Here is a 216,120-nt window from a genome sequence, read left to right on the forward strand (position 1 = left end):
CGTTGATAGGCTGGGTGTGGAAGCGCAGTAATGCGTTAAGCTAACCAGTACTAATTGCCCGTAAGGCTTGATCCTATAACCAGTGTGTTTGACCTGGTGGGACGTGAGTCCGCGTGTGCCACATGGCATACAACACAACCTCTTTACTACACCCCGATTCGCTGCGCTGATGCATGTCAGCGCGGCAACCCGTCATGCCTGGTGACCATAGCAAGTTGGAACCACCCCTTCCCATCCCGAACAGGACCGTGAAACGACTTTGCGCCGATGATAGTGCGGACTACCCGTGTGAAAGTAGGTCATCGCCAGGCTCTTATACCCAGAACCCCCAAGCCCTCAAAGCTTGGGGGTTTTGCTTTGGGGCGACGAAACGCGAAAGCCGTTCCAGAGCTTGTATCGCCCGACTAAAAAACGCAAAAAAAGCCGGCGGATCTCCCCCTTGGCCTCCCGGCGCACCTGCCGTGGTTGGTCCCACCTGTCCATAGAACAAATTCGAAAAGCACAGCCCGTCATGTTGGCTGTTGTATTGAGGGTACCCGAGCATTCCGGGTACGCGATGCATCTGATATCGTCTGCCTCCAAGTGCTGAAAAATTCAGCACGAAGCAGTCAGCAATACCAAGCCTCGGCGCCGAACAGCCAGGATGTTGGGATTTCGACGAACGGGTAAGTATCGGGTATCAGGGTCCAGGGGGTTATCGTGGCCATGAAGTTTCGGCCAGCACTGGCTTGTGTGGTGAGCGCGCTCGCGCTCGCCGGTTGTGCATCATCGACGGTCGCACCGACCGATCCATCAAAGTTGGCCAACGTCTCGGACGGAAATTGCGCGACGTTCGCGCAAAAAGGCTTGCTGAACGCCGCCGTTCCAAGCCAGCCGGCCGATCCGCTCGCGCTGGCGAATCGGACGGCGCATCGGGCGGCGAATACCGGACCGAATAGCGCGGCCGAATCGGAAGCCGGCGGCGACGGCGAGGCTGAATCCGACGCCACGTCGTTACCGTTGCTGGCCGAACTGCCTCTTTTCTCGGCATTCGCCTCCCCTGCAGGCCCCACTGCGAGTCCGACAGGCTGGCAGCCCTGGAAGGTCAATCGCAACAAGACGCCCACCCGTTATTCGCTGACCGAAGTCGACCAGCGCACCGTGCTGCATGCCGAGGCCGACGGGTCCGCGTCGGGCCTCTACGTCCCGCTTGAACAGCGCGATCCCGGCATGTTGCGCTGGATGTGGAAGACGCGCGATGTGATCCGTGTCGCGGATAACGCGGTCAGCCATCGCGAGGATGCCCCACTGCGGATTTTCGTGGCATTCGATGGGGATCGCAGCACATTGTCGCTGAAAGACCAGTTGATGTACGAAATGGCGCGCATCACCACGGGGCGGGAAATGCCATATGCCACGTTGATGTACATCTGGGGCGGTAAGCGTCCGGTGGGCAGTGTTCTGAACAATCCGCACACGGACCGCGTTCGCATGATCATCGTGGATTCAGGCACGCGCCATACCAACGAATGGCGATGCCATGAACGTGACCTGCGTGCAGACTACCGCAAGGCGTTCGGCGCCGATCCCGGCAAGATCCTCGCGGTTGGCCTGATGACCGATACCGACAACACCAAGAGCCGCGCCGAAGCCTGGTACGGCGATATCGCGCTGGACTAAGCCGACCGCCGTTCCAGGCCGGACACCGGGGGCGCCCGCTAGCCGACGCTCAGGTCTTCCAGCGCCAGCAGCGCGAAGGTGGCGAGCCAGTGAGTCGCTACGTAGTGGCCTTCCACGGCCTGCGGCAGGGACACTTCCAGATGGTCGGACCAGGCGCGCACCGCCAGCGGCTGCAGTGGCGACGGCAAGGCCGGGCCCAGCAGCCGCCAGCACCAGGCGCGCGTCAAATTCAGACCGTCCAGATGAGACATTTTCGGATCGGTCCGATCCGCGACAGCCACTGGGGTCAGCCAGGTCCCGAGTTCTGCCTGTCCCGGCGAAAACAGCTCCCACCATTCCGCAAAGCCGCAGTCGTCCATCACCTGCCGCATCAGCACCGCCTCCATCAGGCCGCCCGACAGGAATTCGTCGCCGCCCGGCTCGTACCGGGCGGGATAGCGCAGGTCATGCGCGAACCAGCGATGAGCCCGGCGCACGATCGACTTGCGCAGGGCCGGATGCTGGTCCTGCCGCGCGTAGAACAGCGCCATCACCAGCGCAAACGCACTATTGAAATGGGTGCCGGTGCGAACCGGGAAGTCGGCGACGTCGATGTAGTCCATCAGACGCTGGGCCAGATGGTTGGCCAGCGGCGCGCAAGCGGCGGCCCACCTGGCCGCCTGCGGGTCTTTGAGACCCAGCGCACCCAGTTCGGCCTGCAGCCGCAGCACCCACGCCCAGCCGTAAGGCCGCTCGAAGGTTCGGGAGCCCGGCCGTTCGAAATAGGCCAGTTCCGTGGCGAACGCCTCCGGGCGGAACTGGGCATCGAGTGCTTCGCGGATACGGCCGCCATCCGGCAGGTTGGGACGCAAGACAAGCAGCCGCACCAGCAGCCAGTGCATGTGCACAGACGAATGCCAGTCGTAGCTGCCGTAGAAGACCGGGTGGCTGACCGCCGGCGCGGCCAGGTCGCCCGCATCCACCATCAGGTGGTCCACCTTGTACGGATACGGACGCACGATGTTGTCGAGCGCCACCTGGGCAAATCGCGCCGCCATGGCGTCGTCCAGCAGCGTATGAGGCATCGCGGGTCGCCTGAAACGTCGATCAGTGCCGGATCAGGCCGGCGCCAGCCATTTCTCCACCAGCTTGACGAAGAACGTGGCGCCCACCGGCAGCAGTTCGTCGTTGAAGTCGTAGCTGGGGTTGTGCAGCATGCACGGGCCCATGCCATGGCCAGCCTCGCGATGCGCGCCCTCGCCGTTGCCGATGAACAGGTAGCAGCCCGGCTTTTCCTGCAGCATGAACGAGAAGTCCTCGGCGCCCATGGTCGGTTCCACGTTGCCGTCGACGTTTTCGGCACCCACCAGTTCGCTGGCGATGCCCACCGCGAACTCGGCTTCGGCCGCGCTGTTGATGGTAGGCGGATAGTTGCGGCGGAATTCGAAATCGATCGTGCAATCGAACGCCTGCGCTACCGCCCGCGACACTTCTTCCATGCGCCGTTCGATCAGATCGAGCACTTCCACGGTGAAGGTGCGCACCGTGCCGCCCAGCCAGACTTCATTGGGCACGATATTGGTGGCGTCGCCGCCGTGGAACTGCGTCACCGAGATCACGGCGGTGTCGATCGGCCGCTTGTTGCGCGTGATGATGCCCTGCAGGGCCGATACGATCTGGGCGCCCGTGAACACCGGGTCGGCGCCGTTGTGCGGCATGGCTGCGTGCGCGCCCTTGCCGCGCACGATGATCTTGAATTCGTTGCTCGATGCCATCAGCGGGCCGGTCGTGGTGCCGAACGAGCCGACCGGCATGCCCGGCCAGTTGTGCATGCCGAATACGGCGTCGCACGGAAAACGGTCGAACAGGCCGTCCTTGATCATCTCGCGCGCGCCGCCGCCGCCTTCTTCGGCCGGCTGGAAGATCAGGTGCACGGTGCCGTCGAAATTGCGATGCTCGGCCAGGTAGCGCGCGGCGCCCAGCAGCATCGCCGTATGGCCATCATGGCCGCACGCGTGCATCTTGCCCTCGTGTTGCGAGCGATGGCCGAAGGTGTTGGCTTCCTGCAGCGGCAGCGCGTCCATGTCGGCACGCAGGCCGATGGTTCTGGCGCTATTGCCATGGCGGATGACGCCGACCAGGCCCGTAGTGCCCAGGCCCCGATGGACCTCGATGCCCCAGGATTCCAGGTTCTTGGCCACCACGTCGGCGGTGCGCTGTTCCTCGAAACACAGTTCGGGATGCGCGTGGATGTCACGTCGGATGGTGCGGATTTCGGCTTGCGCCTGCAGGATTTCGGGGATGAGCTTCATGATGCCGGTCCGGGCAAATGGGGCAATTGGATACCCCCGATCATACGACGCCTATCGTAGAAGCGCCAAAACAAGGCGATCCCGGCACCTCCGGCCGGCCCGGGGCACATGCCGGTGCGCGGACGAGCACGGCGGGCATACCTTGGCGCCGGCAGCGGTAACGGCCGGACGCCGTCCGCATCCGCGCGCTGGCGCAGCGCAGCATCGGGCGATGCCCCCCGGGCGGGTGGGTTTCCCCGCATGGCGGGCGCCCTGCAGTGCTGGAACAGTTCATGCTTGAAGAGCCCGGCCGGTCGCGTGCCACGTTGCCCAGCAGAACGCCGCACCAAAATGCGGCGCCCTGCGTGGGACATTCGGGACGGCGCGACTGATCCTTATCGTCATTTCAAGACTTCCCACTGGGAGAATCGTGCGATGTCCCTTCGTCACGTCAAGAAGGCTGTCGGCAAGGCGGTCGGTGCCGTCCTGCTGACCGGCGCCCTTGGTCTCGGCCTGGCCAGTCAGGCCCAGGCGGTCGATCTCAAGATCGCCATGAGTTCGCCGCCGACCTCAATGGATCCGCATTTCTATAACCTGTTCTCGAACATCAATGTGTCCGAGCACGTGTTCGAGACGCTGATCAAGCTCGACCCCGACAGCAAGGTGGTGCCGGGCCTGGCCGAATCGTGGAAGCTGGTCAACAACCTCACGTGGGAATTCAAGATCCGCAAGGGCGTGAAGTGGCATGACGGCACCGAAATGACCACCGACGACATCGCGTGGTCGCTGGACCGCCCGGCCACCATCGTCAACAGCCCGGGCAAGTTCGATGTGTACACCAAGGCGATCATCAACAAGAAGATCATCGACAAGTACACGATCCAGGTGACCACCAACCAGCCGTACCCGCTGATGCTCAACGACCTGACATCGGTGTTCATGGTCCAGAAGAAGGCCACGCAGGGCTTGTCTTCCGACGACTTTGCACAGGGCAAGGGCATGGTCGGCACCGGCCCGTTCAAGTTCGTCAGCTATGCGCGCGACGACCGGGTCGAACTGGTGAAGAACCCCGACTACTGGGGCCCCAAACCGGCCTGGGACAAGGTGACGCTGCGCTTCATCCCGAACCCGGCCACGCGCCTGGCCGCGCTGCTGTCGGGCGACGTGCAGGCCATCGAGAACGTCCCCACGCCGGACCTGCCGAAGGTGCGAAGCGATCCCAAGCTGTCGTTCTTCTCGAAGATCTCGCACCGCGTGATCTACCTGTACTTCGACGTCAAGCGCGACAAGTCGCCGTTCGTGACGACCAAGGACGGCCAGCCGATGGACAAGAACCCGCTGAAGGACGCGCGCGTGCGCATCGCCATCAGCACGGCCATCAACCGCCAGGGCATCAAGGACCGCCTGATGGAAGGCCTGTCCGAGCCGACCAACAACCTGGTGCCGCCCACGCTGTTCGGCCACAACCCGGCGCTGAAGACGCTGAAATACGATCCGGAAGCGGCCAAGAAGATGCTGGCCGACGCCGGTTATCCGAACGGCTTCGGGCTGACGCTGCATACGCCGAACAACCGTTACGTCAACGACGAGAAGATTGCGCAGACCATCGCGCAGAACCTGACCCGCATCGGCATCAATACCAAGGTGGAAGGCATGCCGATGGCCACGTACTCGTCGAAGGCGATCAAGCGCGAATGGTCGTTCGGCCTGGTGGGCTGGGGCGCCCAGACCGGTGAGGTCAGCTCGCCGCTGCGCGCGCTGGTGGCGTGTGAAGACTCGAAGAAGGGCTTCGGCACGACCAACTGGGGCGAGTACTGCAATCCGAAGATGGACACGGTGCTGGAAAAGGCACTGGCCACCGTGGACGACAACGAGCGATCGAAGCTGCTGCAGGAAGCCACGGCCATCGTGGTCCTGGACGGCGGCATCATTCCGATCCACCATCAGGTGACCACGTGGGCCACGCAGAAGGGCATCACGTATGTGCCGCGTACCGACGAACGTACCTACGCGCACCTGTTCAAGCCTGCCCAGTAAGCCAGCCGGGCAGGGCGGGGCCGCCAAGGGCCGGCGGCTCCGGTATGATCGCGGCCCCGGTCTTCCACGAGAAGCCGGGGCGATGTCCCCACGATGTCCCCCGTGGGCCGCGAACCCGCCGGCAGTGCGCCACCGCGCGCCGGCGAAAGGATAGGCGTCTGGAAAATGCTGGTCTTCATCATCCGGCGACTGATGCAGAGCGTGGTTGTGCTGCTGGTCATGTCGTTGCTCGTGTTTCTTGGCGTTTTTGCGATCGGCAATCCGATCGACATCCTGATCAGCCCGCAGGCCGACCAGGAAGACATCAAACGCACCATCGCCGCGCTCGGCCTCGACAAGCCACTCTGGGAGCAATACTGGATCTTCCTGCAGAACGCGCTGCACGGAAATCTGGGCACCTCGTTCGCGCACGGCACGCCGGCGCTGAAGCTGATCTTCGAACGCATGCCGGCCACGATGGAGCTGGCGGTGTGCGCCATCCTGCTGGCCATCGTGCTGGGCATCCCGCTGGGGCTGTGGGCAGGGCTGCGGCCGAACGGCGCGGCCGGCAAGACCATCATGACGGTGTCGATCCTGGGCTTCTCGCTGCCCACGTTCTGGGTCGGGCTGATGCTGATCATGGTGTTTGCCGTGCAGCTGGGCTGGCTGCCATCGAACGGGCGGGGTGAGACCGTCAGCGTGCTGGGCGTGCCGCTGAGCTTCCTGACCGTGGACGGCATCCGGCACCTGATCCTGCCGGCCGTGACGCTGTCGCTGCTGAACATCGCCATGGTGATCCGGCTCACGCGTGCCGGCACGCAGGAGGCGATGCTGCAGGACTACGTGAAGTTCGCCCGTGCCAAGGGGTTGTCCAACAGCCGCATCGTCGGCGTCCACGTTCTTAAGAATATTCTGATCCCGATCGTCACCGTGATCGCGCTGCAGTTCGGCTCGATCATCGCGTTCGCGATCGTGACCGAGTCGATCTTCGCGTGGCCCGGCATGGGCAAGCTGATCATCGATTCGATCCAGTTGCTGGACCGCCCGGTGATCGTGGCCTACCTGATGGTGATCGTGACGCTGTTCATCCTGATCAACCTGGTGGTGGACATCGTCTACAGCATGCTCGATCCGCGCGTGCGCATTGCCGACAACAAGGGCTGAGCCATGAGCACATCGACCGTTCCCCAGCAAGCCCCGGCCCAGCCGGCGCCGGCCGCCAAGGACCAGACCCCGTGGCGCCGCTTCGCGCGGCAGTTCTTCGAAAGCAAGCTCGCGGTGCTGGGCCTGGTGACGCTGCTGCTGATTATCCTGATCGCGATCTTCGCGCCGCTGCTGGCACCGCAGAATCCTTATGACCTGGCCACACTGGACGTGCTCGACGCGCGCCTGGCGCCGGGCGAGCAGGCCGGCAGCGGCATGACGTTCATCATGGGCTCCGACGAGCAGGGCCGCGACATGCTGTCGGCCGTGATGTACGGCCTGCGCATCAGCGTGGGCGTGGGCGTGGTCAGCACGGTGATCGCCCTGCTGCTCGGCGCCACGCTGGGGTTGCTGGCCGGCTTTCTCGGCGGGCGCACCGAGGCATTCATCATGCGTGTGGCCGATCTGCAGCTGTCGTTCCCGCCGATCCTGCTGGCGCTGATTCTTCTGGCGTTCTTGCGACCCGGCATCGGCAATATCGTGATCGCGCTGGTGGCGGTGCAATGGGCCTACTACGCCCGCACCACGCGCAGCGCGGCGCTGGTGGAGCGGCGCAAGGAATATATCGAGGCCGCCACCTGCCTGGGGCTGCCGCCGCAACGCATCATGTTCCGCCACCTGCTGCCCAACTGCCTGCCGCCGCTGATCGTGATCGCGGCGCTGCAGGTGGCGTCGGCCATCACGCTCGAAGCCACGCTGTCGTTCCTGGGGCTGGGCGTGCCGGTCACGGAGCCGTCGCTGGGCATGCTGATCGCCAACGGACAGCAATACATGCTGTCCGGCAAGTACTGGATCAGTTTCTTCCCGGGCATCGCGCTGGTCATCACCATCGTGGCGATGAACCTGGTTGCCGACCAGTTGCGCGACGTGCTGAACCCCCGCCTGCAGACGCAGTAAGACACCAGGAGAGCCGAAATGACCCAGCCAACCCTGGTCGTAGAAAACCTAAAAACGCAGTTCTTCACGCGTGCCGGCGTGGCCAGGGCCGTGGACGATGTGTCGTTCTCGGTGGGCCGTGGCGAAATCATGGGCCTGGTGGGCGAATCGGGCTCAGGCAAGTCGATGACCGGCTATTCGATCATGGGCTTGATCGATCCGCCGGGAAAGGTCGTGGACGGCCGCATCGCCCTGACCAGCCGCGACGGCGTGACGCGCGACCTGCGTGCGCTCACCCCGGCCCAGCAGCGCGACGTGCGCGGCAACCGCATCGCCATGATCTTCCAGGACCCGATGATGACGCTGAATCCGGTCCTGCGCATCGACACACAGATGATCGAAGCCGTGCGCGCGCACGACGACGTCAGCAAGGCCGCCGCCCGCGAGCGGGCCCGCAATGCGCTGGCGCGTGTCGGTATCCCGTCGCCGGACGAGCGTCTGCAGGCCTATCCGCACCAGTTTTCGGGCGGCATGCGCCAGCGCGTTGCCATTGCCATCGCGCTGCTGAACAAGCCCGACCTGATCATCGCCGACGAACCGACCACGGCGCTCGACGTGACCATCCAGGGCCAGATCCTCTATGAAATGCAGACGCTGTGCCGCGAATCGGGCACGGCGCTGATCTGGATTACCCACGACCTGTCCGTGGTGGCTGGGCTGGCCGACAAGGTCTGCGTGATGTATGCCGGCAGGATCGTCGAATCCGGCGATGTGCGGCGGGTGCTGGAGCAGCCCCATCATCCCTACACGCACGGACTGATCGGCTCGGCGCCGTCGCGCAATCCGCGCGGTGCGCCGCTGCGGCAGATTCCCGGCATGACGCCGTCGCTGCTGAACCTGCCCGGCGGCTGCTCGTTCCGCAACCGCTGCCCGTACGCCACCGACGTGTGCAGGAACGATCCGCCGCTGGCCATTTCGCCAGATGGCCGGCAACTGCGCTGCTTCCACCCGGTGCATGCCCAGCAGGAGGCCGCATGAGTACGCCCGTGATCGATACCCCGAAGGCCGCCGCCGTGGACGCGTCTCCCGAAGCCGCCACGCCGCCGGCGCCGCTGCTGGAACTGCGCGGGGTGTCCAAGCGATTCGTCAAGTCGCTGGACGTGGCCGCCCGGGTCGCCAACGTGTTTGGCGCGAAGCAGAAGATGGAAGTGGTGCATGCCGTCGACCGCGTGAACCTGTCGATCCGCACCGGCGAGGTGGTGGGGCTGGTCGGGGAATCGGGGTGCGGCAAGTCCACGCTCGGCCGCATGGCCGTGGGCCTGCATTCGCTGACCGAAGGCGAGCGGCTCTGGCGCGGCACCGACCTGGACCGCCTGCCGCCGGACAAGCGGCGCGAGAAGCAACTGGCGATCCAGATGATCTTCCAGGACCCATACGCGTCGCTGAACCCGCGCCTGCGCGTGCTCGACATCGTCGGTGAGGCGCCGGTCGTGCATGGCATGGTCGACAAGGGCGCGCAGAAGGCCTATGTGGAAGACATGCTCGTGCGGGTGGGCATGGACCCGACGGTGCTGCGCCGTTTTCCGCACCAGTTCTCTGGCGGCCAGCGGGCGCGCATCGGCATTGCCCGCGCCCTGGCGGTGAAGCCCGAATTCCTGGTCTGCGATGAGTCGGTGGCGGCGCTCGATGTCTCGATCCAGGCGCAGGTGCTGAACCTGTTCATGCGCCTGCGTGAAGAGCTGAACCTGACCTACCTGTTCATCAGCCACGACCTCGGGGTGGTCAAGCACATCAGCGACCGCGTGGTGATCATGTACCTGGGGCGTGTGGTGGAGTCGGCGCCGACCGAGGAGGTGTTCACGTCGCCGAACCACCCGTACACCCAGGCGCTGCTGGCCGAGGCGCCGAAGCTGGAGGTGGGCAAGAAGACATATGTGGCGATCCGGGGTGAAATCCCGTCGCCGCTCAATCCGCCACTGGGATGCCACTTCCACCCGCGCTGCCCGCACGCGATGCCCCGCTGCAGGGAGGAACAGCCCGTGCTGAAGGAGATCGCGCCGCTACGGTGGTCGGCGTGTCACCTGAACGACATGGGGTGAGCGAAGCGGGCGGTTTTCCAATCGAAACCCTTGACTGGCGCTCGCTCCCCGCTCCCATGTAAGTTGGGAGAGGGGTTGGGGGAGAGGGCATGGCGGTCAATTTGCCGCTATCGCATCCTGAGCGGCGCGGCCCTCTGCCCCGCCCCTCTCCCGCAGCGCGGGAGAGGGGAGAAAACCGTCGCACCACACCCCTCAGCGAATCACCACACCGCGTGAATTGATGATAGTCATTTCGACGAATTTCGAGCCCACGTGGTTGTCCGGGCCAAACTGGACGATGAATCCGCCCAGGTCAACGTTGCGCATGCTCTCCAGCGCCATCACGAAGCGTTCGCGCGTCAGGTCCTTGCCGGCGCGGCGCAGGCCTTCCACGAATGCCTTGGCGGCGATGAAGCCTTCGATGCTGGCGTAGTCGAAGTCGTTCTGCTTGCCGGCCGTCTGCAGCAGGCGCAGGTATTCGCGCACCACCGGCAGCGTGGCATTGCCCGGATGGGGCATCACCTGCGAGATGATCACGCCGCTGCCCTGCGGGCCCACTTCCTTGGCCAGCGCCTGGGTGCCTACGAACGACACGTTATAGAACTGTCCGCTGTAGCTGCGGCGCAGGGCCTCCTTCACAAAGGCACCGGCCGTGCGATAGGCGCTGATCAGCACCACCGCATCGGGCTTGGCCTTCATGGATTCCTGCATCGCGTCGCCGATTTCCACCGTGTTGCGGACCACGCTGGACTGCGCCACCAGCTTCACGCCGCTGTCGGCAGGCAGCGCCTTGATCGCGTGCTCGATGCCCGCCAGGCCAGCCTTGCCGTAGCCGTCGTCGTTGTAGACCACGGCAATGCGCTTCAGGCCCGTGGTGCGGATCTGGCGCACGATGGCCGCGGTTTCTTCCTCGTAGCCCGCGCGCACGTGGAATACGTAGCGGTTGGCTGCGTCGCGCAGCGTCTGCGCGCCGCTGAACGGGGCGAAGAACGGAATGCGCGCCTGGCTGACCAGCGGCAGCGCCGCCTGGCTGGTGGGCGTGCCCACATAGCCGAACAGCGCAAAGACGCGGTCTTCCTCGATCAGCTTCTTCGTGTTCTTGACGGCATCGTCGGGCTCGTAGGCATCGTCCAGCGCCTTGAGTTCGATCTTGCGGCCGAACACGCCGCCATGGCTGTTGATGTAGTCGAAGTAGAGGCGCGCGCCGGCGTTCATCTGCTTGCCCAGCACGGCCGTGGGGCCGGTCAGCGCGGCCGATTGTCCCAGCAGGATCGTATCGGCGGACACGCCAGCCTCGGCGGGCGTGGTATTGGCGGCAAACGCGGCGCCTGGGACGCCGCTGGCCGCGAGCGCGGCCGCCATCATCAGGCCGGCGAACTGCCGGCGCTTGACCCCAGAAGTGAAACCCATGTGAATCCCCGTCAAAAATCCGTAAAACGTTCTTCGTTGCGTCTTTGCTGCTTTCGGACCCCGCGGATGCCGTCCGGATCTTGTGCCGGTACGGCTCCCGGCCCTGCTGGGCCGGACAGTTGCCGGCCTTGGCCGGACTGCGCCGGCACATCATAATCGAATACAATCGGAGCCAAACAATTTCTCCCGGTCAGCAATGTTTGGCCGACGCCACTGCGCCACAGTCACGCCGTTGACAAACGCCACGCCGTCGGCCTGCCGAATGCCCGTACCGGGCGCCCCACCCGCCGTATCAGCCTGCCGAAGCCCACCATGGCCACCCGCATCGTCCGCGCCGCCTGCCCCCATGATTGCCCCGATACCTGTGCGCTGCTCGTCACCGTCGAGGACGGCCGCGCCACCAAGGTGGCCGGCGATCCAGACCATCCCACCACGGGCGGCGTGCTCTGCACCAAGGTATCGCGCTACACCGAACGCACCTACCACGCCGACCGCCTGCTGACGCCGCTGCGCCGCGTGGGCAGGAAGGGCGAGGGCAGGTTCGAGCCGATCTCGTGGGAAACCGCGCTCGACGAAATCGCCACGCGGCTGGGCGCCATCGCCGCACGCAACCCCGAGGCCATCGTCCCGTACAGCTACGCGGGCACGATGGGCCTGGTGCAGGGCGAAAGCATGGCCGCGCGGTTCTTTCACAAGCTCGGTGCGTCGCTGCTGGATCGCACGATCTGTGCCAGTGCCGGCGCCACGGCGCTGCGCTACACCTATGGCGCCAGCGTGGGCATGGACATGGAGCACGTGGTCGATGCGAAGCTGGTGATCATCTGGGGCGGCAACCCGATTGCGTCGAACCTGCATTTCTGGACCCGCGCGCAGGAAGCCAAGCGCCGTGGCGCCACGCTGGTGGCGATCGATCCGTACCGCTCGCTGACGGCAGAGAAGTGCCATCGCCATATCGCGCCGATGCCCGGCACCGACGGCGCGCTGGCGCTGGCGATGATCCATATCCTGATCCGCGACGGCCTGCTGGACCACGACTACATCGCGCAGCACACGGTCGGTTTCGACGCGCTGCGCGAGCGGGCGATGGACTATCCGCCGGCCCGGGCAGCCGACATCTGCGGCGTGCCCGTGGAAGACATCGAATGGCTGGCCGGCCTGTACGGCCAGCTGGCGGTCAGGGAGCGCCAGCCCGTGGCCATCCGCCTGAACTACGGCGTGCAGCGCGTGCGCGGCGGCGGCCAGGCGGTACGCGCCGTGGCCTGCCTGCCGTCGCTGGTGGGCGCCTGGCGCCAGCCGGCGGGCGGCCTGCAGCTGTCCACGTCGGGCTTCTTCCCGGTCGATACGGCGGCGCTGCAGCGCCCGGACCTGCTGCCCACATGGCCCGACCTGCCGCGCACCGTCAACATGAGCACGATCGGCGATGCGCTGCTGGATGACGGCACGCAAGGCAACGGCCCGAAGATCGAAGCCGTGGTCGTCTACAACAGCAATCCGGTGGCGGTGGCGCCCGAGTCGGCCAGGGTGGCGCAGGGGTTTGCGCGCGAGGACCTGTTCACGGTGGTGCTGGAGCACTTTCGCACCGATACGGCCGACTATGCCGATATCGTGCTGCCGGCCACCACGCAGCTGGAACACGTGGACGTCCACAAGACCTACGGCCACGTCTACTTCCTGGCCAACAACCAGGCCGTGGCCCCGCTGGGCCAGGCGCTGCCGAACACCGAGATCTTCCGCCGGTTGGCCGCGCGCATGGGGTTTGCCGAGCCGTGCTTTGCCGATACCGACGAGGCAATCGCCAGCCAGGCCATCCTGCGCGACGACAAGCGCGCCGAGGGCATCAGCTGGGACACGCTGAAGGCGCGCGGCTGGCAGCGGCTCAATATCGACGCGGCACCGTTCGCCAACGGCGGCTTCCCGACGCCTTCGGGAAAGTGCGAGTTCTATTCGGCGGCCATGGCGCGCGACGGGCTCGACCCGCTGCCGGCCTACGTGGCACCGTACGAGACCCCGTCGTCGGCGCCGGAACTGGCGGCACGGTATCCGCTGTCGATGATCTCGCCGCCGGCTCGCAATTTCCTGAACAGCACGTTCGTCAACGTCGACAGCCTGCGCAACACCGAAGGCGAGCCGCATCTGGACATCCATCCGGTGGACGCCGCCGCGCGCAACATCGCCCATGGCGACCTGGTGCGCGCCTACAACGACCGCGGCAGCATGCAGGCGCGCGCCCGCGTGACCGATCGCGCCAGGCAGGGGCTGGTGGTGGGCCTGTCGATCTGGTGGAAGAAGCTGGCCCCGGATGGCAAGAACGCCAACGAACTGACCAGCCAGCAGCTGACCGACCTGGGCCGCGCGCCGGTGTTCTATGACTGCCTCGTGGAAGTGGAGGCGGTGCGGACCGAGGCCCTCGCATCATGAAACGGTGGCCGGCCCGCCGGCGCCTGGCGGGTATCCTCGCGATACTCGCTGGGGCGACGCTGGCGGCCGGCTGCGACACGGTCGGCTATTACTATCAGTCGATCGGCGGACACCTGGGCGTGATGGCTTCGGCGCAGTCGCTGGACGACGCCATCGCCACGGCCAACGGCGCCAACGACCGGAAGCTGGCGCAGCGGCTGGAACTGGCGCGCCGCATCCGCGACTACGCATCGCGCGAACTGAAACTTCCCGACAACGGCAGCTATCGCCGTTACGCCAATCTGCACCGGCCCTATGTGGTGTGGAGCGTGTTCGCCACGCCCGAACTGTCGCTGGACCTGCGCAAGTGGTGCTTCCCGATCGTCGGCTGTATTACCTATCGCGGCTACTACAGCCAGGACGATGCCGATCACTATGCCAAGGGGTTGCGCCGCGACGGCTTCGAAACCTATGTGGCGGGCATCCCGGCCTATTCCACGCTTGGCTATTTCGACGATCCGCTACTCAACACCTTCGTCTACCAGCCTGAGGGCGAACTCGCCCGGCTGATCTTCCACGAACTGGCGCACCAGGTGGTGTACGTGCGCAACGACACCGCGTTCAACGAGTCGTTTGCCACGGCCGTGGAAGTGGCCGGCGTGGAGCACTGGCTGGCGCAGGAGGGATCGGCCGACGCGCGCGCCAGCTACAGGATCTATGACGCCCGGCGCCGCCAGTTCCGCGCGATGCTGCTCAGCACGCGCGACAAGCTGGTGACGCTGTACAAGTCGCCGCTGGACGACGACGCCAAGCGCCTGGGCAAGGCGCGCATCTTCGACGAACTGCGACAGCAGTATGCGGCGCTGAAGGTCGAATGGGCCGGCTATAGCGGCTACGACCGCTGGTTCGACCAGCCCCTGACCAACGCCCACCTGGCCGCCGTGGCCACGTACCAGCAATGGGTGCCGGCCTTCACGGCGCTGCTCGCGCAGTGCGGCGGCGACTGGGAACGCTTCTATGCCGAAGCGCGCAAGATCGGCGATCTGCCGCCGGCCGAGCGCGACGCGGCGTTGCGCAAGCTGGCGCCGCCGGCCACCGAAGTCACGCCGCTGACAGCCCGTGGCACCATGGGCGCCGTGGCCGATACGCCAAAACCCTGACGCGGGAGTTTCCCGATGGTGACGCACGCCCCGCATGCGAAAATGGCGGCCATGTCTCATGCCCCCAAGAAACCCGGCAATCTTCCGCGCGCCACCGCCGCCGCCACACTGAGCGACGACGGCCCCGCGCGTTCGCACGTGGCCGAGCGCCAGGAAATGCGCCGCCGCCAGATCCTGGATACCGCCGCGCAGCTTTTCTACACGAAAGGCTATCCGGGCATGACGATGAACGACCTGTGCCGGGCCCTCGGCGTGACCAAGCCGGCGGTCTACTATTACTTCGCCGACAAGTACGAGATATTCGACATCCTGTGTCGCGAATCGGCGCAGACCTGCCTGCCGGTGATTCGGGAAACGGCCAATCCGGCGCTGCCGGTGCGCGAGCGCCTGCATGCCTGCCTGCTGGAAATGGCGCGCCGCTGCGTCAGGTGCCATGTGGCGGCGGCGCTGAGCTTCCGCGACAACCAGTACCTGAAGGGCGATACGGTCGCGTGGCTCAACAGCATGGCTCGCGAGTTCTACCGCGACCTGTACGTGCTGCTGGAGGAAGGACGCGCCACAGGCGTGTTCGCGTTCGGCGACGCGCGGGTGACGGCCCATTCCATGGGCGGCGTGATCGGCTTCATGTACACCTGGCACGAGCCGGGACGCATGGACCCCGAGGCGCTGGCCCATGAGCTGGCGCAGAACATGATGAAGCTGGTGCTGCCGCCGGCTTGATCCTCGGCAGGGATGGCGGCTTTCTACGCCAGTTTCATCAGGGTATTCCCTCGATCCCACCGAAGGGTGGCGCATAATTCACGATTTCGACGGTCCAATTCGTGGAGGACTTCGTCTAACGGGTTGTCTTCACATGGGGCACGCGTTTAGCATTCCCAAAAAATCGAACGACCATTCAGAAATTCAGGAGACGGTATGGAAAAGCTGTGGCTGAAAAACTATCCGGCAGGCGTACCGGCAGAGATCGACGCCAGCCAGTTCCGTTCGCTGGCCCAGTTGCTCGAGCATTCGTTCCGTACCTACGCCGACCGCCGCGCCTTCATCTGCATGGACCGCGCCATCACCTATGGCGAACTGGACCAGCTGTCGCGCCAGTTCGCGGCCTGGCTGCAATCGCGCGGGCTGCGCCCGGGCGCCCGCGTGGCCATCATGATGCCGAACGTGCTGCAGTATCCGGTGGTGCTGGCTGCCGTGCTGCGTGCCGGCTACGTGGTGGTCAACGTGAATCCGCTGTACACGCCGCGCGAGCTGGAGCACCAGCTCAAGGACAGCGGCGCCGAAGCCATCGTCATCCTTGAGAATTTCGCGGCCACGCTGCAGGCCGTGCTGCCGGCCACGCCGGTCAAGCATGTGGTGGTGGCCAGCATGGGCGACATGCTGGGCGGGCTGAAGGGCGCCATCGTCAATTTCGTGGTCCGCAACGTCAAGAAGATGGTGCCGGCCTGGGAACTGCCCAACTGCGTGCGCTTCAACGACGTGCTGGCCGAAGGGCGCAAGATGGAACTGAAGCCTGTCAGCACGGGCCCGGACGACATCGCGTTCCTGCAGTACACGGGCGGCACCACGGGGGTGTCGAAGGGCGCCACGCTGCTGCACCGGAATATCGTGGCCAACGTGCTGCAGTCCGAGGCGTGGATGCAGCCGGCGCTGGCCAAGGGCGCCCATATCGACCAGGTGGTGACGATCACCGCGCTGCCGCTGTACCACATCTTCGCGCTGACGGTCTGCTGCCTGCTGGGCATGCGCAGCGGCGGCCTGAGCATCCTGATTCCGAATCCGCGCGACATCCCGGGCTTTATCAAGGAACTGCAGAAGTACAAGTTCCACATGTTCCCGGCCGTGAACACGCTGTACAACGCGCTGCTGAACCATCCCGACTTCGCCAAGGTCGACTGCTCGGGCCTGCGCGTGGCCAACGGCGGCGGCATGGCCGTGCAGGAAGCGGTGGCCAAGAACTGGCTGGCCAAGACGGGCTGCCCGATCATCGAGGGCTACGGGCTGTCGGAAACCTCGCCGTCGGCCACCTGCAATCCGACCGATTCGGACGCATTTTCGGGCACCATCGGCCTGCCGCTGCCGTCCACGGAAGTGTCGATCCGCGACGACGACGGCAACGAACTGCCGCTGGGCCAGCCGGGCGAGATCTGCCTGCGCGGCCCGCAGGTGATGGCCGGCTACTGGAACCGCCCGGACGAGACCGCCAAGGTCATGACCTCGGATGGCTTCTTCAAGACCGGCGACATCGGCGTGATGGACGAGCGCGGCTACACGAAGATCGTCGACCGCAAGAAGGACATGATCCTGGTGTCGGGCTTCAACGTGTATCCGAACGAGGTGGAAGGCGTGGTCGCCGAATGCCCGGGCGTGCTCGAAGTAGCGGCGGTTGGCGTGCCCGACCAGCACTCGGGCGAGGTGGTGAAGCTGTTCGTGGTCAAGAAGGATCCGGCGCTGTCGGAAGCCGACGTGATCGCGTTCTGCAAGGACCGTCTGACCGGCTACAAGCGACCGAAGTACGTCGAATTCCGCACCGAGCTGCCGAAGACCAACGTCGGCAAGATCCTGCGGCGCGAGCTGCGCGACAGCCGCAAGGCTGCGTGAACGGGCAGGGCGCCCGTCGTCAGCATTCGTTCGACGGCGCCATCTGCGGCTGGGTCGATCCATCGGGATAGATCAGCCGCACGCACGTGCCGGGCTCCAGCCCCGGCGCGGCCGGCCCGTTCACCTGGGCCACCATGCCATCGGTGGTCCGGACCTTGTACTGGTACAGGTCCATCTGCATGGGCGGCGGCGGCGGATTCAGCAGCCGCGTCAGGTCTACCGAGAAACCCACCCCCACACCACCACCTCCGCCTCCGCCGCCGGCGGCCACACCGCCTACCCCCATCCCGTAGCCGCCGTAGCTGCTGCCTTGCGGCACCTCCACGCGAGACAGGAAGGTCTTCTCGGTTACACGGCCGAGTTTGATCGTCGCATTGACCGGTGTGATCTGCGGGCCGGCCGGTGCGCTGCTGCAGCCCGCGCCCAGCGTGGCAAGCGCGGCCGCGCACAGCGTGGGCATCCATCGGAATACGGAAATGGCGGTTCGGGTCATGGCGAGGTCGTCAGGCTGGACTTGAGGCGGCCCAGCAGCCGGAAGAGGGCGCGCCGATCCGTATCGGCAAGTCCCGAGAACAATTGCTCCACCCAGGTCTCGTGCGCACGCGCCATGCGCGAGAACGCCTCGCGCCCGGCCGGCGTCAGACGGATCAGATAGGCCCGGCGGTCCGTGGGCAGGGCCTCGCGCGTGACCAGGCCTTCCTGCTGCAGCTGATCGGTGATGCCCGTGACGTTGCCGCCGGTCACCATCATGCGGCGCGACAGCTCGCCCATCTTGAGCCCTTCGGGATGGCGGTCGAGTTGCGACATCAGATCGAAGCGCGGCAGCGTGACCGCAAAGTCCTGGCGCAGGCGCGAGCGGATGTCGCCCTCGATCAGCGTGGTGCAGGTCAGCAGGCGCAGCCAGAGCCGCAGCGCCTCGTGGTCCGATTCCCCGGCGCTGGTTTCCAGGTCGACCGGGGTGTCATCGGCGGCGCTGCTGGCGGCGGAAGGATTGGGCATCAGGATTCGGGCAGCGTGAACATTTGATGCCTCAAGTATATGCGCTGCCGCCGTCTTCCCAGTGATTGTGGATGGTCAATCCACCTTGGCGCCCGAATCCTTGACGACCTTGGCCCACTTGGTGGTCTCGGAGCGGATCAGCGCGGCGAACTGTTCGGGCGTGTTGCCCACCGGATCGGCGCCCTGGGCCATCAGCCGTTCACGCACGGCCGGCGTGTTCAAACTCTTGGCCACTTCCTGCTGGATGCGATGGATGATCTCCGGCGGCGTCCCGGCCGGCGCCAGCAGGCCAAACCACGAACTCGCCTCGAAGCCCGGCAGGTTGGCTGCCTGCGCCACGGTGGGCACGCCGGGCAGCGCCGGCGACGGCTTGGCGCTGGTCACGGCCAGCGCCTTGAGCTTGCCCGACTTGATCAGCTGTATCGACGACGGCAGGTTGTCGAACATCACCTGCATGGTGCCGCCGGACAGGTCGGTCAGGGCCGGGCCGCTGCCACGGTACGGAAAGTGAACCATGAAGGTCTTGGTCTGCGTCTTGAACAGCTCGCCGGCCAGGTGGATCGACGTGCCGTTGCCGCTCGACGCCATATTGAGCTTGCCCGGATTGGCGCGCGCGTAGGCGATCAGGTCGTTGACGCTATTGATCTTGTTCTGCTGGGCGAAGGCGGGATTGACCACCAGCACATTGGGCACCGCGGCCACCAGCGTGATCGGCGCGAAGTCCTTGATCGGGTCGAACGGCAGCTTGCCGTAGAGCGACTGGTTGATGCCGTGCGTGCCGACCGTACCCATCAGCAGCGTGTAGCCGTCGGGGGCCGACTTGGCCACGATGTCCGAGCCGATGTTGCCGCCCGCGCCGGGTTTGTTGTCGACCACCACGTTCCAGCCCGGCAGCTTCGACAGCTCGGCCGACACCGCGCGCGCCATGATGTCCGTAGTGCCGCCGGCCGGGAAGGGCACGACCAGCCGGATCGGCCGGGTGGGGTAGGCGTCGTTGGCGAGCGCCGCAGCCGCGGCCAGCGGGCCCAGGGCAGCCGACAGGAGCAGGGCGAGGGTGCGCCGGCGAGATTGATGCATGGCAATGTCTCCAGGTAAGGCGGCCGGGTGTTCCGGTCTGCCGGCCATTCTAGTCGGGCCCGCGCCACTTCGCGGATGAGGTGAAACCCGTTGAGACATTCACGCCGGGGAATCGAAAGGCGCCGGCAGACGCAAAAAAGGCGCCCGGAGGCGCCTTCAAGAAAAGGAACAATGTCGGACTGCGTGAAGCGGATCAGAACTTGTGGCGGACACCCACGGCCACGCCAACCTGGCTGGTCTTGCCCTGCTGCAGCGGGTAGCCGTTGGCAAAGCTGACTGCCGAGGTGTCGAAGTTCAGGCCCGAGTTCTTCACATAGCCGGCCGTCAGGTAGACGTCGGTGCGCTTCGAGAAGTTGTAGTCGGCCACGAAGCTGATCTGCCACGGGTTCTTCGGGTTGTCCGCCGCGAACGCCGACGATGCGCGCATCGTCTTCACGTCGTCGTAGAAGTACGCCAGCGTCAGGCCCAGCGGAGCCGATACCTGGTAGTTCACACCGAACCAGTAGTAGTTGTCGCGCAGCAGTTCGGCGCCCGTGTTGTCGGTCGTGCGGCCGTAGCGGTAGCCCGCCATCAGCTTGGCCGGCCCGACCGTGTAGCTGCCGGCGGCGCCCACCTTGCGCGAACGGCCAGGCTGGCCGATCGTGATCGTCGGACGCCATTCGTCGTACGCCAGCGTCAGGCCCAGCGGGCCGCTCATGTACAGCACGCCGGCACCGCCGCCCGCGTTGTTGTTGAAGTTGCCCGGGGTTTCGCCCGCGCCCGCGGCAGCCAGCGGTACCGGACCGATCGCGGCCACGCCCGTGCCGAAGCTCCAGTGCGCCTCGGCGGTGACCGGGCCGAACACGGCCGTGTACTTGACGGTGTTGTCCGAGCGGAAGTTGGTACCCAGCTGTGCCACCACCGGTTCGTAGAGCGTTGCGTAGCCGGTCGGCGAGAAGTTCGCGAACATGTCGAACATGGTCGTGTACTGACGACCCATGGTCAGACGGCCGTAGCTGTCGCTCTGCAGACCCAGGAATGCCTGACGACCGAACAGGCGGCCGCCTTGCTGCGACCTGCCGTCGTCCAGGCCGAAGCCGCTTTCCAGCACGAACAGTGCCTTCAGGCCGCCGCCCAGGTCTTCAGTGCCACGCAGACCCCAGCGCGAGCCGGACAGGCCGCCGCCGGTCTGCAGGCCAACGCGGCTGCCGCCACCGGGCAGCGAAGGCGGACGGCCATTCGGGCCCCACGTTGCGGGATTGGTGTTGAAGCCGGGTGCCAGGTTGTTGTTGTATTCGATTGGCACGTCGACAACGCCGTACAGGGTCACGCTGGTTTGCGCATTTGCAGCCGTGGCAAAAGCGCTCATCGCGGCAAGCGCGAGTAGCGATTTTTTCATGCTGGGTGATCTCCACTTAAGAATTATTAGTTGAAGCTATGCGGAAGGACCTCCTGTCAGCCCTCTTCATCCTTCCGTGCTTGACTTCCATGGAAGCTGCCGATCACTCTAGCAAAATCACTATTTTTTTGACCCTGTGGTAAACGTCTTGTCTGGTTTTCACAACTCAGGGTTATCCGGGACCCAGGCTTAGCGAAACCTCGCGGGGGCATGCCGATGCGCAAACCTGCACAAAATCCCGCGGGTACAATGCGGGAAATCCCGGTGCGCCATCGAGGAAAAGCTCTACCTATCCGTGGGGCACGCGCGTATGGCGGCCGCAGACCTTCCATTGACACCCATGGACACGTTGATCCACGAATTCGATGTCGCGCTGCGCGCGATTGCCGGTGCGACCCGCGCGGGCCGCGACAATCCCGCAGACCGCCTGACGCCCGATACGGAACAGATGAGTGCAGAGGAGCGCCGCCACGTGGCCGGGCTCATGCGCATCAACCATGTGGGCGAAGTCTGCGCGCAGGCCCTGTACCAGGCGCAGAAGCTGACGGCCCGTAGCGCGCCGGTGCGCGCGCAGATGGATGCCGCGGCGCGCGAGGAAGAAGACCACCTGGCTTGGTGCGCCGAGCGCCTGCGCGAACTCGGTTCCCGGCCGAGCCTGCTCAACCCGCTCTGGTATGCGGGCGCCTTTGCCATCGGCGTCGTGGCAGGCCGGGCGGGCGACCGCATCAGCCTGGGCTTTGTGGCCGAGACCGAGCGCCAGGTCGAGCATCATCTGACCGGGCATCTGGACCGCCTGCCGCCCGCTGATGGCCGCTCGCGTGCCATCCTGGAACAGATGCGCGACGACGAAATCCGTCACGGCGATGCCGCCCGCGATGCCGGCGGCGTGCCGCTGCCCGGCCCGGTGCGTGCGCTGATGCGTGCTGCCTCGAAGATCATGACCACCACGGCGTATCGTATCTAGCAGCGACAGCACAGGCGTGTGACAAATGGCGACGGGCGTGTACGCATCGTTGCCATTTTCATTTTCAGGCAGCGCCTGAACGCTGCCTCGCACAGCTGTGGAAAACTGCCGTGAGCCCTTGGTTGGACGGGGCTGGCGGCAAAACGTTGTATCCTTCCCGACGGCGCGGAACTGGATGCGATTCCCGTCGTCGGCAGTCCTCCCTCAGATAGTTCTCAGGTGGTTTCTCTGCTTTCTTCCCCAAGTGCTTCATTTCATTAAGGATTCACTGTTGCGGTGCGTGAAGTTGGCGCGCTAAGTCTTTGTTCTGATTAAAAAAACCCTGTTTTTTGCCCCATTGCGAGCCTTGACCGGCCAAAACGCTTCCTCTAAAGTGGGAAATAGTGTGAGGAAGTGTATTTTTGTGTGAAATACCGCCTTGTCTCTGCGATGATTCGCATCGGACCGGACGGTTGCGGCCAAGGACGAATCGACCTGCCGAAGGCTGAAATTGCCGGCGGTTACCGGGGGAAAGAGCTTGTTTCAGGGAGCATCGGCGCTGTCGCTCGATGCCAAGGGCCGGATGTCCATTCCGGCCAGGCACCGCGAGGCGCTGCAAACGCAGGCCGAGGGCCGGGTAACGCTGACCAAGCACCCGGATGGCTGCCTGTTGCTCTTTCCCAGGCCCGAGTGGGAGGTCTTCCGCGGCCGTATCGCGGCGCTGCCCATGGATGCCCACTGGTGGAAACGGATCTTCCTTGGCAACGCCGCCGACGTGGAAATGGATGGCGCGGGCCGCGTGCTGATTGCACCGGAGCTGCGCACTGCCGCCATGCTCGACAAGGAAGTGATGCTGCTCGGCATGGGCAGCCATTTCGAAGTCTGGGATGCCGCCACCTACGCCGCCAAGGAACAGGCGGCGATGGCGCAAGGCATGCCGGACGCATTGAAGAATTTCTCTTTCTGAAGAGGTCATGACCCCTACCGAATCGCCGGGGACCACCGCCCTGCGCCATCGCACCGTGTTGCTGGACGAGGCCGTCGACGCGCTCGTCTGGCGGCCCGACGGCGCCTACGTGGACGGCACCTTCGGAAGAGGCGGTCACAGCCGGGCCGTGCTGGCGCGGCTGGGGCCGGCCGGCAGCCTCGTCGCATTCGACAAGGATCCGGCAGCAATCGCAGAAGCGGGCACCATCAAGGATGCCCGCTTCTCCATTGAGCACGCGAGCTTTGCGGAGATGGGCGACCGGCTGGCCGGGCGCCCGCCCGTGGCCGGCGTGCTGCTCGACCTGGGCATCAGCTCGCCCCAGATCGACGAGGCGGCGAGGGGATTTTCCTTTCGTTTCGAGGGCCCGCTGGACATGCGCATGGACACCACGCGCGGCGTCACTGCCGCCGAGTGGCTTGCACAGGCGGACGAGCAAGACATTGCCAGGGTGATACGAGACTATGGGGAAGAACGGTTTGCTGTACAGATTGCAAAGGCGATTGTTGCTCGCCGGAGCGAACCCGGCGATGGCGGACCAGTCGCCACTACTTCAGAGCTTGCCGCGCTCGTGGCGAAAACCGTCAAGACACGCGAGAAGGGTCAGGACCCTGCGACCCGCACCTTTCAAGCTCTACGGATTCACGTCAATCAAGAGCTTGCGGACCTCGAAAGAGGTCTGAAGGCGGCATACGAGCTGCTGCAGGTCGGAGGCCGCCTCGTGGTGATCAGCTTTCATTCGCTCGAGGACCGCATCGTCAAGCGGTTCATGCAGGCGCACGCCCATCCGGACCGCGATGCGGACCCGGCGCTGCGCCGCGCGCCGCTGCGTGCCGCGGACCTGCCGCAGCCCACCATGAAACTGCTGGGCCGTTTCAAGCCCGGCACCCAGGAAGTGGCCGATAACCCGCGCGCACGCTCGGCCGTGATGCGCGTGGCCGAAAAGCTTGGAGGCCGGCCGGCATGAACCGCCTGACCTTCTTCCTGCTTGCCGCGCTGATGCTGTGCGCGCTGTCGCTGGTGAGCGCCCAGCACCAGGCCCGCACGCTGTTCGTGGCGCTGGAGCGTGCGCAGACCGAGGAAAAGCAGCTCGACATCGACTGGTCGCGCCTGCAATACCAGCAGAGTTCGCTCAGCAAGAGCGCGCGCATTGCCGATTCGGCGCGTGCGCAGCTGAAGATGGCGCCGGCCATGGCCGGCCGTACCCAATACCTCCAGGGCGTGGTGCTGCCTGATACCCCGCCCGATGCCCAGCAACCCGCCGGGGGACCCGCCAAATGAGTCTGGCCCGCCCGAGCCTGAACCGCGCCCGCGCCGGCAACAAGCCGCGTGGCGAGGCTGCGCGCCCGCGTACGGGCCAGTTCTCGGCCAGCCCGGTGCTGGGCCTGCGCCTGCCGATGTGGCGCTCGAAGTTCGTGGTGTTCCTGATGTTCGCCGCGTTCCTGGCGCTGGCCGCGCGCGCGATGTGGATCCAGGGCCCGGGCAACCAGTTCTACGAGATGGAGGGCAAGAAGCGCTTCCAGCGCACGCTGGAACTGCCCGCCACGCGCGGCAAGATCCTGGACCGCAACGGCCTGGTGCTGGCCACCAGCCTGCCGGTCAAGGCGATCTGGGCCGTGCCAGAAGACGTGCCCGATCTCGATCCCCAGCGCATGCGCCAGCTGGCCAGGCTGCTGGACATGTCGGAGAAGGACCTGCGCGCCAAGTTCAATGAAGACAAGAGCTTTGTCTACCTGAAGCGCCAGGTGCTGCCCGACGCCGCCGACAAGATCGCGGCGCTCAAGATCGAGGGCGTGCACCAGACCCGCGAGTACAAGCGCTTCTACCCGGAAGGCGAGGCGATGGCGCACATCGTCGGCTTCACCAACGTCGAGGACAAGGGCCAGGAAGGCGTGGAACTGGCGCGCGAAGGCGTGCTGGCCGGCAGCCCCGGCGCGCGCCAGGTGATCAAGGACCGCCTGGGCCGCGTGGTGGAAGACGTCGGCATCTTGAAGACGCCGCGCGACGGCCAGGACATGCAGCTGTCGATCGACGCCAAGATCCAGTACCTGGCCTACAACGAGGTCAAGGCCGTGGTGGAGCGCAACAAGGCCAAGGCCGCCAGCGCCGTGGTGCTCGACGCCCAGACCGGCGAGGTGCTGGCGCTGGCCAACTGGCCCACCTACAACCCGAACGACCGCAGCCGCCTGTCGGGCGAACAGCTGCGCAACCGCGTACTGACCGACACCTTCGAGCCGGGCTCGATGATGAAGCCGATCACCATCGGCCTGGCCCTGCAGCTGGGCCGCGTGACGCCGGCCACGACGGTGGTCACCACCGGCAAGTTCAACTTCGAAGGCGCCACGATCTCGGATACCCACAACTACGGCACGCTCACGGTGGGCGGCGTGATCCAGAAGTCGAGCAACATCGGCACGACCAAGATCGCGATGATGATGAAGCCGCAGGAGATGTGGGACATGTTCACCAGCGTCGGCCTGGGCCAGGCGCCGAAGATCGGCTTCCCGGGCGCGGTGGCTGGCCGCGTGCGGCCCTGGAAGAGCTGGCGCCCGATCGAGCAGGCCACCATGTCGTACGGCTACGGCCTGTCGGTGTCGCTGTTCCAGGTGGCGCACGCCTATACGATCTTCGCCCATGACGGCGAGCTGATCCCGGTGTCGATGTTCAAGACCAACGGCCCGGTCAGCGGCGAACGCATCCTTACGCCCCAGATCGCGCGGGAAGTGCGCGGCATGCTGGAAACCGTGACCGCCCCGGGCGGCACCGCGCCGGAAGCCCAGGTGATGGGCTACCGCGTGGGCGGCAAGACCGGTACCGCGTACAAGCACGTGGGCCGTGGCTACGACCGCAGCAAGTACCGCGCGTCGTTCATCGGCCTGGCGCCGATGTCGAACCCGCGCGTGATCGTGGCGGTCAGCGTCGACGAGCCGACTGCCGGCAGCCACTATGGCGGCGCCGTGGCCGGCCCGGTTTTCTCGGCCATTACCGGCGGCGCGCTGCGTTCGCTGAACGTCCAGCCGGATTCGCCGATCCGCCAGCTGATGGTCACCGACAAGGTTCAGGAAAGCGAACCACCGTGGAGCGCCACGCCATGACGGCCAAGCCGCTGCTCCCGATCGAGGTGTCCACTCAGGCCAGCAACGCGCTGGCCTGGCTGCATTCGCACGCGCCGGCCGGTGCCAGGCTGACCGGCGACACGCGCCGCCTGCAGCCGGGCGACGTCTTCTTTGCCTACGTGCTGGGTAACGAACGCCTGGCGACCGACGGCCGTCCGCATATCGACAAGGCCATCGCCGCCGGCGCCTCGGCCGTGATCTACGAGGCCGATGGCTTCGACTGGCCGCACGGCGATGCCGTGCCGCACCTGCCCGTGTCGCAACTGCACTGGCTGGCCGGCCCGATCGCGGCCGGCTGGTACGGCATCGGCGCCCGCAACCTGGCGGTGACCGGCATCACCGGCACCAACGGCAAGACATCGTGCGCGCAGTGGCTGGCGCGTCTGCTGCAGGGCACCGGCACGCCGTGCGCGACGATCGGCACGCTGGGCACGGGTTTCCCCGATGCACTGCGCATCACCGGTTTCACCACGCCCGACGCCGTGCAGCTGCAGGCCAGCCTGGCCGAGCTGAACGATGCCGGCGCGCACGCCATCGCCATGGAAGTGTCGTCGCACGGCCTGGAACAGGGCCGCGTGGCAGGCACCCGGTTTGGCGTGGCGGTGCTGACCAACCTCACGCAGGATCACCTCGACTACCACGGCACGATGACCGAGTACGAGGCCGCCAAGGCGCTGCTGTTCCAGTGGGATGGCCTGCGCGCGGCCGTGATCAATCGCGACGACGCCATGGGCGGCCGCCTGCTGGCCGGCAATGCCGCCGCCGTCAGCGCGCCGCAGGTCATCGAATATGGCATCGACGGCAAGGCCGGTGCCTCGGCGGCACGCGGGCAGTGGCTGCGCGCCATCGATGTGCGCGCCACGGCGTCGGGCACGGCGTTCCATGTCGATGGCAGCTTCGGCAGCGCCGACGTGACCACGCCGATGATCGGCGCTTTCAACGTCAGCAATCTGCTGGCGGTGCTGGGTGCCGCGCTGGCGCAGGGCGTGGCCTGGGATGCGGCGATTGCCGCCCTTCGCCAGCTGACGCCGGTCGATGGCCGCATGGAACTGTTCGGCGGCCATGACGCGCCGCTGGCCGTGGTGGACTATGCCCACACGCCCGACGCGCTGGTGCAGACGCTGACCGCGCTGCGCCCGGTGGCCGACGCCCGCCAGGGCCGGCTCTGGTGCGTATTCGGCTGCGGCGGCGACCGCGACGCCACCAAGCGCCCGCTGATGGGCGACGTGGCGGAGCGTCTGGCCGACGACGTAGTGCTGACCAGCGACAACCCGCGCAGCGAAGATCCGCTCGATATCCTCGAACAGATCGCCGACGGCATGCAGGACCGCAGCCGCGTGCGGCTGATCGAAGACCGCGCCGCGGCCATCCTTTACGCAATCAAGCACGCCGCCCCGGCCGATGTGGTGCTCGTGGCCGGCAAGGGCCATGAAGCTACGCAGGAGATCCAGGGCCGCAAGCGGCCGTTCTCGGACCGCGAACATGTGCGGCTGACCCTGGGCACGCGGGGGGTGTCGGCATGAACGGACACCCGATGACGAATTTGCAGCAAGCCGCCGGCTGGATGGCCAGCGCACGTATTTCCGGCGATGTCGCGCGCACGTTCTCGCGCGTGCATACCGACAGCCGTACCGTACAGCCGGGCGATCTGTTCGTGGCGCTCAAGGGCGACCGCTTCGACGCCCATGACTTCCTGGCCGATGTGGTGGCGCGCGGCGCCGCCGCCGTGCTGGTGAGCCGCGACATCGACCTCGACGTGCCGGCGCTGATTGTGCCGGACACGCGTATCGGTCTGGGCGAACTCGGTGCCGGCTGGCGCCGCCAGTTCACGCCGCCGACGGTGGCCGTCACCGGCAGCAACGGCAAGACCACGGTCAAGGAAATGATCGCGGCGATCTTTGCCGCAGCCGTGGGCGAGGACGACCGGCTGGCCACGGGCGGCAACCTGAACAACGATATCGGCCTGCCGCTGACGGTGCTGCGCCTGCGCGCGCACCACAAGCTGGCGGTGCTGGAGCTGGGCATGAACCACCCGGGCGAGACGGTCTACCTGGCCGCCATTGCCCAGCCGACCGTGGCCGTGATCACCAACGCGCAGCGCGAGCACCAGGAATTCATGGTCAGCGTGGAAGCGGTGGCCCACGAGCACGCCAGCGCCATCGCCGCGCTGCCGGCCGATGGCGTGGCGGTGTTCCCGGTGGATGCCGAAAGCGGCGGCGCGCATGCCGCGATCTGGCGCCAGGCCGCCGGCAAGCGCCGCGTGCTGGCGTTCGGCACCGACGCGTCTGCCGATGTGCGCGCGTCCGTGACGCTGGCCGACGGCGTCCAGGTGCTGCACGTGACCGCGCCGGGCCAGACGTTCGACCTGCGGTTGCAGCTGCTGGGCGCGCACAACGTGCGCAACGCGCTGGCCGCCACGGCCTGCGCGCTGGCGGCCGGGGTGGCGGTGGATGCCATCCAGCGCGGCATCGCGGGCTTTTCGGCCGTGAAGGGCCGCCTGCAGGTCAAGCACACGCCGGCCGGCACGGTGGTCATCGACGACACCTACAACGCGAATCCCGATTCCATGCGCGCCGCCATCGACGTGCTGGCCGGGTTTGCCGCCCCGCGCGTGCTGGTGCTGGGCGACATGGGCGAAGTGGGCGACCAGGGCCCGGCGTTCCATACCGAGATTGGCGCCTACGCACGCGAGCGCGGCATCGAGACGCTGTGGGCGCTGGGCGATCTGGCGACGCATGCCGTGCAGGCATATGGCCCGGGCGCGCGCCATTTTGCCGGTGCGGAAGCGCTGGCGCAGGCGCTGAAGGAAGACAAGGAGGGCGTGGTGGCTGGTGCAGCCGCCGTGCTCGTGAAGGGATCGCGCTTCATGCGCATGGAACGGATGGTCGATGCGCTGGTCGCATCACCTTCCGCTCACTAAGAAAGACGAACGATGTTATTGGCACTGGCCCAGTGGCTGCAAAACGATTACAGCTTCCTGCGGGTCGTTAACTACCTGACCTTCCGCGCGGTGATGGCCAACCTCACCGCGCTGGTGATCGGCCTCGGTTTCGGGCCGTGGGTCATCCGTCGCCTGACCGAACTGAAGATCGGTCAGGCCGTCCGTACCATCGGCCCGCAGACGCACCTGGTCAAGTCCGGCACGCCGACCATGGGCGGCGTGCTGGTGCTGATCTCGATCTGCGTGTCGACGCTGCTCTGGTGCGACTGGGGCAACCGCTTCATCTGGGTGGTGCTGCTGGTGACGCTGGGCTACGGCGCCGTGGGCTGGGTCGACGACTACCGCAAGGTGGTGTATCGCGACCCGCGCGGCATGTCGAGCCGCGAGAAGTTCTTCTGGCAGACCCTGATTGGCCTGGTGGCTGCCGTGTACCTGGCGTTCTCGGTGACCGAGGCCAGCAACGTCCGGGTCTGGAGCCTGTTCCTGAGCTGGATCGAAGGCGGCATGTTCGCCGATGTGCCGTACAAGACCAACCTGATCGTCCCGTTCTTCAAGGAAATCAGCTACCCGCTGGGCGTGACCGGCTTCATCGTGCTGACGTACCTGGTGATCGTCGGTTCCAGCAACGCGGTGAACCTGACCGACGGCCTGGACGGCCTGGTGATCATGCCCGTGGTGCTGGTTGGCGGCGGCCTGGGCGTGTTCGCCTACGTGATGGGCAACGCGGTCTACAGCAAGTACCTGCTGTTCCCGCATATCCCGGGCGCCGGCGAGCTGCTGATCTTCTGCTCGGCGATGGCCGGCGCGGGCCTGGCCTTCCTCTGGTTCAACGCGCACCCGGCGCGTGTGTTCATGGGCGATGTCGGCGCGCTGGCGCTGGGCGGCGCGCTGGGCACCATCGCCGTGATCGTGCGCCAGGAAATCGTGCTGTTCGTGATGGGCGGCATCTTCGTGGTGGAAACGCTGTCGGTGATGCTGCAGGTCACGTGGTTCAAGTTCACGAAGAAACGCTATGGCGAAGGCCGGCGCCTGTTCCGCATGGCCCCGCTGCACCACCACTTCGAACTGAGTGGCTGGAAGGAAACACAGGTCACCGTGCGGTTCTGGATCATCACGATGCTGCTGGTGCTGATTGGCCTGTCGACGCTGAAGCTGCGCTGAGCGTCCCCGAAAACTGAAGCTCTCTATATATAGGCAGGAATCGAAGTGTTTGGCGTGTTGCAGAAACCTCATGTGCTGGTACTTGGCCTCGGTGAATCGGGGCTGGCCATGGCACGCTGGTGCGGCCTGAACGGCTGCCGCGTGCGCGTGGCCGACACCCGCGAGGCGCCCGCCAATCTTGCCTTCCTGCAGGCCGAACTGACCACGGCGCAGTTTGTCGGCGGCCCGTTCGCCGAAAGCCTGCTCGACGATATCGGCCTGGTGGCGATCAGCCCGGGCCTGTCGCCGCTGGAGCCCGATACCAAGGCGCTGCTCGATGCCGCCCAGGCACGAGGCATCCCGGTCTGGGGCGAGATCGAACTGTTCGCCCAGGCGCTGGGATACCTGGAAGCCACGTCGGGCTACGCGCCGCGCGTGCTGGCCATCACCGGCACCAACGGCAAGACCACCACCACGGCGCTGACCGGCCGGCTGATCGAACGCGCGGGCAAGACCGTGGGCGTGGCCGGCAACATCAGCCCGTCGGCACTGGACAAGCTGTCGGCCTGCATCGCCAGCGCCACGCTGCCCGATGTCTGGGTGCTGGAGCTGTCGAGCTTCCAGCTGGAATACACGTTCTCCCTGGCGCCTCACGCGGCGACAGTGCTCAACGTCACGCAGGATCACCTGGACTGGCACGGCAGCATGGAAGCTTACGCCGCCGCCAAGGCCCGCATCTTCGGCCCGGACGGCAAGGGCTGCGTGCAGGTGCTGAACCGCCAGGACAGGCTGACGCTGGACACGGCCCGTCCGGGCACGACGCCGGTAACCTTCGGCACCGACCTGCCCGAGACCGCCGGCAGCTACGGCGTGCTGCGAGACGGCGGCATGCCGTGGCTGATCGTGGCCGAGCCCGATACGGAAGCCGAACCGGAGCAGAAGCCCCGCCGCCGCAAGAAGGACGAGGTGGTCGCGGAAGCCGTGCCGGTGCGCCACAAGCGCCTGATGCCGGCGGATGCACTGCATATCCGTGGCCTGCACAACGCCACCAATGCCATGGCGGCGCTGGCGCTGTGCCGTGCGATCGACCTGCCGCTGAACGCGCTGCTGCATGGCCTGCGCGAGTACCGCGGCGAGCCGCACCGCGTGGAGTGGGTGGCGACCATCGACGAAGTCGAGTATTTCGACGATAGCAAGGGCACCAATGTCGGCGCCACCGTGGCCGCGCTGAACGGGCTGGACAAGCGCGTGGTGCTGATCGCCGGCGGCGAAGGCAAGGGCCAGGACTTTTCCCCGCTGGCCGCGCCGGTGACGCAATATGCACGCGCCGTGGTGCTGATCGGCAAGGACGCCGGCGCCATCCGCGAGGCACTGGCCGCTACGGGCGCGCAGATCGTTGACGCCGCCACGCTGGAAGAGGCGGTCGAGAAATCGGCGGGTCTGGCCGAAGCGGGCGATGTCGTATTGCTGTCGCCGGCGTGTGCCAGCCTCGACATGTTCCGCAATTACGTGCATCGCGCGCAGGTGTTTCGCGGCGCGGTGGAAGAACTGGCCCTGTCCCGGGGGATCATGCCATGAGCGACTCGCAGGTCAAGCGCAGCGGATTCATCGGCGCCACCATCGGCAACGCCTGGGGTGGCCTGCGCGACGCGGTGTCGGGCGTCAAGCCCACCCGTTCGCGGATGATGGAGTACGACCAGCCCCTGCTCTGGGTGGCCATCGTGCTGCTGACGTTCGGCCTGGTGATGGTCTATTCGGCATCGATCGCGCTGCCCGACTCGCCGCGCTACGCCAACTACCGCGAGGCGCACTTCCTGGTGCGCCATGCGTTCGCGCTGTTCATCGGCCTGTCGGTGGGGCTGGCGGCGTTCCAGGTGCCCGTCAAGGTGTGGGACAAGTACGCGCCCAAGCTGTTCATCATCGCGCTGGTGCTGCTGGTGCTGGTGCTGGTGCCGTTCGTGGGCAAGGGTGTGAATGGCGCGCGGCGCTGGATTCCGCTGGGCGTGATGAACTTCCAGCCATCGGAACTGATGAAGCTGGCCGTGGTGCTGTACGCGGCCAACTACACGGTGCGCAAGCAGGAATGGATGCAGACCGTCAGCAAGGGCTTCCTGCCGATGGGCGTGGCGGTGGTGGTGGTGGGCATGCTGCTGCTGCTGGAACCCGACATGGGCGCATTCCTGGTGATCGCGGCCGTGGCCATGGGCATCCTGTTCCTGGGCGGCATCAACGGCAAGCTGTTCGCCGGCCTGGTGGGCGTGGCCGTGGGCGCGTTCGCGCTGCTGATCACGGCATCGCCGTGGCGCCGCGAGCGGATCTTTGCGTACCTGAACCCGTGGGAAGAGAGCAACGCGCTGGGCAAGGCGTATCAGCTGACGCACTCGCTGATCGCATTCGGCCGTGGCGAATGGACGGGCGTGGGCCTGGGCGGCAGCATCGAGAAGCTGCACTACCTGCCCGAGGCGCATACCGACTTCATCCTTGCGGTGATCGGTGAGGAATTCGGCTTCATCGGCGTGCTGGTGATGATCGTGCTGTTCTATTGGCTGGTGCGCCGCTGCTTCAACATCGGCCGTACCGCGCTGCAGCTCGACCGCACGTTTGCCGGGCTGGTGGCCAAGGGCATCGGCGTGTGGGTCGGCTGGCAGACCTTCATCAACATGGGCGTGAACCTGGGCCTGCTGCCCACCAAGGGGCTGACACTGCCGCTGGTGAGCTACGGCGGCTCGGGCATCCTGATGAACTGCGTGGCGCTGGCGATCGTTCTGCGGATCGATTACGAGAACAGAGTGCTGATGCGTGGGGGGAAGGTATGACCGACCGCACCCTTCTCGTCATGGCTGGCGGCACCGGGGGACACGTGTTCCCGGGGCTGGCGGTCGCGCGTGCGCTTCGCGACGAGGGCTGGCGCGTGGTCTGGCTGGGCAATCGCTCGGGCATGGAAGCCACCCTGGTGCCGAAGCATGACATCCCGATGGAGTACATCCAGTTCGGCGGCCTGCGCGGCAAGGGCCTGGTGACCAAGCTGCTGCTGCCGTTGAACCTGCTGCGCGCGTTCTGGCAGAGCATCGGCGCGCTGCGCCGGGTAAAGCCGGACGTGGTGCTGGGCATGGGCGGCTACATCACGTTCCCGGCCGGGATGATGGCGTCGCTGCTGGGCCGGCCGCTGGTGCTGCACGAGCAGAACTCCATCGCCGGGCTGGCCAACAAGGTGCTGGCCAAGGTGGCCGACCGCGTGCTGTGCGCGTTCCCGGACGCGCTGCCGGACAGCGAATGGACGGGCAACCCGGTCCGCGCCGAACTGGCGGCGATCCCCGAGCCGGCATCGCGCTACGACCATCGCACCGGACCGCTGCGCATCCTGGTGGTTGGCGGCAGCCTCGGCGCGGCGGCGCTGAACGACGTGGTGCCGAAGGCGCTGGCCTTGCTGCCCGAGGCCACCCGGCCGGCGGTGAAGCATCAGGCCGGCGCGAAACAGATCGACCAGCTGCGGGCGAACTACGTGGCGGCGGGCGTGGCCGGCGAGACCGTGCCATTCATCGACGACATGGCGGCGGCCTACGCCGACGCCGACCTGGTCATCTGCCGCGCTGGCGCGATGACGGTTTCGGAAGTGGCGGCCGCCGGGGTGGCCGCGCTGTTCGTGCCGTTCCCGCACGCGGTGGACGACCACCAGACCACCAACGCCAGCTTCCTGTCGAAGCAGGGCGCGGCGTTGCTGGTGCAACAGAACGCATTGACCGCGGAGGGCCTGGCGCAAACGATCGCCGGGCTGGACCGCGGCCAGTTGAAGGACATGGCGTGCGCTGCGCGCAGCCTGGCCAAACCTGAGGCAACCCGGCGCGTGGCCGAGATCTGCCGTCAGATGGCGGGCGAAAAATGAAACGGAAGCAATGAAGCATATCGTCAAGAACATCCACTTCGTAGGCATTGGCGGGGCCGGCATGAGCGGCATCGCCGAGGTCCTGCTGAACCTGGGCTACAAGGTCTCGGGCTCCGACATGGGCAGCAACGCTGCCACGCGGCGCCTGGCCTCGCTCGGCGCCCGCGTTTGCCACGGCCATGATGCGGCCAACGTGGAAGGCGCCAATGCCGTGGTCGTGTCAACCGCGGTGACCCACGACAACCCGGAAGTGCTGGCCGCGCGCGCCAGGCGCATTCCGGTGGTGCCGCGCGCCGTGATGCTGGCCGAACTGATGCGCCTGAAGCAGGGCGTGGCCATCGCCGGCACGCATGGCAAGACCACCACCACCAGCCTGGTGGCGTCGGTGCTGGCCGAGGGCGGGCTCGACCCGACCTTCGTCATCGGCGGCCGCCTGAATTCGGCCGGTGCCAACGCGCGCCTGGGCACGGGCGACTTCATCGTGGCCGAGGCCGACGAGTCGGATGCGTCGTTCCTGAACCTGTTCCCGGTGATGGAAGTCATCACCAATATCGACGCCGACCACATGGACACGTACGGGCATGACTTTGCCCGTCTGAAGCAGGCGTTCGTGGAATTCACCCAGCGCCTGCCGTTCTATGGCATTGCCGTGCTGTGCGTGGATGACCCGAACGTGCGCGAGATCATGCCGTTCGTGTCCAAGCCCGTGGTGCGCTACGGCTTTGCCGAGGATGCCCAGATCCGCGCGATCAATGCCCGCGCGGTGGATGGCCAGATGCATTTCACGGTGCTGCGCCAGCTCAACGGCCACGCAGAGCCGCCGCTGGACGTGGTGCTGAACCTGCCGGGCCTGCACAACGTGCAGAACGCGCTGGCCGCCATCGCCATCGCCACCGAACTGGAGGTCCCTGACGCCGCCATCGTCAAGGCGCTGCGCGAATTTCACGGCGTGGGTCGCCGCTTCCAACGCTACGGCGAGGTGGCGACGCCCGATGGCGCCGGCACGTTCACGCTGGTGGACGACTATGGCCACCACCCGGTGGAAATGGCCGCCACGCTGGCCGCCGCGCGCGGTGCATTCCCGGACCGCCGGCTGGTGCTGGCCTTCCAGCCGCACCGGTTCACGCGGACGCGCGACTGCTTCGAGGATTTCGTGAAGGTGCTGGGCACCGTCGACGCGCTGCTGCTGGCCGAGGTGTATTCGGCCGGCGAGGCGCCCATCGTGGCCGCCGACGGCCGCGCGCTGACCCGCGCGCTGCGGGTGGCCAACAAGGTAGAACCCGTTTTTGTGGAACAGATCGAAGACATGCCCCAGTCGATTCTGGATGCCGTGCGACCTGGCGATGTGGTCGTGACCATGGGAGCCGGCACGATCGGTGCGGTCCCGGGACAACTGGTGTCGCACCAGGCGGGAGGTCAGCAATGAGCTTCGTGGCGCATCCCAATATCGATCCGAAATCGCTGGGCAAGGTTGGCGTGCTGCTGGGCGGGCGCTCGGCCGAGCGCGAAATCTCGCTGATGTCCGGCAACGGCGTGCTGGCGGCACTGAAGTCGCGCGGCGTGGACGCCCACGCGTTCGACCCGGCGCTGCAGTCCGTGGCGGAACTGGCCGCGGCGAAGTTCGACCGCGTCTTCATCGCGCTGCATGGCCGTTACGGCGAGGACGGCACGATGCAGGGCCTGCTGGAACAGCTGGGCGTGCCCTATACAGGCAGCGGCGTGCTGGCGTCGGCGCTGGCCATGGACAAGCAGGCCACCAAGCGCCTGTGGATGACGCACGGCCTGGCCACGCCGCGCTTTGCGATGCTGTACGCCGATACCGATTTCGACGCCGTGGTGCGGGATCTGGGCCTGCCGCTGATCGTCAAGCCGGCCCGCGAGGGGTCGTCGATCGGCCTGACCAAGGTCACCGACGCCGGCCAGATGCGCGAGGCGTTCGAGAAGGCGGCGGGGCTCGATGCCGACGTCATCGCCGAGACGTTCATCGATGGCGACGAGCTGACTTGCCCCGTGGTGGGCGAGGGCGCATCGGCCGAAGCACTGCCCGTGATCAAGATTGTCGCGCCCGAGTCGAACTACGACTATCAAAATAAGTACTTTACTGACGTTACCCAATACCTGTGCCCGTCAACTTTGCCGGAAGCGCTGGAGAACGAAGTGCGGGCGCTGGCCGTCGAAGCGTTTCGCGTGCTGGGTTGCCGTGGCTGGGCCCGTGCGGACGTCATGCTCACCCGCGACGGCCGCCCGCATCTGCTCGAAATGAATACGTCGCCCGGCATGACCGGCCATTCGCTCGTGCCGATGGCGGCGCGCGCGGCAGGCATCAGCTACGAGGATTTCGTGATGCAGGTGCTGGCCGCCGCGACGCTTGACCTGCATCCGAACGAGCACTGGAAACCCGAATAACCGTATCACCAACGGCTGACCGCCCAACCAAACGACCATGTGGCACAACGCGCGCCTGCTCAACCTGATCGCCTCAGCGCTCTATGCGCTGGTGGCGCTCATGGCGCTTGGCGCCGGCCTGCTGTGGCTGGCGCAGCGGCCCGTGTTCGCCATTACCCACGTGGAACTGACGTCGCTGGACGGCAGCCAGCTGCGCCATGTGAACGCGCCGAGCGTGCGGGCCAACGCGCTCAACAAGCTGTCGGGCAATTTCTTCACGCTCGACCTGAACGCCGCGCGGCAGGCGTTCGAGTCCGTGCCCTGGGTGCGCCATGCCAGCGTGCGGCGCGAATGGCCGAACGGACTGGCGGTGCAGGTGGAAGAGCACGAAGCCCTGGGCACGTGGGGCGGGTCGGACAGCGGCCGGCTGATCAATACCTACGGTGAGGTATTCGTGGCCAATACGGCCGAAGCCGAGGAAGACGCCCAGTTGCTGGCGCTGGACGGTCCGCCGGACAGCGAGGAAGACGTGGTCGAGAAGCTGGAAACCATGCGCGAGTGGTTCAAGCCGATCAAGGCCGAGCCGCTGGCGGTGGCACTTTCCGGTCGCTATGCCTGGCGGGCGAAGCTGTCCAACGGCACGGTGATCGAGTTCGGGCGCGAGCAGAACGACGAGGATCGCGCCGCCATGGAGGCGCGGGTCAAGCGTTTCGTGGCGTCGTGGCCGCAGTTGACCCAGCAGTGGGGCAAGCAGATCGAGTACGCCGACCTGCGGTATCCCAACGGTTTTGCCATCCGCACGGCCAGCGTGCGCTTCCTGACCGATGCCCAGGCGCAGGCGGCGGCCAAGGCAGCGGCCAAGGCAGCGGCCAAGGCAGCGGCGGGGGCGGCTGGTTCCCAGGCGGCTTCGGCCGGCAACACCAACAACAATCCGACGCGACTCAAGAGTAAGAACGCGGAGAAAACTCGATGAGCAAGGAATACAAGGACCTTCTGGTCGGTCTCGATATCGGCACCTCGAAGGTGGCGGCCGTGGTGGCGGAACTGCGCCCCGACGGCAGCTATGAGGTCATCGGGATGGGCCAATCAGAGTCCAAGGGTTTGAAAAAGGGGGTCGTGGTCAACATCGAGGCCACCGTGCAGTCGATCCAGCGCGCGCTGGAAGAGGCCGAACTGATGGCCGATTGCAAGATTGCCGAGGTGTTCACGGGCATTGCCGGCAGCCATATCCGCAGCTTCAACTCCAGCGGCATGGTGGCCATCAAGGACAAGGAGGTCACGCAGACGGACGTGGCCCGCGTGATCGAGACCGCCAAGGCGGTGAACATCCCGACCGACCAGCAGATCCTGCACATCCTGACGCAGGAATTCATCATCGACGGCCAGGAAGACGTGCGCGAGCCCATCGGCATGAGCGGCATCCGCCTGGAAGTGAAGGTGCATATCGTCACGGGCGCGGTCAGCGCGGCGCAGAACATCGTCAAGTGCGTGCGCCGTTGCGGCCTGGAAGTGCATGACCTGATTCTGCAGCCGCTGGCGTCGAGCCTGGCGGTGCTCACCGAGGACGAGAAGGAACTGGGCGTGGTGCTGGTCGACATCGGCGGCGGCACCACTGATATCGCCATCTTCAGCGAGGGCGCGATCCGCCATACGGCCGTGATCCCCATCGCCGGCGACCAGATCACCAACGACATCGCCATGGCGCTGCGCACGCCGACGCCCGATGCCGAGGACATCAAGATGCAGTACGGCATTGCCAAGCAGGCGATTGCCGACCCGGAAGACATGATCGAGGTGCCCGGCGTGGGCGACCGCGGCACGCGCACGCTGAGCCGGCAGGCGCTGGCCGCGGTGATCGAGCCGCGTATCGAGGAGCTGTATTCGCTGGTGCACCAGGTGGTGCGCGAGTCCGGCTACGAGGAACTGCTGTCGTCGGGCGTGGTGATCACCGGCGGCACGGCGATGATGCCGGGCATGGTGGAGCTGGGCGAGGACATTTTCCTGAAGCCGGTGCGCGTGGGCGTGCCCGAGTACCGCGGCAATCTGCACGAAGTCGTGAAGAGTCCGCGCTATTCGACCGTTATGGGTCTGCTGCAGGAAGGCTGCGTGCAGCGCATGCGCGGCCGCAAGGTGGCCGTGCAGAGCGGCCAGGTGAAGCAGGTGTGGACGCGCATGAAGGAATGGTTTGTCGGCAACTTCTGAGCCGCAAGCTTGTCAGGACTTTTTTAAGTGTGACGATCCTGTTGCAGTCAGCCGAACGGATCGTGGCACGTTGAGCAGGTCAAGCAGTTTTTCTGATGTATTGGCTAGTAGTTCTTTGATGGTTTCTTGTTCAGAAACCAAGGGTTGCGGCGGGGAGGCCGCAGCGTTTGGGGACTGATTTTTCTCGGAGGCAGTGATGGACTTTGACATGATCGAAACGGAGATTCAGGACGGCACCATCATCAAGGTGGTGGGCGTGGGCGGTGCAGGCGGCAACGCCGTGCAGCACATGATCAGCCGTGGCGTGCAGGGCGTGGAATTCATCTGCATGAACACCGATGCCCAGGCGCTGAAGCGTTCGAGCGCATCGCGCGTGCTGCAGCTTGGCAATTCCGGCCTGGGTGCCGGCGCCAAGCCTGAAGTGGGCCGCAACTGCGCGGAGCAGGCTCGCGAGCAGATCGCCGATTCGCTGCGCGGTGCCCACATGGTCTTCATCACTGCCGGCATGGGCGGCGGTACCGGTACGGGCGCCGCGCCGATCGTGGCGCAGGTGGCCAAGGAAATGGGCATCCTGACCGTGGGCGTGGTCAGCAAGCCGTTCGACTTCGAAGGCGCGCGCCGCGCCAAGGTGGCCGAACATGGCTCGGGCGAGCTGGAATCGTCGGTGGACTCGCTGATCGTTGTGCTCAACGAAAAGCTGTTCGAGGTGATGGGCGACGACGCCGAGATGGACAAGTGCTTCCAGTGCGCCGATGACGTGCTGCACAACGCCGTGGCCGGTATCGCCGAAATCATCAATGTCGATGGTCTGGTGAACGTCGACTTCGAAGACGTGAAGACGGTGATGGGCGAGCAGGGCAAAGCCATGATGGGCACGGCAACGGTGTCGGGCGTGGACCGCGCCCGCCTGGCGGCCGAGCAGGCCGTGGCCAGCCCGCTGCTGGAAGGCGTGGACCTGTCCGGCGCGCGCGGCGTGCTGGTCAACATCACGGCCAGCCGTTCGCTGAAGCTGTCGGAAACCAAGGAAGTCATGAACACGATCCGCAGCTACGCCGCGGAAGACGCGACCGTGATCTTCGGTACGGTGTACGACGACTCGATGGGTGACGCCCTGCGCGTGACCGTGGTGGCCACGGGCCTGGGCCGTTCGGCCAAGAAACAGCAGCCGATGACGCTGCTGAAGACCGGCACGGACAATATCCCGGTGCAGATGATGGCAGGCCTGACGGCCGCGCCGGCACACGCATCGCCGGACTACAGCAACCTGGATACCCCGGCGGTGTGGCGCAGTTCGCGTGAGTCGGCATCGGCTCACGTGGCGGCGTTGCAAGAAAAGGGTGTGGATACGTACGACATCCCGGCCTTCCTGCGCAAGCAGGCGGACTAAGTTGGGAACCGGCAGGGCAGCGGCATCCGCCGCGCGCCTGGCAGGCTGTCGACGGTCCGTCACGCATCGCCCGGGCGCTCCCTATCCGCCCGGCGTTTGCCTGGACTGACGTAACCCGTCAGTGCGTGCGGCTGCGCCGCGCCACGCCACATGTTGTCCGTCGCATCCCGTTGCCGGGCAGGCAGGCCATCGGCCGCCTCCCCGGACTGGTTTCCCGCCCCCGGCGGCGGGATGTCTCCGTCCGCGCGGCGCGTTTACCCAACGCGCCGCGCGGCGTTTTGAAGCCCAGGTAATTCCTGCTGCACCCGCCTGCCGCGCCGCTTGGTGGCGACGGCATCCGCCCCTATGATGCAGGCAGGTTTTTCCGATATACGCCAGACCGCTAGAGGACTGTTCAAAATGATCGCCGTAGGCCAGCGCGTCCCCGACGCCACGTTGTACGAATTCTTTGAAACCGAGACCGGCGGCTGCGCGCTCGGCCCCAACGCCTTCCCGGTGGCCGAACTGGTCAAGGGCAAGAAGATCGTTGTGTTTGGCCTGCCCGGCGCATTCACGCCCACCTGTTCGGCCAAGCATGTGCCGGGCTTCATCAAGCTCAACGACCAGCTGCGCGCGGCTGGCGTGGATGAGGTCTGGTGCCATTCGGTCAACGACGCCTTCGTGATGGGCGCCTGGGGCCGCGAGCAGAAGACCGACGGAAAGGTCCGCATGATGGCCGACGGTGCCGCCCAGTGGGCCAAGGCTCTGGGCCTGGACCAGGACCTGAGCCAGCGCGGTCTGGGCGTGCGCGCCAAGCGCTATGCCATGGTCATCGACGATGGCGTGGTGACGCACCTGGCCGTGGAAGAACCGGGCGAATTCAAGGTCAGCAGCGCCGAAGCCGTTCTGGAAGCGTTGCGCGCCTGACACGAAGCGTGTCAAGAAAAGTGATGTTTTGGGCGTTTCATTAACATTGCATAACACCCGGACACAAAGTGGTGCAGCGCAATACATCCAGTAATGGTAGTATCGCGTTATTGGAAATTACGCCCAATAGCTTTTAATAATAGTTGAGGCCGTCATGCTCAAACAGCGCACTATCAAATCCGTGGTGAAGACGGTCGGCATCGGTTTGCACTCGGGTCGCAAGGTGACGCTGTCGCTGAGGCCGGCCCCCGCCGATACCGGCATCGTTTTCACGCGCGTCGATCTGCCCGAAGCGGTAGAAATTCCGGTGGCCGCCAGCGCCATTGGCGACACGCGTCTGGCGTCGGTCCTGCAGAAGGACGGCGCCCGCGTTTCGACGGTCGAGCACCTGATGTCGGCCTGCGCCGGACTGGGCATCGACAACCTCTACGTCGACGTCGACGCCGAAGAAATCCCGATCATGGACGGCAGCGCGGCGTCGTTCGTGTTCCTGCTGCAGTCCGCAGGCATCGAGGAGCAGCCGACCGCCAAGCGTTTCATCCGCGTCAAGAAGGCGGTGGAAGTGCGCGAGGGCGACAAGCTGGCCCGCCTGGAGCCGTTCTTCGGTTTCAAACTCGCGTTCACGATCGACTTCCGCCATCCGGCGGTCGACAAGACCGGGCAGACCTTCTCGATCGACTTTGCCGATACGAGCTATGTCCGTGAGATCGCCCGTGCCCGCACGTTCGGCTTTGCCCACGAGGTGGAAGCATTGCGCGAGATGGGCCTGGCTCGTGGTGGCAGCCTGGACAACGCGATCGTGCTCGACGAGCACCGCATGCTCAACAACGAGGAACTGCGCTACGGCGACGAGTTCGTGCGTCACAAGATCCTCGATGCGATTGGCGATCTGTACGTGGTGGGTCATCCGCTGATTGGCTCGTACATTGCACACAAGTCGGGCCACGGCCTGAACAACCAACTGCTGCGCGCCCTGCTGGCCGACCAGGAAGCGTACGAGATCGTGACCTTCGACAAGGTTGAGGAAGCGCCGACGGCCTTCCTGCCGCAGGCGCAGCCGGCCTTTGCCTGATCGTCCATAGCGGTTCCGCCAGATTGAAAAACCCCCGTTCGAGCGGGGGTTTTCGTTTGGAGCGCCGATCAGGCCGGCAAGGGTTTCGCGGGTTTGGGGCCCGCCACGGCCAGCACGATACCCAGCGCGACACCCAGCAATGCCGCAAACAGGATCTGGGAATCGGGGGGCAGCAGGAAGGTCAGGCCGTGGGCGGGAATCCAGAAGAACGGAATGGTCTTCTTGAATACGAATCCCCACTGCGTCTGCCAGTCGAGCGCCTTCAGATGTTCCGCGACGGCAATCGGCCGGTACAGCGCCCGCCAGGAACCCTGATGGCGGACGATATGCATGTCCGTGACCTTATGGGCGGTCATCATGACTGGCGAGAAGGTCAGGTTCAGCAAGGTGCTGATAATCAATGCACCCGCCAGCTTGAGCATCGAGAAACCGCCTGCCATGGCCGCGACGACGCCGTCGACACCCAGGTATTCCGCAAAATAGGGCGAGCCGACGGCAAAGACCTTGAATGCCATGCTGATGAACAGGCCGAGAATGCCCCAAACGACCATTCTCGGCAGGATGCCGAAGCCCTTCCCGAGATAATGCCCGGTGCGGATGCGCTGCCCGATGACTTCGCCCAGCGTCGCCAGCAGGCCAAACTTGATAAACGCCATGACCATGCCGTGCTGCCCGTTGAAGGTCTTGTAGGCAGCGAGCCATTCCGGGAATACCGCGAACGGCAGAAGTATCAGGCAGAGCAGCGCGACCAGCGCCAGATCCTGTGTTTTCATGGAATAGCCTCGAATCCGGCCTGAATTCGGCCTACTTCAGATATCGCTCGGTCAGTGCGCACCAGTATGCGGCGGCAGGCGCCAGGCATTTGTCGTTGAAGTCATAACCGGGGTTATGCACCATGCAATAGCCCGGCTGGTCGCCGCCGCCGATAAGCATGTAGCTGCCATTGGGATTGGCTTCCAGCATGAACGCAAAATCCTCGCTGCCGGGCAGCTGAGGCGCGTCGGTATGGACCTTGTCCCGGCCGAACACGTCCTGCGCGACCTCGGCGGCAAAATCGGTGGCCTGGTCGTCATTGACCAGCACCGGGCTGCCGTTCACATGCATGACTTCGGCGGTAGCGCCAAAACTCTGCGCCTGCAGCTGCGCAACTTCGGCGATCCTTTTGAGCAGCACGGTGCGGACGGACGGATTCAACGACCGGACGCTCAGTTTCATGAGTGCCTTGGCGTTGATGATGTTTGGCGCCTCTCCGGACTGGATGCTGCCGATGGTGATCACCGCCGCTTCGAACGGCGACACATTGCGCGAGACAATGGTCTGCAGCGCGGTGCCGATATGGCAGGCCACCAGCGTGGCATCGATGGTTTTTTCCGGAATCGCGCCATGCCCGCCGACCCCGGTAATCTCAATATGCAATGTGTCGGACGACGCCATGAATGCGCCCTTCCTGAAATAGAATTCGCATTCCTTGAATCCCGGCATGTTATGCATGGCGAAAATCGCATCGCAGGGAAACTGTTCGAACAACCCGTCATGCACCATGACTTTGCCGCCGTAAAGCAATTCTTCGGCGGGCTGGAAAATCAGATGCAGGGTGCCGTCGAAATTCCGCGTCTTTGCCAGATATTCCGCCGCACATAACAGGATCGCGGTATGTCCGTCATGGCCGCAGCCGTGGAATTTACCGGGAACGGTGCTGCTCCATTCCTTTTGACTGTTTTCGGTCATCGGCAGGGCGTCCATATCGGCGCGGATGCCCAGGCGTCTGCTGCCCTTGCCCACCTTCAGCGTGCCGACCACGCCGGTCCTGGCCAAGCCGCGATGCACCTCGTAGCCCCAGCCTTTTAGCATTTCTGCTACGAGATCACTGGTTCGTGTTTCCTCGAATCCAATTTCCGGGTGCTGGTGGATCTGACGCCGAATTCGGATAAATCTGTCTTCGCTTTCGGAAATAGCCTTCAGAATGCTCTGGTACATGATGTTTCTCCTTTGAACAATGCAAAGGGTCGTGCTGTACGCCCGAGGCCATTCTATGAGCCGGAAAGCATGATCAAATTGCCCGGCGTCATGGTTTTGCCGACAGCGGGCCCGATGCACCGGCGCGCACCGGCACATCAAAATCGCGGGGAAATATCAGGATTTGCGATGACCGTCGCATCTGCTCGACGGGAGCAACGATGCGGGATTATCGCGATGGGTTCGACTGAAGCGTTCTAAGGGTTTTGGTCTTCAGCGGTGACGCGCCAGCAATGCCTGCACGGCGTCCTTCAGCGGCGAATCCTCGAGGCCGCGTGCCAGCGCGTCCATGCTCTGCATGCCGGCTTGCGACAGATTCTGCGTGCGCGGCTTGCGCTCGACCGGCTCGGTGTCCCAGTCGCCGCGTCCCACCTCGGGTTGTACCCGTACCCGGATTGCAGTAACCTGCGAGCCGCGTTGTTGCAGCCGGGAAAGCAATGTGGGCACCACTTGCCTGACCCGCGCGGCGGCCGCGCCATGGGCGGCCAGCAACAGCAGCGTCTGCTCCGCCTGCGGGCCACGGTTGTCGGTCTTGATGCCGCCCACCGCAATGCCGCTCCGCAGCGCCGGGGGCAGCAACGCAAAGACTTCCGCTTCCAGTGACGCCAGTTGCCGCGCGGTCTGCATCAGCGCGGAAACCGGGCCGGACTTGGCCAGCCAATCGTTGAGGGGCTTGGCGTTCGGGGTCTGGTGAGCGTGGTGGGTGAACAAGCGCATGCAAGCATTCTAGCGCGCAATCCTTGCCCGTCCGAGAGCCGGGATGCGATGCCTGCATGCGCGCCGGTGCCTTCTGGCGCCGTCCTTTGGGAATTGGGGAACGGTCATGCAGATCATCGTGCTGCATCCGCGCCAGCCGCGGGTGTTTCGCTTTCAGTTGACGCGGGCGCGCGTCGTGCTGTCCGGCCTGGCGCTGTGCGCGCTGGTGGCGGCGGCCTCTTCGGGATTGACCTGGCTGGTCGCCCGCAATGCGTCGGCGCCGGAAATCACCCGCCAGGCGCGTGACAACGCCTACCTGCGCGAGAACCTGGCCGTGATGGCCACCCGGCTGGGCGAACTGCAGGCCCAGATGGTACGCCTGGACGCGCTTGGCGAGCGCGTGTCCGGCCTGGCCGGCATCGCCCCCCGGGATTTCGATTTCCGCCATCGCCCCGCGCGTGGCGGCCCGGCCAGTCCCGCCCAGTCCAGCGACCTGACGATGCCCGAACTCAGCGACGAACTGGCGCGGCTGGGCCGGCAGGCCGACCACCGCACCGACTATTTCGACGTCATCGAGACTGCGCTGATGGATCGCCAGTTGCGCGAGCACCGTCAGCCGAGCGTGCAGCCGGTGGCGTCTGGCTACGATGGATCGAGCTTCGGCACGCGCATCGATCCCTTCACCGGCCGCCGCTCGCAGCACGATGGCGTGGATTTCGTCGCGCCGGCCGGCACGCCGATCGTGGCCGCCGCCGGCGGGGTGGTGGTGGCTTCCGAATGGCACCACGAGTACGGCAACATGATCGATATCGACCATGGCAACGGCCTCAAGACCCGCTATGCCCACGCGTCCAAAGTGCTGGTCAAGGCGGGCGACCTGGTCCGGCCGGGCCAGTTGATCGCCCGCGTGGGCAGCACGGGCCGTTCCACCGGTGCGCACCTGCATTTCGAGGTCCATGTGAACGGTGAGCCACGCAATCCGGGCGGCTTCCTGACCGCCGCGGTGCGGGCGCCGGCCCAGCTACCCCTGGCGGCGGCCACTGCCGCGACCGACCGGACCGCCATCCGATGATCCCACTGGCCCCATCAATCCTGGTGGCCGGAACATTGAAGCCGCCGCGTCTGTCCCAACCTCCTGCACGGGCCGCCAGTCAAAGGGGGCCGGGCTGGGGCCGGGCTGTTGCACCTGTACGGAAACTGTGCTGGCGACAGGTCCGGTCAGGACATCGGCACATGATAAACTCGGCGTTTTGCGCCAATCTACCCATTCCTCGCGCGGATTTGGCGGGTCTCGTACCGGTCTGCCGCGCAGGTGAAAGCACTCGATGATCACGGGCCTTCTCAAGAAAGTCTTCGGCAGCCGCAATGAGCGGCTGATCAAACAATATCGCCGCACGGTCACGCAGATCAACGCGCTCGAGCCGAAGTTCGAGGTGCTTTCGGACGACGAACTGCGTGGCATGACCGAGACGTTCCGCCAGCGCCATGCCGGCGGCGAATCGCTCGAATCCCTGCTGCCCGAAGCCTTTGCCGTGTGCCGCGAAGCCAGCAAGCGCGTCATGAAAATGCGCCACTTCGACGTGCAGATGATTGGCGGCATGGTGCTGAACGACAACAAGATCGCCGAAATGCGTACCGGCGAAGGCAAGACGCTGACCGCCACGCTGCCCGTGTACCTGAACGCGCTGACCGGGAAGGGCGTGCACGTGGTGACGGTGAACGATTACCTGGCCCAGCGTGACGCCGAGTGGATGGGGCGCCTGTACAACTTCCTGGGGCTGTCGGTGGGGGTGAACCTGTCGCAGATGCCGCACGACCAGAAGCAGGTGGCCTACAACGCCGACATCACCTATGGCACGAACAACGAGTTCGGCTTCGACTACCTGCGCGACAACATGGTCTACGACCCGTCGCAGCGCGTGCAGCGCCCGCTGCACTACGCGATCGTCGACGAAGTGGACTCGATCCTGATCGATGAGGCGCGTACGCCGCTGATCATCTCGGGGCAGGCCGAGAACCAGACCGACCTCTATCAGCGCATGAACGGCATTCCGAAGCTGCTGGAGCGCCAGATCGGCGAGGAAAAGGCCGACGGCACGGGCGTCGAGAAGCCGGGCGACTACTACGTGGACGAGAAGGGCCACCAGGTGTACCTGACCGAGGCCGGCCACGAGAAGGCCGAGCAGATCCTGGCCGCGCAAGGGCTGATCGGCGAGGGCGAATCGCTCTACGCGCCGCAGAACATCACGCTGATGCACCACCTGTACGCCGCCCTGCGTGCGCAAAGCCTGTTCCATCGCGACCAGCACTACGTGGTGCAGAACGACGAAGTGGTGATCGTCGACGAATTCACGGGCCGCCTGATGACGGGCCGCCGCTGGTCCGATGGCCTGCACCAGGCCGTGGAAGCCAAGGAAGGCGTGACGATCCAGCAGGAAAACCAGACGCTGGCCACCATCACGTTCCAGAACTACTTCCGCATGTACGAGAAGCTGGCCGGCATGACCGGCACGGCCGATACCGAAGCGTACGAATTCCAGGAAATCTACGGCCTGGAAGTGGTGGTGATCCCGACCAACCGCCAGGCCCAGCGCAAGGACCTGCAGGACCAGATCTACAAGACGTCGAAGGAGCGCTACGACGCCGTGGTGCGCGATATCCGCGACTGCTACGACCGTGGCCAGCCGGTGCTGGTGGGTACGACGTCGATCGAGACGTCCGAATACCTGTCGGACCTGCTGAACAAGGAAAAGCTGCCGCACCAGGTGCTGAACGCCAAGCAGCACGAGCGTGAAGCCGAGATCGTGGCGCAGGCCGGCCGTCCGAAGATGATCACGATTGCCACGAACATGGCCGGTCGCGGTACCGACATCGTGCTGGGCGGCAACGTCGAGAAGCAATCGGGCTTCATCGAGGCGGACCCGAACCTTTCGGACGCCGAGAAGGCCGCCAGGATCGCGCAGCTCGAAGGGGAATGGCAGTCGCTGCACGAGCAGGTCAAGGCTTCCGGCGGCCTGCATATCGTGGGCACCGAGCGCCACGAGTCGCGCCGGATCGACAACCAGCTGCGTGGCCGTGCCGGCCGCCAGGGCGACCCGGGTTCGTCGCGCTTCTACCTGTCGCTGGACGACCAGCTGCTGCGCATCTTCGCCGGCGACCGCGTGCGCGCGATCATGGAGCGCCTGAAGATGCCCGAGGGCGAGCCGATCGAGGCCGGCATCGTCACGCGTTCGATCGAGTCGGCGCAGCGCAAGGTGGAAGGCCGCAACTTCGACATCCGCAAGCAGCTGCTGCAGTACGACGACGTTGCCAACGACCAGCGCAAGGAAATCTACAAGCTCCGTAACGACGTGCTGGAAGCCAAGGACGTCGGCGACATGGTGGCGAACCTGCGCGAAAGCGTGATCGTGGAAATGTTCCGCGACTACGTGCCGGCCGAAAGCATGGAAGAGCAGTGGGATATCGCCGGGCTGGAGCAGCGTCTGCGTGACGACTGGAGCCTGGACGTGCCGCTGGCCAAGACCATCGAGGGCGCCCAGAGCATCGAGGACGAGGAACTGCTGAACCTGATCCTGAAGACCGCGCGCGAGACCTACGACGCCAAGGTGGAACAGGTTGGCCGCGAGTCGTTCGCGGGCTTCGAGCGGTCGGTCATGCTGCAGAGCATCGACACGCACTGGCGCGAGCACCTGGCCGCGCTGGATCACCTGCGCCAGGGTATCCACCTGCGCGGCTACGCGCAGAAGGATCCGAAGCAGGAGTACAAGCGCGAGTCGTTCGAGCTGTTTGCCCGCCTGCTGGACGTCATCAAGAACGAAGTCACGCGCGTGGTGTTCAACGTGCAGATCCAGTCGCCGGAGCAGCTGGAGCAGGCATCCGAGGAAATCGAGGAAGGCCTGTCGCACCTGGCCAACGTGCAGTACAAGCACGACGAGTTCGCCGACGGCGGCGAGCCGGTGGAAGAGGCGTCGCCGCGCAGCAGCACGGCCGCCGCCGCGATGGCCGCGATGGCTGGCGGCGACGTGGCCCTGGCCGGCATGCCCAAGGTCGGCCGCAACGACCCCTGCCCGTGCGGATCGGGCAAGAAGTTCAAGCAGTGCCACGGCAAGCTGAGCTGAAGCCGGCCCGCCACTGCCGGTGACGCGCCCTGAGCGGCGCGTCATCGACCGAATCCCTGGACATGCCCGCTTGAGCCGACCGCTCAAGCGGGCATGTTCATCAGGTGCATCACACAATTTGCAGCAAAGGAAACGAACATGCCCGTGAACTTGCCCCTGCCGCAGGCAGAAAACCTGAAATCCGTCGCTGGCGTCGAACTCGGCTGGGCCGAGGGCGGAATCCGCAAGGCCAATCGCAAGGACGTGCTGGTGGTCAAGGTGGCCGAAGGCAGCACGGTGGCAGGCGTCTTCACGCAGAACCGCTTCTGCGCCGCGCCGGTGCAGGTCTGCCGCGAGCATCTGGCCGCGGGCGCCGGCATCCGCGCGCTGGTGGTCAACACGGGCAACGCCAACGCCGGCACCGGTGAACCGGGCCTGGCCGCCGCGCGCGCCACCTGCGATGCGCTGGCGAAGCAGCTTGGCATCGCTGCCAACCAGGTGCTGCCGTTCTCGACCGGCGTGATTCTGGAGCAGCTGCCCGTGGATCGCCTGACCGCCGCGCTGCCCACGGCCATCGCCAACGCGCGCGCCGACAACTGGCTGGCCGCCGCCGAATCGATCATGACCACCGACACGCAGCCCAAGGCAGCGTCGCGCACGGTGCAGATCGACGGCAAGACCGTGACCCTGTCGGGCATCAGCAAGGGCGCCGGCATGATCCGTCCGAACATGGCGACGATGCTTGGCTTTATTGCGATGGACGCCGCCGTGGCCCAGCCGGTGCTGCAGAAGCTGGTGTCGCACGCGGCCGATCATTCGTTCAACAGCATCACGATCGATGGCGATACGTCGACCAATGACTCGTTCGTGCTAATTGCCTCGGGCAAGTCGGGTGCCAGCGTGACCGCCGCCGAAGGCCCGGCGTTTGACGCGCTGCGCGACGCGGTGACTTCGCTGGCCCAGGAGCTGGCCCAGATGATCGTGCGCGATGGCGAAGGCGCCACCAAGCTGATGACAATTCGCGTGGAAGGCGGCAAGGATGTGGCCGAATGCCGCCAGATCGCCTATGCCGTGGCCCATTCGCCGCTGGTCAAGACCGCTTTCTACGCGTCGGACCCCAACCTGGGCCGTATCCTGGCCGCCGTGGGCTATGCCGGCGTGGACGATCTCGATGTGAACCGCGTCAACCTGTGGCTCGACGACGTCTGGGTGGCGCGCGATGGCGGCCGTAACCCCGAGTATCGCGAGGAAGACGGCCAGCGCGTGATGAAGCAGGCCGAGATCACGGTGCGTATCGCGCTGGGCCGCGGCAATGCCGAGGCCACGGTGTGGACGTGCGACCTGTCGCACGACTACGTGTCGATCAACGCCGATTACCGTTCGTAAGTCGTAGAACCTTCAAATTTTCGACTCTTCGCCTGTCGCCTTTCGTCATCCGTCATCCGTCATTCGTCTGAGAAGAAGCGCCCCATGTCCGATCTTGCTGCCCGCCTCGACAACTTCCTCGCCCGCCTTGAACAATGGCTGCCGCCCGAACTGACCGAGGCGGACTGGAAGGAGGCGGTAGCGTTCCGCTGGCGCAAGCGGCAGAGCCTGTTCGGCAACATCGGCTATCTGCAGGCCATCCGCCAGCTGCCGCCGATCCACCTGAACGACCTGAAGAACATCGATCGCCAGAAGGACGCGATCGTGGCCAACTCGCGCCAGTTCGTGAAGGGACTGCCGGCCAACAATGTGCTGTTGACTGGCGCACGCGGCACGGGCAAGTCGTCGCTGATCAAGGCCATCCTGAACGAATTCGTGAAGGACGGGCTGCGCCTGGTGGAAGTGGACAAGGACGATCTGGGCGACCTGGGCGACATCGTCGAAAAGCTGGCTTCGCGGCCGGAACGCTTTGTCATTTTCTGCGACGACCTGTCGTTCGAAGACGGCGAGTCGGGCTACAAGTCGCTGAAGTCGGCGCTCGATGGTTCGGTGGCTGCGCAGTCGGACAACGTGCTGATCTATGCCACGTCGAACCGCCGCCATCTGCTGCCCGAGTACATGAAGGACAACGAGACGTACCAGCACACGTCCGATGGCGAGATCCATCCGGGCGAAGTGGTGGAAGAGAAGATCTCGCTGTCCGAGCGTTTCGGCCTGTGGCTGTCGTTCTATCCGCCCAAGCAGGACGAGTACCTGGCGATCGTCGGTCACTGGCTGTCGCACTTCGGCTGCACGCCGGCCGATATCGAGGCGGCGCGCGGCGATGCGCTGATCTGGGCACTGGAGCGCGGCTCGCGTTCGGGCCGGGTGGCCTGGCAATTTGCGCGCGACTGGGGCGGCAAGCATGGCCAGCCGTTCGTGGCTGACAAGGAATAACGGGGCATGACGGCGCAGGTGGAAACCGTGACGACGGCCGACGGCCAGACGCGCAAGGTCACGGAGGTGGCGGTCGGCGTGATGATCCAGCCCGACGGCCGCTTCCTGCTGGCACAGCGCCCGGCGGGCAAGCCGTACGAGGGCTACTGGGAATTTCCGGGCGGCAAGCTGGAACCGGGCGAATCGGTGGAAGACGCCCTGGCGCGCGAACTGCACGAGGAACTGGGGCTCGACATCCTGCGCAGCGAACGCTGGCACACGCTGGAACATGATTACCCGCACGCCTATGTGCGGCTGTATTTCTGCAAGATCACCGACTGGCGCGGCGAGCCGGTCGGTCGGGAAGGCCAGGCATTTTCCTGGCAGGCGGTACCCGTGGACGTGGGGCCGCTGCTTCCGGCGACCATCCCGGTCGTCGAATGGCTGGCGGATGAATCCCGCGCCAGCTGAAAGCAGGTAAAAGCGTGCCCGGCCACAAGCCGGGCATTTTCGTTAACGATCCAGAAAGACGATCCAGAAAACGAATCAGGAGGCTCCATGCAACGTGTCGATCGTATCGATGACGCTGTCTCGCCGCCCGAACTGACACTGCGCGGCATCATCCTCGGTGCCCTCATCACGGTGGTGTTCACCGCGTCCAACATCTACCTTGGTCTCAAGGTGGGGCTGACGTTCTCGTCGGCCATTCCGGCCGCCGTGATCTCGATGGCCGTGCTGCGGCTGTTTCCGGGCGCCAATATCCTCGAAAACAACATGGTGCAGACGCAGGCGTCGGCGGCGGGCACCTTGTCGTCGATCATTTTCATCCTGCCCGGCCTGGTGATGCTGGGCCACTGGCAGGGCTTTCCGTTCTGGCAGACGCTGGCGATCTGCGCAGCCGGCGGCATGCTTGGGGTGATTTTCAGCATTCCGCTACGCCACGCGATGGTGGTGCAGAGCGACCTGCCGTATCCCGAAGGGGTGGCGGCCGCCGAGATTCTGCGCGTGGGTAGTGCCGGGCAGGACGCCACGGGCAAGAAGCAGGCGACCGGCCTGGCCGACCTGATGGCCGGTGGCCTGGCGGCGGGCCTGTTCAGCTTTGCCGCTGGCGGCCTGCGCGTGCTGGCCGAAGGCGCCAACGCCTGGCTGGCGGCGGGGGCGTCGGTGGTGCGGCTGTCGATGGGCTTTTCGCTGGCGCTGGTGGGGGCTGGCTATCTGGTAGGCATCGTCGGCGGGCTGGCGATGCTGCTGGGCCTGGTGCTGACCTGGGGCATCGCGGTGCCATGGCTGACGGCGATCACGCCGACGCCGGCCGGCGCGACGCTGCAGAGCTTCGGCACGTCGATCTGGAGCGCGCAGGCGCGTTTCATCGGCGCCGGCACGATCGGCATCGCGGCGATCTGGACGCTCGGCTCGCTGTTCAAGCCGATGGTGGCGGGCGTGCGCGCGTCGATGGGCGCGCTGCGCGACGGCGCGGGCGGGGCCGGTGGCCAGATGCCGCGCACGCAGCGCGACATGCCGGCGGCCTGGATCGGCGCCATTACGCTGGCGCTACTGGTGGTGCTGGCCGTGACGTTCGGACACTTCCTGGCCCCAGCGCCGCTCGACAGCAGCGCCATCTGGAAGCTCGTGGCATGCGCGGTGCTGTTCGCTTTCGTTTTCGGCTTTCTGGTGGCGGCCGCGTGCGGCTACATGGCTGGCCTGGTCGGTTCGTCGGCCAGCCCGATCTCCGGTATCGGCATCATCGCGGTGATCCTGGTGTCGCTGCTGATCCTTGGCCTGGGCACGCTGGAAGGGCTGCTCGACACGCCCGAAGGCGGCAAGTTCGCCATTGCACTGGCGATCTTCACGACGTCGGCCGTGGTGGCCGTGGCATCGATTTCGAACGACAACCTGCAGGATCTGAAGACCGGTTGGCTGGTGGGTGCCACGCCGTGGCGCCAGCAGGTGGCCCTGCTGATCGGGTGCGCGGTGGGTGCGGCGGTGATCCCGCCGGTCCTGGAACTGCTTTATCACGCCTACGGCTTTGCGGGGGCGTTGCCGCGCGCCGACATGGACCCGAACGCGGCCCTGGCCGCGCCCCAGGCCACGCTGATGACGGCGATTGCCACGGGCATTTTCACGCACCGGCTGAACTGGACCATGATCCTGATCGGCGTCGCGCTGGGTGTGGTGCTGATCGCCATCGACGAAATGCTGCGGCGACGTGGCGGCGTGGCCCGCCTGCCGGTGCTGGCGGTGGGTATCGGCATCTACCTGCCGCCGACCATCAGTTCGGCGCTGGTGGTGGGCGCCGTGCTGTCGTGGTGGCTGCAGCGCACGGAGCGGCGCCGCGCCGAGGCGCGCGGTGATGACGTGAAGACGGTACTCGAACACGCCGAGCGGCGCGGCACGCTGCTGGCATCGGGGCTGATCGTCGGGGAAAGCCTGGTCGGCGTGGCGCTGGCGGCGGTGATCGGCCTGTCGGGCAAGGAATCACCGCTGGCGCTGGTGGGCGAAGGGTTTGCCGCCACGGCGCAATGGCTGGGCCTGGCGGCGTTTATCGCCGTGTGCGTGGGTTTCTGCCGGAGAGTGCTGGCGGCGCGGTAAGGCGCGCGCGGCCTTCAAGATGCGAGGGCCGCCACCTGAACCGCTGCGGCCTTTCTCTGCCCCTCTCCGCCATGCGGGCGAGGGAAGCCATGCGACGCGTCGTCAGTCTTCCTCGTCCGCCGGAAGGTCTGGCGACGGTGTTTCGTCCGGCTTGCCGCCGATGACGTACTTCTCGGAGGCCCAGGCACCCAGATCGATCTGCTTGCAGCGATCGGAGCAGAACGGGCGGAACTTGTTTTCCGGCACCCAGGCGACATCCTTGCCGCAGGTGGGACACTTGACGACGGCTGGCATCGCGAACTTCAGAAATTACAGAGTTTGAGCAGGAAGGGGATGTCCGCGTCTACCGAGCGCGGCCGCATGTCGCCGTCCTGCTGGGTAAAGCGCACCCAGAGCATGTACTTGTTGGCGCTCATCTCGGGGATGAAGGCCAGCAGCGATTCGTCGAGGTACACCTGCATCAGCTGGTAGCTGCGGCCGGACAGCATCTGCTGATAGCTGCCGCCCGTGGCGATGACCTTGCCGCTCTGGCCCGATTCACGCAGCAGGCGCAGCACGATGGTCGCGCCCATGCGCAGCGAGGTCAGTGGCCGCGCCCACTTGAGGATATCGGCCTGGCGGTCTTCGGCGGGACGGTGCTGCCAGGCATAGTACGCCGGCAGGTCGAATTCGCAGGTGCCGCCCGGGATGATCGCCCGGCTGCGGATGCTGGTGAGCCACTCGTTGTCGGTCAGCAGCTGGCCGGCCTTGCCAACGGTCTGGCTCAGTGCCGCAATGCCTTGTTCGACTTCGGTGATGACGCTGACCAGCGCGTCCTGGTCGATCTGGGGATTGGCGCGCAGCGGCGCCAGGGCCTGGCGCTGACGCTCCAGTTCCTTGATCAGGTCGGTCTTGAGATCGGCACGGCCGGCCACGTCGATGATCTCGAAGATCGTGGTGATGGCAACGTGGTGCTGCAGCGGATGTTCCTGCCCGAGGAAATAATCCAGCCGATCGAACAGGTCTTCCAGGCGCAGGAGCGTCCTGATGCGTTCGTTGAAAGGATATTCGTACAGGATCAAGTCGGTATCCGTGCTGCGCGCCGAATGGCGGTTCGTAGGCGAGGGCGCCCGGCGGTGCTGCCGCCGGTTTCTCCGCGCACGTTGGTGGCCCAGCCGTGGCGCAGAGGCCGGGAGCCGTCACTCGGTGCTTTTTCCCCGGCATGTTTCAGCGCATTCTATGCGAGTCGGAGCCCAACCACAAATCGAAAGTTCCCCGGGGGCGCGGACCGGACAGTCCAGGCGCCGTGCGAAACCCGACCGGGTGATCCTTGGGTCGTCTTATGCGCCGGCCGGGCTCGCCGACAGGCTGCGATACAGCGCATCGAGCCGCGCCACTTGCGGCGCGAGTGCGTCGGGCGGGCCATCGTTATCGATCACGTCGTCGGCCACGGCCAGGCGTGCCGCCCGGGTGGCCTGCCTGTGCATGATCGCCAGCACCTGGTCCCGCGTGAACCCGTTCCGGCCCATGACCCGCGCCACCTGCGTCTCTTCCTGGCAATCGACCACCAGCACACGCCCGACGCGCGCCCGCCATGTGCCCGATTCCACCAGCAGCGGCACCACGTAGATCAGATACGGATGCCGGCCGGCAGAGCGGATGGCGGCCGCGCGCGCTTCGGTGAGCTGGCGGATCAGGGGGTGGGTGATGGCTTCGAGCCGGGCCTTGGCGGAAGGGTCGGAAAACACCAGCGCGCGCATGGCATCGCGGTCCATCGCGCCATCGGACCGCAGGCAGCGGGGCCCGAAGGCTTCGACCAGCGGTGCGATGGCCGCGCCGCCGGGCGCGGTGATCTCGTGGGCAAGCAGATCGGTATCGATCAACGCGGCACCGCGCCCGGCAAACATGTCCGCGACGCGGGTCTTGCCGGAGCCGATACCGCCCGTAAGGCCGATTTCCAGCATGGGGGCAGGCAGGGGAGTCATTGGCGAATGGTGCCAACGATACCAGTTTTGGACTTCCGGATTGCGATGCCGGCGGGTCTGGCGATACTAGTGGCCAGCGATCAGGCCCAGCGGCAGCACGTCGGGGCCCAGGAACAGCACGATCAGGCCGGCCCCGGCAATGTACGGGCCGTACGGAAACGCCGTGTCGCGGCCCTTGCGCTGGACCACCAGCATCAGGCCGCCGATGATCGCGCCGACAATCGACGACATCAGAATCAGCGCGGGCAGTGCCTGCCAGCCAAACCATGCGCCCAGGGCGCCCATGAGCTTGAAGTCGCCATGGCCCATGCCGGCCTGGCCGCGCACCAGCGTGAACAGCACGTTGACGGTCCACAGCACCAGATAGCCGGCGGCGGCACCGATCACGGCATCGGCCAGTGGCGCAAACCATCCTTGCAGGTTCAGCAGCAGCCCCAGCCAGAGCAGCGGCAGCGTGATCTGGTCAGGCAGCAGCTGGGTATCGGCATCGATCAGGAACAGCGCCACCAGGGCCCAGATCATCACGATGGCGGCCAGGGCCTGGGCGGTCGGACCGAAATGCCACATCGCCAGTGCGGTCAGCGCCCCGCTCGCCGCTTCCACAAGCGGGTAACGGATGCTGATCGGCGCCTTGCACGACGAGCACTTGCCCCGCAGGAACAGATAGCTGACGATCGGCACGTTTTCCCAGGCGGCGATCTGGTGCCCGCAGTGCGGACAGGCCGAGCGCGGCACCATGAGGTTGTAACGCCCGGGATGCGGCAGGGGCTCGCCGCGAAGTTCGGCAATGTAGTTGGCCTCTTCGTGATCCATCATCTTCGGCAGGCGATGGATCACGACATTGAGGAAACTGCCCACGAGCAGGCCCAGCAGACCGGCCACGACGATCAGGAAAGGCGCCGGCACCAGCGCCAGGGCATCCAGCGTGGCGGCCCCGGCCGGTCCAAAAACTGCTTGCATGCGAGATACCTGTTGTTAAACCACCTGGCCAAGCTTGAAGATCGGCAGGTACATGGCAACCACCATGCCACCGATGAGCACACCCAGGATCACGATGATCAGCGGCTCGATCAGGCTCGAAATGGCAGCCACGGCGTCGTCCACTTCACGCTCGTAGAATTCCGCCACCTTCAGCAGCATGTTGTCCAGCGCACCCGATTCCTCGCCGATCTGCGTCATCTGCAGCACCATGTTGTCGAACAGGTGCGTGGCCTGCATGGCGTTGGTCAGGCTGGTACCGATGCGCACGGCCTGCTCGATTTCACGCGTGGCATCGTAATACAGCCAGTTACCTGCCGCACCGCCCACGGATTCCATCGACTCCACCAGTGGCGTACCGGCCGCGAACATCGTGGCCAGCGTGCGGGTCCAGCGTGCGACCACGGCCTTGCGGAACAGGCTGCCGAAGATCGGCATCTTCAGCAGCATCTTGTCGTGCCACCGCTGGACTTTTTCCGATTTCTTGCGGGCGCGGAAGTAACCGATGATCGACAGGATCGGCCCGCCGACGATCAGGTACCAGTATTCGACGAAGAAATCGGACATGCCGATCACTACCTGAGTGGGCGCCGGCAGCGCCGCGCCGAAGCTGGAGAACACGCCCTTGAAGGCCGGGATCACGAACAGCATCAGCACCACGGTCACGGCAAAGGCCACCGACAGCACGGCGATCGGGTAGATCATCGCCGACTTGATCTGGCTCTTCAGCGCGATGCTCTTTTCCATGTACAGCGACAGGCGCTCAAGCAGCGCGTCGAGAATACCGCCCTGTTCACCGGCATCGATCAGGTTGCAGTACAGCGTGTCGAAGTACTTCGGCTGGCGCCGGAAGGCCTGTGCCATGCTGCTGCCGGACTCGATATCGAAGCGGATGTCGTTCAGCAGCTGGGTGAAGTTCGGATTGGCATGGCCGCGCGCGATGATGTCGATCGATTGCAGCAGCGGAATGCCGGCCTTCAGCATGGTCGACAGCTGGCGCGTGAAGTACGCGATGTCCTTCTCGGTGATCTTCTTGCCGCGCGCCGCCTTGCGCTTCTTCATCTTGACGACGGTCAGGCCCTGCTTGCGCAGGGTGGCGGTGACCTCCGCCTGGCTCTCGGCCCGTTGCTCGCCCTTGAAGGACTTGCCCTTGCGGTCCTTGGCCTCCCACTCGAAGATGTATTGCGTGGGCGCCTTCCGCCCTGTTCTGGCCCGTGACGGCGCTGCCGTCCGGGCGCCCGCCGCTGGTGCGCGCGTCGCCATGATTTGACCCCCGAAATATTGCTATTGCTATTGTTTTTGGACGTCCGCAACCCGATGCGGATGCCCGTATGCGCGGCCGGCTCTGCCTTTCGTACTGGCCCCGGCCGCGCGCCCGGTCAGTACCGCCTTGTCCGTTGCTAGCTGTTCGTGGTCGCCAGCACTTCTTCCAGCGACGTGATGCCCTGTTTTACCTTCTGCAGCCCGGCTTCGCGCAACGATAGCACGCCCTCTTTACGGGCCTGTTCGGCGATCTGCAAAGCCGTACCGTGTGACAGGATGATCTGCTGGATGGCCTCGGTAATGGGCATGACCTGGTAGATGCCGCAGCGGCCCTTGTAGCCGCTGCCGTTGCAGCGTTCGCAGCCCACCGGGTGGTACGGCTTCCAGCTGCCGTCGACGTCGGCTTGCGTGAAGCCGGCATCGAGCAGCACCTGCGGCGCCAGGTCGCCGGCGCGCTTGCACGAGCACAGGCGGCGCGCCAGGCGCTGCGCGGTGATCATCAGCACCGACGACGCGATGTTGAACGGCGCCACCCCCATGTTCATCAGGCGCGTCAGCGTGGTGGGCGCATCGTTCGTGTGCAGCGTCGACAGCACCAGGTGGCCGGTCTGTGCGGCCTTGATCGAGATGTCCGCGGTTTCCAGGTCGCGGATTTCGCCGACCATGATGATGTCCGGATCCTGGCGCAGGAACGACTTGAGCGCGGCCGCGAAGGTCAGGCCGGCCTTGTCGTTGACGTTCACCTGATTGACGCCGGGCAGCTGGATTTCCGCCGGGTCCTCGGCCGTGGAAATGTTGATGTCGCCCTGGTTCAGCATGTTCAGGAACGTGTAGAGCGACACGGTCTTGCCGCTGCCGGTCGGGCCCGTGACCAGCACCATCCCGTACGGGCGCTTGATGACCTCGAGCAGCAGTTCCTTCTGCTGCGGCTCGTAGCCAAGCTGGTCGATGTCGAGCTTGTCGGTGGACGAATCGAGAATCCGCATCACGATCTTCTCGCCGAACAGCGTCGGCAGCGTCGACACCCGGAAGTCGATCGCCTTCTCGATGGTTTCCTTGCTGTCCTTGTCCTTGGGCACGGAGATCAGCAGCTTCATCCGGCCGTCCTGCGGCACACGCTTTTCGGAAATGTCCAGCCGTGACAGCACCTTGATGCGGGTGGCGATCTTGTCGCGGATGTCCAGCGGCGGGCGCGCGACTTCCTGCAGCACGCCGTCCACGCGGAAGCGAATGCGATAGAAGAACTCGAACGGCTCGAAATGCAGGTCCGAAGCGCCACGATTGAAGGCTTCGTTCAGCAGCTTCTGCAGGAAGCGCACCACCGGGGCGTCGTCGATTTCGTTGCCTGGCCCCTTGCGCGCGGCGGCCGCGGCCGACGGGTCGTACTCGATCATCTTCTGCGCGGTCGGCGTCACCGGCGAGACGTTCTTCAGCGTGCCGAGTGTTTCGCCGGCGGCAAGCACATGCTTCATGAGCTTGTCGTGCTCGACCACGACCGTTTCGACCGGCAGGTTCATCTTCTGCCGAATGGCCTCCACGCCGGCCTGGTTGGCGGGATCGGACGTCGCCACGATCAGCCGGTTTTCGCGCCGGCCCAGCGGCAGCAGGCGATGGGCGTGGAATTCGCGGTTGCCTGCCAGCACCGACGGCACGCGGTCGAGGTTGTATTGCGACAGGTCCAGCAGCGGCAACCGGTATTTGTCGGCAGCAAAGATCGCCACGTCATGGGCGGACATCGTGCCGCTGCCGATGATCTCGTCGATCAGCTGCGTTTTCTTTTCCCGTGCCGATTGCTCCAGCTGGGCGAGCAGCGCCGGAGCGATCCGCCGGCTCTGGGCAAGCGCAAGACCTAGTGTCATGGTCGAAAGTCGATGCAAGGTGCGCAGGCTGCCGAAGGCTGGGCGGAAAACGGCGGACGGCGCGGTTGACAGCGTCGGGACGGCACAGGCGCGGGTCCCAGGATCGGGGCAGTTTGCCGCCGGGGTCACTTTTTGTAAAGCTGGCCCGCGTGCGCGTTGGCGTTTGCGCGACACGGCTGCAACCCTACTTGCGCGGGGGGCGGAAAGAGGGGTGGGCCGGTCCGGCGGTAAGAAGGGAAAAGGAGGGGCGGGGCGGGAGACAAAAACAAAAAAGCCGCACATTGCTGTGCGGCTTTCTGCTGATACCTGTGATGTCCGGCAATGCTCTGCATCGCCTTGCATCGAAATCTGGTCGGGGTGAGAGGATTCGAACCTCCGGCCTCTACGTCCCGAACGTAGCGCTCTACCAGGCTAAGCTACACCCCGATTTCTGTTGCCGGCTGACAGTGTGTCGTCAGCAGCAAAGAACAAAATTCTAGCGGCGTTTCCCGAAGTTGGCAAGCACCATCTCAAGAAAAAGTGTCGCCCGCCGTCAGCTCTGGCGTTGCAGCGAAAACGCGCACAGCTCGATCAGCGTGTTCTTGAGCGGCGAGTCCGGGAATTGCATGGCGGCCCGCTCGGCGGCTTCGGCCTCATGGCGCGCGGCCGCGAACGTTACCTCGAGCGCGCCGCTGGCGTGGATGGCCGAGAAGACGGCGTCGAAGTGCTCGGTGCCGCCTTGCACGATGGCGTCGCGCGCCAGTTCGCGCTGCTCGGTCGTGCCATGCTCCAGCAGGTGCAGCAGCGGCAGCGTGGGCTTGCCTTCGCGCAGGTCGTCGCCGGCATTCTTGCCCATCTGTTCGGCGCTGGCCGTGTAGTCGAGCATGTCGTCGATCAGCTGGAACGCCGTGCCGATGCGCCGGCCGTACTCGGCGGCCGCTTCTTCCATGGCGGCGTCCGCGCCGGCCAGTACGGCGCCCAGTTGCGCCGAAGCCTCGAACAGCTTGGCCGTCTTGTACCGGATCACCTGCAGGTAGCGTTCCACGGTGACATCGGGGTCGTGCATGTTCAGCAGCTGCAGCACCTCGCCCTCGGCGATCACATTGGTGGCATTGGAGAGAATCTCCATGATGCGCATGCTGCCGGCGTCGACCATCATCTGGAAGGCGCGCGAGTAGAGGAAATCGCCGACCAGCACGCTGGCGGCATTGCCGAACACCGCGTTGGCGGTCTGGCGGCCCCGGCGCAGTTCTGATTCGTCCACCACGTCGTCATGCAGCAGCGTGGCGGTGTGGATGAACTCCACCACCGCGGCCAGTTCATGATGGCGATGGCCCTCGTAGCCGAACGCGCGCGCAGACAGCAGCAGGATGACCGGGCGCAGGCGCTTGCCGCCCGCGCTGATGATGTATTCGCCAATCTGTTCGACCAGCGGGACTTCCGACGACAGGCGTCGGCGGATCACGGCGTCAACGGCGCGCATGTCGGCAGCGACCGGGGCAAGCAAGGCAGTGGCGGAAGACTGGGACAAGATGAGATCACCGTTTCGGGAGGGTAGGAGGAACCCATTGCTGGATCCCTCCCCCCTAAGAACCGTACGTGCGAGTTTTCCCCGCATACGGCTCAAGCCTCTACAAAATGTATGAGTTACTCAAACACCGGCTTCACTGCGGCTCTGCCATAGTGATGAACCTGGACATGGCAGTCGGGATGTACCAGTACACGATTGCTTAGAGCGTCGGACCCGCCTGCTACTCTGGGTTCGATGTGGTGGTCATGCCACCCGGTCTCTTTGCTTATCGCGCTGTGACACACCGCGCACAAGCCTCGCTGGGACATGAACAGCTTTGCCCACTGCTTCCGGTACGCCATGCTTTCTGCCATGCGTTCCTGTCGCAGCGTTTCGCCATACATTTCCTGCGCTGGGTCGAAAGGGTTGTAGTCCCCCCGCACCTTCTTGTGCCTCCGGATAGGCGTACTCGGGATCGAATACAGTCCTTTCCAGTAGCGTTCGCCAGCCTTGTTCACTTCCGTGGAACCGAACACCCAATTCCGATCATCGATTGATGCGAAGTATTTCTTTCGCACCCATTCAACTTTCTTTCTTCGATGTCGCCGTTTTGCCCACCTCCACAGCGCCCTAAATATCAGGTGCTCCATTCGGGTGAACGTCGCCTTCGCAACCACTGGGCTGTGATACTGCGCCCAGCCCCTGAGCATCGGGTTCAGCGTTTGGACTAGGTCCGCCTGCTTTCGCCCGCTGTGAGCACTGATGACCTCCTTGACCTTGCGATAAAACGTTTGTGCGTTCTTCTTGCTCGGTTTGATGAGCAGTGTTCCCGAGTACTTCCGGAAATTCCACCCAAGGAAGTCAAAGCCTTCGGCGATGTTGACGATTCGCGTTTTCTCCGTGGATAGCGAAAGCCCCCTTGTTGCTAGGAACTGTTCCACCCACGGCTTCACTTCGTTTTCTAGGACTTCCGGCGTGTTGCCGGTGATCACGAAGTCATCTGCATACCGTACGACATTCACTTTCAGCTTCTTCGTGTTGGTTACTCCCAGCTTTGCCCGTAGGGACTCGACCAGTTGTTGTTCCAACCCATTCAGTGCCACGTTAGCCAAGGTCGGGGAAATGATGCCCCCCTGTGGTGTTCCAGCGTCGGTCGCCTGAAACTGGCCCTGAAATACCACGCCAGCTTTCAGCCACTTCCGCAGGATTGCTTTGTCCATAGGGACATTGCGCTCCAGCCAGTCGTGACTGATATGGTCGAAACACCCTTTGATATCCGCTTCTAGGATCCATTGGGCCGAAGCCTTTCTGGACAAATTGACGAATAGCTGGGACATGGCATCCGCCGTGGATCGATTGATCCGGAACCCATAGGAGTTCGGATCGCTCGTCCCTTCGGACACTGGTTCCAGCGCCAGCAGATACAACGCCTGCATGGCTCTGTCCAACATGGTCGGGATGCCCAGAGGGCGTTCCTTTCCGTTGGCCTTGGGGATGTAAACCCGCCTTAACGGCAGCGGGCGGTACCCCCGGTGCTTCAACCGCCCGATGGCTTCCCATCGGGCTTCAGGCGATTTCCACTTTTCGCGGTCGACTCCTGCCGTCCGCGCACCTTGGTTCATCGCCACTCGCCTTACCGCCGATGCTTTGGCGGAAAACGAGCGGGTCAGGGATCGTTGCAGGGCTTTCACCCGGCGCCAATCCCCTTCCTGTGTTGCCTTCGCAATTCGAATCTGCATTGCCCGAACATTCCGATCGACGCGGCGCCAATTGATGTCGCCCCATCGTTGCGGGATGCCGGAGGGCGCAGATTCATCCTCTCGGATCAATACTTCCATGCTGCTCTCCTATCTTGGGGACTTCCCCAAACAGCAGAGACAACATGCCCCCTTGGGGGGCATGTCACCCCCCAAAGGGAAGAAAATTAAACAAGCGAGTTCAGTCAGCCGTCTTGCGACGAAAGACCAGTTGGAAGTCTGCCCGCTTTCGCGTGGGATGATGTTTCAACCCCTATCCGGACCATTACAGCCTGGCGTTCGCTTTCTCCAACCTCCCATACCCGCACAGCCAACAGCGTTCCTTACGGTTCGCCTGCCTGAGTCAAATTGCACTCCGGCAGCCATACGGGCTTACCACGTTCCCTGCGCATTACACGACTGGGTTAGGGCCTGCCTCTCCGCCGGTGGTCATACTAGCGACGTGTCCCGAGTTTTGAGCGGGGCATCCGACCACGTACCGTTTGGTTAGTGCCTATCAGCAGCTTTGGCACCGCAATCCTTACGACGTTTATCAGCAGTTCACTACGTTACCCATACCAGCCAGCCCGCACCTCGACCCCTTTGCTGCTGGGAGCCTCTACATCCCGGCCTCACGGCATGGACGCACCCTGACGGGGGCAGCGTTGTCAGGAGAGCTTCATACCCCACCGTTAACCAGTGACGCATGTCTCCATAGGCTACTGCTAGTCGCATAGCAGGTTCTCTATCGAGGCACCCTCGCGGGTGTATTCGACCGAACTATAACGCGCAGAGCTATACGCTCCGGGAAACCTCACTTCATTACTTCAGTGCCTCCGTGCTGGCAGGCGCTTGACGACAGGCGGGCTCTTGTGAGCACATGGCCTGCGTCCCAAAGAACGTAGCGCCGACCCTACTGGGTCGGTTTAAACGCTATGTAGCGAACACGCAGCGAAACTGCCGCTGCATGTCCACCCGCACCCTCCGGGGAGAGCGCGTACTGCAAAGACACCTGCCCAAAGGCAAGCGTCCCCGCCTTTGGGCAATGGCTGGAAATCCATCCAGCAAATAGCAAGCTGCGAGTTAGCCGATACGCTGGCCTTCCCGCAACACATGGACTCGCTCCAGCCTTGCGGCTGGGCTTGTCAAAGCAAGAAATGGTTGAGATTGGACGGTTCAGGCCGAAGCTTTCCCCTTGTCTCAACGAAAGGTCGATGCTCCTTACGTTGGAGCTACCCGGACACGAGCGTGCGTGTCGCACCAAAACCGGAGGATTATATGCGATGCCGATGTGACTATGGCTGTGTGCGGCGCGGGATGGAAGGGAATGTCGGGCGGGGCGGCGCAAGGGCGTCTGCGGCGGCGCTGGCGCATCTATAATGCCGCCATGGACAAGCCTCATGCATCCCGTCGGCATGTCCGCCGCACCGCCTGGTGGGTGGCGTTCGCTGCCCTGGCCGGGTTCCTGCTGGCCGACCTGACCTGATCTCTGCGCGCAGCGGAAGTGCGCCGCCCGCCTCAACCGGCGCTCGGCCGGCTATCCCGTTGTTTTCTTTGCGCTTTTCCGTAAACCGGATTATAATTTGCGGTTCCTTCGGTCGCGTTTCATGCGCGCACCGTCTGCGGCGCACGAAACGGCGCCGGCTCCGGGCCTCCCGGGGCAGCATTCATCGTTTCAATCAACATCGAGAGGTTCGACAATGTACGCGGTCGTAAAAACCGGCGGCAAGCAATACAAGGTTGCTGCTGGCGAAAAACTGAAAGTAGAACAGATACCGGCTGACATTGGCGCAGAAATCACGCTGGACCAGGTGCTCGCAGTGGGCGCTGGCGACCAAATCAAGTTTGGTACGCCGCTGGTGAGCGGGGCTTCCGTCAAGGCTACCGTTATCGCCCAAGGTCGTCACGACAAGGTGAAGATCTTCAAGATGCGCCGTCGCAAGCACTACCAGAAGCGTCAGGGCCATCGTCAGAATTACACCGAACTGCGCATCGAAGCCATCGTTGCCTGAGCCACGGCTCGGACACAGGTTTCATCGCAATAGGCCAACAGGAGTTAAGACATGGCACAGAAAAAAGGCGGCGGCTCTACGCGGAACGGACGTGATTCGGAATCGAAGCGTCTGGGCGTGAAGGTGTACGGTGGTCAGGCCATCAATGCCGGCGGCATCATCGTTCGTCAACGCGGCACGCGCGTGCACGCTGGCGACAACGTGGGTGTCGGCAAGGACCACACGCTGTTTGCACTGGTCGACGGCCACGTGCAGTTTGCCGTCAAGGGCGCTGCCAAGAAGCAGCAGGTCAGCGTCGTTCCGGCGGCCTGATAACAGCCTTTGCAGCACGAAAGGCCCCGCAAGCATGCGGGGCTTTTTTATTTTCGACGCGCCGGCAAAACGTTTCTGGCGTCGTTGCGCGGCCTTGCCGTAACATTTGTATTATCTGCGGCCACGCGCCCTGGCCAGAACCGCTTCGCTCCGTTTGCTGGCGTTTCGCGGGTGCAAGCCAGATCCTCATCGGAAAACCAACATGAAGTTCATTGACGAAGCCCGTATCGAAGCGATCGCCGGCAATGGCGGCAACGGAAGTGCTTCGTTCCGGCGCGAGAAATTTGTGCCCTTCGGTGGCCCTGATGGCGGCGACGGCGGCCGTGGCGGCAGCGTGTTCGCGCAGGCCGACCGCAATATCAATACGCTGATCGACTTCCGCTACGCCAAGAAGCACGTGGCCCGGAACGGCGAGAACGGCCGCGGCTCCGACTGCTATGGCGCCGCCGGCGAAGACGTCACGCTGCGCATGCCGGTGGGGACGCTGATTACCGACATGGATACCGGCGAGGTCATCGCCGACCTGACCGAGCATGGCCAGCGCGTCTGCCTGGCCGAAGGCGGCATGGGCGGCTGGGGCAACCTGCACTTCAAGTCGAGTACCAACCGCGCCCCGCGCCAGCAGGTCGACGGCAAGCCGGGCGAGCGCCGCATGCTCAAGCTGGAGTTGAAGGTGCTGGCCGACGTGGGCCTGCTGGGCATGCCCAACGCGGGCAAGTCCACCTTCATCTCGCACGTGTCGAACGCGCGTCCGAAGGTGGCGGACTACCCGTTCACGACGCTGCATCCGAACCTGGGCGTGGTCCGCGTGGACCATGAGCAGTCGTTCGTGGTGGCGGATATCCCCGGCCTGATCGAAGGCGCGGCCGAGGGTGCCGGCCTGGGCCACCAGTTCCTGCGCCACCTGCAGCGCACCGGGCTGCTGCTGCATATCGTCGATATCGCGCCGTTCGACGAGAACGTCGACCCGGTTGCCGAGGCCAGGGCCATCGTCAACGAACTGAAGAAGTACGACGAGACGCTGTACAACAAGCCGCGCTGGCTGGTGCTGAACAAGCTCGACGTGGTGCCCGACGAAGAGCGCGCCACACGGGTGAAAGACTTCATCAAGCGCTACAAGTGGAAGGGTCCGGTGTTCCATATCTCGGCACTGACCGGCGAAGGCTGCCGCGAGCTGGTCTACGCGATCAAGGACCATCTGGCCGCGCTCAAGGCCGAAGAGGCCGCCGCGCTGGCCGAGCCCGACATCCGGCTGGACGACCGCCTGCACAACGTCGACCGGGGCGACGAGCCGGCGTAAGCTGTAATACCTCAACACAACTACCACGGCTGGAGACAGGGAACTCGTCATGCAATCGGTCATCGCCCAGGCAAAGCGTATTGTCGTCAAAGTGGGTTCGAGCCTGGTCACCAACGACGGCAAGGGGCTGGATCACGACGCCATTGCGCGCTGGGCAGCCCAGATCGCCAAGCTGCGCGGGACGGGCAAGGAAGTGGTCCTGGTGAGTTCCGGGGCCATTGCCGAAGGCATGCAGCGGCTGGGCTGGACCCGCCGGCCGAAGGAAATCCATGAGCTGCAGGCCGCCGCCGCCGTGGGCCAGATGGGCCTGGCCCAAGTCTACGAGAGCCAGTTTGGCCGTTATGGCATCCGCACGGCGCAGGTGCTCCTGACCCACGCCGACCTGGCGGACCGCGAACGCTATCTCAATGCGCGCTCCACGCTGCTGACGCTGCTGAGCCTGGGCGTGGTGCCGATCATCAATGAGAACGACACCGTGGTCACCGACGAAATCAAGTTCGGCGACAACGACACGCTGGGCGCGCTGGTCACGAACCTGATCGAAGGCGATGCGCTGGTGATCCTGACCGACCAGCGCGGCCTGTACACGGCCGATCCGCGCAAGGACCCGAACGCCGAATTTGTTCACGAGGCGCTGGCCGGCACACCGGAACTGGAAGCCATGGCGGGCGGTGCGGGCACGTCCATTGGGCGCGGCGGCATGCTGACCAAGATCCTGGCGGCCAAGCGGGCCGCCAAGTCGGGCGCACACACCACGATTGCATCCGGCCGCGAGCAGGATGTGCTGGGCCGCCTGGCCGCAGGCGAAGCCATCGGCACGCAGCTGCTGGCGCCCACGGGCCGGCTCACGGCGCGCAAGCAATGGATGGCTGACCACCTGCAGCTGCGCGGCCGCGTGGTCATCGATGCCGGCGCCGTGGAAAAGCTGACGGGCGGCGGCAAATCGCTGCTGCCGATCGGCGTGACCGAGGTGCAGGGCGAATTCGCGCGCGGCGAAGTGGTAGCCTGCGTCGACGGCAGCGGCCGCGAAGTGGCGCGCGGCATCACCAACTATTCAAGCGCCGAGGCGAGGCTGATCGCCCGCAGGCCGTCGTCGGAAATCGAGTCGGTACTGGGTCATCTGAACGAGCCCGAGCTGATCCATCGCGACAACCTCGTACTGGTCTGACACGCGTCCGGCGCAGGCCGGCGCCCGTAAAAAAAGGCGAGTCCCGTCGGGTACTCGCCTTTTTTGTGCCCGGAAGGGCCGGTCAGCGGCTGGGCGCGTAGGCCTTCAGGTCGCGGATCAGCTGTTCGGGCTTGCCGGCCACGGTGCGGCCTTCGCAGAAGTAGTCCGTGGCCAGCGTGGCCGCATAGGCGTTGCGGGCGCGCGTCTGCATGCGGATCCACAGGTCGCGGTCCTCGCCCAGGTTTGGCACCCAGGCCGTGGCGCCCTTGGGCAGCGTGGCGTAGATGCGGCGCTCGAACGCATCGCAGCGCATGCCTTCATAGCTGACGTTGCGGCCGCCGCCGGCGCTGGTAATGACCACCGTATAGCGCACCACGCGGTCCGGGCCGACCGAGATCGACTTCGGATCCACCATGAAGCGGAAGTCCGACGAATCGTTGACCGTGAACGGGATCAGGTCCGCGTCCTGAGGCAGGGCCGGCAGCGCCGTTTGTACTTCCTTGAACGGCCGGTCCTCGAACGGGTTGATGAATCCGCTGTCGGATGCCTTCTCTTCTTCCTCGGGCATGCCCTTGCCGGTGGTCTTGCATCCGGCGAGCGCCAGGCAGGCTGCCGCCAGCAACAGGCCGGAGCGAAGGCCCCGGCCGCTGAAACTAGTCATCCATGACTCCGTTTGTTGGTCGCCGGCTCGTCCGGCGAAAGCGTGGTTTCGGGCGCGACGGCCGCCGCCGCGTCCATGGCAGCCGTCTCATCGATGGCATGGGCGGCCTGGCCGCTGGCTGCCGTGGCCGCCTGCAACGCCGCCGGTGCGGCGTCCGGCTGCCGGCGCGCGCCCTCGCCGTGCCGGCCGTGTCCCATATGGTGATGCCCATAGGGGCTCAGCGGCACGCGTCCACGGTTCAGGAACCGCGACAGCTCGGTCAGCGCCAGCTGGTAGACATCGCGCTTGAATTCGATCACGGCGTCGAGCGGTACCCAGTACTCGCTCCAGCGCCAGGCATCGAATTCGGGATGGTCGCTCGCGCGCAGGTGGATGTCGCAATCGCGACACACCATGCGCAGCAGAAACCAGATCTGCTTCTGGCCCTTGTAGTGGCCGCGGATCTCGCGGCGAATGAACTTGTCCGGCACCTCATAACGCAGCCAGTCGCGCGTGCGACCGACGATCCTGACGTGCTCCGGAAGCAGCCCGACTTCTTCTTGCAGCTCGCGGAACATGGCCTGTTCCGGCGTCTCGCCGTACTTGATGCCACCTTGCGGAAACTGCCAGGAGTGTTCGCCGATTCGCTTGCCCCAGAAAACCTCGTTACGTGCGTTGATGAGGATGATGCCGACGTTCGGGCGAAAGCCTTCACGATCGAGCATGACTGCACCTCGAATCCTTTAGAATTACGTCGATTATAAGGGATGCGCGCGCGTCGGCCCGACCCCCGGAATGCTGGTTTTCCCGAGCAGATGGGCAGTTTCAGGCGCGTCCCCCCGTGAACCGAAAGTCCTATGCTGCCGTCCGGCGGCGCGGCCGATCCGGCCCGCCACGACCAGCCTTACGAGAAACCAACGGATGAAAGCCTCGCATTTCTTCATTTCCACCCTCAAGGAAGCCCCCGCCGACGCGGAAATCGTGTCGCACAAACTGATGATGCGGGCCGGCATGATCAAGAAGCTGGGCGCCGGCATCTACAGCTACATGCCGGTGGGCCTGCGCGTGATCCGCAAGGTGGAGAACATCGTTCGCGAGGAAATGAACCGCGCTGGCGCCGTGGAACTGCTGATGCCGGTGGTCCAGCCGGCCGAGCTGTGGCAGGAAACCGGCCGCTGGGACAAGATGGGCCCCGAGCTGCTGCGCCTGAAAGACCGCCACGAGCGCGACTTCGCCCTGCAGCCGACGTCGGAAGAGGTCGTCACCGACATCGCCCGGGGCGAAATCCGCAGCTACAAGCAGCTGCCGGTGAACTTTTATCAGATCCAGACCAAGTTCCGCGACGAGCGCCGTCCGCGCTTCGGCATCATGCGCGGCCGCGAATTCACGATGAAGGACGCCTATTCGTTCGACCGTGACGTCGAGGGCCTGAAGGTCTCGTACCAGAGGATGTACGACGCCTACCAGCGCATTTTCACGCGTTTCGGCCTGGAATTCCGCGCCGTGGCGGCCGATAACGGCGCCATTGGCGGCTCCGGCTCGCACGAATTCCACGTGATCGCCGACACCGGCGAAGACGCCATCGTCTACTGCCCCACGTCGGAATACGCCGCCAACATGGAGGCCGCCGAGGCGCTGCCGCTGTCGGCCCAGCGCGCCGCGCCGGCCGAGGCCCTGGCCAGGACGTCCACGCCGGGCAAGGCCAAGTGCGAGCACGTGGCCGAATTCCTGGGCATGCCGCTGGACCGCACCGTGAAGTCGATCGTGCTGGCCACCGATGGCGACGCCGGCACGCAGATCTGGCTGCTGCTGATCCGTGGCGACCACGAGCTGAACGAGGTCAAGGCGTCGAAGGTGCCGGGCCTGGCCGAATTCCGATTTGCCACCGAGACCGAGATCGTCGATACGTTCGGCTCGCCCCCGGGCTACCTGGGCCCGATCGGCACGAAGAAGCCCGTCAAGGTGGTGGCTGACCGCACCGTGGCGAACATGGCCGATTTCTGCTGCGGCGCCAACGAGCGTGACTACCACTACACTGGCGTGAACTGGGGGCGCGACCTGCCCGAGCCGGTGGTGGCAGACCTGCGCAACGTGGTGGCCGGCGACGCTTCGCCGGACGGCAAGGGCACGCTGGAAATCTGCCGCGGCATCGAGGTGGGCCACGTTTTCATGCTGGGCACCCGCTATTCGGAGTCGATGAATGCCGTGTTCCTGGACGAAACCGGCAAGACCCAGCCGATGCAGATGGGCTGCTATGGCATTGGCGTCACCCGGATCCTGGGCGCGGCCATCGAGCAGAACTACGACGAGCGCGGCATCATCTGGCCGGCCTCGATCGCCCCGTTCGCATTGGTGGTGTGCCCGGTCGGCTATGACCGCAACGAAGCCGTGAAGGCCGAGGCCGACCGCATCCATGCCGAACTGCTGGCAGCCGGCGTGGACGTGATCCTGGACGACCGTGGCGAACGCCCGGGCGTGATGTTTGCCGACTGGGAGCTGATCGGCGTGCCGCACCGCGTGGTGGTGGGCGACCGTGGCCTCAAGGAAGGCAAGGTCGAATACCAGGGCCGCCGCGACGCACAGGCTACCCCGGTAGCCGTGACCGACGTGGTGGCGCACGTGCGCAACCTGCTGGCCAGCTAAGCGACGGTCGACGTCATGCGCGCCGCTGGCCTGCCGATGTCCCGCCGCTGGGCTGCCGCCTTGGCTGGCGGCGTGTTTTGTGCCGTATTGTCCACGGCAGCCCTGGCTGGCGCACAGAAGGAAGAGGCGCTGGCCGATTCCGTGCGGGGCGCGCTGGCCGCGGCAATCGCCGATAACCGGCCGGTGCGGCCGACGTTCGCCTCCGGCGGCGAGAAGCTCGGCTATCTGAAATGGCTGGGCGAGATGTCGCGCAGACTGGAATCGAAGCTGCCCGACCCGCAGACGCGCGTCGAACTGATCGAGACGGTCTATTACGAGGCCAAGCGCGCAGGGCTGGAGCCGTCGCTGGTGCTGGGCCTGGTGCAGGTGGAAAGCGGCTTCCGCAAGTACGCCATCAGTTCGGCCGATGCGCGCGGGCTGATGCAGGTGATGCCGTTCTGGGTGCGCTCGATCGGCGACGGTGACACCCGCAAGCTGTTCCACCTGCAGAGCAACCTGCGTTATGGGTGCACGATCCTGCGCCACTATCTGGATCGCGAGAACGGCGACCTGTTCCTGGCGCTGGGCCGGTACAACGGCAGCCGCGGCCGCCCCGAGTATCCGAACGCGGTGCTGGGCGCCTGGAAACGCTGGCAGTATTCCGAGGCCACCGTCACCATCGCCGGCGACCCGGATGGCGCGGTCCCGGCGGCCACGGCGCCCGCACGCCGCACGCTGCCGCCCGAATCGCCCGCGCGCAACCCGTTCTCGCCCCAGCGGCTGGCCAATCCGTCATGACACGTGAGTCCCGCGCAGGGTATTGCGCCACGTCTCCCGAGCTCGAACTATGGCTGGCGCGCCATATCGAACAGGGCTTCGATGCCGAATCGCTGGTGCTGTCGATGCTGCGGTCGGGCTACGACGCCACGTTTGCGCGCGATACCGTCAATGCCGCGCTGGGCCACCGCCCGCCCGCCCGGCAGGTGCCGGCGCCCGCGCCGGTGGTGACGCGCGCGGCGGTGCAGCCTGCGGGGGCCGTGACCACGGCGGCAACCACGGTGGGGGAAGACGCCATGCCGGCCGCCGGCCGCAACGCGTTCCGCCACGAAGGGCGCGAGGTGCCGATCCTGTTCGCGCTGGAGGCGCCGCGCATCCTGCTGTTGCAGAATCTGCTCGACGGCAACGAGTGCGATGCGCTGATCACGCTGGCGCGCGACCGCCTGCAGCGATCGCCCGTGGTAAATCCCGACACCGGCGATGAGAACCTGATCGATGCCCGCACCAGCATGGGCGCGATGTTCCAGGTGGGCGAGCACGCGCTGATCCAGCAGATCGAGGCTCGCATTGCTGCCATCACCGGCTTGCCGGTCGAGCACGGCGAGGGCCTGCAGATCCTCAACTACAAGCCCGGCGGCGAGTACCAGCCGCATTTCGATTTCTTCAACCCGCAGCGCCCCGGCGAAGCGCGCCAGTTGCGCGTGGGCGGCCAGCGCGTGGCCACACTGGTGATTTACCTGAACAGCCCGCCGGCCGGTGGCGCCACGGCGTTTCCGCGCCTTGGGCTGGAAGTGGCGCCGGTCAAGGGCAACGCGGTGTTTTTCCGCTACAAGCAGCCCGACGGCACGCTCGACGACCGCACGCTGCATGCCGGCCTGCCCGTGGAATCGGGCGAGAAGTGGATCGCCACCAAATGGCTGCGCGAGCAACCATATCGCAGCCGGGGCTGAGCCGCTTCTGGTTCGACCCGGCGCTGCCGGTGGTCGAAAGCCGGCGCGCCTGCGATAGCCAGGCCGCCTATCTCCCGCACACGCATCCCACGCTGTCGGTCGGCGCCGTCGATGGCGGCGCCAGTGTCTTCAGTCACGACCGGCGCAACGCGCGCCACGACACCCGGCTGGCCCCGGGCGCCGTGGTGTGGGTGCCCGCAGGCTGCGTGCATGCCTGCAACCCGGTGCCCGACGGCCGCTGGAGCTACCAGATGATCCACGTCGATGCGGCATGGGCCGATGCGGTGCTCGACGAAGCGGGCCGGGGACGGGTGCGCCGGGTGCACGTCACCGCCGATGCCACGCCCTACGCACTGGTCTGCGCGCTGAACGCCACGCTGTTTTCGGATGCCGACGTGGCGGAGAAGGAGGCGGCACTGGTGGCGTTCGTGGGCGACATGCAAGGCGGGCTCGGGCAGGATCGGCTGCGGCACGGCACGCCCGACGATGGCCCGCCGGCGGATGCCCGGCTCGACCGCGTCACCGCGCTGCTGCACGACCGCCATGGCGACGTGCTGCCGCTGGCCGAACTGGCCGGGGTGGCCGGCATGAGCCGTTATCAGTTGATCCGCCATTTCCGGGCGCGGTTCGGCATGACGCCGCATGCGTTCCAGATCGACATCCGCATCCAGCACGCCCGCCGGCTGCTGCGCCGGGGCGACGCCCCGGCCGACGTGGCGCAGCAGCTCGGGTTTGCCGACCAGAGCCATTTCCATCGCGCGTTCCGCCAACGCGTGGCACTGACGCCGCGTGCGTATCAGCGGGCCGGCTAGCTGGCTTCGGCTTGCCGTCCCTTACGCGCGCCCGCGCAATTTTCTTCAATCCTTGCCGCGCCGATACCGCCAGACTGCCGCCTTTGCAGGGCATACAGGCTGGGAGGCGGGGATGGCATTCGATCAGGCATCGTGGCAGCAGTTTGCGATGGTGGCCGGCGCGCACGGGCTGGCGCTGCTGAGTCCGGGACCGGACTTTTTTCTGGTGGTGCGTGCGTCGATGGTCGAGGGCGTGCGCAGCGCCACCGGCGTGTGCGTGGGTATCGCGCTGGGCAACGGCGTCTATATAGCGCTGGCGCTCGCGGGTCTGGCCGCCACGGCCGGCATGCACGGGTTGTTCGGCGCGCTGCAGTGGGCCGGCTGCGCCTATCTGGCGTGGATGGGATGGAAATTCCTGCGCTCGCGCGGCGCCGTGCGGCTGCCGGCCGGACCCGCCGATGCGCACGGGGCGTCCCGTCGAATGCCCGGGCCCGCCTATCTGGCGCAGGTCGGCACAGGGTTTCTGTCGGCAGTCCTCAACCCCAAGAACGGGCTGTTCTACGCCAGCCTCTTCGCGGTGCTGGCGGGGCGGTCTACGCCGCTGGCGACGCAGGCGGCCTATGGCGTGTGGATGTTCGCGGCGGTACTGCTGTGGGACATCGCCGTGGCGGCCGCGGTGCGCCATCCGGCCGTGATGGGGCGCTTTGTCCGATCGGTGCGCACCGTTGAGCGGGCCACCGGGGTCGTGCTGTGGGGCATGGCGGTGGCGGTCGCGGTCCACGCCGCCGGACGGTAGTCCATCCGCGCGACCGATGCCGTACCGGCAGCTTTCGCCTTAACTGTATCGGTACTGTACTGAGCAGTGTCCTTAGACTGAGCGCCTGTTTCGATTTTCTGGAGCGCCGTCATGGCTCTGAGCCTGCCCCCCGAGTTTGCCGCCGGTACCGGCGCGTTGATGGCCTACAGCGCCTTCGTGCTGGTGTCGTCGATCACCCCAGGCCCGAACAACACCATGCTGCTGGCATCGGGTGTGAACTTCGGCCTGCGCCGTACCGTGCCCCACCTGCTGGGCATCTGCATCGGCATGGTGGTCATGATGGTCATCGTGGGGCTCGGCCTGGGCTCGGTGTTCACGGCGATTCCGTGGACGTGGAGCGTGCTGCGCGTGGCGGCTACCGCCTATCTGGTCTGGCTGGCATGGAAGCTGGCCACGGCTGGCGGGCTGCAGGACCGCGAGGTGGCGCAGCCCATGACATTCCTGCGCGCGGCGGCGTTCCAGTGGGTGAATCCGAAGGCCTGGGTGATGGCGGTGGGTGCGTGCAGCGCCTATGTGCTGCATCCCAACCTGTGGACCAACGCGGTGCTGATGGCGGTGCTGTGCGGGGTGGTGAACCTGCCCAGCATCACGACGTGGGCGGTGTTTGGCGCGGCGCTGCGCCGCTGGCTGGCAAATCCGCGCGTGCTGCGTGCATTCAATGTGACGATGGCGCTGCTTCTGCTGGCGTCGCTCTGGCCCATCCTGGGCGCCCACCCCCACGGGGCGTAGCGCCAGGACGACGACGCGTCCGGTTCAGACCAGGGCGCGGATGGCGCCGAGGTTGCGCCAGTAGCCCTTGACGTCCATGCCGCAGCCGAAGACGTAGCGGTCGGGCACCTTGAAGCCGCAGAAGTCGGGGTGCATCGGCTTGAGCTTGGTCAGCGTCTTTTCGCACAGCACGGCGGCGTGGAATTCCTTGGCGCCCATGTCCATGATGCGCTGGCGGATCGCCGCCATGGTCTCGCCTTCGTCCAGGATGTCGTCGAGCACCAGCACCACGCGGTCCTTGACCGATTCGCGCGGCGCCACGCGCCATTGCATCTCGCCGCCCACCGTCTTGTTGTTGTAGCGCGACAGGTGGATGTAGTCGAATTCCAGCGGGAACTGCAGCTTGGGCAGCAGCATGCCGGTGAACACCACGGCGCCGCCCATCACGGACAGCACCAGCGGGAAGTCGTTGCCCATCTTGTCGGTAATCTCGCTGGCCATGCGGTCCAGCGAGTCCTGCACCTCCTGGGCGCTGACGATTTCCTCGGAGCTGGCCCAGAGTTCGCGGGCCTGATCGGCGGTCATCATGATCGGTGTCCTGTTACTTGTCTTTTGCGGGATTCGGGGTAGGGGCGGATCAGCGGTTGAAGAGGCCCTTCATGCCGCCCTTCATGGCGCCCATCTGGCGCATCATCTTCATCATGCCGCCGCCCTTGAGCTTCTTCATCATGCCCTGCATCTGGTCGAACTGGTTCAGCAGGCGGTTCACTTCCTGCACCGGCACGCCGGCGCCCGCGGCGATGCGGCGCTTGCGGCTGGCCTTGATCAGTTCCGGCTTGGCGCGTTCGGCGGCGGTCATGCTGTTGATGATGCCTTCCATGCGGCGCACCTGCTTTTCGGCCTGGTCCATGTTGGCGCCCTGCGCCTGCTGCGCGAACTGGGCCGGCAGCTTGTCGACCAGGCTGCCCAGGCCGCCCATCTTCTTCATCTGGCCGATCTGTGCCTTGAAGTCTTCCAGGTCGAAGCCGCCCGTCTTCTTGATCTTCTTGGCCAGCTTCTCGGCCGCTTCCATGTCCACGCCGCGCTGGGCTTCCTCCACCAGCGCGAGGATGTCGCCCATGCCCAGAATGCGCTGGGCCATGCGGTCAGGATAGAAGGGTTCCAGGCCGTCGAGCTTTTCGGCCACGCCGACGAACTTGATCGGACGCCCGGTGATGTGACGTACGGACAACGCGGCACCGCCCCGGGCGTCGCCGTCCAGCTTGGTCAGCACCACGCCGGTCAGCGGCAGGGCGTCGTTGAACGCCTTGGCCGTGTTCACGGCGTCCTGGCCGAGCATGGCGTCGACCACGAACAGCGTCTCGGCGGGCTTCAGTTCGGCGTGCAGCGCGGCGATCTCCTGCATCATCGCCTCGTCGATACCGAGCCGGCCGGCCGTATCGACGATCAGCACGTCGTGATAGTGCTTGCGGGCCCAGTCCAGTGCCGCGCGGGCAATGTCCACCGGCTTCTGGTCGGGCTGCGACGGGAAGAAGTCCGCGCCCACCTGTTCGGACACGGTCTTGAGCTGGGCGATAGCGGCGGGGCGATACACGTCGCACGACACCGTCAGCACCTTCTTCTTCCTGTTTTCCTTGAGCCACTTGGCCAGCTTGCCGGACGTAGTGGTCTTGCCCGCACCCTGCAGACCGGCCATCAGGATCACGGCGGGTGGCTGGACGTTCAGGTTCAGCTCGGTAATCTTCGGATCGGCGATGGCGTCGTCGCCGCCGATGATCGCGGTCAGCTCGCGCTGCACCACGCCGACCAGGGCCTGTCCCGGGGTCAGGCTGGTGACCACGTCCTCGCCAAGCGCCTTTTCCTTGACGCGGGCGATGAAGTCACGCACGACCGGCAGCGCCACGTCGGCTTCGAGCATGGCAAGGCGCACTTCGCGCAGCATCTCGGCGGTGTTGGCCTCGGTCAGTCGGGCCTCGCCGCGCATGGTCTTGACGACCCGCGCCAGGCGTTGTGTGAGGTTATCCAGCATGGCAGAAAAGGGGGAGGAAATCGGCTTGAATGCGGGGCGCAGCCGGCTCGGGGCAAGAGGGTGTGGCGGGAATCCCATCGCCAGAACCACCCGTGATGGCACTAAGGTAAACTGCGCAAATGGCCATTGTACTGTATGCCTTGACGGCAATTCTCTACTGCGGCCTGGCCTTTCACGGCTGGGCGACGCGCAACCCGCAACTGGCGGTAGCCGGCGGGGCCACGGTCGGGCCATCGGGGCGTCCCGGCGGGGGCGCCACGGCCGTGCTGATGTCATCGCCCACGCCCAACGGCGGGCGCACCGATGGCCAGCCCGGCTGGTGGCACGGGCTGGTGCTGGCCGCGCTGGTCAGCCATGGCGTGCTGCTGCACGAAACCATCTTCCCGGCCGATCGCATGATGTTCGGCTTCGCCTTCGCGCTGTCGGCCATGCTGTGGCTGGGCGTGGGTATCTACTGGATCGAAAGCTTCTTCTTCTCGCTGGCCGGGCTGGGGCTGATCGTGTTCCCGGTGGCGATGCTGGCCAGCCTGATGCCGCTGGCGTTTCCGGGCGCGCAGATCCTGGGCTACGCGGCGCGGCCGCTGTTCAAGCTGCATTTCGTGATCGCCAACGTGGCCTACGGGCTGTTCACGCTGGCCGCCTTTCATGCCTTCCTGATGCTGCTGGCCGAGCGCCGGCTGCACGGGTTCACCCGGCCCGCGGCCGGCGAGCCGGCGTCGGGGCAGTGGCTGGGCCGCTGGCTCGACCTGCTGCCGCCGCTGCTGACGCTCGAAAAACTGCTGTTCCGCCTGATCGCGGCCGGCTTCGTGCTGCTGACGCTGACCATCGCGTCGGGCTTCCTGTTCTCCGAGCAGCTGTTCGCCCGCGCATTCCGGGTGGATCACAAGACCGTCTTCGCGATCATCTCCTGGCTGATGTTCGGCGGCATCCTGATCGGCCGGCACTTCCGCGGCTGGCGCGGCCGCACGGCGCTGCGCTGGGTCATCGCATCGTTCGGCATCCTGCTGCTGGCCTATGTGGGCAGCCGCTTCGTGATCGAAGTGGTGCTGCACCGGATCACCTGACCGGATCCATCGTCCTTTCTCCAGGCCAACCCGTTCCCGTATTTCCGATCCATGGCAAGAATCTTCATCCTGCTGGCTGTCGTGCTGGGCGTCCTCTGGTGGCTGCGCCAGCGCGCCAGCGCACGCCAGGCATCCGGCACGGCACGGCGCGATGCTGCCGCCGGCCGCGAAGCCGCCAGTCCCGAGGCGACCCAGCCGATGGTGCAATGCGCGCAATGCGGCGTGCACCTGCCGCGCACTGACGCCATTGTGTGGCAGGGGCAGCACTACTGCCGCCGCAGCCACCTGCCGGATTCGGCCGGCGAGGGCGGGGCGTGAAGCGGCGGGCGTCGGTCTGGTCGCGGCTGAGCGGGTGGCATACGCTGTCCGATCTCTGGCGCCAGCCCGAGCCGCCCGATTTCCACTGGCGCCTGCTGCGCTACTTCTGCTGGACCCGCGCCACCGTGGCCGTGCTGCTGCTGGGCTATGCCTGGCTGCCGCTGGAGCGTGCCGGGGCCGGCGTGGCCGTGGCCGACCTGGCTGCCAGCGCGCGCACGGCCGCCGCGATTCCGGTGGTGGTGCCGTACCTGTGCATCGGGCTGGCCACGCTGCTGGGCACGTTATGGCGGCGCCATTTCCATGTGCGTGTGCGGGCGCAGGTCATCGTCGACCTGGCGCTGCTGGCTGCCATCTATATGGTGCTGGGCCGCAGCGGCAATCACGGCGAGGGGCTGGCGATGATTTTCCTGCTGCCCGCGCTGGAGGCCGGGGCGCTGACCAGCCTGATGTTCGCGCTGCTGACCGCCGCCGTGTCGGCCATGCTGGTGATGGCCAATCCGTTCCTCCAGACGCTGCTGGTGCGCCAGGCCGACGCCAACCTGCTGGGCTCCGGCCTGTTCGGGCTGGTCTTCATGATCGCCGCGCTGCTGATGTACATGCTGGCGAATCGCCAGCTCGCGCAGGAGCAGCTGGCGCTGGCGCGCGAGCAGGAACTGCGCATGCAGCAGCTGGTGAACCGGCTGATGGTGAACGACATGCAGGACGGCGTGATGCTGGTGCGCGCCCACGGCGCGGTGGTGGCCGCCAACCCGGCAGCGTTCGTGCTGCTGGGCGTGCAGCCGCACGAGCGGGTCAGGCACGGCCAGGTGCGCGCGGGCGAGCGCGACAACGTGCTGTTCGACCTGCGCCGCATCCCGCGCCTGCAGCCGCTGATGGAGATGTTGCGCGACTGGATCCAGCGCAAGGACGACGTGCCGCGCATCCTGCAGTTGCTGCCGCTGCCGTCGCGCCCGACGGCCAGCCGTACGCCGATGCTCCACACCCGACTGCGCCTGCGCTTCGTGCTGCCGGGCCTGGCTGGGCTGCGGGCCACCCTGAACGGCGTGTCGTCGCTAGGTGGCGATACCACGGGCCTGCACGACATGTCGGCCGAAGGCGCGGCACGGCTGCGGCTGGCGATCGCCCAGAACGAAGCCATGGCCTGGAGCCCGGAAGACGAAACCCTGCTGCGCAGCGAAATGCGCGACACGGTGCTGGTCCATATAGAAAGCTGGGAGCGGATCGCCGAGCAGGTGCAGCAGGAGAAACTGGCGGCCATGGGCCGGCTGGTGGCCAGCGTGGCGCACCAGATCCGCAATCCGCTGGCGGCCATCAGCCAGGCCAACGAGCTGCTCGCCGATTCGGGCGGCGGCGAGGGTTCCGCCATCGACGCCCGGCTGCTGCGCATCATCAGCGACAACGTGCGCCGGCTGGACCAGGTGGTGTCCGACGTGCTGCAGTTGTCGCGCCGCCCCAAGGCCGGCCATAGCGCGGTGGATCTGGGTCAGGCGCTGCCGGAGATCGTCGATCGCTGGCGGCTGGAGATGCGCTCGCGCGCCGGCGCCCGCGCCGAGGTCAATCCCAATGCGCTGCGCGTGGCCGTGGACCTGCAGGGGCCGGTGATCTTCGATGCCTCGCAACTGCAACAGGTGCTGGGCAACCTGCTCGACAACGCCTGGCGCTATTGCAGCCGGCTGCCGGGATCGATCCGGCTGCTGGCCCACGCGCTGGACCAGCACCACGCCGAACTGATCGTCTGGAACGATGGGGCCGAAGTCACGCGCGAGCAGCAGCGCAGCCTGTTCGAGCCATTCTTCACCAGCAATCCGCAGGGCACCGGGCTGGGCCTGTTCATGGCGCGCGAACTCTGCGGGGCGAACGACGCCCAGGTGCGTTACGGGGCGATCATGCTCGACGCGTTGCTGGATCGCACCGGAATGCTGGCTGGCGGGGCTCGCGATACACTCCCGGCCAAGGCATTCGTGCTGACGATGCGTATCGAGACCCCCGACGTGGTCGATGCGGCCATCGCCGGCTAGTTCGCATCGTCACAACAACAACCGGACATCCCTTCGTCATGCCACCCCGACCGCCCGCCCCCGCCCCGATTCTCGTCATCGACGACGAGGCCGATCTGCGCGAGCTGCTGGACATTTCGCTGCGCCGCATGGGCCATGACGTGGTGCTGGCCGGTTCGCTGGCCGAGGCGCGCCTGCGCCTGGCCGAGCGTCGCTACAGCCTGGTGCTGACCGACATGCGCCTGGGCGACGGGCTGGGCATCGACATCGTGCGCCAGCTGTCGGCGTCGCCCGAACGGACGCCGGTCGCGGTGATCACGGCCTATGGCAGCGCCGACAACGCCGTGGATGCGCTGAAGGCGGGCGCATTCGACTACATCGCCAAGCCGGTCTCGCTGGAACAATTGCGCACGCTGATCCTGAACGCGCTGGGTCGGCAGCACCGCGCGCCCGCCGATGGCGGCAGCCCGGCGGAGTCGTCGGAGCTGGCCGATCGCGCGGCGCAGCTGCTGCCCGGCGTATCGGCGGCCGTCAACGAGGTGCGGCGCTCGCTGTCGCGGCTGGCGCGCAGCATGGCGCCCGTGGTGATCAGCGGGGAGTCCGGCAGCGGCAAGGAGCGCGCCGCGCGCGCCATCCACGCCATCAGCGCGCGGTCGAACCATCCGTTCGTTGCCGTGAACTGTGGCGCGATTCCCGAAACGCTGATGGAGTCGGAGTTCTTCGGCTATGTGAAGGGCGCCTTCACGGGCGCCGACGCCGAGCGCGGGGGCTTCTTCCAGGCCGCCCACGGCGGCACGCTGATGCTGGACGAGGTGGCCGACCTGCCGCTGGCCATGCAGGTCAAGCTGCTGCGCGCGCTGCAGGAACGGCGTGTGCGCAAGATCGGCGCCAGCAAGGAAGACAGCGTCGATGTGCGCGTGATGTGCGCCAGTCACAAGGATCTGGCCGCGATGGTGGCGGCCGGCCTGTTCCGGCAGGACTTGTACTACCGGCTCAACGTGCTGGAACTGCGCATGCCGACGCTGCGCGAGCGCGGCGAGGACGTGCCCGTGCTGGCGCATGCCATCCTGGAACACCTGGCCACGCGCTATGGCGACGCCCATCCCAAGCGGTTGTCGCGCGCCGCGCTGGAACGCCTGGCGGCGTACCCGTTCCCGGGCAACGTGCGCGAACTGGAAAACCTGCTGGAGCGTGCCTACGCGTTTGCGGAGACCGACGAGATCGCCGTGGCCGATCTGGGCCCGCTCGACGCCGGCATGGAGCGCGCCAGCCTGTTGCAGGCGGGTATGGCGCCGATGCCTTCCATCGCGCCCGTGCCCGCGCCGGCCAGCTATCACCCGTGGGGCAGCCCGACGACCTGGCCGGCCGCCGGCGCGGCGCCGTCGATGGGCGGTCTTGCCGACCCGGCGCCCGAACCCGGCGCGGACGATGGCGAAGCCGCGCCGGGCGGCGATGGCGCGGCGACCGACCCGCTGGGCGCCGCGCTGGCCGACCTCGAATTCCCGATCGACCTGCCCGCGCGGCTGGAAGCCGTGGAGCGCGAGCTGATCCTGCGTGCGCTGCGCCAGACCGGCTTCAACCGGACGGCGGCCGCGCCGCTGCTGGGCCTGAACTTCCGCCAGCTGCGCTACCGCATCCAGCAGCTGGGCATTCGCGACGAACGCGATGGACGGGATGGCCGCGACCCCGCCGACGATGGCGAATCGCTGGCCGAAGGCGAGGGACGCGATGCCTGACGTCGCCGGCCGCCACGACTTCACGCCTGACGCCGAAGGGTGGGTGCCCGCCGCCCGCCGCGTGCCGTCGCCGAATTTCGATGCGCGGCCCGACGGCGCGCCGGTGGACGTGGTGGTCATCCACAACATCAGCCTGCCGCCCGGCCAGTTCGGCACGGGCGACATCGAGGCGTTCTTCCAGAACCGGCTCGATGCGTCGCGCCACCCGTTCTTCGAGACCATCCGCGATGTGCGTGTGTCGGCCCACTTCCTGATCGCCCGCGACGGCGAACTGGTGCAGTTCGTGGCCTGCACGGAGCGCGCGTGGCATGCCGGGCAGTCGGAATACTGCGGACGGCCCCGCTGCAACGACTTCTCGATCGGTATCGAGATCGAGGGCGCCGACGACCAGCCATTCACGCCGGCCCAGTACGACACCGCCGCCGCGCTGGTGGCCGCGCTGCGCCGCGCGTACGCGATCCAGGGCATTGCCGGGCACAGCGACATCGCCCCGGGGCGCAAGACCGATCCGGGGCCGTATTTCGACTGGGACCGGTTTGCGACCTTGGCCGGCCTGCCTGCCGCGCTGCTGCCCTACCGGCCGTAATCCGCCAGCCGCCAGCCGCCAGCCGTATCGGCACGAATGATCCGATCTGTGTAGGGATAATCACTGTGTTGCGCAAACGCCGCAAAACGCCGGTCGGCGTCAAAACGGGGAATGTGGCGCCTGCAAAACCTCACGCACCGTTAGTTGTCATCGCGCTGAAAAATACCGGCGCAGTTGCGTGTGCGCCGCTTCATTCCGGCGCAAGGGCCGCTACAATCGCGCCCCCGGCGATCACGCGCGCGCCCCATCCTGGGTCGCCTATCGGTGATCCATTCCCATTAAAAAATTTTCGAAATTTTGTGCGCCACCGAACGTGACGCCGCGAAGCCTTGAGGCAGCGCGCTTTGCGGGAATGTGGCGGCGCCGCACCGGACCGCCAAGACCCCAGACCGCGCTTGTCAAGACTGGTCATGCGGTCTCTTTTCACTATACTTAGGCCCAGTTTTGAGCGGCACCACAACATCTAGTGGTGCTACCGGGGAACCGGCCGGCAGGTGCAGCAATCGTCGCGGCAATATGCGACATCTACTGCATATGGATTAGCGGGTCGGCGCAGTACCGAAAGTCCCTAGCAAAGTGTCCGCACGAGCAGTTTGGTTCGCAACTGGCATCGCCTGAATCAAGTGACTTCTACAGCGCATTTTGCTAGGGACTTTGTCGTCTCAGTACAAGAACAGAAGTATTCATTTCAGGGTTAATACCGGAGTTACCTCATGCAAACGGCCCAAAACGAACAACAAACCACCGGCGTGACTGGCGCAACCGGAATCGGTGGCGCAGCAGCCGGTAGCTCGCAGCAGAGCCCTGCCGGTGCAGGCGTTTCGTACCAGGACTACAAGCTGATCCGCCGCAACGGCGCCGTGGTGGCGTTCGAGCCGAACAAGATTGCCGTGGCGGTGACCAAGGCCTTCCTGGCCGTCAACGGCGGCCAGGGCGCGGCATCTGCCCGCGTGCGCGAGCTGGTGGAACAACTGACGCAGTCCGTGGTGCGCGCGCTGGTGCGCAGCCGTCCGAATGGCGGCACCTTCCATATCGAGGACGTGCAGGATCACGTGGAACTGGCGCTGATGCGCTCGGGCGAGCATGAGGTGGCCCGTGCCTATGTGCTGTACCGCGAAAAGCGCACGCAGGAGCGCGCCCAGGCCAACGCGCAGGCCGTGGCCCGCGTGCAGGAATCCGGCGCGTCGTTCAACGTGACCGACAACGGCGCAACGCGTCCGCTGGACCTGGCGGCGCTGCACGCGCTGATCGACAACGCCTGCAGCGGCCTGGGCAATGCCGTCAGCGCCGAGCCGATCCTGAAGGAAACGCTCAAGAACCTGTACGACGGCGTGCCGATGACGCAGGTCTACGACTCGGCCATCCTGGCCGCGCGTACGCTGATCGAGAAGGACCCGGCCTACAGCCAGGTGACTGCCCGTATCCTGCTGCACACGATCCGCAAGGAAATCCTGGGCGCCGAAGTGACCCAGGCCGAAATGTCGACGAAGTACGCCGAGTACTTCCCGAAGTTCATCGCCCGCGGTATCCAAGCCGAACTGCTGGACGAAAAGCTGGCCACGTACGACCTGGCCCGCCTGGGTGCCGCGCTGGACGCCTCGCGCGACTTCCAGTTCAACTACCTGGGCCTGCAGACGCTGTACGACCGCTACTTCCTGCACGTTGACGAAGTGCGCATCGAAATGCCGCAGGCGTTCTTCATGCGCGTGGCCATGGGCCTGACGCTGGAAGAAAAGGATCGCGAAGCCCGCGCCATCGAGTTCTACCAGCTGCTGTCGTCGTTCGACTTCATGTCGTCGACCCCGACGCTGTTCAACTCGGGCACGCGCCGCTCGCAGCTGTCGTCGTGCTACCTGACCACGGTGTCGGACGACCTGGAAGGCATCTACGAAGCCCTGAAGGAAAACGCGCTGCTGTCGAAGTTCGCCGGCGGCCTGGGCAACGACTGGACCAACGTGCGCGCGCTGGGCTCGCACATCAAGGGCACCAACGGCAAGTCGCAGGGCGTGGTGCCGTTCCTGAAGGTGGTCAACGACACGGCCGTGGCCGTGAACCAGGGCGGCAAGCGCAAGGGCGCGGTCTGCGCGTACCTGGAAACCTGGCACCTGGACATCGAGGAATTCCTGGAACTGCGCAAGAACACCGGCGACGACCGCCGCCGCACGCACGACATGAACACGGCCAACTGGATTCCGGACCTGTTCATGAAGCGCGTGATGGAAAACGGCGAATGGACGCTGTTCTCGCCGGCCACCTGCCCGGACCTGCACGACAAGGTGGGCAAGGCCTTCGAGCAGGCCTACCTGGGCTACGAAGCCAAGGCTGCCAACGGCGAACTGAAGCTGTTCAAGAAGGTGCCGGCCATGCAGCTGTGGCGCAAGATGCTGGGCATGCTGTTCGAGACCGGCCATCCGTGGATCACGTTCAAGGACCCGTGCAACATCCGCAGCCCGCAGCAGCACGTGGGCGTGGTGCATAGCTCGAACCTGTGCACGGAAATCACGCTGAACACGAACGAAAGCGAAATCGCCGTGTGCAACCTGGGTTCGGTGAACCTGGTGGCCCACCTGAAGCAGCAGGCCGACGGCACGCACGTGCTGGACCACGCCAAGCTGCAGAAGACGATCCGCACCGCGATGCGCATGCTCGACAACGTGATCGACATCAACTACTACGCGGTGGAGAAGGCGCGCAATTCGAACCTGCGCCACCGTCCGGTGGGCATGGGCATCATGGGCTTCCAGGACTGCCTGCACGTGCTGCGCACGCCGTACGCCAGCGACGCCGCGGTGAAGTTCGCCGACACGTCGATGGAAGCGGTCTGCTACTACGCGTACCACGCATCGACCGAACTGGCCGAAGAGCGCGGCCGCTACAGCACGTACGAGGGTTCGCTGTGGGACCGTGGCATCCTGCCGCAGGACTCGCTGAAGCTGCTGGCCGAAGAGCGCGGCGGCTACCTGGACGTGGACCTGTCGTCGACGATGGACTGGGACAGCCTGCGCGCCCGCATCAAGCAGCACGGCATGCGCAATTCGAACTGCATCGCGATCGCCCCGACCGCGACCATTTCGAACATCATCGGCGTGTCCGCCTGCATCGAGCCGACGTTCCAGAACCTGTACGTGAAGTCGAACCTGTCGGGCGAATTCACGGTGGTGAACGACTACCTGGTGCGCGACCTGAAGGACCGCGGCCTGTGGGACGAAGTGATGGTTGCCGACCTGAAGTACTTCGACGGTTCGCTGGCCCGCATCGACCGCATCCCGCAAGACCTGCGCGACATCTACGCCACCGCGTTCGAAGTGGAGCCGACCTGGCTGGTGGAGGCCGCAAGCCGCCGCCAGAAGTGGATCGACCAGGCCCAGTCGCTGAACATCTACATGGCCGGCGCATCGGGCAAGAAGCTGGACGACACGTACAAGCTGGCATGGCTGCGTGGCCTGAAGACCACGTACTACCTGCGCACGATGGCCGCCACGCACGTGGAGAAGTCCACCGTGACGCGCGGTTCGCTGAACGCGGTGTCGTCGGGCGCGGACGGCCAGTCGGCCATCGACGCGGCCGCCGCCGCGGCCCCGGCCATGCCGGAAGCCGAAGGCGCCGTCTGCACGATGCGTCCGGGCGACCCCGGCTTCGAAGAGTGCGAAGCCTGCCAGTAACGTAATACCAACCCCCTCGGTTTTCTCCCCTCTCCCGCATGCGGGAGAGGGGCCGGGGGAGAGGGCCGGCGCATCCTGACCCGGATGCGTGATGCTGGCCACCAGCCGCCCCTAATCGAATCATCGGAGAACACAACATGCTGAGCTGGGACGACGACGTTCAAGCCACGCCGCAAGCTGCCCCGCAGCCTGCCCTGCAACCCGCCGCGCCGTCCGCCACGCCCGACCAGCAAGGCGTACTGCCGCCGGCCGCCACCGCGCCGACGGGCATCCTCGGCAACAACCCGAACGCCGCCGCCGCCCAGAGCACGCGCCGCGTGAACGCCGCCGACAAGCGCGTGATCAACGGCGCCACCGACGTGAACCAGCTGGTGCCGTTCAAGTACAAGTGGGCGTGGGAAAAGTACCTGGCCGGCTGCGCCAACCACTGGATGCCGCAGGAAATCAACATGTCGCGCGACATCGCCCTGTGGAAGGACCCGAACGGTCTGACCGAGGACGAGCGCCGCATCATCAAGCGCAACCTGGGCTTTTTCGTGACGGCCGACTCGCTGGCCGCCAACAACATCGTGCTGGGCACCTACCGCCAGATCACGGCGCCGGAATGCCGCCAGTACCTGCTGCGCCAGGCCTTCGAAGAGGCGATCCACACGCACGCGTACCAGTACATCGTGGAATCGCTGGGCCTGAACGAGGCCGAGATCTTCAACGCGTACCATGAAGTGCAGTCGATCCGCGACAAGGACGAGTTCCTGATCCCGTTCATCGACACGCTGACCGATCCGTCGTTCAAGACCGGCACGCCGGAGAACGACCAGAAGCTGCTGAAGAGCCTGATCGTCTTCGCCTGCATCATGGAAGGCCTGTTCTTCTACGTGGGCTTCACGCAGATCCTGGCCATGGGCCGCCAGAACAAGATGACCGGTGCCGCCGAGCAGTACCAGTACATCCTGCGCGACGAATCGCTGCACTGCAACTTCGGCATCGACCTGATCAACCAGATCAAGCTCGAGAACCCGCACCTGTGGACGCCCGAGTTCAAGGCCGAGATCACCGAACTGTTCAAGAAGGCCGTGGATCTGGAATACCGCTACGCCGAGGACACCATGCCGCGCGGCGTGCTGGGTCTGAACGCGCCGATGTTCAAGGGCTACCTGCGCTACATCTGCAACCGCCGCTGCCAGCAGATCGGCCTGGAACAGCTGTTCCCGAACGAGGAAAACCCGTTCCCGTGGATGAGCGAGATGATCGACCTGAAGAAGGAACGCAACTTCTTCGAGACGCGCGTGATCGAGTACCAGACCGGCGGCGCGCTGTCGTGGGACTGACCGATTGAAGGGTCGGCTGCACAGCGGTAACTACATGCATTGAACAGTCCACGCAGCCAGGACGGGTGAGGAGCGGCCATCGGGTGAGAACCCGGTGGCCGTTTTTCTTTGGGGCGGGGAATGTCCGGGGTGGGGCAGAAGCCGGGCGCGCGCCCGGCAACCATCGCTCAATCCGCCGTCGCCCCCGACCGCTTCACCACGGCCGACCACTTCCTGATCTCGCTGTCGACGAACTTGCCGGTTTCGGCCGGCGTCATCGGCATCGGCTCGGATCCGCGGTCGGTGATGAACTTGTGCAGTTCGGGCGATTGCAGCGCCTTCACCGTTTCCGCGTTGAGCTGGGTGACGATGGCCGGCGGGGTGCCGGCGGGGGCCATCATCACGGCCCAGCCCAGCGCCTCGAACCCCGGCACGCCCTGTTCGCGCACGGTGGGCACCGATGGCAACTGCGGCACGCGCCTGGCCGTGGTCACCGCCAGCGGCAGCGCCTTGTTCGTCTGGATCAGCGGCATGGCGGCGGTGACCGAGTCCACCATCAGCGGAATCTGGTTGCCCAGGAAGTCGGCCTGGGCCGGGCCGCTGCCCTTGTACGGGATATGGACGATAAACGTGCCGGTCTGCGCCTTGAGCATCTCGGCGGACAGGTGCTGCGTGCCGCCAATGCCTGCGCTGGCGTAGCTGTACTTGCCCGGCGCGGCCTTGGCCTTGGCGATCAGGTCCCGCAGCGAAGTGAAGCCCGACTGCGGCGTGGCCAGGAACACCAGCGGCACCGAGAACACGCCCGACACCGGCGCAAAGTCCTGGCGCGGGTCGTAATTGAGCTTCTTGTACAGCGTCTGGTTGATGGCCATGGCGCTGCCGGCCATCACGATCGTGTAGCCGTCGGCCGGGGCCTTGGCGGCCACTTCCATGCCGATGTTGCCGCCGGCGCCGGCCCGGTTTTCCACGATCACCGACTGGCCCAGCTGCTTGCCGAGCTTTTCGGCCAGCGCGCGGGCGAAGATATCGGTGGCCTGCCCCGGCGGGAACGGCACGATGAGCTTGATGGGGCGGTCTGCTGGCCAGGCGGCGTGGGCCGTGCCGGCGGCGGCCAGCAGCAGGGCGGCCAGCGTACGTGCCGCAAAAGCGGGGCTGGCAAAGGGGCGCAACGACTTCAAGGGGGTCTCCTCAACGGGTCTGGATGGCGATGACGTCTTTGTCCGTGGCGTCTTTTTGCTGTTTTGACCAGATTCTACGCGCGCTTCGCTTTCAGAATCGCCTCAAAGACGCTGGGCAAATGGCCGCATACGATCGTTCGCGGATCTCAACCAAGGAGAACGACACGATGCGAGCCGTAGTAGTGCAACAGCTGGGCGAAGTCCCGCGCTTTACCGAATTCCGCGATCCCGAGCCGCGCGCCGGCGAAGTCATGGTGCGTGTCTGCGCGGCAGTGATCCGGCCGGCGGACCTGGCCATCGCACGCGGGCACCATGCCTGCATGCCGCTGGAATTGCCCTATATCTGCGGCCGCGACGGCGTTGGCTACCTGGCCGACGGGCGGCGCGTATATTTCCGCGCGGGCCGCAGTCCGTTTGGTGCGATGGCGGAGTTCGTACCGGCGCAATGGGTGGTGCCGATACCCGACCCGGTCGCTTCCGCCGACGCCGCCGCATTGGTGGGGCCGGCGCTGGGCGCCTGGCTGCCACTGGCGGCGCGTGCGGACCTGGCGCCCGGCGAGACGGTGCTGATCCTGGGGGCCGCCGGGCTGGCGGGGCGCCTGGCCATGCAGGCGGCGCGGCTGCAGGGCGCCGGGCGCGTCATCGTGGCGGCACACCGCATCGACCTGCAGACCATGCCGGGCGCCGATGCGCAGATCGATCTCGGCCAGGCGCCCAGCCTGTTGCAGCATGCATTCGCCAGCCATGCCGCCGATGGCATCGACGTGGTGCTCGATTTTGTCTGGGGCGAGACGCTGGAGCTGCTGCTGTCGGCGCTGGTCCAGGCGGGTGGCGCATCGGCCCTGCCGGCCGACCACGCCACGCGTGTGGTGTCCGTGGTCGACCGCCGGGCGGCCAGCGTCATGCTGGCGCCGATCGCGCTGCGCGACTCACGCGCGGTGCTGATGGGGTGGGGCCCCGCCAGCCATCCTCCGGCCGAAGATCTGCGCTTCCTGGTCGAGGATGTCCTGGGCTGCATGCACGCCGGCTACCTGTCGATCGATCCGCCGGGGCAGTTGCCGATGTGCGAGGTGGCGACCGCCTGGCGCCAGGCGGGCGAACCCGGCCAGCGCGTGGTGCTGACGCTGGACTGAGATGCGTGCTCCCACCGCGGCCCGGCGCAGGGCCGGGGCGCGGAGACGGTCAGCAAAAGGGCGGAGCGGGGCTCAGGCGGCCTTGCGCTGGTCAGCCGGCATCGCGCCTTCGGCCTTGCGCTCGCCGCCGAGCGCGTCGGTCAGGTCGGCCAGCATGCCCGCCAATTCGCCGGCCATCAGGGCGAAATCGGCGTCAAAGCGTTCGTTCTCGTCGTGGAGCGTGGCGTCGGCCTGTTCCTTGATCACGTCGAGCGGATTCACGCGCTTGACCGCCAGCGCGTCGGTCAGCACGAACGACACGCGGTCGTTCCAGGTCATGGCCAGCCGCGTGCATCGCTTGCCGGCTTCGATATGGCGACGCAGGTCTTCGGGATCGAGCGGATGACGCACGTAGCGCACGGTGGCCTTGGTCTCGCTGCTCGATTGCAGTTCGATTTCCTGATCGACCGTGAAACCGGCCGGTGCGGTGTCGGTGGCCAGCCACTCGGTCATGGCCGCCACCGGCGACAGGTTGACCTGCAGGCCCACCACGGGCAGCGGGTCGATGGCCTTGAACAGCATGCCGCGCACTTCGTCGGCCTTGGCCGTGCCGGCCGCGTCGATGGCCAGCCAGCCGTTGACGGGGTCGATCCACACACGGGTATCGCGGCGGATGCTGAAGGCGCGCGGCAGCAGTTCCTCGGTGACCTGCTCCTTCAGTTCCTTCAGCTGCTTGCGGCCCGGCTTGAAGCCTTGCTGCTCCTCGATTTCGGCGGCACGCGCCTTGGTGACCTGATTGACCACGGTGGCGGGCAGCAGCTTCTTTTCGGTGCGCAGCACCAGCAGCATCTGCTTGTTGACGCAATGCACAAGCTGGTCGTTGTCGCGCGGCGACGCCCAGCCCTGGGTCTGCATTTCCAGGCTGGTGCCCGGGTAAAACGCGTGTTTGGCCAGGCAGGCCTCAACGTCTTCTGCACTCAGCGTCCACGGGGCGGAGAAACGATGAATCTGGAGATTCTTGAACCACATGAGAATTCGGCCTCGCGTGCGGGTTGGAAAATTGGCAAGGGACGAATTCTAACGGCTTGGCGCAGGGGTGAAACGAAGAAAAGCGGCGCCCATGTTACGGAATGCAAGTGTTCCGCAACGTGGGCGCCGTGTGGTACGCAACGGATGGGCGCCGGGCAGGCGCCGGACCCGCCTGTCAGATATTGAGCTTCGAGATCTTGGTGCCTTCCAGGCTCAGGCCGGCCATCAGGCCCGCGTTGGTCATGGCAAAGCCGATGATCGGCTGCTGGGCTGTGTTGGTGTCGATCTGGCCATTGGCACCGATCGTGGCCAGCGCCACCGTGGCGTCGGCGCCCACCTGCCAGCCGCTGCTGCGCACGAACTTGTCGTAGGCGTCCTGGGTCATGAACATCAGGATGAAGGCCTTGGACTGTGCGCCGATCTGCCAGCCGACCGAGCCCGAAATGGCCCGGTAGTAGCCGCGGTCCGCACCGCCGGAACGGAGCACGCCGTCGCCGTACTCGCCGCCGACGATAAAGCCTGCCGACAGCAGTTTCGGGAAGATCAGGATGCCCTTGGCCTTGGCGCCCAGATCCCGCGCGCCATTGGCAGTGGAATAGAGGCGGTTCAGCGTGTCAGTGGCGCCCGTATCGATCTCGCGACGCTTGGACGCTGCGTCGCCCGAGTCTTTGGGGCCGGTGAAGCTACATCCTGCAAGCGACAGGGCGCCCACGGACAGACCGGTGAGGCCGACAACCCCGGCACTGCCGGCGGACAGGAAGGTTCGACGTTTCATTATTTCCTCCAGGAGGGTTCATGTGTTGCAACCGCCTCTAAAGCATAGGCGGGCAAGGCACATCCGCAAATGCGATTTTGTCTGACACGGAGGGGAGGGGCCTCTGACATGACCTGGTCATACTTTCTTGCAAATTGGCGGAACTTGTTCTGGAACCGGCCCGTTACCATACCGGTCTGTGACCATGTATCAGCCAATCGCCCCCTTGCCCATGTCTTTCCAGAAGTCCAACGCCCACCCCGATTTCCCTCTGTCGACCCCGCATGTTGCAGCGCAGCGCCCACTGGGATGGGTACGCGCGGGCGCGCTGGCCATGCCGCTGGCCGCGCTGCTGCTCGCCGCCTGTGCATCCCAGCCCGCGGTTGAAACAGCCGAAGCCAGGCAGGAATCGGCGCAGATGAATTCCGGCTGGCAGGCCGAGCGCGCCAAATATATGGATTGCGTGCAGGACCGCGCCAGCGACGGCGCCAAGGGCAAGGGCACGTCGAAGGAGGTGGCAGCCGGGGCGATCGACGCGTGCAAGGGCCAGCTGAAGGTCATGCACGACGCCTTCCAGTCGTACCTGTCGGCGCAGATGAGCAGCGCGCACGGCCAGACCAGCGCCCGCCAGGCAGCCGAGCGCGTGACCACGGATACCCGTGAGAAGGCCCGCACCTACCTGACCCGCTACGTGGAAGTGGAACGGTACAAGGCCGGCCAGCACTGAGCGCGGCTTCCGCCTCGTCCTTCCTGTCTGAAACGGCGCCGCGTCACAGCATCGCCAGCGGCTGCGCGTGACGCGGAGGCGCAAACAGCCTGTCCAGTTCGGCCAGCTGGTCCGGCGTCAGCGTGATATCGAGCGCGCCCATGTTCTCGCGCAGGCGGTCGCGCTGGCCGGTCTTGGGAATCGCAATGATGTCGTCCGACGCCAGCAGCCAGGCCAGCGCGGCCTGCGCGGGCGTCATGCCATGCTGCGCCGCAAAGCCCTTGAGGCTGGCGTTGCGCAGCAGCCGCGCCTGTTCGATTGGCGAATAGGCCATCACCGGCACGTTGCGTTCGCGCAACCATGGCAGCAGGTCGAACTCGATCCCGCGCCGGCTCAGGTTGTAGAGCAGCTGGTTGACCGCCACGGCATCGCCTCCGGGGGTGTCCCAGAATTCCTCCATATCGGACAGGTCCAGGTTGCTGACGCCGAAATAACGGATCTTGCCGGCTGCCTGCAGGGCCTGGAATGCCGCGATCGTGTCCTCGAACGGCACATCGCCGCGCCAGTGCAACAGATACAGGTCCAGATGGTCGGTGCCCAGCCGGCGCAGGCTGCGCTCGCAGGCTGCCACCGCGCCCTTGCGGCTGGCATTGTGCGGATAGACCTTGCTGACCAGGAAGGCGTCGTCGCGCCGACCCGCCAGCGCTTCGCCGATCAGCGATTCGGACAGACCTTCGCCATACATCTCGGCGGTGTCGACCAGCCGCAGGCCCATGTCCAGGCCCATCTGCAGCGTGGCGATTTCCTCGGCGCGCGTGGCGCGGTGGTCGCCGATATTCCAGGTGCCCATGCCCAGCGCGGGAACGCGCTCGCCGCCAGGTAGCGTGACTTGCTTCATGCGATGCCTCCGGTATCGGGAAACTTGCCCTCCACACTAGTGAACATCGCCACGCGGCACAAGCGCGCCGCCCGCACGGCACTTTTTACCTGACTGCAGCCATCGGCGTCGGGCGGGCGGCGCCAGCCATCAGCGGTGCTGGTGCCGGAATTCCTGCGTCTTGCCGCCATAGCCATAAGCGGCCGCGCGTGCGTCGATTACATGGATATAGGACACCTCGTTGACGTCGCCGATCAGTTCGGACAGCGCGGCGTGCGACTGGCGCAGGTATTCGGCTTTCTCGGCCTTGGTGTTGGTCTCGTCGGTCACGCTGATGTCGAGCTGGAAGGCGTTGCGTCCCTTGTCGTGCTCGGACAGCGGCTTGCCACCAATAAACCACTGCTCGCGCGGGATGAACGTCACGGTGGTAGCAATCACCGGGGCTTCCTTGCCCAGCACGCGCTGGGTCAGCTCACCCACCACGGCCACGGCGCGGCGCGTCAGTTCGGTATCGGGATGGCCGGAAATCTGCAGGGATACGTGGGGCATGACTGGCTCCTTTCGGGTTTGGATTTCACGTTGCGGCGCGCTTGCGTATTGGCGTTGGCGTGCTGCGGTGATGTCATCGTAGGCGTTCCCTTGAAATCGGAAAAGCGGGAATATACGATGCCATCTATCGGAATAGCCGAAACTTCAAATTATGCGTGGATTCGAAACGGACCAGCTCCGGACCTTTGTGACCGTGGCCGAGAGCGGCAGCCTGTCGGCCGCTGCCCCCCGGCTGTTCCTGTCGCAATCGTCGGTCAGCGAGCAACTGCGCAAGCTGGAGGCGCGTGCCGGCGTGCCGCTGCTGACGCGCGGCAAGAAGGGCGCGGCTTTGACGCCGGCCGGGGCCCGGCTGCTGGATTATGCCCGGCGGATCCTGTCGCTGAACGAACAGGCGCTGGCCGAACTGCGCGGCCAGACGCTCGACGGCGAGTTGCGGCTGGCGGTGACGGACTATTTCCGCCCCGGAGAGATCGCCGGCATGCTGCGCCGGCTGCGTGACCGCTATCCCTACCTGAAGCTGCACGTCACGGTCATGAAGAGCGCCGCCATCGAGGCGGCGGCCGAAATGGATGCGTTCGACATCGGCCTGAGCATGCGGCTGATCGGCGCACGCGGCGCCGAAAAGACTGCGGGCGCCACACGCGGCGGCACGGTGCTGCGGCGCGAGCCGCTGGCATGGGTAGCCGCACCGGAAATTTCCGAAGAACCCCAGGCCACGCTGCCGCTGGTGTTGCTGCCCGATACCTGCTCGATGCACCAGTTCGTCGTGCAGTTGCTGATGCGGCGCCGCCGCGAATTCGAGATCGCGCACTCGGCCTCGGGCGTGGCCGGCCTGCATCTGGCGCTGGCCGCCGGGCTGGGCGTGTCGTGCCTCAACGCGTCGGCCATCGGGCCCGGCGTGACGCCGCTGGATGCGGCGGACGTGGCCGGCTGGAAGCTGCCGGCACTGCCTTCGGCGGAGTTCTATCTATTAGGGGCGCGCCGGGGCGAGAGCCAATTCATCGCCCAGGCGCGGCAGGCGCTGGCGGAGCAATTTGGCTGAACGGCCAGATGAGGCGGGTCGAACCCGGGCCCGGCCAGGACGGCAAGACGGCAGGACGGCAGGACGGCAGGACGGCAGGACGGCAGGACGGCCGCGCTCAGGTCTCGCTCCACTGCCGCAGCAGGTTGTGATAGCAGCCGACCAGGCTGCGCCGCGCGCGCTCGTCGGCGTTGGTCTGATTGAGCGTCTGGATCGCGTTGTCCATGTCGAACAGCAGCGCGCGCTGGCCGTCGTCGCGGATCAGGCTCTGGATCCAGAAGAAGCTGGCCACCCGCGTGCCGCGCGTGATCGGTGTCACCTGGTGCAGGCTCGTGGCGGGGTAGATCACCATGTCGCCGGCGGCCAGCTTGACCGCGTGCACGCCGTACGTGTCTTCCACCTGCAATTCGCCGCCGTCGTAGCTGGCGGGGTCCGACAGGAACAGCGTGGCGGACACATCGGTGCGCAGCTTGCGCCCGGTGTGCGGGTGGATGCGCACGCCGCCATCGACATGGGCGCCGAACGTCATGCCCTCGCTGTAGCGGTTGAACATTGGCGGATAGACGATGTTCGGCAGCACCGCACTAATAAAGAGAGGATGGCGTTCCAGCGCGGACAGGATCAGGTGCTGGCACTGGGCGGCCACCTCGGATCTTTCGTCGATCTGCTGGTTGAACTTGACCGGCGCGCCGGAATAGCCGGCGGACACGCGGCCGTCCACCCACGCATCGCCGGCATGTTCCAGCTGGGCCAGCACCACGGCCACCTGTTCGGCGTTGAGAACCTTCGGAATACGAACCAGCATCGGAGAAATCCGGTTGGGGCCGGAGGCCGGCCGTGGCGAAACAGCCAGGCGCGGCGTGCGGCCCCGGCGGCGCTTACATGCGATAGGTGAACGACAGCATCGCGGTACGGCCCGTGCCCGGCACCGACCGGCCGCCGTCCGACTGGATCAGCGCATCGTAATACTTCTTGTCGAAGATGTTGAACAGATTCAGGCGCACGTCGTACCTGGGCTGGTGGTAGGCGATCATGCCGTCCCAGCGCACGAAGCCGCCAACCTGCACCGTATTGGTATTGTTGGCATAGCGCTGTGACATGTAGAACGCCCCGCCGCCCACTTCCCAGCTTGGCAGGATGGAATAGCTGGTCCATGCCGTGGCCGTGTGCCTGGGTGTGTTGGTCGGCACCATGCCCTGCGTGCCGGCCGCGATACCGCTCTTGATCTCGGCATCCAGGTACGTATAGCCCGCGAACACCTGCCACTTCGGCGTGATGCGGCCGGTCACGCCGGCACGGAAGCCATCCACCTGGATCTTGCCGGTCAGCGCGTACGTGGTGGTGTCGATCTGGCTGCGCGCGTTGTCCTTGGTGATGCGGAAGATGGCCGACGTCACCGACAGGTTGCCGCTCATCAGATCCCACTTGCCGCCCGCCTCGTAGGCCTTGTTCTTCTCGGGGTCCAGCGACTGCTGCCCCACCGTGCCGACCAGCTGTTCCAGCGACGGGTTGAACGACGTGCCGTAGGAAATGTAGTACGACTGCGTCTCGGTCGGCTGCCAGATGCCGCCCAGGCGCACGCTGGTGAAGTGGACGTCCTGGCTGGCGTTGGGCAACGCCGTGCTGCCCGATGTGTTGCCGGAATTGACCGAGTTGCTGATGCTGGCGATGTACTTGTCGTAGCGCAGGCCGGCCACCGCCTTCCATTGCTTCGAGAACTCGATCGAGTCGTTGGCGTAGACGGCCACGGTGTTGGCCGAGCCGCCCTGCAGGTTGCCGGTGCGGGTGGCCACGCTGCCCGGCGAATCCCGATACGGCGGATCGATGACCGGCGTGCAGGCGACGAAGCCGGACGTGCCCGTGGCCGGGTTCAGTGCCGTGCTGCCGCAGCTGCCATTGCGGTAGTAGTTCTGGTTGTTGTAGCCGTCGTGGCCCAGTTCCAGGCCGGTCAGCAGCGTGTGCTTGACCGGGCCCGTGTCGAATTTCGCGGTCAGCTCGGTCTGGTTGAATATCGAGTAGTCGCGGATGTTGCGGTCATGGCTCTGCTGGCGCACGTACAGCTGCGACAGCGGCAGGTTGGTGCTGGTCAGCGCGGTAAATGCGCCGGCGGCATTGATCGATCCCACCGCATTCGGCGCGGTCTCGCGCGCATCGGTTTCCACATAGTTGAATGCCGTGACGTTGCGCAGGCGCAGGTTGGGCGAGAACTTGTGATCGATGGCGCCGTTGAGCGACACGATGTTCTGGCGCGTGCGGTCGTTGTTGAAGCCGTAGTACGTATTGCGATCGACGTTGACCGGATGGCCGTTGATGGCGGGCAGGCCGTAGTCGGGCATGTCCTCGTTGTGCTGGAGCAACGCCGACAGGGTGATCTCCGTCGAGGTGCCGATGCCGAAACGCCACGACGGCGCGATGCCGAAATCCTGCACCGTCATCTCGTCGCGCGTGCTCGGCTTGCCGTCCTGGGCCATGGCCGAGATGCGGAAGGCCGAGGTATCGCCAGTGGGCGTGTTCACGTCGGCCGTGGCCCGCACCAGGCCGTTGGTGGTGACCGATCCGGTGACCTCGGTGGCGGCCTGCAGCTTGGGTTTCTTGGTGACCTGGTTGATCACGCCGCCCGTGGACCCGCGCCCGAACAGCATCGACGACGGGCCCATCAGCACTTCGACCTGGTCCAGCGCGAAGGTGTCGCGGTAGTACTGGCCGCGATCGCGGAAGCCATCCAGGTAGATGTCGGTGCGCGCCGAGAAGCCGTTCAGGTTGATGTTGTTACCGATCTGGCCGCCCTCGGCGCCGCCGATGGTGATGCCGGGCACGTTGCGCAGCGCATCGGCCAGCGAGCTGGCGCCTTGCGATTCCATCAGCGCCCGGTTCACGATCGTCACCGATTGCGGCACATCGCGCAGGTCGGCCGGCAGCTTCGATAGCTGGCTGCCGGTGGGATTGAAGTCGTCACGTGCGGTGGAGCCCTGGACCGTCACCGCGCGCAGCGTCTGCGGCACGGATTCGCCCTTTTGCGGCGTCGATTGGGCGGTGGAGGGGGCAGGGGCTGGGGCGGGCGCTGCGGGCGCCTGTTGCGCCGGCTGGGCGGCTTGCTGCGCGAAGACGGCGGGTGCGGCAAAGAGGGCCACCAGCGCGGTGGCCACAGGGGTGCGACGGAGCATTGTCAGTTCCAGTGCGCCCCGTACTGCCGGGCCCTTTACCGGCTTCACCACCGGGGCTAAATGTTCGGGCGATCGGCAATATAAATAGGAACCATTCTCGTTGCAATCGCGTTGCGTGGCGATCACAGACACGCTGCCGCGCACTCAGATGTCTGCAAAATCAAACATATCAACCTGCGTCGCGCACCGCGCAGGGCAGTGATACGCACATTACTTCGGCGATGTGGCAAATCTGACAGCGCCGCGCACCATGCAAACGGCCCGCATGTCGCGGGCCGTTTGCAGACATATGACCACCCGGGCGGGTGATGTCATCCAAAAAGTTTCGTATGGGCCGATTCGCCGGCCTGCGGCGGGGCCGCTGGCCGACCATTGGCCCCGTCCATTGCTGCCGGTCAGTCGGCCGTCATATTGGCGTTCTTGGCGATACGGCCAAGACGTTCGCGCTCCGACTTGATGAAGGATACGAAGCTCTCCACCGAACCACCGGCCGGCTCGATCCCGTTCTGGATCAGGCGCTCGCGAATCTCGGGGTTTTGCATGCCGGCGCTCAGCTCGGCATTGAGCTTCTTGATGATCGCGGGATCGGTGCCCTTCGGTGCGAAGATGCCGGCCCAATGGCCGATGCGCACTTCAGGCAGGCCCTGCTCGGCGGTGGTGGGGATGTTCGGTGCGGCGGGCATGTGCTTGTCCCACGTCGCACCCAGCGCCTTGAGCTTGCCGGCCTTGATCTGCGGCAGCACCACGATCGATGCCTCGGACGTGGCGGCCACCTGGTTGCCGATCACGGCAGTGATGCTCTCCGAGCCGCTCTTGTACGGCACCACGGTCAGCTGCGCACCTTTTTCCTTAAGCATTTCTTCAACGAAATGCGGTGTGCTGCCGCTGCCGGCGGTGGCAAATGGCACGCCACCCTGCTTCTTCGAATACTCGATCAGTTCCTTCACGTTGTTCACCGGCAGCGACGGCGATGCCACGATCACCGACGGGCTCACCCCGATCAGGCCCACGGGCACCAGGTCGTCCGGCTGGTAGGGCATCTTCGTGCGGATCAGGCTGTTGGTGACGGTGCCCACGGCGCCCACCAGGAACGTGTAGCCATCGGGCTTGCTCTTGGCCACGTAGTCGGCTCCGACGATGCCGCCGGCACCCGGACGGTTCTCGATCACCACGGGCTGGCCAATCCGCTTGCTGACGGCCTCGGCACCGGCACGAGCCACGAGGTCATTGGCGCCACCGGCCGTGAACGGCACGACAAACTTGATCACATGGTTGGGCCAGGCATCGGCAGCGTGGGCGGTGGTGGCGATCAGCGAGGTGGCGGCGAGCGCCAGGGCCAGCGTGCGGCCGCGAGGGGACAAATGCATGCTCAGTCTCCGGTAGTTGTTGTAAAGAGGATCGGGGATCCATCTTACCGAAGGAAGCTGTCAGTTTGCTGAATGGCGCGGGTGGCGTCGTTCTTGCTGCGCTTTCCTGTACCGCCCGTGCGGCGCTCTTGCGCTGGCAGGAAGCGCGGCGCACGGGCGATGGCATCAGAACGTCACTGCTGGCGCACCCAGGTCTGTGTCCGGCCGATCAGGCTGATGCCGATGAAGCCGCGCACGTTGAGTTTCCTGCCATCGTCGGCCATCGACATCTTGCACTTGTAAAGCTTGCCGGTCTCGGGGTCCAGGATCTCGCCGCCGCTCCATTCGTTGTCGCCGGTCTTGCGCAATCCGGTAAGCAGCGTCATGCCGATGATGGGCTGGTCCTTGCGTGCGTCGGTGCATTTGTCGCACACCTTGGGCGGGCCTTCGGACGGTACCAGGCTCTTCACGAGCTTGCCGCTATACACGCCATCCTTCTCGGCAATCTCGATCACGCCGCGCGGCTTGCCGGTGGCGTCGTCGATCGTGTGCCAGGTGCCCGCCGGGGTGGCTTGCGCCATCGCCAATGCGCTGGCGGTGAGTGCGGCGGCGAACGCGGCGGCACGGGCGGTATGGCGAAGCAGGGCGCGGGGGTCGGTCATGCGCATGAAGATCTCCAGGTCAGTGTCGCGATGGCGGATTCGCCAGGTCGCGGCGCGGGTTATGTCCGGTCGGTAAGGTTGCAGCCAGCCTGCAGGTCTGACACGCAAGTCGTACACGACGTGCAGGATGCCGGCTTCCGGTCAGCACGATTGCAACGGTCCACAATGAACCGCGTGCCGCGCTGGCCGGCATCAGCATCGCGCGACGCCAATCTACTGGCGCGCGTCGTTCGCTGCAATCTCCCGCCTCCGTTTGCGTACGCACCAGAGCGTACCGCAGCATCCCCTGCAATCGCCCGCCTGGCGGCGGCTGGCCTCGATTTTGTCCTGCAACAAGCACCGCGCGGGAAGCGTACCCGAGACATTCCTCTAGCCGGCCGGCCCGTGGCGCAAGCGCGCCACACCCGAGCGCACCACCGGTGCCGGATGCACGGTCGCCCCGTGTTGCAGGCGACGCGGGCGTACTGACTGCGCGGCAGCGGTGACGGCATCGGTAGGAACCCGAATGCGCGCATCGACAGCAGCTCAATGATCGTGCCTGGGGGATGGTTGACATGGCAGCGGGTTGGCGGCGGCGACCGGCGCATCGAACGATGGGCAACCGGTGCATGCTGACCGATGCGACGCCGCCGCGCACGGTGAATCGATGGCAAGCGCAACGGTTGTCGCGGCGACGGTGGCGCATGGCGATCGTCGGTCCGCACGATGGACCAACCGCCCGACCGACGACACGACGCGCGATGCGATGCCGGACGAGCGCGGCAGCGCTACCGACAGTTCGCACGCGCTCCGACACATCATCCATCGCACGACTGAGGTCAAAACGCGGGTGTCGATACGTGTCGAAGAGAGAAACCGTTGCGTAGGCGCATCACTCTTTCGTCGTGCTCGCGCAACTGTCTGATCGACGCACGCGAGACTCACCGACGCATCGACGTGACCGTCGCACGATCGGCTTTTGGAAGGGGGCGCGTGCGTCTTGCCAAGGCACTGGCGTGAGACCGCCGAAGTCCGCGATCACGCTGTGCGATGCCACGGCGCGGCGCGCTGCCGCGCAACTGCGTGTGTGTCGGAAAGCCAATATTTACGCGGGTTTCCAGTCAGCACCGATCCGTGCGAAGCGTCACCGTGATGTCGTGCATCGGCGTGCGGCGCAGGCGGTCGGACAGCGCGCGCGCAGGGTGCGAACGCACGTTGTGCAGTCGTGTCGTCGGCTGTTCTTCGACCATCGAAACACACGCGTGATGGAACTTCATTTGGTGTGCGCGCGTCTCGATGAGAGAGCGTATCGATGGTGTCGTGATCGGAGTGCGCGCGTGAATTAGATCGATTCGTTCTTGCGCGCAAGTTTTTTTGCACTTTTTTCTTAACATCATCGAACAAACGAATTATGATTCGCCTTGACAAGAGTCTCACTTCATTGCATCGATGTGTTTGACGAAGCGGGCGTCGCAAGAAGGCAAGCAAGAAGCAACGATGACGCGATGCTTCGTCGCAGTGAATGCGGGTAGCCGAGGAGCACCAGAACTTTGACGCAGACCGGGCCGATCAGGCTTCTTACAACGCGTGCAGTCTCCTGTAGCCCAGTGACGGGATGGGCAAGCTACCCCCGTAGGATTGCCGGCTGCAGTGCGCGAGGCCAAGCCCGTGCTGCAGGCTTGCTGACCGATATCTCCTCTATTCAGGCTGCGCGCCGACACGATGGGCGGCGCGGGCCAGTCGAATATTCCAGGGCACGGCATGCCCCGGAAATCCGCCCGGACGCTGGCTTTGCAGCCAGCGCGCGGATTTTGCGCTGCCGTGAAAACACCGCGCTGCGCGACACGGGTCGCGCCGGTATCCCTGCCACCGAATTCATTAGCGTGCGGTTCAAGCTGTCGTGCGCCGATGAATCGCTCGCTCGATTGGGGCATGCATCCATGCGCCTCGGATCGGTCGGGTCGTCCATTTAGGTCATTCGATATTTCACGCTAGTGAAGGAGTTATCCATGGCAACTGCTGCAAAGAAAAAGCCGGCCGCCAAGAAGGCTGCCAAGCCGGCCGCCAAGAAGGCCGCTGTGAAGAAGGTCGCCGCCAAGAAGGCAGCGCCGGCCGCCAAGAAGGCTGCTGTGAAGAAGGTTGCTACGAAGAAGGTAGCCGCCAAGAAGGCTGCTCCGGCTGCCAAGAAGGCCGCTGTGAAGAAGGTTGCCGCCAAGAAGGTCGCAACCAAGAAGGTCGCCGCCAAGAAGGCAGCACCGGCCAAGAAGGCTGCAGTGAAGAAGGTTGCCGCCAAGAAGGTTGCAACCAAGAAGGTCGCCGCCAAGAAGGCAGCACCGGCCAAGAAGGCCGCAGTGAAGAAGGTTGCCGCCAAGAAGGCAGCGCCGGCCAAGAAGGCTGCGCCCGCCAAGAAGGCCGCTGCTGCCAAGAAGCCGGCTGCGAAGAAGGCTGCTGCAAAGCCTGCCGCGAAGAAGGCTGCTGCGAAGCCTGCTGCCAAGAAGGCCGCTGCCAAGCCGGCTGCGAAGCCTGCTGCAAAGAAGGCTGCCGCCAAGAAGCCGGCTGCCCGCAAGGCTGCCAAGCCCGCTGCAGCGCCTGCCGTTGCACCGGCTGCTGCCGCACCCGCCAAGACCGCGCTGAACCCGGCAGCGGCCTGGCCGTTCCCGACGGGCAACCGTCCGTAATTGCCTCGCCTTCGTGCGAGCGATCACAACCGGGAAACGCCTGGACACGCATCGCGTGCCACACTGACCGGATACGCGGTATCCGGTCTGCAAGACAGCAAGTCTTGCCAACCCGCCGACGGCATCCGTGCCCGGCGGGTTTTTTATTGGCCGCGAGCACGGAGACGGCCGCGCCAAATGAAAAACGCCGCGGCCCAAGGGCACGCGGCGTTTCTTTCTGACAGATGTGTAATGTTTTCAGTGCGAGACGCGTGTCACGCCTCCCGAAGACAGCAGGCGAACCCGGTCGCCGGGGCGGAACACCTCGTCGGCTTCCTGGGTGATGGCGCGCATGTCGCCGTCTTCCAGCTGAACCGTGATCTCCAGGCCGCGGCGCTGCGTGATGCGGTTCTCTGCCGCGCTGCCGGCAATGCCGCCAAGCACGGCGCCCAGCAGGCCAGCGGCCACAGAGCCTCCACCGCTGCCGATGGTGCTGCCCGCCGCGACCCCGCCGATGGCGCCCCCGGCAAGCGTGCCGGCGCCCGTTGAGCCGCCCTGGATCATGACTTCGCGCACGCCCTGGACCACGCCATAGCGCACGGTCTGCTCGCGTTGTGCCTGGCCCGGTGCGTAGACGCTGCCGGAATTGGAGTAGTTGGCACAGCCGCTGACCAGCGCCACGGTAGCCAGCACTGCGACACCGCCGATTCGAAGGATCTGATTCATCGCAACTCCCGTCTGAATGCCGCGCCCTTCGTCGTCGTCCGGTGTGCGCGGTTCACCGTTTCATCTTAGGCGTATTGGTAACCGAACGCCGCCGCAAAGCGGCTGCCGATCTCCTCGCGCGAAATCCAGTGGTTCTGGGGGCCTTGCTGGGCAATCTTGAGCGCACCCATCAGCGAGGCGAGGCGGCCGGTGGTTTCCCAGTCCATGCCCTGCTCGATGCCGTAGAGGAGGCCGCCGCGGAAGGCGTCGCCACAGCCGGTGGGATCCACCACGCGCTCGGCCTGCACGGCCGGGATGGCGTACTGCTGGCCATCGGCAAAGATGCTGGCGCCCCGTTCGCCGTGCGTCACGATGAACGCGCGCACCTTGGCGGCCACTTCGGCGCTGGTCCAGGCGGTGCGGGACAGCATGACCTGTGCTTCGTAGTCATTGACCGTCACGTAGCTGGCGAGTTCAATGAACGCCCGCAGGTCCTCGCCGTTGAACAGCGGCATGGCCTGGCCCAGGTCGAAGATGAACGGAATGCCCGCATCGGCGAACTGCTGTGCGTGGTGCAGCATGCCTTCGCGGCTGTCCGGGGCCACGATGCCCAGGGCCGGGCGCTTGCCCGCGCCAAGCGCGTCCTGCACGCTGTTGACCTGCGACTGGCCCATGGCGCCCGGGTGGAATGCGGTGATCTGGTTGTTGTCCAGATCGGTCGTGATCATCGCCTGCGCCGTGAACGTGTCGGGCAGCGTGCGGATATGGTCGGTGGCAATGCCGAGGTCGCGCAGGTACTGCAGGTACGGGCCGGCGTCCTGGCCCACGGTGGCCATTACCACCGGATCGCCGCCCAGCATCTTGAGCGTGTAGCCGATGTTGCCGGCGCAGCCGCCGAACTCGCGCCGCATGCCCGGAACCAGGAACGAGACGTTCAGCATGTGGATCTGGTCCGGAAGAATGTGTTCACGGAACCGGCCGTCGAACGTCATGATGGTGTCGTAGGCGACGGAACCGCAGATCAGGCTGGACATCTCTTCTCCAAATGGCCCGGCGAGGGGCCGCAACAGATACGTTAAATAATTCCGCCCGTGCATGACGGGCGGAAACGCTTGTACTACTGTGTTCTACCGCACAGATTATTTCAGTGCAGCCAGAGCAGCGTCGTAATTCGGCTCCTGCTTGATTTCCGGCACCAGCTCGCTGTACTTCACGGTGTCGTTCTCGTCGACCACCACCACGGCGCGCGCGCAGACGCCGGCCAGCGGGCCGCTCTTGATATCCACGCCATAGGCGTTCTTGAAGTCGGCGCCGCGCATCGTCGACAGCGTCACCACATTGGTCAGGCCTTCGGCGGTGCAGAAGCGCCCCATGGCGAACGGCAGGTCGGCCGAGATGGTCAGCACCACGGTGTTGGCCAGGCTGCTGGCAGCCTCGTTGAACTTGCGTGCCGACGCCTGGCAGACGGGCGTGTCCAGGCTCGGGACGATGTTCAGCACCTTGCGCTTGCCCGCGAAGTCAGCCAGCGTCACGTCCTTCAGGTCTTTGCCGACCAGCGTGAAAGCCGGTGCCTTGTCGCCAGCATGGGGAAACTTGCCGCCAACTTCGATGGCGTTGCCGCCAAGGGTCACATTGCTCATGGTTGCTCCTGTCAGAAAAGTACAGCCCGCCGGCCCGGTGCATTGCCGGCCGGCGGGCGAGGGGGGCGATGGAATTCAGGGGTAGAAGATCAGCACGCGGTAATTGGCAGCCGCCTGCTGTGTCCGGAATCGTACCCGAACCGGCAGCTCGCTGCCCGCGCGCAGGCCCGTGGCCGCAAAGCCGCGCTGGACGGGCTCCAGGTACTCGGCCGGCAGCAGCACGCGGCGCAGCAGCAGCTGGTCCTGCAGATCGGTCATGACAAGCTCGATCGCCGGCAGCGCCGTGGTGGCGCGTCCCTGGTTGCGCAGGGTGACCGCCAGCAGATAGACGTCGCTGGCCTCGTCCTGCTTCTGCAGTTGCGAACTGTCGATGCGCAGCGCGTCGAGGTCGCGCCACGGCGGCACATCGCAGCCAAGCGGTGCGCAAGCCGCCTCAAGTAACGGACGCAGCACCGGCATGCTGCCGGCAATCTGGCTGCGGGCCAGGTAGACGCCCTGCACCAGGATGCCGAGGCCCAGCACGATGACCGCCGCGCGCATCCAGGTGCGCCGGTTGCCGGGCACCGAGACCTTCACGCCGGGGGCGCGCGCCTGTTCGCGTTCGCGCGTATGGCGCAGGAAATCGGGCGCGAAGACCGGCCCGCTTGCTGCCGTGCCCGCCGATGCGGATGGCGACCGCGCGGCGGCCCCGGGCTGGTTCAGCCAGTGGCGCGTGGCGGTTTCGCGTGCCACGGCGTCTGGGGTGCCATCGCGCAACGTGACGCCGAGGTCGTGTTCGATGACGTCCTTGGCCTGTGCGGCCCAGGCTTCGGCCTCGGGATCGGCGGGATCCTCCGCGCGCAGGAAGCCGCTGGCACTGGGCACCGGATCGGCCTGCGGGAACGGTCCGGGCGTGGGCAATGCATCGGCCGACTCATGGGCCGCATCCGATACATCAGGCGCGGCCTCGGCGTGCTCGTCGCCCGACACCGGATCGGCGTCCGGAGATTCTTCAGTCGGGGACGTCTGGGGCGTTGCGGCACCGGTGTCGGCCATGGGCCGGGTCGACGGTGCATCGGCCGGGCGCAGCGGTGGCCAGCTGGCCTTGGCGCTGTATGCGCCGTAGGGCGGCATGCCCGACGGGTTGGTCGGCGCGAAGGCCGCAGCCGGGTCCAGCGATGAGTGCGAGGCCTGCGATGCGCGGGCCGCCGGCGATGGGGTCCGCACCGGCTCATCGTCGAATGCCGAATGATTGAGCGTCGGCCACGACGCGGGCGGATCGGTCAGCGGGGGTTCCGCCTCCGGCGCGCTGTCGGCGGATGCAGTGGCCGATGCAGTGGCCGATGAAGTGGCCGATGTATTGGACACCGGCTCACCCTCGGCCCCGGGCATTTCGGTCCCGACGACGGGCGCCTCGGCAGACGCCTCGGTGCGCGCCTTGGTGGGCGCTTCGATTGCCGCTTCCGCAGCCGCCGGCGAGACCGCAGGCGGCAGGCCGGCTTCGAGGTCGGCCGGGAGGTCGGGTTCGACGTCGACATCGGCGCCTTCGACATCGGCGCCTTCGGCATCGGCAACGGGTTCCGCGCCGCGCGCCGCAGTGGCTTCCTGATGCGCTTCCTGACGGGCTTCCTGACGCCCATCGTGCCGGGCTTCCTGACGCCCTTCCTCACGCCCTTCCTCACGCCCTTCCTCACGCCCTTCACCGGCGACCCTGGCGGCGTCAGTCTCCTGCGCCGGCGCCACTTCATCGGGCGGCGGCTCCGACATCATGGTCGTCGGCGAATCGAGCGCGGGCACTTCGTAGCCCGGATCAAAGCCCGGGTGGAATGGGGCATCGCTTTCGCGGGCGCGGGCCGTCGCCTGGGTCTGCTCGGCATGAGCCAGCGCGGCCGCCATCGTCACGGCTGCGGCGGGCGATGCGGTCGATGCGGTCGATGTGGCCGATGGGGCCGATGAGGCCGACGTTGCGGCCGGCGCGGGCACCTCGATCAGGTGTTCGCGTGCATCGAAGACGGTATCGCATTGTCCGCAGCGGACCAGACCCTGGCGCAGCCGCAGCTGATCCGCAACGAGCCGGAACGCGGTGCGGCAGGCCGGGCAGCGCGTGACGAGCTTGGCGGCGGCCATGATGACGAATCAGGAACGGTTGGCCGTCAACGGGCGCGTGCCGTGCAGGCACACCCAGCCTTCCTCGCTGCGCCAGACCGACATGGCCAGCCACGGCGCGTAGGCGGCAGCGACTTCATCGGCCTGCCGTTCGAGCACGCCGGACAGCACCAGCCGGCCGCCGGGGCGCACACGCGCCGACAGCATCGCGGCCATCAGCTTGAGCGGATTGGAAAGAATATTGGCCACTACCAGGTCGTAGGTGGCGTCGGACACCGACGCCGGCAGCGCGAAGCTGGCTTCCACGTGGTTGCGTTCGGCGTTGTAGCGCGATGCCTCGACGGCGTTCGGATCGATGTCGATGCCGATGGTTTCGCCCGCGCCGAGCTTCTTCGCCACGATGGCCAGGATGCCCGATCCGCAGCCGTAGTCCAGCACGGTCTCGCCGGCCTGGACGTTCTGCTCCAGCCACTGCATGCACAGGCGCGTGGTCGGATGGCTGCCCGTGCCGAAGGCCAGCCCCGGATCGAGTTCCAGGATCACCGCGTCGGGCTCCGGCGCGTCATGCCACGACGGCACGACCCAGATCTTCTCGCCCACGCGGATCGGTTCGAATTGCGACTGGGTCAGGCGCACCCAGTCCTGGTCTTCCACCGAGCGCAGCACGAATTGCGGCACGGGATCGACCTTGAGCGCGTTTGCGGCAGCGGTCACCACCAGCGCGGGGTCGGTCTCTTCGTCGAAGAGCGCCACCACGCGCGAGCGGTTCCACGCCAGCCGCGTCGGCTCCAGCCCGGGCTCTCCAAAGAGCGGTTGCTCGTCGGGCGTATCGGCGTCGGCGTCTTCCACCGATACCGACAGCGCGCCGAGGTCGAACAATGCATCGGACCAGGCTTCAGCCTGATCCTGCGCAATTTCGATCACACATTCCTGGAATGCCACGGGTTTCCTTTTGACTGCAAAGCCGGCCGCTCAGGCCCCGCGTCAGGGTTTTTCGCCCTGTGCGTTGGCCTTCTGGGCCAGGCGGTGTTCAAGATAATGGATGCTGGTGCCGCCTTCCACGAAGTTGGCGTCGAGCATCAGTTCGCGGTGCAGGGGCACGTTGGTCTGGATGCCGTCCACCACCATCTCCGACAGCGCGATGCGCATGCGGGCGATGGCCTGGTCACGCGTGGCGCCGTACGTGATGATCTTGCCGATCATCGAGTCGTAGTTGGGCGGCACGAAGTAGCCATCATACGCGTGCGAGTCCACGCGGACACCGGGGCCGCCGGGCATATGCCAGGCGGTGATGCGGCCCGGCGACGGCGTGAACTTGAACGGGTCCTCGGCGTTGATCCGGCACTCGATCGCGTGGCCGCGCAGTTCCACGTCCTTCTGGCGGTAGCGCAGCTTCTCGCCGTAGGCGATGCGGATCTGTTCCTGCACGATGTCGATGCCCGTGATCATCTCGGTGACCGGGTGCTCGACCTGCACGCGCGTGTTCATCTCGATGAAGTAGAACTCGTTGTTCTCGTACAGGAATTCGAACGTGCCGGCGCCACGGTAGCCGATCTTCTTGCAGGCATCGGCGCAGCGGTCGCCGATGCGCTCGATCAGGCGGCGCGGAATGTGCGGCGCCGGCGCTTCCTCGATCACCTTCTGGTGGCGGCGCTGCATCGAGCAATCGCGCTCGCCCAGCCAGATGGCCTGCTTGTGCTGGTCAGCGAGGATCTGGATTTCCACATGGCGCGGGTTCTCGAGGAACTTCTCCATGTAGACCTCGGGGTTGCCGAAGGCGCGGCCCGCTTCCTCGCGCGTCATGTTGACGGCGTTGATCAGCGCGGCCTCGGTATGCACCACGCGCATGCCACGACCACCGCCGCCGCCGGCGGCCTTGATGATGACCGGGTAGCCCACGCGGCGCGCGGTGGCCAGGATTTCCTTGGGATCGTCGGGCAGGGCGCCTTCCGAGCCCGGCACGCACGGCACGCCGGACTTGATCATGGCCTGCTTGGCCGACACCTTGTCGCCCATCAGGCGGATGCTGTCGGACGTCGGGCCGATGAACACGAAGCCGGACTTTTCCACGCGCTCGGCAAAGTCGGCGTTTTCCGACAGGAAGCCGTAGCCGGGGTGGATTGCCTGGGCGTCGGTGACTTCGGCGGCCGAGATGATGGCCGGCATGTTCAGGTACGACAGCGGCGACGGGGCCGGGCCGATACAGACGGCTTCGTCGGCCAGCTTGACGTACTTGGCTTCCTTGTCGGCTTCCGAGTACACCACCACGGTCTTGATGCCCAGCTCGCGGCAGGCGCGCTGGATGCGAAGGGCGATTTCGCCGCGGTTCGCGATCAGAATTTTTTCAAACATGGTCTCTCTCTGCGAGAACAGGGGCGGGCCCGCGCACGCCAGGGTGGCGCACCGGGCCAACGCATGCGGCAGGGGCCTTTCGGGGGCCCGCCTGCCGCGTCAGCCGGCTGACGGCTTAGCCGATCACGAACAGCGGCTGGCCGTATTCCACAGCCTGGCCGTTTTCGACGAGGATTTCCTTGATCACGCCAGCCTTGTCGCACTCGATCTCGTTGAGCAGCTTCATGGCTTCGATGATGCAGACGGTCTGGCCTTCCTTGACGGTATCGCCCACGTTGACGAACGGCGCGGCGCCCGGCGACGGTGCGCGGTAGAACGTGCCAACCATCGGCGACGTCACGACGTGGCCGGCCGGCAGTTGCGGGGCGGCTTCGGCAGCGGCAGCCGGGGCGGCGGCGCCGGCCACGGGCGCGGCAGCACCGGCGGCGGCGGGCAGGGCCTGGAACTGGGGCATGGCAACCGGCGCCAGCACCTGCGGCGGTTGCTTGACGATGCGAACCTTGCCGTCGCCCTCGGTCACTTCGAGCTCCGAAATGCCGGATTCGGCCACCAGGTCGATCAGCGTCTTCAGCTTGCGCAGGTCCATCTTCTTATCCTCCAGAATCGGGTTGTCCGGTCACCTTCATGTCAGGGAAGGCGACGGCGGCGGTCAGTCATTATTGATTTGGCCTGCCACGCAAACGTGCCAGGCCGCGGTTTTCTCACGCTTGCAGAGGCGGTGCGGGTGCTAGCTGTCCTGTTCCTGCGCCAGCGCGTATTCCAGCGCCAGCAGGTAACCCTGCCAGCCCAGGCCGCAGATCACCCCGATCGCCTGATCGGAAAAATACGAGTGATGACGGAACGGCTCGCGGCGGTGCACGTTGGACAGGTGAACCTCGACAAAGGGAATTGCCACGCCGGCCAGCGCATCGCGCAGCGCCACGCTGGTATGCGTGAAGGCCGCGGGATTGATGATGACGAGATCTACCCCTTCGCCGCGCGCGGCATGAACGCGATCTACCAGGGCGCCCTCATGATTGGACTGGAACGTGTCCAGCCCGATGCCTGCGGACGCCGCGCGTTTTGCCAGCGCATCGTTGATGTCGGCCAGCGTGGTATGTCCGTAGGTCTGCGGCTCGCGCGTGCCCAGCAAATTCAGGTTCGGACCATGCAGAACCAGCACTTTGCGGTAGCGGGCGGAGCGGCTGACGGTAGGGGTGGAAGACACGGCGGCTCGACCAGTTCAACGAAATTGCGCGGAGATTACCGTAGCTTAGAGGGATTTGTCTAGCACGGGATACAAGCCCCGATGTCGCCCTTAAGACATGCCTGACCGAAAAAGCGCAGTTTCAGGCGCAAAACCGGTTTGGATGTGAGTTTGCACGCGCGTTGGCGTTCGATCCCATGGTTTTGGGCGAAGATCAGCTCAAATTCCTGTCAGTTGCTTATCCGTGCGGTGCCGGAGGCTCAGGCGCCCGGCAGTTCCTTGCGGAGTTCGTCGGCATGGACGCGGCCCATCTTGCGGTATTTCACGCCACCTTCGGGGGTGATGATCACCGTGTAAGGCAGCCCGCCCTGTGCATTGCCGAAGCTCTTGGCCAGTTCGGTGCCGGTGAAGCCGGCCACGGCGAGCGGATAGTTGACAGGGACTTTCTTGAGGAATTCCTGGATGTTGCTTGCGGAATCGATGCCGATGCCGACGAATTCGACGTTTCGCTTCGCATATTCGCCATGCAGCGCGGTCAGCTCGGGCATCTCTTCCACGCACGGGCCGCACCAGGGCGCCCAGAAGTTGACCACCAGCGTTTTGCCCCGAAACTTCGACAGGTCGAGTTCAGCGCCCGAAGGATCGGGCATTTTTGCCTGAAACAGCGATTCCACGGCCTGGTCTGACGCCTCTTTGGGGGCCAGCGCGAAGTTCGCCACCAGGACGCCGGCGGCCGCGGCCACGATGGCCACGACGATCCAGATGAGCAGGGATGAGCGGGGGGCAGGTGTGGAACCGGGCGTCGAAGCAGTCATGGTTGGGTGACGTTGGTGGCAGTTCTATATAGATAGGGCGATTGGGCCGGCGTGGACCCGATCGGGCATCAGTCGTCGCCGGCCTCGCCTAGCAGGGCGCGGACGGCGTTGGCGTCGGCGCGGACCACGCGGCCGCTGGCGTCGGCCCGCGCCGCGCCGCGTTCGTCGTCGGCATCATACAGCGCGATGTGGACGCCCACCGGGGCGCCCAGCGTGGCCCGGACCTCGCCGGCCAGCTGGCGCGCTTCGCGCAGGGCCGGCCACTGACCGCGCCACAGGAAGCTCAGGGTCTCCACATCGGTCCGCCCGGCGAAGTGCCGGCTCTCGCTGGTCTCGAAATCGACTCCGGCATTGAGCAGATGGAGCGCCACGTCCTTGGGGCTGTCGCAGAAGCACTGTATATAGACGTCGGAATGTTCGGTGGCCGTGCCGTTGAGCACCGCGCCCACCAGGTAGGGCCGGAACGGGGCCAGGTCGCCCATGGCCAGCAGCGCCAGCTGGCGCAGCAATGCCAGGATGCGTGGCTGCTCCTCGCTGTGGAACAGCGCCTGGTAGGCCCGCACCTCCTCTTCGATCATCTCGTTGTCGGGCAGCCATTCGCCGGCCACCCGCAAGTCGCCCAGCAGCTGGCGCGCGGCCTTGCGCTTGGCGGTGGCGTAATCGGCGCCATCTTCGGCGATCATGCGCGCGGCGGCCTGGGCGATTTCCTCGCGCAGGCGGCCGGGGTCGGAGGGGGTACGTCTGGACATGGTGTCGATGATACCCGCATGGCCGGACAACGAAGTCTGTGGCACGGTGGCGCAGCCGGGGAACCCGCCGCATGCAGGTACAATCAGAGCCTTCTTTCCAGTGCCGCGCGGCCCGGCCGCGGCGGCCCCACGCTTTCCCGAAGCTCCCATGCATATTCATATCCTTGGCATCTGCGGTACGTTCATGGGCGGCCTTGCGGTCCTGGCGCGCCAGGCCGGTCACCGCGTGACCGGCTGCGACGCCAATGTCTATCCGCCGATGAGCACCCAGCTCGAAGCCCAGGGCATCGACCTGATCGAAGGATTCGATCCGGAGCAACTGTCGCTGAACCCCGACCTGTACGTGATCGGCAACGTGGTGTCGCGCGGCAACCCGCTGATGGAAGCGATCCTGGACCGCAACCTGCCGTACGTGTCGGGCCCGCAATGGCTGGGCGAACACGTGCTGAACGGCAAGTGGACGCTGGCGGTGGCCGGCACGCATGGCAAGACCACCACCACGTCGATGCTGTCGTGGCTGCTCGAGGATGCCGGCTACAACCCCGGCTTCCTGGTGGGCGGCGTGCCGCAGAACTTCGGCATCTCGGCCCGGCTGACGGAATCGGACTTCTTTGTCATCGAGGCCGACGAATACGACACCGCCTTCTTCGACAAGCGCAGCAAGTTCGTCCACTACCGCCCGCGCACGGCCATCCTGAACAACCTGGAATACGATCACGCCGACATCTTCCCCGATCTTGCGGCGATCGAGACTCAATTCCATCATCTCGTGCGTACGGTGCCGGGTCAGGGCCGCCTGGTCGTGAATGGCAACGAGCCGGCGCTGGCCCGCGTGCTGGAGCGCGGCTGCTGGAGCGAGGTGGAGCAGTTCGGCATGGGCGACTGGCGCGAGGGCGATGCCCGCACGCCCGCGCCGGCCGGCAAGGACGCCTTCGACGTGTACTTCCGCGAGGCACTGCAAGGCACGGTCGTCTGGGACCTGCAGGGCACGCACAACCGCATGAACGCGATTGCCGCGATTGCCGCCGCGCGCCACGTGGGCGTGCCGCCGGCCCAGGCCATCGAGTCGCTGGGCCGCTTTGCCAACGTCAAGCGCCGCATGGAAGTGCGCGGCGTGGCCAACGACGTGACGGTCTATGACGATTTCGCGCATCACCCCACCGCCATCCAGACCACGCTCGACGGCCTGCGCCGCCGCGTGGGCAACGCCCGCATCCTGGCCGTGCTGGAGCCGCGCTCCAACACGATGAAGCTGGGCGTGATGGCTGCCCAGCTGCCGGCCAGCCTGGAGGCCGCCGACCTGGTGTTCGGCTACGGCGCGCCGGCTGGCAAGGATGCCCTGGGCTGGAACCTGGGCGAGGCACTGGCGCCGCTGGGCGACAAGGCCGCGGCCTTCGACGACCTGGGCGCGCTGGTCGCGGCGGTAACTGCCGCCGCGCGCCCCGGCGACCAGGTGCTGGTGATGAGCAACGGCGGCTTCGGCGGCGTCCACCAGAAACTGCTCGACGCCATCAAGGCCCGCGCCTGACTACGGTAGGACATCACATGCTGCTGTACCTGCACGGTTTCCGGTCTTCGCCGCAGTCGATGAAGTCGCGGCTGGTGCAGGACCGGATGCGCGCCTGGGGCCTGGAAAAGTATTTCGCCTGCCCGATGCTCAATGTGTCGCCGTCCGAGGCGATTGCCCAGGCGGAGGCCACCATCCGGGGTGCCCGCGCGGGCGGCGAGGCCGACATCGCCATCGTCGGGTCGTCGCTGGGCGGCTTCTACGCGCGCTGGCTGGCCGAAAAGCATGGCTGCCGCGCCGTGCTGCTGAATCCGGCGATCCATCCGTGGACCGATCTGGAGACATACCTGGGCGAGCAGCCGCTTTACCACGGCGGCGGCTCGGTCGTGGTGCGGCCCGAGCATCTGCAGGAACTGCTGGCACTGCGCGTGGACGCCATCACGCGGCCCGAACGCTATTACGTGCTGGCGGCCACGGGCGACGAGGTGCTGGACTATCGCGAGATGGTCGAGGCCTTCCCGGGCGCCAACATCCGCATCATCGAAGGCAGCGATCACGGCATCAGCGAATTCGAGGACTACGTCGACGAAGTACTGGCCTTCTGCGGCTATGTACCGGGCGGAAAACTCCAGGTATGACGGGCGGGAGCGGCCTCATGGGCCTGCGCGCCGCCTGGCACGCCCACCTGCCGCATGACGCGGCCATTCCGCTGAACCAGCGGCGCTGGATTGCCGGCGAGGGGTCGCTGACCGCCCGCTTGATGTCGGCATCGTCGCGCTTCCGTGTGCAACGGCTGGCGCAGGCGCCCCAAATGCCGTTTGCCGACGAATGGCAGGCGCTGGGCCTGATGCGCCCGGTACCGGCCATCACGCGCGAAGTGCTGCTGATCTGCGACGAAGTGCCGGCGGTCTTCGCCCATACCATCGTCGATCCATACCGGGCGCGGCGCGACTGGCCGTTCCTGCGCGGGCTGGGCAACCGTCCGCTGGGTGGCGCGCTGTTCGTGGACCCGCGCGTGCGACGCGATCCGTTCCAGTTCGCGCGGCTATCGATCAACCACCCGCTGCGCCAGGCGCTGCAGCGGGTGTTGCCGGCGTTTGCGTCGGTGCCGATGCTGCCCGCGCGGCGCTCGGTATTCCGGCGCGGCGGCGGCGCCATGCTCGTGACGGAGGTCTTCCTGCCAGACCTGCTCACGCGCGCGGCGCCTGCCAACATTGGCGCGGGCGGCACCAGACTGCCCCGCCGTATCGACACACACAGCAAGGAAGAGAGACAAGCATCATGAAACTGGAAGGACGGGTCGCCATCATCACCGGCGCAGCTGCCGGTATCGGGTTTGCCACGGCGGAGCGATTTGCCGCCGAGGGCGCGAAGCTGGTGCTTTGCGATGTGAACGAATCGCGCGTGCGCGAGGCCGCCGACAGGCTGGCCGCCACGGGCGCCAGCGTCGACGCGCACAAGGTCGATGTGACCAGCCGCGACCAGGTGGATGGCGTGGTGGCGGCCACGCTGGCGCGCCATGGCCGCATCGACATCCTGGTCAACAACGCCGGCATCACCAAGGACGCGCGGCTGGCCAAAATGACCGAAGCGCAGTTCGACGCCGTGATCGACGTCAACCTCAAGGGCGTGTTCCATTGCGCGCAGGCCGTGGCCGCTGTCATGACGGAGCAGGGCAAGGGGGTGATCCTGAACGCGTCGAGCGTGGTCGGCCTGTACGGCAACTTCGGCCAGACCAACTATGCGGCAAGCAAGTTCGGGGTGATCGGCTTCACCAAGACCTGGGCGCGTGAGCTGGGCCCGAAGGGCGTGCGCGTGAACGCGGTGTGCCCGGGCTTCGTGAACACCGAGATCCTGCAGAGCGTGCCGGAAAAGGTGCTGGACGGCATGAAGGAACACTGCTGGATGCGCCGCCTGGCCGAGCCGGCGGAGATCGCCGCCATCTACGCGTTCCTGGCCAGCGACGACGCAAGCTACGTGAACGGCACGACGATCGAGGCCAGCGGCGGCATGTCGCTCTGACCCCACGGGCCCCTGCCGGCCTTTTCTGGTCCGGGAGTGCCGCCGTTGCCGCAAGGCGGGGTGCGGTATCATCCCGGGTCGTATATCCGCCCGGACCGCGCGTGCTTTGCGCGCTGTAGCGCACTTCGCAACGACGTGTCCCGGCACTTCTGAAAGTATCGATCCATGCAGTTGCTGTTCGAAGAAGGCGGCGAGATTCGCGCCGGCACCGTACTTGCCCAACAGGGCGAGGCCTACCAGGTCGAGTTGCCTGCGGGCAAGCGCACCAAGGTCAAGGCCAAGGACGTGCTGCTGCAGTTTGCCCAGCCAACGGCAACCGAAATGGTGCGGCAAACCGGCGAGCTGACCGCCGAGATCGATCTCGATTTCCTCTGGGAATGCGCGCCGGCCGAGGAATTCGGCTTCGGCGAGCTGGCTGCCGAGTACTACGGTGCCGATGCCGGCGCCGTGCAGCAGGCCGCCCTGGCCATGGCGCTGCATGGCAATCCCGTCTATTTCCGCCGCAAGGGCCGCGGCCGCTACATGCGCGCCCCGGAAGACCAGCTCAAGGCCGCGCTGGCGGCGGTGGAGCGCAAGAAGCAGCAGCTGCTGGTGCAGGCCGAGTACGAGGAACAGCTCAAGGCGCGCAAGCTGCCCGACGCGTTCCGGGGCAAGGTGCTGCAGTTGCTGTTCAAGCCGGACAAGAACAGCCTCGAATTCAAGGCCATGGATGCCGCCTGCACCGCGCTGGGCATGACGCCGATGCGGCTGATGGTGGCGGTGGGCGGCGTGGAAAGCCCGCGCGCGCTGCACGAGGCCAAATTCCTGGCCGACTGCTTCCCGAAAGGCACCGGCTTCCCCGACGTGGAAGTGCCCGATCCGGCGGGCGACCTGCCCGTGGCCGATGTCCAGGCATTCTCGATCGACGATGTCACGACGACGGAAATCGACGATGCGCTGTCGGTGACGCGCATGCCCGACGGCAAGCTGCGCGTGGGCATCCACATCGCGGCGCCGGGGCTCGGGTTCAAGCGCGGCGAGCCGCTCGACGCCATCGGGCGCCAGCGGCTGTCCACCGTGTATTTCCCGGGCGACAAGATCACGATGCTGCCCGACAGCGTGGTGGACAAATACACGCTGCAGGAAGGTCGCACCTGTCCGGCCGTGTCGCTCTATGTGACGGTGGACATGGACGGCATCGATGGCGTGACCATCCTCGGCAGCGAAACGCGCGCCGAACTGGTGCCGATTGCCGCCAACCTGCGTCACAACCTGCTGGAAGACGTGGTGACCGAGCAGGCACTGGCGGCCGGCACGGGCGACTACCCGTTCCGCGAGGCGCTGACCGAGCTGTTCCGGCTGGCCAACTACCTCCATGACGAGCGCCAGAAGGCGCGCCTGGCCAGCGGCCTGCGTCCGGAAACGCACAACCGCGCGGACTTCAATTTCTATATCGACCCCCTGCCGAACGGCGGCGAGCGGGTGCGCATCGAGCAGCGCCGCCGCGGGTCGCCGCTGGACAAGATCGTGGCCGAGCTGATGATCCTGGCCAACAGCACATGGGGCAAGCTGCTGGCCGATCACGGCGTGCCGGGCATCTATCGCACGCAGAAGGCCTGGGGCATGCACCGCACGCGCATGCAGACCTATCCGGCGCCGCACGAGGGCCTGGGCGTGGCGCAGTACGCGTGGAGCACCTCGCCGCTGCGGCGCTACGTTGACCTGGTCAACCAGTGGCAGATCCTGGCGGTGGCCCAGCATGGCGTCACAGCCAAGCTGGTGGCGCCGTTCAAGCCGAAGGACGCCGACCTGCTGGCGGCCGTTGCCGATTTCGAGGGCACCTATGCCGCCTATGCCGACCACCAGTCGACCATGGAACGCTACTGGTGCCTGCGCTGGCTGGCCCAGGAGGGCCGTGACAAGCTGATGGCCACCGTGCTCAAGGACGGCGCGGTGCGCTTCACCGAGATTCCGCTGGTGACGCGCGTGCCGGAACTGGCGCAGGCCAACCGCGGCACCCAGGTACTGCTGGAAATCGCGTCGACCGACGAGATTTCGCTCGACGTATCGTGCCGCGTGCTGGAAATCTTCGCCGGTGAGGGCGAGGTGCCCGAGGAAGAGCTCGAAGGCGACAGCGACGAAGGCGACGACGACCTGGCCGAGGTTTCGGCCGAGGCCGCGGCCGACGCGGCTGCCGAGGACGCCTCGGAAACCGCCGCGGAGGGTGGCGCCAGCCCGGAGGCCGGCCAGGACGGCGACGATGCGTCGGCGCCACGCGACACCGGCACCAACCCCCCCGCCTGAGTCCTTCGGTAAACGGGGCGGCTCCCGTACAATCGGAATCGGTTCCGGCCCCCTCCGCCGTGGGGTGGCCGGCTTTCGAGCGAGCCCCCATACCGACCGTCCCAGGTTCCTGATCCATCGTGAACGCCGTTCTCCCTGCTCCCCGCCACGCGCATCTGCGCGACCGGTGGCAATCCAGCAACACGCTGGTCAAGGCGCTTGTCGTGTCCGTGGCCATCCACGCGGTGCTGCTGATGGTGCGGATCGCCGCGCCGGAGGTGTTCGAGATCAAGCGTTCCGATCCGCAGCTGGACGTGGTGCTGGTGAACTCGAAGTCCGCCGAGAAGCCGCGCAACCCGACCGTGCTGGCGCAGGCCAACCTCGACGGCGGCGGCGACCACGATGCCCAGCGTGCTACCACGCCGCTGCCGGCGCAGACCGAATCGAAGGAAGGCGACCTCGTCAGGCTGACGCAGCGCCGGCTCCAGGAGCTTGAAGAAGAGCAGCGCCGGCTGATGACGCAGGCCCGCGAGGCCGCGCCGTCCGTGCGCAGCCAGCCCGTGAAGCCGGGCGAGCAGCGCACCGATACCCCGACGCGCGGGCAGGACGACCGCACGTCCACCGACGAGATGGCCAAGCTCGAAGCCGAGATCGGCCGCAACCTGGAGCACTACGCCAAGCGGCCCAAGCGCATGCAGCTGACGGCCACCAGTGCCCAGGGGGTGGACTATGCCCAGTATTACGACCGCCTGCGCCGCAAGATCGAGGCGCGCGGCACGAGCGACTTCCCGCAGAAGAACGGCAAGCCGCTCTATGGCCAGCTGATCCTGGTGATCAACGTGAACCGCCAGGGCAAGCTGGGCTACAACCGCGACGGCTATAACGTCGAGTCGATCGACGTGGCCAAGAGTTCGGGTGACCCCGCGCTGGACCGCCAGGCCGTGGCCATTGTCCGCGCCGCTGCACCATTCGGCGCCTTTACGCCCGAGATGCAGGCGAAGCAGGACATCCTCGAAGTCATTTCCACTTTCAAGTTCACGCGCAGCGGGCTCGACGTCCGCCTGCAAGGACGCTGATGACCGCAGAACAGCAATCCGCCGACCGCTATGTCGTGGTGGGCAACCCCGTATCGCACAGCCGCTCGCCGGCCATCCATGCCGCATTCTCGCGTCAGACCGGCGAAGCCATCCAGTACGATCGCCTGGAGGCGCCGCTCGACGCGTTTGCCGACACCGTGCGCAAGTTCCTGGCCGACGGCGGCCATGGCTTCAACGTGACCACGCCGTTCAAGCTCGAGGCCTATGACCTGGCGGATCGCCTGACGCCGCGCGCGGAAGCCGCCGGCGCGGTCAACACGATGTGGATCGAGGACGGCCTGATCCACGGCGACAACACCGACGGCGTGGGCCTGGTGCGCGACATCCAGGACAACCTCGACGTCCTGCTGGAAGACAAGCGCATCCTGGTGCTGGGCGCCGGGGGCGCAGCCATGGGCGCGCTGCTGCCGCTGATCGAATGCCGCCCTGCGCGGATCGTGGTGGCCAACCGCACGGCGCAGAAGGCGAGCGACGTGGTCGAGCAGTTCGTGGAAGCGGCCGACCAGTACGGCGTGGAACTGTGGGCTGGCGGTCTGGACGCGCTGAGCGCGCTGTCCGAGGACGAAGCGTGCGACGTGGTCATCAACGCATCGGCCAGCAGCCTGCAGGGCGAACTGCCGCCGGTGCCGGAATACCTGCTGGGCGAGGGCGTGCTGGCCTACGACATGATGTACGGCGCCAGGCCGACCGTGTTCCTGGCTTATGCGGCCAAATGCGGCGCCCGCACGTCGGACGGCCTGGGCATGCTGGTGGAGCAGGCTGCCGAGGCGTTCTACAACTGGCGCGGCGTGCGTCCGAGCACCGCCCCGGTCCTGGCCGAGCTGCGCGCCGCGCTGCAGGCCGAAGCGACCCGCTGATCCACGCGCGGAGCCGACTTGGCACGCCAGCGAAGCGGCGCCGCACGCGCACCGTCCAGGGCATCGGGGGCGGCCAATCCGCTGCGCTGGGTGGGCTATCTGGGCGAGTGCCTGATTCTCGGCGTGCTGGCGCTGCAGTTGTACTTCTTCCTGCAGATCGCCGCCTGGCAATACCTGAATCCGTCATCCACGTCGTTCATGCGCGCCGAGGGCTGGCGCCTGTGCGGCTTCAACTTCTGGAGCTGCTCGATCGACCACAGGTGGGTGGGCTATGACCAGATATCGCGCAATATCAAGCGCGCGGTGATCGCCAGCGAGGATGCCGATTTCGTCAACCATCCCGGCTACGAACTCGACGCGATGCTGGACGCGTGGGAGCGCAACAAGAAGCGCGGCCATATCGAACGTGGCGGTTCTACGATTACGCAGCAGCTGGCCAAGAACCTGTTCCTGTCTTCGGAGCAATACTACGTGCGCAAGGGCCAGGAGCTGGCCATCACGTGGATGCTCGAATTCTGGCTCGACAAGCAGCGGATCTTCGAGATCTACCTGAATTCGGTGGAGTGGGGCGAGGGCGTGTTCGGCATCGAGGCCGCCGCGCAGCACTACTTCCATACCCCGGCCTCGAAGCTCACCGTGGGCCAGGCCGCCCGGCTGGCAGCGGCGCTGCCGGCGCCGAAATGCTTCGACAAGAAGGAATACTGCGCCAACGTGCGCGTGAATTTCCGCGTCAAGGCGTCGATCATCGCCCGCCGCATGGGCGCGGCGACGCTACCGGATTAAGGTTGCTCCCCTCTCCCGCCATGCGGGGCAGGGGAGTCGCCGATCGCTTCAGCTCAGCCAGCCCTTCCTCTTGAAATACACCAGCGGGATCGCCGCCGACACGGCCATCAGCGCGATGGCCCACGGGTAGCCGATGGCCCAGTCCAGTTCCGGCATCAGCTTGAAGTTCATGCCGTAGATGCTGGCGATCAGCGTGGGCGGCATCAGCGCCACCGACACCACCGAGAACAGCTTGATGATCTTGTTCTGGTTGATGTTGATGAAACCGACCGTGGCGTCCATCAGGAAGTTGATCTTGTCGAACAGGAACGCGGTGTGGTTCTCGATCGAATCGATGTCGCGCAGGATCTGGCGTGCCTCGTCCTGCTGCTCGGCCGACAACAGCTGGCTGCGCATCAGGAACGACACCGCCCGGCGCGTGTCCATGACGTTGCGGCGGATGCGGCCGTTCAAGTCTTCCTCGCGGGCGATGGTCTCCAGCACGTCGGCGGCGGCGGCATCGGTCACGTTCTCGGCCAGCACGCGGCGGCTGGCTTCTTCCAGCCGCTCGTAGATCTCCTCGATCGAATCGGCCGAATACTCGGCGTCGGTCGCGTAGAGGTCCATCAGCACGTCCTTGGCATTGCGCACCGAGCCGGGCCGCATCCGGGCGCGCAGCCGTACCAGGCGGAACACGGGCAGGTCTTCGTCGTGGATCGAGAACAGGACGTCGCGCGTGAGCACGAACGCCACGCGCACGTTGCGCGACGCCTCGTCTTCCGCCAGCAGGAAGTCGGTGCGGATATGGATGTTCTCGTCCTCGCCCTCGAAGTAACGTGCCGATGCCTCAAGGTCACCGAGGTCTTCGAGTTCCGGCAGGACTACGCCGTAGGCTTCCTTGATCCACGCCAACTCCTCGTCGTCGGGGCTGACCACGTCGATCCAGATGGGCTTGTGCTGCAGCAGCTCATTGCGCTCGTCGACCTGCTCCTGGGCGAGCCGACCTTTCTGCAGGACGAACAGATTGATCATCCCTTCGATTCCTTGTTACTGATTGCGCGTTTGTCCGGAAACAGGCGCAGGCAAGGCATCGCCAGCAAAGCGACCATGGGGCGGCCGGCAAGCGTGATCGCGCTGCGTCCGGACGGCGGGAGCCGGTCCGTTGCAAGGCGATGACGTTTGCCTGTTGCCTGTATCTGGCTGGCAAGCCGGGGGAGGGGAAGATCCGCAGCGCGCGGCGGCCGGCAGGCGGCCGCAGGAGAAACGGAAAGACACACTCACCCGCAGGTGTCTGCGGGCAAGTACGGCGACGAGCAGGGCAATGGCCCCACGCGGATCGGCGTTACGCAGCCCGCAGTGACATGGCATCCGGCGATGACGCGGCCTGGCCGCTACAACCCGAACACCCGATGCTACTGCCCACGTAGTTTCTCCGGGATTCTGATGGCCGCGAGTGTAATCCAACGCGGGGGGGCTTGTTAAGCGAAATCTCTGCGCCGGTGTTGCTCACAGGCGCCGCCGCAGCAGCGGGGCCAGCATCACGGACGACAGCGCCGCGAACATCAGCACGATGGCCGCGTAGTCCTGCCAGTGCGGCGTCTCGCCCAGCAGCCACATGCCCGAGAACACACCCACCACGGGAATGAACATGATCGACAGGCTGGACACCACGGGCGGCAGGCTGCGCGCCAGCGCGAACCAGACCAGGTGGCAGTATGCAAAGACCACCACGGCGTTGTAGGCGATGGCGGCCCATTCGATGCCGGTGGGCATGCGCCAGCCGGTCTCGAACAGCAGCGATCCGACGGCCAGGAACGGCAGCGTGACGGCCAGCATCCAGAAGGTCAGCGCGCCGATCGGCACATCGATCTGGGTGCGCTTCATCAACTGGGTGCCGAAGCCCCAGCCGGCGGCCGCCACCAGCATCAGCAGCGTGCCGGCCGGGCTGCCGGTCAGCGCGGCGATCTCGCCCGACAGCAGAAGCACGGTGCCGGTCAGCGCGCAGGCGATGCCGATCCAGGCCGACAGCGCGATCCGCTCGCGGAAGACCAGCAGGCCCCAGACCACGGCCCAGATTGGCATGGTGTAGCCCAGGATGGCCGCCCGGCCCGACGACAGCATCTTGACCGCACAGATGGCGAACAAATGCCAGATCACCATGTTCGGAATGGCCAGCCTGACCACGGTGGCCCACGCCTGGCGCGGCACCTGCAGCGAATCGCCGCGCAGCTTCAGGGCCAGGCCCAGCGCCACCAGCCCGCCCGCCATGCACAGCAGCCGGAATCCCATGGCCGGGAAGTGGGCGACGCCGACTTTCATGATCGGCCAGTTCAGGCCCCAGGCGATGGTCAGGATGACGAGCAGGACGAGACCGCGGCGGTCGAGGTGCATGGCGCAGGAGAGGCGGCGACCTGATGTGATGGGGTCGCTCTTTTTAAGCGGAAGCTTCAGACAATATCACGTCAGCAGGTAGAATGCCGCCCACGCCATATGTTGGGCCGCGGGATGCCTTGTTCGCCCCGCCGCGCCAACCGGCCGGCGCCGACCCGCGTTATGCTGTGAAGACTGTCGAACACAGCCGGGCCGCCGGCTTCACCCCGAATACCGAGCATCCCATGACCTTTACCGAGTTGCTGTCCAATGCCTGGCAGCGAAACGATTCCCTGCTGTGCGTCGGGCTCGATCCGGACCCGGCCAAGCTGCCGCTGTCGATGACAGGCACCGGCGGGGCAATCTTTTCGTTCTGTCGCGAAATCGTCGACGCCACGGCCGACCTGGTCTGCGCCTTCAAGCCGCAGATTGCCTATTTCCACTCGCAGCGCGCCGAAGACCAGCTCGAGCAGCTGATCGAGTACATTCACGACGCCCATCCCGGGATTCCCGTGATTCTCGACGCCAAGCGCGGCGATATCGGCTCGACGGCCGAGCACTACGCCATCGAGGCGTTCGATCGCTACAAGGCCGACGCGGTGACCGTCAGCCCGTACATGGGTTTCGATTCGATGTCGCCCTACCTGGCGCATCCTGGCCGCGGCGTGATCGTGCTGTGCCGCACGTCGAACCCGGGCGGTTCGGACGTCCAGTTCCTGCAGGTCGACGGCAAGCCGCTGTATCAGGTAGTGGCCGAAGCCGCGCGCGAACGCTGGAACACCAATGGCCAGATGGGCCTGGTGGTGGGCGCGACGTTCCCGAACGAAATCGCCAAGGTGCGCCAGATCGTGGGCGACATGCCGCTGCTGATTCCGGGCATCGGCGCCCAGGGCGGCGACATCGAGGCCACGGTGAAGGCGGGCCGCACGGCCGATGGCACCGGCATGATGATCAATTCGTCGCGCGCGATCCTGTACGCCAGCCGCGACAAGGACTTTGCCGCCGCCGCCCGCAACGTGGCGCTGCAGACGCGCGAGACGATCAACCGGTATCGCCACGGCTGATATTGCTGCATTTGTGTTTTTTCCCCCTCCCGCATGCGGGAGCGGGGAGCAAAGCCACGCCTGTCCCTTTTCTTATTCCGAGTTTATTCCTCGTTCCGGATCAGTTCGATCAGCCCGCGCATCGCGTGCTCGGCCGCCTGGCGGCGGATCTGGGCGCGGTCGCCCTTGAATCGCTGGGTCTCGGTGCGGGTGGTGATGCGGTTGCTCCAGCCGAAGCAGACCATGCCTACCGGCTTCTCGGGCGAGCCACCGTTCGGTCCCGCCACGCCAGTGATCGACAGCGCCACCTGGGCGCGGCTGTTCAGCAGCGCACCCTCGGCCATGGCATGGGCTACCTCCTCGCTGACCGCGCCGTGGTCGCGGATCAGCTTGGCGGGCACGCCGATCATGGTGGTCTTGGCTTCGTTCGAGTAAGTCACGAAGCCCCGCTCGAACCAGCCCGACGACCCCGATACATCGGTGATGGCCGCCGCCACCAGCCCGCCTGTGCAGGACTCGGCGGTGGCCAGCATGAGCGAACGTTCGGCGAGGACGGCTCCGGCCTGGATGGCAAGCTGGTCAAGCAGGCGGCTGACGGACATGGCGACGGTTCCCCGAGATCCTGATGCAGTGATGAAGGAAAGATAAAAAGGGGCGGGCGCTCAGAACGAGCGCCACAGGGCGAAGACGAGCAGCGTATAGAACGCCGCGAAGATATCGTCGAACATCACGCCGAACGCGCCGGTGAAACCGGGGCCCTTGAGCGTCCGGTCGTAGTACCGGATTGGCGCCGGCTTGACGATATCGAAGAAGCGGAACCACAGGAAGGCGGCGAACTGGCCCCAGAAGCCGGTGGGCATGACAAACACCAGCACCAGCCAGAAGGCGACGATTTCATCCCAGACCATGCTGCCGTGGTCGTACACGCCCATGTCGCGCGCGGTACGCAGGCAGGCCCAGATGCCGACCAGGAATCCGCCGGCGATGATCCACAGCCACGTGTTCGGCTCGATCCACATCGAGATCACGACGTACGACAGCCAGCCATACAGCGTGCCGACCGTGCCGGGGCTCACCGGCGACAGGCCTGAGCCAAAGCCCAGCGCAATCAGGCGGGCGGGATGGCCGAGCATGAAGCGGGCGGTCGGGCGCATGACCTTGGCGGTCTGGCCGGCTTCCAGCGTGACGGGCTCGGCAGGATTGGCGGGATCGCGTGGCGCGGCCCCGGGGGGATAAGCGGACATCAAGAACCTGGCTCGACTTTCTAGTGATATATGGCGCGCAAGTTTGCAGCTCTCCCTGTTGCGCGCATGCCTGGCATCATGACACGCCTTGCACGCGAAGTGTCACGGGGCGCTGAAATGATCGAATGACGCGCCCGTGAACGTGAACGGGTCGCCGTTGCCATCGACGATGCGCAGGCCGGCTTCCGATGTGATCGAGCCGGCACGTGTGAGCGGCAGGCCCAGCTGCCGGCTGATGGCTGCGATGGCCTCGCGATTGCCCGCCGGGGCGGTAAAGCACAACTCGTAGTCATCGCCGCCGGCCAGTACGCATTCGCGCTGCAGCGCCAGCGGCTGCGCAGCGAGGATCTCCGAGCGGGGCAGCGCATCGACGTCCAGGATGGCGCCGACCGACGAGCGCGCCAGGATATGGCCCAGGTCGCCGATCAGGCCATCGGAAATATCCAGTGCGGCATGCGCCACACCGCGCAGTGCCATGCCCAGTGCCACGCGCGGGGTCGGCATATCCATGCGCGGGCGGATCACCGTGAAGTCGGGCTCGGGCAGCAGCCACTCGCCGCGGCAATCGCCCAGCGCCAGCCGGGCATCGCCGAGCGTGCCGGAGATCCAGATATCGTCGCCGGGGCGCGCGGCGTCGCGGCGCAGGGCCTGGCGCGGCGGCACGTCGCCAAACACGGTGATCGACAGTGTCAGCGGCCCCTTGGTGGTATCGCCGCCGATCAGTTCGCAGCTGTGGTGGTCGGCCAAGGCCAGCATGCCGCCCGCAAACGCTTCGAGCCAGGCGGGATCGGCGTCCGGCAGCGCCAGCGCCAGCGTGAAAGCGCGCGGTTCGGCGCCCATCGCGGCCAGGTCTGACAGGTTCACGGCCAGCGCCTTGTGCCCCAGCGCGCGCGGCGGCACGTCCGGAAAGAAGTGGCGCCCGCTGACCAGCATGTCGGTGCTGATGGCAAGCTGATGGCCCGGCCGGGCGTCGATCAGGGCGCAGTCGTCGCCCACGCCCAGCGCGGCCTTGCGGACGGGACGCGTGAAGAATCGGCGAATCAGGTCGAATTCGGACAGGGAAGCGGGCGAGGGATTTGGCATCAGGTGGGGCGCATACCGGCTGGTCAAGCCCATCGGCATGCGGCATATTGTACCGAAACGCAAAGGTGCCCCGCGCAAAACGCCCATTGTGAAATAGTTTTTCACAATATAAAATGCGCCATCCTTAAGCGTGCAAATCTTAAGCGCGTACAAGCGGAGACGACGGGTTCGTGGAGCCGGCCCTTGATCTCCCAGCGTTATTCAGTGCGGCTCCACCGATCGGAAGATGCGCAGATGACAAGCCCTCAGCAGTCCCCGTCCCAAGACGATCTGAAACAGCAGCAGCGTGAGGCGCTGCGCAAGGCCGCACTCGAATATCACGAGTTTCCGACCCCCGGCAAGATTTCCGTCACCCCGACCAAGCCGCTGTCGAACCAGCGCGACCTGGCCCTGGCCTATTCGCCGGGCGTGGCTGCCGCGTGCGAGGAAATCGTCGCCAACCCGGCCGATTCATTCCGTTACACCGCCCGTGGCAACCTCGTGGCCGTGATCACCAACGGCACCGCCGTGCTGGGCCTGGGCAATATCGGCGCCGCGGCGTCGAAGCCGGTGATGGAAGGCAAGGCCGGCCTGTTCAAGAAGTTCGCCGGGATCGACGTCTTCGACATCGAAATCGACGAGACGGACCCCGAAAAGCTGGTTGACATCATCGCGTCGCTGGAGCCGACCTTCGGCGGTATCAACCTGGAAGACATCAAGGCGCCGGAATGCTTCTACGTGGAGCGCAAGCTGCGCGAACGGATGAAGATTCCCGTCTTCCACGACGATCAGCACGGTACCGCCATCGTGGTGGGCGCCGCCGTGATCAACGGCCTGAAGGTCGTGGGCAAGGACATCTCGAAGGTCAAGCTGGTGGCCTCGGGCGCTGGCGCCGCCGCGCTGGCCTGCCTGGACCTGCTCGTCGACCTGGGCCTGCCCATCGAGAACATCTGGGTGACGGATCTGGCCGGTGTGGTCTACGAAGGCCGTACCGAGCTGATGGACCCGGAAAAGGCACGCTTCTCGCAGAAGACCGACAAGCGGCGCCTGGCCGAAGTCATCGACGACGCAGACATCTTCCTGGGCCTGTCCGCCGCCGGCGTGCTCAAGCCCGAGATGGTGCAGAAGATGGCCGACAAGCCGCTGGTGCTGGCGCTGGCCAACCCGAATCCGGAAATCATGCCGGAACTGGTCAAGGAAATCCGTCCGGACGCCGTGATGGCCACGGGCCGCACCGACTACCCGAACCAGGTCAACAACGTTCTCTGCTTCCCGTTCATCTTCCGTGGCGCGCTCGATTGCGGCGCCACCACGATCACGCGTGAAATGGAAATCGCCGCCGCCAATGCCGTGGCGGAACTGGCGCGCCAGGAACAGAGCGACATCGTGGCCTCGGCCTACGGTATCCAGGATCTGTCGTTCGGTCCCGAATACCTGATCCCGAAGCCGTTCGATCCGCGCCTGATCGTCAAGATCGCACCGGCCGTGGCCGAGGCCGCCGCCAAGTCGGGCGTGGCCGCGCGTCCGATCGAGGACATGGACGCCTACCGCCTGCAGCTGCAGCAGTTCGTCTACCACTCGGGCACGCTGATGAAGCCGATCTACGCGGCCGCGCGCAAGGTGGAGATGGAAAAGAAGCGCATCGTCTTTGCCGAGGGCGAAGAAGAGCGCGTGCTGCGTGCCGTGCAGGTGATCGTCGATGAAAAGCTGGCCAACCCGATCCTGATCGGCCGTCCGGCCGTGCTGTCGCACCGCATCGAACGCTTCGGCCTGCGCCTGCGCATGGGCGTGGATTTCACCGTGGTCAACCCCGAGCACGACGACCGCTTCCGCGACTATTCGGACGCCTACTACCGCATGATGGCCCGTGAAGGCATCACGCAGCAGTACGCCAAGCTGGAAATGCGCCGCCGCACCACGCTGATCGGCGCGATGCTGGTCAAGCGGGGCGAGGCCGACGGCATGATCTGCGGCACGGTCAGCACGACTGCGGCCCACCTGCGCTACATCGACCAGGTGCTGGGCGGTACCAACTGCGTCTACGCCGCGATGAACGGCCTGGTGCTGCCGGGCCGCCAGATCTTCCTGGTGGACACGCACGTCAACATCGATCCGACCGCCGCCGAGCTGGCCGAGATCACGCTGATGGCCGCCGAAGAGCTGAAGCGCTTCGGCATCGAGCCCAAGGTTGGCCTGCTGTCGCACTCGAACTTCGGTACGTCGGAGGCCCCGTCGGCCCGCAAGATGCGCGAAACGCTGGCCATTCTGCGCGAGCGCGCGCCTGAACTGGAAGTCGACGGCGAAATGCACGGCGACAGCGCGCTGGACCAAAAGCTGCGCGATTCGCTGGTGCCGGACGGCTCGCTCAAGGGCGAAGCCAACCTGCTGGTGTGCCCGAACATCGACGCGGCCAACATTTCGTACAACCTGCTCAAGGTGGCGGCCGGCAACAACGTGGCCATCGGCCCGATCCTGCTGGGCGTAAAGGCGCCGGTTCACATCCTGACGCCGTCGGCCACGGTGCGCCGTATCGTCAACATGACGGCGCTGGTGGTGGTGGACGCTGCCGCCAAGGCCTGATCGGCCGTTTTACCGGCGGCCGACTGCGACCGCCGGGCCATGTGGTGCAAGAGCCGGGTTCGCCCGGCTTTTTTCATGCCCGCGTCAAATCGCCGCCTGCGCGGTTAGTATGCGCACACATATCAATAACATGTTGAAACAATTGAGGAAATTCGGGCTCGCCGGGCGCAGGGATTGATTAATGATGGACTTGCGCGTAACCTTACGCCTTTGAATGCGGACGCTCGCCTGGGCGTACCGGTAGCCGCTGGGGGTCCGAAAAGAGACTGAAGCGATGCCGGAATGACCCACCATCAACTTTCGCCAACGATTCATTCACTATCGTGGGTTCCCGGATTTCACAAAGCCAGTCGCAGCGGCAGTCACATTGGCAGTCCCTGAGCCTGGCACGAAGCCTGGGCCACGTGTTGGCCGGCGCGGCGCTATCGATGGCGCTGGTCCTGTCGCCGCAAGGCGCGATGGCAAGGCAGTCGCCCGACGTGCTTGGGGTGGGAACCATCCCGGCACAGCAGTTGCCCAACGAAGCGCGGCAAACGCTGGACCTGATAGAGGCCGGCGGCCCGTTTCCGTATGACAAGGATGGTTCGCGGTTCGGCAACTACGAACGCATCCTGCCGCAGCAGCCTCGCGGGTATTACCGCGAATACACCGTCAAGAACAGCAAAAGCCGGAATCGGGGAGCCAAGCGGATAGTTTGCGGTGGTGATCAACGCGCCGCGAACGACTGCTACTACACGGAAGACCACTACAACAGTTTCAAACGGATAACCAAATGATGACTGACATTTTCGGATTGGGCGACGCCCTTGCCGCCCGCGAGGAGCGCGGCGCCGGAGATGGCTGGCAACGGGCTCACCATCAGGCCCAGAACCTTTACGACAACGTGCTGATGATGCCGCGCCAGGATCTGACGCCACGACTTCCGCCCGCCTGTGCCCCTGTCATGGCCACATGGGCTGACGACGGCACCAACGAGGGAGCCATGAATCTGTTCAAGACGGTGCGCCCTAACATCGTCCAGTCGATCCGCGCATTCCGCGTGCCCGAGCTGGCTCAGGCAGCCGCCGCGCTGAATCAGCATTTCCTGTACGCGAACTGTGCCGACTGCGCGAGCAAGGCCGAGATTCTTGAGCGGATCGCCACCGAGTTCACCTTCCCGAAGCATTTCGGCAAGAATTTCGATGCCTTGTCTGACTGCCTGACCGACATGATCCACAAGGCGGGGCCGCAGCCCGGTTTCGTGATCGTGCTCGAAGGCCTGCCGATCGCGCAGAAGTTCGACAAGGAAGCCCGCGAAGTGCTGCTGGATGTGTTCCGCGACGCAGCCGAGTTCTGGAGCGAGCGCAAGGTGCAGTTCCGGGTGTTCTATTCGTTCGCCTGACGGCTCGAACGAATCGCCCATGAAAAAGCCCGCTGGTGTCAGCGGGCTTTTTGTTTGTTCTTCCGGATCGTCCCTGGCCGGGAGCGACGCCTCAGGCCGCGGGAGGAACCTCGCCGGTCGGTGTCAGGCGGTCGATCAGCTCGGGCAGGCCTTCGCTGAGACTGGCGGCCACATCGTCCGACGACATGCCGGTGGTTTCAGCCAGCGACTGCAGCGCGCCGGTATTGCCCAGCGCCGCCGACAGGTCATTGGCGCTGACGGCCTGATTGGCGCCGGTGCCAATCCAGGAGTCCACCTGCTGGCCCAGCCCGGCCTGCGCCAGGATGTCGCGCAGCGCGCCGATGCCGCCGCTGGCCGCGCCCATCGCCTGGGCCGATGCGCCGGCTTCGCCCTGTCCGCCGAGCAGCCCGCCCAGCAGCGAACCCAGATCGAGCCCGCCCGGAGCCGGTGCGCTGCCGCCACCCAGCATGCCGCCGAGCATGCCACCCAGCCCACCGAGGCCACCGAGGCCACCGGCGCCACCGATCGGATTGTCGCCGGCATCGGCCGGCGCCACGCTGCCGTCGGCGCCCTGGCTCTTGTGCCGCATGGCCAGCATCGCCAGCAGGCCCAGGGCCATCATCAGCTTCGGATTGACGCCGCCGGACTGGCCTTCCTGCTGCTGGCCGCCAAGCTGGCCGAGCACGCCACCGAGTACGCTATCGAGTAGTCCCATCTCAGACTCCTTATCTCAAAATCCGCCAAGAATGGCGTTCAGCGTTGCCAGGCAAGCCAGCCCGGCGGTTTCCGTGCGCAGGATGCGCGGTCCGAGTGACACGCCGATAAAACCGGCACGCCGCGCGGCGTCTTCTTCGTCCGGGGAAAGGCCCCCTTCGGGGCCGATCAGCAGCGTCACCCCTTCGGCACGCCAGGCGTCGCGATGCGCCTGCGCAAGCTCGGGCAGCGACCCCGTGGCCCGCGGCGACAGCAGCAGCCGGGCCCCCGTGGCGGGCGCAGCCGCCAGCCACGCTTCAAAAGTAGCGACCGGCGCCAGCCGCGGCAAGCGATTGCGGCCACATTGTTCGCACGCGGCCTGCACCAGCGCCTGCCAGTGTGCCTGCCGCTTGAGCGCGCGGTCGCCGGACAGGCGCACTACCGAGCGGGCGGCCTGCAGTGGCTGGATGGCGGCCACGCCCAGTTCGACGGCCTTTTCGATCAGCCAGTCCATCTTGTCGCCGCCGGCCAGGCCTTGCGCCAGCGTGATTGCGAACGGCGTTTCGGCTTCGGCGGCGTCATGCGCGCCAATCTGCGCGGTGGCGTGACGCTTGCCGATCTCGGCGAGGGTGGCGGCATGGCTGCCGCCCTGGCCGTTGAACAGCGTGATGGCGTCGCCCGGGGCCAGGCGCAGCACCTGCACGTGGCGCGCCACGGCGTCGGGCAAATCCAATACGGCATCGGCGGCCAGCGCCGCATCGACAAAGAATCTGGGAGGCATCAGGGGGTGGGTTTGGCGTCCGGAGCCTTGGCCAGCGGCGTGGCAAAGCCCCATCGGTATCCATCGGGATCTTCGACCATGCAGTATCTGTCGCCCCAGAACTGGTCGGCGGGCGGCATGACGCTGGTTGCACCGGCGCCAGTCGCCTGTGCGTACAGCGCGTCGACGTCCTCGCAATACAGGTAGAACGTCTGCGGCGCTTCGACGCCCATGGAGCGGGGCGTGCGGGCCGTGCTGCCCCACGCGCCCTCGGGCGCGAACATGATGACGATCTGGCCCTGGTAGTGCATTTCGGCGTGGGTGGGCACGCCGTTCTCATCGACGACATGCCCGGCTTTGAAGCCGAATGCCCTTTGATAGAAATCGAGGGCGGCGCGTCCGCTGGCGACCGTGAGATAGGGCGTCAGCCAGGGCGTGTTGAGCGGTCTGGACATGCGGGTCTCCCGGATGGCACGAAAGCCCCGCGCGCACGGCGGCGGCGGGGCGTTTGTGCATGTTACGCGGGACGGCCTGCGCTGTCGAAGATCGCCTGCAAATGGCGCGGATGGTTGAACAGTGTCGGGTGCAGCCCGGCGTGGTAGGCCCGCAGCAGGCCATCGAGCTTCCACTGTTGCAGGCGCGACCCAATCCGCTCGGGCGGGTGGGCCGCGATGTCCAGCGTATCGCTGGCCAGCGCGATTCCCCACAGCGCACCGTACGCCGGCACGAACGTGGCCAGCGGCGCCACGTTCCGGAATACCTGGCGCAGGCGCGCCAGCAGCAGCCGCGCGGCCTCGGGGCGGTGCCAGGGCGGACCCAGATGCAGCGACATCGCCCCACCGGCGCTCAGGCAGCGCCGTGCCGTCTGAAGCCCGTGCGGGGAGAACAGCGCGGCGGCCGGGCTGCCGTCGTCGGCCTCGGTCAGGTCATAGACAATCAGGTCGAACTGGCGGCCGGCCCGCGCAAACGCCTCCATCAGGCCCAGGCCGTCGCCAATGGCCAGGTGCAGGCGCGGATCGCCGGGCTCGTCGAGGGCGCCACGGTGAATGCCGGGCAGCCATTCGCGCGCCAGGCGGACGACTTCAGCATCGAGCTCGGCCACCACCACTTCCCGCATGGTGGGAATTCGCAGCAGTTCGAAGGCCGATCCGCCGTCGCCGCCGCCCACTACCAGCGCGCTGCGTGGCGAACCGTGCACTGCGGCCATCGGCACGGTCATCAGTTCATGCTGGATATGGGCGTCGGCTTCGGTGCTCATCACGCGTCCATCCAGCCGGAAAATGCGGCCAAATTTCGCATTCTCGCCAATTTCGACCTGTTGGTGGGCAGTGCGCGCCGCAGCCAGCACGGTGATATCGCACAGCGTGGTGCCCACACCGGGCGCCAGCCATTCGGTCCACGTCTGAGACCCCCTTCGGGGCGCGTCTGCGCGTCCGGAAATGCCGCCTGCTTCTGCTAAAATTGCGGTTTTCCCGCCGTCAGGTTCTCGCATGTCTGCCCTCGCCCATCCCGCCACCAGTCCTTTCGCCAATCAACCCGTCAAGCTGATGGCCGACGCCATCCGCGTGCTTGCCATGGATGCCGTCCAGCAGGCCAACTCCGGTCACCCCGGCGCGCCGATGGGTATGGCGGACATCGCCGTGGCGCTGTGGGGGCGGCACCTGAAGCATAACCCGGTCAATCCGCACTGGGCCGACCGCGACCGCTTCGTGCTGTCTAACGGCCACGGATCGATGCTGATTTATGCCTTGCTGCATCTGACCGGCTACGACCTGCCGGTGGAAGAGCTGCGCAACTTCCGCCAGCTGCACAGCAAGACCGCCGGCCACCCGGAATACGGCATCACCCCGGGTGTGGAAACGACCACCGGTCCGCTGGGCCAGGGCATCACCAACGCGGTGGGCATGGCACTGGCCGAGCGCCTGCTGGCCGAGGAATTCAACCGCCCCGGTTTCGACATCGTCAACCATCACACCTACGTGTTCATGGGCGACGGCTGCCTGATGGAAGGCATCAGCCACGAAGCCTGCTCGCTGGCCGGCACGCTGAAGCTGAACAAGCTGATCGCGCTGTGGGATGACAACGGCATCTCGATCGACGGCGACGTGGTGCACTGGTTTGCCGACGATACGCCGAAGCGTTTCGAGGCCTACGGCTGGAATGTGATCCGCGGTGTGGACGGCCACGACGTGGTGGCGGTCGATAACGCCATCGCCCAGGCCAAGGCCAGCGACAAGCCGACGCTGATCTGCTGCCGCACGATCATCGGCAAGGGCGCGCCCAACAAGGCCGGCGGCCACGACGTGCACGGCGCCCCGCTGGGCGGCGCCGAAGTACTGGCCACGCGCGAGGCGCTGGGCTGGGCCCACGCCCCGTTCGAACTGCCGGAAGACGTGTACAACGCCTGGAACGCCAAGGCCACCGGCAGCGCGCTGGAAAAGGCGTGGGACGCGCTGTTCGACGCCTACGCCGAAGTGCATCCGTTTGAAGCCGGTGAATTCAAGCGCCGCATGCGCGGCGAACTGCCGGGCGCGTTCGATGCCGCGGTGGATGCCTTCATCGCCAAGTGCGAGGAAAAGGCCGAGACGATCGCCACGCGCAAGGCCAGCCAGAACACCATCGAGGCGTTCGCGCCGGTGCTGCCGGAATTCCTGGGCGGCTCGGCCGACCTGACCGGCTCGAACCTGACCAACTGGTCGGGCACCCAGGCCGTGCGCGTGGATGCATGGGGCAACCACATCAACTACGGTGTGCGCGAGTTCGGCATGAGCGCCATCATGAACGGCATCACGCTGCATGGCGGCTACGTGCCCTACGGCGCCACGTTCCTGACGTTCTCGGACTACAGCCGCAATGCGCTGCGCATGGCCGCGCTGATGAAGATCCGCACGCTGTTCGTGTTCACGCACGATTCGATCGGCCTGGGCGAAGACGGCCCGACGCACCAGTCGATCGAGCACGTGGCCAGCCTGCGCCTGATTCCGAACATGGACGTCTGGCGTACCGCCGACACGACCGAAACGGCCGTGGCCTGGGCCGAGTCGATCCGCCGCACGAACGGCCCGAGCTGCCTGATCTTCAGCCGCCAGAACCTGCCGTTCCAGAAGCGCGACGATGTCACGCGTGCCAATATCGCACGCGGCGGCTACGTGCTGCGCGATGCAAAGAACCCGCGCACCAAGCGTCCGGACGCCGTGATCCTGGCCACGGGCTCGGAAGTGGGCCTGGCCGTGGGCGCCGCCGATGCGCTGGCCGCCGAGGGCGTGCATGTGCGCGTGGTCTCGGTGCCCGCCACGACGGTGTTCGACAAGCAGGACGCCGCCTACAAGGCGAGCGTGCTGCCGGCCGGCGTTCCGCGCATCGCCGTGGAAGCCGGCGTGACCGATTTCTGGTGGAAGTACCAGGTCCAGGCGGTCGTCGGCATCGACACGTTCGGCGAATCGGCTCCGGCTGGCGTGCTGTTCAAGCACTTCGGCTTCACGGTAGACAATGTGGCCGACACCGTTCGCGCCACGCTTGCCCAGTAATTTCCGCCCGCGCGGTCAGCCGGTGCGATGCGCCGGCGACCGGCGCCGGCTACCGGCTTTATCGATTGCACTCTAGGAGATAGACATGACCATCAAGATCGGCATCAACGGCTTTGGCCGTATCGGACGCATGGTGTTCCGCGCCGCCGCCGCGAACTTCAAGGACATTGAAGTCGTTGCCATCAACGACCTGCTGGAGCCGGACTACCTGGCCTACATGCTGAAGTACGACTCGGTCCATGGCCGCTTCGACGGCGAAGTGTCGGTCGACGGCAACACGCTGGTCGTCAACGGCAAGAAGATCCGCCTGACCGCCGTCAAGGATCCGTCGGAACTGAAGTGGGGCGAGGTTGGCGCGGACGTGGTCATCGAATCGACCGGCATCTTCCTGACCAAGGAAGGCGCGCAGAAGCACATCGACGCCGGCGCCAAAAAGGTGATCATGTCGGCCCCGTCGAAGGACGACACCCCGATGTTCGTGTACGGCGTGAACCACGAAACGTACAAGGGCGAAGCGATCATCTCGAACGCCAGCTGCACCACGAACTGCCTGGCCCCGGTGGCCAAGGTGCTGAACGACAAGTGGGGCATCAAGCGCGGCCTGATGACGACCGTGCACGCTGCCACGGCGACGCAGAAGACCGTTGACGGCCCGTCGAACAAGGACTGGCGCGGTGGCCGCGGCATCCTGGAAAACATCATCCCGTCGTCGACCGGCGCCGCCAAGGCCGTCGGCGTGGTGATTCCGCAGCTGAACAAGAAGCTGACGGGCATGTCGTTCCGCGTGCCGACGTCGGACGTGTCGGTGGTCGACCTGACCGTCGAACTGGAAAACCCGGCCAAGTACGAAGAAATCTGCGCCGAGATGAAGGCCCAGAGCCAGGGCGCGCTGAAGGGCGTGCTGGGTTACACGGAAGACAAGGTTGTGGCCACGGACTTCCGCGGCGACGCCCGTACCTCGATTTTCGACGCCGAAGCCGGTATCGCGCTGGACGGCACGTTCATCAAGGTCGTGAGCTGGTACGACAACGAATGGGGTTATTCGAACAAGTGCCTGGAAATGGCACGCGTCGTCGCCAAGTAATTGGTGCTCGCGTCATGAAAAAACGCGCCTTCGGGCGCGTTTTTTTATTTTCGGCCGCAGGGGGATCAGGGTGTCAGCGGTTTTGCATCCACGGCATCGCCGTCCACCAGGAAATGGCCGCCCGCCACATGGTGAATGGTGCGCAGGCTGTCATGGCCGGTAAAGTGCCAGCGGCCTTCGCTGAAGACCCGGCTGTCGGCATGGGCGGCCACCACTTCGCCCAGGAACAGGTCGTACCCGGCCTGGATGGCGGGTTCGGGCAGCAGCCGGCATTCGAGCCAGGCCGCGCAGCCTTCCAGCAAGGGCGCGCCGATCACGCTGCCGGTAAACGTCTGCAGCCCGTAGGCGGCGAACTTGTCGATGCCTTGCTGTTCCAGCATGGTCAGGCCGGAACTGGAGCCCAAGGCCTGGGTGATGTCGACCTGGCTGACCGTGGGCACCTGCAGGGCGAACTCGCCGCTGGCTTCCAGCAGGCGGCGCGTCCAGGTGGCCTTGTCCAGCACGACCGCCACCTTGGGCGGCGCAAAATCGAGCGGCATTGCCCAGGCGGCCGCCATGATGTTGCGCTGGCCGCCGTGGGCTGCGCTAACCAGTACCGTGGGACCGTGATTGAGCAGCCGATAGGCTTTGGCAAGATCAACGCCGAGACGAGGGGAAGTCATGATGCACGTCCGAAAATTCCGAGGTAATGTGAGTGGGCGCAAGGCAGGATCGAGCCCCTTCAGGTCAATATAGCGGGCCTCGCGCGCGCCGGGATCGCGGTTTTTGACATTATCTGTCCCAATGTTGTCAAAAATCCCTCGATTACCGATTCGCGTAGTGCGAGAAATGCCGAATTTGCTTTTCCCTGCCGTTTTTTTCTCTTACACTCGGAAGAATCTGTTGAAATCTGATGTGCAGCCAGTGAAAGTGGTGGGGCCATCCAGAAGCGCGAGACATAACAACCGGGCCTGATCATGGTGAACGTGGATACCAAGCTGCTGGTGATTTTTACCGAGCTGCTAAGCAAGCGAAACGCCACTTATGTGGCGGAGAAAATGCATATGACGGCGCCCGCCGTATCGCATTCGCTTGGCCGCCTGCGCGAAATTTTCGACGACCCCCTCTTTATCCGCGTGCCGCATGGGCTGACACCCACGCCCCGTGCGCTGGAACTGGGTCCCAAAATCCGTGACATGCTCGACCTGTGGTCGTCCATCAACGAGGGCGATGCAGACAATTTTGACCCCGCGGTTGCCACCGGCACCCTGAGCATCGGCTTTGCGGCCGAACTGGGCGATACCGTCTTCAATCGTTTCGTGCTGCGTATCAAGCAGCTGGCGCCGGACCTGCATATCCGGCTCGTGGAATCGCATTCGTGGGAAAGTGACGTGGCGTCCATGCGCGCCAATGAGCTGGACCTGGCATTTTCTCCATTCCCGACCCGCCATCCGGAAATCGTCGAGGAAATGGTGACCTCGCTGAACCTGTGGGTGTGCGCGCGCAAGAATCATCCACTGCTCAAGAACGATTGCACGCTGGAGCAATACCTGGAGTGCAGCCATATCTTCATGGCGCATTCGGGCGGCACAGGCCGACCGGCGCCGGCGCTGATTCCGCTGGACTACGCGCTGCAGCAGCGCGGTCTGAAGCGCAATGCCACGCTGACGGTGCATTCGTGGCGTGCCCAGGCCGAACTGGCGGCGCAGACGGACATGATCTTCACGGGCAACGCGCTGACCAAGGACATGGCGTGCGAAACCTACGGGCTCAAGGCGTTCCCGCTGCCGGCGGAACTGAACACGACGCTGGGCCTGAACATGTTCTGGCACCGCAGCCGGAATACGCATCCGATGCTGGTCTGGGCCCGACACCTGTTTCGTCAGGTCGTTGGAGAATTTGTGGGCCTGCCTCAGATAGCCGCGGCACGTACCCTGCGCGTTGTGACCGAAGCCGAACAGGACAATCTGCCGCAGGAATAAGCGGCCGGCCGAGTCGGCACGCCCAACAAAAAACCGGCGCCAGGGCGCCGGTTTTTTGTTGCCTGCATGGTGAGGACCGGATCATGCCAGCCCCCCGCGGCTTATCGTTTGGGTCGGTGGGGGCAGTCGTTCTTGGTGCAGTTGCCGTACAGCGACAACGCATGTTCCTGCAATGCAAAGCCCCGCTCGCGCGCAATGCTCTGCTGGCGCTGCTCGATATCGCCGTCAAAGAATTCCTCGACGCGGCCGCAGTCCAGGCACACCAGGTGGTCGTGGTGCTTGCCTTCGTTGAGTTCGAAAATCGCCTTGCCCGATTCAAAGTTGTTGCGGGACAGCAGGCCCGCCTGTTCGAACTGGGTCAGGACGCGATAGACCGTGGCGAGCCCGATATCCATGTGCTCGTTGAGCAGGATGCGGTAAACGTCTTCTGCGCTCAGATGGCGCTGTTCGCTGGTCTGGAAGATTTCAAGAATCTTCAGGCGGGGGACGGTCGCCTTCAGGCCGATATTTTTGAGGTCCGCCGGACTCGGCATGGGCGTGACTCCCTAGAGTACAATGTCTGGATAGTTGAATCATAAGGGTTTTGGCGACAAAAGTCGCCCCGGTGCCATGGCGCCCGGCCGTCACCCGCAAGGTGGCGTACCCGCGATGCGCCTGGCCGTGCCGGCCGCCTCCGTTTGTCCGCGGAGCGTCGGTACCGGCACAGAACCATTCCCGTCTGGAAGCGAGATACATGCGTTCATTCCGTTCGTCCGCCATGCGCCCCGCGCTGGTGTCTTCCCTGCTGGCCGCCGCGCTGCTGGCCGGCGCCTGCTCGGCCTACGACAGCACGTCGCGCAAGGTGGCAGAGGCCATCACGCCATATCGCATCAACATCGTTCAGGGCAACTTCGTGTCCCGCGAGGCGGCTTCGCAACTGCGCGAAGGCATGACGCGCGACCAGGTCCGCTTCCTGCTGGGTACGCCTCTGCTGCAGGACGTGTTCCACGGCAATCGCTGGGACTACTATTTCTCGTTCCGCCGGGGCAGCACGCCGGTGGTGCAGTCGCGCCAGTTCACGGTTTTCTTCGATGACGACAAGCTGGTGAAGTGGCAGGGCGCTGATTTGCCGTCGGAATACGAGCTGATTGCCGAAATCGACGGCATGAAGGCCGCGCAACGCAACCAGAAGATCGGCATTGCGACGTCCAGCGCCAGTACTGCCCAGCCGGCGTCCGCACCGGCCGCCACGGGTGCCTCGGCTCCGGAAGCCGCGCCGGCGCCGGCCGCCGAATCGACGCCTCCTGCCTCGGAGCCGGCCGCCCAGGCACCGGCCACGAGCGCCACCCCGGACAAACCGGCCAGCTGATCGGGAGCCGGCTCCGGCCGGTTGCCGCCCATCGCATCCGTGCGCCCGGCCTGTATGGCCGGGTCGCAGCCTTCCCAGTCTTTCCGACACCGCAACGCCACGCCATGAAAATCGCCATCGCAGGTGCCTCCGGCCGCATGGGCCGCATGCTGATCGAAACCGTTCTGAATACCGAGGGCGTCACGCTGGCGGGTGCGCTGGAGCATGCCTCGTCGCCCGCGCTGGGCCAGGATGCCGGCTTGTTCCTGGGCCGCGACACGGGCGTCAAGATCTCGTCCGATATCGACGCCGTGCTCGGCGCCGCCGATTGCCTGATCGACTTCACGCGCCCCGAAGGCACGCTGGTCCACCTGGACGCGGCAAAGCGCCTGGGCAAGAAGATCGTGGTCGGCACGACGGGCTTCGACGCCGCCGGCAAGCAGGCCCTGGCCGACGCCGCCAAGTCGATCGGGGTGGTGTTCGCGTCGAACTTCAGCGTGGGGGTGAACGCCACGTTCAAGCTGCTCGAAGTGGCCGCCAAGCTGCTGTCGACGGGCTACGACATCGAAGTGATCGAAGCGCATCATCGCCACAAGGTGGATGCGCCGTCGGGCACTGCGCTGACGATGGGGGAGGTGATCGCGAATGCGCTTGGCCGCAACCTCGACGACTGCGCCGTATATGCCCGCGAAGGCCACACGGGTCCGCGCGATCCGAAATCGATCGGTTTTGCCACGATCCGCGGCGGCGATATCGTGGGCGACCATACGGTGATGTTCGCCGGTATCGGGGAGCGCATCGAGATCAGCCACAAGTCGTCCAGCCGCCAGTCGTACGCCGATGGCGCGGTGCGCGCCGCCCGCTTCCTGTCCGACAAGCCCAGCGGCATGTTCGACATGCAGGATGTGCTGGGCCTGAAGTAACCCGCTGCCGCGCGGCTCGCCATGGCGGGCTGCTCGCGCCTTTGGGCGCCGCCGTGGCAGGGCCGGAATCGTCGTCGGCCACGGTTATAATCGTCTCTTTCGCTTTTCCGATCCCCCCGGCCGCCGGCGCGCCAGTCGCCGCGCGTGAACCGTTGCCCAGACCGTCGTCCCGACCATGCAAGACAAATATCTTCCGTCCGCCGTTGAACAAGCCGCCCAGCAGCACTGGCAAGCGATCGATGCCTACAAGGTATCGGAGCACGCGGTCGGGCCCGACGGCAAGGAAAAGCCGAAGTTCTACGCCTGCTCGATGCTGCCGTATCCGTCGGGCAAGCTGCACATGGGTCACGTGCGCAACTACACCATCAACGACGTGATGGCGCGCTATCTGCGCATGAATGGCCGCAACGTGCTGATGCCGATGGGCTGGGACGCGTTCGGCATGCCGGCGGAAAACGCCGCGCTGAACAACAAGGTGGCGCCGGCCGCCTGGACCTACGACAACATTGCTTACATGAAGAAGCAGATGCAGTCGATGGGCCTGGCGATCGACTGGTCGCGTGAAGTGGCCACCTGCAGCCCCGACTACTACCGCTGGAACCAGTGGCTGTTCCTGAAGATGCTGGAAAAGGGCATCGCCTACCGCAAGACCGGCACCGTGAACTGGGACCCCGTGGACCAGACCGTGCTGGCCAACGAGCAGGTGATCGACGGCCGCGGCTGGCGTTCGGGCGCGGTGGTCGAAAAGCGCGAGATCCCGATGTACTACCTGCGCATCACCGACTACGCGCAGGAACTGCTGGGCGACCTGGATAGCCTGGGCTGGCCGGAGCGCGTCAAGATCATGCAGCAGAACTGGATCGGCCGCAGCGAGGGCGTGCGCTTTGCCTTCCCGCACCAGATCCAGGGCGCCGACGGCAAGCTGGTGGGCGACGGCAAGCTGTTCGTGTTCACCACCCGCGCCGACACGATCATGGGTGTCACGTTCTGCGCAGTGGCCGCCGAGCACCCGCTGGCCACCCACGCTGCCGCGAACAATCCGCCGCTGGCCGCGTTCATCGACGAATGCAAGCACGGTTCGGTCATGGAAGCCGACATGGCGACCATGGAGAAGAAGGGCATGCCTACCGGGCTGAAGGTCACGCATCCGCTGACCGGCGAGCAGGTGGACGTGTGGGTCGGCAACTACGTGCTGATGACGTACGGCGATGGCGCCGTGATGGGCGTGCCGGCGCATGACGAGCGCGACTTTGCGTTCGCGAAGAAGTACAACCTGCCGATCAAGCAGGTCATCGACGTCAAGGGCCAGCCGTATTCGACCGACGCCTGGCAGGAATGGTACGGCGACAAGGAACACGGCACCTGCATTCACAGCGGCAAGTACGACGGCATGGCCTACCAGGCGGCGGTCGACGCCATTTCCGCCGACCTGGCAGCCAAGGGCCTGGGCGAGAAGAAGGTGACGTGGCGCCTGCGCGACTGGGGCATCTCGCGCCAGCGTTACTGGGGCACGCCGATTCCGCTGATCCACTGCGACAGCTGCGGCGTGGTGCCGGTACCCGAAAAGGACCTGCCCGTGGTGCTGCCGGAAGACCTGGTGCCGGACGGCACCGGCAATCCGCTGAACAAGGACCCGCGTTTCCTGGAATGCACCTGCCCGTCGTGCGGCAAGCCCGCGCGCCGCGAAACCGACACGATGGATACGTTCATCGACTCGTGCTGGTACTACATGCGCTATACGTGCCCCGATGCCGGCACGATGGTGGACGGCCGCAACGACTACTGGATGCCGATGGACCAGTACATCGGCGGCATCGAGCACGCGATCCTGCACCTGCTGTACGCGCGTTTCTGGACCAAGGTCATGCGCGACATGGGCTTGGTCAAGTTCGACGAGCCGTTCACGAACCTGCTCACGCAGGGCATGGTGCTGAACGAGACGTTCTACCGTGAAGACGCGTCGGGCAAGAAGATCTGGTACAACCCGGCCGACGTGGATGTGCAGACCGACGAGCGGGGCCGTCCGGTTGGCGCGACGGCCAAGGCCGACGGCCAGCCGGTGGTGATCGGCGGCATCGAGAAGATGTCGAAGTCGAAGAACAACGGCATCGACCCGCAGGCGCTGATCGACCAGCATGGCGCCGATACGGCCCGCCTGTTCGTGATGTTTGCCGCACCGCCCGAGCAGCAGCTCGAATGGAGCGGTTCGGGCGTGGACGGCGCGTCGCGCTTCCTGCGCCGCGTCTGGAACTACGGCTACGCGAACGCCCAGGCGATTCGCGATGGGGCTGGCACCCAGTTCACGGCCGCCGATGCCGATGTGCGCCGCGAGCTGTACACGGTGCTCAAGCAGGCCAACTACGACTACGAGCGGATCCAGTACAACACCGTCGTGTCGGCGACGATGAAGATGCTGAACGCGCTGGAAGATGCCAAGGCGGCGTCGCCGGCCGCGCGCCGCGAAGGCTTCAGCATCCTGCTGCGCGTGCTGTATCCGGTGGTACCGCATATCGCGCACGGGCTCTGGACCGAACTCGGCTACGCAGCCGAAGCCGGCGACATCCTCGACGCGGCCTGGCCGCAGGTGGACGAAAGCGCGCTGGTACGCACCGAAATCGAACTGGTGCTGCAGATCAATGGCAAGGTCCGTGGCAGCCTGACGGTGCCTGCCGATGCCGACCGCGCCGCCATCGAGGCCGTGGCCGCGGGCAGCGAGATCGTGGCGAAGTTTGCCAACGGCGCCGCGCCCAAGAAGATCGTGGTGGTGCCGGGCCGGCTCGTCAACGTGGTGCTCTGAGCCACACAGCCAGGAAGACACAAGCAATGGATCGACCGGACATGGGACGCCGCGGATTTCTCGCCATCGGGGCTGCAATGGCGGCGGCCGGCTTGCTGGCCGGCTGCGGCTTTCACATGCGCGGGAACGCCGATTTCGCATTCAAGCGGCTCTACATCGGCCTGCCGCCCAATTCGCTGATGGGCGCCGACCTGCGCCGCAATATCCGCAACGGCTCCGACACGAAGGTCGTGGAGGAGCGCGAGGAAGCGGACGCGTTGCTGGACGTGCTGGCCGATACGCGCGGCAAGTCGATCCTGTCGATCACGGCCCAGGGCGTGGTGCGCGAATACCGGCTGACCCAGCGTTTCAGCTTCCGGCTGCGCGATGCCGCCGGCAAGGAACTGATTCCGGCGTCGACGCTGGTCCTGACGCGCGACCTGACGTACAACGAAGCCAATACGCTGGCCAAGGACTACGAAGAGCAGCAGCTGTACCGCGATATGCAGAAGGACATCGTGCAGCAGCTGATGCGCCGCCTGGCAGCGGTCAAGACGATCTGATCGCGGCCGCGCGCGGATCGCTTCGCAGGCACAGGGCAACACGATGCAGCTCAAGCTCGACGGACTCGATGCACACCTGAAGCAGGCCCAGGCCAGGGGCCTGGCGCCGCTCTACGTGGTGCATGGCGACGAGCACTTGCTGGTGCTGGAGGCGGTGGACCGCCTGCGCCGCGCGGCGCGGGACTCGGGCTTTACCGAGCGCGAAGTGCTGGTGGCCGAGCGCGGCTTCCAGTGGGGCCAGGTCACCGAGGCCCAGCAGTCGATGTCACTGTTCGGCGACCGCAAGATCGTGGAACTGCGCGTGCCGTCGGGCAAGCCCGGCAAGGATGGCGGCGAGGCATTGCGCGCCGTGGCAGCCCAGCCGTCACCGGACGTGGTGATGCTGGTCACGTTGCCAAGGCTCGACTTCGCCACGTCGAAATCGGCCTGGTTCCAGGCGCTGGAGTCGGCCGGGGTATCGATCAAGGTGGATGCCGTGGACCGCACGCGCCTGCCTGCCTGGGTGGGCGAGCGGCTGGCCCTGCAGCAGCAGCGCGTGGAACCGGGCGAGCCCGGCCGGCGCTCGCTGCAGTTCATCGCCGACAAGGTGGAAGGCAACCTGCTGGCCGCGCACCAGGAAATCCAGAAACTGGGGCTGCTGTACCCGGCGGGCGTGCTGACGTTCGACAAGGTGCACGACGCGGTGCTGAACGTGGCCCGCTACGACGTGTTCAAGCTGTCAGAGGCGATGCTCGGCGGCGATGTGCCGCGCCTGACGCGCATGCTCGAAGGGCTGCGCGGCGAGGGCGAGGCCACGGTGCTGGTCCTGTGGGCGTTGACCGAGGAAATTCGCGTATTATCCAAGGTCCGGCAAGGGCTGGCGGCTGGCAAGCCGGCGGGTGTGCTGATGCGCGAACTGCGCGTCTGGGGCCCGCGTGAGCGCCTGGTGCCACAGGCTGCGCAACGGTTGTCGATGCCGCAGCTGGAGGCCGCGCTGGCCATGGCCGCGCGGCTGGACCGCCAGGTCAAGGGCCTGGCCGACCTGCCAGGCGCCGGTGGCGCGGCGGGCAGCCTGCCAGCCGAACCATGGGACGGCCTGCTGCAGCTTGCGCTGCTGATCGCGCGGCCAGCCTGACGTCCCGGACCCAGGCAGCGAACCAACCAGATTACTGCCGGCAGCCGCGCCGGCGCTTCGACATCGCGGCACCCACAGCAGACCGGGCTGGACCCGGACACCATCATGACCGAGTTCGATCTCCACGCTTACATGAACCGCGTCGGCCAGCAGGCCCGCGCGGCATCGCGCGCCATGGCGCGGGCCTCCACGGCCGACAAGAACCGTGCGCTGCTGACGATTGCCGCGGCCATCCGGCGCGATGCCGGCAAGCTCAAGGCCATCAACGCGCGCGACGTGGAGCGTGCCCGCGCCAACGGCCAGGACGCCGCCTTCGTGGACCGGCTGACGCTGTCCGACAAGGCCATCGACACCATGGCCGCCGGCCTGGAACAGATTGCCGCGCTGCCGGACCCGATCGGCGAGATCAGCAACATGAAGTTCCGCCCGACCGGTATCCAGGTGGGCCAGATGCGCGTGCCGCTGGGGGTGATCGGCATCATTTACGAATCGCGCCCGAACGTGACCATCGACGCCGCGGCGCTGTGCCTGAAGTCGGGCAACGCCACGATCCTGCGTGGCGGCTCCGAGGCGATCGAATCGAACACGGCGCTGGCCGCGCTGGTGGCCGAGGGCCTGGCGGCCGCCGGCCTGCCGGGAGAGGCGGTACAGGTCATCGAGACCACGGACCGCGCTGCCGTTGGCCGCCTGATCACGATGAACGAATACGTCGACGTGATCGTGCCGCGCGGCGGCAAGAGCCTGATCGCGCGCCTGATCGAGGAAGGCCGCGTGCCGATGATCAAGCACCTGGACGGCATCTGCCATGTCTATATCGACGACGATGCCGACGTGGAAAAGGCCGTGCGCATCTGCGACAACGCCAAGACGCAGCGTTACGCGCCCTGCAACACGATGGAAACGCTGCTGGTGTCGCGCCAGATCGCGGCCACCGTGCTCCCCCCGCTGTGCCGCATCTACCAGGAAAAGGGCGTGGAACTGCGCGTCTGCGCCGATACGCGCGCCACGCTGGAAGCCGCCGGCTTCAGCGGCCTGGTTGACGCCACCGAGGAAGACTGGCGTCTGGAATACCTGGCGCCGGTGCTTGCCATCCGTACCGTGGATGGTCTGGACGCGGCGATTGCGCATATCAACACCTACGGGTCGGCCCACACCGATTCGATCGTGACCGAGAACTACAGCGCCGGCATGCGCTTTATCCGCGAAGTGGACTCGGCCAGCGTGATGATCAATGCCTCGACGCGATTTGCCGACGGCTTCGAGTACGGCCTGGGCGCCGAAATCGGCATCTCGAACGACAAGCTGCACGCCCGTGGCCCGGTAGGGCTGGAGGGGCTGACGTCGCTCAAGTACGTCGTGTTCGGTCACGGCGAAGTGCGCACGTAAGGGAAGGCGGGAACGCAGATGCTCTGGGTCAAGGCTTTCCATATCCTGTTCGTCGTCTCCTGGTTCGCGGGCCTGTTCTACCTGCCGCGCATCTTCGTCAACCTGGCCATGGAAACCGATCCGGCCAGCGTGCGCCGCCTGCTGCTGATGGCGCGCAAGCTGTTCCGGTTCATGACCATGCTGGCAGTGCCGGCCGTGGTGTTCGGCCTGTGGCTGTTCCTGGGCTACGGCATCGGGCGCGGCGCGGGGCAGGGCTGGATGCATGCCAAGCTGGCGCTGGTGGTGGTGCTGATCGGCTATCACCACGGCTGCGGCGTGCTGCTGCGCAAGTTCGAACGCGGCGCCAACACGCGCTCGCACGCGTTCTACCGCTGGTTCAACGAGCTACCGGTGCTGGTGCTGTTGGCCATCGTGATTCTGGTTGTCGTAAAGCCGTTCTAAGCTGTCGGATTCCTACTGTTTTCGATGAGGTCGTGATGAGCAAGCAGGTCGAATACTTCCTGGCGCCGCAGTCGCCGTTCGTCTACCTGGGCCATGCCCGCTTTGTGGAAATCGCCAACCGCCACCAGGCACAGGTGCTGCTGAAGCCGGCCGATCTGGGCAAGGTGTTTTCGGTTTCGGGCGGACTGCCGCTGGCGCAGCGTCCGCCGCAGCGCCAGGCATACCGGCTGGTCGAGCTCGAACGCTGGAGCAGCTTCCTGGGCATTCCGCTGAACCTGCATCCGACGTTCTTCCCGGTGTCGGGCGATGCCGCCGCCAAACTGATCATCGCGGCCCAGCTGGCGCATGGCACGGCCCGTGCGCTGACGCTGACCGGTGCCATCACGCGGGCGGTCTGGGCCGAACAGCGCAATATCGCCGACGGCGCGACGCTGGCGCAGATCGCCGACGAGAACGATCTCGATGGTGCCAGCCTGCTCAAGGCCAGCGAAGGCCAGGCGGTGCAGGCCGCTTATGCGCAGAACACGCAGGATGCGATTTCCGCCAATGTGTTCGGCGCGCCGTGGTTCGTCTACGACGGCCAACCGTATTGGGGCCAGGACCGGCTCGACTTCCTTGACCGCGCGCTGGCGGCAGGCTGATCGGCACACCGGACCCACGCCTTGCCCGTCCGCGATGCGGACGTTTTTGTTTTCTGGAAAGACTCGCCATGACCCAAGCCTTCTTTGCACCTTGCCCGCGTGGCCTTGAACCGGCACTGGCCGAGGAGCTGCGCGAGATTGCGCAGTACCCGGCCGTGGTGGCAGCGGCACCGTTCGAGGTGCATCGCGAAATGCCGGGCGGCGTGACGTTTTCGGGCGAGATGGCCGCGGCCTATGCGGTCAACCTGCATTCGCGGATTGCCAGCCGCGTGCTGCTGCGCGTGGCGCAGCGCGGCTACCGCCACGAGGACGATATCTATTCGCTGACGCGCCAGCAACGGTGGGAGCAATGGTTCTCGCCGGACGAGACGCTGCGCGTGGACATCACCGCCCACAAGTCGCAACTGCGCAGCCTCAATTTCACGGCGCTGCGCGTCAAGGACGGGGTCTGCGACGCCATGCGCGAGCGCCTGGGCGCACGCCCGAGCGTCGATACGGTCAGTCCGGACGTCCGCATCTATGCACACCTGACCGAGACCGACTGCACGCTGTACCTGGACACCACGGGCGAACCGCTGTTCAAGCGCGGCTGGCGCATGGAGAAAGGCGAGGCGCCGCTCAAGGAAAGCCTTGCCGGAGGCATCCTGCGCCTGGCTGGGTGGGTGCCTGGCCAGACCGGCCGGCCGTTCTTCGATCCGATGTGCGGCAGCGGCACGTTCCTGGTGGAAGCCGCGCAGGTGGCGCTCGGCATCGCGCCGGGCGTGGGCCGCACGTTTGCGTTCGAGTGGCTGAAGGGGGCGGACACCAAGGTGTGGCAGGCGTTGCGTGCCGATGCGCAACGCGCGCGCGAATCGGCCGCCAGCCGCGCCGCGACGCTGCAGATCGCCGGTTCCGATATTTCGACGGACATGCTGGCGATGGCGCAGGCCAACTGGCAGCGTGCCGGCCTGCCAGGCGATATTTCGCTGAAGCAGGTGGATGCACGTTTCGTCCAGCCGCCGTTTGCGGAGCCGGGCCTGATGATGATGAACCCGCCCTACGGCGAGCGGATCGCCGTGCGCGGCAATCGCCGCGATGCGATGCAGGACGCGCCGCCCGACGAAGTGGAAGAGGCCGCCGCCAACCAGTTTGCCAGCGCCTTTGCCACTACGCTCAAGCAGAATTTTGCGGGCTGGCAGGCGTGGGTGTTCACGGGCGATCTGTCCATCCCCAAGCGGCTTCGGCTGAAGGAATCGCGCCGCACGCCCCTTTACAACGGCAATATCGAATGCCGGCTGTTCCGGTTCGACATGGTGCGCGGCGGCAATCGGGAAGGCCAGAAGAAGGATTGAGGCGTCTTGCTCCTCTGTCCCGCAGCATGGGGAGAGGGGGCGAGCGCAAACAGGCGGGCGCAGGAGCCCGATCAGACCAGCCTGTTGCGCCCGGTCATCGCCGCGCCGTTGCGCGAAAACTCCGACAGGAAGCTTTGCAGGCTGACCACCGGCTCCTGCAGCATGTGGCGCGGCAGGTCGAACAGCGCGTAGAAATATTCCTCGTTGCCCTCGCAGCGTTCCGCTGGCAGGCAGTATTGTTCCCAGTCCATGCAGGCCGGCGTGTACATGCCGTTGCCAGGCCAGAAGAACGGCACGATGCGGCCCTCGCGCAGCCCTTCGATCAACGCCGCGGGCGCCTCGTACGCTTCGGCCGACTCCACCTGGGTCATCAGCCCGGCGCGCGTTTCGATCACCATCAGCGTGGCATGGCCCTGTGCGGTCAGCAGCAGCATGCCTACCGGGTTCGGGAACAGGTAGTACTCGATAAAGCCATAGCGCGCCGCCGTCTGGCGTACGCGGTCAGCCATGACCGGATCCGACAGGAACGAGTACGAATGGCGCGTGAGCAGGTCGCGCAGCGTGCGCGAGATCGACGCGAAGTATTGCTGCTGGAGCGCGTCGATTTCGTCGTTCAGCCGCGCCACCATGTTCGGATCGTGCTTCTTCACGTAGCGGTCGATCAGCCCGTGGTTGAAGCCCTGCACGGCGATGCTTTCATCGGCCGTACCCGTCAGCAGGATGGTCTTGCACGGCAGGTCTTCCAGCGCCTGGCAGAATTCAAGTCCGTCCATCTGCGGCATGGAGTAGTCAACCACGACCACTCCGGGTTGCAGGAAGCGATGCACATCGTGGATCTGACGATGGATGCGGTCGACATCGAGCTGCACCGTGCGGCGTTCGGACAGGAAGGTCAGGTCGTCGTGCGTGACGCGCACCGGCAGGAAGGCGGGATGCCGCGTGGCATACGCTTCGCGAATCCACGTCAGCGCGTCGCGCGGATCGGTGAAGCTGACCACCGCGCGCGATGCATCCATCTGGAAAGCCAGGCTGTCGATAAACGACTTGCTGTCGTCCACCAGTACCGTCAGTACTGGGTGATGGAAAACCGACAGGTTCCGGTCGTGCGCGGGGAATGTCATGGTGCGATCAAATCTGGCCGCCGGCCGCAAGGGGAAAAAGAACGGGGCAAGCCAGTATAGCGCCTGCACCTGCATGCGCAACCAGACCACGCAAAAGGAAACGGCCAGCGTTGGTTGCTGGCCGCACTACTTCGATTTTATTGATTTCAGGTCTGCGCGTTTCTTTATTCACTTGGCAGAACTGCGGGCCTGACGGCCACTGCCGAAGATTAACGGCAGCTTATTCCACGGCCTTGAACATGTCCTCCACCACCTTCTTGGCGTCGCCGAACACCATCATGGTCTTGTCCATGTAGAACAGCTCGTTGTCCAGGCCCGCGTAGCCGGCGGCCATCGAACGCTTGTTCACGATGATGGTCTTGGCCTTGTAGGCTTCCAGGATCGGCATGCCGGCGATCGGCGATTTCGGATCGGTCTTGGCAGATGGGTTCACCACGTCGTTGGCGCCCAGCACCAGCACCACGTCGGCCTGCCCGAATTCGCTGTTGATGTCCTCCATCTCGAAGACCTGGTCGTACGGCACCTCGGCCTCGGCCAGCAGCACGTTCATGTGGCCCGGCATGCGGCCTGCCACGGGGTGGATGGCGTACTTCACCGTCACGCCGTGCTCGGTCAGCTTTTCGGTCAATTCTTTAAGTGCATGCTGCGCACGGGCCACCGCCAGGCCGTAGCCGGGCACGATGATCACGGTCTCGGCGTTGCTCATCACGAACGCGGCGTCGTCGGCCGAGCCGGACTTCACGTTCCGCTGCGCCTGCGCGCCAGCGGGGCCGGCAGCAGACGCCTCGGCGCCGAAGCCGCCCAGGATCACGTTGAAGAACGAACGGTTCATCGCGCGGCACATGATGTACGACAGGATGGCACCCGAGGATCCCACCAGCGAGCCGGCGATGATCAGCATCGGGTTGTTCAGCGAGAAGCCGATGCCCGCTGCCGCCCAGCCCGAGTACGAGTTCAGCATCGACACCACCACGGGCATGTCGGCGCCGCCGATCGGGATGATGATCAGCACGCCCAGCACGAAGGCGATGGCCAGCATGATCAGGAACGGCAGCCACGACTGCGACAGGAAGAAGATCACGCCGAAGCCGAGCATGGCGATGGCGAGCAGCAGGTTCAGCCAGTGCTGGCCCGGGAACACTACCGGCGCGCCCTGGAACAGGCGGAACTTGTAGCGGCCCGACAGCTTGCCGAACGCGATGACCGAGCCCGAGAACGTAATCGCCCCCACGAAGCAGCCGATGAACAGCTCGATGCGGTTGCCCAGCGGGATCAGGTGCGTACCGGCCGGCGTGATGCCGAACGCGGCCGGCTCCGCCACGGCAGCCACGGCGATAAACACCGCGGCCAGACCGATCAGCGAGTGCATCGCCGCCACCAGTTCCGGCATCTTGGTCATTTCGACCTTGCGTGCCACGTAGGCGCCAATGCCGCCGCCCACCACCAGCGCGCCGAAGATCAGCGCCAGGCCGGTGCCGACCGACGACTGCGCGGCGCCCACGGCCAGGAACTCGTTCTTGAGCTTGACGATCAGCACCAGCGTGGTCACCACGGCAATCGCCATGCCGATCATGCCGAACGCGTTGCCCTTGCGGGCCGACGCCGGGTGCGACAACCCCTTCAGGGCCTGGATGAAGCAGACCGACGCCACCAGGTACAGCAGCGTCACAAGGTTCATGCTGATGCCTTCCATCACGCACCTCCCTTGGCGGCTTCAGCCCCGGCCTTGGCGCGTGGCTCCTTCTTCTTGAACATCTCCAGCATGCGCTGGGTCACCAGGAAGCCACCGAACACGTTCACCGCGGCCAGTGCCACGGCCAGCGTGCCCATCACGCGGCCCACGCCGCCTTCGGTCAGGCCGGCCGCCAGCATGGCACCGACGATGATGATGGCCGAGATCGCATTGGTCACGGCCATCAGCGGGGTGTGCAGCGCGGGCGTGACCGTCCACACCACGTGGTACCCCACGTAAATTGCCAGCACGAAGATGATCAGGTTGATCACCGTGTGGTTCACCATCTCCATCGACTTCTCCTCCGTTGCTTTTGAATACTGCCGAGCGTCGCGTCCGCGCAGGCGGGCTGGAACTGCAGGATCAAGCTTGCCGGGGACGCGGCGGGCCGTGGCGCAGGGCTCTTTCAGCGCCGCGGCATCTTCAGACGGGATGTCAGGCGGCCTGCTGCCTGACGACCTGGCCGTCCTTGCACATCAGGCAGGCGGCGACGATGTCGTCTTCCAGGTTCAGCGTGTAGCGGCCATCCTTGTCGATGATCAACTTCAGGAAGTCGAGTACGTTGCGCGCGTATAGCGCGGACGCGTCGGCCGCCACCATGCTGGCCAGGTTGGTATGGCCGATCAGGACCACGCCGTGGCGCTCCACCACTTCGTCGGCCACGGTCAGCGGGCAGTTGCCGCCCTGCGCGGCGGCCAGGTCGACCACGACCGAACCGGGCTTCATCTGCTTGACGGTGTCCTCGGCCAGCAGCACCGGGGCGCGGCGGCCGGGGATCAGTGCGGTGGTGATGATGATGTCGGCTTGCGTGGCGCGCTGGTGCACCAGTTCGGCCTGCCGGCGCATCCAGTCGGCCGGCATCGGGCGTGCATAGCCGCCCACGCCCTGTGCGATCTCGCGCTCCTCGTCGGTCACGAACGGCACGTCCAGGAACTTGGCACCCAGCGATTCGATCTGCTCCTTCACGGCGGGGCGCACGTCGGAGGCTTCGATCACCGCGCCCAGGCGCTTGGCGGTGGCGATGGCCTGCAGGCCGGCCACGCCGGCACCCAGGATCAGCACGCGGGCGGCCTTGACGGTTCCGGCCGCGGTCATCAGCATCGGCATGAACCGCTGGTAGTGGTGCGCGGCCACCAGCACGGCCTTGTAGCCGGCGATGTTGGCCTGCGACGACAATACGTCCATGCTCTGCGCACGCGTGGTACGCGGCGCGGCCTCGAGCGCGAACGCCGTGACGGCGGCGCTGGCCATGCGCGCGTTGTTCTCCACGTCGAACGGATTGAGCATGCCGACCAGTACGGATCCAGCCTTCATCTGCGCGCGCTCGGCATCGTCGGGCGCGCGTACCTTGAGCACAAGTTCGGCGCCCAGCGCATCGGCACCGGAGCCCACGCGGGCGCCGGCCGCCTCGAACGCGGCATCGGGAATACTGGCACGCACACCGGCGCCGGCTTGCACCGTTACCTGATGGCCCTGCGCTACGTACTTCTTGACGGTCTCCGGGGTGGCGGCGACACGCGTCTCACCTGCCCGCGTCTCAAGCGGGATACCGATATGCATCGTCAATTTCTCCTGTCTGGCGTCGTTCGTAATCTGGTCGGGCCAACGTCCTCGCCCGTTGATGCATTGCAAAAGAATGCGTCAATTTTTGCGCAGCTTACCCGAAACTTACGTTCGGTGGTGACTCGCCGGTCGGGTATATGTGCTTTCACCGAAACTCATCTTTTCTGCTCATGAAATGACTCGTTTGATGCACATCGGATTACCCTGAATTCCGCCATTGATGGAATGGCATCGGCGTCACCTGCAATCTTGACGCCGATTTGATACGGGGCTGCGTATCGTGGCGTCCACGTCTCTTTCGAGGCGTTTTTTCCAATTCGTCCACGGTTTTTCATTCATGATTGCAACCCGCCTGATGACCTCGGCGCCGGCCTCGCTGGCCGCCGCCATCCTGCTTGCCGCCCCGTTTTCCAACGCCTTCGCGCAGCAGGCGGCCCCGGACGCCCCGCAGCCAGCGTCGCCGCACACCTTCACGGCCAACGTGTCGGTGGTGTCCGATTACCGCTACCGCGGGATCAGCCAGACCGACCGTCGCCCGTCCATCCAGGGCGGCTTCGACTACGCGCACGTGAGCGGCTTCTACGTCGGCAACTGGAACTCGAGCATCAGCTGGCTGGGCGATGCCGACGCGTCGGTGTCCGCGCCCGTCGAGATGGATTTCTATGGCGGTTTCAGGAATACGTTCAAGCTGGCCGACCAGGAATTCAACTATGACCTGGGCGTGCTGGAGTACTACTATCCGGGCGGATACACGGCCACGCGTCCGTACACCACCGAGTTGTATGCCGGCATCGGCTGGGGGCCGGTCTTCCTCAAGTACTCGCACGCGGTGACCAACCTGTTCGGGTTCGCCGACAGCAAGAACAGTTACTACGTCGATCTGACGGTCAACGTGCCGCTGAATGTGTGGGGCCTGACGCTGAACGCGCACGTCGGCTACCAGGGCGTGCAGCATTTCAGCGACGCCTCGTACACGGACTGGAAGGTTGGGCTGACGAAGGACCTGGGTAGTGGCTTCTCGCTGGCCGTGGCCTATCTCGACACGAACGCCAGCAAGGCTGCCTACACGAACACGCGCGGACGCTACCTGGGCAAGGCGACGGCCTTGGCGTCGATCACGAAGACGTTCTGAGCGCCGGATACGTGCTGGCGGCCCGCATCTTTACGCGTTCTTGATGGCGGGCCGGCCAAACGCTGCATCAAATTGAGGCCAGTCTCCCTAGCATGGAACCATGTTCAACAGACGATCCGCCCCGCGCGGATCTTCGCTTCATGCGACAGTCATCGAGTCTCGCCGTGGCGTTTGCATCGGTTCCGCGACGCCGTGCCATTGCCCAGGATCCATGGATTCGCCTGCGGCTGGCCGTCTCGTCGTCACAGGTCTTCGCGCTGCGCCAGACGCTGCATCGCGCGATCGGCAACATGGCCCGGATCTACGTGGTGGAAGTGGATCATCGCAACGGCGAGACCGCGCTGCACGTGGAGGTGGAGCGCGGCGACCGCGACGCGGCCATGCACGCAATCATGGCGGCCTTGCCCGCGGCCGAATTTGGCGTGGCGACGATGCTCGGGGACGACCATGGCACGCATTGACCCGCAGCGCGGCGCAATTGCCGATGGCCTGTGGCTGCCGATGGTCACGCCGCTGCGCAACGACCAGGTGGATATCGATGACGCCCAGCGCCTGGCGTCGCACTACGCGGCGGCCGGTGTCGATGGCCTGATCGTGCTGGGCACGACGGGCGAGGGCGGCCTGCTGACCGATGCCGAGCGGTTCATGCTGACGGCGGCGGTGCTCGAAGCCGTCGACGGCGCGCTGCCGGTGATGGCCGGCGTGGGCGGCGTGGCCACCCACGCCGTGTGCGATCAGGTGCGCCGGCTCGACCGCCTGCCGCTGGCCGGCTACCTGGTGCCGCCGCCGTACTACCTGCGCGTGTCCGACGAAGGCATCGCCTGGCATATGCGCAGCGTGGCGGCCCAGACTGGCAAACCGCTGATGCTCTACAACGTGCCCAAGCGCACCGGCTGCACGATTTCTCCCGAACTGGCGTGGCGCCTCGCCGCCCATCCGCAGATCGTGGCCGTCAAGGAATGCGACCCGGCCGGCATGCGCTCGCTGGCCATGCAGGACCTGATCGGCGTGTATTGCGGCGACGATGCGTCGATGCTCGACCACCTGCTGCGCGGCGGCCAGGGCATCGTGCCGGCTGCGGCGCACGTACGCCCCGACCTGTTCGTACGGCTGCTGCATCTGGCGCGCACCGGACGCGACGAGGCCGCGCGGGCCCTGTTCCGGCAGCTGTCGCCGCTGATCGGGCTGATGTTCGCCGAGCCCAATCCGGCACCTGTGAAAGCCGCGCTGGCGCTGGCCGGCATGACCACGGCCGAGGTGCGTCGCCCGCTGATGCCGGTGTCGAAGTCACTTGTGGCCCGCATCGACGCGGCCATCGCCGAGCTGCCCCCCATGCTGACGGCCGAGGCGGCCTGAAACTCCGCGCGCCATGCACGTTCGAACGGCAACCGGTAAAATGCCGGATTGCTTAAAAAATGTGCATCATGTCACGTGAATGGATTGCCAGCGTCACGGTTGCCGCCGTCATTGAACGCGGCGGCCGCTTTCTGCTGGTGGAAGAGGAAACGGCAGATGGCCTGCGTCTGAACCAGCCGGCGGGCCACCTGGAGCCGGGCGAGAGCCTGATCCGCGCCGTTGTCCGCGAAACGCTCGAAGAAACCGCCCACACGTTCGAACCCCGCGCGCTGCTCGGCTGCTACATGAGCCGCGGCCGGTCGTCGCGCGACGGTGGCGATACCACCTATATCCGCTTCGGCTTCACGGGCGACCTGGGCTCGCTCGACGCCGGCCGCCAGCTCGATACCGGCATTGTCCGCACGGTCTGGATGACCGCCGAGGAATTGCGCGCCTGCGCCGATCGACATCGCTCGCCGCTGGTCATGGCATGCGTCGACGATTACCTGGCCGGCAAGCGTTTTGCGCTCGACGTGCTGCATACCCATCCCACCGCCATCGCCGGCGCCACCGATGCTGCCCTGGCCGCGGTGACGGGGCAGGCACCGGGGCAGGCACCGGGAGCGGCATCGTGAGCGGCAAGCGGGTGGTTGTGGGCATGTCGGGGGGCGTGGATTCGTCGGTCACGGCATGGCTGCTCAAGCAGCAAGGGTATGAGGTCATCGGCCTGTTCATGAAGAACTGGGAAGACGATGACGACAGCGAGTATTGCTCCACGCGGCAGGACTGGCTCGACGTGGCGTCCGTGGCCGACGTGATCGGCGTGGACGTGGAAGCCGTCAACTTCGCCGCCGAATACAAGGACCGCGTGTTCGCCGATTTCCTGCGCGAATACTCGGCGGGCCGCACGCCGAACCCGGACGTGCTGTGCAACGCCGAAATCAAGTTCAAGGCCTTCCTGGACCATGCGATGTCGCTGGGCGCCGAACTGATCGCCACCGGCCACTATGCGCGCGTGCGCCAGGCCTCCAACGGCAGGTTCGAACTGCTCAAGGCGTTCGACCATACCAAGGACCAGAGCTATTTCCTGCACCGGCTGAACCAGGCGCAACTGTCGCGCACGATGTTCCCGCTGGGCGAAATGCCGAAGACCCGCGTGCGCGAGATCGCCGCCGAAATCGGCCTGCCGAACGCGAAGAAGAAGGACTCCACGGGCATCTGCTTCATCGGCGAACGCCCGTTCCGCGACTTCCTGAACCGCTACCTCCCGACCAAGCCCGGCCCGATGGTGACCGACGAAGGCAAGGTCGTCGGCGAACACATCGGCCTGGCGTTCTACACGCTGGGCCAGCGCAAGGGCATCGGCCTGGGCGGCAGCAAGGACGGCAGCGGCGATGCGTGGTACGTGGCGCGCAAGGACATGGCATCGAACACGCTCTACGTCGTGCAAGGCCACGACCACCCCTGGCTGCTGAAGCCGGAACTCGACGCGGCAGACCTGTCGTGGGTCGCCGGCGAACCGCCGGCCGCGGGGGCGACGATGTCGGCCAAGACCCGATATCGGCAAAGCGACGCGCCGTGCACGGTCGTCAAGGCCGAAGGCGATGAACTGCGGCTGTCGTTTGCCGAGGCGCAGTGGGCCGTGACGCCTGGGCAGTCGGCCGTGCTCTATGACGGGGAGGTTTGTCTGGGTGGGGGGATTATCCGGTAGGGGGAAAGGGCCGTTGGGCCCTTTTTTCGTCGTATCTAGAATTCCCCGACGGGTTTGACCGCGCTCTCGCCTGTCAGCAAATCGACACCCAAGGTCGTTCCCCCGGTAACTTTTACGGGCCCCGCGTTGGCTGCCAGCCACAACGTCCCTTCGAATAGGGTATTCAGCAGCGGCATTCTGCTGGAGTCGTAATAGCTCACCTTGAGCTTGCAGGCATCCTCATACCGGGATTCCCGGGCAGAGATGGATTCGCGGCCCAGATACTGCACGGTCACGTGGGTGCGCCGGGCCTCTATATCGAGAGCCAGGCCGTCCAGATGCCCGCGCCGGCTGTCCGGATCCGGATCGGGCCTTGCTTCGTTGTACTCAATCAGTATCAGCGATAAGCTTTCATTTGCCTTCATGCCCACCAACGTCGGTACGCCGACTTTGCCGGTCACTCGATTTTGGTATTCGAAACGACGGTATTTGCTGACGTTGCGGTCGTATCCCCATTGAACGACGCCGAGCGGAAATATCATTTCGCTCGGATCAACATAGACATCTGTATAGATCGGGAAGGAGTCGGGCCGGTAGGCAACCCTATCGTAGAGTGTCAGCTTTTTTACTTCCTGCCCGCGAAACTGCGTATCGACCAAGTCCTTCGCGCCGAATTCGATCATACCTTCGAACTTCCACAGGTTGACCAGCGCCTGGATCATCTGGCCGTCCGGTATGGTCTTCGTCAGACACGATTCGTCAAAATCGGCGTGCCGCGCAACCGGCGGCGTATCGCCGGGAGGGATGTTTCCTCCGGCCAGACCATCCTGCTTCTCATCGTTGGACCCGCCACAGGCGGCGGCAATGCCTGCCACCAGTACTAGTGCGCATGTTCTCTTCATTTTCCAGAAACTCCGGGAAGGGTTGAAGGGGCGCGTGGATTCTCGGTGGTCTGGTGCCACCTTGTTTATGAGTTCAACTACACTTCATTGGCCGATCGCGGTCAGGACAAATTCTTTTTCCCCGACAATATACGTATCTGCAACCACACCCGGTCTCAAGATGAAACCTTTCAGTGTCGGTGAAAACATTATGCAATCGCTTAGATTAAGTTTAAGCCATTGTTCGTCTTGAAATTTCTCTACCCCTTCTGCATTCGAGGTGAAAGGGAATGTCCGTGGAAGCTCTTCATGAAAAAGATCAAATACACTAACCACAAAGAAATGCGATGAATGGTCCAAAGCTAGAGCATTGGAAATAAATTTCGCATCGTCATCAAAGATGGCCTTGTCATCGATCGTGTCCACAAGCCATCCTCGCGCTTCGATCGCAGAAACAATCAGATGCCCTTCAGGGGCGACATACTGTTTAAGTTTCATGAGGGCGTCGTTCAGTTCGTGATTCCTATTTTTTGCCATATCTGATCTCCCGTTTCGTTCTGCCCCTTCCGTTCTGGAATTCAATCGTAGTCCGTCCGTCCTTGCTTGGCCGCAAAATCACTTTTGACGCGTCGTCGAGTGTCCCGATCTTCACTGGTCCCCTCTTAGTGATTTCCGTTCGCACGCCTTGAGGGTTAAGCGCCCTGAAATCCCGATTCGCAGTGTCGTCACTACTGTTCGGTACTGACTCAATTGAAGTGCCCCGCGTGCCGCGCGCGCCGGGGTCGCCTCCGCCGAGGTCGTGGTTCAGGCTCGCGTAGAACAGGTCGTTGAGCGTCCACCAGTCGTCGAACGAAAGCGTCACGCTGCCCAGGTACTTGCCGGTCTGGCTGCTGCCCGAGTCGTCGACCGTGGCGCTGATGCGAAACGGGATGCCCTGATGCCAGCGGATGACCAGGTCGCTTTCGCCGGGCCGTGCGCCGGCGTCGTCGGCCGGCACGATCTGGATATCGGCCTCGGCCGTGGGGACGCGCTTGAAGTTCTCCAGCCCCTGTTCGATGTCGCGCAGGTTCAGGATGTCGCCGGGCCGTGCCGGGAGCGCATTTCACTGGGTGGCGCGCGGATTGGAATCTTCGGTGAAGCGGATCGCGCGGATGCGGCCGGGCAGCACGGTCAACGTCAGCGTGCCCGATTTCAGGTCCTGCGGCGCGGCCAGTACGCGTGTGGTGACATAGCCTTTCTGCACCAGCGCGTTCTGCACGCGGGCCATCACGATATTGATGCCGTGCGAGCCCAGGCAGCGGCCGGTTGCCGCATCCGCCGGCAGACTGGCTGCGGCAAGCGCCCATTGGAAGCGCTCGGCGGCGTCGCCCGCCAGCGACAGGTGATCGATCCGGAAGCAGGGGGATTCGTCGGCGGGAAGCGCCTCGGTGGCCGTGGCGGCAGGGCGTTGCAGCCGGACGTCGGTCTCCGGCTCCATGCGCTCGCGCAATGCGCGCTCGCGCTCCTGTTGCCGGATCAGTTCAGGCGTATTTGAATCGCGTGGTGGTGCGCCGGGCGCCGGCTGCGCAAGGGCCATGCCGGCAAGGCCGGGCAGGGTAACGATACTGGCGACCAGCCGCCATAGCCGGTAAAGATGCGCGAATCCGCGCGCGTTACGATGACTTGTCCTGACCTGTTAATGCCCCACGTCGCGGCTCCGAAGCTGAATCGGCGCATTGGGATGCAATGAGACAGGAGGTGAACATTGCGTCCACCGATCGTCCGCGCGCCAGATCAGCGCGGGACGTTAGCGAGAGGCGCTAGAGGTGAAAATCGTAGAACGCTTGAAGTCTTCCGAACAACGGTGGAAAAATGCTTACCGTTGTATTGCGCCTACGATGTGTGTCAGATCGGCGGACAATCTGTCTCGGACTTTTCCGAAGGTTCAACCCTTCGGCGGCTCCGTATCGATGAACGACTGGCGCTTTTCGATCTTGTCCTGGAAGGCAACCAGGTTCGGGTACTGGTCGCGCCAGGCGATGTCCGGGAAGCGGAAGTCCAGGTACGCCAGCGCGCAGCCCACGGACACGTCGGCCAGGGTGTAGTGGATGCCGGTGCACCACGGCTTGTCGGCCAGGCCCTTCGACATGGCGGCCACGGCGGCGTCGATCTTGCCGCGCTGGCGCGCGACCCAGCTTTCGCTGCGTTCGGCGGGCTGGCGCTGCGTGGTTTCCAGGCGAACCAGCAGGGCGGCGTCCAGCAGCCCATCGGCGAGGGCTTCCCAGCAGCGCACTTCCAGGCGCTCGCGGCTGCCCTGCGGAATCAGGCGGCTGACGGGCGACAGCGTGTCGGCGTACTCTGCAATCACGCGCGAATCGAAGACCGCGCCACCGTCTTCCATGATCAGGCACGGCACCTTGCCGAGCGGGTTGAACTGGCCAATGATGGTGTCGGGCGACCAGACGTTCTCCTCGATCATCTGGTAGTCGATCTTCTTCTCCGCCAGCACCACGCGCACCTTGCGCGCATACGGGCTGGTCTGGGACGCATACAGCTTCATGTTCTCCCCTTGAGCTTGTTATGAAGTGCATCGGCGCTCGGTGGCACGAGGTGCGCTGGCAGGCGCGGCGGCGTGCCCGATGGACTTCATAACAGGCTAACGGATGGGCGAGCGCGAGTATACATGCGGAGTAACGGGAATGCGGCATCAATGCGGCCTTGCGCACGCATGGAGGGCTGGCGCCCACAGCGACCCGCACAGGGCCATGGGGCGATGGTAAAATCCCGCGTTGCGCGTTTGGCCGGACGGCGTGAGCCGTCTGCCGAACCGGCCCTTGCATCGGCAGGGCGATGCGGCGGATTCGTCGCATCTGGCCCTTGTCGCGTGGTTCCTTGCGCCCCCGCACGAACCTCCACATTCCTCTTTTCTCCCGGTTGCCAGCATGTCCACGTCTTCCCTTTCGCCGCTCACCGCCCTGTCTCCCATCGATGGCCGCTATGCCGCAAAGGCCGATGCGCTGCGCGAATGGCTGTCCGAGGCGGCTTTCATGCGTAACCGCGTGAAGGTTGAGGTCAACTGGCTGATCGCGCTGGCCCAGGCCGGCCTGCCCGACGTGCCGAAGTTCTCGGCTGCCTCGGAAGCCAGGCTGCAGTCGCTGGTGGACAACTTCACCGAAGCCGACGCCGCCCGCATCAAGGACATCGAGGCGGTCACGAACCACGACGTGAAGGCCGTCGAATACTGGCTCAAGGAGCAGGTCAAGGGTAACGCCGAACTGGAAGCCGCCAGTGAGTTCATCCACTTCGCGTGCACGTCGGAAGACATCAACAACACGTCGCACGGCATGATGCTCAAGGGTGCGCGGGACGGTGTGATCGTGCCGACGCTCAAGCGCGTGCAGGCCCGCCTGGTGGAACTGGCCAAGCTCAACGCCACGCAGCCAATGCTGTCGCGCACGCATGGCCAGCCGGCCAGCCCCACCACGCTGGGCAAGGAATTGGCCAACGTGGCGGCCCGCCTGGCCCGCGCCATCGAGCGCGTGGAGCGCGTGGAACTGCTCGGCAAGATGAACGGTGCCGTCGGCAACTACAACGCCCACCTGTCGGCCTATCCGTCGTTCGACTGGGAATCGTTCTCGAAGCAGGTCATCGAGCAGCGCCTGGGCCTGACGTTCAACCCGTACACGATCCAGATCGAGCCGCACGACTACATGGCCGAGCTGTTCGATGCCGTGGCGCGCGCCAACACGATCCTGCTCGACCTGAACCGCGACGTGTGGGGCTACATCGCGCTGGGCTACTTCAAGCAGAAGACCAAGGCCGGTGAAATTGGCTCTTCGACGATGCCGCACAAGGTCAACCCGATCGACTTCGAAAACTCGGAAGGCAACGTCGGCCTGGCCAACGCCGTGCTGCGCCACCTGTCGGAAAAGCTGCCGGTCTCGCGCTGGCAGCGTGACCTGACCGATTCCACCGTGCTGCGCAACATGGGCGTGGCCTTTGGCTACAGCCTGCTGGCTTACGAGGCCTGCCTGCGCGGCCTGGGCAAGCTCGAAACCAACCCCGAGCGCCTGAACGAAGACCTGGACAACTGCTGGGAAGTGCTGGCCGAGCCGGTGCAGACCGTGATGCGCCGCTTTGGCGTGCCCAATCCGTACGAGCAGCTGAAGGAGCTGACGCGCGGCAAGGGCATCTCGCGCGAGGCGCTGCAGACGTTCGTGCAGGGTCTGGCGATTCCCGACGACGCCAAGAAGCTGCTGCTGGAAATGACCCCGGCCAGCTATATCGGCAAGGCCGTGGAACTGGCCAACCGCATCTGACCGCCGCCAGGCGCGCCGCGATATGCCGCGGCGCCGCAATGTAATGGAAGAGGGCTGACCCGAAGGGGTTGGCCCTTTTTGTTTGCCGCGCAAGTTTCGAAAGAAATGACCCGGCTGATGCCAGCGGCCCGTGCCGCGTGGCGCCCGGGCGCGTTACGATCGGTTCCCGGGCGGCGGGTGCGACATCTCGACACATCAAATGATTTGAACAACATCATGAAGTTCGGCGCTTCCAACGCACAGCCGGGCACCTAATAATGCGAGAATTGGCAGCGAATGACCGGACGGCTACTGCAAGAGACTGTCTTGGCGCCGACATAGCAGAATAAGTAATAAGGATCGAAGGGATTGACTGACATGGGTTTCAAAGCATCCGGGCCGGGGGGCCAGGCGACGTACACAGCCACCGCCATCGGCCTGCACTGGCTGATTGCCTTTGGCATCTTTGCCGCGTTCGGGCTAGGCCTGTACATGACGGGCATTCCGGGGCTGACGCCGACCAAGCTCAAGCTGTTCTCGTGGCACAAGTGGCTGGGCGTGACGATTTTCGTGGTGGCCGTGCTGCGCGTGCTCTGGCGCGCCACGCATGCCGCCCCGCCCGTGGCGCCCGGTACGCCGGCCTGGCAGGCCAGGGCCGCCGCCGCCGCGCACCATCTGCTCTATCTGCTGATCCTGATCGTGCCGATCACCGGCTATCTCTACAGCTCGGCCGCCGGCGTGCCGGTGGTGTACCTGGGCCTGTGGAAGCTGCCGTCGCTGATCGAAGCCAGCGACACCCTGAAGCCGATCCTGAAGTCCGCCCATATCTGGCTGAACTACACCATGGCCGTGATCGTGGTGGTCCATGCCGCCGCCGCCATCAAGCATCAGGTGGTGGATCGCGACGGCACGCTGGGTCGCATGATCCCGTTCCTGCGCTGATTCGCCGCCGTACCGCAACCGCTTTGCCTGACCAACCGGCCGTGATGGCCAGTCACCACTGGAGTCTCAGATGAAACGCATGTCCCGTCCCGGCACGATCTTCGTGGCGGCCGCCCTGGCAACGGCTGGCCTGGCCGCAAACCTGGCGTGGGCCCAGATCGATGCCGCCAAGAGCTCGGTCACGGCCACCGCCAGGCAGATCGGCGTGCCGATGGAAGGCAAGTTCAGGAAGTTCGACGCCACCGTCGACTTCGATCCGGCCAAGCTGGCCACGTCCTCGGCCAAGGTCGAGATCGACGTGTCCACCTTCGAGATCGGCGATGCCGAGACCACGAAGGAAGTGAAAGGCAAGGACTGGTTCGACGCCGGCAAGTATCCGAAGGCCGTGTTCCAGTCGACCAGCATCAAGGCCGGCGCCGCCGGCAAGTACGACGTGGCCGGCAAGCTGACCATCAAGGGCAAGACCGTCGATGTGACCGTGCCCGCCACGTACAAGCAGGAAAACGGCAGCCAGGTGTTCGATGGCGTGCTGCCGATCAAGCGTACCACGTTCAACATCGGTGACGGCGAGTGGAAGGACACTTCCGTCGTGGCCGATGAAGTCCAGATCAAGTTTCACCTTGTGACCCCGGCAAAGAAGGGCTGAGGCGGGCTTGTTCCGCTCACAGCTCCTTGGCCGTTTTTTTTACCGACCTTCCTCTCCAACTTCTTGACGGGAGACTCAACATGAAAATCCGTACCCTGATCGCCGCAGTTGCCGCAGCCTCCGCCGCTCTCGCCGCCGGCACCGCCATGGCCAACGCCACGACGTACAACATCGACCCGACCCACACTTACCCGAGCTTCGAGGCCGACCACCTGGGCGGCCTGTCGAAGTGGCGCGGCAAGTTCGACAAGTCCAGCGGCGTGGTGACGCTGGACCGCGCGGCCAAGGCCGGCACCGTCGATATCAAGATCGACGCCGCATCGATCGATTTCGGCAACAGCAAGCTGAACGAGCACGCCAAGGGCCCCGAAATGTTCGATGTCCAGGCCTTCCCGGATGCCACGTACAAGGGCAAGTTCTCGAAGTTCAAGGGCGACGTGCCGACCGAAGTGGATGGCGTGCTGACGCTGCGCGGCGTGTCGAAGCCGGTGAAGCTCGAGATCAAGGAATTCAAGTGCATCCAGCACCCGATGCTCAAGCGTGAGGCTTGCGGCGCCGACGCCGTGGCCCAGTTCAACCGTGCCGACTTCGGCATCGACTACGGCGCCAAGTACGGCTTCAAGCAGGACGTGAACCTGGCCATCCAGGTGGAAGCCGTCAAGGCCGACTGATCACGGCAGGACACTTCTGGCGGAAGTTGCGCCAGTGGGGAAGTTGTCATTTCTCCAATACATGATGGAAACATGAGCCAGCAGCGTTGCTGGCTCATTTTTTTTGCCGTTTGCATACCCCCCTTCATGCAGCAGGTGGACTGTTGTACGGTTCAGAATTGCCACAGTACAATGGTTCGCCGCAGTCCCACCCTCAGGGGCGGCGTTCGCCCCGGTTTCCGCCGGCTGGCGCGCGCGTCCCGCAAACAGGTCACGCGCATCGATATGAGCATTGGCTGCATTCCCTGATTGGTAGTTTCGCCGCAAGACCCTTGCCTTGAGCTGTACCCGGCCGACGCCCGCGGGCGCCGTGTCCCGCAGCGTTTCTCGGAATTCCCTGGCGCGATACCGTGTACTCCAAAACGCAAATCGATCCGGTAGTTAGCTTCCGCAACTCGCAGGGCGAGCAGGTGCGGGGCACGATCATCAATCTCCAGCGCAAGTCGCTGGTGATGGAAATCTACAATCCCTACTCGATTGTCCAGGTCAGCGAAGTATTGAGCGAGCTGAGCGTGCGCATGGGCGCGAAGAACGCGTACCTGGGCAAGGCAGTGGTCATGAGCCTGGTGAACACGGGCCTGACCGCCGTGGTGTCGCTGACGCTGATCGACGAGTGGCGCGAACTGACCGACGTGAACGATGCACCGAAATCGGTTGCACGCGAAGCCGAAATGTTCGTGCAGGACTGGGATACGCGCTTCAATATCCGCCGCGACTACCAGATCGTGGTCAACGAGATGCGCGCCTATCTGTCGGAAGTGTCGCGCTGGGTGGAGCAGGTGGACCTGACCGAGTCGCTGCCCAAGAAGGAAGGGCGGTTGCGCGAGGACGTGTTCTACGAACTGGCAACGCCCCTGATGGGGAAGGTGAAGACTTACCTCGACTGGCTCGAGGATGAGGCCCAGCGCGTGGACCAGGAAGTGGCGCCGGTGCATCGCACCTATGCCCAGGCCGCGCTGCATCCGTTGCTGCTGCGCGCGCCGTTCGTTTATCGCACCTTCACGAAGCCGCTCGGCTACGCGGGCGACTACGAGATGGTGAACCAGATCCTGAGCGATCCACAGCAGGGTCCCACCACTTACTTCCAGATCGTCAACACGGCATTCCTGAAGGCGGCGGTGGCCACGGCGCACCGTAACCGGATCGACCTGCTGGTGGATTACCTGACCCGCCAGGCTGAAAGGGCGCGCGCCGAAGGCCGCCAGTTCCGCGTACTGAACGTGGGATGCGGGCCGGCGTTCGAGATTCAGCGGTTCGTGCGCGAGTACCCGAATCCGGAGCTGCTGTCGTTCCAGCTGGTCGACTTCAGCGAGGAAACGCTCGGCTACACGCGCGCGTCGGTGGAGCGTGCGGCCGCCGGGGCGGGCCATAAGGTATCGGTCGAAATGGTGCACCAGTCGGTGCACGACCTGCTCAAGCGCCGCATTGCGGCGGACGATCCGAGCGTGCGCGAATTCGATGCCGTCTACTGCGCCGGGCTGTTCGACTACCTGTCCGACAAGGTCTGCGCGCGCCTGCTCCAGTATTTCGCATCGCGCTCGAAGCCCGACGGTCAGGTGCTGGTCACCAATGTCCACTCGGACAATCCCGAGAAATTCGGGATGGAGCATTTGCTCGAGTGGTATCTGATCTATCGCGACGAGGCCGGGATGTCCTCGCTCTTGCCGGAGAACTCGCATGCCCACCGACTCTATGTCGATGAAACCGGCGTCAATGTCTTCGCCGAAGCCACTATCCGCTGAGGTTCCGGACGCCGAAGACCCGGCACCACCCGCCAAGGTCATGAGCCCGAATCAACTTTACGCCGGATACCAGTCCGAGCTGGCCGACTTTCGCCTGGCGTTCAGCCGGGGCGGCGCCTACACGGCCATTGCGCTGGTGCTGCTGGGCGTAGGGTTGGACTACGGCCAGTATCCGCACTTGCAGCTGCCGTTCGCGATTGCGCGCGTGGTGGTCTCGCTGATGATCGCCGGTGTCATCGTGGCGCTGTACAGCCAGGCTGGGCGGCGCTTCGCGCCGTGGCTGACCATGACGTGGCTGCTGCTGCCGCAGATCATGATTGCCTGGATGATCTCGCAGACCGAAGGCGTCGAATCGCCGTATTACGTGGGCCTGAACCTGGCAATCTTCGCGTCGGGTATCGCGTTGCCATTCGGGCTCTGGCAAAACCTCGTGTTCGGCATCCTGTCGTACGTGCTCTACGCGGCCGCGTGCCTGCTGCATCCGGGCGGCGTCGAACCGATGGGCACATTTATCGTCAATTCGCTATTTCTGCTGTTTGCCGCGGCGGCCAGCGGCGTGTACACGTTCTTCAATGAACGTGCACGTTTCATGCTGTTCCGGCTGAAGGCCGAGGTGGCCGACAAGAATACCGAGCTGGAAGTCATCAACCGCAAGCTGGTCGACATCAAGGGCCAGATGCTGCAGCAGGAAAAAATGGCGGCCATCGGTACGCTGGCGGCGGGCCTGCTGCACGAGGTCAACAACCCGGTGAACTTCTGCCTGATGGCCATCGAGGTGGCCATGGAAGAGCCGGCGGCCAAGTCGGAGCCGATGCTGCAGGAATGCCTGGTCGACGCCAAGCAGGGCATGCAGCGCATCCAGCATATCGTGTCCGATCTGAAGACGTTCGCCTATCGCAAGCCTGGCGCCGAGGTCGAAGGCACGCCGTTCCTGTTCGAGAAGGCGCTCGATTCGTCGCAGCGGCTGACCGCGCACGAACTGCGCGGCGTCAAGATGACGCGCGAAATGCCTGACGATACGCTCGTGATGGGCGACGAAGCGGCCATTATTGGCGTCCTGATCAATTTGTTCTCCAATGCGGCGCTGGCCATGCGCAAGGCAGGCACCAAGGATCCGGCCATCCATACGACCGTGCGCTGGCAGGACAAGCGCCTGCATGTGACCGTCAAGGACAACGGCCCCGGTATCGCCGCCGAACACCTGGCGCGCGTGTTCGAGCCGTTTTTCACCACGCGCGAGGTAGGGCAGGGGCTGGGTCTCGGCCTGTCGATCAGCTATGCGGTGATCGAGCGCCACGAAGGCGTGCTGTTCGCCGAAAGCGAAGTCGGCCACTGGGCCGCTTTCAGCTTCGACCTGCCGCGTGCGGAGTAACGCTGTCATGACCGATACCACGCAGCCGCGCCCCACCATCCTCTACGTCGATGACGAAGAGATGGCCTGCAAGTATTTCGCGCGCGCAGTGGGTAGCGAATACGAAGTACTGTCGGCCAACGGTGCCGACGAGGCGGTTGGCATCCTGCGCGCGCACCATGCCCGGATATCGGTGCTGGTGACGGACTTCCGCATGCCCGGCCGCGACGGCGGCGACCTGCTTCGGCAGGTGGCCCAGGAGTATCCGCAGATCGTGCGCATCCTGGTCACCGCCTATGCCGACAAGGACATGTTGCTCCAGACCGTCAATTCCGGCGAGGTGTTCCGCATCCTCGAAAAGCCGATTGGCGTGGCCGATGTCCGCGAGATCCTTCGGCTGGCGGGCGACCGCTTCCGCGAGCGGGCGGTGCGCCAGCAGCGGCTGATGGCCATCGACGAGACGCTGGCCTTCCTGGCGCACGAACTGAACACGCCGCTGGCGGCCATCGCCAATTTCGCGCTCGGTATCGGGTCGCGGGTCGATGCCGAGTACAGCCAGCAGCGTCAGCAGGAAATCGGCCGGGCGGCCAGCGCAATGCACGACAACGCCCAGTATTGCCTGGCGGTGCTGTCGTCGTTTCTCCAGTCGGTGCGCAGCAGCGCGGGCGGCGCCCCGCCGAAGCCGGGCGCCGGACAGGAAGTCAGCGCCGGTGCGCTGGTGGCGTCGTTGCTGGATACCTATCCTTTTGCCGATAACCAGCGTAGCTGGGTGCAGGTGGAGCTGGAGGGCGATTTTCCGGTGCCCACGCTGCCCAACTGCGTGGCACTGGTGCTGTCGTCGGTCATGAGCAACGCGTTGCGCGCGTTGGCCGAGGTTGGCAACCCGTCGCTGCGCTTCGTGGTGGTGGCGGGCGAGCGCCCCGAGATCCGCATTGCCGACAACGGCCCGGGCATTCCGCCCGAAATCATGGGACGCCTGCTGGTGGATCCGGTGACCACGCACGCATCGGCGGGCGGTAGCGGGATGGGCATGATCTTCTGCAACCGGGTGATGCAGTCGTTTGGCGGCGGCATCCGGATTGCGTCGGCATCCGGCGCGGGCACCACCGTAACCCTTGATTTCCCAAATTTCAAGAATCGTATGCACAGGAGTGATCGATGACCGAACCGAATACCACGCAGGCACCCCCGGCGATTCTGTTCGTCGACGACGAAGCAACTGCGGTCAAGTATTTCCAGCGTGCCATTGGCCAGCTGGCGCCGGTGGTGACCGGCCAGTCCGTGGAAGAGGGCAAGGCCATGCTGGACGCCCATGCCGACAGCCTTGCCGTGCTGGTGTCCGACCAGCGCATGCCGGGCGAGTACGGCAACGAACTGCTGCGGTATGCGCGCGAGCGGTATCCGCATATTGTGCGCATCCTGACCACGGCCTATTCCGAACTCGACCAGACCGTCGAGGCCGTGAACCAGGGCCAGATCCATCGCTATATCAAGAAGCCGTGGGACATTACCGCGCTGCGCATGGAACTGAAGCAGGCGCTGGAGTTGTCCGGGCTGCGCAAGGAGCGCGACCAGCTGGTGCGCGAAAAGCTGATGGTGCTGCAAAAGCAGACCGTGTCGTCGCGCGTGGGCATGATCCACGCCCTGTGCGCCAGCCTGATTGGCCCGGGACGCTTCCAGCCGGTGGAGACCTATCTGTCCGGCACCTATCTGGCGGGCGCGCACAACGCCGAGCCGGACTGGCAGCGCCTGGACTATGCCGATCTGGTGGGCGCGGAAAGCCAGCGCAGCGGTTCGTTCGGCCATGCCGTCAGCACCACGCTGACGAAGCTGCGCGGCGCTGGCCGCTCCGCTGGCGACGCGGCGGCGGTACTGGCCGAAACGCTGGGCGCCTCGGTCCGCCGCGACGGCGACGTGATTACCTGGACATCACCTGACACGCTGAACGAATTCGTGTCCCGTCCCGTGGCCGAAGCGGTATCGGCCCAACATGCCGGATGGCTGGCCGTGCTGCTGTGGCTGGAGGAAGCCGGTGGCGCGCTGCACCTTGTGCGCGAAGGCGACGCCATTGCCGCACGCGCCGGCACCCGGGCAGATTCGTTCGCCGCGGACCGCCTCGCGGTGTGGATCGAGCAGCTGACCGAGGCATAGCACTGGTTTGTTCACCTCTGCCGCCGCGCGGCAGAGGGCAGGCAAAGAAAAAGGCACCCGAAGGTGCCTCTTTCTTTTGCCGCTCGGGCTCTCGAACCGTCAGGCCTGCGCCCCGTAGTTCGGATCGTTGCGGTCGGGAGCATCGCCGCCTTTCTTCTCGCCCTTGACCAGGTCTTCGCGCTTCACGCCCAGCCACATGGCCAGCGCTGCCGCCACGAACACCGACGAATAGATACCGAACAGGATACCCACCGTCAGGGCCAGTGCGAAGTAGTGCAGCGTCGGGCCGCCGAAGAAGAACATCGACAGCACCATCATTTCGGTCGAGCCGTGGGTGATGATGGTCCGCGACATCGTGCTGGTAATCGCGTGGTCGATCACCTCGTGCGTGCTCATCTTGCGGTACTTGCGGAAGGCCTCGCGAATCCGGTCGAAAATCACCACCGACTCGTTCACGGAGTATCCCAGCACCGCCAGGATGGCTGCCAGCACCGACAGCGAGAATTCCCACTGGAAGAACGCGAAGAAGCCCAGGATGATGACCACGTCGTGCAGGTTGGCGATGATGCCGGCCACCGCAAACTTCCACTCGAAGCGGAACGACAGGTAGATCACGATACCGGCTACCACGCACAGCAGCGCCAGCAGGCCGTCGGTGGCCAGTTCCTTGCCCACCTGCGGACCGACGAACTCCACGCGCTGCAGTTTCACGTCAGGCGTGGCCGCCGTCAGGGCGCCCATCACCTGCTCGCTTTGCTGCGCCGACGTCACTTGCTTGCCGTCCGGACCCTTCTGCAGCGGCAGGCGGATCATCACGTCGCGCGAGGTGCCGAAGTTCTGCACCTGCACGTCGGTGTAGCCGAGCTTGCTGACCTGGCCCCGGATCTTTTCCAGATCGGCGGTCTGCTGGTAGTTGACCTCCATCACCGTGCCGCCCGTGAACTCGATCGACAGGTGCAGGCCCTTGTGCCAGAGGAAGAAAACAGCGGCGGCAAACGTCAGGAAGGACACCACGTTGAAGATCAACGCGTGCTTCATGAACGGAATGTCGCGCTTGATGCGGAAGAATTCCATGATGTGTTCCTGATATGTCCTGGCTTACTTGGCGACCGGTGCGTCCGCATCCGGCTTCCAGACCTGGCCGATGGCCAGGCTCTGGAGCTTCTTCTTGCGGCCATACCAGAGGTTGACCAGGCCGCGGTTGAAGAAGACCGCCGAGAACATCGAGGTCAGAATACCCAGGCAGTGCACCACGGCGAACCCGCGCACCGGGCCCGAGCCAAAGGCCAGCAGCGCCAGGCCGGCGATCAGCGTGGTCACGTTCGAGTCCAGGATGGTGGCCCACGCGCGGTCGAAGCCGATGGCGATGGCCATCTGCGGCGACGCGCCGGCACGCAGTTCCTCCCGGATCCGTTCGTTGATCAGCACGTTCGCGTCAATGGCCATACCCAGCACCAGCGCGATAGCGGCGATACCCGGCAGCGTCAGCGTGGCCTGCAGCATCGACAGCACCGCGATCAGCAGCAGCAGGTTGACACCGAGCGCGAACACCGAGAATACGCCGAACAGCATGTAGTACAGGATCATGAACGCCGCGATGGCCGCAAAGCCGTAGGCCACCGAATCGAAGCCCTTCTGGATATTGTCGGCACCCAGCGACGGGCCGATCGTGCGTTCCTCGATGATTTCCATCGGGGCAGCCAGCGAGCCGGCGCGCAGCAGCAGGGCCAGGTCGTTGGCGGCTTCGGTCGAGTACGAGCCGGTGATCTGGAAGCTGGAACCGAGTTCGGACTGGATCGTGGCCACGGTGAGCACTTCGCCCTTGCCCTTTTCGAACAGGACGATGCCCATCGGTTTGCCGATGTTCTCGCGCGACACGTCGCGCAGCACGCGGCCGCCCTGGGCGTCCAGCTTGATGTTCACGGACGGGCGCTGGTTCTGGTCGAAGCCGGCCGAGGCGCTTTCGATGCGGTCGCCGGTAAAGATCACCTGCTTGCGCAGCATGACGGGGGCACCGTTGCCTTGCGTGAACAGTTCGTCACCGAACGGCACGGGGTCGCCCGGACGCGGATTGCGCACGGCCGGGTCGGCCAGGCGGGCTTCCAGCGTGGCGGTGCGGCCGATGATGTCCTTGGCCTTGGCGGTGTCCTGCACGCCCGGCAGCTGCACGACGATACGGTCGGCGCCTTGCTGCTGGATCACGGGTTCGGCCACGCCGAGTTCGTTCACGCGGTTGTGCAGCGTGGTGATGTTCTGCTTGACCGCGGCGTCCTGCACCGCCTTGCGGGCGGCCTCGGTGAACACGCCCACCACGTTGGTGCCGTCGATCGAGAAGGCCAGCTCGCGCAGGTTGTCGGCCAGGATGCCGCGCGCGCGGTTGGCGTCGTCGGCGTTGCCGAAGCGCACGGTCAGGCGGTCGCCATCGCGCTCGATGCCGCTGTGGCGCACGTTCTTGTCGCGCAGCAGCGTGCGCGCATCGCCGGACAGGCTGTCGAGCTTCTTGTCGACGGCGCCCTTCATGTCCACCTGCAGCAGGAAATGCACGCCGCCGCGCAGGTCCAGGCCCAGGTACATTGGCAGCGCGTGCAGCGCGGTCAGCCAGTGCGGCGAGCCCGACAGCAGGTTCAGTGCGACCACGTAAGTGGCATCGTTGGCGTCGGGATTCAGCGCGCGCGACAGCACGTCCTTGGCCTTGAGCTGCTCGTCGGTGGTGCGGAAACGCGCCTTGACCGAGCCCGATTGCCCGGAGACGTCAAAAAAGACGCCGTCCGGCTGCAGCTGGTTCTGCGCCAGGATTTCCTCCACATGCTTCTGCATGGACAGGTCGACCTTGACCGTGGCCTTGGCCGACGATACCTGGACAGCGGGAGCCTCGCCGAAGAAGTTCGGCAGGGTATAGGTGATGCCGATGGCGAGGGCCACCAGGATCACGATGTATTTCCAAAGCGGATAGCGATTCATCTTCGGCCAGTCATTGCAGTTGGCATGCCGACAAGTCGCGCACGAGGCGCGCCGGTTCGGCTGGACCGGTTGGCAAACAGCCGCCTGGCAGCCCGGTCACGCGTCCGGAAGGAGCGTGGAGGCTGGTGCAGGCGGCTGCGCAGGGCAGGGTCGGCGGAGCGTCTGGCGCCACACGACACCTGCCGGGATCAGGCTGGGAAGACCGTCCGGGATCAGAGCGACTTCAGCGAGCCCTTCGGCAGCACGGTGGTCACGGCGTTCTTCTGCACGGTGATTTCCGTGCCTTCGGCCACTTCCAGCGTCACGTAGTTCTCGTTGACCTTGGTCACACGGCCCAGGATACCGCCGGCGGTCACGACTTCGTCGTTCTTTGCCAGGGCTTCCAGCATGGCCTTCGATTCCTTCTGGCGCTTCATCTGCGGGCGGATCATGATGAACCACAGCACCGCGAACATCAGGATGATCGGCAGGAAGCTCATCAGGCCACCGGCCGCGCCGCCGGCACCGGCGGTCTGCGCAAAAGCGTTCGAAATCAGCACGTTACTTCTCCGTCACAAAGGTCAATCAGGGAATCGGGCATTCTATCACCCGGTTGTTGTCCCGCCTTGGCATTCTAGGGCGAATTACGGGTTTGTTCGGGGTGCTTTACAAGTACTTTGCGTACGTTGCAGATAACACCCCGCAGGCTTCCGTTGCGGGCAGTTATTCGACCAGCAGGCCGCCAAAAGTTCGGTTGCCTGTCTGGTTTTCAGAACATTCTCTATTTGGTGCCGCGGGCGCGGTTTTCGGCGAACTGGCGGCGGAACGCCTGGAAGCGGTGTTCCTCGATAGCCGTGCGCATCTCGCGCATCAGTTCCAGGTAGTAATAGAGATTGTGGATCGTGTTCAGCCGTGCGCCCAGAATCTCGCCCACGCGGTGCAGGTGGTGAAGATAGGCGCGCGAGAAATTGCGGCAGGTGTAGCAGCCGCACTGCTCGTCCAGCGGGCGCGGGTCGTTGCGATGCGCCGCGTTGCGGATCTTGACGTCGCCAAACCGGGTGAAGAGCCAGCCGTTACGGGCATTGCGGGTGGGCATGACGCAGTCGAACATGTCCACGCCGTGCGCCACGCCGGCCACCAGGTCTTCCGGCGTACCGACGCCCATCAGGTAGTGCGGCTTGTGCGCGGGCAGGCGCGGACCCACGTGCTCCAGCACGCGCATCATGTCTTCCTTGGGCTCGCCCACGGACAGGCCGCCGATGGCGTAGCCGTGGAAGTCCAGTTCGGACAGCCCCGCCAGCGATTCGTCGCGCAGGTCCTCGAACATGCCGCCCTGAACGATGCCGAACAGCGCGTTCGGGTTGGCCAGGCGGTCGAATTCGTCGCGCGAACGCTTGGCCCAGCGCAGGCTCATGCGCATCGAGCGGGCGGCCTCGTCATGCGTGGCCGGACGGCCGTCGATCTCGTAGGGCGTGCATTCGTCGAATTGCATGACGATGTCCGAGTTCAGCGTGCGCTGGATCTGCATCGAGATCTCGGGCGACAGAAACAGCTTGTCGCCATTCACCGGCGACGCGAACGTCACGCCTTCTTCGGTGATCTTGCGCAGTTCTCCAAGCGAAAACACCTGAAAACCACCCGAATCGGTCAGGATGGGCTTGTCCCAGCCGATGAACTTGTGCAGGCCTTCGTGCGTGTCCACCACGTCCAGGCCCGGGCGCAGCCACAGGTGGAACGTATTGCCCAGGATGATCTGCGCACCGATCTCGTTCAGCTCCAGCGGCGACATCGCCTTGACCGACCCATAGGTGCCCACGGGCATGAAGATTGGCGTTTCTACGACGCCATGGTTTAGCGTGACGTGGCCACGGCGCGCGTTGCCATCGGTGGTCAGCAGTTCGAAGTTCAGCATGTTCGGTTCTCGGAATCGGTCGGTCGCGCGGTGTCAGTCGCGGCGGGTCAGCAGCATGGCGTCGCCGTAGCTGAAGAAGCGGTAGCGTTGCGCCACGGCATGGCGATAGGCGGCGCGGATGGCCTCGACGCCGGCAAGGGCGGACACCAGCATCAGCAGCGTCGACTTGGGGAGGTGGAAGTTCGTGATCAGCGCGTCCACCGCGCGGAAACGATAGCCGGGTGTAATGAAGATGTCGGTGTCGCCGTTGCCGGGGCGCAGCGTGCCGTCCTCGGCCGCGGCCGATTCCAGCGCGCGCAGCGACGTGGTGCCCACCGCGATCACCCGGCCGCCGCGGGCGCGTGTGTCGCGCACGGCATCGGCCAGTTCCGGGGTCACGGCGTACCACTCCGAGTGCATCTTGTGCTCGGACAGGTCTTCGGTGCGCACCGGCTGGAAGGTGCCGGCGCCCACGTGCAGCGTCAGGAAGGCGCGGCGGATGCCGGCGGCGTCCAGTCGCGCAAACAGCGCATCGTCGAAATGCAGGCCGGCCGTCGGCGCGGCCACCGCGCCCGGGTTGCGCGCGTACACGGTCTGATAGCGCGTTTCATCATAGGCGTCGGGATCGTGCGTGATGTACGGCGGCAGCGGCAGCCGGCCATAGCGTTCGATCAGGTCGAGCGCGGGTTCCGGGAAGCGCAGCGTGAAGAACTGGTCCACGCGCGGGCCCACGGTGACCGTGAAGGCGCCATCGGCCAGGTGCAGCGGGCTGCCTTCGGCCGGCGTCTTCGACGCGCGCACCTGGGCCAGCACGGTATGGCTGTCCACCACGCGCTCGACCAGCACTTCGATCCGGCCCCCGCTGGGCTTCTGGCCGAAAAAGCGCGCCTTGATCACGCGCGTGTCGTTGAAGACCAGCAGGTCGTCGGGGCTCAGGTATTCGAGGATGTCGCTGAACGCGCGGTCCACCAGCCGCACCGCATCGGCGGTGTCATCCGGCGCCGTCCGCTCTACCACCAGCAGGCGGCTGGCGCTGCGGTCGGGCAGGGCAGACTGCGCGATCAGTTCGGGCGGTAGCGGGAAATCGAAATCGGACAGGGTCAGCATTGCGGTTCAGCGGGGAATTCGGGGGCAAAGCGCCAGGCAATACGCGAGCGGGGCAGCACTCCGGAACGAAGTGCCGCCGCAGGCATCGGTACGGCATGGGTACAATCGGCGAATCCGACATTGTAAGGCTTGGGCGCCCGGCTTCGCCCGATGCCCGCTTGTGACCCCTATATTCCCGCGCTGATGCCAGGCACCGCCACCGACCCGATCGACGATCCTGCCCCGACGGCCGCACAGTCCACGCCGCCCGCCACGACTGGCGGCAAGCCGGCGGGGCGCGGCGCGGCCAGGGCCGATGCCAAAGGTGATGCCAAGGCCGGCCAAAAGGGCGGCGACAAGGCCGGTGAAAAGGCCGGTGAAAAGGCCGGCGAAAGGGCCGGCGACAAGCCCAAGCCGTCGTCGGCCGTGGCCCGGCTGGCCAAGCTGGGCCTGCGGCGGCCGGTCGACCTGGTGTTGCACCTGCCGCTGCGCTACGAGGACGAAACCACGCTGGAGCCAATCCGCGACGCCATCCGCCGTGCCGGCATGGGGCTGGCTGCGCAGGTCGAAGGCGAGGTGGTGTCGAATGAGGTGACGTTCCGCCCGCGCCGCCAGCTGGTGGTCAAGATCGCCGACGAAACCGGCGAACTGACGCTGCGCTTCATCAATTTCTACGGCAGCCAGACTAAGCAGATGGCCGAAGGCGTGCGCCTGCGCGTGCGCGGCGAGATTCGCGGGGGCTTCTTCGGCGCCGAAATGGTCCATCCCACGGTACGGCCGATCACGCCCGACGAACCGCTGCCCGACCGCCTGACGCCGGTCTATCCGGCCACGGCCGGCATTTCGCAGGCCTATCTGCGCAAGGCCATCGGCGGGGCGATGTCGCGCACGCCGATGCCGGAGACCCTGCCCCAGGCCATCCTGCGCGGACCGCTGGCGCCGCTGAAGCTGACCCCGCTGATCGACTGCCTGCGCCTGCTGCACAACCCGCCGCCGCAGGAAAGCGAGGCCGCGCTGGCAGATCGCTCTCATCCGGCCTGGGTCCGCATCAAGTTCGACGAACTGCTGGCGCAGCAGATCTCGCTGCGCCGCTCGCAGGCCGCGCGCAAGGAAAAGAACGCCCCGTCGATGCCGCGCCGCGCGGACGGCCTGCTGACGCGCTTCCTGGCGGCGCTGCCGTTCCGGCTGACCGGGGCGCAGCAACGCGTGGTGGAGGAAATCGCCGCCGACATGGCGCTGCCGCACCCGATGCACCGGCTGTTGCAGGGCGACGTGGGCAGCGGCAAGACCATCGTGGCCGCGTTGGCCGCCTGCCAGGCCATCGACGCGGGTTACCAGGCCGCGCTGATGGCGCCGACCGAAATCCTGGCCGAACAGCACTACCGCAAGTTGTCGGCCTGGCTGGAGCCGCTGGGCGTGCCCGTGGCGTGGCTGGCCGGCAGCCTCAAGACGAAGGCCAAGCGCGAAGCCGTGGCGCGGGCCGAATCGGGCGAGGCCCGGCTGGTGATCGGCACGCACGCGCTGATCCAGGACGGCGTGAAGTTCGCCAACCTTGGCCTGGCCGTGGTCGACGAGCAGCACCGCTTTGGCGTGGCGCAGCGGCTGGCGCTGCGCGGCAAGGCGGCCGAAGGCGACGCGCCGGCGCCGGTCGACGAAAAGGTGCCCCACCAGCTGATGATGTCGGCCACGCCCATTCCGCGCACGCTGGCGATGACCTACTACGCCGACCTGGACGTGTCGGTGATCGACGAATTGCCGCCGGGCCGCACCCCGATCGTGACGCGGCTGGTCAACGATGCACGCCGCGACGAGGTGATCGAGCGCGTGCACCATGCGGCTGCCGAAGGGCGCCAGGTCTACTGGGTGTGTCCGCTGATCGAGGAAAGCGAGGCGCTGCAGCTGCAGACCGCCGTGGAGACCTTCGAGACGCTGGTGGCCGCGCTGCCCGACCTGCGCGTGGGCCTGGTCCATGGCCGCCTGCCGCCGGCCGAGAAGGCGGCCGTGATGGACGATTTCAGCGCCAACCGCCTGCAGGTGCTGGTGGCCACGACCGTGATCGAAGTGGGCGTGGATGTCCCCAATGCATCGCTCATGGTGATCGAGCATGCCGAGCGTTTCGGCCTGGCGCAGTTGCACCAGCTGCGTGGTCGCGTGGGCCGTGGCAGCGCGGAATCGGTTTGCCTGCTGATGTACCAGGCGCCGTTGTCACCCACGGCGCGCGAACGCCTGGCGACGATGCGCGAGACGACCGACGGCTTTGAAATCGCCCGGCGCGACTTGCAGATCCGGGGTCCGGGCGAATTCCTGGGGGCGCGGCAGTCGGGAGAGGCCATGTTGCGCTTTGCCGACCTGGAGACCGACGCCTGGCTGGTCGATTACGCCCAGGAAGCCGCCGAACAGATGCTGGACCGGTTTCCGGAGGCGGTGGAAGCACATTTATTGCGCTGGCTTGGCGGGCGCGAGCACTTTCTCAAGGCTTAGCAGCCTTCAGGGCGAGTTGTCTGATGCGTCAGTAAAAGTGGTGCATGCCTGACATTGCGTCGCCGATCTGACAGACGACACAATCGAAGCTAAAATCTATCGCCTAACCGGATTTGATTAATCATGACGCTCACCGAACTCAAGTACATCGTCGCCGTAGCGCGCGAGCGCCATTTCGGCCGGGCGGCCGAGGCGTGCTTCGTTTCGCAGCCGACGCTGTCGGTTGCCATCAAGAAGCTGGAAGACGAGCTCACCGTGCAGATTTTCGAGCGCGGCACGTCCGAGGTGTCCGTGACGGCCATCGGCGAACAGATCGTGGCGCAGGCCCAGCGCGTGCTGGAGCAGACCATGGCGATTCGTGAAATCGCCAAGCAGGGCAAGGATCCGCTGGCCGGACCGCTGCGCGTGGGCGTGATCTACACGATCGGGCCGTACCTGTTGCCGGCGCTGGTCAAGCAGATGATCGACACCGTGCCGCAGATGCCGCTGATGCTGCAGGAAAACTACACGAACAAGCTGATCGAGCTGCTCAAGCAGGGCGAAATCGACTGCGCGATCATGGCCGAGCCGTTCCCGGATTCGGGCCTGACGGTGCGTCCGCTCTATGACGAGCCGTTCGTGGTGGCCGTGCCGCGGGGGCACAAGCTGGCCGAGCAGACCAAGGTGGACCCGGACGAACTGAAGCAGCAGACCATGCTGCTGCTGGGCAGCGGCCATTGCTTCCGCGATCACGTGCTGGGCGTTTGTCCGGAGCTGTCGCGCTTCTCGCAGGCGGCAGACGGCATCCAGAAGACGTTCGAGGGCTCGTCGCTCGAAACCATCCGCCACATGGTGGCCAGCGGCGTGGGCATCACCGTGCTGCCGCGCACGTCGGTGCCCGATCTCAAGCCGCGCAACGACATGCTGTCGTATGTGCCGTTTGCCGAGCCCGTGCCCGACCGCCGTGTGGTGCTGGCCTGGCGCAAGAGCTTCACGCGCCTGCCCGCCATGGAGGCGCTGGCCAACGCCGTGACGGCGTGCGATCTGCCCGGCGTGCGCAAGCTCAGCAGCACACAGGCCGAGGAAGCCGTGGCGGCCTGATTTGCCAGCGCCGGCAATGACATCGAATGGCAGGGGGAACCCTGCCGTTTTGCTTTGGGTGCCGTATTCTCCACCCGTGAAGCAATCCCATACCTGGCACAGGGATATAGTCACGCGCTATTCGATAGGTTGAAATTATCAAATAGCCACATCGATAGCGCGGAATTAGACTTCTTCCATCGGTCGTGGGGCACGTCAGGCGGATGTGCCGGACCCCCGGAAACCAGTTGGAGAATCGTCATGGCAATGCTGAATCTTTTCGTGAGCGAATTCCGGCAGCTCAAGGCCGACGCGGCGCGCGACGGCGGCGCCGGACGGCTGCACCGCAAGGTGGTGCGCAAGGAAATCGGCATGGCCGTCGTTGCCCTGGGCGCGATGGTCATGTTCCTCGATGCGGCCCGGGGCCTGTCCGTCCTTGTGACTTGAACCTGATACGATAATGGCCGCTGCTCGTCCGTGTAGCGCGGGCGGTCGATCCTCGTGGCCAGACCAGAATGGAGCTTAGAAAAATGGCAAAGAAGAATGAGATGAGCGTGAACATCGGTATTTCGGACAAGGACCGCAAGAAGATCGCGGAAGGCCTGAGCAAGCTGCTGGCTGACACCTACACCCTCTATCTCAAGACCCACAACTTCCACTGGAACGTGACGGGCCCGATGTTCAACACGCTGCATACCATGTTCGAGACGCAGTACACCGAACTGGCGCTGGCGGTTGACGCGATTGCCGAGCGCATTCGCGCGCTGGGCTACCCGGCACCGGGCACCTACAAGGAATACGCGAAGCTGTCGTCGATCGCCGAGGAAGAGGGCGTGCCCGAAGCCACCGAGATGATCCGCAAGCTCGTGGAAGGCCAGGAGGCCGTGGTGCGCACCGCTCGTTCGCTGTTCGCGGTGATCGACGCTGCCGGCGACGAGCCGTCGGCCGACCTGCTGACCCAGCGCATGCAGACGCACGAAAAGACCGCGTGGATGCTGCGCTCGCTGCTGGCCTGATTCCGGCCATGCCGCACACCGGTTGAACCGGTACGACGCGCCTTCGGCATGCCGAAGGCGCGTTTTTGCTTTGTATTGCCGGTAGTATTGCCGGAAGTTTCGTCAGAAGTCCGCCGCCATGTCCCATCCCTCCGCCGCCCCCCATCATCCGAGCCGTCTTGCGCTGTATGCGCGACTTGTGCGCATCGACAAGCCAATCGGCACGCTGCTGCTGCTGTGGCCCACGCTGTGGGCGATGTGGATGGCCGCCGGCGGGCCGCCGTCCTGGCAGATTTTCTGGATCTTCTTCGCCGGCACGTTCCTGATGCGCTCGGCGGGCTGCGCCATCAACGACTGGGCCGATCGCGATTTCGACAAGCACGTGAAGCGCACGAAGGAGCGGCCGCTGACCGCCGGGCTGATCGCCAGCTGGGAAGCCCTGGCCGTGGCCGCTGTGCTGGCGCTGATCGCGTTCGCGCTGATTTTGCCGCTCAACGGGCTGACCAAATGGCTGGCCGTGGTGGCGGCGGTGCTGGCCGGAACCTACCCATTCTTCAAGCGGTTCTTTGCGATTCCGCAGGCGTACCTGGGCATCGCCTTCGGGTTTGGCATTCCGATGTCGTTCGCCGCCATCCAGGGCGAGGTGCCTGCCGTGGCCTGGCTGATGCTGCTGGGCAATGTGTTCTGGGCGGTGGCCTACGACACGGCCTATGCGATGGTCGATCGTGACGACGACCTGCTGCTCGGCATGAAGACGTCGGCCATCACGTTCGGACGCTTCGACGTGGCGGCGATCATGATCTGCTACGCGGCCTTTCTGGCGCTGATGGCCTGGGCCGGCACGCTGCTGGGCCTGGGCTGGGCCTACTACGCGGGGCTGGCGGCGGCCGCCGTGCTGGCGGGTTACCACTACACGCTGATCCGCGAGCGGGACCGCATGAAGTGCTTTGCCGCCTTCCGGCACAACAACTGGCTGGGCGCCTGCGTGTTTGCGGGCACCTTTGCGGCTTACCTGCTGAAATAGACCTGTCGTTTTCTCCGCTGGCCCATGAAACGGGCGAGCGGAGAAATCACGTCAATCCTTGCCGAACTCGGCACCCATCTCGCGTCCGCGCGTGGCGGCGGCATGCATGGCCTTGACGAAGGCGTCCTTCATGCCGCTGGCGTCCATCGCCGTCAAGGCGGCATAGGTGGTGCCGCCCTTGGACGTGACGCGCTCGCGCAGCGTGGCCACCGGCTCGGGCGATTCGGCCGCCAGCGCCGCCGCGCCGCGGAACGTTTCCACGGCCAGTTGGCGGCCCTGGTCGGCGGACAATCCCATTTCCACCGCCGCGCGCTCCATCGCTTCCACAAAATAGAACACGTAGGCCGGCCCGCTGCCCGAGATCGCGGTGACGGCGTCGATCTGGTCGTCATTGTCCACCCAGACGCACTGGCCGACGGCTTCGGCCACGGCCGTGGCGATATCTCGGTCGGTGCCGGACAGCCCCGGGGCTGCGGCCAGGCCGGTCATGCCCATGCCGGCCAGCGCAGGCGTGTTCGGCATGGCGCGCACCAGACGGCTGCGGCCCAGCCAGCGGGCCAGGTCCTGCAGCCGGATGCCGGCCGCGACGCTGATGATGAGGTTGTCGGTCAGCAGCGGCGCAAGCGGGGCGATGGCATCGCGGAACTGCTGCGGCTTGACGGCCAGCACGATCACGTTGCTGGCGCCAAAGGCGGCATCGGGCGCAGCCAGCGCCTTGACGCCGCTCTGGGCCAGACGCTGGCGGGCATCTTCCGAGGGGTCGACCACGCGGATCGAGCCGGCCGGCACGCCACGGGCCACCAGGCCGCCGATCAGGGCGGAGGCCATGTTGCCGCCGCCGAGGAAGCCGAAGGTGAGGGAATCGAGCATCAAGTTTCCTGGTATGCCGGCGCGATACATGTCGGCCAGCGTTTTTTATGTCATGGGGTGCGAAAGACCGGCGCGGACCCTGCCGGGGGCCATCAGCTCCGCGCGCCGAAAATCGCGGTGCCGATACGCACCAGCGTGGCGCCCTCGGCAATGGCCGCGTCCATGTCGGCGGACATGCCCATCGAGAGCGTGTCCACGTTTAGCCCGGATTGCCGCAGTTGATCAAGCAACGCACGGAGGGCGGCAAATGGTTGACGCTGGGCGGCAGGGTCGGCCGCCGGCGCCGGAATGGCCATCAGGCCGCGCAGCTGCAGGTTCGGCAGCGCCGCGATGGCCTGGGCCAGCGCCGGCACCTCGGCCGGCGCCACACCGCTCTTGGTGTCCTCGTTGCTGATATTGACCTGCAGGCAGACCTGCAGCGGCGGCAGCCCGGCCGGACGCTGGGCAGACAGCCGCTCGGCGATCTTCAGCCGGTCGATGGCATGGACCCAGTCGAACTGCTCGGCCACCGGCCGCGTCTTGTTGCTTTGGAGGGGGCCGATGAAATGCCACTGGATCTGGCCGCGCAGGGCGTCCAGCGTGGCAATCTTTTCCACCCCTTCCTGGACGTAGTTCTCGCCGAAAGCCCGCTGGCCGGCGTCGAAGGCCTCGCGGATCCGATCCGCAGAAACCGTCTTGGAAACCGCCAGCAATGTGACATCGGCAGGTGCCCGGCCGGCATGTTGTGCGGCCGCCGCGATGTCATTTTTCACGGCTTGCAAGTTGGCGGCGATTACAGACATAATCCAGCGGAAATATTCGAAGAAGTACAACTAGAAGTACAACAATAAACCTTTGAAGGCCCGGCAAATCGATATTCCCGCCAGGGCCTCTTTTAGGGTGGGGTCATTATAGATGGACATCGCACAGCTTCTGGCCTTCGCGGTCAAGAACAAGGCATCCGATCTTCACCTTTCGGCCGACATGCCGCCGATGGTGCGTATTCACGGGGACATGCGCCGCATCAACGTCGCGGCGATGACGCACAAGGACGTCCACGCCATGGTGTACGACATCATGAGCGACGTTCAGCGCAAATCCTATGAAGAACGGCTGGAAATCGATTTCTCGTTCGAGATCTCGGGCCTGTCCCGTTTCCGGGTCAACGCCTACACCACGCAGCGCGGCTCGGCCGCCGTATTCCGTACCATTCCGTCGAAGGTGCTGACGCTCGACGACCTGCACGCGCCGGCGGTGTTCGCCGACCTGTGCATGAAGCCGCGCGGGCTGGTGCTGGTGACGGGGCCGACGGGTTCGGGCAAGTCCACCACGCTGGCGGCGATGGTCGACCATCGCAACGACAACGACATGGGCCACATCCTCACGGTGGAGGACCCGATCGAATTCGTCCACAACTCGAAGAAGAGCCTGATCAACCAGCGTGAGCTGGGGCCGCACACGCATTCGTTCGCCAACGCACTGCGCTCGGCGCTGCGTGAAGACCCGGACGTGATCCTGGTGGGCGAATTGCGTGACCTGGAAACGATCCGCCTGGCGCTGACGGCGGCGGAAACCGGCCACCTGGTCTTTGCCACGCTGCACACCAGTTCGGCCGCCAAGACCATCGACCGGGTGGTGGACGTCTTCCCGCCCGAGGAAAAGGACATGGTCCGGACCATGCTGTCCGAATCGCTGGAGGCCGTGATCTCGCAGACGCTGCTCAAGACGCGCGACGGCAACGGCCGAACCGCGGCGCACGAGATCATGATCGCCACGCCGGCCATCCGCCACCTGATCCGCGAGAACAAGATCGCGCAGATGTACTCGATGATGCAGACGTCCAGCGGCATGGGCATGCAGACGCTGGACCAGTGCCTGGGCGACCTGATCAAGCGCGGCATGATCAACTACAACGATGCACGGGCGATTGCGAAGAACCCGGACGCATTCATGGGCTAAGGGGTGATCATGCTCGACCGCGAATCCGCATCGAAGTACATCAACGACCTGCTCGAGCTGATGGTGAACAACCGCGGCTCGGATCTGTTCATTACCTCCGAATTCCCGCCGGCCATCAAGGTCGACGGCAAGATCACGCCGGTATCGCAGCAGCCGCTGAACCCGACGCAGGCCCTGGGCCTGGTGCGCTCGATCATGAACGAGCGCCAGGCGAAGGAGTTCGACGACACGCGCGAATGCAACTTCGCGATCACGGCGCCCAACGCGGGCCGCTTCCGGGTGTCGGCGTTCATCCAGCAGGGCCGCGCCGGCATGGTGGTGCGGACCATCAACACCCGCATCCCGTCGGTGGAAGACCTGGACCTGCCGCAGTCGCTGCATGAGATCGTGATGTCCAAGCGCGGCCTGGTGATCGTGACCGGCGCCACGGGCTCGGGCAAGTCGACTTCGCTGGCGGCCATGCTGGACCACCGCAACGCGCATTCGTACGGCCACATCATCACGATCGAGGACCCGATCGAATACGTGCATGCGCACCAGAACTGCATCGTCACGCAGCGCGAGGTGGGCATCGATACCGAGTCGTGGCACATCGCGCTGAAGAACACGCTCCGCCAGGCGCCCGACGTGATCCTGATCGGCGAAATCCGCGACCGCGAGACGATGGAGTACGCGATGCAGTACGCCGAGACGGGCCACCTGTGCCTGGCCACGCTGCACGCGAACAACGCCAACCAGGCCATCGACCGGATCGTCAACTTCTTCCCCGAGGAAAAGCGCCAGCAACTGCTGATCGACCTGTCGCTGAACCTGAAGGCGATGATTTCGCAGCGCCTGCTGCCGCGCGCCGGCCGCAAGGGCCGTGTGCCGGCCGTGGAAATCATGATCGGCACGCCGCTGGTGGCCGACCTGATCTTCAAGGGCGAGATCCACGAGCTCAAGGAAGTCATCAAGAAATCGCGCGAGCAGGGCATGATCTCGTTCGACCAGGCGCTGTTCGAACTGTACGAGGCCGAGAAGATCACCTACGAGGACGCGCTCAAGAACGCCGACTCGCTGAACGACCTGCGCCTGATGATCAAGCTCCATGGCGCGCGGCATCGCGACGCCGACCTGGGCGCTGGCACCGAACACCTGAACGTGATCTGACGCGGGCGGCCGGGGCGCGGTATCCTTGCGCCCATTACCTTTCAGGAGACCGACGATGAGCAACGTCTACCAGTTCGAAGCCCGTTCGCTGGCGGGCCAGCCGGTGCCGCTGAGCGACTTCCAGGGCAAGGTGCTGCTGATCGTCAACACGGCCAGCGAGTGCGGCTTCACGCCCCAGTATGCCGGCCTGCAGTCGCTGCAGGACAGCTACCAGACGCGCGGGTTCGATGTGCTGGGCTTTCCGTGCAACCAGTTCGGCAAGCAGGAACCGGGCGATGCCGAACAGATCGGCGCGTTCTGCGAATCGCGCTTCCACGTCACCTTTCCGATGTTCGGGAAGATCGACGTCAACGGCGCCGACGCGCACCCGCTCTACAAGTGGCTGACGTCGGAAAAGCCGGGGCTGCTGGGCACCCAGGCCATCAAGTGGAATTTCACCAAGTTCCTGCTGCGCCGCGACGGCACGATCTTCAAGCGTTATGCGCCGACCACCAAGCCCGACGAGATTCGTGGCGACATCGAGACACTGCTGAGCGATCCGGGCGCCTGAAACGGGCTGGCCGGCGCGGCCGGCCGTCAGCCGTGCGAGTCCGCCCGGACCGCGCGCAGGAAGCCGTTGAGCGAACGCTCCGGCGTTTCGTGGAAATGCTCGGCCAGCATGGTCAGCTTGCGGCAGCGGTCCAGCCGGAAACTGCGGTAGTCCTCCCGCGCCGTACACCAGGCGGCCACCAGCCAGACATTGCCCCAGAAGAACAACCCCAGCGGCTGCACCACGCGCACGGTGTCGCGCTGCTGCGCATCGGAATAGTCGATCTGCAGCAGCCGCTGCGCGCCGATGGCCGTGTGGACGATGTCGAACGCCTCGCGCACGGCAGGGTGGTTGGCATATTCGGGCGCGAAGATGCGACTCTGCTGCGCGGCCAGGCGCCGTTGCGGCGGCAGGGCGGCCATCAGCTTTTCCAGCGACGGCTCGGCCGCAGCGGCCAGCGCGCCGCCGCCCCAGGCCTTGAGCAGGCGCAGGCCCGCCACCATGGCCTCCACTTCCATCGACGTGAACATCAGCGGCGGCACATCGTAATCCGGCCGCAGACGGTAGCCGATGCCGGCTTCGCCCTCCACGGGTACGCCTGACAGCGACAGCGCCTGGATGTCGCGGTAGACCGTGCGTTCGGACACGCCCAGCCGCTGCGCGAGCAGGGCCGCGGTGGTCAGGCGGCGCCCGCGCAGGACCTGGACGATCTGGAAAAGGCGGTCGGCGCGTCGGCTCATGGCGGTGTCAGTGCGCGACGGCGGCGGGCGCGGCAACCATCGCCGGCTCGTGCAGGCCGATCCGGTTGCCTTCGCTGTCGGTGATATGGGCGAAGCGGCCCATGTTGTCGGGCAGCTGCACCGGCCCGCGCACGGTGCGGCCACCGGCATAGGTGACCCGCGCCAGCACGTCGTCGAGTTGGGGGGCGTTGAGATACGGCACCGGGCCGTAGAACGCGCTGGACCGGTACTGCTCGCCGCGTACCAGCGCACCGGCCGAGCTGGCATGGGTGAATACGGCGAGGTCGACGTCGCCCACGGTCTCGCGACGCAGCGGATGCTCGAACACCGTTTCGTAGAACTGCATTGCGCGTTTCATGTCGGTCACCGGGATTTCCAGCCAGTTGACCAGGGCATCGGACGGGTTGGCCATGGTGGCGCTCCTCTTCATCGTGTCGGGAGACCGGATCATGCGCGGGCACTCCTGACAGCGTGCTGTCAGCAGCATGTCAGTGGCCGGGGTGAGGCCTCAACGCGGCATCCAGGCCGCCATCACCGGCACCAGGATGGCCGTCAGCACGCCGTTCAGCCCCATGCCGAGCGCCGAAAATGCGCCAGCTTCCTGGCTGACCTGAAACGCGCGGGCCGTGCCGATGCCGTGCGCCGCCACGCCGGTGGCAAAGCCGCGCACGGTGTAGTCGCGCACGCCCAGCAGGTTCAGCAGGCCGGTGGCGCTGACCGCCCCGATGATGCCCGTGGCCATCACCAGCACGGCGGTCAGCGACGGCAGGCCGCCGATCTTCTCGGACACGCCCATCGCGATCGGGATCGTCACCGACTTCGGTGCCAGCGACAGCACCACCTCTGGCGAGGCCCCCAGCAGGTACGCAATGCCGACCGCCGACACCACGGCGGCCACCGAACCCGCCAGCAAGCCGGCCAGCAGCGGCAGCACATGGCTGCGCAGCTTGGGCAGCTGGGTGTACAGCGGCACGGCCAGCGCCACGGTGGCCGGTCCCAGCAGGAAGTGCACGAACTGCGCGCCATCGAAGTAGGTCTTGTACGGCGTGCCGGTCACGGTCAGCACCGTGACCAGGATGGCCACCGAGATCATCACCGGATTGGCCAGCGGCGAGAACTTCGCGCGTTCGTAGATGCGGAACGCGAACACATAGGCGATCAGCGTGGCGGTCAGCCCAATCAGCGGACTGGCGGCCAGGTACACCCAGATTTCATTGAGACGCGGCGACATCATGGCTGGGCTCCGGCATCCACGGCATCGGCCGGCGGCTTGCGCATCAGGGCCCGCGTGACCAGCGCGGTCACGGCGATGGCCACCCAGGTGGAGATCACCAGCGCGATGACGATCGGCAGCCATTCGCTGCCGATGCGGTTGGCATGCACCATGATGCCGACACCGGCCGGCACGAACAGCAGGGACAGGTGCTTGAGCAGGTCATTGGCCGAACCCTGGATCACGGGCAGCAGCCGGTTGTCGAATACGAGCCAGCCGAACAGCAGCAGCATGCCGATCACGGGACCGGGCACGGGCAGGCGCAGTGCGTAGCTGATGACTTCGCCCACGGTCTGGAAGACCAGCAGGATGGCAAACGTCTGGAGCATGGGGGCAGCTTGGGAGAATCCGATGTGCCGCCATGTTACTCCCGGACAAGATGCGTGCAAGATGAGGCACCGGGCCGTTGCGCCGGGAACACGGCCCTCGCGATGCAGGCGCTCGCCCCTCTCCCCCGACCCCTCTCCGCCTTGCGGGAGAGGGGAGCAAACATCCCTTACGACGCCTGCGCCGCCTGCGCCGCCACTGTCGGCGCCAGCATGCGGTCCACCAGTTCCACCCAGTGGATCACCGGGGTTTCCGTGCCGCTTTGCAGGTGCGTGATGCAGCCGATATTGGCCGTGGCGATGGCATCGGGCGACGTGGCCTGCAGCTTGTTCAGCTTGTCGTCGCGGAGCTTGTACGACAGATCGGGCTGCAGTACCGAGTACGTGCCCGCCGAGCCGCAGCACAGGTGGCTGTCGGCGCAGAGCCGCACGTCCACGCCCAGGCGCGTCAGCAGCGATTCCACCTTGCCACGGATCTGCTGGCCATGCTGCAGCGTGCAGGGCGGATGCCATGCCACGCGGCGGCCATCGCGCGGCACCGCGCCGGCCAGCCGGTGCAGGTCGTCGGCAAAATCGGGCAGCAGCTCCGACAGGTCGCGCGTCAGCGCCGACACGCGCGCGGCCCGTTCGGCGTACTTCGGATCATTGCGCAGCAGGTGGCCGTAGTCCTTGACCATCGCGCCGCAGCCCGATGCCGTCATGACGATGGCCTCCGCGCCGGCCTGGATATGGGGCCACCAGGCGTCGATGTTGGCGCGCATGTTGTCGAGTCCGCCCGCATGGTCGCCCGTGTGGAAGCGGATCGCGCCGCAACAGCCGGCCTCGCGCGCCAACACCAGTTGCACACCGAGCTTGTCGAGCACACGTGCCGTCGCGGCATTGATGTTGGGCGACATGGCGGGCTGCACACAGCCGTCGAGCAACAGCATCTTGCGCGGATGTTCGTTGCGCGGCCAGGTGCCCGGGGGCGTCGGGTGCGCCGGCACCTTGTTGCGCAGCGTCTGCGGCAGCAGCGGCCGCACGATCTGGCCCAGCTTCAGCGCGGGGCCGAACAGCCCTGGCCGGGTCAGGCCCTCGCGCAGCATCCACCGCGCGATGCGCTGCTTGGCCGGGCGCTGCACCCCCTGCTCGGCCAGCCGGTCATCGACGATCTGCCGGCCGATGTCGACCAGGCGCCCGTACGTGACCCCCGACGGGCAGGTCGATTCGCAGTTGCGGCAGGTCAGGCAGCGGTCCAGGTGCAGGCGCGTGCTTTCGGTCACCGGGCTGCCTTCGAGCACCTGCTTCATCAGGTAGATGCGCCCACGCGGCCCGTCCAGTTCGTCACCCAGCAGTTGGTAGGTGGGGCAGGTGGCGGTGCAGAAGCCGCAGTGCACGCAGTTGCCGACGATCGATTTCGCCTCTTCGCCCTCGGGCGTGTTGCGCAGGAATTCGGCCAGTGTGGTTTGCATGGTGGGGGATCGTTATCGTTGGGGACCGCGTTGTCCGGACGGTGGCTCAGAGCCCGCTGTACATGCGCTGCGGATTGAAGATGCCCGCTGGATCGAAGCTGGCCTTCAGCCGCTGGTGGATCGCCGCCAGCGGCGTCGAGAGCGGCGTGAATACGCCCACGGCCTTGTCGCCGTTGCGGAACAGCGTGGCATGGCCGCCCACGGCCTGGGCGGTCGCGCGGACCCGGTCGGCCCACGCGGCGCTGTCGTCGGGTGCCAGCCACCAACGCTGGCCGCCACCCCATTCCACCAGCTGCTCGCCGGGCAGGTCCAGCGGCTTTGTCACCGGCGGGACGGCGATGCGCCACAGCGCGCGGCCGGCGTCGCGCGCCGGGGCGAAGAACGGATAGGTCTGCTCGCGCAGGGCGGTCCACAGCTGCCGGGCGTGGCTGGCATCGACCACCTCGCCGCCGAGGCTGTCGCGGGCCGCGCAGACGGCGGCGGTGGCGCCGCTCAGGCGCACACAGAGCACGCCGTCATGCCAGGCCGACGCGGCGATCGGCAACGGCTTGCCGCCCCACTTGTTGAGCTGGTCGATGGCGTCGGCCTGGGACAGCGCAAAGCGCAGCGTGGCGTCGTCGAAAGGCACCGGCAGCACCTTCAGCGATACCTCGGTGACCAGACCCAGCGTGCCGAGCGAGCCGGCCAGCAGGCGCGATACATCGTAGCCGGCCACATTCTTCATGACCTGCCCGCCGAAGTTGAGGATCTCGCCCTTGCCGTCCATCAGCTGCGCACCGAGTACGAAATCGCGCAAGGCACCCACCGACTGGCGGCGCGGCCCCGATAACCCCGCCGCGAAGGCGCCGCCCAGCGTGGCGGTGCTGGCCTGGCCGCGCGCGGCGAAATGGGGCGCCTCGAAGGCCAGCATCTGGCGGCGTTCGGCCAGCACGTCCTCGATCTCGGCCAGCGGCGTGCCGCAGCGCGCGGTGATCACCAGCTCGGCCGGGTCATAGTCGACGATGCCGCGATATGCCCGCGTGTCGAGCACGGTGCCGACCAGCGCCTGGCCGTAGAAATCCTTGCTGCCGCCGCCGCGCAGCCGCAGGGGGGTGCGGCTGTCGCCGGCCTGGCGAATCGCATCACGGAAGGTCGCGAGTGTGGCGTCGAGGGTGGCTTGCATGAGGACGTGTCGTTATAGGGTGAGTCGGTCAGCGGCGCATCGGGCAAATCAGGTGCGCGGCGGCTTTGGCGGCGGCCGGTTCTCCACGGCGCCTTCGAGCCGGCCCTCCAGGCCGGGTTCGCTGCGGTACTCCGGTAGCGCGCTGCCGCAGTGCTGGCAGAATTTCGCGGACGGCTCGTGCCCTTCGGTCAGGCAGTGCTCGCACGAGCGCGTGGTCAGCGGGCGCTTGATGATGCTGGCTGCCAGCTCGGCGCCAACGATGCCGGTGGGGAAGGCGATGATCCCGTAGCCCAGCAGGATCGTGAGCGACGTGATGAACTGCCCGATCGGCGTCTTCGGCACCATGTCGCCGAAGCCCGTGGTGGTGAGCGTGACGATGGCCCAGTACATGCTGAGCGGAATGCTGGTGAAGCCGTGCTCGGGGCCTTCGACCACGTACATCACGGTGCCCAGGATCACCGTGATGATGAATACGGTGGCCAGGAACACGAAGATCTTGCGCCGGCTGTTGGACAGCGCGCGGGCCAGGATCTCGGCCTCCTCGAAATACACGGTGAGCTTGAGGATCCGGAACACCCGCAGCAGGCGCAGCAGCCGCACGTCGATCAGGAACGCCAGCTCGGGCACGAAGAACGACGCCCACGTGGGCATGATCGAGATGAAGTCGATGACGCCGTAGAAGCTCAGCGCGTAACGCAGCGGGCGCTTCACCACGCACAGCCGCATGACGTACTCGGCCGTGAACAGCAGCGTGAACATCCATTCCAGCGCCGTGAACGCCGTGCCCAGCCGTGCGTGGACGGACGGCACGCTGTCCAGCATCACCACGCCGACACTGGCGACGATGGCGATCAGCAGCACGACGTCGAACAGTCGCCCCGGGCGTGTGTCGGCTTCGAAGATGATCGTGTACCAGTGCTGGCGCCAGCCCGATTCGGGCTGGCCCAGGCGCTGGCGGATCATGGCGTTGGTGTGGCGTTGTGGCATGTCTGACGAAACGGGTAAGCGGTGGGCGGGTGGATAAACAGCGGCGTGCCGCCATCCCGGCCGGGCCCTGCGCGTCGATCAGAATCGCGGGATGTCGGGGTGGGGCAGCAGGCCGCGCCTGACGTGCATCTTGCCGTATTCGGCACAGCGCGCCAGCGTCGGGATGGCCTTGTCCGGATTGAGCAGGCGCGCGGGATCGAACGCCGCCTTCACGCCGAAGAACGCCTCGCATTCCCCGCGCGAGAACTGCACGCACATCGAATTGAGCTTTTCGACACCCACGCCATGCTCGCCGGTCACGGTGCCGCCCAGTTCGACGCAGGTCTCAAGAATGTCGGAGCCGAACAGCTCGGCGCGGTGCCATTCATCGACGTCGCCGCCATCGAACAGGATCAGCGGGTGCATGTTGCCATCGCCTGCGTGGAACACGTTGATGCACCGCAAGCCGTACTTCTGCTCCATCCGTTCGATGCGCTTGAGCAGCGTGCCGATGTGCTTGCGCGGGATGGTGCCGTCCATGCAGTAGTAGTCGGGCGAGATGCGGCCGGCGGCCGGGAAGGCGTTCTTGCGGCCGCTCCAGAAGCGCAGGCGCTCGGCCTCGTTCTGCGACACCGTGATGCGCGTGGCGCCCGATGCGCGCAGCACCTCGCTCATGCGGCCGATTTCCTCGGCCACTTCCTCGGGCGTGCCGTCGGACTCGCACAGCAGGATGGCGGCGGCATCGAGGTCATAGCCAGCCTTGACGAATTCCTCCACGGCGGCCGTGGCGGGGCGATCCATCATTTCCAAACCCGCCGGGATGATGCCCGCGGCAATCACGTCGGCCACGGCATTGCCGCCTTTTTCCACGTCGTCGAAGCTGGCCATGATGACCTGCGCCAGCTGCGGCTTGGGGATCAGCCTGACGGTGACCTCGGTGACCACGGCCAGCATGCCTTCGGAGCCGATGATCGTCGCCAGCAGGTCCAGGCCCGGCGAATCGGGTGCCTCGGAGCCGAACACGACCACGTCGCCCTCCATCGTTACCGCGCGCACGCGCAGCACGTTGTGGATGGTCAGACCGTACTTCAGGCAGTGCACGCCGCCGGAGTTCTCGGCCACGTTGCCGCCGATGGAGCAGGCGATCTGCGACGACGGGTCGGGGGCGTAATAGAGATTGTGTGGCGCCGCCGCTTCGGAAATGGCCAGGTTGCGCACGCCGGGCTGGACCACCGCGGTACGCGAATACGGATCGACCGACAGGATGCGCTTGAACTTGGCCAGCGACAGCACCAGGCCACCCGCGACCGGCATGGCGCCGCCGGACAGGCTGGTGCCGGACCCACGCGGCACCACGGGCACGCCCAGTTCGTGGCACAGGCGCAGCACGGCGCAGACCTGGTCCTCGGTGTCGGGCAGCACGACGGCGTCGGGCACCTGCCGATAGGCGGCCAGGCCGTCGCACTCGTAGGGAACGGTGTCTTCGGCCCGCCACAGCACGGCTGCGTCGGGCAGGATGGCCGACAGCCGGGCCAGCAGCGCGGCACGGCGGCCATCTGCGGCCTGGGCGGATACATCCGCAACGGTGTGGGCGTCTTGCGGGGCGTTCATGGCAGCAACTCCTGTGACGGACCGGGCGCCGCATGCTGCTTCGCAGGCACGCGGCCGGGACGGCAGACTATAGCGCAGGCACCTGGCCAGGCGGGCGCCCGGGCACGTGAATTCCGCATGCCGACCCGATCAAAATGGTTCATGCCGGCGCGGGCAGTGTGGTTGGGCACCGGCGCACACCGTCGTCGGGCAGGGGGCGCTTTCAGCGTAGTGGCTCCGGCGCTACCAGTCCAGCCCGAGCAGCCAGTCGATGAAGTAGCGCGCCTCGGGCATCATCGGCGCCTGCTCGCGCTCCACGATGTAATAGCCGTGCGGCGAGATCGATTCCACATCCAGCAGCTTCACCATCTGGCCAGCCGCCAGCCACTGGCGCGCCATGCGCTGGCGCACCAGCCCCACGCCCTGGTTCGACACGATGGCCTCCAGCATCAGGCCGATGTCGTTGAACTGGGCGCCGGTCTGCGGCTCGGGCCAGTCCAGGCCCGCCGTCTCGAACCACGGGCGCCATGGTTCCAGCGGGCTGCGCAGCAGCGTCAGGTTGTGCAGGTCCTCGGGCCGGGTGATCGCAAAGCCGTTCACGCGCTCGTAGTATTCGCGGCCGCACGCCGGGAACACCGGCTCCACCAGCAGCTTCGTGGTCTTCAGGTCCGGATAGCGGCCGGTGCCGTAGCGGATCTCGATGTCGGTATCCTCGGCCTTGACATCGAGGAACGGCACGGCCAGGTGCAGTTCCAGGTCGATATGCGGATACAGCGCGCTGAACTCGGGCAGGCGTGGCACCAGGTGCTGGCGTCCGAAGGTGGGCGGAATGGCCACGCGCAGGCGCGTGCGCAGCTTGTTGTACTCGGGGCGCGCCAGTTCGTTGAGCGATTTCAGCGCATCCTGCACGTTGCGCTGATAGCGCGTGCCGGCCGCCGTGAGCCGCAGCGCGGCGTTCGAGCGCACGAACAGGTCCTCGCCCCAGAGCTCCTCCAGATTCTTGATGCGATGCGAAACCGCGCTGGGCGTGACCGACAGTTCCTCGGCCGCGCGGGCAAAGCTGCCCAGGCGCGCCGCCGACTCGAAGGCGATCAGCAGGTGCAGCGGCGGAACGCGTTGAAAGACCGATGCCATGGCCGTGGTCTCAGCGCGACGCGCTGAAGATCTTGCCCGGGTTCAGGATGTGGTTCGGGTCCAGCGCGTCCTTGATGGCGCGCATCAGGTCCAGCGCATCCTCGCCGTGTTCCTGCACCAGGAAGCCGATCTTGTGCAGCCCCACGCCATGCTCGCCGGTGCAGGTGCCGCCCATCGACAGCGCGCGCTCGACGATCCGGCGGTTGATGTCCTCGGCCTCGGCCATTTCCTCGGGCTTGCTGGTATCGACCAGGATCGCCACGTGGAAATTGCCGTCGCCGACGTGGCCCACGATCGGGCAGGGCAGCGACGATGCGTTCAGGTCGCGTTCGGTCTCGGTCACGCAATCGGCCAGGCGCGAAATCGGCACGCAGACGTCGGTGGTCACCGCGCGGCAGCCGGGCTTGAGCTGCAGCATCGCGAAGTAGGCCGTGTGGCGTGCATTCCAGAGCCGCGTGCGGTCTTCGGGACGAGTGGCCCACTCGAAGCCCTGGCCGCCATGTTCGGCCACGATCTCCTGCACGGTCTCGGCCTGCTCGCGCACGCCGGCCTCGGTGCCGTGGAATTCGAAGAACAGATGCGGGGTCTCGGGCAGCGTCAGGTTGTCGTGGCGGTTGATGGCGCGGATGGCCAGCGCATCGACGAATTCCACGCGCGCCACCGGCACGCCCAGCTGGATGGTCTGGATGGTGGCGCGCACCGCGTCGCCCATGCTCGGGAACGCGCACACGGCAGCCGAAATGGCCTCGGGCTGCGGATACAGGCGCACCGTGACCTCGGTGATGATGCCCAGCGTGCCTTCGCTGCCGATGAACAGGCGGGTCAGGTCGTAGCCGGCCGACGACTTGCGCGCGTTGGTGCCGGTGCGGATCACGCGGCCATCCGCCGTGACCACGGTCAAGGCCAGCACGTTTTCGCGCATGGTGCCGTAGCGCACGGCGTTGGTGCCCGACGCCCGCGTGGCGCACATGCCGCCCAGCGACGCGTCCGCGCCCGGGTCGATCGGGAAGAACAGGCCCGTGTCCTTGATTTCCTGGTTCAGCTGCTTGCGCGTGACGCCCGGCTGCACGGTGACGGTCAGGTCTTCGGGATGGACGGCCAGCACGCGGTTCATTTGCGACAGGTCCAGGCTGACGCCGCCGGCGACTGCCAGCAGGTGGCCTTCGAGCGACGAACCGGCGCCGTAGGGAATCAGCGGCACGCCATGGGTGTTGCACAGCCTGGCCACCTCGGCCACTTCCTCGGTGCTGTGGGCGAAGACCACGGCATCGGGCAGGGCGGGCGGAAACGGCGATTCGTCGCGGCCATGGTGTTCGCGCACGCCGTTCGAGGTGGAAAAGCGGTCGCCGAAACGGGCGGTCAGGGCATCGGCCAGCGCGGACGGGAACGGGCGGCGCGCCAGGGCGGCGGCAGGTGTGGGGTGGTTCATGCGGGTCTCCGGGCGGGCCGTATGGCTCTGTATGCAGTGGAATGCCGCTATTCTACGACTCGCCTACGTCGTGTGCGCCACCTGATGGGCGTGCAGCGGCCCCCAGCCGGCCGATAAACGGCCATCACGGACCGGAAGCAGGCCATAATTGCGCCACTTCGAAGGACCAACCCCTGAAAACGAGGAGACCGGCATGGGCAACCGCCTGTCCAAGATTGCCACGCGCACCGGCGATGCCGGCACCACCGGCCTCGGCGACGGCAGCCGCGTGGGCAAGAACAGCCTGCGCATTGCCGCCATCGGCGATGTGGACGAGCTGAATTCCCAGATCGGCCTGCTGCTGACCGAGCCGGACTTGCCCGCCGACGTGCGCGATGCGCTACTTCATATCCAGCACGACCTGTTCGATCTGGGCGGCGAACTGTCGATTCCCGGGTACACCTTGCTGAAGGAACCCCAGGTGGCGCAACTCGACACCTGGCTGGAGCACTACAACGCCAGCCTGCCGCGCCTGGCGGAATTCATCCTGCCTGGTGGCAGCCGCGCCGCCGCCCACGCCCATGTCTGCCGTACCGTGTGCCGGCGCGCCGAGCGTTCCCTGGTGGAGCTGGGCGCCGCCGAATCGCTCAACGAGGCGCCGCGCCAGTACCTGAACCGGCTCTCGGACCTGCTTTTCGTACTGGCCCGCGTGCTGAACCGGGTGGGCGGCGGCACCGACGTGCTGTGGCAGCGCGAGCGGAAGTCCTGATTGTGATTAATTGATAACTTTCTGGCGGCTGGCGGGTCTGGCCGGATAAACCGAGAAAATTAGTCGGATTTGCAGATTACGCCCTTGAAATGGCCCGGGACGGCCACATTTCGCTCTCAGTCGAGATTGCAGTCCCTGACTGAGAGACAGGGCAATAGGAGAGAACACTATGGGTAAGATCATCGGTATCGACCTGGGTACCACCAACAGCTGCGTGTCGGTCCTGGAAGGCAACACGCCGAAAGTCATCGAAAACTCGGAAGGCGCGCGCACCACGCCGTCGATCATCGCCTATATGGAAGACGGCGAGATCCTGGTAGGCGCCCCTGCCAAGCGTCAGGCCGTGACCAATCCGCGCAACACGCTGTATGCCGTGAAGCGCCTGATCGGCCGCAAGTTCGAAGAGAAGGAAGTCCAGAAGGACATCGGCCTGATGCCTTACGCCATCGTCAAGGCCGACAACGGCGACGCCTGGGTTGGCGTGCGCGACCAGAAGCTGGCCCCGCCGCAGGTGTCGGCCGAAGTGCTGCGCAAGATGAAGAAGACCGCCGAGGACTACCTGGGCGAGCCGGTGACCGAGGCCGTGATCACGGTGCCGGCGTACTTCAACGACTCGCAGCGCCAGGCCACCAAGGACGCCGGCCGCATCGCGGGCCTGGAAGTCAAGCGCATCATCAACGAACCGACCGCCGCGGCGCTCGCGTTCGGCATGGACAAGAACGAGAAGGGCGACCGCAAGATCGCCGTGTATGACCTGGGTGGCGGCACGTTCGACATCTCGATCATCGAAATCGCCGACGTTGATGGCGAGAAGCAGTTCGAAGTGCTGTCGACCAACGGCGACACGTTCCTGGGCGGCGAAGACTTCGACCAGCGCATCATCGACTACATCATCGGCGAGTTCAAGAAGGAACAGGGCGTCGATCTGTCGAAGGACGTGCTGGCCCTGCAGCGCCTGAAGGAAGCCGCCGAAAAGGCCAAGATCGAACTGTCGAGCTCGCAGCAGACCGAGATCAACCTGCCGTACATCACGGCCGATGCCTCGGGTCCGAAGCACTTGAACCTGAAGATCACGCGCGCCAAGCTCGAAGCCCTGGTGGAAGACCTGATCGCCCGCACGATCGAACCGTGCCGCACCGCGATCAAGGATGCCGGCGTCAAGGTCAGCGACATCGACGACGTGATCCTGGTGGGCGGCATGACCCGCATGCCCAAGGTGCAGGAGCAGGTGCGCGAGTTCTTCGGCAAGGAAGCCCGCAAGGACGTGAACCCGGACGAAGCCGTGGCCGTGGGTGCCGCCATCCAGGGTTCGGTGCTGTCGGGTGACCGTACCGACGTGCTGCTGCTGGACGTGACGCCGCTGTCGCTGGGCATCGAGACGCTGGGCGGCGTGATGACCAAGATGATCTCGAAGAACACGACCATCCCGACCAAGCACGCCCAGGTGTTCTCCACCGCGGACGACAACCAGCCGGCCGTGACGATCAAGGTGTTCCAGGGCGAGCGCGAGATGGCCAGCGGCAACAAGCTGCTGGGCGAGTTCAACCTGGAAGGCATTCCGCCGTCGCCGCGCGGCATGCCGCAGATCGAGGTCTCGTTCGACATCGACGCCAACGGCATTCTGCACGTGGGCGCCAAGGACAAGGCCACCGGCAAGGAAAACCGCATCACGATCAAGGCGAACTCGGGTCTGTCGGAAGACGAGATCCAGCGCATGGTGAAGGACGCCGAGGCCAACGCCGAGGAAGACAAGAAGGCCCGCGAGCTGGCTGATGCCCGCAACCAGGCCGATGCGCTGATCCACTCGACCCGCAAGGCCCTGACCGAGCATGGCGACAAGCTCGAGGCCGGCGAGAAGGAAAAGATCGAAGCTGCGATCAAGGAACTGGAAGACGCCGCACGTGGCGGCGACAAGACCGAGATCGACGCCAAGGTCAACGCGCTGTCCGAAGTCAGCCAGAAGCTGGGCGAGAAGGTGTACGCCGACATGCAGGCCAAGGCCGGCGAAGCCGGCGCGGCAGGTGCAGGCGCGGCCGGTGCCGGCCAGCAGCAGGCCCAGCCCCAGGACGATAACGTCGTGGACGCCGAGTTCAAGGAAGTGAACGACAAGAAGTAAGCGGGAAGGGGGCGGCGGCGCGGGTGATGCCGGCGCCGCTGCCCGTTCCCGACGCCGGGCGACGGTGGTCTGACTCACGGTGCAAACCACGGTCGGACACCGCGCTCGGCTTTTTTGCTTATCGCCCGCCGGGTGTTTTCATGACCCGCCGGGCCCATCAGGTATTGAGCCACCATGGCAAAACGTGACTACTACGAAGTGCTCGGGGTAGGCAAGAACGCGAGCGAAGACGAGATCAAGAAGGTTTATCGCAAGCTCGCGATGAAGTACCACCCGGACCGCAATCCGGACAACAAGGAAGCCGAGGAAAAATTCAAGGAGGCCAAGGAAGCCTACGAGATGCTTTCCGACCCCGAGAAGAAGGCTGCCTATGACCAGTACGGCCATGCGGGCGTGGACCCGAACATGGCCGGCGGCTTCGGCGCCGGCGGGTTTGGCGGCGGCGGCTTTGCCGAGGCGTTCGGCGACATCTTCGGCGACATCTTCGGCCAGGCGGCCGGCGGTGGCGGCCGGCGCGGCAACGGCCCGCAGGCCTACCGGGGCGCCGACCTGCGCTACAGCATGGAGATTTCGCTGGAGCAGGCCGCGCACGGCCACGAGGCGCAGATCCGCGTGCCCCACTGGGACGATTGCGATCACTGCCACGGCAACGGCGCCGAGCCGGGGTCGTCGGTGGAAACCTGCCCGACCTGTAACGGCGTGGGCCAGGTCCGTGTGTCGCAGGGCTTCTTCACGATGCAGCAGACCTGCCCGAAGTGCCACGGCAGCGGCAAGTTCATCCCCAAGCCATGCACCAAGTGCCACGGCCAGGGCAAGCTGAAGTCGCAGAAGACGCTCGAAGTGAAGATTCCGGCGGGGATCGACGAAGGCATGCGCATCCGCTCGTCGGGCAATGGCGAGCCGGGCATCAACGGCGGCCCCCCGGGCGATCTGTACGTCGAAGTGCATATCAAGCCGCACGAAGTATTCGAGCGTGACGGCGACGACCTGCACTGCCAGATGCCGATCTCGTTCGCCACGGCGGCGCTGGGCGGTGAGCTGGAAGTGCCGACGCTGGGCGGCAAGGCCAGTTTCCCGGTGCCCGAAGGCACGCAGGGCGGCAAGACGTTCCGGCTGCGCGGCAAGGGCATCAAGGGCGTGCGCTCGGGCTATCCCGGCGACCTCTACGTGCATGTGAACGTGGAAACGCCGGTCAAGCTGACCGACGCCCAGAAGGAACTGCTGCGCCAGTTCGACCGTTCGGTGCACGAGGGCGGCTCGCGCCACAGCCCGCAGGAGCAATCCTGGCTGGACAAGGTGAAGAGCTTCTTCAGCTAAGCCTTCGCGCCGCTGGAAACAGAAACCGGCTACGTGAGCAACGTGGCCGGTTTTTTTATGTATCGTTGGTGCTGGAACGGCTCGGTCCGTATCCAGACCACGTTCGCCAGACTGATGTCTCTCACCGATCCCTTCGTTCTGCTCGACGATGCCCACGCGCCGGGCGTCGCCGCATCGCGCCTGTACACCGGCTTCGTGCGCGAAGACATCGTGCCGGCCGGCACCGATGCCGCCGCGCTCGACGCACTGCTGGCGCAAGGCTGGCGCGACGGCCTGCACGTTGCACTGTTTGCGCCGTACGAATTCGGCGGCCATCTCGTCGGCGCCCCGGTTCATCTGGACGAGCGGCTACCGTTCCACGATGGCGCGTTGCGCCTGCTGTGGTTCCGTACGCTGACGCTGCTCGACGTCGGACAGGTGAAGCAGTGGGTAGACGCCCAGGCCCGGCCCGGCCCGGCTGGCGTGCTCGACGTGGCCGGCAACCTGTCGCGCGAACAGTACACCGACGCCATCGCGCGGATCCATGCGTACATCGAGGCGGGTGATACCTACCAGGTCAATTTCACCCAGCGGCTGCATTTCCAGGCATTCGGCGACCCGGTGGCGTTCTACGCCGCGCTGCGTGATGCCCAGCCCGTGCCGTTCGGCGCGCTGGCGCGATTGCCCGGCGATGGCTGGGTGCTGTCCTTGTCACCGGAATTGTTCGTGGCGCACGACGGCGCGGGCCATCTGGTGGCGCGCCCGATGAAAGGCACGGCACCGCGCACCGGCGATGCTGACGTGGATGCACGATCGGCCAGGATCCTGGCCGCCGATCCGAAGAATCGTGCCGAGAACGTGATGATCGTCGACCTGCTGCGCAACGACCTGGGTCGCCTGGCCGTGCCTGGCAGCGTGGCGGTGCCAAATCGCTTCGTGGTCGAGCCATTCGGGCGCGTGCTGCAGATGACGTCGACCGTCACCGCCACTGCACAGACCGGCACGTCGTTCGGCGGGCTGATGCAGGCGCTGTTTCCGTGCGGGTCGATCACGGGTGCGCCCAAGCGCCGCACCATGCAGATCATTGCCGAACTGGAATCGTCGCCGCGCGGGCTCTATACGGGATCGATCGGCTGGCTCGATGCGCCGCGCGCCGGTGTCGCGCTGGGCGCTTTCGGGATGTCGGTGGCGATCCGCACGCTGGTGCTCGGCGCTGCCGATGAAGGCGGCTTGCGGCGCGGCGAGATGGGCGTGGGCGGCGGCATTGTGCACGACAGCGTGGCCGACGACGAATTCGCCGAATGCGGCTGGAAGGCGCGCTTTCTGACGGCGCATGATCCGGGCTTCACGCTGTTCGAAACCATGCACGCGCGCGACGGCGTGGTGCAGCATCGCGAACGGCATCTCGCACGCATCGCCAAATCTTCAAAAATTTGTGGATTCGCCTTCGACATGCCGGCCGTACGTGCAGCGTTGCAGGCCGAGGCGGCGCGGTTGGGCGATGGCGACTGGCGCTTGCGGATGAGCGTCGACAAACGCGGCACCATCGCGATGTCCAGCGGACCGCTACCACCGCTGCCGGCCGCAACGGCCGACCTCGAAATGGCGGAATTGCGATTGCCTGTGGCCGATCCGCTGCGCCGCCACAAGCTTAGCGCGCGTAGTACGTTCGATCAGGGCTGGCAGGCGGCGGAGCGTGCCGGGGCCTTCGATTGCCTGTTCTTCAACACGCGCGACGAACTGCTCGAAGGCGGGCGCAGCTCGGTCTTCGTCAAGGTCGATGGGCAGTGGCTGACGCCGCCGCTGTCTGCCGACATCCTGCCGGGCGTGATGCGTGCGGTGGTGCTGGAGGAGGGCGATGCACTGATCGACGGCCCGGTGGCCGAGACGACGGTGACGCGCGAGATGGTGCTGGGGGCCGAGGCGATCGTTATCGCCAATGCGTTGCGGGGAACGATGCTGGCGCGGCTGCGTGACGCACAGTCTACTGATTGACTTCCTCTCCCGCACGCGGGAGAGGGGTTGGGGAGACGGCAAACGCTTCGGCTGCGAGATCCTCGCTTGGTACCGCAATCGCCGGCCCTCTCCCCCGCACCTCTCCCATAAATGGGAGAGGGCAGACCACCCCCGGGCTTGCCTGTTTTCTCAAGCCGAGAACGTATGTTCCACCGCCGGGAAGCTGCCGTCCTTCACGGCGGCCACGTAGGCGCGCACGGCGCCTTCGATCGAGGTCTGGCCGTCCATGAAGTTGCGGACGAACTTGGCCTTGCGGCCGGGGTAGATGTTCAGCATGTCCTGCAGCACCAGCACCTGGCCCGAGCAGTCAGCGCCGGCGCCGATGCCGATGGTCGGCACCTTCAGCATCGCCGTCACCTCGCCAGCCAGCTTGGCGGGCACGGCTTCCATCAGGATCACCTGCGCGCCGGCCTGCTCCAGCGCCCGCGCCTCGCGCTTCAGCTGCGCGGCGCCGGCCTCGGTCTTGCCCTGCACCTTGAAGCCGCCGAATGCGTGGACGGATTGCGGCGTCAGGCCGATATGGGCGCACACCGGGATGCTGCGCTCGACCAGGAATTTCACGGTGGGTGCCAGCCATTCGCCGCCCTCGAGCTTCACCATCTGCGCGCCGGCGCGCATCAGCGTGGCCGCGCTTTCGAAGGCCTTTTCGGGCGTGGGATAGGTGCCGAACGGCAGGTCCGTCACCAGCAGCGCGGTCTGGTTGCCGCGTGCCACGCATTCGGTGTGATACGCCATGTGTTCAAGCGTGACCGGCAGCGTGGTCTGCTGGCCTTGCATCACATTGCCCAGCGAATCGCCGACCAGGATCATCTCGACGCCGCAGTAGTCGAGCAGTGCGGCGAAGCTGGAATCGTAGGCGGTCAGCATGGCGATCTTGTCGCCGGCGTCACGCATGGCCTGCAGTCTGGGCGCGGTGACGGTCTTGCGGGAGGGGTCGAGGAGGTAACTCATGGCAGTGCCCGTAGGAGTGGCGGCCGTGTGTCGCACGAACAAGCTTCGGCGGCGGCCGTTGTCGTTATCGTGTTGTGCTGCCGGGGGCCTTAGGCGCGTCTTTGCAGCGGCTGTGGAGCAGATCAGCGGGCAGCGAGATTCAGGAAAGCCTTGCGGCCCCGCATGTTCTCGATGCGCGACAGTAGTGTACGGAAATCGCCGTCGTTGTCTACCGGATTGAAGTGGGCCGTATCGACGATCAGCACCGGGGCGTCGTCATAGCGATGGAACAACTCGCCGTAGGCGTCATGCAGCCGTTGCAGGTAAGTCTCGTCGATGGCGGTTTCGCCAGGCAGGCCACGCCGCAGGATGCGTTCGCGCAGCAGCGACGGCGTGGCCTGCAGCATGATGACCAGGTCCACGCGCTGCGCCGGCACTTGCAGCCGAGCCGCCAGTGCGTCGTACAGAGCCAGCTCATCGGCCTCCAGCGTCAGCGCGGCGTAGAGACGGTCGCGCGCGTGCAGGAAATTCGTAATCATGCGATGGCCGGCAAGCATCGCCGTCTGCCATTGCTGCAACTGGGTGGCGCGCTGGTTCAGGCAGGCCAGCTGCATCGGCAGCGCGTAGCGCTGCGGCTCGCGATAGAAGCGTTCGAGGAAGGGGTTGTGGCGGGCGCCGTCGGCGAGTTCGCCGGCCCGCAGGTACTGCGCCAGGCGCTGCGCCAGCGCGGACTTGCCCGATCCGACCGGGCCTTCGACGACGATGCGGCGCAGATGGTCGAGCATGCGTCAGGTGCGCGGTGCGCTCAGGACGGAGGGTTGCCTTCCTGCAGGCGCGTGCACTTGCATGTGGAAAGCTTCTCGATGCGTTGGTCCTGCACGCCAGGCAGGAAGTCCGCTGCGCGGCCGCGGCCGGGAATGTCCAGCGTGGCGTCCAGCTCGATCAGCGGAACCAGCACGAATGCGCGTTCCGTGATGCGCGGATGCGGTACGGTCAGCGCCTCGGTGTTGATCGCTTCGGCGCCAAACAGCAGCAGGTCCAGGTCGAGCGTGCGCGGTGCATTGCGGAACGGCCGCTCGCGGCCGAACTGGTCTTCGATGTGGTGGCAGATGCGCAGCAGTTGCGACGCCGTGAAGGTCGTTTCGACCTTGACCACGGCATTGAAGTAGTCGTCGCCGGAGGCGTCGACCGGGGCCGTGCGGTAGAACGACGACCGCGCAACTACCGTGATCCCGACCTGCTGGGCCAGGCACACGATGGCGTCTTTCAACGCCTGGCGCGCATCTCCAAGATTGGCGCCGATGCCGATGAAGGCAAGCGTCATGTTATTCCTCCGGCTGGGCGCGGCGCGGTCCTGGCTCGGGCTGACCTCCATCGGCCCCGTCAGTCGATTGCGCCTCGCTGCGGGAAGACACTTTATCCGATTTCCGCGGACCGCGTCGGCGGCGCCGTTTGCGTGCCGGCGCGTCGCCATCGTGGCCGGTGCCGTCCTCGGCGCCTTCCGCGCCACCGTCGTGGCCGGCGTCCTGGTCGCCGTCGTGGCTCTCACCCGAACCGCCCCGTGAACCCTTGGCGGACTTGCCGCGGGCGTTGCCGCGCGCGGGCCGGGCCGCCTCGATCAGCGCCTCGCGCTCGTCGGGGTGGGCGTTCTGGAAGTCGGTCCACCACTGCCCCACCTCGGCCGGCTGCTCGCCGGCTTCGCAACGCAGTTGCAGGAAGTCGTAACCAGCGCGGAAGCGCGGCGATTCCAGCAGGCGGTACGGCATGCGGCCCACGCGCTTTTCAAACCGCGGCTGCATGCCCCAGATGTCGCGCATGTCGGTGACAAAGCGGCGCTGGATGGCCAGCTGGCCAGTCTGCTTTTCCAGCACCATGTCCATGGCCGTGTTCAGCGCGGCAATCGGATGCTCGCCTTCGTCGCGCAGCCTGGTCCAGCGCTGTAGCACGTGGTGCCACAGCAGCGACGCGAACAGGAAGCCCGGGGACACCGGCTTGCCGGCCTGCACGCGCAGGTCGGTGTTGTCGAGCGCCAGTTGCACGAAACGCTGGCCCATCGGCTGTTCGATGGCCACGTCCAGCAGCGGCAGCAGGCCCTTGTGCAGGCCGGCCTTGCGCAGTTCCTGCAGCGATGCCCAGGCGTGGCCCGACATCAGCAGCTTGAGCATCTCGTCGAACAGGCGCGCGCTGGGCACGTTGTGGATCAGCGGTGCCAGTTCGGCGATCGGCGCACGGGTGTCCTCGTCGATGCCGAAGCCGGTCTTGGCGGCAAAGCGCACCACGCGCAGCATGCGGACGGGGTCCTCGCGGTAGCGCGTGACCGGGTCGCCGATCATGCGCAGCGTGCGGGCGTGCATGTCTTCCATGCCGTGATGGTAGTCATGCACGGTCTGCGCGGCCGGATCGTAGTACATCGCGTTGATGGTGAAGTCGCGGCGTTCGGCGTCTTCGGCCTGCGATCCCCAAACGTTGTCGCGCAGCACGCGGCCGCTGGCGTCTATCGCATGGGTCTTGCTGTCGAGCTCGGCCCGCTTCAGCCGGCGCCCTTCGGGCAGCGTCTCGCTGGCCACGGCGTCCACCAGCGCGCGGAATGTCGAGACCTCGATGATCTCCTGCTCGCGTCCGCCGTAGAACGTCACGTGCACGATCTGGAAGCGGCGGCCAATGATCCGGGAACGGCGGAACAGCGCCTGCACCTGTTCCGGCGTGGCGTTGGTGGCCACGTCGAAATCCTTCGGCTTGATGCCGAGCAGCAGGTCGCGCACGGCCCCGCCGACGATGAAGGCCTGATACCCGGCCTGTTGCAGCGTGGACGTGACCTTGACCGCGTTGCGCGAGATCAGCGCCGGGTCGATCCTGTGTTCTTCCACGCCAACCACGCGTGGGGTATGGGCGCGGCCCGTGCGGCGCTGTTTCGGTCCCGGCTTGCCCAGCAGCCGGGTGATGAGCTTCTTGATCACGTCAGAACAGGTCCATGATGCGCCAGCCAGCGGCCGCGGCGTGGGTGCGCAGGCGATCGTCGGGGTTGGCGGCGATCGGCTCGCTGACCTTTTCGAGCAGCGGCAGGTCGTTGGCCGAATCGCTATAGAACGTGGTGGTGCCGAAGTCGTCCCACTTGGCGCCCAGGCCCTTGAGCCAGCTTTCCACGCGGGTGATCTTGCCTTCGCGGAAGCTGGGCACGCCAGCCACTTCGCCGGTGAAGGCGCTCTCGGCCTTGCCGTCGATCGTTTCCGGATCGGTGGCGATCAGGTGCTTGATGCCGAAGGCCTGGGCGATCGGCGCCGTGACAAAGCTGTTGGTGGCCGTCACCACCGCGCACAGGTCGCCGGCTTCCAGGTGCTTGTACACGAGGGCCTTCGCCTGCGGCGTGATGACCGGCTCGATGACCTCGTGCATGAAGCGCACGCGCCATTGATCCAGGCGGTCGCGCGGGTTGGCCGCCAGGGGGGCCAGCGCAAAGCGCAGGAATTCCTGGATATTGAGCGTCCCAGCCTTGTATTGGCTGTAGAACTCGTCGTTCTTGCGACGATACGATTCCTCGTCGACGACGCCCATGCGGACCAGGAAGCGGCCCCATTCGTGGTCGCTATCGGTCGGGATCAGGGTGTGGTCGAGGTCAAACAGTGCCAGATTCATGGGGCGCGATTTTACATTAAGGTGCCCCGGGCGGTCGGCCGGGCCCGGGGGACGAGCGGGGCGGCGTCTCGCCGGCCCCACGAAGGGAGCGTGCGGGTCCGGCGATTACTCCCGGAATTCGGCGAACATTTCGCGCAGCAGCGGCAGCGTCACCGCACGCTTGCGCTCCAGCGAATACATGTCCAGCGCGTCAAGCAGCGCCATCAGGCTGGGCATGTCGCGATAGTGGCGCGTCACGAGCCAGTGCGGGATTTCGGGCGAAAGCTGCAGCCCGCGCTCCTTGGCGGCCTGCACCAGCGCCGCCATCTTGTCCTCGTCGGACAGCGGCTGGAGCTGGTAGACCAGCCCCCAGCCCAGCCGTGTGCGCAGGTCTTCACGTACCGGCATGGCGCGCGGTGCCAGGCTGCCCGCCACCACGAGCGCGCAGCGCACGTGGGCGCGCACCTCGTTATAAAGCGAAAAAACGGCGATCTGGCGCGCTTCGTCCAGCAGATCGACGTTGTCGACGGTATAGATCTGGCACGCCGGGTCGAACATGAAGTCGGCCAGCGCGTGGTGCGGGCTCAGATAGCGGCAGTTCAGGCCGGCGTGGATCGCGGCGTCGCAGACGGCATGCAGCAGGTGGGTACGGCCGGAGCCCATGTCGCCCCACAGGTAGAACAGGCGGTCGTCGGCCTGCTCGCGCGCCACCAGGCCGGGCAGGTCGCGCAGGCGCTGCACCGGCTCGCGATTGGCCGACACGAAGAAATTGTCGAACGTGGAAGGGGGCGGGCTGCCCAGTTCCAGCGACAGCTGCTTATGACTTTGACGCGGTGACATGACGAATCCGTTACTTGCGCGATACGTGCCTGCAGTATGCCCAGTGCCGGCCTAGTGCCGATAGAGGTCGCTGGACAGGTAAACGCGTCGCAGCTGACGCGCGCCGACCAGCAGCACCGCACAGGTTGGCAATGCCAGCAGCACGCCAAAGAAGCCGAACAGCTGCCCGAACGCCAGCAGCGCGAAGATCACCACCAGCGGGTGCAGGCCGATACGCTCGCCCACCAGCCGCGGTGTCAGGTAGAAGCTTTCCACGAACTGGCCGATGCCGTATACCACCGCCACGGCGCCCAGCCCATACCAGTTGCCGAATTGCAGTAGCGCGGCCAGCACCGCCAGCGTCAGTCCGATGCCGAAACCGATATACGGGATGAACACGGCCAGGCCGGTGAAGACGCCCACCGGGATGCCGACATCGAAGCCGGCCACGGTCAGGCCGATCGAGTAGATCGCGGCCAGGATCACCATGACCAGGATCTGCCCGCGCAGGTACTGGGACAGCAGGGCGTCGGTCTCGGCCGAGAGTTCATGCACCTTGGGCACCCAGCGGCGCGGCACCAGGCGCTCGATACGCCGCATGACCATGTGCCAGTCCATCAGCAGGTAGAACATCAGGATCGGCACGATGAACAGCAGCCCGGCCAGCTCGATCAGCGCCGAACCCGACACGCGCACGTAGTCGAACAGCACCTGCATCAGGTCTTCGGGGCTGGCCGCGAAGCGGTTCTGCAGCATGCTGCGCAGGCCGGGGAAGTCGAAACGCACCCGCACGCCAAGTTCCGCCAGCTTCGGCGCCAGCACGCTGTTGAGCTTCTGCAGCAGGATCGGCACCTGTTCGCGCAATTGTGGGATCTCGCGCTGGAGCACCGCGATCAGCAGCAGCACCAGCAGCACCATGACCACGCCCAGCAGCCCGATCATCAGCGCCACGCCAATGAAACGGGGCACCCGGCGCCGTTGCAGCCAGTCCACCCCCGGATTGAGGATGTACGAAAAGATGAATGCGACCAGAAACGGCGTCAGCACGGGCGCCAGCGCCAGGATTACGGCGAACAGGGCGGCGGCGACAACAATCCACAACAGGATGCGCCTGGCGTCTTGGGAAAGCAGGGGAGCGGTCATCGGAGGGGCCGGCGCGTCATGGCTTGGCAGTGTGGCAGGTGGATTCGTCCGCGATCACTGGTCGCCGGGAGCCTGTATCCGTTAAAATCGCGATTTTACTGGACTCGCGTCCGTGCTCCGTGCCCGATTGGCCTCCCCGGCCCAGGGACGCAGCGAAAAAGCGACGGATTCCGCACTTCACCCTCATCCAAGACAAGCAGGTTCTCATGAGCGCATCCCCGACCGCCGGCCAGGCAGGCCTTTCCTACCGCGATGCCGGTGTTGACATCGATGCCGGCGACGCCCTGATCGACCGGATCAAGCCGTTTGCCAAGCGCACCATGCGCGAAGGCGTGATGGCCGGTATCGGCGGATTCGGCGCGCTGTTCGAACTGTCGAAGAAGTACCAGGAGCCGGTGCTGGTGTCCGGCACCGACGGCGTGGGCACCAAGCTCAAGCTGGCCTTCCAGCTGAACCGCCACGACACCGTGGGCCAGGACCTGGTAGCCATGAGCGTCAACGACATCCTGGTGCAGGGTGCCGAGCCGCTGTTCTTCCTGGACTATTTCGCCTGCGGCAAGCTGGACGTGGACACCGCCGCCACCGTGATCCAGGGCATCGCCCATGGTTGCGAACTGTCGGGCTGCGCGCTGATCGGCGGCGAAACCGCCGAAATGCCGAGCATGTACCCGGACGGTGAATACGACCTGGCCGGTTTCGCGGTCGGTGCCGTGGAAAAGAAGAAGATCATCGACGGCTCCACGATCCGCCCGGGCGACGTGGTGCTGGGCCTGGCCTCTTCGGGTGCACACTCGAACGGTTACTCGCTGGTGCGCAAGATCATCGAAGTGGCCAAGCCGGACCTGAATGCCGACTTCCACGGCCAGCGCCTGCAGGACGCGATCATGGCGCCGACGCGCATCTACGTGAAGCCGCTGCTGTCGCTGATCGACACGCTGCCGGTCAAGGGCATGGCCCACATCACCGGCGGCGGCCTGACCGAGAACGTGCCGCGCGTGCTGGCCGACAACCTGACGGCCGTGATCCAGCGCGACGCCTGGACGCTGCCGCCGCTGTTCCAGTGGCTGCAGGCGCAAGGCAACGTGGCCGACGCCGAAATGCACCGCGTGTTCAACTGCGGCATCGGCATGGTCGTGATCGTGGCCAGGGAAGACGCCGAACGCGCCATCCGCCACCTGCAGGCCGCCGGTGAAGCTGTGTGGCAGATCGGCGAGATCCAGGAACGCGCCGAAGGCCAGGCGCAGACCGTGGTGGTCTGATCTGACTGTTTGCTGTTCCCCCTCTCCCCGACGTGGGAGAGGGCCGGGGGAGCGGGCGTTGAGGTTCTAATTGCGACTTGTCGTTGATTGAATCGCTGACCCTCTCCCCCAACCCCTCTCCCGCTGTGCGGGAGAGAGGAGCCAACTCCAGGCACTGTTACTCCGTCCCCAGCTTCGTCAGCGCATCGCCCGTCACGCGGCAGATGCGCCAGTCCGGCATCACGTCGGCGCCCATCGCCTGGTAGAAATCGATCGACGGCTGGTTCCAGTCCAGCACCGACCACTCGAAGCGGCCACAGCCGCGTTCCACGGCCAGCGCCGCCAGATGCTTGAGCAGCGCCTTGCCCAGCCCGTGCCCGCGCCAGGCTGGCTCGACGAACAGATCTTCCAGGTACAGGCCGGGTTTGGCCAGGAAAGTCGAGAAGTTGTGGAAGAACAGGGCAAAGCCGACGGCCTGCTTCGCACCATCCTGGTCGACTTCCACGATCACCGCTTCGGCATGGGGCCGGGGGCCGAACAGCGCGTCGCCAATCTTCTGCGGCGTGGCTTCCACCAGGTGCGTCAGCTTTTCGTATTCGGCCAGGTCCGAGATCAGGCGGAACAGCGTGGCGCTGTCGGCGGGCGTGGCGGGGCGGATCGAGAAGGCGGTCATCGCAATTCGCTTAAAAAACGGAAGCGATGATTATCGGTCACCCGGCGCGCGATCACCAGTCCGCGGCCTGGGCCACCTGCGCGACGTAGTCCGGGGCCAGGGCATCGACGCTGATGCGCTCCGGCGTGCTGCGCAGCCATGTCAGTTGCCGCTTGCAGAGCTGGCGCGTGGCGGCAATGCCGCGCTCGCGCATGGTGGCGGCGTCGCAGTTGCCGTCCAGGTATTCCCACACCTGCCGATAGCCGACGCAGCGCATCGACGGCAGCCCCAGATGCAGGTCGCCGCGTGCGCGCAGCCGCTGCACTTCGTCGATCAGCCCCCCGGTCAGCATCGCGTCGAAGCGGTCGGCAATACGGGCGTGCAGGACGGCGCGATCCGAGGGCTCCAGCGCGATCACCCGGTAGCGCGCATCGGCCGCCCCGGTGAAGGTGCGCGCATCGGCCTGGCGGGCCAGCAGCGCCGACATCGGCTGGCCGCCGATCCGGTAAATCTCCAGCGCACGCTGGATGCGCTGCGCATCGTTGGGCGCCAGGCGTGCGGCCGTGACCGGGTCGACCTCGGCCAGCATCGCATGCAGCGCCGGCCAGCCGCGCTCGGCGGCCAGCGCGTCGAGTTCGGCGCGTACCGTGGCATCGGCCTGCGGCAGATCGTTCAGGCCCTGCGTCAGCGCCTTGTAATAGAGCATGGTGCCGCCGACGATTAGCGGTGTATGGCCGCGCGACCGGATCTCGTCGATCAGCCGTTCGGCATCGGCCACGAACTGCGCGGCCGAGTAGCTGGCGAGCGGATCGATGATATCGATCAGGTGGTGCGGCACGCTGGCCAGTTCGGCCGGCGTGGGCTTGGCCGTGCCGATATCCATCTCGCGATAGACCAGCGCGGAATCCAGGCTGATGATCTCCACCGGGCGACGCGCGGCCAGTTCCAGCGCGGCAGCGGTCTTGCCGGACGCGGTGGGCCCCAGCAGACAGACGATGGGCGGAAAGTCGGAAAACTGCGATGACATCATCAAACGGCCAACGGGAAACAGGGGCTTACTGGCCGCGCAGGAACAGGCGGTCGAGTTCGGTGACGGTCAGCTGGACCCACGTGGGACGACCGTGATTGCACTGGTCGGCGCGTTCGGTCTGTTCCATCTGGCGCAGCAGCGCGTTCATTTCCTCGACGGTCAGCTTGCGATTGGCACGCACGGCGCTATGGCAGGCCAGCGTGGCCAGCAGTTCGTTCTGGCGTTCGGCCAGCACGCGCGAGCCGCCGTAGGACTGCAGGTCGCGCAGCACGTCGCGCGCCAGTGCTTCGGCATCGGCCTGCTCGAGCAGGGCTGGAATGGCGCGCACGGCCAGCGTGGTGGGCGACATCGGCGCGATATCGAAGCCCAGCAGCTGCAGCGTCTCCTGGTGCTCTTCGGCCGCGCCGATTTCCACCGGGCTGGCCGGTAGCGTGACCGGAATCAGCAGCGGCTGCACGGCCAGCTGGCGCGCGGCCAGCCCGTCCTTGATCTGTTCGTACAGGATGCGTTCGTGCGCCGCGTGCATATCCACCAGCACCAGCCCGCGCGCGTTCTGCGCCAGCACGTAGATGCCGTGCAACTGGGCGATGGCGTAGCCCAGCGGATGATCGACCTCGCCAGATCCGGCATCGGCGCCCGGCTGTTCCGGGACGCGCGGCGGCAGGCGGTCGAGCAGGCTGGGCGGCTCGTCGGCACGGGCGGCCTGGGCGTCGGCCAGCCACGCGGGCGGGCGCGACGACGGTTGCCACGATCCCGGGTTGGCCGATCCCGGCGAGGTGGCGTCACGCACCATGCCCAGATAGGCCTGGCGCGGCTGCGCAATGCCCAGTTCGGTCTGGCGGCCTGCCGAGTAGTTGATCCATTGCGGCGAGGCGCCGGGCACGCCGGGTGCGGGCGTGGCCGGGCGCGCCGTGGGCATCGGCATCAGGCCGGCACCGTCGCCGGTATCGGAATGCAGGCTGTCGCCCTGTTCGCCGGCCTGGCGCGCCAGGCAGCGCTGCACGGCGTGATAGACGAACTGATGGACCGCGCGCGATTCGCGGAAGCGCACTTCGATCTTCGACGGGTGGACGTTGACGTCGACCAGTTCGGGCGGCAGGTCCAGGCACAGCACGTACGACGGAAAGCGGTCGCCGTGCAGTACGTCCTGGTAGGCGCTGCGCACGGCGTGGTTCAGCAGCTTGTCGCGCACGAAGCGCCCGTTGACGAAGAAGTACTGCTGGTCGGGCCGTCCGCGCGACGCCGTCGGCAGGCCGGCAAAACCGTACAGGTGCAGCGCATCGGCGTCTTCGTCCAGCGCCAGCCGCGACCGCGCGAAGTCGCTACCCAGCACCTGGGCCGTGCGCGCGGACACGTCGCCGGCATTCCAGTGCTCCAGCGGCTTGCCGTTGTGGTGGACGGAAATCGTGACATCGGGCCGCGCCAGCGCCGCGCGCCGGATCATCTCCAGGCAGTGGCCCAGCTCGGTTTGTTCCGATTTAAGGAACTTTCTACGCGCTGGCGTGTTGAAGTACAGGTGCTGCACGTCGATCATCGTGCCCACGCCGCCGGAGGCGGGCTGCAGCTGGCCGCTGTCGGCGCTGATCTGGGTGGCGTGCGCGGCCGCAGCAGTGCGGCTGGTCAGTACCAGGTGCGAGACCGAGGCGATCGACGCCAGGGCCTCGCCCCGGAAACCGAGCGTCAGGACCGATTCCAGTTCGTCGAGCGAGGCGATCTTGCTGGTGGCGTGGCGCATCAGCGCAACGGGCAGTTCGTCGGCGGGAATGCCGCAGCCGTTGTCGGTGATGACGATGCGCCGCACGCCGCCTTCCTCCAGCCGGATACCAAGCTGGGTAGCGCCGGCATCGAGTGCGTTTTCGAGCAGTTCCTTGACCACCGAAGCGGGGCGCTCCACCACCTCGCCGGCCGCAATCTGGCTGATCAGTTGATCCGGCAACGGACGGATCGGGCGGCCAGGCTGGGTGGTGCGAAGGGGGTTTGAGGCTTCAGGCAGGGCGGCGTCGGCAGGCATGCCGGCGATTATACGTGCGGCCGGACACGTTTTCGGCACAAGTCCCGGCAGGAGGTGACGGATTGTCGTAGTGGCTCTTGTATGATGGGGGCCTTCTTTGGAGAGAGGCTAATTTGGATACCGTATTGCATCTGATCGACATGGTGCTCCATGTCGACAAATTCCTGGGGCAGTTCGTCCTGGACTATGGGGTCTGGGTCTACGGCATCCTGTTTGCCATCGTCTTTGCCGAGACCGGACTGGTGGTGCTGCCGTTCCTGCCGGGCGACTCGCTGCTGTTCATTGCCGGCGCCATGTGCGCGGCAGGCGCCATGAACGAATGGATGCTGGCGGGCCTGCTGTTCGTGGCCGCCGTCACGGGCAACACGGTCAACTACTTTGTGGGCAGCTGGATCGGGCCCAAGGTATTCGACCAGCACTGGCGCTTCCTGGACCAGCAGGCCCTGCGCAAGACGCACGACTTCTATGAACGCCACGGCGGCAAGACGCTGGTGATGGCGCGCTTCATCCCGATCGTGCGCACGTTCGCGCCGTTCGTGGCGGGCGTGTCGCAGATGACGTTTGCGCGCTTCCAGCTGTTCAATGTGATCGGTGCGGCAACATGGGTGTTCGGCCTGGTGTTCGCCGGCTACTTCTTCGGTAACCTGCCGTTCATCAAGCAGTACCTCAACCTGATCGTGCTGGCCGGTATCGGCGCGGCCGTGGTACCGCTGGTGCTGGGCGGGCTGTGGAAGCTGGTACGCGGCAAGGGCCGCACGCGCGCCCCGGCTGACCGCTAAGCCGCGCTTGGCGCGGAACGCCGCGGCCGGACGTCAGTTCAGGCTGCGGCTCATCATGCGCAGGGCCGGCATGCGGTCGCGGATCTGCGTGGTGTCGGCGGCATCGGGACGCGCCTGGACATAGGCTTCCAGGTCTTCCAGCGCCGGCCGGAAGCACTCCAGGTTGGCATATGCCAGGCCGCGATCGCGGACTTCCTCGATCGAATCGGGCAGCAGGATCACCAGCCGGTTCTGCACCGCCAGCAGCCGCTGCCAGCGCGATTCCTGCAGATAGATGGCCTTCAGGTTGCGCAGCATGCGCGCCACGATCTCGCGATGGCCGGCCACCTGCAGGAACAGCCCCAGCGGCACTTCATTCGAACCCGTGATGCCCTCGCGCTCCAGGAACGGGTCGAGCATTTCCTGCAACTGTTCCTTCGACAGCGTTTCGCCGGTCAGCGGGTCAAGCACGACCTCGCCGGCGGGAATCGTCATGCGCACCAGGAAATGGTTGGGAAACGACACGCCTTTCAGCGGCAGGCCGATCTGCTGGCCCAGCTCCATGTACAGCACGGCCAGCGAGATCGGAATGCCCCGGCGCTGCTTGAGCACCACGTTCAGGTACGAATTGTCCGGGTCGTAGTAATCGTTGGCGTTGGGTCCGAAACCCAGGTCGCGGTAGAAGAAATGGTTCAGCAGGCGCAGGCGCTGGATGGCGGGCGTGCCTTCGGCGATCCGCCGCTTGAGGCGCACCGCCAGTACGTCGAGGGCGGCCAGTTCGGCTTGCAGGTCCAGGTCAGGGTAGGCGTCCTGGGCGATCGCAAGCGCGGTCTCGGTGAGCGGGATCGCATCGTCGTCGGCCACGAGGCTGGCGAAGTAATCCAGGACTTTCGTGGAGGTCATGGGGGCGGTGTTCCTGACTAGTTATCCATCGGGCGGGCCGGACCCCGAAGGATGAAGCGGGCTTGGGGCCGGTGAATTGCGCGGTGACAGGAATAAGATGATAGACGGTGTCGGTAACGAGGTCGGCTCCCGCTTGGTGCCCCGAGCCCGTTGACTAGTTGGACCCGCAGCCCTGCGAGCACCCCGAATTGTGACCGTGGGTGGCAACACCCCGAAGCACGTCTACTAGATTTCGACAACGAGGGCTGCCGCCGACGCCGTTGACTCTGGCAGGAGGCTCCATGCAAGTACTCTATCCCCGCTGTGCCGGGCTGGACGTCCACAAGGACACCATCGTGGCCTGTGTGCGCTGCGTCTC

The 216,120-nt window shown here is 65.7% G+C and carries 197 protein-coding genes, 1 tRNA gene, 2 rRNA genes and 1 pseudogene; 110 read left to right on the top strand and 91 right to left on the bottom strand.

From position 1 onward, the window contains the following. The 3 genes from BLQ58_RS19155 to BLQ58_RS19165 form a co-directional block, all read left to right on the top strand. Window positions 1–75: ribosomal RNA gene (locus BLQ58_RS19155) — 23S ribosomal RNA — on the top strand; the annotation flags it as partial. A gap of 122 nt (window positions 76–197) precedes the next feature. Further along, window positions 198–311, top strand: a 5S ribosomal RNA gene (gene rrf, locus BLQ58_RS19160). Between the two features lie 388 nt (window positions 312–699). Continuing rightward, entirely contained in the window at window positions 700–1,659 is a 960-nt protein-coding gene (locus BLQ58_RS19165; protein WP_254776024.1) for a DUF3047 domain-containing protein, read from the top strand. A gap of 38 nt (window positions 1,660–1,697) precedes the next feature. Here the strand turns inward: BLQ58_RS19165 and BLQ58_RS19170 are convergent, their stop codons facing one another. Both BLQ58_RS19170 and BLQ58_RS19175 read right to left on the bottom strand, forming a co-directional pair. After that, entirely contained in the window at window positions 1,698–2,723 is a 1,026-nt protein-coding gene (locus tag BLQ58_RS19170; protein WP_029051713.1) for a DUF2891 domain-containing protein, read from the bottom strand. Window positions 2,724–2,756: 33 nt separating this feature from the next. Then, window positions 2,757–3,950 (bottom strand): M20 aminoacylase family protein, encoded by a 1,194-nt coding sequence (locus BLQ58_RS19175; RefSeq protein WP_029051714.1) that lies wholly within the window; start codon window positions 3,948–3,950, stop codon window positions 2,757–2,759. Between the two features lie 414 nt (window positions 3,951–4,364). On the opposite strand from BLQ58_RS19175, the gene BLQ58_RS19180 reads away from it, so the two are divergent. The 5 genes from BLQ58_RS19180 to BLQ58_RS19200 all read left to right on the top strand — a co-directional run bounded on the left by BLQ58_RS19180 (window position 4,365) and on the right by BLQ58_RS19200 (window position 10,123). After that, window positions 4,365–5,966: an ABC transporter substrate-binding protein gene (locus tag BLQ58_RS19180; protein ID WP_029051684.1), complete on the top strand. Its 1,602-nt coding sequence runs from the start codon at window positions 4,365–4,367 to the stop codon at window positions 5,964–5,966. 165 nt (window positions 5,967–6,131) lie between these two features. Beyond that, window positions 6,132–7,109 (top strand): ABC transporter permease, encoded by a 978-nt coding sequence (locus BLQ58_RS19185; RefSeq protein WP_029051683.1) that lies wholly within the window; start codon window positions 6,132–6,134, stop codon window positions 7,107–7,109. Window positions 7,110–7,112: 3 nt separating this feature from the next. Beyond that, window positions 7,113–8,045 carry an ABC transporter permease gene (locus BLQ58_RS19190; protein ID WP_092601199.1) on the top strand — a complete coding sequence of 311 codons (933 nt, stop codon included), beginning with the start codon at window positions 7,113–7,115 and terminating at the stop codon, window positions 8,043–8,045. A gap of 18 nt (window positions 8,046–8,063) precedes the next feature. Then, entirely contained in the window at window positions 8,064–9,062 is a 999-nt protein-coding gene (locus BLQ58_RS19195) for an ABC transporter ATP-binding protein (protein ID WP_092601201.1), read from the top strand. Continuing rightward, window positions 9,059–10,123 (top strand): ABC transporter ATP-binding protein, encoded by a 1,065-nt coding sequence (locus tag BLQ58_RS19200; protein ID WP_092601203.1) that lies wholly within the window; start codon window positions 9,059–9,061, stop codon window positions 10,121–10,123. The genes BLQ58_RS19195 and BLQ58_RS19200 overlap by 4 nt, the downstream gene beginning before the upstream one ends. A 192-nt stretch (window positions 10,124–10,315) precedes the next feature. Here BLQ58_RS19200 and BLQ58_RS19205 read toward each other — a convergent pair whose 3' ends face one another. Beyond that, window positions 10,316–11,512 carry an ABC transporter substrate-binding protein gene (locus BLQ58_RS19205; protein ID WP_092601205.1) on the bottom strand — a complete coding sequence of 399 codons (1,197 nt, stop codon included), beginning with the start codon at window positions 11,510–11,512 and terminating at the stop codon, window positions 10,316–10,318. 312 nt (window positions 11,513–11,824) lie between these two features. Between BLQ58_RS19205 and BLQ58_RS19210 the strand changes: the two genes are divergently transcribed. The 4 genes from BLQ58_RS19210 (at window position 11,825) to BLQ58_RS19225 (ending at window position 17,667) form a co-directional block, all read left to right on the top strand. Then, a complete protein-coding gene (locus tag BLQ58_RS19210; protein WP_092601207.1) occupies window positions 11,825–13,930 on the top strand; it encodes a molybdopterin-containing oxidoreductase family protein in 2,106 nt (701 codons plus the stop codon). Continuing rightward, a complete protein-coding gene (locus BLQ58_RS19215; protein WP_092601209.1) occupies window positions 13,927–15,069 on the top strand; it encodes an aminopeptidase in 1,143 nt (380 codons plus the stop codon). The genes BLQ58_RS19210 and BLQ58_RS19215 overlap by 4 nt, the downstream gene beginning before the upstream one ends. A gap of 156 nt (window positions 15,070–15,225) precedes the next feature. After that, window positions 15,226–15,789: a TetR/AcrR family transcriptional regulator gene (locus BLQ58_RS19220; protein ID WP_254776028.1), complete on the top strand. Its 564-nt coding sequence runs from the start codon at window positions 15,226–15,228 to the stop codon at window positions 15,787–15,789. Between the two features lie 195 nt (window positions 15,790–15,984). Next, window positions 15,985–17,667, top strand: coding sequence for a long-chain fatty acid--CoA ligase (locus tag BLQ58_RS19225; protein ID WP_092601213.1), 1,683 nt, complete (start codon window positions 15,985–15,987; stop codon window positions 17,665–17,667). A 19-nt stretch (window positions 17,668–17,686) separates the two neighbouring features. Here the strand turns inward: BLQ58_RS19225 and BLQ58_RS19230 are convergent, their stop codons facing one another. From BLQ58_RS19230 to BLQ58_RS19245, 4 genes are all read right to left on the bottom strand, one after another. Beyond that, on the bottom strand, window positions 17,687–18,127 hold the full coding sequence (locus BLQ58_RS19230; protein WP_092601215.1) for a hypothetical protein: 441 nt from the start codon (window positions 18,125–18,127) through the stop codon (window positions 17,687–17,689). A gap of 29 nt (window positions 18,128–18,156) precedes the next feature. Continuing rightward, window positions 18,157–18,666, bottom strand: coding sequence for a MarR family winged helix-turn-helix transcriptional regulator (locus BLQ58_RS19235; protein ID WP_092601217.1), 510 nt, complete (start codon window positions 18,664–18,666; stop codon window positions 18,157–18,159). A gap of 75 nt (window positions 18,667–18,741) precedes the next feature. After that, entirely contained in the window at window positions 18,742–19,743 is a 1,002-nt protein-coding gene (locus BLQ58_RS19240) for a tripartite tricarboxylate transporter substrate binding protein (protein ID WP_092601219.1), read from the bottom strand. Between the two features lie 193 nt (window positions 19,744–19,936). Beyond that, window positions 19,937–21,121, bottom strand: a complete 1,185-nt coding sequence (locus BLQ58_RS19245; RefSeq protein ID WP_092601221.1) for a porin — start codon at window positions 21,119–21,121, stop codon at window positions 19,937–19,939. A 340-nt stretch (window positions 21,122–21,461) separates the two neighbouring features. Here BLQ58_RS19245 and coq7 point away from each other — a divergent pair, with 340 nt between their 5' ends. The 15 genes from coq7 to ftsA all read left to right on the top strand — a co-directional run bounded on the left by coq7 (window position 21,462) and on the right by ftsA (window position 38,716). Beyond that, window positions 21,462–22,085, top strand: coding sequence for a 2-polyprenyl-3-methyl-6-methoxy-1,4-benzoquinone monooxygenase (coq7, locus tag BLQ58_RS19250; protein ID WP_092601223.1), 624 nt, complete (start codon window positions 21,462–21,464; stop codon window positions 22,083–22,085). A 517-nt stretch (window positions 22,086–22,602) separates the two neighbouring features. Continuing rightward, window positions 22,603–23,031, top strand: coding sequence for a division/cell wall cluster transcriptional repressor MraZ (gene mraZ / locus BLQ58_RS19255; RefSeq protein WP_092601225.1), 429 nt, complete (start codon window positions 22,603–22,605; stop codon window positions 23,029–23,031). Window positions 23,032–23,038: 7 nt separating this feature from the next. Then, complete coding sequence (gene rsmH / locus BLQ58_RS19260) at window positions 23,039–24,016, top strand: 16S rRNA (cytosine(1402)-N(4))-methyltransferase RsmH (protein WP_092601227.1); 978 nt, start codon at window positions 23,039–23,041, stop codon at window positions 24,014–24,016. After that, window positions 24,013–24,330: a cell division protein FtsL gene (gene ftsL, locus BLQ58_RS19265; protein ID WP_092601229.1), complete on the top strand. Its 318-nt coding sequence runs from the start codon at window positions 24,013–24,015 to the stop codon at window positions 24,328–24,330. Before rsmH ends, ftsL begins: the two co-directional genes overlap by 4 nt. Next, complete coding sequence (locus tag BLQ58_RS19270; RefSeq protein WP_092601231.1) at window positions 24,327–26,144, top strand: peptidoglycan D,D-transpeptidase FtsI family protein; 1,818 nt, start codon at window positions 24,327–24,329, stop codon at window positions 26,142–26,144. Before ftsL ends, BLQ58_RS19270 begins: the two co-directional genes overlap by 4 nt. Then, on the top strand, window positions 26,141–27,688 hold the full coding sequence (locus BLQ58_RS19275; RefSeq protein ID WP_092601525.1) for a UDP-N-acetylmuramoyl-L-alanyl-D-glutamate--2,6-diaminopimelate ligase: 1,548 nt from the start codon (window positions 26,141–26,143) through the stop codon (window positions 27,686–27,688). Before BLQ58_RS19270 ends, BLQ58_RS19275 begins: the two co-directional genes overlap by 4 nt. Beyond that, the gene (gene murF / locus BLQ58_RS19280; RefSeq protein WP_092601233.1) at window positions 27,685–29,085 is read left to right on the top strand and encodes a UDP-N-acetylmuramoyl-tripeptide--D-alanyl-D-alanine ligase; all 1,401 of its coding nucleotides are present in this window, start codon (window positions 27,685–27,687) and stop codon (window positions 29,083–29,085) included. The genes BLQ58_RS19275 and murF overlap by 4 nt, the downstream gene beginning before the upstream one ends. A gap of 12 nt (window positions 29,086–29,097) precedes the next feature. Next, a complete protein-coding gene (gene mraY, locus BLQ58_RS19285) occupies window positions 29,098–30,267 on the top strand; it encodes a phospho-N-acetylmuramoyl-pentapeptide-transferase (RefSeq protein ID WP_066732432.1) in 1,170 nt (389 codons plus the stop codon). A 45-nt stretch (window positions 30,268–30,312) separates the two neighbouring features. After that, window positions 30,313–31,824, top strand: a complete 1,512-nt coding sequence (gene murD, locus BLQ58_RS19290; RefSeq protein WP_092601235.1) for a UDP-N-acetylmuramoyl-L-alanine--D-glutamate ligase — start codon at window positions 30,313–30,315, stop codon at window positions 31,822–31,824. After that, window positions 31,821–33,062, top strand: a complete 1,242-nt coding sequence (ftsW, locus tag BLQ58_RS19295; RefSeq protein WP_092601237.1) for a putative lipid II flippase FtsW — start codon at window positions 31,821–31,823, stop codon at window positions 33,060–33,062. Before murD ends, ftsW begins: the two co-directional genes overlap by 4 nt. Beyond that, a complete protein-coding gene (murG, locus tag BLQ58_RS19300; RefSeq protein ID WP_092601239.1) occupies window positions 33,059–34,129 on the top strand; it encodes an undecaprenyldiphospho-muramoylpentapeptide beta-N-acetylglucosaminyltransferase in 1,071 nt (356 codons plus the stop codon). Before ftsW ends, murG begins: the two co-directional genes overlap by 4 nt. Before the next feature lie 10 nt (window positions 34,130–34,139). Next, entirely contained in the window at window positions 34,140–35,555 is a 1,416-nt protein-coding gene (gene murC, locus BLQ58_RS19305; protein ID WP_092601241.1) for a UDP-N-acetylmuramate--L-alanine ligase, read from the top strand. After that, window positions 35,552–36,535, top strand: a complete 984-nt coding sequence (locus BLQ58_RS19310) for a D-alanine--D-alanine ligase (RefSeq protein WP_092601243.1) — start codon at window positions 35,552–35,554, stop codon at window positions 36,533–36,535. The genes murC and BLQ58_RS19310 overlap by 4 nt, the downstream gene beginning before the upstream one ends. A gap of 37 nt (window positions 36,536–36,572) precedes the next feature. Next, window positions 36,573–37,487, top strand: a complete 915-nt coding sequence (locus tag BLQ58_RS19315; RefSeq protein WP_092601245.1) for a cell division protein FtsQ/DivIB — start codon at window positions 36,573–36,575, stop codon at window positions 37,485–37,487. Continuing rightward, window positions 37,484–38,716, top strand: a complete 1,233-nt coding sequence (gene ftsA, locus BLQ58_RS19320) for a cell division protein FtsA (RefSeq protein ID WP_061955279.1) — start codon at window positions 37,484–37,486, stop codon at window positions 38,714–38,716. The genes BLQ58_RS19315 and ftsA overlap by 4 nt, the downstream gene beginning before the upstream one ends. A 12-nt stretch (window positions 38,717–38,728) precedes the next feature. Here ftsA and BLQ58_RS29205 read toward each other — a convergent pair whose 3' ends face one another. Beyond that, entirely contained in the window at window positions 38,729–38,926 is a 198-nt protein-coding gene (locus BLQ58_RS29205) for a hypothetical protein (protein ID WP_175459954.1), read from the bottom strand. Between BLQ58_RS29205 and ftsZ the strand changes: the two genes are divergently transcribed. The 3 genes from ftsZ (at window position 38,913) to lpxC (ending at window position 42,081) form a co-directional block, all read left to right on the top strand. Continuing rightward, window positions 38,913–40,103: a cell division protein FtsZ gene (gene ftsZ, locus BLQ58_RS19325; protein ID WP_092601247.1), complete on the top strand. Its 1,191-nt coding sequence runs from the start codon at window positions 38,913–38,915 to the stop codon at window positions 40,101–40,103. The genes BLQ58_RS29205 and ftsZ overlap by 14 nt on opposite strands. Before the next feature lie 399 nt (window positions 40,104–40,502). After that, window positions 40,503–41,009, top strand: coding sequence for a peroxiredoxin (locus BLQ58_RS19330; RefSeq protein WP_092601249.1), 507 nt, complete (start codon window positions 40,503–40,505; stop codon window positions 41,007–41,009). Between the two features lie 154 nt (window positions 41,010–41,163). Next, window positions 41,164–42,081, top strand: coding sequence for a UDP-3-O-acyl-N-acetylglucosamine deacetylase (gene lpxC / locus BLQ58_RS19335; RefSeq protein ID WP_092601251.1), 918 nt, complete (start codon window positions 41,164–41,166; stop codon window positions 42,079–42,081). Between the two features lie 68 nt (window positions 42,082–42,149). Here lpxC and BLQ58_RS19340 read toward each other — a convergent pair whose 3' ends face one another. The 3 genes from BLQ58_RS19340 to BLQ58_RS19350 all read right to left on the bottom strand — a co-directional run bounded on the left by BLQ58_RS19340 (window position 42,150) and on the right by BLQ58_RS19350 (window position 44,814). Further along, complete coding sequence (locus BLQ58_RS19340; RefSeq protein WP_092601253.1) at window positions 42,150–42,854, bottom strand: hypothetical protein; 705 nt, start codon at window positions 42,852–42,854, stop codon at window positions 42,150–42,152. A 31-nt stretch (window positions 42,855–42,885) separates the two neighbouring features. Then, window positions 42,886–44,058, bottom strand: a complete 1,173-nt coding sequence (locus tag BLQ58_RS19345; protein ID WP_092601255.1) for a M20 aminoacylase family protein — start codon at window positions 44,056–44,058, stop codon at window positions 42,886–42,888. Window positions 44,059–44,310: 252 nt separating this feature from the next. Further along, the gene (locus BLQ58_RS19350; RefSeq protein ID WP_092601257.1) at window positions 44,311–44,814 is read right to left on the bottom strand and encodes a DciA family protein; all 504 of its coding nucleotides are present in this window, start codon (window positions 44,812–44,814) and stop codon (window positions 44,311–44,313) included. A 106-nt stretch (window positions 44,815–44,920) separates the two neighbouring features. Here BLQ58_RS19350 and BLQ58_RS19355 point away from each other — a divergent pair, with 106 nt between their 5' ends. The 6 genes from BLQ58_RS19355 to BLQ58_RS19380 all read left to right on the top strand — a co-directional run bounded on the left by BLQ58_RS19355 (window position 44,921) and on the right by BLQ58_RS19380 (window position 53,819). Continuing rightward, window positions 44,921–45,865, top strand: coding sequence for a M23 family metallopeptidase (locus BLQ58_RS19355; protein ID WP_092601259.1), 945 nt, complete (start codon window positions 44,921–44,923; stop codon window positions 45,863–45,865). A gap of 253 nt (window positions 45,866–46,118) precedes the next feature. Next, window positions 46,119–48,911: a preprotein translocase subunit SecA gene (secA, locus tag BLQ58_RS19360; RefSeq protein WP_092601261.1), complete on the top strand. Its 2,793-nt coding sequence runs from the start codon at window positions 46,119–46,121 to the stop codon at window positions 48,909–48,911. Window positions 48,912–49,049: 138 nt separating this feature from the next. Continuing rightward, window positions 49,050–50,276: a bifunctional glutamate N-acetyltransferase/amino-acid acetyltransferase ArgJ gene (argJ, locus tag BLQ58_RS19365; RefSeq protein ID WP_092601263.1), complete on the top strand. Its 1,227-nt coding sequence runs from the start codon at window positions 49,050–49,052 to the stop codon at window positions 50,274–50,276. 84 nt (window positions 50,277–50,360) lie between these two features. After that, window positions 50,361–51,251 carry an ATP-binding protein gene (locus BLQ58_RS19370; RefSeq protein WP_092601265.1) on the top strand — a complete coding sequence of 297 codons (891 nt, stop codon included), beginning with the start codon at window positions 50,361–50,363 and terminating at the stop codon, window positions 51,249–51,251. 6 nt (window positions 51,252–51,257) lie between these two features. Further along, window positions 51,258–51,701, top strand: a complete 444-nt coding sequence (locus tag BLQ58_RS19375; protein WP_092601267.1) for an NUDIX domain-containing protein — start codon at window positions 51,258–51,260, stop codon at window positions 51,699–51,701. An 87-nt stretch (window positions 51,702–51,788) separates the two neighbouring features. Continuing rightward, window positions 51,789–53,819, top strand: a complete 2,031-nt coding sequence (locus tag BLQ58_RS19380) for an OPT family oligopeptide transporter (protein ID WP_092601269.1) — start codon at window positions 51,789–51,791, stop codon at window positions 53,817–53,819. 102 nt (window positions 53,820–53,921) lie between these two features. On the opposite strand, the gene BLQ58_RS19385 is transcribed toward BLQ58_RS19380, so the two are convergent. The 9 genes from BLQ58_RS19385 to ltrA form a co-directional block, all read right to left on the bottom strand. Further along, window positions 53,922–54,113: a DNA gyrase inhibitor YacG gene (locus BLQ58_RS19385; RefSeq protein WP_066732392.1), complete on the bottom strand. Its 192-nt coding sequence runs from the start codon at window positions 54,111–54,113 to the stop codon at window positions 53,922–53,924. Window positions 54,114–54,121: 8 nt separating this feature from the next. Then, entirely contained in the window at window positions 54,122–54,880 is a 759-nt protein-coding gene (gene zapD, locus BLQ58_RS19390) for a cell division protein ZapD (RefSeq protein ID WP_092601271.1), read from the bottom strand. A 258-nt stretch (window positions 54,881–55,138) separates the two neighbouring features. Then, window positions 55,139–55,762 (bottom strand): dephospho-CoA kinase, encoded by a 624-nt coding sequence (gene coaE / locus BLQ58_RS19395; protein ID WP_092601273.1) that lies wholly within the window; start codon window positions 55,760–55,762, stop codon window positions 55,139–55,141. Window positions 55,763–55,849: 87 nt separating this feature from the next. Continuing rightward, complete coding sequence (locus tag BLQ58_RS19400) at window positions 55,850–56,743, bottom strand: prepilin peptidase (protein WP_092601276.1); 894 nt, start codon at window positions 56,741–56,743, stop codon at window positions 55,850–55,852. 15 nt (window positions 56,744–56,758) lie between these two features. Next, entirely contained in the window at window positions 56,759–58,024 is a 1,266-nt protein-coding gene (locus BLQ58_RS19405; RefSeq protein ID WP_092601278.1) for a type II secretion system F family protein, read from the bottom strand. 137 nt (window positions 58,025–58,161) lie between these two features. Beyond that, on the bottom strand, window positions 58,162–59,883 hold the full coding sequence (gene pilB / locus BLQ58_RS19410) for a type IV-A pilus assembly ATPase PilB (protein ID WP_092601280.1): 1,722 nt from the start codon (window positions 59,881–59,883) through the stop codon (window positions 58,162–58,164). Window positions 59,884–60,232: 349 nt separating this feature from the next. Next, window positions 60,233–60,309, bottom strand: a tRNA-Pro gene (locus tag BLQ58_RS19415). A gap of 106 nt (window positions 60,310–60,415) precedes the next feature. Further along, window positions 60,416–61,345, bottom strand: coding sequence for an octaprenyl diphosphate synthase (gene ispB, locus BLQ58_RS19420; RefSeq protein WP_092601282.1), 930 nt, complete (start codon window positions 61,343–61,345; stop codon window positions 60,416–60,418). Between the two features lie 164 nt (window positions 61,346–61,509). Next, window positions 61,510–63,210 (bottom strand): group II intron reverse transcriptase/maturase, encoded by a 1,701-nt coding sequence (gene ltrA / locus BLQ58_RS19425; protein ID WP_092601284.1) that lies wholly within the window; start codon window positions 63,208–63,210, stop codon window positions 61,510–61,512. Window positions 63,211–64,808: 1,598 nt separating this feature from the next. On the opposite strand from ltrA, the gene rplU reads away from it, so the two are divergent. The 4 genes from rplU (at window position 64,809) to proB (ending at window position 67,900) form a co-directional block, all read left to right on the top strand. Beyond that, window positions 64,809–65,120 carry a 50S ribosomal protein L21 gene (gene rplU, locus BLQ58_RS19430; RefSeq protein WP_008647259.1) on the top strand — a complete coding sequence of 104 codons (312 nt, stop codon included), beginning with the start codon at window positions 64,809–64,811 and terminating at the stop codon, window positions 65,118–65,120. Window positions 65,121–65,171: 51 nt separating this feature from the next. Then, window positions 65,172–65,432 (top strand): 50S ribosomal protein L27, encoded by a 261-nt coding sequence (gene rpmA, locus BLQ58_RS19435; protein WP_066732378.1) that lies wholly within the window; start codon window positions 65,172–65,174, stop codon window positions 65,430–65,432. Window positions 65,433–65,634: 202 nt separating this feature from the next. Further along, a complete protein-coding gene (obgE, locus tag BLQ58_RS19440) occupies window positions 65,635–66,732 on the top strand; it encodes a GTPase ObgE (protein ID WP_092601286.1) in 1,098 nt (365 codons plus the stop codon). Between the two features lie 49 nt (window positions 66,733–66,781). Then, window positions 66,782–67,900 (top strand): glutamate 5-kinase, encoded by a 1,119-nt coding sequence (proB, locus tag BLQ58_RS19445; RefSeq protein ID WP_092601288.1) that lies wholly within the window; start codon window positions 66,782–66,784, stop codon window positions 67,898–67,900. Window positions 67,901–67,982: 82 nt separating this feature from the next. On the opposite strand, the gene BLQ58_RS19450 is transcribed toward proB, so the two are convergent. Then, window positions 67,983–68,561 (bottom strand): CNP1-like family protein, encoded by a 579-nt coding sequence (locus BLQ58_RS19450; protein ID WP_092601290.1) that lies wholly within the window; start codon window positions 68,559–68,561, stop codon window positions 67,983–67,985. Further along, complete coding sequence (locus BLQ58_RS19455; RefSeq protein WP_092601292.1) at window positions 68,558–69,265, bottom strand: RNA pyrophosphohydrolase; 708 nt, start codon at window positions 69,263–69,265, stop codon at window positions 68,558–68,560. Before BLQ58_RS19455 ends, BLQ58_RS19450 begins: the two co-directional genes overlap by 4 nt. 196 nt (window positions 69,266–69,461) lie before the next feature. Between BLQ58_RS19455 and BLQ58_RS19460 the strand changes: the two genes are divergently transcribed. From BLQ58_RS19460 to BLQ58_RS19485, 6 genes are all read left to right on the top strand, one after another. Further along, on the top strand, window positions 69,462–71,183 hold the full coding sequence (locus BLQ58_RS19460; protein ID WP_092601294.1) for a proline--tRNA ligase: 1,722 nt from the start codon (window positions 69,462–69,464) through the stop codon (window positions 71,181–71,183). 15 nt (window positions 71,184–71,198) lie between these two features. After that, the gene (locus BLQ58_RS19465; protein WP_092601296.1) at window positions 71,199–71,960 is read left to right on the top strand and encodes a transglycosylase SLT domain-containing protein; all 762 of its coding nucleotides are present in this window, start codon (window positions 71,199–71,201) and stop codon (window positions 71,958–71,960) included. Further along, window positions 71,957–72,889 carry a 2OG-Fe(II) oxygenase gene (locus BLQ58_RS19470; RefSeq protein WP_092601298.1) on the top strand — a complete coding sequence of 311 codons (933 nt, stop codon included), beginning with the start codon at window positions 71,957–71,959 and terminating at the stop codon, window positions 72,887–72,889. Before BLQ58_RS19465 ends, BLQ58_RS19470 begins: the two co-directional genes overlap by 4 nt. Next, window positions 72,853–73,701, top strand: a complete 849-nt coding sequence (locus BLQ58_RS19475; protein WP_092601300.1) for a helix-turn-helix transcriptional regulator — start codon at window positions 72,853–72,855, stop codon at window positions 73,699–73,701. The genes BLQ58_RS19470 and BLQ58_RS19475 overlap by 37 nt, the downstream gene beginning before the upstream one ends. A gap of 112 nt (window positions 73,702–73,813) precedes the next feature. After that, window positions 73,814–74,476 (top strand): LysE family translocator, encoded by a 663-nt coding sequence (locus tag BLQ58_RS19480; protein ID WP_092601302.1) that lies wholly within the window; start codon window positions 73,814–73,816, stop codon window positions 74,474–74,476. Window positions 74,477–74,587: 111 nt separating this feature from the next. After that, the gene (locus BLQ58_RS19485) at window positions 74,588–75,226 is read left to right on the top strand and encodes a LysE family translocator (protein WP_092601303.1); all 639 of its coding nucleotides are present in this window, start codon (window positions 74,588–74,590) and stop codon (window positions 75,224–75,226) included. 24 nt (window positions 75,227–75,250) lie between these two features. On the opposite strand, the gene BLQ58_RS19490 is transcribed toward BLQ58_RS19485, so the two are convergent. Both BLQ58_RS19490 and ffh read right to left on the bottom strand, forming a co-directional pair. Then, window positions 75,251–75,793, bottom strand: a complete 543-nt coding sequence (locus BLQ58_RS19490) for a hypoxanthine-guanine phosphoribosyltransferase (protein ID WP_092601305.1) — start codon at window positions 75,791–75,793, stop codon at window positions 75,251–75,253. A 49-nt stretch (window positions 75,794–75,842) separates the two neighbouring features. Further along, a complete protein-coding gene (gene ffh, locus BLQ58_RS19495) occupies window positions 75,843–77,234 on the bottom strand; it encodes a signal recognition particle protein (RefSeq protein ID WP_092601307.1) in 1,392 nt (463 codons plus the stop codon). 119 nt (window positions 77,235–77,353) lie between these two features. On the opposite strand from ffh, the gene ccsA reads away from it, so the two are divergent. The 7 genes from ccsA (at window position 77,354) to BLQ58_RS19530 (ending at window position 87,925) form a co-directional block, all read left to right on the top strand. Further along, window positions 77,354–78,298 (top strand): cytochrome C assembly family protein, encoded by a 945-nt coding sequence (gene ccsA, locus BLQ58_RS19500; protein WP_092601309.1) that lies wholly within the window; start codon window positions 77,354–77,356, stop codon window positions 78,296–78,298. A 51-nt stretch (window positions 78,299–78,349) separates the two neighbouring features. Further along, window positions 78,350–78,616: a PP0621 family protein gene (locus BLQ58_RS19505; protein WP_092601311.1), complete on the top strand. Its 267-nt coding sequence runs from the start codon at window positions 78,350–78,352 to the stop codon at window positions 78,614–78,616. Further along, the gene (locus tag BLQ58_RS19510; RefSeq protein WP_092601313.1) at window positions 78,613–80,634 is read left to right on the top strand and encodes a sensor histidine kinase; all 2,022 of its coding nucleotides are present in this window, start codon (window positions 78,613–78,615) and stop codon (window positions 80,632–80,634) included. Before BLQ58_RS19505 ends, BLQ58_RS19510 begins: the two co-directional genes overlap by 4 nt. Before the next feature lie 38 nt (window positions 80,635–80,672). Next, window positions 80,673–82,349, top strand: coding sequence for a sigma-54-dependent transcriptional regulator (locus tag BLQ58_RS19515; RefSeq protein ID WP_092601315.1), 1,677 nt, complete (start codon window positions 80,673–80,675; stop codon window positions 82,347–82,349). After that, window positions 82,342–82,935: a 1,6-anhydro-N-acetylmuramyl-L-alanine amidase AmpD gene (gene ampD / locus BLQ58_RS19520; RefSeq protein WP_092601317.1), complete on the top strand. Its 594-nt coding sequence runs from the start codon at window positions 82,342–82,344 to the stop codon at window positions 82,933–82,935. Before BLQ58_RS19515 ends, ampD begins: the two co-directional genes overlap by 8 nt. 713 nt (window positions 82,936–83,648) lie before the next feature. Next, window positions 83,649–86,597, top strand: coding sequence for a ribonucleoside-diphosphate reductase subunit alpha (locus tag BLQ58_RS19525; protein ID WP_092601319.1), 2,949 nt, complete (start codon window positions 83,649–83,651; stop codon window positions 86,595–86,597). Between the two features lie 137 nt (window positions 86,598–86,734). Next, entirely contained in the window at window positions 86,735–87,925 is a 1,191-nt protein-coding gene (locus tag BLQ58_RS19530) for a ribonucleotide-diphosphate reductase subunit beta (RefSeq protein WP_092601321.1), read from the top strand. A 167-nt stretch (window positions 87,926–88,092) separates the two neighbouring features. Here the strand turns inward: BLQ58_RS19530 and BLQ58_RS19535 are convergent, their stop codons facing one another. Beyond that, entirely contained in the window at window positions 88,093–89,073 is a 981-nt protein-coding gene (locus BLQ58_RS19535) for a tripartite tricarboxylate transporter substrate binding protein (protein ID WP_254776030.1), read from the bottom strand. A gap of 176 nt (window positions 89,074–89,249) precedes the next feature. On the opposite strand from BLQ58_RS19535, the gene BLQ58_RS19540 reads away from it, so the two are divergent. After that, window positions 89,250–90,215: a quinone oxidoreductase family protein gene (locus BLQ58_RS19540; protein ID WP_092601529.1), complete on the top strand. Its 966-nt coding sequence runs from the start codon at window positions 89,250–89,252 to the stop codon at window positions 90,213–90,215. Window positions 90,216–90,287: 72 nt separating this feature from the next. Here the strand turns inward: BLQ58_RS19540 and BLQ58_RS19545 are convergent, their stop codons facing one another. Together BLQ58_RS19545 and BLQ58_RS19550 are read right to left on the bottom strand one after the other, a co-directional pair. After that, entirely contained in the window at window positions 90,288–91,223 is a 936-nt protein-coding gene (locus BLQ58_RS19545; RefSeq protein ID WP_092601323.1) for a recombination-associated protein RdgC, read from the bottom strand. Between the two features lie 175 nt (window positions 91,224–91,398). Then, on the bottom strand, window positions 91,399–91,998 hold the full coding sequence (locus tag BLQ58_RS19550) for a BPSL1445 family SYLF domain-containing lipoprotein (protein WP_092601325.1): 600 nt from the start codon (window positions 91,996–91,998) through the stop codon (window positions 91,399–91,401). Between the two features lie 211 nt (window positions 91,999–92,209). On the opposite strand from BLQ58_RS19550, the gene BLQ58_RS19555 reads away from it, so the two are divergent. Next, window positions 92,210–92,704 carry a hypothetical protein gene (locus BLQ58_RS19555; RefSeq protein ID WP_254776025.1) on the top strand — a complete coding sequence of 165 codons (495 nt, stop codon included), beginning with the start codon at window positions 92,210–92,212 and terminating at the stop codon, window positions 92,702–92,704. A 43-nt stretch (window positions 92,705–92,747) separates the two neighbouring features. Here BLQ58_RS19555 and BLQ58_RS19560 read toward each other — a convergent pair whose 3' ends face one another. Then, entirely contained in the window at window positions 92,748–93,581 is an 834-nt protein-coding gene (locus BLQ58_RS19560) for an aldo/keto reductase (protein ID WP_092601327.1), read from the bottom strand. Between the two features lie 129 nt (window positions 93,582–93,710). After that, window positions 93,711–94,109, bottom strand: coding sequence for a tautomerase family protein (locus tag BLQ58_RS19565; RefSeq protein WP_092601329.1), 399 nt, complete (start codon window positions 94,107–94,109; stop codon window positions 93,711–93,713). A 151-nt stretch (window positions 94,110–94,260) separates the two neighbouring features. Between BLQ58_RS19565 and BLQ58_RS19570 the strand changes: the two genes are divergently transcribed. Continuing rightward, a complete protein-coding gene (locus BLQ58_RS19570) occupies window positions 94,261–95,151 on the top strand; it encodes a LysR family transcriptional regulator (protein ID WP_092601331.1) in 891 nt (296 codons plus the stop codon). Between the two features lie 97 nt (window positions 95,152–95,248). Here BLQ58_RS19570 and BLQ58_RS19575 read toward each other — a convergent pair whose 3' ends face one another. From BLQ58_RS19575 to BLQ58_RS29210, 5 genes are all read right to left on the bottom strand, one after another. Further along, on the bottom strand, window positions 95,249–95,935 hold the full coding sequence (locus BLQ58_RS19575; RefSeq protein ID WP_092601333.1) for a Fe2+-dependent dioxygenase: 687 nt from the start codon (window positions 95,933–95,935) through the stop codon (window positions 95,249–95,251). A gap of 73 nt (window positions 95,936–96,008) precedes the next feature. After that, window positions 96,009–98,294: a TonB-dependent receptor gene (locus BLQ58_RS19580; protein WP_092601335.1), complete on the bottom strand. Its 2,286-nt coding sequence runs from the start codon at window positions 98,292–98,294 to the stop codon at window positions 96,009–96,011. Between the two features lie 395 nt (window positions 98,295–98,689). Then, entirely contained in the window at window positions 98,690–99,661 is a 972-nt protein-coding gene (locus tag BLQ58_RS19585) for a Bug family tripartite tricarboxylate transporter substrate binding protein (protein WP_092601337.1), read from the bottom strand. 173 nt (window positions 99,662–99,834) lie between these two features. Continuing rightward, window positions 99,835–100,308, bottom strand: a complete 474-nt coding sequence (locus BLQ58_RS19590) for a DUF2147 domain-containing protein (RefSeq protein ID WP_092601339.1) — start codon at window positions 100,306–100,308, stop codon at window positions 99,835–99,837. Window positions 100,309–101,402: 1,094 nt separating this feature from the next. Then, window positions 101,403–101,558 carry a hypothetical protein gene (locus BLQ58_RS29210; RefSeq protein WP_175459956.1) on the bottom strand — a complete coding sequence of 52 codons (156 nt, stop codon included), beginning with the start codon at window positions 101,556–101,558 and terminating at the stop codon, window positions 101,403–101,405. A 402-nt stretch (window positions 101,559–101,960) separates the two neighbouring features. Between BLQ58_RS29210 and BLQ58_RS19595 the strand changes: the two genes are divergently transcribed. Continuing rightward, window positions 101,961–102,254 carry a hypothetical protein gene (locus tag BLQ58_RS19595; RefSeq protein WP_254776026.1) on the top strand — a complete coding sequence of 98 codons (294 nt, stop codon included), beginning with the start codon at window positions 101,961–101,963 and terminating at the stop codon, window positions 102,252–102,254. A 36-nt stretch (window positions 102,255–102,290) separates the two neighbouring features. Next, window positions 102,291–102,959, top strand: a complete 669-nt coding sequence (locus tag BLQ58_RS19600) for a histone H1-like DNA-binding protein (protein WP_092601341.1) — start codon at window positions 102,291–102,293, stop codon at window positions 102,957–102,959. Window positions 102,960–103,196: 237 nt separating this feature from the next. On the opposite strand, the gene BLQ58_RS19605 is transcribed toward BLQ58_RS19600, so the two are convergent. From BLQ58_RS19605 to BLQ58_RS19650, 10 genes are all read right to left on the bottom strand, one after another. Beyond that, the gene (locus BLQ58_RS19605) at window positions 103,197–103,664 is read right to left on the bottom strand and encodes an outer membrane lipoprotein (RefSeq protein WP_092601343.1); all 468 of its coding nucleotides are present in this window, start codon (window positions 103,662–103,664) and stop codon (window positions 103,197–103,199) included. A gap of 65 nt (window positions 103,665–103,729) precedes the next feature. Next, a complete protein-coding gene (locus BLQ58_RS19610) occupies window positions 103,730–104,677 on the bottom strand; it encodes a carbohydrate kinase family protein (protein ID WP_092601345.1) in 948 nt (315 codons plus the stop codon). A 105-nt stretch (window positions 104,678–104,782) separates the two neighbouring features. Next, window positions 104,783–105,283, bottom strand: a complete 501-nt coding sequence (gene tpx / locus BLQ58_RS19615; RefSeq protein WP_092601347.1) for a thiol peroxidase — start codon at window positions 105,281–105,283, stop codon at window positions 104,783–104,785. 75 nt (window positions 105,284–105,358) lie between these two features. Then, the gene (locus BLQ58_RS19620) at window positions 105,359–107,389 is read right to left on the bottom strand and encodes a DUF3426 domain-containing protein (RefSeq protein ID WP_092601349.1); all 2,031 of its coding nucleotides are present in this window, start codon (window positions 107,387–107,389) and stop codon (window positions 105,359–105,361) included. 9 nt (window positions 107,390–107,398) lie between these two features. After that, the gene (prmA, locus tag BLQ58_RS19625; protein ID WP_092601351.1) at window positions 107,399–108,310 is read right to left on the bottom strand and encodes a 50S ribosomal protein L11 methyltransferase; all 912 of its coding nucleotides are present in this window, start codon (window positions 108,308–108,310) and stop codon (window positions 107,399–107,401) included. 42 nt (window positions 108,311–108,352) lie between these two features. Next, window positions 108,353–109,720 carry an acetyl-CoA carboxylase biotin carboxylase subunit gene (gene accC, locus BLQ58_RS19630; RefSeq protein ID WP_092601353.1) on the bottom strand — a complete coding sequence of 456 codons (1,368 nt, stop codon included), beginning with the start codon at window positions 109,718–109,720 and terminating at the stop codon, window positions 108,353–108,355. 115 nt (window positions 109,721–109,835) lie between these two features. Next, a complete protein-coding gene (gene accB, locus BLQ58_RS19635) occupies window positions 109,836–110,306 on the bottom strand; it encodes an acetyl-CoA carboxylase biotin carboxyl carrier protein (protein WP_092601355.1) in 471 nt (156 codons plus the stop codon). A gap of 141 nt (window positions 110,307–110,447) precedes the next feature. Continuing rightward, a complete protein-coding gene (gene aroQ / locus BLQ58_RS19640; RefSeq protein WP_066732317.1) occupies window positions 110,448–110,927 on the bottom strand; it encodes a type II 3-dehydroquinate dehydratase in 480 nt (159 codons plus the stop codon). A gap of 239 nt (window positions 110,928–111,166) precedes the next feature. Then, window positions 111,167–111,721 (bottom strand): TlpA family protein disulfide reductase, encoded by a 555-nt coding sequence (locus tag BLQ58_RS19645; RefSeq protein WP_092601357.1) that lies wholly within the window; start codon window positions 111,719–111,721, stop codon window positions 111,167–111,169. Window positions 111,722–111,789: 68 nt separating this feature from the next. Further along, complete coding sequence (locus BLQ58_RS19650) at window positions 111,790–112,470, bottom strand: UDP-N-acetylmuramate--alanine ligase (RefSeq protein WP_092601532.1); 681 nt, start codon at window positions 112,468–112,470, stop codon at window positions 111,790–111,792. Between the two features lie 148 nt (window positions 112,471–112,618). Here BLQ58_RS19650 and mpl point away from each other — a divergent pair, with 148 nt between their 5' ends. The 8 genes from mpl to mtgA all read left to right on the top strand — a co-directional run bounded on the left by mpl (window position 112,619) and on the right by mtgA (window position 120,998). Continuing rightward, complete coding sequence (gene mpl, locus BLQ58_RS19655; RefSeq protein ID WP_092601359.1) at window positions 112,619–113,998, top strand: UDP-N-acetylmuramate:L-alanyl-gamma-D-glutamyl-meso-diaminopimelate ligase; 1,380 nt, start codon at window positions 112,619–112,621, stop codon at window positions 113,996–113,998. 17 nt (window positions 113,999–114,015) lie between these two features. Continuing rightward, the gene (locus BLQ58_RS19660; protein WP_092601361.1) at window positions 114,016–114,615 is read left to right on the top strand and encodes a YqiA/YcfP family alpha/beta fold hydrolase; all 600 of its coding nucleotides are present in this window, start codon (window positions 114,016–114,018) and stop codon (window positions 114,613–114,615) included. Then, window positions 114,612–115,262 carry a chorismate--pyruvate lyase family protein gene (locus tag BLQ58_RS19665; protein ID WP_092601363.1) on the top strand — a complete coding sequence of 217 codons (651 nt, stop codon included), beginning with the start codon at window positions 114,612–114,614 and terminating at the stop codon, window positions 115,260–115,262. The genes BLQ58_RS19660 and BLQ58_RS19665 overlap by 4 nt, the downstream gene beginning before the upstream one ends. Next, the gene (gene fabG, locus BLQ58_RS19670; protein WP_092601365.1) at window positions 115,259–115,999 is read left to right on the top strand and encodes a 3-oxoacyl-ACP reductase FabG; all 741 of its coding nucleotides are present in this window, start codon (window positions 115,259–115,261) and stop codon (window positions 115,997–115,999) included. Before BLQ58_RS19665 ends, fabG begins: the two co-directional genes overlap by 4 nt. A 165-nt stretch (window positions 116,000–116,164) precedes the next feature. Further along, entirely contained in the window at window positions 116,165–118,282 is a 2,118-nt protein-coding gene (locus BLQ58_RS19675; RefSeq protein ID WP_092601367.1) for a ribonuclease catalytic domain-containing protein, read from the top strand. A 233-nt stretch (window positions 118,283–118,515) separates the two neighbouring features. Then, entirely contained in the window at window positions 118,516–119,337 is an 822-nt protein-coding gene (locus BLQ58_RS19680; RefSeq protein ID WP_254776031.1) for an energy transducer TonB family protein, read from the top strand. After that, entirely contained in the window at window positions 119,337–120,215 is an 879-nt protein-coding gene (gene aroE / locus BLQ58_RS19685; protein WP_092601371.1) for a shikimate dehydrogenase, read from the top strand. The genes BLQ58_RS19680 and aroE overlap by 1 nt, the downstream gene beginning before the upstream one ends. A gap of 81 nt (window positions 120,216–120,296) precedes the next feature. Continuing rightward, window positions 120,297–120,998 carry a monofunctional biosynthetic peptidoglycan transglycosylase gene (mtgA, locus tag BLQ58_RS19690; RefSeq protein WP_092601534.1) on the top strand — a complete coding sequence of 234 codons (702 nt, stop codon included), beginning with the start codon at window positions 120,297–120,299 and terminating at the stop codon, window positions 120,996–120,998. Window positions 120,999–121,046: 48 nt separating this feature from the next. Here the strand turns inward: mtgA and corA are convergent, their stop codons facing one another. Further along, a complete protein-coding gene (gene corA, locus BLQ58_RS19695; protein WP_066732294.1) occupies window positions 121,047–122,009 on the bottom strand; it encodes a magnesium/cobalt transporter CorA in 963 nt (320 codons plus the stop codon). 474 nt (window positions 122,010–122,483) lie between these two features. Further along, window positions 122,484–123,368 (bottom strand): DMT family transporter, encoded by an 885-nt coding sequence (locus tag BLQ58_RS19700; RefSeq protein ID WP_092601373.1) that lies wholly within the window; start codon window positions 123,366–123,368, stop codon window positions 122,484–122,486. Between the two features lie 224 nt (window positions 123,369–123,592). On the opposite strand from BLQ58_RS19700, the gene pyrF reads away from it, so the two are divergent. Next, window positions 123,593–124,411 (top strand): orotidine-5'-phosphate decarboxylase, encoded by an 819-nt coding sequence (gene pyrF, locus BLQ58_RS19705; protein WP_092601536.1) that lies wholly within the window; start codon window positions 123,593–123,595, stop codon window positions 124,409–124,411. Window positions 124,412–124,494: 83 nt separating this feature from the next. Here pyrF and BLQ58_RS19710 read toward each other — a convergent pair whose 3' ends face one another. The 3 genes from BLQ58_RS19710 to thiL form a co-directional block, all read right to left on the bottom strand. Continuing rightward, window positions 124,495–124,992: a CinA family protein gene (locus BLQ58_RS19710; RefSeq protein WP_092601375.1), complete on the bottom strand. Its 498-nt coding sequence runs from the start codon at window positions 124,990–124,992 to the stop codon at window positions 124,495–124,497. A gap of 60 nt (window positions 124,993–125,052) precedes the next feature. Continuing rightward, entirely contained in the window at window positions 125,053–125,634 is a 582-nt protein-coding gene (locus BLQ58_RS19715) for a phosphatidylglycerophosphatase A family protein (RefSeq protein WP_092601377.1), read from the bottom strand. A 102-nt stretch (window positions 125,635–125,736) separates the two neighbouring features. After that, complete coding sequence (gene thiL / locus BLQ58_RS19720; RefSeq protein WP_092601538.1) at window positions 125,737–126,717, bottom strand: thiamine-phosphate kinase; 981 nt, start codon at window positions 126,715–126,717, stop codon at window positions 125,737–125,739. 234 nt (window positions 126,718–126,951) lie between these two features. Between thiL and BLQ58_RS19725 the strand changes: the two genes are divergently transcribed. The 3 genes from BLQ58_RS19725 (at window position 126,952) to BLQ58_RS19735 (ending at window position 130,657) form a co-directional block, all read left to right on the top strand. Then, window positions 126,952–129,276 carry an NADP-dependent malic enzyme gene (locus BLQ58_RS19725; protein ID WP_092601379.1) on the top strand — a complete coding sequence of 775 codons (2,325 nt, stop codon included), beginning with the start codon at window positions 126,952–126,954 and terminating at the stop codon, window positions 129,274–129,276. A gap of 428 nt (window positions 129,277–129,704) precedes the next feature. Continuing rightward, on the top strand, window positions 129,705–130,052 hold the full coding sequence (locus BLQ58_RS19730) for a guanyl-specific ribonuclease (RefSeq protein ID WP_092601381.1): 348 nt from the start codon (window positions 129,705–129,707) through the stop codon (window positions 130,050–130,052). Further along, window positions 130,049–130,657 carry a barstar family protein gene (locus BLQ58_RS19735; RefSeq protein ID WP_092601383.1) on the top strand — a complete coding sequence of 203 codons (609 nt, stop codon included), beginning with the start codon at window positions 130,049–130,051 and terminating at the stop codon, window positions 130,655–130,657. The genes BLQ58_RS19730 and BLQ58_RS19735 overlap by 4 nt, the downstream gene beginning before the upstream one ends. Before the next feature lie 91 nt (window positions 130,658–130,748). On the opposite strand, the gene BLQ58_RS19740 is transcribed toward BLQ58_RS19735, so the two are convergent. From BLQ58_RS19740 to BLQ58_RS19755, 4 genes are all read right to left on the bottom strand, one after another. After that, complete coding sequence (locus tag BLQ58_RS19740) at window positions 130,749–131,372, bottom strand: YidB family protein (RefSeq protein WP_092601385.1); 624 nt, start codon at window positions 131,370–131,372, stop codon at window positions 130,749–130,751. Between the two features lie 15 nt (window positions 131,373–131,387). Next, window positions 131,388–132,131: a 16S rRNA (uracil(1498)-N(3))-methyltransferase gene (locus tag BLQ58_RS19745; protein WP_092601387.1), complete on the bottom strand. Its 744-nt coding sequence runs from the start codon at window positions 132,129–132,131 to the stop codon at window positions 131,388–131,390. Further along, complete coding sequence (locus BLQ58_RS19750; RefSeq protein ID WP_092601389.1) at window positions 132,131–132,565, bottom strand: VOC family protein; 435 nt, start codon at window positions 132,563–132,565, stop codon at window positions 132,131–132,133. Before BLQ58_RS19750 ends, BLQ58_RS19745 begins: the two co-directional genes overlap by 1 nt. Before the next feature lie 62 nt (window positions 132,566–132,627). Continuing rightward, window positions 132,628–133,485, bottom strand: coding sequence for a spermine/spermidine synthase domain-containing protein (locus BLQ58_RS19755; RefSeq protein ID WP_254776027.1), 858 nt, complete (start codon window positions 133,483–133,485; stop codon window positions 132,628–132,630). 115 nt (window positions 133,486–133,600) lie between these two features. Here BLQ58_RS19755 and tkt point away from each other — a divergent pair, with 115 nt between their 5' ends. Together tkt and gap are read left to right on the top strand one after the other, a co-directional pair. Beyond that, window positions 133,601–135,637, top strand: a complete 2,037-nt coding sequence (gene tkt / locus BLQ58_RS19760) for a transketolase (RefSeq protein WP_092601394.1) — start codon at window positions 133,601–133,603, stop codon at window positions 135,635–135,637. 85 nt (window positions 135,638–135,722) lie between these two features. Continuing rightward, a complete protein-coding gene (gene gap, locus BLQ58_RS19765) occupies window positions 135,723–136,721 on the top strand; it encodes a type I glyceraldehyde-3-phosphate dehydrogenase (RefSeq protein WP_092601396.1) in 999 nt (332 codons plus the stop codon). 65 nt (window positions 136,722–136,786) lie between these two features. Here the strand turns inward: gap and BLQ58_RS19770 are convergent, their stop codons facing one another. Further along, complete coding sequence (locus tag BLQ58_RS19770) at window positions 136,787–137,383, bottom strand: flavin reductase family protein (protein ID WP_092601398.1); 597 nt, start codon at window positions 137,381–137,383, stop codon at window positions 136,787–136,789. A 294-nt stretch (window positions 137,384–137,677) separates the two neighbouring features. Here BLQ58_RS19770 and BLQ58_RS19775 point away from each other — a divergent pair, with 294 nt between their 5' ends. Next, entirely contained in the window at window positions 137,678–138,682 is a 1,005-nt protein-coding gene (locus BLQ58_RS19775; RefSeq protein WP_092601400.1) for a LysR family transcriptional regulator, read from the top strand. 101 nt (window positions 138,683–138,783) lie between these two features. Here BLQ58_RS19775 and fur read toward each other — a convergent pair whose 3' ends face one another. Further along, a complete protein-coding gene (fur, locus tag BLQ58_RS19780) occupies window positions 138,784–139,215 on the bottom strand; it encodes a ferric iron uptake transcriptional regulator (protein WP_066732268.1) in 432 nt (143 codons plus the stop codon). 200 nt (window positions 139,216–139,415) lie between these two features. Between fur and BLQ58_RS19785 the strand changes: the two genes are divergently transcribed. The 9 genes from BLQ58_RS19785 to BLQ58_RS19825 all read left to right on the top strand — a co-directional run bounded on the left by BLQ58_RS19785 (window position 139,416) and on the right by BLQ58_RS19825 (window position 149,184). Next, complete coding sequence (locus BLQ58_RS19785; protein ID WP_092601402.1) at window positions 139,416–140,030, top strand: outer membrane protein assembly factor BamE; 615 nt, start codon at window positions 139,416–139,418, stop codon at window positions 140,028–140,030. A gap of 104 nt (window positions 140,031–140,134) precedes the next feature. Next, window positions 140,135–140,932 (top strand): 4-hydroxy-tetrahydrodipicolinate reductase, encoded by a 798-nt coding sequence (gene dapB, locus BLQ58_RS19790; RefSeq protein ID WP_092601404.1) that lies wholly within the window; start codon window positions 140,135–140,137, stop codon window positions 140,930–140,932. A gap of 175 nt (window positions 140,933–141,107) precedes the next feature. Further along, a complete protein-coding gene (leuS, locus tag BLQ58_RS19795) occupies window positions 141,108–143,729 on the top strand; it encodes a leucine--tRNA ligase (RefSeq protein WP_092601405.1) in 2,622 nt (873 codons plus the stop codon). 26 nt (window positions 143,730–143,755) lie between these two features. Then, window positions 143,756–144,271, top strand: a complete 516-nt coding sequence (gene lptE / locus BLQ58_RS19800) for an LPS-assembly lipoprotein LptE (protein WP_092601407.1) — start codon at window positions 143,756–143,758, stop codon at window positions 144,269–144,271. Between the two features lie 43 nt (window positions 144,272–144,314). Then, window positions 144,315–145,385, top strand: a complete 1,071-nt coding sequence (gene holA, locus BLQ58_RS19805) for a DNA polymerase III subunit delta (RefSeq protein WP_092601409.1) — start codon at window positions 144,315–144,317, stop codon at window positions 145,383–145,385. Between the two features lie 105 nt (window positions 145,386–145,490). Next, entirely contained in the window at window positions 145,491–146,771 is a 1,281-nt protein-coding gene (locus tag BLQ58_RS19810; protein ID WP_092601411.1) for a glutamate-5-semialdehyde dehydrogenase, read from the top strand. 18 nt (window positions 146,772–146,789) lie between these two features. Continuing rightward, on the top strand, window positions 146,790–147,212 hold the full coding sequence (locus BLQ58_RS19815) for a CopD family protein (protein ID WP_092601413.1): 423 nt from the start codon (window positions 146,790–146,792) through the stop codon (window positions 147,210–147,212). A 35-nt stretch (window positions 147,213–147,247) separates the two neighbouring features. Next, window positions 147,248–147,853, top strand: a complete 606-nt coding sequence (locus BLQ58_RS19820; protein WP_092601415.1) for a 2-hydroxychromene-2-carboxylate isomerase — start codon at window positions 147,248–147,250, stop codon at window positions 147,851–147,853. Between the two features lie 68 nt (window positions 147,854–147,921). After that, entirely contained in the window at window positions 147,922–149,184 is a 1,263-nt protein-coding gene (locus BLQ58_RS19825) for a THUMP domain-containing class I SAM-dependent RNA methyltransferase (RefSeq protein WP_092601417.1), read from the top strand. Window positions 149,185–149,255: 71 nt separating this feature from the next. Here the strand turns inward: BLQ58_RS19825 and BLQ58_RS19830 are convergent, their stop codons facing one another. Then, window positions 149,256–150,305 (bottom strand): response regulator, encoded by a 1,050-nt coding sequence (locus BLQ58_RS19830; RefSeq protein WP_092601419.1) that lies wholly within the window; start codon window positions 150,303–150,305, stop codon window positions 149,256–149,258. On the opposite strand from BLQ58_RS19830, the gene BLQ58_RS19835 reads away from it, so the two are divergent. After that, window positions 150,304–150,498, top strand: a complete 195-nt coding sequence (locus tag BLQ58_RS19835; RefSeq protein WP_092601421.1) for a hypothetical protein — start codon at window positions 150,304–150,306, stop codon at window positions 150,496–150,498. The two genes, BLQ58_RS19830 and BLQ58_RS19835, sit on opposite strands and share 2 nt — an antisense overlap. Window positions 150,499–150,525: 27 nt before the next feature. Here the strand turns inward: BLQ58_RS19835 and BLQ58_RS19840 are convergent, their stop codons facing one another. The 3 genes from BLQ58_RS19840 to BLQ58_RS19850 form a co-directional block, all read right to left on the bottom strand. Further along, complete coding sequence (locus BLQ58_RS19840; RefSeq protein ID WP_092601423.1) at window positions 150,526–151,998, bottom strand: NAD(P)(+) transhydrogenase (Re/Si-specific) subunit beta; 1,473 nt, start codon at window positions 151,996–151,998, stop codon at window positions 150,526–150,528. After that, window positions 151,998–152,330, bottom strand: coding sequence for an NAD(P) transhydrogenase subunit alpha part 2 (locus BLQ58_RS19845; RefSeq protein ID WP_066732243.1), 333 nt, complete (start codon window positions 152,328–152,330; stop codon window positions 151,998–152,000). Before BLQ58_RS19845 ends, BLQ58_RS19840 begins: the two co-directional genes overlap by 1 nt. A 142-nt stretch (window positions 152,331–152,472) precedes the next feature. After that, on the bottom strand, window positions 152,473–153,597 hold the full coding sequence (locus BLQ58_RS19850; RefSeq protein WP_092601425.1) for a Re/Si-specific NAD(P)(+) transhydrogenase subunit alpha: 1,125 nt from the start codon (window positions 153,595–153,597) through the stop codon (window positions 152,473–152,475). Between the two features lie 340 nt (window positions 153,598–153,937). Here BLQ58_RS19850 and BLQ58_RS19855 point away from each other — a divergent pair, with 340 nt between their 5' ends. From BLQ58_RS19855 to mnmA, 5 genes are all read left to right on the top strand, one after another. Next, window positions 153,938–154,732 carry a TorF family putative porin gene (locus BLQ58_RS19855; protein ID WP_092601427.1) on the top strand — a complete coding sequence of 265 codons (795 nt, stop codon included), beginning with the start codon at window positions 153,938–153,940 and terminating at the stop codon, window positions 154,730–154,732. A gap of 140 nt (window positions 154,733–154,872) precedes the next feature. After that, complete coding sequence (locus tag BLQ58_RS19860) at window positions 154,873–155,193, top strand: hypothetical protein (protein WP_092601429.1); 321 nt, start codon at window positions 154,873–154,875, stop codon at window positions 155,191–155,193. Continuing rightward, entirely contained in the window at window positions 155,180–156,088 is a 909-nt protein-coding gene (dapA, locus tag BLQ58_RS19865; protein ID WP_092601431.1) for a 4-hydroxy-tetrahydrodipicolinate synthase, read from the top strand. Before BLQ58_RS19860 ends, dapA begins: the two co-directional genes overlap by 14 nt. A gap of 59 nt (window positions 156,089–156,147) precedes the next feature. Beyond that, window positions 156,148–156,702, top strand: coding sequence for an NUDIX hydrolase (locus tag BLQ58_RS19870; RefSeq protein ID WP_092601433.1), 555 nt, complete (start codon window positions 156,148–156,150; stop codon window positions 156,700–156,702). Further along, a complete protein-coding gene (mnmA, locus tag BLQ58_RS19875; RefSeq protein ID WP_092601435.1) occupies window positions 156,699–157,778 on the top strand; it encodes a tRNA 2-thiouridine(34) synthase MnmA in 1,080 nt (359 codons plus the stop codon). The genes BLQ58_RS19870 and mnmA overlap by 4 nt, the downstream gene beginning before the upstream one ends. A 35-nt stretch (window positions 157,779–157,813) precedes the next feature. Here mnmA and BLQ58_RS19880 read toward each other — a convergent pair whose 3' ends face one another. The 4 genes and pseudogenes from BLQ58_RS19880 to BLQ58_RS19890 all read right to left on the bottom strand — a co-directional run bounded on the left by BLQ58_RS19880 (window position 157,814) and on the right by BLQ58_RS19890 (window position 161,177). Further along, window positions 157,814–158,659, bottom strand: a complete 846-nt coding sequence (locus BLQ58_RS19880; RefSeq protein WP_139186142.1) for a hypothetical protein — start codon at window positions 158,657–158,659, stop codon at window positions 157,814–157,816. A gap of 84 nt (window positions 158,660–158,743) precedes the next feature. After that, the gene (locus tag BLQ58_RS28895) at window positions 158,744–159,136 is read right to left on the bottom strand and encodes a hypothetical protein (RefSeq protein WP_139186143.1); all 393 of its coding nucleotides are present in this window, start codon (window positions 159,134–159,136) and stop codon (window positions 158,744–158,746) included. 250 nt (window positions 159,137–159,386) lie between these two features. Beyond that, a pseudogene (locus tag BLQ58_RS19885) lies at window positions 159,387–160,214 on the bottom strand (ShlB/FhaC/HecB family hemolysin secretion/activation protein); the annotation flags it as partial. A 348-nt stretch (window positions 160,215–160,562) separates the two neighbouring features. Continuing rightward, window positions 160,563–161,177, bottom strand: coding sequence for a glutathione S-transferase C-terminal domain-containing protein (locus tag BLQ58_RS19890; RefSeq protein WP_092601439.1), 615 nt, complete (start codon window positions 161,175–161,177; stop codon window positions 160,563–160,565). 382 nt (window positions 161,178–161,559) lie between these two features. Between BLQ58_RS19890 and purB the strand changes: the two genes are divergently transcribed. From purB to BLQ58_RS19930, 8 genes are all read left to right on the top strand, one after another. Then, on the top strand, window positions 161,560–162,936 hold the full coding sequence (purB, locus tag BLQ58_RS19895) for an adenylosuccinate lyase (RefSeq protein WP_092601441.1): 1,377 nt from the start codon (window positions 161,560–161,562) through the stop codon (window positions 162,934–162,936). A 357-nt stretch (window positions 162,937–163,293) separates the two neighbouring features. Next, window positions 163,294–163,857, top strand: coding sequence for a cytochrome b (locus BLQ58_RS19900; RefSeq protein WP_092601443.1), 564 nt, complete (start codon window positions 163,294–163,296; stop codon window positions 163,855–163,857). A 70-nt stretch (window positions 163,858–163,927) separates the two neighbouring features. Next, on the top strand, window positions 163,928–164,503 hold the full coding sequence (locus BLQ58_RS19905) for a YceI family protein (protein ID WP_092601445.1): 576 nt from the start codon (window positions 163,928–163,930) through the stop codon (window positions 164,501–164,503). Window positions 164,504–164,583: 80 nt separating this feature from the next. Continuing rightward, window positions 164,584–165,174: a YceI family protein gene (locus BLQ58_RS19910; RefSeq protein ID WP_092601447.1), complete on the top strand. Its 591-nt coding sequence runs from the start codon at window positions 164,584–164,586 to the stop codon at window positions 165,172–165,174. Window positions 165,175–165,563: 389 nt separating this feature from the next. Further along, complete coding sequence (locus BLQ58_RS19915) at window positions 165,564–166,955, top strand: class I SAM-dependent methyltransferase (RefSeq protein WP_092601449.1); 1,392 nt, start codon at window positions 165,564–165,566, stop codon at window positions 166,953–166,955. Window positions 166,956–166,995: 40 nt separating this feature from the next. Further along, window positions 166,996–168,327: a sensor histidine kinase gene (locus BLQ58_RS19920; RefSeq protein ID WP_092601451.1), complete on the top strand. Its 1,332-nt coding sequence runs from the start codon at window positions 166,996–166,998 to the stop codon at window positions 168,325–168,327. A 7-nt stretch (window positions 168,328–168,334) separates the two neighbouring features. Then, window positions 168,335–169,468, top strand: coding sequence for a hybrid sensor histidine kinase/response regulator (locus BLQ58_RS19925; protein WP_092601453.1), 1,134 nt, complete (start codon window positions 168,335–168,337; stop codon window positions 169,466–169,468). Continuing rightward, the gene (locus BLQ58_RS19930; protein WP_092601455.1) at window positions 169,465–170,457 is read left to right on the top strand and encodes a response regulator; all 993 of its coding nucleotides are present in this window, start codon (window positions 169,465–169,467) and stop codon (window positions 170,455–170,457) included. The genes BLQ58_RS19925 and BLQ58_RS19930 overlap by 4 nt, the downstream gene beginning before the upstream one ends. Window positions 170,458–170,556: 99 nt before the next feature. Here the strand turns inward: BLQ58_RS19930 and secF are convergent, their stop codons facing one another. The 5 genes from secF to queA all read right to left on the bottom strand — a co-directional run bounded on the left by secF (window position 170,557) and on the right by queA (window position 176,395). Beyond that, window positions 170,557–171,531 carry a protein translocase subunit SecF gene (gene secF / locus BLQ58_RS19935; protein ID WP_092601457.1) on the bottom strand — a complete coding sequence of 325 codons (975 nt, stop codon included), beginning with the start codon at window positions 171,529–171,531 and terminating at the stop codon, window positions 170,557–170,559. 24 nt (window positions 171,532–171,555) lie between these two features. Continuing rightward, window positions 171,556–173,418, bottom strand: a complete 1,863-nt coding sequence (secD, locus tag BLQ58_RS19940) for a protein translocase subunit SecD (RefSeq protein ID WP_092601459.1) — start codon at window positions 173,416–173,418, stop codon at window positions 171,556–171,558. A 212-nt stretch (window positions 173,419–173,630) separates the two neighbouring features. Further along, on the bottom strand, window positions 173,631–173,957 hold the full coding sequence (gene yajC, locus BLQ58_RS19945) for a preprotein translocase subunit YajC (protein WP_061955498.1): 327 nt from the start codon (window positions 173,955–173,957) through the stop codon (window positions 173,631–173,633). 221 nt (window positions 173,958–174,178) lie between these two features. After that, window positions 174,179–175,309, bottom strand: a complete 1,131-nt coding sequence (gene tgt, locus BLQ58_RS19950; RefSeq protein ID WP_092601461.1) for a tRNA guanosine(34) transglycosylase Tgt — start codon at window positions 175,307–175,309, stop codon at window positions 174,179–174,181. 33 nt (window positions 175,310–175,342) lie between these two features. Next, complete coding sequence (gene queA / locus BLQ58_RS19955; protein WP_092601463.1) at window positions 175,343–176,395, bottom strand: tRNA preQ1(34) S-adenosylmethionine ribosyltransferase-isomerase QueA; 1,053 nt, start codon at window positions 176,393–176,395, stop codon at window positions 175,343–175,345. Between the two features lie 183 nt (window positions 176,396–176,578). Between queA and recG the strand changes: the two genes are divergently transcribed. From recG to ubiA, 5 genes are all read left to right on the top strand, one after another. Then, entirely contained in the window at window positions 176,579–178,855 is a 2,277-nt protein-coding gene (recG, locus tag BLQ58_RS19960; RefSeq protein WP_092601540.1) for an ATP-dependent DNA helicase RecG, read from the top strand. Window positions 178,856–178,978: 123 nt separating this feature from the next. Continuing rightward, window positions 178,979–179,935 carry a LysR substrate-binding domain-containing protein gene (locus BLQ58_RS19965; protein WP_092601465.1) on the top strand — a complete coding sequence of 319 codons (957 nt, stop codon included), beginning with the start codon at window positions 178,979–178,981 and terminating at the stop codon, window positions 179,933–179,935. Between the two features lie 240 nt (window positions 179,936–180,175). Continuing rightward, complete coding sequence (locus BLQ58_RS19970) at window positions 180,176–180,361, top strand: hypothetical protein (protein WP_092601467.1); 186 nt, start codon at window positions 180,176–180,178, stop codon at window positions 180,359–180,361. An 83-nt stretch (window positions 180,362–180,444) separates the two neighbouring features. Then, window positions 180,445–180,930, top strand: coding sequence for a Dps family protein (locus tag BLQ58_RS19975; RefSeq protein ID WP_066732182.1), 486 nt, complete (start codon window positions 180,445–180,447; stop codon window positions 180,928–180,930). A 118-nt stretch (window positions 180,931–181,048) separates the two neighbouring features. Continuing rightward, complete coding sequence (ubiA, locus tag BLQ58_RS19980) at window positions 181,049–181,933, top strand: 4-hydroxybenzoate octaprenyltransferase (RefSeq protein WP_092601469.1); 885 nt, start codon at window positions 181,049–181,051, stop codon at window positions 181,931–181,933. A 51-nt stretch (window positions 181,934–181,984) separates the two neighbouring features. Here ubiA and proC read toward each other — a convergent pair whose 3' ends face one another. Continuing rightward, window positions 181,985–182,803 carry a pyrroline-5-carboxylate reductase gene (gene proC / locus BLQ58_RS19985; protein WP_092601471.1) on the bottom strand — a complete coding sequence of 273 codons (819 nt, stop codon included), beginning with the start codon at window positions 182,801–182,803 and terminating at the stop codon, window positions 181,985–181,987. A gap of 92 nt (window positions 182,804–182,895) precedes the next feature. Continuing rightward, window positions 182,896–183,585, bottom strand: a complete 690-nt coding sequence (locus BLQ58_RS19990; RefSeq protein ID WP_092601542.1) for a YggS family pyridoxal phosphate-dependent enzyme — start codon at window positions 183,583–183,585, stop codon at window positions 182,896–182,898. A gap of 112 nt (window positions 183,586–183,697) precedes the next feature. On the opposite strand from BLQ58_RS19990, the gene BLQ58_RS19995 reads away from it, so the two are divergent. The 3 genes from BLQ58_RS19995 to BLQ58_RS20005 are packed head-to-tail and all read left to right on the top strand — an operon-like array spanning window position 183,698 to window position 186,440. Next, the gene (locus tag BLQ58_RS19995) at window positions 183,698–184,741 is read left to right on the top strand and encodes a type IV pilus twitching motility protein PilT (protein WP_092601473.1); all 1,044 of its coding nucleotides are present in this window, start codon (window positions 183,698–183,700) and stop codon (window positions 184,739–184,741) included. A gap of 9 nt (window positions 184,742–184,750) precedes the next feature. Continuing rightward, entirely contained in the window at window positions 184,751–185,890 is a 1,140-nt protein-coding gene (locus BLQ58_RS20000; RefSeq protein ID WP_092601544.1) for a PilT/PilU family type 4a pilus ATPase, read from the top strand. 55 nt (window positions 185,891–185,945) lie between these two features. After that, window positions 185,946–186,440: a glutathione peroxidase gene (locus BLQ58_RS20005; RefSeq protein ID WP_092601475.1), complete on the top strand. Its 495-nt coding sequence runs from the start codon at window positions 185,946–185,948 to the stop codon at window positions 186,438–186,440. Between the two features lie 26 nt (window positions 186,441–186,466). Here the strand turns inward: BLQ58_RS20005 and BLQ58_RS20010 are convergent, their stop codons facing one another. From BLQ58_RS20010 to BLQ58_RS20055, 10 genes are all read right to left on the bottom strand, one after another. Then, window positions 186,467–187,159, bottom strand: coding sequence for a helix-turn-helix transcriptional regulator (locus BLQ58_RS20010; protein ID WP_092601546.1), 693 nt, complete (start codon window positions 187,157–187,159; stop codon window positions 186,467–186,469). Between the two features lie 7 nt (window positions 187,160–187,166). After that, entirely contained in the window at window positions 187,167–187,571 is a 405-nt protein-coding gene (locus BLQ58_RS20015; protein ID WP_092601477.1) for a VOC family protein, read from the bottom strand. A gap of 96 nt (window positions 187,572–187,667) precedes the next feature. After that, on the bottom strand, window positions 187,668–188,393 hold the full coding sequence (locus BLQ58_RS20020; protein ID WP_092601479.1) for an LrgB family protein: 726 nt from the start codon (window positions 188,391–188,393) through the stop codon (window positions 187,668–187,670). Next, complete coding sequence (locus BLQ58_RS20025; protein WP_092601481.1) at window positions 188,390–188,761, bottom strand: CidA/LrgA family protein; 372 nt, start codon at window positions 188,759–188,761, stop codon at window positions 188,390–188,392. Before BLQ58_RS20025 ends, BLQ58_RS20020 begins: the two co-directional genes overlap by 4 nt. Before the next feature lie 167 nt (window positions 188,762–188,928). Further along, a complete protein-coding gene (gene glcF / locus BLQ58_RS20030) occupies window positions 188,929–190,209 on the bottom strand; it encodes a glycolate oxidase subunit GlcF (RefSeq protein ID WP_092601483.1) in 1,281 nt (426 codons plus the stop codon). Window positions 190,210–190,255: 46 nt separating this feature from the next. After that, on the bottom strand, window positions 190,256–191,371 hold the full coding sequence (gene glcE / locus BLQ58_RS20035; RefSeq protein ID WP_092601485.1) for a glycolate oxidase subunit GlcE: 1,116 nt from the start codon (window positions 191,369–191,371) through the stop codon (window positions 190,256–190,258). Window positions 191,372–191,419: 48 nt separating this feature from the next. After that, window positions 191,420–192,358 carry an ion transporter gene (locus BLQ58_RS20040; RefSeq protein WP_092601487.1) on the bottom strand — a complete coding sequence of 313 codons (939 nt, stop codon included), beginning with the start codon at window positions 192,356–192,358 and terminating at the stop codon, window positions 191,420–191,422. A 78-nt stretch (window positions 192,359–192,436) separates the two neighbouring features. Beyond that, on the bottom strand, window positions 192,437–193,948 hold the full coding sequence (locus BLQ58_RS20045; RefSeq protein WP_092601489.1) for an FAD-linked oxidase C-terminal domain-containing protein: 1,512 nt from the start codon (window positions 193,946–193,948) through the stop codon (window positions 192,437–192,439). A gap of 222 nt (window positions 193,949–194,170) precedes the next feature. After that, on the bottom strand, window positions 194,171–195,061 hold the full coding sequence (locus tag BLQ58_RS20050) for a LysR substrate-binding domain-containing protein (protein ID WP_092601491.1): 891 nt from the start codon (window positions 195,059–195,061) through the stop codon (window positions 194,171–194,173). Between the two features lie 10 nt (window positions 195,062–195,071). Next, complete coding sequence (locus tag BLQ58_RS20055; protein WP_092601493.1) at window positions 195,072–196,490, bottom strand: FAD-binding oxidoreductase; 1,419 nt, start codon at window positions 196,488–196,490, stop codon at window positions 195,072–195,074. Window positions 196,491–196,683: 193 nt separating this feature from the next. Between BLQ58_RS20055 and BLQ58_RS20060 the strand changes: the two genes are divergently transcribed. The 4 genes from BLQ58_RS20060 to BLQ58_RS20075 all read left to right on the top strand — a co-directional run bounded on the left by BLQ58_RS20060 (window position 196,684) and on the right by BLQ58_RS20075 (window position 202,645). Continuing rightward, on the top strand, window positions 196,684–197,238 hold the full coding sequence (locus BLQ58_RS20060; protein ID WP_092601495.1) for a cob(I)yrinic acid a,c-diamide adenosyltransferase: 555 nt from the start codon (window positions 196,684–196,686) through the stop codon (window positions 197,236–197,238). Window positions 197,239–197,407: 169 nt separating this feature from the next. Further along, window positions 197,408–199,354, top strand: a complete 1,947-nt coding sequence (gene dnaK / locus BLQ58_RS20065; protein ID WP_092601497.1) for a molecular chaperone DnaK — start codon at window positions 197,408–197,410, stop codon at window positions 199,352–199,354. Window positions 199,355–199,528: 174 nt separating this feature from the next. Beyond that, entirely contained in the window at window positions 199,529–200,671 is a 1,143-nt protein-coding gene (gene dnaJ / locus BLQ58_RS20070; protein WP_092601499.1) for a molecular chaperone DnaJ, read from the top strand. A gap of 114 nt (window positions 200,672–200,785) precedes the next feature. Beyond that, entirely contained in the window at window positions 200,786–202,645 is a 1,860-nt protein-coding gene (locus BLQ58_RS20075; RefSeq protein ID WP_092601548.1) for a chorismate-binding protein, read from the top strand. 150 nt (window positions 202,646–202,795) lie between these two features. Here the strand turns inward: BLQ58_RS20075 and panB are convergent, their stop codons facing one another. From panB to BLQ58_RS20110, 7 genes are all read right to left on the bottom strand, one after another. Next, window positions 202,796–203,617: a 3-methyl-2-oxobutanoate hydroxymethyltransferase gene (gene panB / locus BLQ58_RS20080; protein WP_092601501.1), complete on the bottom strand. Its 822-nt coding sequence runs from the start codon at window positions 203,615–203,617 to the stop codon at window positions 202,796–202,798. A 122-nt stretch (window positions 203,618–203,739) separates the two neighbouring features. Then, window positions 203,740–204,381 carry a deoxynucleoside kinase gene (locus BLQ58_RS20085; protein ID WP_092601503.1) on the bottom strand — a complete coding sequence of 214 codons (642 nt, stop codon included), beginning with the start codon at window positions 204,379–204,381 and terminating at the stop codon, window positions 203,740–203,742. 20 nt (window positions 204,382–204,401) lie between these two features. Further along, complete coding sequence (folK, locus tag BLQ58_RS20090; protein ID WP_092601505.1) at window positions 204,402–204,920, bottom strand: 2-amino-4-hydroxy-6-hydroxymethyldihydropteridine diphosphokinase; 519 nt, start codon at window positions 204,918–204,920, stop codon at window positions 204,402–204,404. A 1-nt stretch (window position 204,921) separates the two neighbouring features. Next, window positions 204,922–206,553 carry a polynucleotide adenylyltransferase PcnB gene (gene pcnB / locus BLQ58_RS20095; RefSeq protein ID WP_092601507.1) on the bottom strand — a complete coding sequence of 544 codons (1,632 nt, stop codon included), beginning with the start codon at window positions 206,551–206,553 and terminating at the stop codon, window positions 204,922–204,924. Window position 206,554: 1 nt separating this feature from the next. Continuing rightward, window positions 206,555–207,229 (bottom strand): histidinol-phosphatase, encoded by a 675-nt coding sequence (locus tag BLQ58_RS20100; RefSeq protein WP_092601509.1) that lies wholly within the window; start codon window positions 207,227–207,229, stop codon window positions 206,555–206,557. 105 nt (window positions 207,230–207,334) lie between these two features. Beyond that, entirely contained in the window at window positions 207,335–208,048 is a 714-nt protein-coding gene (gene hda / locus BLQ58_RS20105; RefSeq protein WP_092601511.1) for a DnaA regulatory inactivator Hda, read from the bottom strand. Between the two features lie 51 nt (window positions 208,049–208,099). Beyond that, on the bottom strand, window positions 208,100–209,170 hold the full coding sequence (locus tag BLQ58_RS20110) for an AI-2E family transporter (RefSeq protein ID WP_092601513.1): 1,071 nt from the start codon (window positions 209,168–209,170) through the stop codon (window positions 208,100–208,102). Window positions 209,171–209,376: 206 nt separating this feature from the next. Here BLQ58_RS20110 and purM point away from each other — a divergent pair, with 206 nt between their 5' ends. Continuing rightward, window positions 209,377–210,429, top strand: coding sequence for a phosphoribosylformylglycinamidine cyclo-ligase (gene purM, locus BLQ58_RS20115; protein ID WP_092601515.1), 1,053 nt, complete (start codon window positions 209,377–209,379; stop codon window positions 210,427–210,429). Between the two features lie 157 nt (window positions 210,430–210,586). Here the strand turns inward: purM and BLQ58_RS20120 are convergent, their stop codons facing one another. The 3 genes from BLQ58_RS20120 to mutL are packed head-to-tail and all read right to left on the bottom strand — an operon-like array spanning window position 210,587 to window position 214,101. Continuing rightward, entirely contained in the window at window positions 210,587–211,087 is a 501-nt protein-coding gene (locus BLQ58_RS20120; RefSeq protein WP_092601517.1) for a GNAT family N-acetyltransferase, read from the bottom strand. 46 nt (window positions 211,088–211,133) lie between these two features. Beyond that, entirely contained in the window at window positions 211,134–212,087 is a 954-nt protein-coding gene (gene miaA / locus BLQ58_RS20125; RefSeq protein WP_092601550.1) for a tRNA (adenosine(37)-N6)-dimethylallyltransferase MiaA, read from the bottom strand. Between the two features lie 28 nt (window positions 212,088–212,115). Further along, a complete protein-coding gene (gene mutL / locus BLQ58_RS20130) occupies window positions 212,116–214,101 on the bottom strand; it encodes a DNA mismatch repair endonuclease MutL (RefSeq protein ID WP_092601519.1) in 1,986 nt (661 codons plus the stop codon). A 140-nt stretch (window positions 214,102–214,241) separates the two neighbouring features. Here mutL and BLQ58_RS20135 point away from each other — a divergent pair, with 140 nt between their 5' ends. Then, entirely contained in the window at window positions 214,242–214,880 is a 639-nt protein-coding gene (locus tag BLQ58_RS20135) for a VTT domain-containing protein (RefSeq protein WP_175459959.1), read from the top strand. 33 nt (window positions 214,881–214,913) lie between these two features. Here the strand turns inward: BLQ58_RS20135 and BLQ58_RS20140 are convergent, their stop codons facing one another. Beyond that, window positions 214,914–215,762, bottom strand: coding sequence for a SirB1 family protein (locus BLQ58_RS20140; protein WP_092601523.1), 849 nt, complete (start codon window positions 215,760–215,762; stop codon window positions 214,914–214,916). Window positions 215,763–216,120 lie beyond the last annotated feature (358 nt).

It is taken from the genome of Ralstonia sp. 25mfcol4.1, from assembly GCF_900104095.1.
GTDB lineage: Bacteria > Pseudomonadota > Gammaproteobacteria > Burkholderiales > Burkholderiaceae > Cupriavidus.

Coding starts and splice junctions, on each gene's coding strand:
- BLQ58_RS19170 (WP_029051713.1), bottom strand. CDS start 2,723: ATGCCTCATACGCTGCTGGACGACGCCATGGCGGCGCGATTTGCCCAG.
- BLQ58_RS19175 (WP_029051714.1), bottom strand. CDS start 3,950: ATGAAGCTCATCCCCGAAATCCTGCAGGCGCAAGCCGAAATCCGCACC.
- BLQ58_RS19180 (WP_029051684.1), top strand. CDS start 4,365: ATGTCCCTTCGTCACGTCAAGAAGGCTGTCGGCAAGGCGGTCGGTGCC.
- BLQ58_RS19185 (WP_029051683.1), top strand. CDS start 6,132: ATGCTGGTCTTCATCATCCGGCGACTGATGCAGAGCGTGGTTGTGCTG.
- BLQ58_RS19190 (WP_092601199.1), top strand. CDS start 7,113: ATGAGCACATCGACCGTTCCCCAGCAAGCCCCGGCCCAGCCGGCGCCG.
- BLQ58_RS19195 (WP_092601201.1), top strand. CDS start 8,064: ATGACCCAGCCAACCCTGGTCGTAGAAAACCTAAAAACGCAGTTCTTC.
- BLQ58_RS19200 (WP_092601203.1), top strand. CDS start 9,059: ATGAGTACGCCCGTGATCGATACCCCGAAGGCCGCCGCCGTGGACGCG.
- BLQ58_RS19205 (WP_092601205.1), bottom strand. CDS start 11,512: ATGGGTTTCACTTCTGGGGTCAAGCGCCGGCAGTTCGCCGGCCTGATG.
- BLQ58_RS19210 (WP_092601207.1), top strand. CDS start 11,825: ATGGCCACCCGCATCGTCCGCGCCGCCTGCCCCCATGATTGCCCCGAT.
- BLQ58_RS19215 (WP_092601209.1), top strand. CDS start 13,927: ATGAAACGGTGGCCGGCCCGCCGGCGCCTGGCGGGTATCCTCGCGATA.
- BLQ58_RS19220 (WP_254776028.1), top strand. CDS start 15,226: ATGCGCCGCCGCCAGATCCTGGATACCGCCGCGCAGCTTTTCTACACG.
- BLQ58_RS19225 (WP_092601213.1), top strand. CDS start 15,985: ATGGAAAAGCTGTGGCTGAAAAACTATCCGGCAGGCGTACCGGCAGAG.
- BLQ58_RS19230 (WP_092601215.1), bottom strand. CDS start 18,127: ATGCCCACGCTGTGCGCGGCCGCGCTTGCCACGCTGGGCGCGGGCTGC.
- BLQ58_RS19235 (WP_092601217.1), bottom strand. CDS start 18,666: ATGCCCAATCCTTCCGCCGCCAGCAGCGCCGCCGATGACACCCCGGTC.
- BLQ58_RS19240 (WP_092601219.1), bottom strand. CDS start 19,743: ATGCATCAATCTCGCCGGCGCACCCTCGCCCTGCTCCTGTCGGCTGCC.
- BLQ58_RS19245 (WP_092601221.1), bottom strand. CDS start 21,121: ATGAAAAAATCGCTACTCGCGCTTGCCGCGATGAGCGCTTTTGCCACG.
- coq7 (WP_092601223.1), top strand. CDS start 21,462: ATGGACACGTTGATCCACGAATTCGATGTCGCGCTGCGCGCGATTGCC.
- rsmH (WP_092601227.1), top strand. CDS start 23,039: ATGACCCCTACCGAATCGCCGGGGACCACCGCCCTGCGCCATCGCACC.
- ftsL (WP_092601229.1), top strand. CDS start 24,013: ATGAACCGCCTGACCTTCTTCCTGCTTGCCGCGCTGATGCTGTGCGCG.
- BLQ58_RS19270 (WP_092601231.1), top strand. CDS start 24,327: ATGAGTCTGGCCCGCCCGAGCCTGAACCGCGCCCGCGCCGGCAACAAG.
- BLQ58_RS19275 (WP_092601525.1), top strand. CDS start 26,141: ATGACGGCCAAGCCGCTGCTCCCGATCGAGGTGTCCACTCAGGCCAGC.
- murF (WP_092601233.1), top strand. CDS start 27,685: ATGAACGGACACCCGATGACGAATTTGCAGCAAGCCGCCGGCTGGATG.
- mraY (WP_066732432.1), top strand. CDS start 29,098: ATGTTATTGGCACTGGCCCAGTGGCTGCAAAACGATTACAGCTTCCTG.
- ftsW (WP_092601237.1), top strand. CDS start 31,821: ATGAGCGACTCGCAGGTCAAGCGCAGCGGATTCATCGGCGCCACCATC.
- murG (WP_092601239.1), top strand. CDS start 33,059: ATGACCGACCGCACCCTTCTCGTCATGGCTGGCGGCACCGGGGGACAC.
- murC (WP_092601241.1), top strand. CDS start 34,140: ATGAAGCATATCGTCAAGAACATCCACTTCGTAGGCATTGGCGGGGCC.
- BLQ58_RS19310 (WP_092601243.1), top strand. CDS start 35,552: ATGAGCTTCGTGGCGCATCCCAATATCGATCCGAAATCGCTGGGCAAG.
- BLQ58_RS19315 (WP_092601245.1), top strand. CDS start 36,573: ATGTGGCACAACGCGCGCCTGCTCAACCTGATCGCCTCAGCGCTCTAT.
- ftsA (WP_061955279.1), top strand. CDS start 37,484: ATGAGCAAGGAATACAAGGACCTTCTGGTCGGTCTCGATATCGGCACC.
- ftsZ (WP_092601247.1), top strand. CDS start 38,913: ATGGACTTTGACATGATCGAAACGGAGATTCAGGACGGCACCATCATC.
- BLQ58_RS29205 (WP_175459954.1), bottom strand. CDS start 38,926: ATGTCAAAGTCCATCACTGCCTCCGAGAAAAATCAGTCCCCAAACGCT.
- BLQ58_RS19330 (WP_092601249.1), top strand. CDS start 40,503: ATGATCGCCGTAGGCCAGCGCGTCCCCGACGCCACGTTGTACGAATTC.
- lpxC (WP_092601251.1), top strand. CDS start 41,164: ATGCTCAAACAGCGCACTATCAAATCCGTGGTGAAGACGGTCGGCATC.
- BLQ58_RS19340 (WP_092601253.1), bottom strand. CDS start 42,854: ATGAAAACACAGGATCTGGCGCTGGTCGCGCTGCTCTGCCTGATACTT.
- BLQ58_RS19345 (WP_092601255.1), bottom strand. CDS start 44,058: ATGTACCAGAGCATTCTGAAGGCTATTTCCGAAAGCGAAGACAGATTT.
- BLQ58_RS19350 (WP_092601257.1), bottom strand. CDS start 44,814: ATGCGCTTGTTCACCCACCACGCTCACCAGACCCCGAACGCCAAGCCC.
- BLQ58_RS19355 (WP_092601259.1), top strand. CDS start 44,921: ATGCAGATCATCGTGCTGCATCCGCGCCAGCCGCGGGTGTTTCGCTTT.
- secA (WP_092601261.1), top strand. CDS start 46,119: ATGATCACGGGCCTTCTCAAGAAAGTCTTCGGCAGCCGCAATGAGCGG.
- argJ (WP_092601263.1), top strand. CDS start 49,050: ATGCCCGTGAACTTGCCCCTGCCGCAGGCAGAAAACCTGAAATCCGTC.
- BLQ58_RS19370 (WP_092601265.1), top strand. CDS start 50,361: ATGTCCGATCTTGCTGCCCGCCTCGACAACTTCCTCGCCCGCCTTGAA.
- BLQ58_RS19375 (WP_092601267.1), top strand. CDS start 51,258: ATGACGGCGCAGGTGGAAACCGTGACGACGGCCGACGGCCAGACGCGC.
- BLQ58_RS19380 (WP_092601269.1), top strand. CDS start 51,789: ATGCAACGTGTCGATCGTATCGATGACGCTGTCTCGCCGCCCGAACTG.
- BLQ58_RS19385 (WP_066732392.1), bottom strand. CDS start 54,113: ATGCCAGCCGTCGTCAAGTGTCCCACCTGCGGCAAGGATGTCGCCTGG.
- coaE (WP_092601273.1), bottom strand. CDS start 55,762: ATGCTGGAAATCGGCCTTACGGGCGGTATCGGCTCCGGCAAGACCCGC.
- BLQ58_RS19400 (WP_092601276.1), bottom strand. CDS start 56,743: ATGCAAGCAGTTTTTGGACCGGCCGGGGCCGCCACGCTGGATGCCCTG.
- BLQ58_RS19405 (WP_092601278.1), bottom strand. CDS start 58,024: ATGGCGACGCGCGCACCAGCGGCGGGCGCCCGGACGGCAGCGCCGTCA.
- pilB (WP_092601280.1), bottom strand. CDS start 59,883: ATGACACTAGGTCTTGCGCTTGCCCAGAGCCGGCGGATCGCTCCGGCG.
- ispB (WP_092601282.1), bottom strand. CDS start 61,345: ATGCGCGCCGTTGACGCCGTGATCCGCCGACGCCTGTCGTCGGAAGTC.
- ltrA (WP_092601284.1), bottom strand. CDS start 63,210: ATGGAAGTATTGATCCGAGAGGATGAATCTGCGCCCTCCGGCATCCCG.
- rplU (WP_008647259.1), top strand. CDS start 64,809: ATGTACGCGGTCGTAAAAACCGGCGGCAAGCAATACAAGGTTGCTGCT.
- rpmA (WP_066732378.1), top strand. CDS start 65,172: ATGGCACAGAAAAAAGGCGGCGGCTCTACGCGGAACGGACGTGATTCG.
- obgE (WP_092601286.1), top strand. CDS start 65,635: ATGAAGTTCATTGACGAAGCCCGTATCGAAGCGATCGCCGGCAATGGC.
- proB (WP_092601288.1), top strand. CDS start 66,782: ATGCAATCGGTCATCGCCCAGGCAAAGCGTATTGTCGTCAAAGTGGGT.
- BLQ58_RS19450 (WP_092601290.1), bottom strand. CDS start 68,561: ATGACTAGTTTCAGCGGCCGGGGCCTTCGCTCCGGCCTGTTGCTGGCG.
- BLQ58_RS19455 (WP_092601292.1), bottom strand. CDS start 69,265: ATGCTCGATCGTGAAGGCTTTCGCCCGAACGTCGGCATCATCCTCATC.
- BLQ58_RS19460 (WP_092601294.1), top strand. CDS start 69,462: ATGAAAGCCTCGCATTTCTTCATTTCCACCCTCAAGGAAGCCCCCGCC.
- BLQ58_RS19465 (WP_092601296.1), top strand. CDS start 71,199: ATGCGCGCCGCTGGCCTGCCGATGTCCCGCCGCTGGGCTGCCGCCTTG.
- BLQ58_RS19470 (WP_092601298.1), top strand. CDS start 71,957: ATGACACGTGAGTCCCGCGCAGGGTATTGCGCCACGTCTCCCGAGCTC.
- BLQ58_RS19475 (WP_092601300.1), top strand. CDS start 72,853: ATGGCTGCGCGAGCAACCATATCGCAGCCGGGGCTGAGCCGCTTCTGG.
- BLQ58_RS19480 (WP_092601302.1), top strand. CDS start 73,814: ATGGCATTCGATCAGGCATCGTGGCAGCAGTTTGCGATGGTGGCCGGC.
- BLQ58_RS19485 (WP_092601303.1), top strand. CDS start 74,588: ATGGCTCTGAGCCTGCCCCCCGAGTTTGCCGCCGGTACCGGCGCGTTG.
- BLQ58_RS19490 (WP_092601305.1), bottom strand. CDS start 75,793: ATGATGACCGCCGATCAGGCCCGCGAACTCTGGGCCAGCTCCGAGGAA.
- ffh (WP_092601307.1), bottom strand. CDS start 77,234: ATGCTGGATAACCTCACACAACGCCTGGCGCGGGTCGTCAAGACCATG.
- ccsA (WP_092601309.1), top strand. CDS start 77,354: ATGGCCATTGTACTGTATGCCTTGACGGCAATTCTCTACTGCGGCCTG.
- BLQ58_RS19505 (WP_092601311.1), top strand. CDS start 78,350: ATGGCAAGAATCTTCATCCTGCTGGCTGTCGTGCTGGGCGTCCTCTGG.
- BLQ58_RS19515 (WP_092601315.1), top strand. CDS start 80,673: ATGCCACCCCGACCGCCCGCCCCCGCCCCGATTCTCGTCATCGACGAC.
- ampD (WP_092601317.1), top strand. CDS start 82,342: ATGCCTGACGTCGCCGGCCGCCACGACTTCACGCCTGACGCCGAAGGG.
- BLQ58_RS19525 (WP_092601319.1), top strand. CDS start 83,649: ATGCAAACGGCCCAAAACGAACAACAAACCACCGGCGTGACTGGCGCA.
- BLQ58_RS19530 (WP_092601321.1), top strand. CDS start 86,735: ATGCTGAGCTGGGACGACGACGTTCAAGCCACGCCGCAAGCTGCCCCG.
- BLQ58_RS19540 (WP_092601529.1), top strand. CDS start 89,250: ATGCGAGCCGTAGTAGTGCAACAGCTGGGCGAAGTCCCGCGCTTTACC.
- BLQ58_RS19545 (WP_092601323.1), bottom strand. CDS start 91,223: ATGTGGTTCAAGAATCTCCAGATTCATCGTTTCTCCGCCCCGTGGACG.
- BLQ58_RS19550 (WP_092601325.1), bottom strand. CDS start 91,998: ATGAAACGTCGAACCTTCCTGTCCGCCGGCAGTGCCGGGGTTGTCGGC.
- BLQ58_RS19555 (WP_254776025.1), top strand. CDS start 92,210: ATGTCTTTCCAGAAGTCCAACGCCCACCCCGATTTCCCTCTGTCGACC.
- BLQ58_RS19560 (WP_092601327.1), bottom strand. CDS start 93,581: ATGAAGCAAGTCACGCTACCTGGCGGCGAGCGCGTTCCCGCGCTGGGC.
- BLQ58_RS19565 (WP_092601329.1), bottom strand. CDS start 94,109: ATGCCCCACGTATCCCTGCAGATTTCCGGCCATCCCGATACCGAACTG.
- BLQ58_RS19570 (WP_092601331.1), top strand. CDS start 94,261: ATGCGTGGATTCGAAACGGACCAGCTCCGGACCTTTGTGACCGTGGCC.
- BLQ58_RS19575 (WP_092601333.1), bottom strand. CDS start 95,935: ATGCTGGTTCGTATTCCGAAGGTTCTCAACGCCGAACAGGTGGCCGTG.
- BLQ58_RS19580 (WP_092601335.1), bottom strand. CDS start 98,294: ATGCTCCGTCGCACCCCTGTGGCCACCGCGCTGGTGGCCCTCTTTGCC.
- BLQ58_RS19585 (WP_092601337.1), bottom strand. CDS start 99,661: ATGCATTTGTCCCCTCGCGGCCGCACGCTGGCCCTGGCGCTCGCCGCC.
- BLQ58_RS19590 (WP_092601339.1), bottom strand. CDS start 100,308: ATGCGCATGACCGACCCCCGCGCCCTGCTTCGCCATACCGCCCGTGCC.
- BLQ58_RS29210 (WP_175459956.1), bottom strand. CDS start 101,558: ATGAAGTTCCATCACGCGTGTGTTTCGATGGTCGAAGAACAGCCGACG.
- BLQ58_RS19600 (WP_092601341.1), top strand. CDS start 102,291: ATGGCAACTGCTGCAAAGAAAAAGCCGGCCGCCAAGAAGGCTGCCAAG.
- BLQ58_RS19605 (WP_092601343.1), bottom strand. CDS start 103,664: ATGAATCAGATCCTTCGAATCGGCGGTGTCGCAGTGCTGGCTACCGTG.
- BLQ58_RS19610 (WP_092601345.1), bottom strand. CDS start 104,677: ATGTCCAGCCTGATCTGCGGTTCCGTCGCCTACGACACCATCATGACG.
- tpx (WP_092601347.1), bottom strand. CDS start 105,283: ATGAGCAATGTGACCCTTGGCGGCAACGCCATCGAAGTTGGCGGCAAG.
- BLQ58_RS19620 (WP_092601349.1), bottom strand. CDS start 107,389: ATGGCCGCCGCCAAGCTCGTCACGCGCTGCCCGGCCTGCCGCACCGCG.
- accC (WP_092601353.1), bottom strand. CDS start 109,720: ATGTTTGAAAAAATTCTGATCGCGAACCGCGGCGAAATCGCCCTTCGC.
- accB (WP_092601355.1), bottom strand. CDS start 110,306: ATGGACCTGCGCAAGCTGAAGACGCTGATCGACCTGGTGGCCGAATCC.
- BLQ58_RS19645 (WP_092601357.1), bottom strand. CDS start 111,721: ATGACTGCTTCGACGCCCGGTTCCACACCTGCCCCCCGCTCATCCCTG.
- BLQ58_RS19650 (WP_092601532.1), bottom strand. CDS start 112,470: ATGTCCAGACGTACCCCCTCCGACCCCGGCCGCCTGCGCGAGGAAATC.
- mpl (WP_092601359.1), top strand. CDS start 112,619: ATGCATATTCATATCCTTGGCATCTGCGGTACGTTCATGGGCGGCCTT.
- BLQ58_RS19660 (WP_092601361.1), top strand. CDS start 114,016: ATGCTGCTGTACCTGCACGGTTTCCGGTCTTCGCCGCAGTCGATGAAG.
- BLQ58_RS19665 (WP_092601363.1), top strand. CDS start 114,612: ATGACGGGCGGGAGCGGCCTCATGGGCCTGCGCGCCGCCTGGCACGCC.
- fabG (WP_092601365.1), top strand. CDS start 115,259: ATGAAACTGGAAGGACGGGTCGCCATCATCACCGGCGCAGCTGCCGGT.
- BLQ58_RS19675 (WP_092601367.1), top strand. CDS start 116,165: ATGCAGTTGCTGTTCGAAGAAGGCGGCGAGATTCGCGCCGGCACCGTA.
- BLQ58_RS19680 (WP_254776031.1), top strand. CDS start 118,516: ATGGTGCGGATCGCCGCGCCGGAGGTGTTCGAGATCAAGCGTTCCGAT.
- aroE (WP_092601371.1), top strand. CDS start 119,337: ATGACCGCAGAACAGCAATCCGCCGACCGCTATGTCGTGGTGGGCAAC.
- corA (WP_066732294.1), bottom strand. CDS start 122,009: ATGATCAATCTGTTCGTCCTGCAGAAAGGTCGGCTCGCCCAGGAGCAG.
- BLQ58_RS19700 (WP_092601373.1), bottom strand. CDS start 123,368: ATGCACCTCGACCGCCGCGGTCTCGTCCTGCTCGTCATCCTGACCATC.
- pyrF (WP_092601536.1), top strand. CDS start 123,593: ATGACCTTTACCGAGTTGCTGTCCAATGCCTGGCAGCGAAACGATTCC.
- BLQ58_RS19710 (WP_092601375.1), bottom strand. CDS start 124,992: ATGTCCGTCAGCCGCCTGCTTGACCAGCTTGCCATCCAGGCCGGAGCC.
- BLQ58_RS19715 (WP_092601377.1), bottom strand. CDS start 125,634: ATGTCCGCTTATCCCCCCGGGGCCGCGCCACGCGATCCCGCCAATCCT.
- thiL (WP_092601538.1), bottom strand. CDS start 126,717: ATGCCAAATCCCTCGCCCGCTTCCCTGTCCGAATTCGACCTGATTCGC.
- BLQ58_RS19725 (WP_092601379.1), top strand. CDS start 126,952: ATGACAAGCCCTCAGCAGTCCCCGTCCCAAGACGATCTGAAACAGCAG.
- BLQ58_RS19730 (WP_092601381.1), top strand. CDS start 129,705: ATGGCGCTGGTCCTGTCGCCGCAAGGCGCGATGGCAAGGCAGTCGCCC.
- BLQ58_RS19735 (WP_092601383.1), top strand. CDS start 130,049: ATGATGACTGACATTTTCGGATTGGGCGACGCCCTTGCCGCCCGCGAG.
- BLQ58_RS19740 (WP_092601385.1), bottom strand. CDS start 131,372: ATGGGACTACTCGATAGCGTACTCGGTGGCGTGCTCGGCCAGCTTGGC.
- BLQ58_RS19745 (WP_092601387.1), bottom strand. CDS start 132,131: ATGCCTCCCAGATTCTTTGTCGATGCGGCGCTGGCCGCCGATGCCGTA.
- BLQ58_RS19750 (WP_092601389.1), bottom strand. CDS start 132,565: ATGTCCAGACCGCTCAACACGCCCTGGCTGACGCCCTATCTCACGGTC.
- tkt (WP_092601394.1), top strand. CDS start 133,601: ATGTCTGCCCTCGCCCATCCCGCCACCAGTCCTTTCGCCAATCAACCC.
- gap (WP_092601396.1), top strand. CDS start 135,723: ATGACCATCAAGATCGGCATCAACGGCTTTGGCCGTATCGGACGCATG.
- BLQ58_RS19770 (WP_092601398.1), bottom strand. CDS start 137,383: ATGACTTCCCCTCGTCTCGGCGTTGATCTTGCCAAAGCCTATCGGCTG.
- BLQ58_RS19775 (WP_092601400.1), top strand. CDS start 137,678: ATGGTGAACGTGGATACCAAGCTGCTGGTGATTTTTACCGAGCTGCTA.
- fur (WP_066732268.1), bottom strand. CDS start 139,215: ATGCCGAGTCCGGCGGACCTCAAAAATATCGGCCTGAAGGCGACCGTC.
- BLQ58_RS19785 (WP_092601402.1), top strand. CDS start 139,416: ATGCGTTCATTCCGTTCGTCCGCCATGCGCCCCGCGCTGGTGTCTTCC.
- dapB (WP_092601404.1), top strand. CDS start 140,135: ATGAAAATCGCCATCGCAGGTGCCTCCGGCCGCATGGGCCGCATGCTG.
- leuS (WP_092601405.1), top strand. CDS start 141,108: ATGCAAGACAAATATCTTCCGTCCGCCGTTGAACAAGCCGCCCAGCAG.
- lptE (WP_092601407.1), top strand. CDS start 143,756: ATGGATCGACCGGACATGGGACGCCGCGGATTTCTCGCCATCGGGGCT.
- holA (WP_092601409.1), top strand. CDS start 144,315: ATGCAGCTCAAGCTCGACGGACTCGATGCACACCTGAAGCAGGCCCAG.
- BLQ58_RS19810 (WP_092601411.1), top strand. CDS start 145,491: ATGACCGAGTTCGATCTCCACGCTTACATGAACCGCGTCGGCCAGCAG.
- BLQ58_RS19815 (WP_092601413.1), top strand. CDS start 146,790: ATGCTCTGGGTCAAGGCTTTCCATATCCTGTTCGTCGTCTCCTGGTTC.
- BLQ58_RS19820 (WP_092601415.1), top strand. CDS start 147,248: ATGAGCAAGCAGGTCGAATACTTCCTGGCGCCGCAGTCGCCGTTCGTC.
- BLQ58_RS19825 (WP_092601417.1), top strand. CDS start 147,922: ATGACCCAAGCCTTCTTTGCACCTTGCCCGCGTGGCCTTGAACCGGCA.
- BLQ58_RS19835 (WP_092601421.1), top strand. CDS start 150,304: ATGGTGCGATCAAATCTGGCCGCCGGCCGCAAGGGGAAAAAGAACGGG.
- BLQ58_RS19830 (WP_092601419.1), bottom strand. CDS start 150,305: ATGACATTCCCCGCGCACGACCGGAACCTGTCGGTTTTCCATCACCCA.
- BLQ58_RS19840 (WP_092601423.1), bottom strand. CDS start 151,998: ATGGAAGGCATCAGCATGAACCTTGTGACGCTGCTGTACCTGGTGGCG.
- BLQ58_RS19845 (WP_066732243.1), bottom strand. CDS start 152,330: ATGGAGATGGTGAACCACACGGTGATCAACCTGATCATCTTCGTGCTG.
- BLQ58_RS19850 (WP_092601425.1), bottom strand. CDS start 153,597: ATGCATATCGGTATCCCGCTTGAGACGCGGGCAGGTGAGACGCGTGTC.
- BLQ58_RS19855 (WP_092601427.1), top strand. CDS start 153,938: ATGATTGCAACCCGCCTGATGACCTCGGCGCCGGCCTCGCTGGCCGCC.
- BLQ58_RS19860 (WP_092601429.1), top strand. CDS start 154,873: ATGCGACAGTCATCGAGTCTCGCCGTGGCGTTTGCATCGGTTCCGCGA.
- dapA (WP_092601431.1), top strand. CDS start 155,180: ATGGCACGCATTGACCCGCAGCGCGGCGCAATTGCCGATGGCCTGTGG.
- BLQ58_RS19870 (WP_092601433.1), top strand. CDS start 156,148: ATGTGCATCATGTCACGTGAATGGATTGCCAGCGTCACGGTTGCCGCC.
- BLQ58_RS19880 (WP_139186142.1), bottom strand. CDS start 158,659: ATGAAGAGAACATGCGCACTAGTACTGGTGGCAGGCATTGCCGCCGCC.
- BLQ58_RS28895 (WP_139186143.1), bottom strand. CDS start 159,136: ATGAAACTTAAACAGTATGTCGCCCCTGAAGGGCATCTGATTGTTTCT.
- BLQ58_RS19890 (WP_092601439.1), bottom strand. CDS start 161,177: ATGAAGCTGTATGCGTCCCAGACCAGCCCGTATGCGCGCAAGGTGCGC.
- purB (WP_092601441.1), top strand. CDS start 161,560: ATGTCCACGTCTTCCCTTTCGCCGCTCACCGCCCTGTCTCCCATCGAT.
- BLQ58_RS19900 (WP_092601443.1), top strand. CDS start 163,294: ATGGGTTTCAAAGCATCCGGGCCGGGGGGCCAGGCGACGTACACAGCC.
- BLQ58_RS19905 (WP_092601445.1), top strand. CDS start 163,928: ATGAAACGCATGTCCCGTCCCGGCACGATCTTCGTGGCGGCCGCCCTG.
- BLQ58_RS19910 (WP_092601447.1), top strand. CDS start 164,584: ATGAAAATCCGTACCCTGATCGCCGCAGTTGCCGCAGCCTCCGCCGCT.
- BLQ58_RS19920 (WP_092601451.1), top strand. CDS start 166,996: ATGAGCCCGAATCAACTTTACGCCGGATACCAGTCCGAGCTGGCCGAC.
- BLQ58_RS19925 (WP_092601453.1), top strand. CDS start 168,335: ATGACCGATACCACGCAGCCGCGCCCCACCATCCTCTACGTCGATGAC.
- BLQ58_RS19930 (WP_092601455.1), top strand. CDS start 169,465: ATGACCGAACCGAATACCACGCAGGCACCCCCGGCGATTCTGTTCGTC.
- secF (WP_092601457.1), bottom strand. CDS start 171,531: ATGGAATTCTTCCGCATCAAGCGCGACATTCCGTTCATGAAGCACGCG.
- secD (WP_092601459.1), bottom strand. CDS start 173,418: ATGAATCGCTATCCGCTTTGGAAATACATCGTGATCCTGGTGGCCCTC.
- tgt (WP_092601461.1), bottom strand. CDS start 175,309: ATGCTGAACTTCGAACTGCTGACCACCGATGGCAACGCGCGCCGTGGC.
- queA (WP_092601463.1), bottom strand. CDS start 176,395: ATGCTGACCCTGTCCGATTTCGATTTCCCGCTACCGCCCGAACTGATC.
- recG (WP_092601540.1), top strand. CDS start 176,579: ATGCCAGGCACCGCCACCGACCCGATCGACGATCCTGCCCCGACGGCC.
- BLQ58_RS19965 (WP_092601465.1), top strand. CDS start 178,979: ATGACGCTCACCGAACTCAAGTACATCGTCGCCGTAGCGCGCGAGCGC.
- BLQ58_RS19970 (WP_092601467.1), top strand. CDS start 180,176: ATGGCAATGCTGAATCTTTTCGTGAGCGAATTCCGGCAGCTCAAGGCC.
- BLQ58_RS19975 (WP_066732182.1), top strand. CDS start 180,445: ATGGCAAAGAAGAATGAGATGAGCGTGAACATCGGTATTTCGGACAAG.
- ubiA (WP_092601469.1), top strand. CDS start 181,049: ATGTCCCATCCCTCCGCCGCCCCCCATCATCCGAGCCGTCTTGCGCTG.
- proC (WP_092601471.1), bottom strand. CDS start 182,803: ATGCTCGATTCCCTCACCTTCGGCTTCCTCGGCGGCGGCAACATGGCC.
- BLQ58_RS19990 (WP_092601542.1), bottom strand. CDS start 183,585: ATGTCTGTAATCGCCGCCAACTTGCAAGCCGTGAAAAATGACATCGCG.
- BLQ58_RS19995 (WP_092601473.1), top strand. CDS start 183,698: ATGGACATCGCACAGCTTCTGGCCTTCGCGGTCAAGAACAAGGCATCC.
- BLQ58_RS20000 (WP_092601544.1), top strand. CDS start 184,751: ATGCTCGACCGCGAATCCGCATCGAAGTACATCAACGACCTGCTCGAG.
- BLQ58_RS20005 (WP_092601475.1), top strand. CDS start 185,946: ATGAGCAACGTCTACCAGTTCGAAGCCCGTTCGCTGGCGGGCCAGCCG.
- BLQ58_RS20010 (WP_092601546.1), bottom strand. CDS start 187,159: ATGAGCCGACGCGCCGACCGCCTTTTCCAGATCGTCCAGGTCCTGCGC.
- BLQ58_RS20015 (WP_092601477.1), bottom strand. CDS start 187,571: ATGGCCAACCCGTCCGATGCCCTGGTCAACTGGCTGGAAATCCCGGTG.
- BLQ58_RS20020 (WP_092601479.1), bottom strand. CDS start 188,393: ATGATGTCGCCGCGTCTCAATGAAATCTGGGTGTACCTGGCCGCCAGT.
- BLQ58_RS20025 (WP_092601481.1), bottom strand. CDS start 188,761: ATGCTCCAGACGTTTGCCATCCTGCTGGTCTTCCAGACCGTGGGCGAA.
- glcF (WP_092601483.1), bottom strand. CDS start 190,209: ATGCAAACCACACTGGCCGAATTCCTGCGCAACACGCCCGAGGGCGAA.
- glcE (WP_092601485.1), bottom strand. CDS start 191,371: ATGCAAGCCACCCTCGACGCCACACTCGCGACCTTCCGTGATGCGATT.
- BLQ58_RS20040 (WP_092601487.1), bottom strand. CDS start 192,358: ATGCCACAACGCCACACCAACGCCATGATCCGCCAGCGCCTGGGCCAG.
- BLQ58_RS20045 (WP_092601489.1), bottom strand. CDS start 193,948: ATGAACGCCCCGCAAGACGCCCACACCGTTGCGGATGTATCCGCCCAG.
- BLQ58_RS20050 (WP_092601491.1), bottom strand. CDS start 195,061: ATGGCATCGGTCTTTCAACGCGTTCCGCCGCTGCACCTGCTGATCGCC.
- BLQ58_RS20055 (WP_092601493.1), bottom strand. CDS start 196,490: ATGAACCACCCCACACCTGCCGCCGCCCTGGCGCGCCGCCCGTTCCCG.
- BLQ58_RS20060 (WP_092601495.1), top strand. CDS start 196,684: ATGGGCAACCGCCTGTCCAAGATTGCCACGCGCACCGGCGATGCCGGC.
- dnaK (WP_092601497.1), top strand. CDS start 197,408: ATGGGTAAGATCATCGGTATCGACCTGGGTACCACCAACAGCTGCGTG.
- dnaJ (WP_092601499.1), top strand. CDS start 199,529: ATGGCAAAACGTGACTACTACGAAGTGCTCGGGGTAGGCAAGAACGCG.
- BLQ58_RS20075 (WP_092601548.1), top strand. CDS start 200,786: ATGTCTCTCACCGATCCCTTCGTTCTGCTCGACGATGCCCACGCGCCG.
- panB (WP_092601501.1), bottom strand. CDS start 203,617: ATGAGTTACCTCCTCGACCCCTCCCGCAAGACCGTCACCGCGCCCAGA.
- BLQ58_RS20085 (WP_092601503.1), bottom strand. CDS start 204,381: ATGCTCGACCATCTGCGCCGCATCGTCGTCGAAGGCCCGGTCGGATCG.
- folK (WP_092601505.1), bottom strand. CDS start 204,920: ATGACGCTTGCCTTCATCGGCATCGGCGCCAATCTTGGAGATGCGCGC.
- BLQ58_RS20100 (WP_092601509.1), bottom strand. CDS start 207,229: ATGAATCTGGCACTGTTTGACCTCGACCACACCCTGATCCCGACCGAT.
- hda (WP_092601511.1), bottom strand. CDS start 208,048: ATGTCACCGCGTCAAAGTCATAAGCAGCTGTCGCTGGAACTGGGCAGC.
- BLQ58_RS20110 (WP_092601513.1), bottom strand. CDS start 209,170: ATGACCGCTCCCCTGCTTTCCCAAGACGCCAGGCGCATCCTGTTGTGG.
- purM (WP_092601515.1), top strand. CDS start 209,377: ATGAGCGCATCCCCGACCGCCGGCCAGGCAGGCCTTTCCTACCGCGAT.
- miaA (WP_092601550.1), bottom strand. CDS start 212,087: ATGTCATCGCAGTTTTCCGACTTTCCGCCCATCGTCTGTCTGCTGGGG.
- mutL (WP_092601519.1), bottom strand. CDS start 214,101: ATGCCTGCCGACGCCGCCCTGCCTGAAGCCTCAAACCCCCTTCGCACC.
- BLQ58_RS20135 (WP_175459959.1), top strand. CDS start 214,242: ATGGTGCTCCATGTCGACAAATTCCTGGGGCAGTTCGTCCTGGACTAT.
- BLQ58_RS20140 (WP_092601523.1), bottom strand. CDS start 215,762: ATGACCTCCACGAAAGTCCTGGATTACTTCGCCAGCCTCGTGGCCGAC.